The organism is Pseudomonas idahonensis (assembly GCF_037903935.1).
GTDB lineage: Bacteria > Pseudomonadota > Gammaproteobacteria > Pseudomonadales > Pseudomonadaceae > Aquipseudomonas > Aquipseudomonas danubii.
Genome location: NZ_CP149586.1, coordinates 2,298,437 through 2,529,122, shown reverse-complemented (window position 1 = coordinate 2,529,122; position 230,686 = coordinate 2,298,437). Strand labels below are relative to the sequence as shown.

The 230,686-nt window shown below is 61.8% G+C and carries 181 protein-coding genes, 12 tRNA genes, 8 pseudogenes and 1 riboswitch (2 of these 202 cut by a window edge); of the genes and pseudogenes, 74 read left to right on the top strand and 127 right to left on the bottom strand.

The features are described from left to right. Window positions 1-480 carry the 5' portion of a HAMP domain-containing sensor histidine kinase gene (locus WIN67_RS11545; RefSeq protein WP_339071284.1) on the bottom strand. 792 nt of this gene lie to the left of the window's left edge, so the window shows 480 of its 1,272 coding nt (coding positions 1-480); its start codon is at window positions 478-480; its stop codon lies beyond the left edge, outside the window. A 2-nt stretch (window positions 481-482) separates the two neighbouring features. Further along, window positions 483-605 carry a hypothetical protein gene (locus WIN67_RS11540; RefSeq protein ID WP_258010305.1) on the bottom strand — a complete coding sequence of 41 codons (123 nt, stop codon included), beginning with the start codon at window positions 603-605 and terminating at the stop codon, window positions 483-485. Window positions 606-796: 191 nt separating this feature from the next. On the opposite strand from WIN67_RS11540, the gene WIN67_RS11535 reads away from it, so the two are divergent. The 6 genes from WIN67_RS11535 (at window position 797) to WIN67_RS11510 (ending at window position 6,353) form a co-directional block, all read left to right on the top strand. Further along, complete coding sequence (locus WIN67_RS11535) at window positions 797-1,981, top strand: ABC transporter substrate-binding protein (RefSeq protein ID WP_339071283.1); 1,185 nt, start codon at window positions 797-799, stop codon at window positions 1,979-1,981. Between the two features lie 30 nt (window positions 1,982-2,011). Next, on the top strand, window positions 2,012-2,986 hold the full coding sequence (locus WIN67_RS11530; RefSeq protein WP_015635007.1) for a YVTN family beta-propeller repeat protein: 975 nt from the start codon (window positions 2,012-2,014) through the stop codon (window positions 2,984-2,986). Continuing rightward, entirely contained in the window at window positions 2,983-3,741 is a 759-nt protein-coding gene (locus tag WIN67_RS11525; RefSeq protein WP_339071282.1) for an ABC transporter ATP-binding protein, read from the top strand. Before WIN67_RS11530 ends, WIN67_RS11525 begins: the two co-directional genes overlap by 4 nt. Further along, window positions 3,738-4,532, top strand: coding sequence for an ABC transporter permease (locus tag WIN67_RS11520; protein ID WP_339071281.1), 795 nt, complete (start codon window positions 3,738-3,740; stop codon window positions 4,530-4,532). The genes WIN67_RS11525 and WIN67_RS11520 overlap by 4 nt, the downstream gene beginning before the upstream one ends. Before the next feature lie 566 nt (window positions 4,533-5,098). Continuing rightward, window positions 5,099-5,641, top strand: coding sequence for a PQQ-dependent catabolism-associated CXXCW motif protein (locus WIN67_RS11515; RefSeq protein WP_170004131.1), 543 nt, complete (start codon window positions 5,099-5,101; stop codon window positions 5,639-5,641). A 46-nt stretch (window positions 5,642-5,687) separates the two neighbouring features. Then, window positions 5,688-6,353: a response regulator transcription factor gene (locus tag WIN67_RS11510; RefSeq protein WP_092316068.1), complete on the top strand. Its 666-nt coding sequence runs from the start codon at window positions 5,688-5,690 to the stop codon at window positions 6,351-6,353. Between the two features lie 417 nt (window positions 6,354-6,770). On the opposite strand, the gene nahK is transcribed toward WIN67_RS11510, so the two are convergent. From nahK to WIN67_RS11490, 4 genes are all read right to left on the bottom strand, one after another. Continuing rightward, entirely contained in the window at window positions 6,771-9,407 is a 2,637-nt protein-coding gene (gene nahK / locus WIN67_RS11505; RefSeq protein ID WP_213666031.1) for a hybrid sensor histidine kinase/response regulator NahK/ErcS', read from the bottom strand. After that, on the bottom strand, window positions 9,337-10,500 hold the full coding sequence (gene nosP, locus WIN67_RS11500; protein WP_339071275.1) for a nitric oxide-sensing protein NosP: 1,164 nt from the start codon (window positions 10,498-10,500) through the stop codon (window positions 9,337-9,339). Before nosP ends, nahK begins: the two co-directional genes overlap by 71 nt. Before the next feature lie 254 nt (window positions 10,501-10,754). Then, window positions 10,755-11,939, bottom strand: coding sequence for a porin (locus WIN67_RS11495; protein ID WP_110653694.1), 1,185 nt, complete (start codon window positions 11,937-11,939; stop codon window positions 10,755-10,757). A 208-nt stretch (window positions 11,940-12,147) separates the two neighbouring features. Next, window positions 12,148-13,185 carry an Ldh family oxidoreductase gene (locus tag WIN67_RS11490; protein ID WP_339071271.1) on the bottom strand — a complete coding sequence of 346 codons (1,038 nt, stop codon included), beginning with the start codon at window positions 13,183-13,185 and terminating at the stop codon, window positions 12,148-12,150. A 277-nt stretch (window positions 13,186-13,462) separates the two neighbouring features. On the opposite strand from WIN67_RS11490, the gene WIN67_RS11485 reads away from it, so the two are divergent. The 7 genes from WIN67_RS11485 (at window position 13,463) to WIN67_RS11455 (ending at window position 19,430) form a co-directional block, all read left to right on the top strand. After that, on the top strand, window positions 13,463-14,338 hold the full coding sequence (locus tag WIN67_RS11485) for a MurR/RpiR family transcriptional regulator (protein ID WP_011060499.1): 876 nt from the start codon (window positions 13,463-13,465) through the stop codon (window positions 14,336-14,338). Between the two features lie 16 nt (window positions 14,339-14,354). Then, entirely contained in the window at window positions 14,355-15,107 is a 753-nt protein-coding gene (locus WIN67_RS11480) for a transporter substrate-binding domain-containing protein (RefSeq protein WP_047285526.1), read from the top strand. Window positions 15,108-15,193: 86 nt separating this feature from the next. Further along, entirely contained in the window at window positions 15,194-15,913 is a 720-nt protein-coding gene (locus WIN67_RS11475; protein WP_339071269.1) for an ABC transporter permease subunit, read from the top strand. After that, window positions 15,910-16,620, top strand: coding sequence for an ABC transporter permease (locus WIN67_RS11470; RefSeq protein ID WP_016962591.1), 711 nt, complete (start codon window positions 15,910-15,912; stop codon window positions 16,618-16,620). Before WIN67_RS11475 ends, WIN67_RS11470 begins: the two co-directional genes overlap by 4 nt. A 46-nt stretch (window positions 16,621-16,666) precedes the next feature. Then, window positions 16,667-17,908, top strand: a complete 1,242-nt coding sequence (locus tag WIN67_RS11465; RefSeq protein ID WP_339071267.1) for an FAD-binding oxidoreductase — start codon at window positions 16,667-16,669, stop codon at window positions 17,906-17,908. Between the two features lie 16 nt (window positions 17,909-17,924). Beyond that, entirely contained in the window at window positions 17,925-18,725 is an 801-nt protein-coding gene (locus tag WIN67_RS11460) for an amino acid ABC transporter ATP-binding protein (RefSeq protein WP_339071265.1), read from the top strand. Between the two features lie 396 nt (window positions 18,726-19,121). Further along, window positions 19,122-19,430, top strand: coding sequence for a hypothetical protein (locus tag WIN67_RS11455; protein WP_339071264.1), 309 nt, complete (start codon window positions 19,122-19,124; stop codon window positions 19,428-19,430). A 329-nt stretch (window positions 19,431-19,759) separates the two neighbouring features. Here WIN67_RS11455 and WIN67_RS11450 read toward each other — a convergent pair whose 3' ends face one another. The 11 genes and pseudogenes from WIN67_RS11450 to WIN67_RS11400 all read right to left on the bottom strand — a co-directional run bounded on the left by WIN67_RS11450 (window position 19,760) and on the right by WIN67_RS11400 (window position 29,410). Further along, window positions 19,760-20,950, bottom strand: coding sequence for an MFS transporter (locus WIN67_RS11450; RefSeq protein ID WP_339071263.1), 1,191 nt, complete (start codon window positions 20,948-20,950; stop codon window positions 19,760-19,762). A gap of 109 nt (window positions 20,951-21,059) precedes the next feature. Beyond that, window positions 21,060-22,085 (bottom strand): methyltransferase, encoded by a 1,026-nt coding sequence (locus tag WIN67_RS11445; protein ID WP_339071262.1) that lies wholly within the window; start codon window positions 22,083-22,085, stop codon window positions 21,060-21,062. An 18-nt stretch (window positions 22,086-22,103) separates the two neighbouring features. Further along, complete coding sequence (locus WIN67_RS11440; protein WP_339071261.1) at window positions 22,104-22,889, bottom strand: HAD-IIB family hydrolase; 786 nt, start codon at window positions 22,887-22,889, stop codon at window positions 22,104-22,106. Between the two features lie 6 nt (window positions 22,890-22,895). Beyond that, entirely contained in the window at window positions 22,896-23,519 is a 624-nt protein-coding gene (locus WIN67_RS11435; protein ID WP_339071260.1) for a DUF1349 domain-containing protein, read from the bottom strand. After that, entirely contained in the window at window positions 23,512-24,357 is an 846-nt protein-coding gene (locus tag WIN67_RS11430) for an SDR family NAD(P)-dependent oxidoreductase (protein ID WP_213666017.1), read from the bottom strand. Before WIN67_RS11430 ends, WIN67_RS11435 begins: the two co-directional genes overlap by 8 nt. 96 nt (window positions 24,358-24,453) lie before the next feature. Continuing rightward, entirely contained in the window at window positions 24,454-26,241 is a 1,788-nt protein-coding gene (locus WIN67_RS11425) for a 1-deoxy-D-xylulose-5-phosphate synthase N-terminal domain-containing protein (protein WP_339071259.1), read from the bottom strand. After that, complete coding sequence (locus WIN67_RS11420; protein ID WP_123392728.1) at window positions 26,219-27,457, bottom strand: aminotransferase class III-fold pyridoxal phosphate-dependent enzyme; 1,239 nt, start codon at window positions 27,455-27,457, stop codon at window positions 26,219-26,221. The genes WIN67_RS11425 and WIN67_RS11420 overlap by 23 nt, the downstream gene beginning before the upstream one ends. 20 nt (window positions 27,458-27,477) lie before the next feature. Further along, window positions 27,478-27,996, bottom strand: a complete 519-nt coding sequence (locus tag WIN67_RS11415; protein WP_339071257.1) for a sugar O-acetyltransferase — start codon at window positions 27,994-27,996, stop codon at window positions 27,478-27,480. Window positions 27,997-28,293: 297 nt separating this feature from the next. Then, a pseudogene (locus WIN67_RS11410) lies at window positions 28,294-28,468 on the bottom strand (IS3 family transposase); the annotation flags it as partial. Window positions 28,469-28,473: 5 nt separating this feature from the next. Continuing rightward, window positions 28,474-28,822, bottom strand: a pseudogene (locus tag WIN67_RS11405) (IS5/IS1182 family transposase); the annotation flags it as partial. Continuing rightward, window positions 28,823-29,410, bottom strand: coding sequence for a hypothetical protein (locus WIN67_RS11400; protein ID WP_110653710.1), 588 nt, complete (start codon window positions 29,408-29,410; stop codon window positions 28,823-28,825). 12 nt (window positions 29,411-29,422) lie between these two features. Here WIN67_RS11400 and WIN67_RS11395 point away from each other — a divergent pair, with 12 nt between their 5' ends. The 4 genes from WIN67_RS11395 to WIN67_RS11380 all read left to right on the top strand — a co-directional run bounded on the left by WIN67_RS11395 (window position 29,423) and on the right by WIN67_RS11380 (window position 31,982). Next, complete coding sequence (locus WIN67_RS11395) at window positions 29,423-30,583, top strand: hypothetical protein (RefSeq protein WP_339071256.1); 1,161 nt, start codon at window positions 29,423-29,425, stop codon at window positions 30,581-30,583. Window positions 30,584-30,715: 132 nt separating this feature from the next. Next, window positions 30,716-30,976 (top strand): DUF6429 family protein, encoded by a 261-nt coding sequence (locus WIN67_RS11390; protein ID WP_253086011.1) that lies wholly within the window; start codon window positions 30,716-30,718, stop codon window positions 30,974-30,976. Window positions 30,977-31,362: 386 nt separating this feature from the next. Further along, complete coding sequence (locus WIN67_RS11385) at window positions 31,363-31,545, top strand: type II toxin-antitoxin system HicA family toxin (protein ID WP_265534557.1); 183 nt, start codon at window positions 31,363-31,365, stop codon at window positions 31,543-31,545. A gap of 35 nt (window positions 31,546-31,580) precedes the next feature. After that, on the top strand, window positions 31,581-31,982 hold the full coding sequence (locus WIN67_RS11380; RefSeq protein WP_102880285.1) for a type II toxin-antitoxin system HicB family antitoxin: 402 nt from the start codon (window positions 31,581-31,583) through the stop codon (window positions 31,980-31,982). Window positions 31,983-31,990: 8 nt separating this feature from the next. On the opposite strand, the gene WIN67_RS11375 is transcribed toward WIN67_RS11380, so the two are convergent. The 3 genes from WIN67_RS11375 to WIN67_RS11365 all read right to left on the bottom strand — a co-directional run bounded on the left by WIN67_RS11375 (window position 31,991) and on the right by WIN67_RS11365 (window position 33,361). Then, window positions 31,991-32,254, bottom strand: a complete 264-nt coding sequence (locus WIN67_RS11375) for a PAAR domain-containing protein (RefSeq protein ID WP_339071255.1) — start codon at window positions 32,252-32,254, stop codon at window positions 31,991-31,993. Between the two features lie 53 nt (window positions 32,255-32,307). After that, window positions 32,308-32,739 (bottom strand): hypothetical protein, encoded by a 432-nt coding sequence (locus WIN67_RS11370; protein WP_306398542.1) that lies wholly within the window; start codon window positions 32,737-32,739, stop codon window positions 32,308-32,310. A 193-nt stretch (window positions 32,740-32,932) separates the two neighbouring features. Then, complete coding sequence (locus WIN67_RS11365; protein WP_102880283.1) at window positions 32,933-33,361, bottom strand: MarR family winged helix-turn-helix transcriptional regulator; 429 nt, start codon at window positions 33,359-33,361, stop codon at window positions 32,933-32,935. Window positions 33,362-33,493: 132 nt separating this feature from the next. On the opposite strand from WIN67_RS11365, the gene WIN67_RS11360 reads away from it, so the two are divergent. Together WIN67_RS11360 and WIN67_RS11355 are read left to right on the top strand one after the other, a co-directional pair. Continuing rightward, window positions 33,494-33,862 (top strand): antibiotic biosynthesis monooxygenase family protein, encoded by a 369-nt coding sequence (locus WIN67_RS11360; RefSeq protein WP_339071254.1) that lies wholly within the window; start codon window positions 33,494-33,496, stop codon window positions 33,860-33,862. A gap of 32 nt (window positions 33,863-33,894) precedes the next feature. After that, window positions 33,895-34,353, top strand: coding sequence for a hypothetical protein (locus WIN67_RS11355; protein ID WP_339071253.1), 459 nt, complete (start codon window positions 33,895-33,897; stop codon window positions 34,351-34,353). Between the two features lie 601 nt (window positions 34,354-34,954). Here WIN67_RS11355 and WIN67_RS31095 read toward each other — a convergent pair. Both WIN67_RS31095 and WIN67_RS31090 read right to left on the bottom strand, forming a co-directional pair. Beyond that, window positions 34,955-35,743, bottom strand: a complete 789-nt coding sequence (locus WIN67_RS31095) for a methyl-accepting chemotaxis protein (protein WP_372859300.1) — start codon at window positions 35,741-35,743, stop codon at window positions 34,955-34,957. A 66-nt stretch (window positions 35,744-35,809) separates the two neighbouring features. Further along, window positions 35,810-36,565: pseudogene (locus WIN67_RS31090) on the bottom strand (MCP four helix bundle domain-containing protein); the annotation flags it as partial. 424 nt (window positions 36,566-36,989) lie between these two features. On the opposite strand from WIN67_RS31090, the gene WIN67_RS11345 reads away from it, so the two are divergent. The 3 genes from WIN67_RS11345 (at window position 36,990) to WIN67_RS11335 (ending at window position 38,912) form a co-directional block, all read left to right on the top strand. Then, complete coding sequence (locus tag WIN67_RS11345) at window positions 36,990-37,346, top strand: DUF6572 domain-containing protein (RefSeq protein ID WP_339071251.1); 357 nt, start codon at window positions 36,990-36,992, stop codon at window positions 37,344-37,346. 516 nt (window positions 37,347-37,862) lie between these two features. Beyond that, the gene (locus tag WIN67_RS11340) at window positions 37,863-38,135 is read left to right on the top strand and encodes a DUF5339 family protein (RefSeq protein ID WP_339071249.1); all 273 of its coding nucleotides are present in this window, start codon (window positions 37,863-37,865) and stop codon (window positions 38,133-38,135) included. Between the two features lie 69 nt (window positions 38,136-38,204). Next, window positions 38,205-38,912, top strand: a complete 708-nt coding sequence (locus WIN67_RS11335; RefSeq protein WP_339071247.1) for a DUF1266 domain-containing protein — start codon at window positions 38,205-38,207, stop codon at window positions 38,910-38,912. Between the two features lie 103 nt (window positions 38,913-39,015). On the opposite strand, the gene WIN67_RS11330 is transcribed toward WIN67_RS11335, so the two are convergent. Then, window positions 39,016-39,900 carry a LysR family transcriptional regulator gene (locus tag WIN67_RS11330; protein WP_339071246.1) on the bottom strand — a complete coding sequence of 295 codons (885 nt, stop codon included), beginning with the start codon at window positions 39,898-39,900 and terminating at the stop codon, window positions 39,016-39,018. Window positions 39,901-40,016: 116 nt separating this feature from the next. Between WIN67_RS11330 and WIN67_RS11325 the strand changes: the two genes are divergently transcribed. After that, the gene (locus tag WIN67_RS11325; protein WP_339071245.1) at window positions 40,017-41,396 is read left to right on the top strand and encodes a M20 family metallopeptidase; all 1,380 of its coding nucleotides are present in this window, start codon (window positions 40,017-40,019) and stop codon (window positions 41,394-41,396) included. Window positions 41,397-41,471: 75 nt separating this feature from the next. Then, complete coding sequence (locus WIN67_RS11320; protein ID WP_339071244.1) at window positions 41,472-42,752, top strand: MFS transporter; 1,281 nt, start codon at window positions 41,472-41,474, stop codon at window positions 42,750-42,752. Window positions 42,753-43,275: 523 nt separating this feature from the next. Here WIN67_RS11320 and WIN67_RS11315 read toward each other — a convergent pair. The 6 genes and pseudogenes from WIN67_RS11315 to WIN67_RS11290 form a co-directional block, all read right to left on the bottom strand. Then, window positions 43,276-44,001 carry a hypothetical protein gene (locus WIN67_RS11315; protein ID WP_170004158.1) on the bottom strand — a complete coding sequence of 242 codons (726 nt, stop codon included), beginning with the start codon at window positions 43,999-44,001 and terminating at the stop codon, window positions 43,276-43,278. 142 nt (window positions 44,002-44,143) lie between these two features. Further along, window positions 44,144-45,217, bottom strand: a complete 1,074-nt coding sequence (locus tag WIN67_RS11310) for a 2,3-butanediol dehydrogenase (protein WP_339071703.1) — start codon at window positions 45,215-45,217, stop codon at window positions 44,144-44,146. Between the two features lie 88 nt (window positions 45,218-45,305). Continuing rightward, window positions 45,306-46,418, bottom strand: a complete 1,113-nt coding sequence (locus WIN67_RS11305) for an acetoin dehydrogenase dihydrolipoyllysine-residue acetyltransferase subunit (protein WP_339071243.1) — start codon at window positions 46,416-46,418, stop codon at window positions 45,306-45,308. Continuing rightward, entirely contained in the window at window positions 46,418-47,431 is a 1,014-nt protein-coding gene (locus tag WIN67_RS11300) for an alpha-ketoacid dehydrogenase subunit beta (RefSeq protein ID WP_102880274.1), read from the bottom strand. The genes WIN67_RS11305 and WIN67_RS11300 overlap by 1 nt, the downstream gene beginning before the upstream one ends. A gap of 30 nt (window positions 47,432-47,461) precedes the next feature. Beyond that, window positions 47,462-48,439, bottom strand: a complete 978-nt coding sequence (locus WIN67_RS11295; RefSeq protein ID WP_272755506.1) for a thiamine pyrophosphate-dependent dehydrogenase E1 component subunit alpha — start codon at window positions 48,437-48,439, stop codon at window positions 47,462-47,464. Between the two features lie 2 nt (window positions 48,440-48,441). Beyond that, window positions 48,442-49,517 (bottom strand): annotated as a pseudogene (locus WIN67_RS11290) (ATP-NAD kinase family protein). A 355-nt stretch (window positions 49,518-49,872) separates the two neighbouring features. Between WIN67_RS11290 and WIN67_RS11285 the strand changes: the two are divergent. Beyond that, window positions 49,873-51,741 (top strand): sigma-54-dependent Fis family transcriptional regulator, encoded by a 1,869-nt coding sequence (locus tag WIN67_RS11285; RefSeq protein ID WP_339071239.1) that lies wholly within the window; start codon window positions 49,873-49,875, stop codon window positions 51,739-51,741. Between the two features lie 637 nt (window positions 51,742-52,378). Here WIN67_RS11285 and WIN67_RS11280 read toward each other — a convergent pair. After that, complete coding sequence (locus WIN67_RS11280; protein ID WP_339071238.1) at window positions 52,379-53,392, bottom strand: AraC family transcriptional regulator; 1,014 nt, start codon at window positions 53,390-53,392, stop codon at window positions 52,379-52,381. Window positions 53,393-53,563: 171 nt separating this feature from the next. Here WIN67_RS11280 and WIN67_RS11275 point away from each other — a divergent pair, with 171 nt between their 5' ends. Both WIN67_RS11275 and WIN67_RS11270 read left to right on the top strand, forming a co-directional pair. Then, window positions 53,564-54,415 carry a 3-hydroxybutyryl-CoA dehydrogenase gene (locus WIN67_RS11275; RefSeq protein ID WP_110653733.1) on the top strand — a complete coding sequence of 284 codons (852 nt, stop codon included), beginning with the start codon at window positions 53,564-53,566 and terminating at the stop codon, window positions 54,413-54,415. Beyond that, a complete protein-coding gene (locus WIN67_RS11270; protein WP_102880269.1) occupies window positions 54,408-55,004 on the top strand; it encodes a TetR/AcrR family transcriptional regulator in 597 nt (198 codons plus the stop codon). The genes WIN67_RS11275 and WIN67_RS11270 overlap by 8 nt, the downstream gene beginning before the upstream one ends. Window positions 55,005-55,013: 9 nt before the next feature. Here WIN67_RS11270 and WIN67_RS11265 read toward each other — a convergent pair whose 3' ends face one another. Then, entirely contained in the window at window positions 55,014-55,649 is a 636-nt protein-coding gene (locus WIN67_RS11265) for a response regulator transcription factor (protein WP_268563019.1), read from the bottom strand. Beyond that, entirely contained in the window at window positions 55,646-57,535 is a 1,890-nt protein-coding gene (locus WIN67_RS11260) for a PAS domain S-box protein (protein ID WP_339071237.1), read from the bottom strand. Before WIN67_RS11260 ends, WIN67_RS11265 begins: the two co-directional genes overlap by 4 nt. A 180-nt stretch (window positions 57,536-57,715) precedes the next feature. Here WIN67_RS11260 and WIN67_RS11255 point away from each other — a divergent pair, with 180 nt between their 5' ends. The 5 genes from WIN67_RS11255 (at window position 57,716) to WIN67_RS11235 (ending at window position 63,221) form a co-directional block, all read left to right on the top strand. Further along, a complete protein-coding gene (locus WIN67_RS11255; RefSeq protein ID WP_102880266.1) occupies window positions 57,716-59,338 on the top strand; it encodes an acyl-CoA synthetase in 1,623 nt (540 codons plus the stop codon). 258 nt (window positions 59,339-59,596) lie between these two features. Beyond that, entirely contained in the window at window positions 59,597-61,369 is a 1,773-nt protein-coding gene (locus tag WIN67_RS11250; RefSeq protein WP_123392682.1) for an acyl-CoA dehydrogenase C-terminal domain-containing protein, read from the top strand. Between the two features lie 120 nt (window positions 61,370-61,489). Further along, complete coding sequence (locus tag WIN67_RS11245; RefSeq protein WP_102880263.1) at window positions 61,490-61,903, top strand: LIC_13387 family protein; 414 nt, start codon at window positions 61,490-61,492, stop codon at window positions 61,901-61,903. A gap of 47 nt (window positions 61,904-61,950) precedes the next feature. Further along, window positions 61,951-62,556 carry a hypothetical protein gene (locus WIN67_RS11240; protein WP_267269717.1) on the top strand — a complete coding sequence of 202 codons (606 nt, stop codon included), beginning with the start codon at window positions 61,951-61,953 and terminating at the stop codon, window positions 62,554-62,556. A 50-nt stretch (window positions 62,557-62,606) separates the two neighbouring features. Beyond that, window positions 62,607-63,221 carry a hypothetical protein gene (locus WIN67_RS11235; protein WP_339071235.1) on the top strand — a complete coding sequence of 205 codons (615 nt, stop codon included), beginning with the start codon at window positions 62,607-62,609 and terminating at the stop codon, window positions 63,219-63,221. 68 nt (window positions 63,222-63,289) lie between these two features. On the opposite strand, the gene WIN67_RS11230 is transcribed toward WIN67_RS11235, so the two are convergent. Both WIN67_RS11230 and WIN67_RS11225 read right to left on the bottom strand, forming a co-directional pair. Then, window positions 63,290-63,475 (bottom strand): DUF2188 domain-containing protein, encoded by a 186-nt coding sequence (locus WIN67_RS11230; RefSeq protein ID WP_339071234.1) that lies wholly within the window; start codon window positions 63,473-63,475, stop codon window positions 63,290-63,292. 92 nt (window positions 63,476-63,567) lie between these two features. Then, on the bottom strand, window positions 63,568-63,774 hold the full coding sequence (locus WIN67_RS11225; RefSeq protein WP_102880259.1) for a DUF6021 family protein: 207 nt from the start codon (window positions 63,772-63,774) through the stop codon (window positions 63,568-63,570). A 164-nt stretch (window positions 63,775-63,938) separates the two neighbouring features. Between WIN67_RS11225 and WIN67_RS11220 the strand changes: the two genes are divergently transcribed. Beyond that, window positions 63,939-64,559 (top strand): HAD family phosphatase, encoded by a 621-nt coding sequence (locus tag WIN67_RS11220; protein ID WP_339071233.1) that lies wholly within the window; start codon window positions 63,939-63,941, stop codon window positions 64,557-64,559. A 907-nt stretch (window positions 64,560-65,466) separates the two neighbouring features. Here the strand turns inward: WIN67_RS11220 and WIN67_RS11215 are convergent. Further along, complete coding sequence (locus WIN67_RS11215; protein ID WP_339069461.1) at window positions 65,467-66,645, bottom strand: IS481 family transposase; 1,179 nt, start codon at window positions 66,643-66,645, stop codon at window positions 65,467-65,469. 534 nt (window positions 66,646-67,179) lie between these two features. Here WIN67_RS11215 and WIN67_RS11210 point away from each other — a divergent pair. The 5 genes from WIN67_RS11210 (at window position 67,180) to WIN67_RS11190 (ending at window position 71,403) form a co-directional block, all read left to right on the top strand. Next, window positions 67,180-67,368 (top strand): DUF1843 domain-containing protein, encoded by a 189-nt coding sequence (locus tag WIN67_RS11210; protein ID WP_102863589.1) that lies wholly within the window; start codon window positions 67,180-67,182, stop codon window positions 67,366-67,368. Between the two features lie 36 nt (window positions 67,369-67,404). Then, window positions 67,405-68,034, top strand: a complete 630-nt coding sequence (locus WIN67_RS11205) for a DUF1842 domain-containing protein (protein WP_102882411.1) — start codon at window positions 67,405-67,407, stop codon at window positions 68,032-68,034. Window positions 68,035-68,086: 52 nt separating this feature from the next. Next, entirely contained in the window at window positions 68,087-68,695 is a 609-nt protein-coding gene (locus WIN67_RS11200) for a DUF1842 domain-containing protein (protein WP_102863591.1), read from the top strand. A 136-nt stretch (window positions 68,696-68,831) separates the two neighbouring features. Beyond that, on the top strand, window positions 68,832-70,298 hold the full coding sequence (locus WIN67_RS11195; RefSeq protein WP_102863592.1) for a GDL motif peptide-associated radical SAM/SPASM maturase: 1,467 nt from the start codon (window positions 68,832-68,834) through the stop codon (window positions 70,296-70,298). A gap of 316 nt (window positions 70,299-70,614) precedes the next feature. After that, window positions 70,615-71,403 carry a helix-turn-helix transcriptional regulator gene (locus WIN67_RS11190; protein WP_339071232.1) on the top strand — a complete coding sequence of 263 codons (789 nt, stop codon included), beginning with the start codon at window positions 70,615-70,617 and terminating at the stop codon, window positions 71,401-71,403. Between the two features lie 72 nt (window positions 71,404-71,475). Here WIN67_RS11190 and WIN67_RS11185 read toward each other — a convergent pair whose 3' ends face one another. From WIN67_RS11185 to WIN67_RS11165, 5 genes are all read right to left on the bottom strand, one after another. Next, on the bottom strand, window positions 71,476-73,434 hold the full coding sequence (locus WIN67_RS11185) for a MacB family efflux pump subunit (RefSeq protein ID WP_273924183.1): 1,959 nt from the start codon (window positions 73,432-73,434) through the stop codon (window positions 71,476-71,478). 2 nt (window positions 73,435-73,436) lie between these two features. Then, window positions 73,437-74,588 (bottom strand): macrolide transporter subunit MacA, encoded by a 1,152-nt coding sequence (gene macA, locus WIN67_RS11180; protein ID WP_102882415.1) that lies wholly within the window; start codon window positions 74,586-74,588, stop codon window positions 73,437-73,439. 148 nt (window positions 74,589-74,736) lie between these two features. Beyond that, the gene (locus WIN67_RS11175) at window positions 74,737-89,460 is read right to left on the bottom strand and encodes an amino acid adenylation domain-containing protein (protein ID WP_339071231.1); all 14,724 of its coding nucleotides are present in this window, start codon (window positions 89,458-89,460) and stop codon (window positions 74,737-74,739) included. After that, a complete protein-coding gene (locus tag WIN67_RS11170) occupies window positions 89,457-102,572 on the bottom strand; it encodes an amino acid adenylation domain-containing protein (protein ID WP_339071230.1) in 13,116 nt (4,371 codons plus the stop codon). Before WIN67_RS11170 ends, WIN67_RS11175 begins: the two co-directional genes overlap by 4 nt. 294 nt (window positions 102,573-102,866) lie before the next feature. Continuing rightward, window positions 102,867-109,247 carry an amino acid adenylation domain-containing protein gene (locus WIN67_RS11165; protein ID WP_339071229.1) on the bottom strand — a complete coding sequence of 2,127 codons (6,381 nt, stop codon included), beginning with the start codon at window positions 109,245-109,247 and terminating at the stop codon, window positions 102,867-102,869. Between the two features lie 636 nt (window positions 109,248-109,883). On the opposite strand from WIN67_RS11165, the gene WIN67_RS11160 reads away from it, so the two are divergent. Then, a complete protein-coding gene (locus WIN67_RS11160) occupies window positions 109,884-110,684 on the top strand; it encodes a helix-turn-helix transcriptional regulator (protein ID WP_102882419.1) in 801 nt (266 codons plus the stop codon). A 58-nt stretch (window positions 110,685-110,742) separates the two neighbouring features. Continuing rightward, complete coding sequence (locus tag WIN67_RS11155) at window positions 110,743-112,164, top strand: efflux transporter outer membrane subunit (protein ID WP_300238337.1); 1,422 nt, start codon at window positions 110,743-110,745, stop codon at window positions 112,162-112,164. Between the two features lie 353 nt (window positions 112,165-112,517). Here WIN67_RS11155 and aepX read toward each other — a convergent pair whose 3' ends face one another. The 7 genes from aepX to WIN67_RS11120 form a co-directional block, all read right to left on the bottom strand. Continuing rightward, window positions 112,518-113,408: a phosphoenolpyruvate mutase gene (gene aepX, locus WIN67_RS11150; protein WP_110652615.1), complete on the bottom strand. Its 891-nt coding sequence runs from the start codon at window positions 113,406-113,408 to the stop codon at window positions 112,518-112,520. A gap of 56 nt (window positions 113,409-113,464) precedes the next feature. Further along, window positions 113,465-114,850, bottom strand: a complete 1,386-nt coding sequence (fumC, locus tag WIN67_RS11145; RefSeq protein ID WP_110596843.1) for a class II fumarate hydratase — start codon at window positions 114,848-114,850, stop codon at window positions 113,465-113,467. Window positions 114,851-114,937: 87 nt separating this feature from the next. Then, the gene (locus WIN67_RS11140) at window positions 114,938-115,768 is read right to left on the bottom strand and encodes a hypothetical protein (protein WP_102882422.1); all 831 of its coding nucleotides are present in this window, start codon (window positions 115,766-115,768) and stop codon (window positions 114,938-114,940) included. Window positions 115,769-115,890: 122 nt separating this feature from the next. Then, window positions 115,891-117,120: a pyridoxal phosphate-dependent aminotransferase gene (locus tag WIN67_RS11135; protein ID WP_213665031.1), complete on the bottom strand. Its 1,230-nt coding sequence runs from the start codon at window positions 117,118-117,120 to the stop codon at window positions 115,891-115,893. 271 nt (window positions 117,121-117,391) lie between these two features. Then, window positions 117,392-118,627 (bottom strand): MFS transporter, encoded by a 1,236-nt coding sequence (locus WIN67_RS11130; protein WP_102882424.1) that lies wholly within the window; start codon window positions 118,625-118,627, stop codon window positions 117,392-117,394. 101 nt (window positions 118,628-118,728) lie between these two features. Then, window positions 118,729-119,553, bottom strand: coding sequence for a hypothetical protein (locus WIN67_RS11125; RefSeq protein ID WP_339071226.1), 825 nt, complete (start codon window positions 119,551-119,553; stop codon window positions 118,729-118,731). A 2-nt stretch (window positions 119,554-119,555) separates the two neighbouring features. Beyond that, window positions 119,556-120,782: an MFS transporter gene (locus WIN67_RS11120; RefSeq protein WP_339071225.1), complete on the bottom strand. Its 1,227-nt coding sequence runs from the start codon at window positions 120,780-120,782 to the stop codon at window positions 119,556-119,558. Between the two features lie 95 nt (window positions 120,783-120,877). Between WIN67_RS11120 and WIN67_RS11115 the strand changes: the two genes are divergently transcribed. Together WIN67_RS11115 and WIN67_RS11110 are read left to right on the top strand one after the other, a co-directional pair. Beyond that, on the top strand, window positions 120,878-121,834 hold the full coding sequence (locus WIN67_RS11115; protein ID WP_102863606.1) for a LysR family transcriptional regulator: 957 nt from the start codon (window positions 120,878-120,880) through the stop codon (window positions 121,832-121,834). Between the two features lie 226 nt (window positions 121,835-122,060). Next, window positions 122,061-122,951, top strand: coding sequence for a universal stress protein (locus WIN67_RS11110; protein WP_339071224.1), 891 nt, complete (start codon window positions 122,061-122,063; stop codon window positions 122,949-122,951). A 5-nt stretch (window positions 122,952-122,956) separates the two neighbouring features. On the opposite strand, the gene WIN67_RS11105 is transcribed toward WIN67_RS11110, so the two are convergent. Then, a complete protein-coding gene (locus tag WIN67_RS11105; RefSeq protein WP_170002285.1) occupies window positions 122,957-123,103 on the bottom strand; it encodes a hypothetical protein in 147 nt (48 codons plus the stop codon). A 10-nt stretch (window positions 123,104-123,113) separates the two neighbouring features. Beyond that, window positions 123,114-123,468: pseudogene (gene crcB / locus WIN67_RS11100) on the bottom strand (fluoride efflux transporter CrcB). Between the two features lie 141 nt (window positions 123,469-123,609). Further along, a riboswitch (Fluoride riboswitch) is annotated at window positions 123,610-123,671 on the bottom strand. 274 nt (window positions 123,672-123,945) lie between these two features. Between crcB and chrA the strand changes: the two are divergent. Then, window positions 123,946-125,151, top strand: coding sequence for a chromate efflux transporter (gene chrA, locus WIN67_RS11095; RefSeq protein ID WP_110652611.1), 1,206 nt, complete (start codon window positions 123,946-123,948; stop codon window positions 125,149-125,151). A gap of 327 nt (window positions 125,152-125,478) precedes the next feature. Here chrA and WIN67_RS11090 read toward each other — a convergent pair whose 3' ends face one another. The 4 genes from WIN67_RS11090 to WIN67_RS11075 all read right to left on the bottom strand — a co-directional run bounded on the left by WIN67_RS11090 (window position 125,479) and on the right by WIN67_RS11075 (window position 129,799). Next, the gene (locus tag WIN67_RS11090; protein ID WP_339071223.1) at window positions 125,479-126,255 is read right to left on the bottom strand and encodes an NAD-dependent deacylase; all 777 of its coding nucleotides are present in this window, start codon (window positions 126,253-126,255) and stop codon (window positions 125,479-125,481) included. 219 nt (window positions 126,256-126,474) lie between these two features. Beyond that, entirely contained in the window at window positions 126,475-127,011 is a 537-nt protein-coding gene (locus WIN67_RS11085; RefSeq protein ID WP_339071702.1) for an aconitase X, read from the bottom strand. A gap of 218 nt (window positions 127,012-127,229) precedes the next feature. Beyond that, window positions 127,230-128,696 (bottom strand): aldehyde dehydrogenase family protein, encoded by a 1,467-nt coding sequence (locus tag WIN67_RS11080; RefSeq protein WP_339071221.1) that lies wholly within the window; start codon window positions 128,694-128,696, stop codon window positions 127,230-127,232. A gap of 197 nt (window positions 128,697-128,893) precedes the next feature. Continuing rightward, the gene (locus tag WIN67_RS11075; protein WP_110596821.1) at window positions 128,894-129,799 is read right to left on the bottom strand and encodes a LysR family transcriptional regulator; all 906 of its coding nucleotides are present in this window, start codon (window positions 129,797-129,799) and stop codon (window positions 128,894-128,896) included. 251 nt (window positions 129,800-130,050) lie between these two features. Here WIN67_RS11075 and WIN67_RS11070 point away from each other — a divergent pair, with 251 nt between their 5' ends. Further along, window positions 130,051-131,172, top strand: a complete 1,122-nt coding sequence (locus WIN67_RS11070) for a branched-chain amino acid ABC transporter substrate-binding protein (protein ID WP_339071220.1) — start codon at window positions 130,051-130,053, stop codon at window positions 131,170-131,172. 196 nt (window positions 131,173-131,368) lie between these two features. On the opposite strand, the gene WIN67_RS11065 is transcribed toward WIN67_RS11070, so the two are convergent. From WIN67_RS11065 to WIN67_RS11035, 7 genes are all read right to left on the bottom strand, one after another. Next, on the bottom strand, window positions 131,369-132,379 hold the full coding sequence (locus tag WIN67_RS11065; RefSeq protein WP_339071219.1) for an Ldh family oxidoreductase: 1,011 nt from the start codon (window positions 132,377-132,379) through the stop codon (window positions 131,369-131,371). Between the two features lie 58 nt (window positions 132,380-132,437). Next, the gene (locus tag WIN67_RS11060) at window positions 132,438-133,289 is read right to left on the bottom strand and encodes a transporter substrate-binding domain-containing protein (RefSeq protein WP_339071218.1); all 852 of its coding nucleotides are present in this window, start codon (window positions 133,287-133,289) and stop codon (window positions 132,438-132,440) included. A 60-nt stretch (window positions 133,290-133,349) separates the two neighbouring features. Further along, window positions 133,350-134,012, bottom strand: coding sequence for an amino acid ABC transporter permease (locus WIN67_RS11055; protein ID WP_339071217.1), 663 nt, complete (start codon window positions 134,010-134,012; stop codon window positions 133,350-133,352). After that, a complete protein-coding gene (locus WIN67_RS11050; RefSeq protein ID WP_339071216.1) occupies window positions 134,009-134,650 on the bottom strand; it encodes an amino acid ABC transporter permease in 642 nt (213 codons plus the stop codon). The genes WIN67_RS11055 and WIN67_RS11050 overlap by 4 nt, the downstream gene beginning before the upstream one ends. Next, complete coding sequence (locus WIN67_RS11045) at window positions 134,650-135,459, bottom strand: amino acid ABC transporter ATP-binding protein (RefSeq protein WP_339071215.1); 810 nt, start codon at window positions 135,457-135,459, stop codon at window positions 134,650-134,652. The genes WIN67_RS11050 and WIN67_RS11045 overlap by 1 nt, the downstream gene beginning before the upstream one ends. A 57-nt stretch (window positions 135,460-135,516) precedes the next feature. Further along, window positions 135,517-136,824 (bottom strand): Xaa-Pro peptidase family protein, encoded by a 1,308-nt coding sequence (locus WIN67_RS11040; RefSeq protein WP_339071214.1) that lies wholly within the window; start codon window positions 136,822-136,824, stop codon window positions 135,517-135,519. Between the two features lie 135 nt (window positions 136,825-136,959). Further along, complete coding sequence (locus tag WIN67_RS11035; protein WP_339071213.1) at window positions 136,960-138,996, bottom strand: NADH:flavin oxidoreductase; 2,037 nt, start codon at window positions 138,994-138,996, stop codon at window positions 136,960-136,962. Between the two features lie 126 nt (window positions 138,997-139,122). On the opposite strand from WIN67_RS11035, the gene WIN67_RS11030 reads away from it, so the two are divergent. Together WIN67_RS11030 and WIN67_RS11025 are read left to right on the top strand one after the other, a co-directional pair. Next, window positions 139,123-139,764: a TetR/AcrR family transcriptional regulator gene (locus WIN67_RS11030; protein WP_339071212.1), complete on the top strand. Its 642-nt coding sequence runs from the start codon at window positions 139,123-139,125 to the stop codon at window positions 139,762-139,764. Between the two features lie 222 nt (window positions 139,765-139,986). Then, on the top strand, window positions 139,987-140,286 hold the full coding sequence (locus WIN67_RS11025; protein WP_339071211.1) for a hypothetical protein: 300 nt from the start codon (window positions 139,987-139,989) through the stop codon (window positions 140,284-140,286). A 101-nt stretch (window positions 140,287-140,387) separates the two neighbouring features. Here WIN67_RS11025 and WIN67_RS11020 read toward each other — a convergent pair whose 3' ends face one another. Continuing rightward, window positions 140,388-141,476 (bottom strand): Xaa-Pro peptidase family protein, encoded by a 1,089-nt coding sequence (locus WIN67_RS11020; protein WP_339071701.1) that lies wholly within the window; start codon window positions 141,474-141,476, stop codon window positions 140,388-140,390. Between the two features lie 152 nt (window positions 141,477-141,628). After that, on the bottom strand, window positions 141,629-142,657 hold the full coding sequence (locus WIN67_RS11015; protein ID WP_339071210.1) for an ABC transporter substrate-binding protein: 1,029 nt from the start codon (window positions 142,655-142,657) through the stop codon (window positions 141,629-141,631). Window positions 142,658-142,890: 233 nt separating this feature from the next. On the opposite strand from WIN67_RS11015, the gene WIN67_RS11010 reads away from it, so the two are divergent. After that, on the top strand, window positions 142,891-143,808 hold the full coding sequence (locus tag WIN67_RS11010) for a LysR substrate-binding domain-containing protein (protein ID WP_339071209.1): 918 nt from the start codon (window positions 142,891-142,893) through the stop codon (window positions 143,806-143,808). Window positions 143,809-143,902: 94 nt separating this feature from the next. Next, window positions 143,903-145,057: an alpha-hydroxy acid oxidase gene (locus WIN67_RS11005; RefSeq protein WP_339071208.1), complete on the top strand. Its 1,155-nt coding sequence runs from the start codon at window positions 143,903-143,905 to the stop codon at window positions 145,055-145,057. A 325-nt stretch (window positions 145,058-145,382) separates the two neighbouring features. On the opposite strand, the gene WIN67_RS11000 is transcribed toward WIN67_RS11005, so the two are convergent. From WIN67_RS11000 to thrS, 9 genes are all read right to left on the bottom strand, one after another. Continuing rightward, window positions 145,383-145,459 (bottom strand) — tRNA-Pro (locus WIN67_RS11000). Between the two features lie 88 nt (window positions 145,460-145,547). Then, the gene (locus WIN67_RS10995; protein WP_007920509.1) at window positions 145,548-145,904 is read right to left on the bottom strand and encodes a MerR family transcriptional regulator; all 357 of its coding nucleotides are present in this window, start codon (window positions 145,902-145,904) and stop codon (window positions 145,548-145,550) included. Next, window positions 145,885-146,187 (bottom strand): integration host factor subunit alpha, encoded by a 303-nt coding sequence (ihfA, locus tag WIN67_RS10990; protein WP_002553164.1) that lies wholly within the window; start codon window positions 146,185-146,187, stop codon window positions 145,885-145,887. The genes WIN67_RS10995 and ihfA overlap by 20 nt, the downstream gene beginning before the upstream one ends. Before the next feature lie 3 nt (window positions 146,188-146,190). Further along, on the bottom strand, window positions 146,191-148,569 hold the full coding sequence (gene pheT, locus WIN67_RS10985) for a phenylalanine--tRNA ligase subunit beta (protein WP_339071207.1): 2,379 nt from the start codon (window positions 148,567-148,569) through the stop codon (window positions 146,191-146,193). A 35-nt stretch (window positions 148,570-148,604) separates the two neighbouring features. Beyond that, the gene (gene pheS, locus WIN67_RS10980) at window positions 148,605-149,621 is read right to left on the bottom strand and encodes a phenylalanine--tRNA ligase subunit alpha (RefSeq protein ID WP_011060419.1); all 1,017 of its coding nucleotides are present in this window, start codon (window positions 149,619-149,621) and stop codon (window positions 148,605-148,607) included. Between the two features lie 110 nt (window positions 149,622-149,731). After that, a complete protein-coding gene (gene rplT / locus WIN67_RS10975; protein WP_016963673.1) occupies window positions 149,732-150,088 on the bottom strand; it encodes a 50S ribosomal protein L20 in 357 nt (118 codons plus the stop codon). A 30-nt stretch (window positions 150,089-150,118) separates the two neighbouring features. Continuing rightward, a complete protein-coding gene (gene rpmI, locus WIN67_RS10970; RefSeq protein WP_002553160.1) occupies window positions 150,119-150,313 on the bottom strand; it encodes a 50S ribosomal protein L35 in 195 nt (64 codons plus the stop codon). 60 nt (window positions 150,314-150,373) lie between these two features. Beyond that, a complete protein-coding gene (infC, locus tag WIN67_RS10965; protein WP_169893379.1) occupies window positions 150,374-150,925 on the bottom strand; it encodes a translation initiation factor IF-3 in 552 nt (183 codons plus the stop codon). Next, window positions 150,925-152,847: a threonine--tRNA ligase gene (gene thrS, locus WIN67_RS10960; RefSeq protein ID WP_102863610.1), complete on the bottom strand. Its 1,923-nt coding sequence runs from the start codon at window positions 152,845-152,847 to the stop codon at window positions 150,925-150,927. The genes infC and thrS overlap by 1 nt, the downstream gene beginning before the upstream one ends. Before the next feature lie 386 nt (window positions 152,848-153,233). On the opposite strand from thrS, the gene WIN67_RS10955 reads away from it, so the two are divergent. Both WIN67_RS10955 and WIN67_RS10950 read left to right on the top strand, forming a co-directional pair. Beyond that, complete coding sequence (locus WIN67_RS10955; RefSeq protein WP_102882483.1) at window positions 153,234-153,533, top strand: hypothetical protein; 300 nt, start codon at window positions 153,234-153,236, stop codon at window positions 153,531-153,533. 292 nt (window positions 153,534-153,825) lie between these two features. After that, window positions 153,826-154,038, top strand: coding sequence for a cold-shock protein (locus WIN67_RS10950; protein WP_003179963.1), 213 nt, complete (start codon window positions 153,826-153,828; stop codon window positions 154,036-154,038). A 70-nt stretch (window positions 154,039-154,108) separates the two neighbouring features. Here WIN67_RS10950 and WIN67_RS10945 read toward each other — a convergent pair whose 3' ends face one another. Together WIN67_RS10945 and WIN67_RS10940 are read right to left on the bottom strand one after the other, a co-directional pair. Continuing rightward, window positions 154,109-154,420, bottom strand: coding sequence for an I78 family peptidase inhibitor (locus tag WIN67_RS10945; protein ID WP_102863613.1), 312 nt, complete (start codon window positions 154,418-154,420; stop codon window positions 154,109-154,111). A gap of 162 nt (window positions 154,421-154,582) precedes the next feature. Next, on the bottom strand, window positions 154,583-154,888 hold the full coding sequence (locus WIN67_RS10940) for a hypothetical protein (RefSeq protein WP_102863615.1): 306 nt from the start codon (window positions 154,886-154,888) through the stop codon (window positions 154,583-154,585). Window positions 154,889-155,052: 164 nt separating this feature from the next. Between WIN67_RS10940 and WIN67_RS10935 the strand changes: the two genes are divergently transcribed. Further along, window positions 155,053-155,265: a hypothetical protein gene (locus WIN67_RS10935; RefSeq protein ID WP_102882485.1), complete on the top strand. Its 213-nt coding sequence runs from the start codon at window positions 155,053-155,055 to the stop codon at window positions 155,263-155,265. A gap of 33 nt (window positions 155,266-155,298) precedes the next feature. On the opposite strand, the gene WIN67_RS10930 is transcribed toward WIN67_RS10935, so the two are convergent. The 8 genes from WIN67_RS10930 to WIN67_RS10895 all read right to left on the bottom strand — a co-directional run bounded on the left by WIN67_RS10930 (window position 155,299) and on the right by WIN67_RS10895 (window position 163,009). Further along, entirely contained in the window at window positions 155,299-156,327 is a 1,029-nt protein-coding gene (locus WIN67_RS10930; protein WP_102863619.1) for a nucleoside hydrolase, read from the bottom strand. Between the two features lie 42 nt (window positions 156,328-156,369). Further along, a complete protein-coding gene (rbsD, locus tag WIN67_RS10925) occupies window positions 156,370-156,774 on the bottom strand; it encodes a D-ribose pyranase (RefSeq protein WP_102882486.1) in 405 nt (134 codons plus the stop codon). Then, window positions 156,771-157,688 carry a ribokinase gene (gene rbsK / locus WIN67_RS10920; RefSeq protein WP_102882487.1) on the bottom strand — a complete coding sequence of 306 codons (918 nt, stop codon included), beginning with the start codon at window positions 157,686-157,688 and terminating at the stop codon, window positions 156,771-156,773. Before rbsK ends, rbsD begins: the two co-directional genes overlap by 4 nt. A 24-nt stretch (window positions 157,689-157,712) precedes the next feature. Further along, window positions 157,713-158,732 carry a LacI family DNA-binding transcriptional regulator gene (locus tag WIN67_RS10915; protein WP_110596813.1) on the bottom strand — a complete coding sequence of 340 codons (1,020 nt, stop codon included), beginning with the start codon at window positions 158,730-158,732 and terminating at the stop codon, window positions 157,713-157,715. A gap of 3 nt (window positions 158,733-158,735) precedes the next feature. Then, a complete protein-coding gene (locus WIN67_RS10910; RefSeq protein WP_102863626.1) occupies window positions 158,736-159,713 on the bottom strand; it encodes an ABC transporter permease in 978 nt (325 codons plus the stop codon). Continuing rightward, entirely contained in the window at window positions 159,710-161,263 is a 1,554-nt protein-coding gene (locus WIN67_RS10905) for a sugar ABC transporter ATP-binding protein (RefSeq protein WP_253084554.1), read from the bottom strand. The genes WIN67_RS10910 and WIN67_RS10905 overlap by 4 nt, the downstream gene beginning before the upstream one ends. Before the next feature lie 57 nt (window positions 161,264-161,320). Further along, window positions 161,321-162,277: a sugar ABC transporter substrate-binding protein gene (locus WIN67_RS10900; RefSeq protein ID WP_339071206.1), complete on the bottom strand. Its 957-nt coding sequence runs from the start codon at window positions 162,275-162,277 to the stop codon at window positions 161,321-161,323. Window positions 162,278-162,559: 282 nt separating this feature from the next. Next, the gene (locus tag WIN67_RS10895; RefSeq protein ID WP_102882491.1) at window positions 162,560-163,009 is read right to left on the bottom strand and encodes a hypothetical protein; all 450 of its coding nucleotides are present in this window, start codon (window positions 163,007-163,009) and stop codon (window positions 162,560-162,562) included. A gap of 339 nt (window positions 163,010-163,348) precedes the next feature. On the opposite strand from WIN67_RS10895, the gene WIN67_RS10890 reads away from it, so the two are divergent. The 3 genes from WIN67_RS10890 (at window position 163,349) to WIN67_RS10880 (ending at window position 165,605) form a co-directional block, all read left to right on the top strand. Next, a complete protein-coding gene (locus WIN67_RS10890; RefSeq protein WP_102882492.1) occupies window positions 163,349-164,437 on the top strand; it encodes an asparaginase in 1,089 nt (362 codons plus the stop codon). 204 nt (window positions 164,438-164,641) lie between these two features. Beyond that, on the top strand, window positions 164,642-164,911 hold the full coding sequence (locus tag WIN67_RS10885) for a DUF1654 domain-containing protein (protein ID WP_102863635.1): 270 nt from the start codon (window positions 164,642-164,644) through the stop codon (window positions 164,909-164,911). A gap of 4 nt (window positions 164,912-164,915) precedes the next feature. Next, entirely contained in the window at window positions 164,916-165,605 is a 690-nt protein-coding gene (locus WIN67_RS10880) for an endonuclease (RefSeq protein WP_123392612.1), read from the top strand. A gap of 54 nt (window positions 165,606-165,659) precedes the next feature. Here WIN67_RS10880 and WIN67_RS10875 read toward each other — a convergent pair whose 3' ends face one another. Beyond that, window positions 165,660-166,016 carry a penicillin-binding protein activator LpoB gene (locus WIN67_RS10875; protein ID WP_102882493.1) on the bottom strand — a complete coding sequence of 119 codons (357 nt, stop codon included), beginning with the start codon at window positions 166,014-166,016 and terminating at the stop codon, window positions 165,660-165,662. Between the two features lie 264 nt (window positions 166,017-166,280). Here WIN67_RS10875 and csrA point away from each other — a divergent pair, with 264 nt between their 5' ends. After that, window positions 166,281-166,475, top strand: a complete 195-nt coding sequence (csrA, locus tag WIN67_RS10870) for a carbon storage regulator CsrA (protein WP_007920550.1) — start codon at window positions 166,281-166,283, stop codon at window positions 166,473-166,475. Window positions 166,476-166,712: 237 nt separating this feature from the next. Here the strand turns inward: csrA and WIN67_RS10865 are convergent, their stop codons facing one another. The 4 genes from WIN67_RS10865 to WIN67_RS10850 all read right to left on the bottom strand — a co-directional run bounded on the left by WIN67_RS10865 (window position 166,713) and on the right by WIN67_RS10850 (window position 170,215). Next, complete coding sequence (locus tag WIN67_RS10865; RefSeq protein ID WP_339071203.1) at window positions 166,713-167,144, bottom strand: VOC family protein; 432 nt, start codon at window positions 167,142-167,144, stop codon at window positions 166,713-166,715. A 233-nt stretch (window positions 167,145-167,377) separates the two neighbouring features. Further along, entirely contained in the window at window positions 167,378-168,844 is a 1,467-nt protein-coding gene (locus WIN67_RS10860; protein WP_422394678.1) for a carbohydrate-binding protein, read from the bottom strand. Between the two features lie 45 nt (window positions 168,845-168,889). Beyond that, window positions 168,890-169,519: a lytic polysaccharide monooxygenase auxiliary activity family 9 protein gene (locus tag WIN67_RS10855; RefSeq protein WP_102863640.1), complete on the bottom strand. Its 630-nt coding sequence runs from the start codon at window positions 169,517-169,519 to the stop codon at window positions 168,890-168,892. 345 nt (window positions 169,520-169,864) lie between these two features. Further along, entirely contained in the window at window positions 169,865-170,215 is a 351-nt protein-coding gene (locus tag WIN67_RS10850; RefSeq protein WP_102882495.1) for a hypothetical protein, read from the bottom strand. A gap of 309 nt (window positions 170,216-170,524) precedes the next feature. Between WIN67_RS10850 and WIN67_RS10845 the strand changes: the two genes are divergently transcribed. The 3 genes and pseudogenes from WIN67_RS10845 (at window position 170,525) to WIN67_RS10835 (ending at window position 173,095) form a co-directional block, all read left to right on the top strand. Continuing rightward, window positions 170,525-171,658 (top strand): RNA ligase RtcB family protein, encoded by a 1,134-nt coding sequence (locus WIN67_RS10845; protein ID WP_339071202.1) that lies wholly within the window; start codon window positions 170,525-170,527, stop codon window positions 171,656-171,658. Then, window positions 171,658-172,275, top strand: coding sequence for a peptide chain release factor H (gene prfH, locus WIN67_RS10840; protein ID WP_273924344.1), 618 nt, complete (start codon window positions 171,658-171,660; stop codon window positions 172,273-172,275). Before WIN67_RS10845 ends, prfH begins: the two co-directional genes overlap by 1 nt. A 185-nt stretch (window positions 172,276-172,460) precedes the next feature. Further along, window positions 172,461-173,095: pseudogene (locus tag WIN67_RS10835) on the top strand (CatB-related O-acetyltransferase). A gap of 184 nt (window positions 173,096-173,279) precedes the next feature. On the opposite strand, the gene WIN67_RS10830 reads toward WIN67_RS10835, so the two are convergent. Next, window positions 173,280-173,356 (bottom strand) — tRNA-Val (locus WIN67_RS10830). A gap of 187 nt (window positions 173,357-173,543) precedes the next feature. On the opposite strand from WIN67_RS10830, the gene WIN67_RS10825 reads away from it, so the two are divergent. Further along, window positions 173,544-174,827 carry an NAD(P)/FAD-dependent oxidoreductase gene (locus WIN67_RS10825; RefSeq protein ID WP_170002263.1) on the top strand — a complete coding sequence of 428 codons (1,284 nt, stop codon included), beginning with the start codon at window positions 173,544-173,546 and terminating at the stop codon, window positions 174,825-174,827. A 209-nt stretch (window positions 174,828-175,036) separates the two neighbouring features. On the opposite strand, the gene WIN67_RS10820 is transcribed toward WIN67_RS10825, so the two are convergent. The 12 genes from WIN67_RS10820 to truA form a co-directional block, all read right to left on the bottom strand. Then, window positions 175,037-175,113: transfer RNA gene (locus tag WIN67_RS10820), tRNA-Asp, on the bottom strand. A 101-nt stretch (window positions 175,114-175,214) separates the two neighbouring features. Beyond that, window positions 175,215-175,291 (bottom strand) — tRNA-Asp (locus WIN67_RS10815). Between the two features lie 58 nt (window positions 175,292-175,349). Beyond that, window positions 175,350-175,425, bottom strand: a tRNA-Val gene (locus WIN67_RS10810). 125 nt (window positions 175,426-175,550) lie between these two features. After that, entirely contained in the window at window positions 175,551-176,327 is a 777-nt protein-coding gene (locus WIN67_RS10805) for an SDR family oxidoreductase (RefSeq protein WP_102882498.1), read from the bottom strand. Further along, window positions 176,324-177,535: an O-succinylhomoserine sulfhydrylase gene (locus WIN67_RS10800; protein WP_273924343.1), complete on the bottom strand. Its 1,212-nt coding sequence runs from the start codon at window positions 177,533-177,535 to the stop codon at window positions 176,324-176,326. Before WIN67_RS10800 ends, WIN67_RS10805 begins: the two co-directional genes overlap by 4 nt. 36 nt (window positions 177,536-177,571) lie before the next feature. Then, a complete protein-coding gene (gene purF, locus WIN67_RS10795; protein ID WP_102863649.1) occupies window positions 177,572-179,077 on the bottom strand; it encodes an amidophosphoribosyltransferase in 1,506 nt (501 codons plus the stop codon). Between the two features lie 41 nt (window positions 179,078-179,118). Then, the gene (locus tag WIN67_RS10790) at window positions 179,119-179,676 is read right to left on the bottom strand and encodes a CvpA family protein (RefSeq protein WP_016968003.1); all 558 of its coding nucleotides are present in this window, start codon (window positions 179,674-179,676) and stop codon (window positions 179,119-179,121) included. A 98-nt stretch (window positions 179,677-179,774) separates the two neighbouring features. Continuing rightward, entirely contained in the window at window positions 179,775-180,428 is a 654-nt protein-coding gene (locus WIN67_RS10785) for an SPOR domain-containing protein (RefSeq protein ID WP_110652594.1), read from the bottom strand. Beyond that, complete coding sequence (folC, locus tag WIN67_RS10780) at window positions 180,412-181,719, bottom strand: bifunctional tetrahydrofolate synthase/dihydrofolate synthase (protein ID WP_110652593.1); 1,308 nt, start codon at window positions 181,717-181,719, stop codon at window positions 180,412-180,414. Before folC ends, WIN67_RS10785 begins: the two co-directional genes overlap by 17 nt. Beyond that, a complete protein-coding gene (accD, locus tag WIN67_RS10775; RefSeq protein WP_273924341.1) occupies window positions 181,716-182,636 on the bottom strand; it encodes an acetyl-CoA carboxylase, carboxyltransferase subunit beta in 921 nt (306 codons plus the stop codon). The genes folC and accD overlap by 4 nt, the downstream gene beginning before the upstream one ends. A 259-nt stretch (window positions 182,637-182,895) precedes the next feature. Next, window positions 182,896-183,528 carry a phosphoribosylanthranilate isomerase gene (locus tag WIN67_RS10770; RefSeq protein WP_306408408.1) on the bottom strand — a complete coding sequence of 211 codons (633 nt, stop codon included), beginning with the start codon at window positions 183,526-183,528 and terminating at the stop codon, window positions 182,896-182,898. Between the two features lie 63 nt (window positions 183,529-183,591). Further along, window positions 183,592-184,416 (bottom strand): tRNA pseudouridine(38-40) synthase TruA, encoded by an 825-nt coding sequence (gene truA / locus WIN67_RS10765; protein WP_102863657.1) that lies wholly within the window; start codon window positions 184,414-184,416, stop codon window positions 183,592-183,594. Between the two features lie 218 nt (window positions 184,417-184,634). On the opposite strand from truA, the gene WIN67_RS10760 reads away from it, so the two are divergent. Then, on the top strand, window positions 184,635-185,294 hold the full coding sequence (locus WIN67_RS10760; protein WP_265074451.1) for an aminopeptidase P family protein: 660 nt from the start codon (window positions 184,635-184,637) through the stop codon (window positions 185,292-185,294). A 73-nt stretch (window positions 185,295-185,367) separates the two neighbouring features. Here the strand turns inward: WIN67_RS10760 and WIN67_RS10755 are convergent, their stop codons facing one another. From WIN67_RS10755 to leuC, 7 genes are all read right to left on the bottom strand, one after another. Then, window positions 185,368-187,980 (bottom strand): FimV/HubP family polar landmark protein, encoded by a 2,613-nt coding sequence (locus WIN67_RS10755; protein ID WP_339071201.1) that lies wholly within the window; start codon window positions 187,978-187,980, stop codon window positions 185,368-185,370. A gap of 205 nt (window positions 187,981-188,185) precedes the next feature. After that, the gene (locus WIN67_RS10750) at window positions 188,186-189,196 is read right to left on the bottom strand and encodes an aspartate-semialdehyde dehydrogenase (RefSeq protein WP_170002249.1); all 1,011 of its coding nucleotides are present in this window, start codon (window positions 189,194-189,196) and stop codon (window positions 188,186-188,188) included. Window positions 189,197-189,373: 177 nt separating this feature from the next. Continuing rightward, a complete protein-coding gene (gene asd / locus WIN67_RS10745) occupies window positions 189,374-190,486 on the bottom strand; it encodes an aspartate-semialdehyde dehydrogenase (protein ID WP_102863663.1) in 1,113 nt (370 codons plus the stop codon). Window positions 190,487-190,540: 54 nt separating this feature from the next. Next, window positions 190,541-191,623 (bottom strand): 3-isopropylmalate dehydrogenase, encoded by a 1,083-nt coding sequence (gene leuB / locus WIN67_RS10740; RefSeq protein WP_102863665.1) that lies wholly within the window; start codon window positions 191,621-191,623, stop codon window positions 190,541-190,543. Between the two features lie 51 nt (window positions 191,624-191,674). After that, window positions 191,675-192,439: a class I SAM-dependent methyltransferase gene (locus WIN67_RS10735; protein WP_339071199.1), complete on the bottom strand. Its 765-nt coding sequence runs from the start codon at window positions 192,437-192,439 to the stop codon at window positions 191,675-191,677. A gap of 85 nt (window positions 192,440-192,524) precedes the next feature. Beyond that, window positions 192,525-193,169 (bottom strand): 3-isopropylmalate dehydratase small subunit, encoded by a 645-nt coding sequence (gene leuD, locus WIN67_RS10730; RefSeq protein ID WP_102882508.1) that lies wholly within the window; start codon window positions 193,167-193,169, stop codon window positions 192,525-192,527. 10 nt (window positions 193,170-193,179) lie between these two features. Beyond that, window positions 193,180-194,598, bottom strand: coding sequence for a 3-isopropylmalate dehydratase large subunit (leuC, locus tag WIN67_RS10725; RefSeq protein WP_339071198.1), 1,419 nt, complete (start codon window positions 194,596-194,598; stop codon window positions 193,180-193,182). A gap of 153 nt (window positions 194,599-194,751) precedes the next feature. On the opposite strand from leuC, the gene WIN67_RS10720 reads away from it, so the two are divergent. After that, on the top strand, window positions 194,752-195,642 hold the full coding sequence (locus tag WIN67_RS10720) for a LysR family transcriptional regulator (RefSeq protein WP_102863672.1): 891 nt from the start codon (window positions 194,752-194,754) through the stop codon (window positions 195,640-195,642). Window positions 195,643-195,726: 84 nt separating this feature from the next. Then, window positions 195,727-199,005 (top strand): EAL domain-containing protein, encoded by a 3,279-nt coding sequence (locus WIN67_RS10715; protein ID WP_102882510.1) that lies wholly within the window; start codon window positions 195,727-195,729, stop codon window positions 199,003-199,005. 47 nt (window positions 199,006-199,052) lie between these two features. Here the strand turns inward: WIN67_RS10715 and WIN67_RS10710 are convergent, their stop codons facing one another. The 12 genes from WIN67_RS10710 to gltX form a co-directional block, all read right to left on the bottom strand. Then, window positions 199,053-199,499 (bottom strand): Hsp20 family protein, encoded by a 447-nt coding sequence (locus WIN67_RS10710; RefSeq protein ID WP_102882511.1) that lies wholly within the window; start codon window positions 199,497-199,499, stop codon window positions 199,053-199,055. A 114-nt stretch (window positions 199,500-199,613) separates the two neighbouring features. After that, the gene (locus WIN67_RS10705) at window positions 199,614-200,573 is read right to left on the bottom strand and encodes a tRNA dihydrouridine synthase (RefSeq protein ID WP_102863678.1); all 960 of its coding nucleotides are present in this window, start codon (window positions 200,571-200,573) and stop codon (window positions 199,614-199,616) included. A gap of 185 nt (window positions 200,574-200,758) precedes the next feature. Next, on the bottom strand, window positions 200,759-201,193 hold the full coding sequence (locus WIN67_RS10700; protein ID WP_339071197.1) for a thioesterase family protein: 435 nt from the start codon (window positions 201,191-201,193) through the stop codon (window positions 200,759-200,761). Between the two features lie 47 nt (window positions 201,194-201,240). Next, window positions 201,241-202,074 carry an alpha/beta fold hydrolase gene (locus WIN67_RS10695; protein WP_115581979.1) on the bottom strand — a complete coding sequence of 278 codons (834 nt, stop codon included), beginning with the start codon at window positions 202,072-202,074 and terminating at the stop codon, window positions 201,241-201,243. Window positions 202,075-202,103: 29 nt separating this feature from the next. Beyond that, window positions 202,104-202,643, bottom strand: coding sequence for a TetR/AcrR family transcriptional regulator (locus WIN67_RS10690; RefSeq protein WP_102882513.1), 540 nt, complete (start codon window positions 202,641-202,643; stop codon window positions 202,104-202,106). Between the two features lie 183 nt (window positions 202,644-202,826). Beyond that, window positions 202,827-202,902 (bottom strand) — tRNA-Glu (locus tag WIN67_RS10685). Between the two features lie 78 nt (window positions 202,903-202,980). Continuing rightward, window positions 202,981-203,056, bottom strand: a tRNA-Ala gene (locus tag WIN67_RS10680). A gap of 52 nt (window positions 203,057-203,108) precedes the next feature. Then, window positions 203,109-203,184, bottom strand: a tRNA-Glu gene (locus WIN67_RS10675). Between the two features lie 79 nt (window positions 203,185-203,263). Beyond that, window positions 203,264-203,339, bottom strand: a tRNA-Ala gene (locus tag WIN67_RS10670). A 52-nt stretch (window positions 203,340-203,391) separates the two neighbouring features. Further along, a tRNA-Glu gene (locus WIN67_RS10665) sits at window positions 203,392-203,467 on the bottom strand. Window positions 203,468-203,547: 80 nt separating this feature from the next. After that, window positions 203,548-203,623, bottom strand: a tRNA-Ala gene (locus WIN67_RS10660). A gap of 279 nt (window positions 203,624-203,902) precedes the next feature. Next, on the bottom strand, window positions 203,903-205,384 hold the full coding sequence (gene gltX, locus WIN67_RS10655) for a glutamate--tRNA ligase (RefSeq protein WP_102882514.1): 1,482 nt from the start codon (window positions 205,382-205,384) through the stop codon (window positions 203,903-203,905). A gap of 223 nt (window positions 205,385-205,607) precedes the next feature. Between gltX and WIN67_RS10650 the strand changes: the two are divergent. Beyond that, window positions 205,608-205,736, top strand: a pseudogene (locus tag WIN67_RS10650) (hypothetical protein); the annotation flags it as partial. A 168-nt stretch (window positions 205,737-205,904) separates the two neighbouring features. On the opposite strand, the gene uvrB reads toward WIN67_RS10650, so the two are convergent. Continuing rightward, on the bottom strand, window positions 205,905-207,920 hold the full coding sequence (gene uvrB / locus WIN67_RS10645) for an excinuclease ABC subunit UvrB (RefSeq protein ID WP_102863684.1): 2,016 nt from the start codon (window positions 207,918-207,920) through the stop codon (window positions 205,905-205,907). A gap of 336 nt (window positions 207,921-208,256) precedes the next feature. Here uvrB and WIN67_RS10640 point away from each other — a divergent pair, with 336 nt between their 5' ends. Beyond that, window positions 208,257-209,453, top strand: a complete 1,197-nt coding sequence (locus tag WIN67_RS10640) for an amino acid aminotransferase (protein ID WP_102863685.1) — start codon at window positions 208,257-208,259, stop codon at window positions 209,451-209,453. A 130-nt stretch (window positions 209,454-209,583) separates the two neighbouring features. After that, entirely contained in the window at window positions 209,584-209,781 is a 198-nt protein-coding gene (locus WIN67_RS10635; protein ID WP_011060362.1) for a hypothetical protein, read from the top strand. Between the two features lie 6 nt (window positions 209,782-209,787). Here WIN67_RS10635 and WIN67_RS10630 read toward each other — a convergent pair whose 3' ends face one another. After that, window positions 209,788-210,021 carry a hypothetical protein gene (locus WIN67_RS10630; protein WP_102863689.1) on the bottom strand — a complete coding sequence of 78 codons (234 nt, stop codon included), beginning with the start codon at window positions 210,019-210,021 and terminating at the stop codon, window positions 209,788-209,790. 270 nt (window positions 210,022-210,291) lie between these two features. Between WIN67_RS10630 and WIN67_RS10625 the strand changes: the two genes are divergently transcribed. The 3 genes from WIN67_RS10625 (at window position 210,292) to WIN67_RS10615 (ending at window position 212,800) form a co-directional block, all read left to right on the top strand. After that, a tRNA-Asn gene (locus WIN67_RS10625) sits at window positions 210,292-210,367 on the top strand. A gap of 598 nt (window positions 210,368-210,965) precedes the next feature. After that, window positions 210,966-212,123: an MFS transporter gene (locus WIN67_RS10620; RefSeq protein ID WP_265074446.1), complete on the top strand. Its 1,158-nt coding sequence runs from the start codon at window positions 210,966-210,968 to the stop codon at window positions 212,121-212,123. Window positions 212,124-212,218: 95 nt separating this feature from the next. Continuing rightward, on the top strand, window positions 212,219-212,800 hold the full coding sequence (locus WIN67_RS10615; protein ID WP_339071196.1) for an SH3 domain-containing protein: 582 nt from the start codon (window positions 212,219-212,221) through the stop codon (window positions 212,798-212,800). 62 nt (window positions 212,801-212,862) lie between these two features. On the opposite strand, the gene WIN67_RS10610 is transcribed toward WIN67_RS10615, so the two are convergent. From WIN67_RS10610 to WIN67_RS10590, 5 genes are all read right to left on the bottom strand, one after another. After that, window positions 212,863-214,404, bottom strand: a complete 1,542-nt coding sequence (locus tag WIN67_RS10610) for a nucleobase:cation symporter-2 family protein (RefSeq protein ID WP_102863693.1) — start codon at window positions 214,402-214,404, stop codon at window positions 212,863-212,865. A 319-nt stretch (window positions 214,405-214,723) separates the two neighbouring features. Then, window positions 214,724-215,545 carry a hypothetical protein gene (locus WIN67_RS10605; RefSeq protein ID WP_170002237.1) on the bottom strand — a complete coding sequence of 274 codons (822 nt, stop codon included), beginning with the start codon at window positions 215,543-215,545 and terminating at the stop codon, window positions 214,724-214,726. A 117-nt stretch (window positions 215,546-215,662) separates the two neighbouring features. Further along, complete coding sequence (locus tag WIN67_RS10600) at window positions 215,663-216,487, bottom strand: arylamine N-acetyltransferase family protein (protein ID WP_102882519.1); 825 nt, start codon at window positions 216,485-216,487, stop codon at window positions 215,663-215,665. 372 nt (window positions 216,488-216,859) lie between these two features. After that, on the bottom strand, window positions 216,860-218,431 hold the full coding sequence (locus WIN67_RS10595; RefSeq protein ID WP_102863697.1) for a sensor domain-containing diguanylate cyclase: 1,572 nt from the start codon (window positions 218,429-218,431) through the stop codon (window positions 216,860-216,862). A 184-nt stretch (window positions 218,432-218,615) separates the two neighbouring features. Beyond that, the gene (locus WIN67_RS10590) at window positions 218,616-219,476 is read right to left on the bottom strand and encodes a LysR family transcriptional regulator (RefSeq protein ID WP_102882520.1); all 861 of its coding nucleotides are present in this window, start codon (window positions 219,474-219,476) and stop codon (window positions 218,616-218,618) included. A 99-nt stretch (window positions 219,477-219,575) separates the two neighbouring features. On the opposite strand from WIN67_RS10590, the gene WIN67_RS10585 reads away from it, so the two are divergent. From WIN67_RS10585 to WIN67_RS10565, 5 genes and pseudogenes are all read left to right on the top strand, one after another. Continuing rightward, window positions 219,576-220,226: an FMN-dependent NADH-azoreductase gene (locus WIN67_RS10585; protein ID WP_102882521.1), complete on the top strand. Its 651-nt coding sequence runs from the start codon at window positions 219,576-219,578 to the stop codon at window positions 220,224-220,226. A 275-nt stretch (window positions 220,227-220,501) separates the two neighbouring features. Further along, window positions 220,502-220,983: pseudogene (locus WIN67_RS10580) on the top strand (ABC transporter permease); the annotation flags it as partial. Window positions 220,984-221,090: 107 nt separating this feature from the next. Then, the gene (locus tag WIN67_RS10575; protein ID WP_339071195.1) at window positions 221,091-221,690 is read left to right on the top strand and encodes a hypothetical protein; all 600 of its coding nucleotides are present in this window, start codon (window positions 221,091-221,093) and stop codon (window positions 221,688-221,690) included. 981 nt (window positions 221,691-222,671) lie between these two features. Next, window positions 222,672-223,706, top strand: coding sequence for a YiiX/YebB-like N1pC/P60 family cysteine hydrolase (locus WIN67_RS10570; protein ID WP_339071194.1), 1,035 nt, complete (start codon window positions 222,672-222,674; stop codon window positions 223,704-223,706). Between the two features lie 1,521 nt (window positions 223,707-225,227). Further along, entirely contained in the window at window positions 225,228-226,868 is a 1,641-nt protein-coding gene (locus WIN67_RS10565) for a hypothetical protein (protein WP_339071193.1), read from the top strand. Between the two features lie 179 nt (window positions 226,869-227,047). Here the strand turns inward: WIN67_RS10565 and WIN67_RS10560 are convergent, their stop codons facing one another. Both WIN67_RS10560 and WIN67_RS10555 read right to left on the bottom strand, forming a co-directional pair. Further along, complete coding sequence (locus WIN67_RS10560; RefSeq protein ID WP_339071192.1) at window positions 227,048-228,100, bottom strand: phage portal protein; 1,053 nt, start codon at window positions 228,098-228,100, stop codon at window positions 227,048-227,050. Continuing rightward, window positions 228,100-229,857 carry a terminase ATPase subunit family protein gene (locus WIN67_RS10555; protein ID WP_339071191.1) on the bottom strand — a complete coding sequence of 586 codons (1,758 nt, stop codon included), beginning with the start codon at window positions 229,855-229,857 and terminating at the stop codon, window positions 228,100-228,102. The genes WIN67_RS10560 and WIN67_RS10555 overlap by 1 nt, the downstream gene beginning before the upstream one ends. Before the next feature lie 151 nt (window positions 229,858-230,008). Here WIN67_RS10555 and WIN67_RS10550 point away from each other — a divergent pair, with 151 nt between their 5' ends. Next, window positions 230,009-230,686 carry the 5' portion of a GPO family capsid scaffolding protein gene (locus WIN67_RS10550; protein ID WP_339071190.1) on the top strand. It continues 201 nt past the right edge of the window, so 678 of the gene's 879 nt are visible here — the first part of the coding sequence; its start codon is at window positions 230,009-230,011; the stop codon falls past the right edge of the window.

Genomic DNA, 230,686 nt, shown 5'->3' with positions numbered 1-230,686 from the left:
GCCCATGCCGCGGCGCACCGCCCAGCGGATGGTCAGCAGGCTCAGGAGCAGGGCCAGGCCGCACAGGCTCAGCAGCTGTTGCAGGGAATCCCAGACTTCGTCGATCTCATCCCGCGCGTCCACGGCGATCAGCACTCGGCGCCCGTCGCCCAGGTCCAGCTCGCGGGCGTTGTGGCGGCGCTCGCTGAACAACTGGCGGCCGAGCCAGGCGTCCAGCCCTGCCTCTTCCGGCATGCGTGCCGCCTCGTCAGGCGCCAGCCAGTGCACCCGCACATGGCGCAGGCTCTGGGTCAGGTGCGGCTGCAGGCCCGCCGGGTTGCGCTCGGCGCTGTCGCTCAAGTACTCCACCACCGCTGCGGCGGACTGCAATTCACGTTCGACATCGGCCACCGCCTGATGCAACAGCAAGCCGGCGCAGGCCAGGGTCACCACGGCAAAGAACGCGCTCACCCACAGGTTGATCCGCCACAGCGCCGACATGCCTAGCGCCCCGGAACCAAGGGCACCGCCAGGGGCAGGACCGGACGCGGGCCGTGCAGACGATCGACGCCGATCAGGCTGAGGATCAGCAGCAAGGGCAGGAGCAGCACTTTGATGATGCGCATGGGCGTCTCTCTCAAGGTTCGGGCTCAGGGCTCGGGGCGGGTTCAGGCCAGGGTCGGGGCCGCTGGGACCATGCTAAGACCGCCGCACCCGCGCCGGGCTACTACCTTGGTACTGCCCGAGCGCTACTTTCTGCATATTTCCCCGCCCCGATGCTGTTCCTATGCTGGCGCCACCTGCCGTGGAGTGCCTTATGCACCAGCCTGCCCCGCTTATTCTGACCTGCCTGTTGGCCCTGACCTCGGCCCTGTTGCCCATGGCCGCCAGCCAGGCCACGGAGGAAACGCTGCAAGTGCGCATCGGCTACCTGGGCTATCGCCCCGACCCCGGCCCGCTGCTGTCCAACATCATTCCCGAGCCTGCCGATGCCGGGCTGCAGGGTGCGCAGCTGGCGATTGTCGACAGCAACAGCACCGGGCGCTTTCTCAAGCAGCAGTTCCAGCTCGACAGCGTCAGCCTCGACAGCCCCGAGGCACTGCTGCAAGCCGCCAAGGCCCAGCATGACCAGGGCCTGCGGCTGTTCGTGGTGAATGCCCCGGCGGCCAGCCTGCGGGAACTGTCCGCCGCCCTGCCCGACAGCCTCTTGTTCAACGCCGGCAGCCCCGACGACGCCCTGCGCAACAGCCAGTGCCTGGGCAACGTGCTGCACAGCCTGCCCGGCCGGGCGATGCTGGCCGACGCCCTGGTGCAGTTCATGGTGCTGCGCAAATGGCAGCGGGCCTTGCTCATCGTCGGCCAGACCGAAGACGACCGGGCCTACGCCGATGCCCTGCGCCGGGCCACCCAGCGCTTCGGCGTGAAGCTGGTCGCCGAGAAAGACTGGAGCTTCGACAACGACCAGCGCCGCAGCGCCCAGGCCGACATGCCGCTGTTCACCCAGACCGCCGAATACGACGTGGTGCTGGTGGCCGACGAGCGCGGCGACTTCGGCGAGTACCTGCCCTACCAGACCTGGTTCCCGCGCCCGGTGGCCGGCACCCAGGGCCTGACCCCCACCGGCTGGCACAAGAGCGTGGAAACCTTCGGCGCCGCGCAACTGCAAAAGCGCTTCGAAGCCCAGGCCGGACGCTGGATGAACGACCGCGACTTCGCTGCCTGGATGGCCGTGCGCAGCGTCGCCAGCGCGGTGAGCAAACTGCGTCAGGCCGACCCTCGGGCCCTGCAAACGCTGCTGCTCAGCGACCAGCTACCCCTGGACGGATTCAAGGGCCGCAAGCTCAGCTACCGGCCGTGGAACGGCGAACTGCGTCAACCCATTCCCCTGGTGCAACCCCGGGCCCTGGTCAGCACTTCGCCCCAGGACGGTTTCCTGCACCCCTTCAACGAAATGGACAGCCTGGGCTACGACCGCCCCGAAGTGACCTGCCGCTACCCCTGATCCCATAACCACAACAACAAGGAATCCGCCATGCGCCGCCCTCTTCTCTGCCGCTCCGCCCTCTGCGCGGGCCTGCTGCTCGCCGCCGGGCACGCCATGGCCGCCACGGCCTGGGTCTCCAACGAAAAGGACAACAGCCTGAGCCTGATCGACCTGCAGACCCTGGAAGTCACCGAGACCCTGCCGGTGGGCCAGCGCCCGCGGGGGTTGCTGCTGTCCCATGACAATAAGCTGCTGTACATCTGCGCCAGCGATTCGGACCGGGTCCAGGTGATGGACGTGGCGACCCGCAAGATCATCAAGGAGCTGCCGTCCGGCAAGGACCCCGAGCAGTTCGCCCTGCACCCCAACAACCGCTGGCTGTACGTGTCCAACGAGGACGATGCGCTGGTCACGGTGATCGACACCGAGACCGCCAAGGTCCTCGGCCAGATCAACGTCGGGGTCGAACCCGAAGGCATGGCGGTGAGCCCCGATGGCAAGTGGGCGGTCAACACCAGCGAAACCACCAACATGCTGCACTGGATCGACACCAGCACCCAGACCCTGGCCGACAGCACCCTGGTGGACCAGCGCCCGCGCTTCGTCGAGTTCAACCAGGACGGCTCAAGGCTTTGGGCCTCGGCGGAAATCGGCGGCACCGTGACCATCCTCGACGTGGCCACGCGCCAGGTGCTCAAGACCCTGAACTTCAAGATCAAGGGCGTGCACCCGGACAAGGTGCAGCCGGTAGGGATCAAGCTCAGCGCCGACGGCAAGTACGCCTTCGTCGCCCTGGGCCCGGCCAACCATGTGGCGGTGATCGACGCCAAGACCTACGAGATCCTCGACTACCTGCTGGTGGGGCGGCGGGTCTGGCAGCTGGCATTCACCCCGGACCAGAGCCAGTTGCTGGCCACCAACGGGGTCAGCGGCGATGTTTCGGTGATCGACGTGAACAGCCTCAAGGTGCTCAAGTCGGTGAAGGTCGGGCGCTATCCCTGGGGCGTGGTGGTGACCCCATGAACGCCCTGGAGGTCAGCCAGCTGAGCTTCGCCTACGGCCCGCGCCAGGCCCTCGATCAGGTCAGCCTGAGCCTGGCTCCCGGACGCTTTGCCGCGCTGCTGGGGCCCAACGGCGCCGGCAAGTCGACCCTGATCGCCCTGCTCACAAGGCTCTACGACCTGCAACAAGGCGACATCCGCGTCGGTGGCTGCTCGCTGCGCAACGCTGCCCGCGCCGCCCTGCGCCAGCTCGGCGTGGTGTTCCAGCAAAGCACCCTGGACCTGGACCTGAGCGTCGAGCAGAACCTGCACTACCACGCCGCGCTGCATGGCCTGTCGCGGCGCCAGGGGCAGGCGCGAATCGATGCCGAACTGGCGCGCCAGGGCCTGAGCGAACGGCGCCGGGACAGCGTCCGCACCCTCAATGGCGGCCACCGCCGACGGGTGGAAATCGCCCGCGCCCTGCTGCACGAACCGCGCCTGCTACTGCTCGATGAAGCCAGCGCCGGCCTTGACCCGGCCAGCCGCCTGGCCCTCAACCGGCACATTCGCCAGCTGTGCCAGGAACAGCGCCTGAGCGTGCTCTGGACCACCCACCTGCTGGACGAAGTGCAGGCCGACGACCAGTTGCTGATCCTGCATCAGGGGCGCCTGGTGGCCAGTGGCGTGGCCAGCACCATCAGCCAGGAACAGGGCGGCGACCTGGGCACCGCCTTCGCCCGCCTGACCCAGAATCCCCAGCCGCGCCCGGCCCCGATCGGAGAACCGCTCGCATGAACGCCTACTGGCAATGCCTGCGCGGCATCGTGCTGCGCGAATGGCTGCGCTTCGTGCTGCAGCGCACGCGCTTTCTCAGCGCCCTGGTGCGGCCGCTGCTGTGGCTGCTGGTGTTCGCCGCCGGCTTTCGCGCGGCCCTGGGCATCGCCATCATCGAGCCCTACAGCACCTACATTCCCTACGAGGTCTACATCGTCCCAGGGCTGGCCTGCATGATCCTGCTGTTCAACGGCATGCAGGGCTCGCTGTCGATGGTCTACGACCGGGAAATGGGCAGCATGCGCGTGCTGCTCACCAGCCCCCTGCCCCGGGCCTTCCTGCTCGCCAGCAAGCTGTTGGCCACCTCATTGATCTCGCTGCTGCAGGTCTACGCCTTCCTCGCCGTGGCCTGGCTGTATGGCGTGCAACCGCCGGCCATGGGGCTGCTCAGCGCCCTACCTGCCTTGCTGCTGGTGGCCCTGATGCTCAGCGCCCTGGGGTTGCTGCTGTCCAACGCCATCCGCCAGCTGGAGAACTTTGCCGGGGTGATGAACTTCGTGATCTTCCCGCTGTTCTTCCTGTCCTCGGCGCTGTACCCGCTGTGGAAGATGCTCGAAGCCAGCCCCTGGCTGTACTGGCTGTGCGCCCTCAACCCCTTCACCCACGCCGTGGAGCTGGTGCGCTTCGCCCTGTATCAGCGCCTCAACCTCCTGGCCCTGGCCGTATGCCTGAGCCTGACCCTGGTGTTCTCCCTGCTGGCGGTGCTGACCTTCAACCCGCAGCACGCCGCCCTGCGCAAAAGCACCGCCTAGGTATCTCCAGATAAAGAGCCACTGTAGCCGCTGCCGAGCCTTGGGCGAGGCTGCGACAAGGGCCAAAGGCCCTTCCAGCGATCCGAAGGCCCGCGCATTCCTCACAATCAACGCCATGGCGGTGCATCGACGCCCGTGGACTGTCCTGATGGACCGCGCCGGCAGGTTTAGCGTCTCCTCCGGAGCCGTTCGCAGCCTGCGGCAGCGGCTACACGAAGCCCTGCAATCCCTGCAATCTCTGCAACGCCTGTAGCCGCTGTCGAGCCTACGGCGAGGCTGCGACAAGGGCCAAAGGCCCTTCAGCGGTCCGAAGCCCCACGCATTCATCGCGACCAACACCATGGCGGAGAATCGAGCCACGCGGGTTGTTCTGATAGACCGCATTGCCAGGTTTGGCGTCTCCTCCGGAGCCGTTCGCAGCCTGCGGCAGCGGCTACAGACAAGCGCAAGAGCGTCGCCCAGCCAGGACCTACGACTTTGGTACTGCTTTTGCTGTCGATGGTCGCATTCACAAATGCCCCCGCGCTGGCATGTAATGGGCCCATAACAAGAAGGACAAAACCCTTATGCCCCGTGCCCTGCAGACCCTGGCCCTGCTCTCGCTGAGCCTGACCCTGGGAATGGCCCAAGCCGAGACTCCGCTGTTTTCCGCCGACGGCTATCGCACCCGCCTCTACCGCAGCCCGACGCCCACCCAGGTAGAGGCCGCGCAGATCATCGACACTCAAGGCTTGCAGGCCCTGCTCCAGCAGCAGCCCAAACCACTGCTGATCGACGTCTATCGCCGGCAATGGCTGCAAGGCCGCTTCATCGACAGCGAGCCCCACGCCAACCTGCCCGGCAGCCACTGGCTGGCCAACACCGGCGACGGCGAGCTGAGCCCAGAGTGGCAGCAGTACTTCAACCGCTACCTGCAACAGCTCAGCGCCGGTAATCGGCAACGACCGCTGGTCTTTTATTGCCGCGCCGATTGCTGGCTGAGCTGGAACGCGGTAAAACGCGCCGCAGCCTTGGGCTATACCTCCCTCTACTGGTATCGCGACGGCCTGGACGCCTGGGAGGCCGCCGGGTTGCCGGTGGTGGCGGCCCAGCCGGAAGCCTTTCCCTGAAGCCGCAAAAGCCCCCTGCACAATCACAATAACGAGGTGAAAGGCCATGTATAAAATTCTGATAGCCGACGATCACCCACTGTTTCGCGAAGCCATTCACAACGTCATCAGCGACGGATTTCCCGGCAGCGAGGTGATGGAAACCGCCGACCTGGACAGCGCCCTGGCCCTGACCCAGGAGCACGACGACCTGGACCTGATCCTGCTCGACCTGAACATGCCCGGCATGCACGGCCTCAACGGCCTGATCACCCTGCGCAACGAAGCGCCAACCATTCCGGTGGTGATCGTCTCCGCCGAGCAGGACAAGCAGATCGTGCTCCAGGCCATCACCTACGGCGCCGTCGGCTTCATCACCAAATCCTCGGCGCGCTCGCAGATGACCGAGGCCATCGAACAGATCCTCAATGGCAACGTGTACCTGCCGCCGGACATCATCCGCACCCAGAAAAGCCAGCCGGGCCGACGCAACAGCGAGACCCCGAGCTTTCCCCCGGAACTGCTGCAAGCCCTGACCCGCAAACAGCTCCTGGTACTGGAACGCATGACCAAGGGCGAGTCCAACAAACAGATCGCCTACACCCTGGACATTGCCGAAACCACAGTGAAGGCCCACGTCTCGGCGATTCTGCGCAAGCTCAACGTGCACAACCGGGTGCAAGCGATCCTCAGCGCCGGTGATATCGATTTCGGCGCCTACCTGCGCCGCTAACCCTCTGTAGCCGCTGCCGAGCCTTCGGCGAGGCTGCGACAAGGGCCGAAGGCCCTTCCAGCGATCTGAAGACCGGCGCATTCATCGCGACCAACGCCATGGCGGTGAATCGGGTCACGCGGGTTGTTCTGGTAGACCGCGTTGTCAGGGTTGGCGTCTCCTGCGGAGCCGGGCGCAGCCTGCGGCAGCGGCTACATGAAGCCTTTTGCGCCCTGCAAATCCTGCAATTCCTGTAGCCGCTGCCGAGCCTTCGGCGAGGCTGCGACAAGGGCCGAAGGCCCTTCCGGCGATCTGAAGACCGGCGCATTCATTGCGACCAACGCCATGGCGGTGAATCGAACTACGCGGGTTGTTCTGGTAGACCGCGTTGCCAGGGTTGGCGTCTCCTGCGGAGCCGGGCGCAGCCTGCGGCAGCGGCTACACGGGGGGCGTCAGCAGGTGGCTGATGGCGGTCTTGAGTTTCATCGGGCGCACCGGTTTGTGCATCAGGGTGTGGCCCAGTTCGCGCAGTTGTTGTTTGAGCTCGTTGCTGTAGTTCGCGGTGATCATCATCGCCGGGATCGCCAGGGCGCGCCGGGCGTTGATTCGTGCCACGGCGTCGATGCCGTTCTGTTGCTGGTCCAGGTGGTAATCGGCAATCAGCAGGTCGGCCTCGGCGCGGTAGTCGTCCACCTGGCGCGCCAGGTCTTCTTCGGACAAGGCGGTGATCACCTGGCAGCCCCAGCCTTCGAGCAGGGTGCGCATGCCGGCGCAGATCGCCGCGTCGTTATCCAGCACCCAGATCCGCGCGCCGTGCAAACGCTCCAGCAGGGCTTCCCCCAGTTCCGGGCGCGGCGCTGGCAAGGGCGCGCTGGCGCTGATGGGCACCTGCACGCTGAACACCGAACCGCGCCCCGGCCAGGAGCGCACACCGATGCGGTGCCCGAGAATCCCGGCAATCTTCTCGACGATGGCCAGCCCCAGGCCCAGGCCGCGGTCCTGGTCGGGGCGCTGTTCTTCACCACGCTTGAACTCCTGGAAGATTTCTTCCAGGCGTTCGGCGGCAATGCCCATGCCGCTGTCCCAGACTTCGATCGACAGCCAGCGCCCCTGGCGCCGACAGCCCAGCACCACGCGACCCTGGCGGGTGTAGCGGATGGCGTTGCTCAACAGGTTGCGCAGAATCCGCGCCAGCAGCTGGATGTCGCTGCGCACCAGGGCCGAGCACGCGACGAAGTGCAGTTCCAGGCCTTCGCTGCGGGCCACCTGGGCGTACTCGGCGGCGAGGTTTTCCAGCAGCTCGCTCAAGGCAAAGGGCGCGATATCGGCCTTGATCACCCCGGCATCGAGCTTGGAAATGTCCACCAGGGTGCCCAGCAGGTTTTCCACGTCTTCCAGGGAGTTGCTGACATTGCGCACCAGGGCGCTGCTGGCCTGGGGATCACGACGCTCCAGCAAGGCGCTGGTGAACAGCCGCGCGGCGTTCAGGGGTTGCAGCAGGTCATGGCTGACCGCGGCAAGGAACTTGGTCTTCGACAGGTTGGCCCGTTCGGCCTCGGCCTTGGCCTCACGCAGCCGCGATTCGACCCGGCTGCGCTCTTCGATCTCGCGCAAAAGCTGCTGGTTGAGGGTGGTCAGCTCGGCGGTGCGTTCGCGCACCCGCAGCTCCAGGTTCTGGTAGGCCTGATGCAGCGCCTCGGCGGTGCGCCGGCGTTCGGTGATGTCGCGGATCAGCACGAAAATCCCCACCACTTCACCATTGGCCAGGCGGTTGGGCACGTAGGAGCGCAGCATGTAGCGCTCCTGGTTGTTGATGTTGGTTTCGGCGAATTCGAAGGTCACGCTCTCCCCGGCCAGGGCCCGTTCCACATAGCTTTCCAGGCGCTGGTAGTGCTGTTCGCTGTGCACCTCGCGCAGGCTCTGGCCAAGCATCACGCCGCGCGGCCAGCAGTACCATTCCTCGTAGACCTTGTTGGTGAACTCATACACCAGATCGGCATTCAGGTAGGCGATCAGCGCCGGCACATGGTCGGTGATCAGGCGAATCCAGCGCTCGCTTTCACTCAGGGCTTCGGCGTGCTGGTAGCGCTCGGTGATGTCGGTGAAGGTGTTGACGAAGCCGCCGGTGGGCAGCGGATGGGTGCGGATCTCCAGCACCCGGCCATCGCTCAGGCGCTGCTCGCATTCATGGATCACCCGGCCATTGCCGTCGCGGCTGGCGGGGGTCAGCAGGCTCAGCTCGCTGTCGCCGATGACTTCGGCAAACAAGCGGTGCGCGGCCACCGGGGCCAACCCGCTGAGTTCGAGGAAGCGCCGGTTCCACAGTTCGAGGATGCCCTCGGCGTTGACCATGGCCACGCCCTGGGACAGGTTGTCCACCGCCCGTTGCAGCAGGTGGGATTTCTGCGCCACCGCCTGTTCCCGGCGCAGGGTTTCGCTGTGCTTGACCTCGGTGATGTCGGTGAACAGGATCACCCGCCCGCCTTCCCGGGTCGGCCGCTCGCTGACCTGCAGCCAGCGGCCATTGTGCAGGCGATACAGCAGTTGTTCGTCGCCGGCGCTGCGCGGTTCTTCGCTGAACAGCCCGGTGCTGGTCATCAGCCGGCGCACTTCCGAGAGGCGCATGCCGGCCATGATCCGCACCCGGCTGTGGCTCCAGAAGGCGCGGAAGCGGCTGTTGAACAGGACGATGCGCTGCTCCTGGTCGAACAGCACGAAGGCGTCGGAAATGCTCTCGATGGCGTCGATCAGGTGCTGGTGGGCCGTCTCGGCCCGCAGCCGCGCTTCGCTGAGCAAATGGTTGCCGGCCTTGAGCTCGGCCATGGCCTGGTTCAGGGCGTCGGTGCGTTCGCGCACCTGCTCGGCCAACACCACCGAATGCTGGAACGCCGCATAAGGGTCGTTGCCGCGGGTGATGCCGGACTCGACCCGTTCGATCAGCGCCTCGTTGATGCGCCGCAGCTTGCGGTTCTCGCGCTGCAGGTCATCGAGCTGCGCTTGCAGCTCAGCGGCGGGCCGGAGTTCGACTGCGGGCAATGGCGACCCCGGTGAAGGTCTGGTTGATGTGCATGCCATTGAACTGTTCTCCGTAGGTGTTGAAACCCATCACCCGTTGTTCCCGCAAAAAGGCCCCGATCTCATCCAGGCTGCCGCGATCCTCCAGCTCCAGGCGGCGCAAAAAACAGTCGCAGCCGATGGTCAGCAACAGCCCGCCGAGGCGCTGCTGCAAGCCGTCGAACAGCTGTTGCAGGTTGGGCAGCAAGGGGCCGGGGGTCATGGCGGTGAGGACGATGCCGTTCTCCACCGCGCAGTAGAAACTCAGGCTCAGGTCCGGGTGCACCTGCTGCACCGCGCGCACGTAATAGTGCTGGTTGATGCGCACCGCCAGCGGGTGGGCGGCGAACACCCGGTGGTCGAGCTGCGCCAGGGGCACGCCGATCAGCCGCGCGTACTCCTCGGCGGCGGGCTCGGCGTTCAGTTCGTAGACCCGACGCAAGGTACTGTCGGCGCCGGTGACCACCAGTTTTTCTTCCCGAGGCTGGATGTGGTGGGTAGTGAACACCTCGAAATCCAGCCAGGTGTTGACCAGCACCACCACCGCCGCGCCGCTGTGGAACTCGCCGCCGAAATACACGTGGGTGTGGGTCAGGTAGTTGTCATCGCCGGCCGAACCGCCGAAATGCGGAATGTCCCCCAGGGCTGCGCTGAGGGCGGCCAGCACCATTTCCTCGCGGCTCGACAGACCGTCCAGCAGGGTCAGGGCGAAGCTGTTGCCCTTGATCGGCGCCAGGGTGTTGCTGCGGCAACGGCCCACCAGGCGTTCGACCATCTGCTGGGCGTCGATCAGGCTGAAGTGCTCCATCTGGTCGATGAGTTCGGCGGCGATGGAAAAGTGCCGATGGTCGAAGCCGATGGCGGTCACGCAGTTACGCCCGTAGCCCAGGGGGGTGATCTCCCCGGCGCTGGTGCAGCCCACCAGGGGAATGCCGCCGAAGCTCTGCTGCAGGGCCGGGCCGAGGGTCTGCAGGGGGTATTCGGCGGAACAGAAGAACAGCACGAAGCCCAGGTGCGGATGCAGCAGTTGGCTGGCCAGGTCCTGGGCCACCTGCTGCGGATCGACGGCCTGGGACATGGCGCTGACCACGCCCTCGCTCTGGGCTTGCTGCATCGTCGCCTCCGGCGCGGGTTGTCTGAGCAATGAGTGTACGAAGCCGGCCCCGGGGCACGAATGCTACTTGGGTAGCGGGTAGCCGGTTCCATGGGCGTAGGGGCTGGCTTGCCAGCGAAGGCGTCGGCCGGGCTGGTGCAAGGCTGGCGGGCCGCTTCGCCGGCATGCCGGCTCCTACGGGACATGCGGGAGATATGGGGAATGGAGGGGGCGCCGGCCCGGGCGCGATGCGCACGCCAGGGCCGGCGCTGGGGTTACCAGGTCAGTACCGCACCCACGGCGAAGGTGTCGGTGTTTTCGTTCTGCGCGGTGGTGTGGTGGCCGTCGATCTCGAACTGGTTGTACTCGGCCACCAGCTTGAGGTTGTCGTTGATGTCGTGGAACAGCGCCACGCCCCGGGTCTGGTAATCGGCGCCGCTGCCGACTACGCCGTTGCCGTCGTCCTTTGTCTTGCCGTAGGACAGCGCCAGGCGGTTCTTGCCCACCTTGTACGAGCCCTGCAGCAGGTAGCCCTTGCTGTCGACATTGCGCAGGGTGGCCTCGCCGGCATTGTTGGTGAAGAACGGGTTGATGCCCTTGGCCTGGAACCCGGAACCGGTCAGGGACAGGCCGCCCATCTTGGCCTGCAGGCCATAACCCAGGCCCTTGGAAGTCACTGACTGCACGCTGGGGTCGGTGTTGTCGGAGGTCTGGTAGCTGCCGTTGAGCCAGCTGTAGAACTTGGCCCCGCCCAGGTCGAACTGATAGGTAATTTCGCTCTCGGTGCGCGGGTTCTTCTGGTAGGCCTTGCCCAGGGCGCTGCTGTCGTTGGTGTCCACCGGGTCGAGGATGCCCACCGCCACCCGCAGGCCGTCCATCACCGGGCTGCGGTAAGTGATCTGCGACGACGGAAAGGGATAGGGGTAACCGCTGCCGATGTTGCCGAACGACACCCCGCCGCCGTCCACCAGCCCCAGGCTGTCGCTGACCTGGCCGTACCCGGCAAGCATTTCATCGAGCAGGATGTTGGAACGGGCGAACAGGCCGAAGTCCTTGCCGATCAGCACCTCGCCCCACTCCGGGTTGGCCACGGTGCCGTAGAACTGGCGCACGTCGATGGCGGTGTCGGTGCCGTTGGTTTCGCTGTCGTTGATGGTCACCCAGAATGAGGCCCGGGCGCCGAGCTTGAGGTCGTCCACCTGCTTGCCCATGTTGAAGCCCAGGTAGTTGGGCAGAAAGCCCATCTTCACCCGCGCCTGGCGGCGGTCGTACTGCTCGCCGGCGCGGTCGACGTCACTGTTGACGTAGAAGGCGTTGACGTAGCCGTCGGTGGAAAAGGTGGTCTGGTCCTTGTCATACAGCATGATTTCGGCTTCGGCGACAGTGCCCAGGCCAAGGGTCGACAGGCCGACGAGCAGGGCCGGAATCAGAGGGTACTGGCAGTTCTTATTGTTATGCATGGCGCGCTCCGCAAACGGGGGACGAAATGTCGGAGGCGATTATCGAAACGCGCCAGGGCCGCCCATAGGCTGCCTTGGGGGCAAGTTCACGGTGCTTTGGAGGGGCTGGCAGGGAGCGGCAAATCCGATCCACGACCGGACCGCTACCGGCCCCCCTACCGGGAGTAGCACCAAGGGTCTATCGACCCCGGTGCCAAGGGATAAGGCCTTAAGCCTCGGCCGCCAACGCGCGCAGTCGCGCCAGTTCGGCAACGGCCAGGGGAATGCCCTCTTGCAGCGATTTGGCCCGGCTGCGGTAGCGTCGGTCGCCGGGCATGCGCTCCAGGCCCACGGCCTGCATCTGCCGCACCAGCTCGCCGCTGCGCTGGGCAAAATGCCCGCCGCCCAGGTGGCTGGGATCGATGACGATCAGCAGTTGCCCGGTCCAGGGCGTTTGCGCCCCCGGGTGTTGCGACCAGTCGAACTCGAAGGAGAAATTGCCGCCGGTCAGCGCCGCCGCCAACAGCTCCACCATCATCGACAACGCCGAGCCCTTGTGCCCGCCAAAGGGCAGCAAGGCGCCGCCGTCGAGAATCGCTGCCGGGTCGCAAGTGGGCTGGCCGTCGCGGTCCACCCCCATGCCCGGTGGCAACTGCTGGCCCTGGCGCTTGGCGATCTGCACATCGCCGTGGGCGATGGCGCTGGTAGCCAGGTCGAAGACGATGGGCTCGGCGCCCTCGCGGGGGGCGGCGAAAGCAATCGGGTTGGTGCCGAACAGCGGCCGCTGGGCGCCGTGGGGCACCACGCAGGTCATGCTGTTGACCAGGCTCAGGGCCACCAGGCCTTCTTCGGCGAAGGGCTCGACATCCGGCCACAGGGCGGCGAAGTGATGGGAATTGCGAATCGCCAGCACCGCGATCCCGGCGCTGCGGGCCTTGCTCAACAGCAGCGCGCGGGCCGCCGCCAGGGCCGGCTGGGCAAAGCCGCCTGCGGCGTCCACCGCCACCACGCCGGGGGCCACATCCTCCACTTGCGGCATGGCCTGCCCATTCACCCAGCCACTGGCCAGGGACGACAGGTAACCGGGAATGCGGAACACCCCGTGGCTGTGGGAACCGTCGCGCTCGGCGCGGGCGCAGTTGTCGGCCAGCACCCGGGCCACCTCGGCAGAGGTGCCGTGGCGAAGAAAAATGCGTTGCAGCAAGTCGGTCAAGGCCGGCAGGTCGAGGTACTCGACATCAGCCTGCGCCGGGGTCGCGTGGTGCATGGCAGCTCCATTGGAATTGTTATTGGAAGGTGCCTGACTATCGCGTCACGCCAGTTAACTGTCAAATGTTGACTTCATGACAGAAAACCTTCATTTTCCACTGCACTGCGTCATTTTGATTCTGTACAAAAAACTCGCCGAGCAAAGATCAGGCAAGGCAAAAACAGGCGAGGAAGCGGAGTGTAGGGGCCTACATGAGCATTCCGAGCCTGTTTTTAACGCAGCATGGTCGAAGCGCAGGCAGTTTTCGTGCAGACCCGAATAACAAGGAGCGGCCATGAGCCAGCCCATCAAACAACGCCTTGAAAGCAGCTTGTCCAGCGCCACCGCGTCGGGCCGGGCGATTGCCAGCTACATGCTGGCCAACCTCTACGAACTGCCCTTCCAGACCGCCGCCGACATCGCCGAAAAACTCGGCGTCAGCGAATCCAGCGTCGGCCGTTTCTGCCGCGCCATCGGCTACAGCCATTTCAAGGATCTGAAAAACGACCTGAAGAACGACCTCGGCGAAGGCCCGTGGCTGGTGGGCGACCGCCTGCAGGAATTTCGCCAGCAGCCCAACCCGGCGGCCCAGGGCCTGCCCCGCAGCTTCGAGCTGGAAGTCGGCGCGCTGGTCAAGGTCTACGAATACAGCCTGACCCCGGCCTGGCAGACCGTGGTCCAGCGCCTGGCCAGCCGGCGCCGGGTGTACGTGGCGGGGTTCCAGACCGAGCGCGGCATCGCCGCCTCCATGGTCCACCTGCTGCAATACCTGCGCGACGGCGTGCACCTGGTGGACGGCGCCGCCGGGCATTTCGCCGACGTGCTGCTGAGCCCCGCCGAAGACTGCGCCCTGGTGGTGTTCGAGGCCCGGCGCTACTCGCGCCACGCCCTGACCCTGTGCCACAAGGCCCGCGAGGCGGGGATTCCGGTGACCCTGGTCACCGACACCTTCTGCGACTGGGCCGAGCAGAACGCCGACGAGGTGTTCCGCGTGCCCACCGAATTCAACCTGTTCTGGGAGTCCACCGCGGCCATGCTGTCGCTGGTGCACCTGTTGGTCAACGAGGTGTGCAAGCACCTGGGACCCGAGGTGGAAAAACGCCTGGAAGCCACCGCTGCCCTGCATAACGAGTTTGTTGGTTACACATCGTCCGCCCGACCAAAACAATAAATAACCGAGGTGCTCCATGAACAACGTCCTCCGCTTCGCTGGCGCTTGCGCCCTGGTCATCGCCGCTTCCACGGCCCAGGCCGAAACCCTGAAGATCGCCACCGAAGGCGCCTACCCGCCCTTCAACTACGTGGACTCCAACAACCAGCTGCACGGCTTTGACGTGGACATTGCCAACGCCCTGTGCAAGCAGATGCAGGTCGAGTGCCAGATCGTCGCCCAGGACTGGGAAGGCATCATCCCGGCGCTGCTGGCGAAGAAATACGACGCCGTGGTGGCCTCGATGATCGCCACCGACGAGCGCAAGAAGAAGATCGCCTTCAGCAACCACTACTACCGCACCCCGCTGTCGGTGGCCGTGGCCAAGGACTCGGACATCACCGACGCCCAGACCAACTTCAAGGGCCGCACCGTGGGCGCCCAGGCCTCCTCAACCCAGGCCATCTACGCCGAGGACCACTACGGCCCGGCCGGCGCCGACGTGAAGTTCTACCCGACCCTGGACGAAGCCAACAGCGACCTGGCCGCCGGACGCGTGGACGGGGTGATTGCCGACAAATTCCCGCTGCTGGCCTGGGCTGAAAGCGCCGGCAAGGACTGCTGCAAGATCATCGGCGACGTCAACGGCACCACCGCCGACGCTTCCATCGCCGTGCGCAAAGAAGACAACGCCCTGCGCGAACGCCTGAACAAGGCCCTGGACGAGATCGTCGCCAACGGCACCTACAAGCAGATCTCCAGCCGCTACTTCGCCTTCGACATCTACTGACCGCCCGCCTTTGCCGCTGCCCTTGCCCCGCGTTCCCTTGAGCGCGGCGGCGCCCTGCACGGTTCAATTTTCCTGAGGGTTCGCGCATGTTCGAACAGCTGTCACTCCTGTCCTTTGCCAGCGGCGGCTGGGGCTCGGCCTTGCTCGCCGGGGCCCTGGTGACCATCGCCCTGGCGCTGGCCTGCGTGCCCATCGGCCTGCCCCTGGGCTTGCTGGTAGCCCTGGCCACGCGCTCGAAAAACCGCTGGGCGCGGGCCTGGGCCACGACCTTTTCCACGGTGTTTCGCGGCCTGCCGGAGCTGTTGACCCTGCTGATCATCTACTACGGCTGCCAGATCGCCGCGCAGAAGATCCTCGGCGCCCTGGGCTACCCCGGTGAAGTGGCGATCAACACCTTCGTCGCCGCGATGATCGCTTTCAGCCTGGTGTTCGCCGCCTTCTCCAGCGAGATCTGGCTGGCCGCGTTCAAGACCCTGCCCAAGGGCCAGTACGAAGCCGCCAGCGCCCTGAGCCTGTCGCGCCGCACCACCTTCACCCGGGTGCTGCTGCCGCAACTGACCCGCATCGCCCTGCCGGGGCTTTCCAATAACTGGCTGTCGCTGCTCAAGGACACCTCGCTGGTGTCGACCATTTCCCTGGTGGACCTGATGCGCCAGACCAACCTCGCGGTCAGCGTGACCAAGGAACCCATGCTGTTCTACAGCGTGGCCTGCTTGGGCTACCTGTTCTTCTCGGCGCTGTCGGGGCACCTGTTCAGCTTTCTTGAACGGCGCTTCAACCGTGCGCAACGGAGCCTGCAACCATGAGCCTGGATGACCTGCTGAACCTGTTCCTCAACCAGGAACTGCTGGAACGCTACGGCCCGCGCTTTATCGACGGCCTGCTGGTGACCGCCAAACTGGTGGCGATCTCCTTCAGCCTGGGCGCCGTGCTCGGCCTGCTGATCGCCCTCGGGCGGCTGTCCAGCAATCAGTTCCTGCGGCGCTTCACCGGGGCTTATGTGTACTTCTTCCGCGGCTCGCCGCTGCTGGCCCAGCTGTTCATGCTGTATTACGGCCTGGGTTCGTTCAAAGGCTTCTGGCAGGACGTGGGCCTGTGGTGGTTCTTCCGCGATGCGTGGTTCTGCACCCTGCTGGCCTTCACCCTGAACACCGCCGCCTACCAGGCGGAGATCCTGCGCGGCAGCCTGCTGGCCGTGGCCCAGGGCCAGCGCGAAGCCTGCAAGGCCCTGAGCCTGTCGCGCTGGACCGCGTTTCGCAAAGTGATACTGCCGCAGTCGCTGCTGATCGCCATCGGGCCTCTGGGCAACGAGCTGATTTTGATGATCAAGGCCAGCGCCATCGCCTCACTGGTGACCATCTACGACCTGATGGGGGTGACCAAGCTGGCCTTCTCCCGCAGCTTCGATTTCCAGATCTACCTGTGGGCTGCGGTGCTCTACCTGCTGATCGTCGAGGTGGTGCGGCGCAGCCTCAAATACCTGGAAGGCCGCCTGGGCCGGCACCTGAACTGAACCCTTTAGCGGGCCGCCGCGCGGCCCCTGTCATAAGGACTGAAACATGCATTGCCAAACCCTCGTTCTGGGCGCCGGAATCGTCGGCGTCAGCAGCGCCCTGCACCTGCAGGCCCGCGGCCGCCAAGTGGTCCTGCTGGACCGCCAGCCCCCGGGCAACGGCACCAGCCACGGCAACGCCGGGCTGATCGAACGCGCCAGCGTGATTCCCTACGCCTTCCCCCGGGAAGTGACCAAGCTGGTGCGCTACGGCCTCAACCAGCAATCCGACGTGCGCTACAGCCTGCGCCACCTGCCCAAGGCCGGCCCCTGGCTGCTGCAATACTGGCGCCACTCATCGCCCAAGGGCCTGGCCGCCGCCACCCGCGCCATGCTGCCGCTGATCGAACGCTGCGTGAGCGAACACCTGGCCCTGGCCCGCCCGGCCAACATGCTGGAGCTGATCGCCGACGGCGGCTGGCTCGAAGCCTTCAACGACCCACAGGCCTTCGACTTCGCCCAACGCGCCGCCGCCGACCTGCGCGACTACCAGCTCAACTACCGGGTACTGGACCGCACTGCACTGCTGGCCCTGGAACCCGGCCTGCACCCCGATGTAGTAGGCGGCCTGCACTGGCTCGACCCCAAGACCGTCAGCGACCCCGGCGGCCTGACCCGCGGCTACGCCGAATTGTTCAAGCAACGCGGCGGCCAATTCGTCATCGGCGACGCCCTGAGCCTGACTCAGATCGAAGGCGGCTGGCAGGTGCACAGCGAACTCGGCCCCATCACCGCCCAGGAAGTAGTGGTGGCGCTGGGCCCGCAAGCCAGCGGCATCTTCGAACCCCTGGGCTACCGCATTCCCCTGGCGATCAAGCGCGGCTACCACATGCACTACGCCGCCCTGCCCGGCACCCGCTTGCAGCACCCGATCCTCGACCCGGTGGGCGGCTACGTCCTGGCGCCGATGGTGGGCGGCATCCGCCTGACCACCGGCATCGAATTCGCCGACCGCGACGACCCCATCAACGAAATCCAACTGCGCCGCTGCGAAGCCCTGGCCCGCCGCTTCTACCCCCTGGGCGAACGCCTCGACGCCGAACCCTGGCTGGGCCGCCGCCCGTGCCTGCCGGACATGTGCCCAGTGATCGGCCCCGCCCCGCGCCACCCCGGCCTGTGGTTCAACTTCGGCCACGCCCACCACGGCCTGACCCTGGGCCCGGTGAGCGGCCAGCTGCTGGCGCAAATGGTCACCGGCGAAACGCCCTTCACCGACCCCACTCCTTACCGCGCCGAGCGCTTCAACTGACCGACGGAGAACCGCCATGCAGACCCAGACCGCCCCGCTTTCCGCCGCCTCCCAAGCGCCCGTTCACCCCGCCGTCGATCCGCGTGAAGTGGTGATCGATATTGCCGGGCTGAACAAGTTCTACGGCGCCTTCCACGTCCTGCACGACATCGACCTCAAGGTGCGCCAGGGCGAACGCATCGTCCTCTGCGGGCCTTCTGGCTCGGGTAAATCCACCCTGATCCGCTGCATCAACCGCCTGGAAATCTCCGAAAAAGGCCGCATCCTGGTGGACCGCACCGACCTCTCGCAAAACACCCGCGAAGCAGCGCAAGTGCGCAGCCAAGTGGGCATGGTGTTTCAGCACTTCAACCTGTTTCCGCACATGAGCGTGCTGGACAACTGCACCCTGGCACCGATGACCGTGCGCGGGTTGTCGCGGAAAAAGGCTGAAGAGTTGGCGCGGGGGTTTCTGGCCAAGGTGGGGATTGAGAATCAGGCGGATAAGTACCCGAACCAGCTTTCAGGTGGGCAGCAACAGCGCGTGGCGATTGCCCGGGCGTTGTGCATGGAGCCGAAGATTATGTTGTTTGATGAACCGACCTCGGCGTTGGACCCGGAGATGGTGAGTGAGGTGTTGGATGTGATGGTGAAGCTGGCCGGCAGCGGCATGACCATGCTGTGCGTCACTCATGAGATGGGGTTTGCGCGGCAGGTGGCGGAGCGGGTGTTGTTTCTGGATGGGGGACGGATTGTGGAGGATGCGCCGCCGGAGGAGTTTTTTGGGGCACCGAAGAGTCCGAGGGCTAAGGCGTTTCTTGCGCAGATTGTGCATTGAGTGGAGGGGTGTATCGCTGGGTACTCATAGACTTCCTCCTATGCTCAAAGCATAGGCCGGGGATGTCTACCTTTCCGGGGGCAGTCCACCTAATGCAACAGTCGCTAATTGTTACGACATAACCGCTCAAATATCTCACCCAATGCACGGTTGCCGCCCTCAAACCCCGCCCCTATAGTTCCCCTTCGCAGCAACATCCGCGAACGACCTTGGCCGGTCGAATTACAACGCAGCATCAGCGTCCACAACACCTTTGCAGTCGCCTATCCGGTGCCCGCGACAGGATGTTATGACGGCTGTGCGCGGTGATTCTCCGGTGGTCATAAGCGCGCACAGCGGTCATTTTCTTCGTCGTCGGCAGCTCAGGTGATTGCTCCATTAACAGGAGCTGTACCGATGATTGACCAGCCACTCTCGCGCTTTACCGCCGTCGACACCCACGACGCCAACCAAGCCGTTTTCTACCTCGACACCCAAGCCTCCCTGAGCGATCTGGCCAGCACTGCGGCCCATCGTTTCACCGTGGTGCGGGATCTGATGGACACGCTGTCCACGCTTAACCTGAAAGACATTGCCGACTGCGACCTGACGCGGGTCACCCGTGGGGTGCATCTGCTCACCCGGGAGGGTTGCGCGGTGCTGGAGGTGATTCAGTGGCGAACAGCGCAAGAGTCCTGCACGCCATTGAACTCAACCAGCGCGTAAAACGCGCTTGGCTTTGCCCCGGCCTTTGATCTTGCTTTGGCTTTTGATTTTGATCTTCCTGCCCCCTCCAGAAGGCCGAACGCAGGCGTTGCGTAGGGGGCAGCTCGGCATGGATGCCGAGCTAGCCGCCCCAGGCCATGGATGGCCTGTGGCGGCGTGCCCCCGGAGCAATGCCGGAGTGAGGGAACGCCGAGCCTAGGCGAGGCGCCGGATGCGGGGGCAGGAGCGTTTTGCTTACTTTTGCGCTTTTCAAAAGTGAGTCGCTGTAAGAGCGAAACCCTAAGCGGCCGTGACCGCAGCAACGGATATGTACACAGAACCGTATGAAGTCAGGTAGTGCGAGCGCCGACCATTCGAAAGCCCATGAGAGAAATCGTTATCTGGACAACCAGAACCAGACACAGCAATACCGCTGCCATTCCCCAGTCACCGTGGTCGGCGATAACCCCCAACGTCGCGATCATTATCGTGGCGCCAATATTGCCGACTAACCAGAAAATTGAGGTCGCCGTCCCAGACCTGGAGAGTCCGGCAGTGTCGGCTATCAGTTGCAGCAGAAGAGGCAGCGGAGATAACAGCGCGGCACCGATCACGATCCCTGCCAGACTCAATATCCAAGGGGAACCCGAGGTGAACAGCAGTACCGTGCCTCCCCCTGCCAACAATGAAACCCCGGACAGAATGCACCCCACGGTTGCACCGCTACGAACCAGTAAAGGCATGAACGTCATACCCGCGATACCACCGGCCAACATCAGAACAACGATAAACCCTGAAACCTGGGCATCGATCCCCTGACGCAACAGGATCGGCTCCAGCCATGTCGTAATGGCGGAGAAATAGCCGTTGGTTAAAAAAATCATCAGCAAAACAGCCGTGAACGGAGCCGTGCGCAATAAATCGACACCCTCCGCCAGTAAACGGCCGCCGGACTTGGTCGGAGCGGACGTTGTTTGCACAAGAGGGCCATCTCGCGGGACATAAATGAAGGTCAATAGCGCAATCAGCCCCAGGATCGCGACGTCAATCAACAACGAACTGCTGACGTTCCCCTCCTCCGTCAACGGGACAATCATGAACGCGGAGCCTATACCCAGGAAAATCACCATACTGAACAGCGTCGTGACCCGCACATGTTCATCTTCAGAAAACCAGGTGATCATCAACTTGACGAGCAGCGACATGGTCAAGGGTTGAACAAACCCGAACAACAGTTGGCCGGCAAGCAGGTATTCATAATGGGGTTGTAACACCCGGATCAATGCCGCCAACAACATGGCAATGGCGGTGATACGCAACGCTGTTTGCACCGATATCCGGTCAATCAGGCCACCACTGGGAAGTGCCAGCGGTAATGCAAGTGCCGTCACAGCCAAAGACAATGAACCGACTTCCCCATAAGTAATACCGTACTGGGTGGCCACCTGATCCGTGATAGGCGCAAAGCGCATCCACTCATACTGGGTCAACGCCAGCATGCCGGAGTAAATACAAAGAATACGGTAACGTACTGGGATCACTTTAATCTCCCGCAAGAAGACACAAGTGAAGTCCGGGGCGAATGCGCCGGACCTTGAGTTCACACTGTGCAATCAAAACGCCCTCACAGGGCATTGGTTGTCAGCAACCTTAATACTTGATTCCGGTTGCCAGGCTCCAGTCACCGTATTGCGTGCGGGAAACTGTAATATCGCGAAAACCGGCAATCGTCAGCAGCTCCCTTATCTCGGTCTCTGACAATTGCTGACCCTGGGTCCACAGCAACATGTTCGCGTTATAAGCCGCGACATTATGTGGGCCGGTCTTTTCTTTATTAAAAAACATCTCATGAAGAATGATACGGCCGCCGCTGGGCAGTGCATCAAAACTCTTTTTGGCCAGAAACAGACACTTGTCCAGCGGCCAATCATGAAAAATATCACTGTAAAGATGCACATCGGCGGCTGGGTACTCAGACGTCCAGATGTCTCCTTTATGGGTTGTGATGCGCCCCGCCATCCGGTATTGCTCGACGTAGGTATCGGCAATGTCGCAGACATAGGGAAGATCAAAGATCACGGCATTCAGTTCAGGCCATTTCTCCAGCGCACAAATAGAGTGAACACCCGAACCACCGCCCACATCCAGAAGACAGCTATACCCGGACAGATCAATCCGCCCCGACCAGGCCCGAGCCGGTCCTTTGCTTTTGCTGTGCATCGCCTTGGTGAAAATTTCGCTGTGTAACTGGTCCTGCGCATTGTTCTCAAACAGATCAGTCTCACCGAACAACCCGGACTCTCCACTGAGCATCGACTCTTTGAAGAATGCATAAGAGAACGCATCTTCTTTGTGGCGTGCGGATTGCAGGACCCCGCTGAACGAGGTCTCCGACTTGCGGGTCAGAAACGCTTGCGCCAAAGACGTCAGGCCATAGCACTCCCCACGCTTCTCAAGCAGCCCCTGACTGGTGCACATAGCCACAAGCGCCTGTGCGGCCCGAGGTGCCAGTTCCAATGCCGAGCCGATTTCCCCCAGCTTCAGCGCTTTGCCCTCAAGCAGATCAAACAGTTTTACTTCATCGGCAAAAAACAAGGTGTAGGTATTGATAAACCCGAAGTAGATATCAAATATCTGTTTATCACTGTGATGCTCCGTGTGCACTGTACTGTCCATGTAGATGCCTATCCCATTTCAAAAATGCCGTTGAAGACCATCAACGATGCCATGACAATAGAAACCCTCAACAACACGATCAAACGCCTGCCTGGCCTCATGCGAAGCGTTGCCCACCAGGTAACCATGTGAACAGCCCTTCAACATCTCGATGTCATTGCAACTGTCCCCGAAGGAGATGACCCTGGCGGGGGAAATCTCATGTTTCTTGACGATGAAATCGACCCCCTGCTTCTTTCCGCACCCCGGGTGCATGATGGCGACATCGTAGACATTCTCAGGGTCGCCGGCGGCGGCACTGGCGTAGGTAATTGAGGCCTCAAGGCCAACCTGCAAACAGAGTCTATGTATCTGCTCGATGGCGATTGCTTCATTGCCATCGGCATTCAAGTAATAACCCCGAATGCGCTTTTGCTGAAAAGCCTCCGACTGCAACGTCAACTCAATACCCTCTCGCTCGAACAGGGTGCTCAGCCTCATGACCCGCTCTGGAAAGGTTCCTGCGCCTTGTAACGGCCAACCCTCATCCTCCAGAACACTGTCCGGGTGATTCCAGTACAACTCGGTTCCCAGACTGGTCAGTGCAAAGTCCCAGGGAAACTCGGGGTATCTCTTCATCTTGTCCAGGACCACCGCTTGACTGTTTCCCGTGGCCCAGCCAAATAACAGGTGGTGCTTGCGTTTGAGTTGATTCAAACAGCTTTCCAGTTTGTCTATCCCGGCATCCGCCTCGCGAGACGACAAGACCGGCATAAACGTCTCGTCAAAATCAGAAACTATCAACCAGGTGTCTTTGCTCGTCATACCTGCTCACTCTCTGATGAGTCCCATGGACTGTGAGGATATTTCAATCCGGGAAAACTCCCCGACCGCTCCCTCGGAAAAGGGCGACTGCACACTAAACCCGACGCGCACTTCATCCGGGCAGTTGCTCACATAGAACGCCCGATGAAAAACCACGGCACCCTCAGAGCCACTCAGATAACACGAGAACACATCCCCACTTCGCGAAATGAACAGCCGCACAGGCTCATCGTTTACCTCGATGCCATTGACTTCATCGCTATAGGGCGATGAATGCACCGATACGATCTTCTTGTTGCTGCCGTACTCTTCAACACCGAACTTCAGCTTGTGCAGCCCGACGTGAAGAAAGAGCCCTGCAGCATCAAACTTGGCCAGGCTGAATAACTTGATGTCAGCGCCAAGGGCAAACTCTCCGGTCACCGACGTGAGCAAAGTGCCCAAGCTGTCCACCGTATGAAGCCCCGGAATATTGAACGAATCGCTACCGGGTTCGCTTCGCAGTTTCAGAACCGGCGCAACATAATGCAGCTGCGCGCAATGCTCGGCACCGAACACACGATCACTGATCCTCAGTACGGTGTTCGGGTCTTCGCGCAAAAGAGGTGTAGTGCCAACGGTGTCATCCATACAGGTTCATTCCGCCATCGACCGACAGGGATTGAGCCGTGATGTCTTCGTTCTCAAGCACCGCCAGACAGAACCGGGCAATGTTTTCCGGGATCTGTGTACGACCCAGCGGGATCAGGCCCTCCATGCGAGCCCACAAGTCATCCAGCGACTCGTTGGGCTCGATGAGGCGGTTCTCCAGGTACTTCCACATATTGGTTTTGACGATGCCGGGGCAAACGCAGTTGACCCGGATATTGTGAGTGGCCAACTCCAGCGCCAAGGCACCAGAGAAGCCCTGCAACCCGGCTTTCGCGGCGCAGTAGGAAGATATTCCAGGAAAGGCGACTTTTGCGGCAATGGAGCTGATGTTCAGGATCGCGCCGCCCTTGCCTCTCTGGATCAGTGCGCGGGCAGCCTCACGCGACGTCAAGTAAGGTGCTGTAAGGTTGGTTTGCACGATCGCGTCAAACTCGCTCAGCGCTGATTCAACCGTGTTGATCAGATGGCTGCTGCCAATGGCGTTGACCAAGCCGTAAAAGTGCTCTGACTCATGGACAACGCCACCTACGGCTTCTATGACCTGGGCTTCAGACGTTGCGTCGACCGCAATGGCCTTTACCGAAAGCCCTTGCTCCACCAGATCCGCCGCCAGCGTGCGAGCCGCCTGATAACCACTGACCTCCTGAGTTTGATAGTGGTTGATTGCATTGGGTGTCCGGTCGGTATCAAAGATGTAGACATGAATACCTTCTTTGGCCAGTACTTCAACAATCGCGGCGCCGATGCCTCTGGCACCGCCCACAACGATCATGGTTTTACCGGACAACTTGCCTTGCGCTTTATTTCCCTGCGTCATAAACCACTGCTCCTGAATCCATAGAAGGCCTGCCGAACCCTATACAGGGCTCAGAAAACCAATAAATAGTTGAAACGGTATTTAAACGTGTGAAGTCTAATTAACTAATGCGTACGGCGGGTCAGCCAACAATGCACCCAGTACTTGAGGTGCAACTTTTGCCTGGAAAGGCTCGATGGTCGGCCACTCATAGGCATCACTGAAGACCTTGCGAACTCGAATCAGCAAACTGGACTCAATGTATTCAGCCAGGTTGAAGCGACCACTGTTATGTTCTACGACAATAATTTCGGCACATTGGCTCAGCATCTGTTTAACCAGCTCAAGATCCGGCCGAACGGACAGAAACCGGATATGCGTGCATCTTTTTGTCGTGGCGACCTGAAAGGCTTCGTATGCCATCGACTCCGATGACACTATCAATGAACCGGCGGCAAACTCGGGCTGAAAAATATAGATATCTTCAGACAGCTTCCGGTACTTCTCCCTCAGGGCACACACTCTTTCCATGGGCTGGTCGTACATTAAGTACAGGCCGTTTCCACCCTTTGCTTTCTGCCGATGAATACAGGCCAACAGATCGAGAGGGTCTGTCAGTTCGTATACGGTTTCTTCCGTCAGCAAGCTGAATACGGTTGAGGCGTACGTAGCGCCGCCCCACACACCGTTCTTCCGAGCGCCAATGACATGCAAATTACGACAGGCGATCAAAGCAGAGTGCAGTACATCTATCGCGTTGAGGTAATACTTGTCATCGGTCAGGACAAACTTCAGTTCATCATCCGGGCACCCCATCGCGCAGGTCAGCAACGCTGACTCGGCCAGGCCGGTGTTGCAATAACCGGACAATGACTTAAGGCCAAACCGAGCGGCCAGATCCGCGGTGAATACATGGGCAGGTGCCCCTGACCGAACTTCTTCGATAATGTCGGCCGTCCGACTGCAACTGGAAGCTTTCCTCAGATCATTCTTCTGCTGATCGTCCGTTGACGTCATCAAACTCTGATGACTGGCACGTTTGAAGGAGTGAACGCCTTTTTCGGTATGACAGATGATCGCGGTCGACCGATGGTCCTTCTCTGCCTGGCGAATGTGTTCACTGATCGCCTGGGTGTCGTGTCCATCCACTTCATAAACATCAGAAAAGTAGGCGGCCAGATACTCCGGCCTCAACTTCCCGGGAAGTGGGTCAATCCCTCTGCCATTGTTGTCCACTATCAACGTCAGGTTCTTGACCTCAAGTTCGCCAATCAGGCGAATCGCCTCGAAAGACACCCCTTCGTTCAACTCACCGTCACCCGCCACACAGATAACACGTGCATCACGATTGGTATTGGCCCGCCCCAACGCAATGCCCACTCCCTCGCCAAGGCTATGCCGCATGCTGTAGGCAAAACCGTAGTGTTTATTGACAACGGCCGGAACCTTGTCGTGAACCGCAGCTAAAAAAGCCAAAGGCATACCGTTGAGCACATGACGATAAGCATAAAACAATGGCGCAATATGCCCCCTGCCAATTACCAGATCCTGATTGGCCACCCCTGCCGCATTGCAGAACTCCAATGCAAACAGTGCTTCGGCAATGTTCAGTGACGACAGGCAAGATGCCAGGGTTCCGTAACCGGCAATTTCATGAATCCGCTCCAGGCACACCCTGACGTCTGAATAGAAAGGCGTAAATTGTCTGGCGATGGCTACCGACAGTTCGTTGATCGTCTGGCACTTCGACGCCTCGGCAATACCGACTTCAACTTCCTCATTGGCACGCACATACTCATCGGCCGTCAGGTACGCCTTGCGTTTATGCACGCTTTGACGAATACCATGTAACGGCGTCAACAGGCTGGCAACTGGCTCGAGGTCATAACTGACTAATTGATTCATTCAACACCTCGAACACGTCACTTAGCGTTTCCTCTGACATGATGTAGGCGGGCGCCAGGCAAGCCCAATCTTCCTCACCTCGGATAATCAACTTCCTTTCAAAGCACAGCCCACCCAATTTCTTGCCTGCCTGCTCTCCAAGGCTTGAGTCCAAGGTTATGCCGATCAGCAAGCCTTGAGATTCAATCCGGGCGATACGCTCATTCCCGGCGATTTCGTGACACAGCGCCTGAGTCTTTGTAATGAGTTTTTGTAACTGCCCTGCGGCCTCTATCTGTTCCAGCACGCGCATCGACGCATTGATGGCCGCGATCGAAACCGGGTTGCTTGCATAGGTATGCGAATAGGAAAACGGGATCCACGGCTCTGGCTTGTCAAACACCGAGGCGATTTTATGGGATGTCACCATAGCGGATGCCGGGTAATAACCACCGCTGATGCCTTTACCGAGCGCGACGATATCGGCAGAAACCCCAAACTGATGGGTATTCAAGAACTCTCCGGTTCGAGAGGCGCCGGTCACGATTTCATCGGTAATCATCACAATATCGTAACGGTCACACAGTTCACGAATACCGATCAGATACTCGCGGGGAGTTTGCCGCATCCCTTTCAAATGGTTGACCGGCTCGAAAATGATGCAAGCGATCTGCTCCGCACCATAATGAAGAATAATATTCTCCACATCCGCCACGCTGTGCATTTCCAACGCCTGACCTTCGTGAACGACAGGGAATGGCGGGTTGATCCGAATAGTGTCGTAACCGCTGCAACGCAGGTCCTTGAAATCGTTCCTGCCGGTAATACTGTGGGCCCCCAAGGTGGCGCCGTGATAGGAGTGCTTGCGGCAGATCACTTTCTTCTTGAACGTATTGCCTTTGCGCTGGTGATATTCCAAGGCCATGGCAATCGACGACTCGATGGCTTCCGAGCCGCTGTTGACATACAGCACGCCGCCATCTTCCATCTTGGCGCGTTTGAGCAGCTGCTCTGAAGTTTCAAACAGCTCGGACGAATAGAAATGATCCTTGGGGTGGAAAGGCAGATCCGTCAACGTTTTGGAAATATGCTGCTTGATGGGGTCGCACGAATACCCGAACGGTACGTTAAACATGCCCGAAATCGCATCCGTGTAGATGCCACCCTCTGCATGAACACTGACATCTTTAACAGAACCAACAATTTGGTCTTTCACGCGTGACTGATAGACAAACATCCCTTTATGCCCTCTATTAATTAGATCGGATAAACCTGAGAACCAGCGCCCAGCACTTTACTGTGTGGCGGAACCGACTTTGCCACGACAGCACCCGCACCGATAATTGACCCCTTACCCACTGTGACGCCCGGCAAGATTGTTGCGCCGCCGCCAATCCATACATCATCTTCAATGACTACAGGTGCACCCAACTCTATATAACGACGCCGCTGCTCAAGATCCTTGGCATGGTTAGAGGTATAAATACCGACATGAGGCCCGATAAACACACGGTTCCCGATGTTTATTTCAAACGCATCGAGGAACACCCCATTGGCATTAATAAAAACACCATCACCAATGTTTATGTTCGAACCAAACTCACAAAATAAATTGCCCCACTGTTCAAACCCCTCACCCACTGATCCGAACAGAAGCTTATAAAGCGGCTCCCGACCATCAGGGGTATTGCTGATGGAGGAACACAACGCACGGGCGGTGCGCCTACGGGCAACTAAAGCAGGTTCCGCCGCATCGAATGTCATGAACTCACGCATACGCCACCCTGTACACACGGGCGTAACAGAGAGCACTCACGCCGTGCTGAACGGCAAGTAAACGGGGGCAAACAAGACGATCATTAGTTCCGCGCCCGCCACTACCACCCACAAATAACGCCCACACCTCCCCAATAGCCTGATTCCCTTCAGCCATCATCATCTCCATCTACTATTTATTTTTTAAATATACTTCGGCACTTCTTGAAATTTTTCCACCTTCTACACTCGCCACCAGCGCCTTGCAAGTTTGTTATTACGTCAGTCGTATTGTCATGTCACTGTTTTCAGGGCCTGTTACTTCCGTTCTGGATTGAGTGTGACGACGCCGATGGGCTGCCCATTACGCGTCGCACCTGACCAGCGATGCGCAGGTTGATAAAGGACTTGCTGCTACAGCGCACGACGCTCGGCCAGCACCTCTTGATCCTCGCCGCGATGACGCTGCGCAAGGGGATACGAAGCGGATGCGGCGGTAATGATGTTCCGCTGCCGATACTTTGGACGATCAAAGAGCCGAGGCTTGCGTGGCATAGCCCGCAGTGGGATCACCGGCTGCATTCGATGCCGGTCGCAGTAGTGGGTCACAGATCATGTGAATCTGGGTAGCAAGGCCGCCTCGACTAGGCCCAAAGCATGATCTAGCGGCTCTTCAGTCCCCCTTTTTCCCGATTCCTGAAGAGGCTCGGGTTGCACGTACCGCAGTGGAGTCGATCATCTAGGTGTCCAGATCGATCAGCCCCTCCCGGTTCAATTGGATGTGCAAGCGCTCCAGTATCCGCTCAAACGTACCGTCGTCGCGCCAGGCAGCGCCCGAGCACAGAACTTAGGGAAAGCGGACACTCGATCCAGAGGCTGCTGCCGACATGACCGCGTTACGCACGGGTAAAGGGGCTTGCTCGGGGTGTTGCTGCAAAAAATGCTTGATCGCTTGATCCTGGCGATCCACCACGCATACGTTCACGTCAGGGCTAGGGACGGTGCATTCGCCAAGCGCGAGGGCCCCGCAGTTCAATACCCCGTACACCGCAGCCGGTTGCGCGACGGCCGAGCAGCCGTAGACCATCTCGCCAAGGTAATTGAGCTGCCCTTGGGTGACGGTGAAACGCAGCGGTTTGGAGTAAGCCCCCATGGCCCCGCGACGGTGACCCAGGCGGCTTACTTCATAATCACCGGCAGGTAGCCATGCCGAGTAATCATCCTTGGGTCCCCAGCCATAAGTCTTGCCGCTCTTGATATCGCGAAACTCAAGGTAGGTTCCGTAGGGGCCGCCTTCCAGCAACGCGCCGACCACTAGACCCGCGTTTTGCGCGTTGTAAACAGGCGAATTCAACGCCATTTCAGCTGGCATTGACGAACAACCGGCCAGTAATCCGATCAGGCCAATTGCAAAGATGTTGCGCGAGCCAAACATTCCGCTACCTCGGTGGGAGACAAAGAAAAACCCCAGAAAATTCAGGGACAACAGGCGCGCTGGACGGCGGCGACTGCCTTCTTTAGCATGATGGCCTTTCGCCCACTCGTGCATCAAGGACGATCTATCAACATGTTCTGTTTTTCCCAATGGCGCGTGCGTGGCGCTGTAAGCATTGCCGCGCTGTTACTTGGCGGGTGCAGTTTCAACGGCTCCTATCCGGACGCCAGTGCAACCGATGCGGCGAAGCTGCGCTTTATCAGCAGCAGTGACAGCTCGACGCTCGACTTGTTCGATGCCGAACACTGCGGCGGTCAAACCACGGGGCTGCTCAATAACCTGTTCAGCGCCAATACCCGGCGACGGGCGGACATGAGTGTCGCTGCACCCGAAGACGCCAAGGCCTACTTGGAAGTGCGGCTGCAACCGGGTCATGAGCTATTCGCGCGAGCCAATACCTTAAGCACCGGCAGCGTGTGCACCGTGGGGTTCAACTTTACCCCGCAGAGCGGCGGCGAGTACGAAGCGGACTTCCGCCGAGTAGGTCGCACTTGCCAGGTCACCCTTAGCCGTCTGCGCCAGATCGATGGCAAGACTGTGCGTTCGCCGATCGTGCTGACCAACAAAGGCCTGCCCGCCTGCGCCGGCCACAACCCTATTTTCCCCAAGCCCACCGAAGCACAACCGCAGTCAGCGGAGCGTGCAGCGCTGATCGCGCAGATCGTCGACGCGAGTGTCATCGCGAAAATGAAGCCCGACGCCGAGGATGCCCCTTCAGTCCAGAAAACACTGCTCGACAAATCCATAGCGGAGCGCAAACAGCGCCTCGACTTCAGCCTGCCCGATGCCTATTGGACTGAATATCGGCAGAACCTGGAACAGTTCGCCAATGAGATGAGGGGCACCAAGGCCCGTTCATTGCAGCTGTACAAGGATGACTACAGCAACCGTCTGGGCCTGCTCGACACCCCTGCGATCAAGGAACTGCTGCCCGACAGCGAAACGGCCGACCGTAGCAAGGCGAGGTCGACCAATAATGCAATGCTGGAGCACTACTACCGAGCCCAGCAAGCACTGCTGAAGGAAACACTGAGCGCACATCAGGCACGCATGGCCGACCTGGATCAGCGCTTTGAGGTGTGCAAGCGTTTCGCGGCCTGCTGGCAACGTTGAATCGGGGTCCGGCTTGAAAATACCGAGCGCCGCACGTACGCCGCCTTAGTCCTGACTGGCAGAGGAAGCCCGCTATGTTGAGAATGGCGGGGATTTTCCAAGCGTTTGAAGAACAAAAGCGGAGTAACGACCATGGAATACGACGATAAACTGATCGAAGACGCGGTGCTTGCTCTGTTGGCAGCCTACAGCTCCGACCAAGGTAATGCGTGGAAAGGGTTCGACTTCCAGATCATGAATCGACTGCATGAACAGGGTTTCATCAGTGATCCCGTTAACACAAACAAATCCATCTGGTTGACGGCGCAAGGACTGGAGCGAGGTCGGCAGCTAGCCGACCGGTTGTTCGGGTCAAGGACGCATGCGGGGCAGGTACCCGACTCGAATACCTGACGTCTTCCCGCGTCATAAAATAGCTGAGTTTGTGGATCGCTTACGACACACCCCACTCAAACATCACCTCCAATCCACCGTTGCCGGTCCCCACTGCCCGCCCCGGTAGTTCCCCTTCGCAGCAATATCCGCGACGACCTTGGCCGGTCGCATCAGCGTCCACAACACCTTTGCAGTCGCCTTTGCGGTGCCCGTGACAGGCTGTGATGACGGCGCCATTTTCCACCTCGACACCCAAGCCTCCCTGAGCGACCTACCCAACCGTCCAAGGCCAAAAGCCACCCCGAACGACATGTCCCGATACATAACTCCAGACACACAATTCAACCTGCGTTACTATGCGCCTGGAGTTATAAAGCACCTCTCACCCCGATAAGGAGATGGAGGTGCAAAGCAGAGCGTTGATCAAGGAGCTTGAAGCCGCAGGCTGGGTGCTGGAGCGAGTCACTGGCAGCCATCATCTGTTCAAGCACCCTTACAGGCCCAACACCGTTCCGGTGCCTCACCCGAAGAAGGATCTGCCACGGGGCACGGTCAGGGCCATCAGAAAACTGGCTGAACTGATCTAGCTCCCGCCACCTTCACACCTATTGAGGAGATCCCCGTGCAATATCCCATCTGCATCGAATGGGGCGACGAACACACCGCCACCGGCATCCAGATTCCTGATATTCCCGGTGCTGTCACCGCGGGCGACACCTTCGAAACCGCCTATAGCGCGGCCATCGAGATTGCCCACGTCATGCTCGAAGAGCTAGCCCGAGCGGGGCAAGCCATACCCCTGCCCTCTCCCACCGGCAAGCACCGCGCCAACCCCGATTTCGCGGGCATGGGCTGGGGCATGCTGGAGATCGATATCACCCCATACCTGGGCAAGACCGAGAAGGTCAACGTGACCTTGCCCGGTTATGTGATTCAGCAGATCGACCGTTTTGTCCGCGAGCACAACATCAAGAGTCGGTCGTCCTTTCTGGCCGATGCGGCGATGGAAAAGCTCGGGCGCTAAGCACAGATTCAAGAGCGCAACAGAGCGAACGCAGAACGCGTTTGGGTAGGCGCACGCTGGCTGGCGGAACACTCACCGGTGCCGTATTGATTCGCTCGTTGGCGAGCTTCGCTGGCAATCCAGCGCCTACAGGGGATGGTATTGAGCCGTGGACAACCGGCCTTGTGGCCGATGCCCGCAATCGGCTTGCCATTGAGTTCGGCTTGGGAAAACGCTTCGAGTATCACGCCAGAATGGCGGGTGGCGTCAGCAAAACGAATGGCGTCTTTCATGTTGTGACTCTTTAGGCTGGAGCCCTAATGGCGAGTCGGCCGCGAATCAAATTTCACTTGAATTCAAAGTACTCTTTCATCATCTCAATGGGCTTCATCGGCTCCACTTTCAAGAAACCCAACACCTCAAAAAACCACGACAGGTTATCTCCCAAAACAGCGATATCGTCCTCATCATTCGACAGCAAGCAAATGGCCAGCCGGGCCATCAAGACGTCCCGATCCTGAAACGCTCGCACGGCGCCTTTTTCGTCGATTTTTGCCCACCAGACCGCAGCCTGCGCCTTGCACTGTTCAATGGGAATATCCCCGGCCACATAAGCTTTCGCCAGAAGCAAAGGGTCCTGCTCGCAGTCAGAGAAGTTGATATCCAAGGCCTCCAGAACCTGGATCAAGAATCCGATCTGGTGTTTGAGCGCCGCGCAACTATCAGCTGTTCGAACAATGGAACCCACATTAAATTTCTTAAAATCGAATGCATTCATACATCAACCTTAAAACTGTGCAAAAGATCGCTGCTGGGTGGGTAGAGCGCGTTATGGGGAACAGGCCATTCTCCCAATAAAGGGCCCAGGTCCTGAAACGCTGGCAGTGATTTTGGCCCGATCATCATCGGGGATGCCGACAGCCTGTGGCCGAGTCCCCCTGAGGAGTTGCTCGTCTCCAGGCCGGCCCGGCTCATTCGTCCTGGTCTTGTTCTAACCGGTTGCGCAGTTGGTTCAGCACGCGGTGGGTAGTCTGGATCTCATCGACTTCCAGCCCCTGCGCTAGCTCGTTGATCCAGGGCGCTTGAAGCTTCAATGCCTGATCGAATGCCGCCTTTCCAGCCTCCGTCAGCACCACCAGTTGCGCCCGGCGATGGTGAGGGTTCGGCTGAAATTCCAGCAGGCCATCCTTCACCAGATCGTTGACGATCCGCTGAACGTTCTGCCGATTCGCGCCCATGTCGCGGGCAATCCACGAGACGGGCTGCGCCCGATCGGCAGCGACGATCGTGCCAAGGAGCTGCCAGCGGGCACTGGTGAGACCTATCTCAGCCACCAGGCGATCGCCTGCGGTGAGCATGCGCGCACTGGCTCGAAAGAGCTCGAGGACCAGATCGGTCATGGCGCGTCCAGCGGGGGTGTGGTTTGGTTTTTTCATGCCGCGAACTTTTCCACATTGACACCATGATGTCAATCGAGCTAGTTTTTATCCATCGCACCATCTTGTCATCATGTTTACATCTTGGAGACCGCCATGTTGTCCATTCGCCCGCTTGATTCTGTAGTCCCCATTCATCAGCAACTCCAGTGCAGCGAGTCACCGGTGGTGCTGGTCAACCTGTTCAGCGTCGACGCGGACGATATACCCGAGCTTCTGCGTGCCTGGGAGCTGGATGCCAACTGGATGAAACAGCGTGCCGGTTACATTTCCACGCAGCTCCACCAGGCCATCGGTGGCAGCTGCATGTTCCTGAACTACGCCGTATGGGAGTCGGTGGAGCGCTTTCGCGAAGCCTTCAATCACCCGGACTTCGCCAACGCCCTGGGCCGTTACCCCTCAAGCGCCCTGGCCATGCCCCATCTGTTCACCAAGGTAGCCGTGCCGAACATCTGCACGGCTTGAACACCGCCCCATTGACTGACGGAAAGCGCCCCATGCTCAAACGACTCCACCTCACCGCCAGCCTGCTGGCCCTGCTGTGCATCGCCACGTTCTTTGTCTCGACCCTGCTGGTGGAAAGCATGGGCACCCGACATGCGATCGCTCAGCTCAAGCAACTGATCGTCAGCCCTGGGCTTTGGGTACTGATCCCGGCGATGGCAGTGGCGGGAGCCAGCGGCATGGGTCTGGGCCGGGCACGACAGGGACGCCTGATCGCCTCGAAGAAAAAACGCATGCCCTTCATTGCCGCCAACGGCCTGTTGGTGCTCGTGCCCTGCGCAATTGTGCTCAACCGGTGGGCGTCGGCTGGCAACTTCGACACGGGTTTTTACCTGGTGCAGGTCATCGAACTGATCGCCGGAGCCACCAACCTCACATTGATGGGGTTGAACGTGCGTGATGGCTTGCGTCTAAGCGGTCGGTTGCAGAGGCCCCTGCCTCAGGGCCGGTAAGCCATGCCTTGCCTGGGCCGACGCCTTCGCTGGCAAGCCAGCTCCTACGGAGGCCCAACCACCACACATCTGGCTGTAGGAGCCGGCTTGCCGGCGAAGAGGCCCGTAAGTCATGCGTCGCCTGGGCGGACGCCTTCGCTGGCAAGCCAGCTCCTACATGGGAGGCGATACACACCGCTCCAGCTTCAGGCCGGCCGGCAGGCCGCCGTCGCGCTCTTGATTTTGATCTGAGCGCCCCGTTAACCACGATGGCCGAACGCAGGCATTGATCCGTGGGTAACCCGGCAGGACGCCGGGTTAGCCGCCACCCGGCCAGGGATGGCCGGTGGCGGCGGCCCACGGATCAATGCCGGAGTAAGGGCATGCCGAGCCTAGGCGAGGCACCGAGTGGAGGGGCAAGAGCCTTTGGTTACTTTGGGCTCTTTCCAAAGTGACTCGCCGTAAGGGCGAAACCATAAGCCGCCGCACCCGCAGCAACGGATATGCCCCCCACAAAGAACAAACGCTGTCGAAGCCCCCCACATCATCGTCGACAAGCATGCTTCGCTGACCAGCCAGCCCCCACAGAGTAACCAGACCACCGCAAGGCAAAAAACCACCCTCAAACCTTGAACCGCGCCACCAACCGATTCAGTTCAATCGCCAGATTGGCCATCTCCCCACAAGCACTGGCCGTCTGACTGGCCCCCGCCGAACTCTGAATCGACAACTCACGAATGCTGGTCAGGTTCTGATCCGCCTCACGCGCCACCTGCGCCTGCTCCTCCGAGGCCGTGGCAATCAACAGATTGCGCTCATTGATCTGGGTGATCGCCTGGGCAATCTGCTGGAGCGACACATCGGCATTCTGCGCCACCGAAATCGAGCTGCTGGCCATCTCCGCACTGACGTTCATCGCACTCACCGCCTGGGTCGAATCGGCCTGGATCGCGGTGATCATCTGTTCGATTTCCCGGGTCGACTGCTGGGTGCGGTGGGCCAGGGCCCGCACTTCATCGGCCACCACCGCAAACCCCCGGCCCTGCTCGCCGGCGCGGGCGGCTTCGATGGCGGCGTTGAGGGCCAGCAGGTTGGTCTGCTCGGCAATCGCGCGAATCACTTCCACCACTTTGCTGATGTCCTGAGCCCGGCCAGACAGCGCCTTGACCTGCTCGCCGGTGCTGGCCACGTTGTCGGCCAGGCCTTCGATGGCTTTGAGGGTCTGGGCCACGTTCTCGATCCCGGAGCGGGTGAACTCCATGGACTCGCGGGACGACTGCGCAGCCGCTTCGGCGTTGCGGGCCACCTCGTCCACCGCGGCGCTCATTTCGGTCACGGCGGTGGCCGCCTGGTTGACTTCATCGTTCTGCCGCACCAGCCCGCGGCTGGCATCTTCGGTCACCGCGGTCATTTCTTCCGAGGCCGAGGCCAGCTGGGTGGAGGAATCGGCGATGTGGGCGATGGTTTCCCGCAGGTTGCTCTGCATCTTGGCCAGGGCGGCCAGCAGGCGGCCGGCTTCATCGCGGCCGCTGATTGCGATCTCCCGGGACAGGTCGCTGCCGGCGATGCGCTCGGCCACTGCCAGGGCATCGCCGATGGGCGAGGTGATGCTGCGGGTCAGCACGGTGGCCAGCACCACGGTGAGCACCACCGTCACCCCCATCAGCACCAGTACCAGCGTCAAGCCGCTGCTGTACACCGACGCGGCGGTGATCCCCGCCTGCTTCGCGCCCTCGTCATTGAAGTCCGAGAGCTTGTCCATCTTCTCTTGCAGGATGTTGGTCATCGGGCTGATGCGGGTATTGATCAGGGTGATGGCCGCAGCGTTGTCACCGCTGCGCAACAGCGGCTCCAGCTCGTCCAGCAGCTTGAAGTAAGCCTGCACATCAGTCGCCACCGCCTGGTACAGCTCGCGCTCCGCCGGCCCGGTAATCAGGGGTTGGTACTGGCTGATGGTGCTCTGCAGCGTGTTTCGATAACCACTCAAGGAGGCGATGCGGGTTTGCCGCTGCTGTTCGTCGGTGGTCACGGTGACGCGGATGCTTTCCAGGCGCAGGCGCAAGACGCCGGTCTTCATCTTGCCGATCTCGCGGATGCTGGCCATCCAGTTGGTCTCGACATCCTGTTCCGCGTCTCGCAGCTTGCCCATTTGCAGCACCGCGACAATGCCCAGGGCAAACACCACCAGGACAATGAGTGAGAAAAAGGCGGCAGACCGTGGAGCGAGGTTCATTGTCCGGACGTTCATTTTTTATCTCTCTTGGTGGAGTTGTCGGTACTTCGCTGCTGTCATCCCAGGCTATCGACTGTAGGTCATGGAGCTGCAAACAGCCCGACGACCGGTTGATCGACCTGCAGCTGCCTCGGCGCGGCAGCATCAATCAAGCCAAACCACACTGCTCATGCCGCTGCCACCCGGGCTTTTCCTGGCCTGGGGCCTGAAATACGACATTGAGCCAGCTGCGCGCCCAACGATGATGGCATTTCGTCATTACCTTAAATCCGCACACATCATAAAAACATCCCGCGGGAGTGAATTTTTTGTTGTAGCTGGTGTTGCAAGAGGCTGGCGTATCACCCAGTGTCCTCGACCGCGTCCTGAAACCACCATCAGCCACGTCATACAATGCCGCCCCCCACCTTCTGAAGGATCAGCCATGTCCATCACCAATCCACAAGTCATCGATATCTGGGCAATCCCCAAATCCGAGCCCGACAGCCTGCTGTTGATCATGGTCGACCCCCTCGAATGGGCTGACGAAGCGGCACACAGCGAACACCTGCTCCTGCTGCAAGAGAAGATCAACACCTACATCACCTTTATCGAAAGTGAAGAGATCTACAGCGAAATTCCCGATGCCCGCGGCAAGCGCCTGATTATCCGAGTACTGGGTTTGCACGAACTGCCAGAACAAGTCGATTGGTTTTTCAAACGCATTACCGAGATCCTCAACGAACGCGGCATTGGCTTCGATTTCGAGCTGAAAGTGAACGAAGAGGCTCCCAGCCTGTAGCTCGTCCCCTGCACGCTCCCCCCGATTGAGCAGCGCGCAGGAATACCTCCATCGCCGTACCCGGCGCCTGCGCGCTGAAGGCGCTACGGCCACAGGATCACCTCGCTGCAAACCTTCCCCTGCCCCGCGCCCATGCCTTCCTACGAGCTTGAGATCGGCATGCGCGTGGGCAGCAAACACGACAACGCGTTGCAGATCGTCAAGTCACTGCTGCTGGATTCGATCAAGGAGCATTTTTTCCTGAAGTGAAGAGCAAGTGTTTGCACGTGCGTCACTTGCTTTCTCGTCAAGTCATTGGCCAGTCAATGAAGTCGTGGATGGCCAGTGACGTGGCCATTGATCCGTGATTGTTGGTAGTTTGAAAGTGGAATGACATTTCCCATAACCCGAGAAAGAACAGTGTTAGAACCACCTGGCTTCAGAGCTTTTTTACAAAGTCTAGGACTATTCCTATATCTAATGCTGACGCTCACCCTCAGGATCTTCACGCCAATAAATATTTCCAAGGATTGATCCATGAAAAAAGCGTTCGCATTAATCACCTCAGTTGCTGCACTCACCTTGTCGAGCACCACCATGGCCGCCGATCTCGGTCCAGCCTGCACCGAATACTTCAAGCAGATTGATGAACTGGTGGCAGCCAACCCTCAGGGCGAAGCAATGAAGGCGCAATATGAATCAGCAAAAAAACAAATGGTGTCAATGCCGAGCACGGCTCAAGAGCCAGCGTGCAAGCAAGCATCTGAAATGATGAAACAGGCTATTTCCAATATGCCAGTAAAGAAGTAATCCAATAGACAGGTGTACCAGTTACACCTGTCACCACGACCTCAGCAGTGCCTTTACAGAACCAGTAGAATGAATATTATTATCTTAGTTTCCTGTGTCTTTTGTGTGTATCTGGCCATACTTTACTTCTATATGAAACGCAAAAAGTCCGGCCAACTCGCGCACTTCAAATCTCAGCATTCCGGCGCCCCACTCGATGAAACGCAAAAAAGAGCATTGGCGTTTGGCGGAATTCTATTTAGCAATAGATTTGAAAAAATCCTGAGCATTCTTCCAGAAGACGACTTGAATAAATATATTCTAGGGCTCAAGAACGAATGGGAGATCGAAAGTTCCGAAACGGCAAAAGAAATCTTGATTGAGCTGACCAACCTCTCCAAGAGTAAGGATCTCGATCAGTATATCGAAAGTCCTCCTGCAGAAATCCAAGCCATTCAGAAACGCATCGCAAAAGAACTGGGCATATCACTGGCGACTGTAGAAAATACGAAATCCACTTTTGCCTGGGACACCATGAGAGCGGTGTCATTGGCCAGATGGTGTTACTGGGCGGGTTATCTGACAGAACAAGAAACCTGGGCCTTTATTCACGATGCTGCCCAGACTGCCCGCAGGCTTGGTGCAAGCTGGGAAGACTACACCGTATCCTTTTTGCTGGGCAGAACCATTCACGGCTATGACCTTGACGATATCGGTTCCATGGCTCAATACATCCTCAATGGAAAAGCCAGGGGCAGCCAGGACACTGATATCTATGTGAAGTACTCGTATAAATAAAACAGACAATAAAACTTTGCGTCGGGGACTTCACCAGCGCCCGGCGCACAAAATCGAGTCGCTTCTGAGTTCCCATCAAAACACTAACGATGTAGGTGTTCCTTCACCCCTCCTGCTGCAACCGCGCAATCAAGGTCTCGATAAAGAACGCCAGGCTCTCTGGCAACACCCGCTTGGGCATGGTCAGCACCTGAATGTCCCGATCGCCCAAGCGCGGGTTGGACAGCGGCACCGACACCAGCCCATCCATCCCCCGCCCCTCGCCACTGATGGCGCTGGCAAAGGCCACCGTATCGGACTGGCGCACAAACTCATGCAGGGCCCCGGAGAAGTTGCAGGTCATCACCTGCTCAAAGCTCAGGCCGTCCATCTGACACACCAGGTCCAGCAGTTGCCGCTGGGTGGTGCCCTTGGGCGTCAAGGCCACCGGAAACGCCTGCACCTGCTCCAGTGACAGCACCCCGGCGCTGGCCAGTGGATGCCCCGCGCGCATCAGGGCGCGAATCGGCGAGCGAATCGAGTAGCACACATTCACCCCCTCCACCGGCTCGGTGCTGAAGGTCAGCCCCACGTCCGCCTCGCCCCGGCGAATGCGCTGCACGCACTCGTGGGGCGAGATCACGTCCAGGCGGTACTCGGCTCCGGGCCGCAGGCGGTAATGCTCCAGCAACACCCGGGGCAGGAAATACCGCGACAGGCCCTCGGTGGACACCAGGCGGATCACCTTGGCCCCCGGGTAACCCTCGCCCCGCAGTTCGGCGAGGATGTTCTCCTGTTCCAGCCAGGTGCGCCGGGCATGCTCGGCCAGGGCTTCGCCGGCGGCGGTGAGTTGCATGCCCCGTGGGCGCCGCTCGAACAGCGCCACGCCGACGCTCTCTTCCAGCAGGGCAATCTGCCGGCTCACCGCGCTGGGGGCGATGTGCAAACGCTCCCCCGCCGCCGCCAGGGAGCCGGCATCGATCACCGCCAGAAAATACCGATAGTCCATCTGCATCCCCTCGCAAAGCATCCAATTTTTAGAATCACGCCTTCAAAAAACAGCAATATACAGATGCCTTGCCCGACTCCACCATGGGCCCGTTCCCTTGCCCGACCGGAGTTGCAATGACCAAGCAAGCTGCCCTCGCCGGCGTTCGCCAATACCTGGACGACGGACACTTTGAACAGGACCTGCGACGCCGGGTGGCGTTTCGCAGCGACAGCCAGGACCCGGCCCACGCCGATGAACTGCCGCGCTACCTGCAGGAGGAAATCCAGCCGCTGCTGCAGCGCCTGGGCTTCGACTGCCACATGCTGGCCAACCCCGAGGCCGGTGGGCCGTTCCTGATCGCCACGCGCCTGGAAGACCCGGCCCTGCACACGGTGCTCAGCTACGGCCACGGCGACGTGGTGCCCGGTTACGCCGAACAGTGGCGCACGGGCCTGAATCCCTGGCAGCTGACCCTGGAGGGCGAACGCTGGTACGGCCGTGGCACCGCCGACAACAAGGGCCAGCACAGCATCAACCTGACCGCCCTGGAGCAAGTGCTCAAGGCCCGCGACGGGCGCCTGGGTTTCAACCTCAAGCTGCTGTTCGAGATGGGCGAGGAAGCCGGTTCCCCGGGGTTGCGCCAGCTGTGCCAGGAGCAGCGTGAATTGCTGCGGGCCGATGTGTTCATCGCCTCCGACGGCCCACGGCTGAATCAGGCCCGGCCGACGCTGTTCCTCGGCTCTCGCGGCTCTGTGCAGTTCCGCCTGGAGGTCAACACCCGGGACAAGGGCCTGCACTCGGGCAACTGGGGCGGGGTGATGAGCAACCCCGGCGTGGTACTGGCCAACGCCCTGGCCAGCCTGGTGGACCAGAACGGCCGCATCCGCTGCCGCGAACTGCTGCCGGCGAACATTCCCGACAACGTGCGCGCCGCCATCGCCGACCTGGAGATTGACCGCGACTCCCTGGGCCGCCCGCTGGACGAAGCCTGGGGCGAACCGGGGCTGACCCTGGGCGAGCGCCTGTTCGCCTGGAACACCCTGGAAATCCTCGCCTTCAGCACCGGCAACCCGCAAAAACCGGTGAACGCGATTCCGCCGCGGGCCGTGGCCTTCTGCCAATTGCGCTTTGTCCTCGGCACACCCTGGCAGCAGCTGGAAAGCCTGCTGCGGGCGCACCTGGACCGCGAAGGTTTCAGCCAGGTGGAAGTCGTCATGGAGCGCTGCTCTCCGGCCACCCGCCTGGACCCGGACAACCCCTGGGTCAAGTTCGCCAAGACCTCTATTGCAGGTAGCAGCGCACAGCGCCTGGCGCTGTTGCCGAACCTGGCGGGCACCCTGCCCAACGACATCTTCGCCGACGTGCTGGGGCTGCCGACCCTGTGGATTCCCCACTCCTACCCCGGCTGCTCGCAGCACGCCCCGGACGAACACCTGCTGCTGCCGGTGATTCGCGAGGGCCTGGAGATCATGACGGCCCTGTTCTGGGACCTGGGGGACCTGCCCCGAGCCTGAGACCGTCGCTTACCCCGCCCGACGCTGCTCGGGCACCTGTCGCTCAAAATCCAACAATAAGCAGGAGCGTCCTGTATGACAGCGTTAGCCACCACCTCGACCCAGGTCGAACCCAAAGCTTTATGGAAACCCATCGGCGCCGCCTTGATCGGCAACACCCTGGAGTGGTTCGACCTGTCGATCTACGCCTACTTCGCCCTGACCATTAGCCAGGTGTTCTTTCCCACCGCCGACCCGACCTTCTCCCTGCTGCTGGCCTTTGCCACCTTCGGCATCTCGTTCCTGATCCGCCCCCTGGGCGCGGCGGTCCTGGGCTCCTACGCCGACCGCCGGGGCCGCAAGAAAGCCCTGACCCTGTCGATCCTGATCATGCTGGCGGGCACCCTGCTGATCGCCATCATGCCCAGCTACGCCACCCTGGGCCTCGCCGCGCCGATCGGCATCCTCCTGGCCCGGCTGCTGCAAGGCTTCTCCGCCGGCGGCGAGTTCGGCACCTCCACCGCCTTCATGCTGGAACACGCACCAGCGCGCACCCGACACTTTGTCGCCAGCCTGCAATTCGCCAGCCAGGGCTTTGGCGTAGTCATCGCCTCGACCTTCGGCTACTTCCTGACCAAGCACCTCGATGCCCAGCAGATGCTCGACTGGGGCTGGCGCGTACCGTTTTTCTTCGGCCTGCTGCTGGGCCCGGTGGGCCTGTACATCCGCCGCACGGTGGACGAATCGCCGGACTTCAAGGCCAGCGAACCGGGGGAGCGCCCATTGCGCGAAGTGCTGGTAACCCAGAAGACCCTGCTGCTGATCGCCATGGGCACCCTGGTGGTGTCCACCGCCTCGAACTACATGATCCAGTACATGCCCTCCTACGCCGCCACCCGCCTGGACATTTCCCAGTCCTCGGGCTTTTTGGCGACCCTCACTGGCGGCCTGATCCTGACCTTCGTCACGCCCATCGTCGGCTACCTGTCCGGCCATATCGGACGCCTGAAAATCATGCTGACAGCGGCGGTGCTCTACGCCGTGGCAATCCTGCCCGCATTCCTCTGGCTCAACAGCCACCCCAGCGCCAGCTCCCTGCTGCTGGTGGTGGCACTGATGGCCCTGATCAAGGCGGTGTACTTCGCCCCCCTGCCATCGCTGATGGCGGACATCTTCCCCGTGCGCACCCGCGTCACCGGCATGTCCTTAAGCTACAACCTCGGCGTCACGATCTTCGGCGGTTTCGCCCCGGTGATCGCCACCGGGCTGATTGCGCTTACCGGCTCGCCACTGGCACCGAGTTTTTACCTGATGCTGGCAGCAGCACTGAGCGTCGTAGCCCTGCTGATGGCCCGCAAGAAACTCGGAATGACCTGAAATGCAGCCGTTTTTTGTCACGCGTGGTTGAAACGCCGCGTAGGAGCCGGCTTGCCGGCGAAAAGGCCCGTAAGTCATGCAGCGCCTGGGCGGGCGCCTTCGCTGGCAAGCCAGCTCCTACACAAACGCACCCCACCCTTAGCTTCAGGCCGGCCGGCAGGCCGCCGTCACGCTCTTGATCTTGATCTGAACGCCCCGTTAACCACGATGGCCGAACGCAGGCATTGAGCCGTGGGTAACCCGGCAGGACGCCGGGTTAGCCGCCCCAGGCCATGGATGGCCTGTGGCGGCGGCCCACGGATCAATGCCGGAGTTCGGGCATGCCGAGCCTAGGCGAGGCACCGAGTGGAGGGGCAAGAGCCTTTGGTTACTTTGGGCTCTTTCCAAAGTGACTCGCCGTAAGGGCGAAACCATAAGCCGCCACACCCGCAGCAACGGATGTATCCACCAATCAGACCGCACCCTCAGGTTTTACAACCGCTACGCGCCCGAGCGGGAGCAAGACGAGTGCTCCGCCCCCCTACTACTGCACCGGCAAAAAATTCATCAACAACAGACTCTGCGCATAATTGAACCCCACCCGCCGATAGCGCTCATCCAGAATCTGCGTCAGCAAATCCAACCGCGCCACAATCTTCCCAAACTCCACAGCAAAACTCAGATTGCTGCCCTCCTCGGAAATTTCATTGGAGAACAGCAACAACACCCCATTGGCATCCTGACGCTGGCTCAACAGCCAAGTGGCTTTTTCAATATTGCGCGCCGCATTACTGATGAACTGCGGATCAATGGTATCGGTCATGTAGAACTCGGTCCGCCCGCCATGGGCCGTCACCAACATGCTGCCAATGGCATAGATAAAGGCCCCGACCCGATCCCCCTGAAACTCCGGGCTCAAGGAATAACTCAAGGCCGCCAGATCACGACGATCCCCCAGGGCCGGCAATGGCTGGCGCTTTTCGATGGCATTACGAATCTCACGCTGGGCCGTGGTGCCATCGGGGAAACCCGACTTGCGCCACTGGCTGGGATTACGCAGATAGAGCTTGCCCATCAGCAGGTACAGGCTTTGCAGGTTGTCGCGCATGCCGATGGTGGCCATGCGATCGACGCTGGTCTGGAAGAATTCGTCAGGCTTGCCTTCACGAAACTGTTTGGCGATATCGCGCCCTTGCTGCTGGGTGCAGGCCGTGGCGCCAAGCATCAGCAGCACCACCAGGAACAGGCGCTGAAAGCGGGTTTGCATCATGCAAGAAGAGGGAGCGTAGGCCATCGGCACCGGGTCGAAATTCACGGGCTGCGGCGGGGATCGGCGCGGCCAGGCCTGGTGATAGAACGCAAAACTGTAAAAAAGTGCGATGGCCGCTGCCGACCATCGCCAAATCGCTCGCTTACGAGCGTCGCAACTGACCGGGGGAAACGATGATCTTGACGTTGTGTTCCTTGTTGTTGACCAGCTCCTCGAAGCCCTGGCCAACGATCTCTTCCAGCTGGATGCGCCCGGTCACCAGCGGCGCGATGTCCAGCCGGCCATCAGCGATAAAGGCGATCACATCGGCGAATTCACCGTTGTAGGCCAGGGCCCCCAGCACCGTTTTCTCGGTGGCCACCAGTTCGAAGAAGTTGAACTCGCTGGGCTCTTCGAAGATTCCCACCAGCACGCATTTGCCGGCCTTGCGGATCAGGTCGATGGCCAGCTTGGCGGTGTGCTTGTTGCCGATGCACTCAAAGCTGACATCGGCGCCCAATCCGCCGGTCAGGCGCTTGACCTCGGCCAGGGCGTCGCATTCCTTGGGATCGAGCACGTGGGTCGCGCCCACCTCCAGGGCCTTGGCCTTGCGCGCGCCGGACATTTCCAGGGCAATCACCTGGGCCGCGCCTGCGGCCTTGGCGCACATGATGGTGCACAGGCCGATGGTGCCGGCGCCGACCACCACCACGTTCTGCCCCAACAAACTGCCGGTTTTTTTCACCGCGTGCATGCCCACCGCCAGCGGCTCGATCAGCGCTCCGGCCTCGGCGGGAAAGTTGGCCGGCAAGGCGTACAGCAGGTTGGCCGGCACGTTGACCAATTCAGCGAAGGCGCCGTTGTTCATCAGCCCGGTAAAGGCCAGGTTTTCGCAGATGTTGTACAGGCCGTGGGTGCAGTAGTAGCAGGTGCCACAGTGCTGGCAGGCGTCGGCGGCCACCGGCTGACCGAGGCTGAAACCCTGGACCCCTTCGCCCAGGGCGACGATCTCGCCGCAGAACTCGTGGCCGAGGATGCACTGGCCTTTGATCCCGGTCAGCGGATGCGGCGCGTCCACCGGAATGAACACCGGCCCGGCCACGTATTCGTGCAGGTCGGAACCGCAGATGCCGCACCAGTCGACGCGAATCTGCACCCAGCCGGCGGGCGGCGCGTCGGGCAGCGGTACATCTTCGACGCGGATATCGTGGCGGCCGTGCCAGACCGCGGCGCGCATGCTCGGAACGGATTTGAGGGAAACACTCATCTTGGCTTCTCCATATTCTTGTAGAGCTGCGACGGCCCCCTGGCCGCCGCAGCACACCTCAGTGCTGGCGGATAAAGTCGAGGATCAGGCGGTTGACCTGCTCCGCCGCTTCCATCTGCAGCATGTGCCCCTGCCCCGGCAGCACCTCGATCTGCGCCTTGAGATCGGCGCTGTGGCTCGCCGGAATGATCCGGTCGTCACTGCCCCAGATCACCAGCACCGGCTGTGCGCCGTCCTGCACCACCGGGCGCAGGTCGGCCTGCTGGCGGCCATCGGCGAACAGCTTGCCGGCCAGTTGCCCGAGGGCCGCTTGCACCCCTTCCAGGCGCTTGTACTTGAGCATGTCGTCGAGCATCTGCCGGTTCACCAGCTCGGCATTGGAGAACAGCTGCACCAGTTGCGGCTTCAGCGCATTGCGGTTGCTGGCCTCGACGAAGCCTTGCAGGTAGTCGCCGTTGATCTCAGCGCCCAGCCCGGCGCTGCCGATCAGGGTCAGGGTGCGCACGCGGTCCGGCGCCAGCCGCGCGGTGTTGAGGGACACCGCGCCGCCCATGGAATGGCCTACCAGATGGGCCACGGGAATCTCCAGGTGATCCAGTAATGCCAGCAGCACTTCGCTCAATTCATCTAGGTCGCCGCGTTGCAGGGCCTTGGTCGATTCGCCGTGGCCCGGCAGGTCGAGGGCAATCACCCGGCGCCCGGCGGCCAGGGCTTCGTGGTTGAACAGCCAGTTGTTGAGGTCGCCGCCAAAGCCGTGCACCAGCACCAGCGGCATGCCGCCTTCGCCCCTTTCGAAATAACGGATCAAGCGGCCGCCAAGCTCGACCTTCTGCGGCGCCGGGCCACTGTCTTCGTCGGCGCTGTCGCCGGGCACGAAGCTGGCCTGGAACTGCTCGATCACCGCGTCGATCTCGGCGTCGCTGGCTTCGCCTTCGACCACGATGCCCAGCAGCGCGCCCACCGCCAGGGTCTCGTCCTGGCGGGCGATCTGCCGGCGCAGGATGCCGGAGAACGGCGCCTCGACGCTGCTGGAGATCTTGTCGGTCTCCACGTCCAGCACTTCATCGCCCTTGCTGATGCTCTGGCCTTCTTCCTTGAGCCAGGCATCGACCCGGCCCTCGGTCATCGACAGGCCCCACTTGGGCATGGTCAGGGTATGGATCTGGCTCATCAGCGGCTCCACTCGATCACAGTGAGCACGGCTTTTTCGATCTTCGCCGCGTCGGGGATGTACAGGTCTTCCAGGGCGTCGGAGAACGGCACTGGTGTATGGGGCGCGGTGACCATTTCGATCGGCGCCTTGAGGGAGGCGAAGGCTTTTTGCGCCACCAGGGCCGAGATGTCGGTGGCCATGGAGCAGCGCGGGTTGGCTTCGTCGATCACCACCAGGCGCCCGGTCTTCTCCACGCTTTCCAGGATGCTGTCTTCATCCAGCGGGCTGGTGGTGCGCAGGTCGATCACCTCGCAATCGATGCCGCGCCCGGCCAGGCTGCGCGCCGCGTCCAGGGCGGTGTTCACCGTGCGCCCGTAGGACACCAGGGTCACGTCCTTGCCGTCGCGCAGGAAGTTGGCCTCGCCGAAGGGAATCGCGTAGGACTCTTCCGGCACGTCGCCCTGCAGGCTGTAGAGCATTTTGTGCTCGCAGAAGATCACCGGGTCGTTGTCGCGGATGGCCTGGATCAACAGGCCCTTGGCGTCGTAGGGCGACGAGGGGCAGACCACTTTCAGCCCGGGGATGTGGGTCCACAGCGAGGTCAGCATCTGCGAGTGCTGGGCCGCAGCGCGCAGGCCGGCGCCGACCATGGTGCGGATCACCAGCGGAGTCTGGGCCTTGCCGCCGAACATGTAGCGAAACTTCGCCGCCTGATTGAGGATCTGGTCCAGGCAGCAGCCGGCGAAGTCGACGAACATCAGCTCGCACACCGGGCGTACGCCACGGGTGGCGGCGCCGACCGCGGCACCGACGTAGCCGATTTCCGACAGCGGTGTGTCCAGCACCCGTCCGGGGAATTGATGGTAGAGGCCCTTAGTCACCCCGAGCACACCGCCCCAGGCGTCGTTGTCGCCGGGGGCGCCGGCGCCGCCCGCCACGTCTTCACCCATGATGAACACGCTGGGGTCGCGCCGCATTTCCTGGGCCAGGGCTTCGTTGATGGCCTGCTGGTAACTGATTTTTCTCGCCATGATGGTGGTCTCTTGTTGTTCTGTGGGGCGTTATGGGTAGGCGACGTAGACGTCGCTGAGCAGGTCGGCGGGGCTCGGCTTGGGGTCGGACTTGGCCTTGCGCACCGCGTCTTCGATCAGCGCTTCCACCTCGGCATCGATCTGATCCAGCTGGCTGGCCTGCACCAGCCCCGAACGGGTGGTGCGTTCGCGGAACTGCATCAGGCAGTCGTTGTGCTCGCGGTAATGCTTGACCTCATCCGGCGCGCGGTAGGTCTGGGCGTCGCCCTCGAAGTGGCCGTAGTAGCGGGTCAGCTTGACCTCGATCAGCGACGGCCCCTCCCCGGCCCGGGCCCGCTCTACGGCGGCGCCGGCGGCTTCGTGCACGGCAAAGAAATCAAAGCCATCCACCGTCACCCCGGGCATGCCGAAACCGGCGGCGCGGTCGGCGATGTGGTCGCAGGCCACCGACCAGTTGGACGCCGTGGCTTCGGCGTAGCCATTGTTCTCGGCGATGAACAGGCACGGCAGGTTCCACACCGAGGCCATGTTCATGGCCTCGAACACCGCGCCCTCGTTGGAGCCGCCATCACCGAAGAACACCACCGACACACCGTCGGTGCCTTGCAGCCGGGCGGCCAGGGCCGCACCCACCACCAGCGGCGCCCCGGCACCGACGATGCCGTTGGCGCCGAGCATGCCCTTCTCGAAATCGGCGATGTGCATGGAGCCGCCCTTGCCCTGGCAGACCCCGGTCTTCTTGCCGTAGATCTCCGCCATCATCCCAAAGACGTCCACGCCCTTGGCGATGCAATGGCCGTGGCCGCGGTGGTTGGAGGCGATGCAGTCGTCGTCGCGCAGGTGGGCCATGACCCCGGCGGCGGAGGCTTCTTCCCCGGCGTAGAGGTGGACGAAACCGGGGATCTCGCCGGTGGCGAATTCCACGTGCAGGCGTTCTTCGAATGCGCGGATGGTGCGCATCACCCGGTAGGCGTGGAGCAACTGGTCAGTGGTCAGGGGTGTCGACATTTTTATTCTCCAGGGTGTCTTCGGACTGAAGGTTCACGGGGTGTTGCCGGTGATCGCGGTCGATGGCCAGCAGGCGCTGGCGCGCCGCGTGTGCCAGGACCGCGTTGACGTCGATGCTCAGCGGGCCGCCGGCATCCAGGGTGACCGTGGGCCGGTCGTGGGGGTTGAATTCGATCTCGCGCTCGCCATCCAGGGCCAGGGTGCCGGCGCTCAGGCACAGGGGCTGGGGCACGTCGGGTTGCAGGTAACCGGACTCCAGCACGCCGCAGCCCTGCAGCAGGCCGGGGGCCAGGGGCACCAGCAGCGCTTCGGGGGATTGCGGGTCCAGGCGCATCCAGGCGCCGTGGGGTTCCTGGCGAGTCACTGGCAGCCACAGCCCGCAAAGGGCGGAAATGCCGATGGACTGGGGCTCGGCAAAGGTCACGAAGACCTCGGCCAGATCGCTGGCGCGGCTGATGGCCCGGGCGCCGACAAAGGCCAGGGGCGACACCGCCACATCCACCAGGGCCACCTCGCACAGGCCCCGGGACGGCTCGCGCACCAGCAGCCGCTTGTTGCGCCGCAGGGCGATCTCGGCGGGCACCCGGCCGCTGGCGTAGAGCCCACCGGCCAGCCCGGCGCTGGTGGCTTCGCGCAGTTCCGGAAAGGCGTTGTTGGTGCCGGTGGACAGGGTCAGCAGCGGAATGTCACCGACCTCGGCGGCCACCGCCTTGTGGGTGCCGTCGCCCCCGAGCACGGCGATCAGCGACACCTCGCGCTCGGCCATCCAGCGCGCGGCCTGACGGGTGTCCTCGACGCTCTGGCGCAGGGTCAGGTCGAGGAACTCCAGGGCCGGCCAGTGCTGCTCCCGGGCCTGGCGGCTGCGGCTGTTTTTCTGCACCGCGGCGGCGATGCCGGTCATGTCGGTGGGCATCAGCACCTGGGTGATGCCGGTGGCGCCAAAGGCCGCCAGCAGGCGCTGGATCACCGAGACCTTGTCGGTGCTGGAGAACAGCCCGGCGTTGGCGGTAAGGCGGCGCACATCACGGCCCGAGGCCGGGTTGGCGATGATGCCAACGGTCAGGGGGCGGCGGTTCATGGGCTCACCGCGGGCGGAGCACAGGCAGGAGAAAACATCGGGCACCTCGTTCTTATTCTTCGATGGGCCAGTCGACGCGGGTTGCCGGAGTCTGGTTGCCAAGGGCCAGAGCAAGGCCGGTGCCAGGTGTCGGAAAACCTCTGCAAAAGGCTGTTCCAGAGCGGCTGACGTGCTTGCTGCGGCGCGTTGAAGCCAGCCGCCCGTGAGACGTTGCATGTCAGGCTGCACGGGGCCTGGGCGAGACCTTGAGACGTTGCGTCTCACTGCCGTCCCGGCGGCGTTCGGTGCTTGTCGAGGGCGGCGGATCGGCGCTTAATGCGCCGACAACGATAAGAAGCTGCAACCGGAGGCCTTCATGCTTTCCGCACATTCCAAAGCCCATGTGGACTGCGTCAGCCGGGTCCTGAAAAACGCCACGCACCTGCCCCAGGCGCCGGTGCCGAGCCTGATCCTCGATTCGTGGCGGCGCTCCATGGAGCAGCACCAGCTGGACCCCGGCTCGCTGCAGGGGCCGCGCATCCTGTCCGAAAACGTGCTCAAGGAATGCCGTGAGCGCTCCGAGCTGTTCCTGCGCATTGCCAGCGAAGAAGTGGCGCGCCTGCATGGCCGGGTGCGCGACGCCGACTACTGCGTGCTGCTCACCGACGCCCAGGGCCAGACCATCGACTACCGAGTGGAGTCCACCCTGCGCAACGACTGCCGCAAGGCCGGGCTGTACCTGGGCACCTGCTGGTCGGAGGGTGAAGAAGGCACCTGCGGCGTGGCGGCGGTGCTCACCGCGCGCACACCGATCACCGTGCACAAGCGCGATCATTTTCGCGCCGCCTTCATCGGCCTGACCTGCTCCGCCGCGCCGGTGTTCGACCCCCAGGGCGAGCTGCTGGGGGTGCTGGACGTGTCGGCAGTGCGCTCCCCGGATGACCGCCGTTCCCAGCACCTGATCCGACAGATGGTGGTGCAGAGCGCGCGGGAGATCGAACAGGCGTTCTTCATGAACAGCGCCCAGGGCTACTGGGTGCTGCGGGCCCATGCCAGCCCGGGCTATGTCGACAGCCAGCCGGATTACCTGCTGGCCTGGGACGACGACGGTTGCCTGCGGGCCCTGAACCCGGCGGCGCGCCATTACCTGCTGCGCCGCTATGGCCGCTTGCCGCAGCACATCACCCAGGTGTTCGACCCGCAGCTGTTGCAGCGCGCCCGGGACGAAGCCCTGTGCCCGCTGTCCGCCGAGCTGCACGGCCGCTTGCAGGCGCCGCGCCGGCCCCAGAGTCGCCCGCGCCTGAGCCTGGCCGGCGAACCGCTGGACCCGCGAGTGGAACAGAGCCTGCGCCTGGCGGTGCGGGTCAAGGACCGCCACCTGCCAGTGCTGATCCAGGGCGAGACCGGCTCCGGCAAGGAAGTCTTCGCCCGCCAGCTGCACCAGGCCAGCCAGCGCCGGGACCGGCCCTTTGTCGCGGTGAACTGCGCGGCGATACCCGAGAACCTGATCGAAAGCGAGCTGTTCGGCTACGTCGCCGGGGCCTTTACCGGGGCCTCGAACAAGGGCATGCAAGGGCTGCTGCAACAGGCCGATGGCGGCACCCTGTTCCTCGATGAAATCGGCGACATGCCCCTGGCCTTGCAGACCCGCCTGCTGCGGGTGCTGGCCGAGGGTGAAGTGGCGCCGCTGGGGGCCGCGCAGCGCAAGGCGGTGGATATCCAGGTGATCTGCGCCACCCACCGCGACCTGGAAGCGCTGGTGGCCGAGGGCAGCTTTCGCGAAGACCTGTATTTCCGCCTCGGTGGCGCGCGCTTTCAGCTGCCGCCGCTGCGCGAACGCAGCGACCGGCTGGCGCTGATCACACAGATTGTCGAAGAAGAATCCAAGCGCTGTGGCGCGCCGGTGCAACTGGGCAATGCGGCGCTGGAATGCCTGCTGGGCTACCGCTGGCCGGGCAACGTGCGGCAATTGCGCCACGTGCTGCGCTACGCCTGCGCCGTGTGCGAAGGGCCGCTGATCCAACTGCATGACTTGCCCGAACAACTGCGTGGCACAGCCGCCGAAGGCGCCCTGCCCGCCCTGGAAACCGCCACCAGCCCCGAGCGCCAGGCCCTGCTCGACGCCCTGGTGCGCCACCGCTGGAAACCCGTCGCGGCGGCCAAGGCCCTGGGCATTTCCCGCGCCACCCTGTACCGCCGCGTGCAACAGCACGGCATCCAGATGCCCGGCCGCAGCCCGGCCTAACCCAATGAAAACCTGTAGCCGCTGCTGAGCCCGCGAAGCTGCGCAAAGGCCCGCAGGGCCTTGCCTGGCGGTCTCCCGCCGAATCTACAGCGCCTTCAAAATCCCCGCGTCTCCTGCGGAGCCGTGCGCAGCCTGCGGCAGCGGCTACAGGAAGCGGCCCTGCGATCCCTGCGCTCTGTGTAGCCGCTGCTGAGCCTGCGAAGCTGCGCAAAGGCCCGCAGGGCCTTGCTTGGCGATCTCCCGCCGAATCTTCAGCGCCTTCAAGATCCCCGCGTCTCCTGCGGAGCCGTGCGCAGCCTGCGGCAGCGGCTACAGGAACCGCCCCTGCGATCCCTGCGGTCCGTGTAGCCGCTGCTGAGCCCGCGAAGCTGCGCAAAGGTCCGCAGGGCCTTGCTTGGCGGTCTCCCGCAGAATCTTCAGCGCCTTCAAAATCCCCGCGTCTCCTGCACAGCCGTGCGCAGCCTGCGGCAGCGGCTACAGGAAGCGGCCCTGCGATCCCTGGTCTGTGTAGCCGCTGCTGAGCCTGCGAAGCTGCGCAAAGGCCCGCAGGGCCTTGCTTGGCGATCTCCCGCCGAATCTTCAGCGCCTTCAAAATCCCCGCGTCTCCTGCGGAGCCGTACGCAGCCTGCGGCAGCGGCTACAGGGTTGGGTTGAGGCGGGCGCGGTAGCGCCCGGGGCTTTCGCCGGTCCATTTCTTGAACGCGCGGTGGAAGGCGCTGGGCTCTTGGAAGCCGGTGAGTTCGGCAATCTCGCTGATGCTGACGCTGGTGCGGCGTAGCAGTTCGACGGCCACGCCGCGGCGTACTTCGTCCTTGATCTCTTGATAGGAGCCGCCCTCGCGCTCCAGGCGCCGGCGCAGGGTGCTGGCGCTCATCTGCACTTCGCGGGCGAAGGCTTCCAGGGTCGGCCACTGGCTGTAGTGACTGCTGCGCAGGCGTTGGTGCACCTGGCGGGTCAGGCCGTGCTGGTTGCGAAAGCGGATCACCAGCCACTGCGGGGCGCTGCGCAGGAACACCTTGAGCGAGGCCAAATCCTGAACCACCGGCAGGCGCAAAAAGCGACTGGCAAATTCGATCTCGGTGCGCCCGGCGTTCCAGGTCAGGTTGCTGCCCCACAGCAGCGGGTCGTCGCTGAGGCTCAGGCGTGAATGACGAAAATCGGCGCGGTCGATGGGAATCCGCCGCCCGCCGAGCCAGCACAACAGGCTGATGATCAGCACCAGCAGGGTTTCCTCGGCGTAATGGCTACGCAGCGGATCGTCGCAGCGGCTGTCCAGGCTGATCACCGCGCGCTTGCCCCGCAAGCTGAGGCTGGCGCCGACGTCCCGTAAAAACAGGCCAAAGTTGTTCAGGCACTGGCGCAAGGCCTTTTCCAGGTTGGGCTCCTGGATCAGTCCGCGGCAGATCAGGGCGAAAGCCCCCGGCGGCATGCCGCGGGAGTCGAGCTGGAAGAATTCGTCCTGCAACTCGCGGATCTGGATCAGCCACAGGGCGGCAAAGGCACTGCCGGGCACCCGCGCCCGGGGCTGGTCGAGCAGCGCCGGGTCGATGCCGGCCTCGCTCAGTACCGCCGCCAGCCGCGCCGGCTGCTGGCGCAGGGCGTGGGTCATCACCCGGACAAAATAGACCGCGACCGAATCCGTTTCACGCATGTAGAGGCTGTGCTCCCGTAGCTGGACCTATGGCAAAAAACGCCAGCACCCTTGACCGCTTTTGGCATAGGCCGGCCACCGTGTGCGGCTCTAGACTCGCGCTGGATAACCCGCAGGGCAAGGCAACCGCGCCATGCTCCGCGAAGGCCATGAACAAAGGAAGAGCTGAAGATGAATCTTGCAAATATCGGGGTGATCGGCGCCGGCACCATGGGCAACGGTATCGCCCAGGTCTGCGCCCAGGCGGGCTTCGACGTGACCCTGCTGGACATCGCCCAGGGCGCCCTGGACAAGGCCCTGGCCACCATCGGCAAGAACCTCGACCGTCAGGTGAGCAAAGGCACCTTGAGCGAAGACGACAAGCGCGCCGCCCTGGACAAGATCCGCATCAGCACCGATTACAGCGTGCTCAAGGACGCGCAACTGGTGATCGAAGCCGCCACCGAGAACCTCGACCTCAAGCTCAAGGTGCTGCAGCAGATCGCCGCCCAGGTCAGCGCCGAGTGCGTGATCGCCTCCAACACCTCGTCGCTGTCCATCACCCAGCTGGCGGCCAGCGTCAGCGCGCCGGAGCGCTTTATCGGCCTGCATTTTTTCAACCCGGTGCCGGTGATGGGCCTGATCGAAGTGATCCGCGGCCTGCAGACCAGCGATGCGACCCACGCCCTGGCCATGAACATGGCCGAGCGCCTGGGCAAGACCGCGATCACCGCCGGTAACCGCCCGGGGTTTGTGGTCAACCGCATCCTGGTGCCGATGATCAACGAGGCGATCCTGGTGTTCCAGGAAGGCCTGGCCAGCGCCGAGGACATCGACGCCGGCATGCGCCTGGGCTGCAACCAGCCCATCGGCCCGCTGGCCCTGGCCGACCTGATCGGCCTGGACACCCTGCTGGCGATCCTCGAAGCCTTCTACGACGGCTTCAACGACAGCAAGTACCGTCCCGCGCCGCTGCTCAAGGAAATGGTTGCCGCCGGTTACCTGGGGCGCAAGACCGGTCGGGGTTTCCATACCTATGGCTGAGCGCTGCTCACGCTTTGCCGACAGCCGCGACAAGGCCCTGGAGCTGTTCGCCAGCAAGGGCTTCGGCCAGGTCGGCATGCGTGAGCTGGCGAGCCATCTGGGGCTGACCCCGGGCTCGCTGTACCACCATTACCCGAGCAAGCAGCACCTGCTGCTGGACCTGATCGAAGAGTTTTTCGATGAGCTGCACAGCACCCTCAAGCGCCTGCAACGGCGCAAGTTGCAGGGTGACTGCCTGCCGGCGCTGATCCGCGCCCACTTGAAGCTGCACCGGGAATTGCCGCGGCATTTCCGCTTGGTGGAGCGTGACAGCGGCTGCCTCAATCCCGACCAGCAGTTGCGGGTCGGGCAATTGCGCGAGCGTTACGAGCAACAGCTGCTGCAACTGCTGGGCACCCCGCCCGGCCTAGGTCCGCAGGCCCAGCGCGCCGCCGCCCATGCCCTGGCCAACCTGCTCAACAGCGCCCCCAGCTGGTTCAGCGAGCAACCGCTGGCCGAGCGTGAACGCGAAGCCCTGCTGGAAAACCTGCTCAGCGGCGCCATCGAGCGCCTGCTGGGGGGCGCGCCGCTGCACAGCGCGGTGGCCTGAGCCTGAGCCTCAGCGCAGTTGCAGGGGGTCCACCAGCCCGGCGGCAATCGCCATGCCCACCAGTTGCGGCAGGTGCTCGGCCTGCATGCGCTTCATCACCCGTGAGCGGTACAGGTCGATGGTCTTGACGCTGACCCCCAGTTGCTCGGCGATCTCGCGGTTGCTATAGCCCTGCACCAGCGGCAGCAACACGTCCTTCTCCCGTGGCGTCAGGCTCTCCAGCAAACCTTGCACCCGGGCCTGCCCGGCGCTCTGGTGCTGATGGCGGTCGGCGCGGCTCAGGGCCTGCTGCACGCTGTCCAGCAGCAGCTGTTCGTTGTAGGGCTTCTCGATGAAATCCACCGCCCCGGCCTTGAAGGCGCGGACCACGATGGGCACGTCGGCGTGGCCGCTGACAAAGATCAGCGGCAGGTGGATATCGCGCTGGCGCAACTCTTCCTGGACATTCAGCCCGCCCATGCCGGGCATGCGCACATCCAGCAGCACGCAGGCATTGAGGCTGGGGTCGCAGTGTTCGAGAAACTCGCGGCCGCTGGTGAACGGCAGCGCCTTGAGGCCCACCGACTCCAGGAGCCAGACGGTGGAGTCGAGCATGCCCGGGTCGTCGTCGACCACGTACACCAGCTGCTGCGCCTCACTTGTCATTGCCTTGCTCCTGTTGTCGGGTGGGAAGCTGAATCGGGATCGGCCGGGGCCGTGGCCGGCAGGTGGCAGCACATCGTCAAGCCACGCTCCTGGAGCTGAGCCTGCAAGTCGCCACCAAAGCCTTCGACGATGCTGCGGCTCATGGACAGTCCGAGCCCCAGGCCGTTGGCCTTGCTGGTGTAGAACGGGGTGAACAGCTGGGGCAACTGCTCGGCAGACACCCCGGGGCCCTGGTCGCTGACGCTGATCCGCACCCCGCCTTCGGCCGCCGCTTCGGCGCCCAGCACAATGTGCGAGCCTTGCTGTGGATGCACTTCGCGATTGGCCTCGATGGCGTTGCGCAACAGGTTCAGCAGCACCTGCTCCAGCAGCACCCGGTCGGCGTACACCGGCGGCAGATTATCCGCCAGCTGCAAGTCGATCGTCACCTGGCTGGACTGGGCTTCCCAGGCGCACAGGCGCACGGTTTCCCGGGCCACTTCGGCGAGGTCCAGGGCCTGCACCCGGCGCCCGCCCTTGCGCAGAAAGGCCCGCAAGCGCTTGATCACTTCGGCGGCGTGGGTCGCCTGTTCGGCGATCCGCTCCAGGCCCTGGGCGACCTTGCGGGCGGCGTCGGGCTGGGTGTCCAGGGCCTGCAAATAACGTTGGCTGGCGTTGGCGTAATTGACCACCGCCGCCAGGGGCTGGTTGATCTCGTGGGCGATGCCCGAGGCCAGTTCGCCCAGGGTCACCAGGCGCGCCGTGTGGGCCAGCTCGTCCTGGTGATGGCGCTGCTGGGCTTCGCGCAGTTCGCGCTCGCTCTGGTCGTGGGCCACCAGGGAATAGAAACGCTCGCCGCTGGCGGCGCGATGGGCCAGGAGCATCAGCGACACCGGCACCGAACCGCCGCCGGCCGGGGGTTGCAGGCGCGTCTCGACGCTCCAGCGGCCGCTGCGCTCGGCACAGCTCCAGCCTTCCTGTTGCAGGCTCTGCAGCACTTCCTGGCTGAGGATCGCCGCCAGCTCCGGCATCGCCTGCCCGGCGGCAAGCCCCAGGGTGCGCCGCGCGGCCGGGTTGAGGTAGGTCACCGCGCCCCCGGGCTGGATGAACAGCACCGGGTCGGGGTTGGCTTCCACCACTTCCGCCAGGCGCCGTTTGTTCTCCTCGGCCTGGACCCGGGCGGTGATGTCCCGGGACACCGCCACCACTTCCACCACGGTCCCGGTGTAGGTGTCGCGGATGCCGCGGCAGGCGGTTTCGAACCACAGGTAATGACCGTCGCAATGGCGGATGCGGTAGGTCATGGTGTGGTAGCCGTCCTGCTCCAGGGCGTCCTGAGTGCGCTGCATCAGCCCGGCCAGATCCTGACTGTGGAACAGGCTGCGGGCCAGCAGGCCGCGCAGTTGTTCCGGCCAGTAGCCCAACAGGGTCCAGGACGCCGGCGAGGCGTCGAGGAAGGTGCCGTCCGGGGTGTGCCGGGAAATCAGGTCGGTGGTGTTTTCGGTGATCAGCCGATACAGGCGCCGGGCCCTGGCCGACTCGCGCTCGGCCTGGACCTGGGTCGTGGCCTCTTGGCAGCGGGCCAATACCCGCTGCCGGTGCGGGTCAGGGATAAAGCTCCAGAGCAGGATGCGCTCGCCCCACTGGGCTTCCACCTGTTCGATGGCGCGCTGTTGCTCCAGGCAGGCCCGTACCAGGGCCGGGTGGTTGATCGGCAGCAGCGCCGCGAGATCGCCAGTGGCCGCATCGTCCAGCCACTGGCGCAGCGCCGGGTTGAGGTCCAGCGGCTGCGCCCGGGCGTCCAGCAGCAGGCTCGGTTGCGGGTCGTGGCCGAGCCAGAGCGAGTCCGGCAAGCGGCCTTCACGCTGGAGCTGCAGCCAGCGACTCAGGTGGGTGGAGGTGGGCATGGTCGATCAACCTGTGGGTGGCAACAGCAAAGATTCAATATAGTACAACTACTATACAACTCAGGTAGTACTTCCATATCAATCGACAAACAGTATATAAAAGACCCCGGATAAGTCACCGAGCGCCTGCAAAAAGCCTCGGCCAATAGAGCTAATAATCAGCCACCGGGTACCCGAACCATGTCCATCTACGAGCAAGGCCTGGCGCCGTCTGCCGTCAACCATATCGCCCTCTCCCCCTTGAGCTTCATCGAACGCACCGCTGCGGTTTACCCCGATTATCCGGCGGTGATCCACGGTTCGATCCGCCGCACCTGGGCCCAGACCTACAGCCGCTGCCGGCGTCTGGCCTCGGCCCTGGCCGGGCGCGGTATCGGCAAGAACGACACGGTGGCGGTGATGCTGCCGAACATCCCGGCGATGCTCGAAGCGCATTTTGGCGTGCCGATGATCGGCGCCGTGCTCAATGCCCTCAACGTACGCCTGGACGCCGAGGCCATCGCCTTCATGCTGGCCCACGGCGAAGCCAAGGTGCTGATCGCCGACCGCGAGTTCCATGAGGTGATCCACGCCGCCGTGGCCATGCTCGACCACCCGCCGCTGGTGATCGACCTTGACGACCCCGAGTACGGCGAAGGCCAGCCGGTCAGCGATCTGGACTACGAGGCCTTTCTTGCCGAGGGCGATCCGGAGTTTGCCTGGCAGTGGCCGGACGACGAGTGGCAGGCCATCGCCCTGAACTACACCTCAGGCACCACCGGCAACCCCAAGGGCGTGGTCTATCACCACCGCGGCGCCTACCTCAATGCCCTGGGCAACCAGATGACCTGGGCCATGGGCAACCACCCGGTGTACCTGTGGACCCTGCCGATGTTCCACTGCAATGGCTGGTGCTACCCCTGGACCGTCACCGCCCTGGCCGGGGTGCATGTGTTTTTGCGCCGGGTCGACCCGCAGAAGATCCTCAACCTGATCCGCGAGCATCAGGTCACTCACCTGTGCGGCGCGCCCATCGTGCTCAATGCCCTGGTGAACATGCCGGACTCGGCCAAGGCGGCCATCGACCACCCGGTCAACGCCATGGTGGCCGGGGCCGCGCCACCGGCCAAGGTGATCGGCGCCGTGGAGGAGATGGGCATCAAGGTGACCCACGTCTACGGCCTGACCGAGGTCTACGGCCCGGTGACCCTGTGCGCCTGGCATGCGGCCTGGGACGAGCTGCCGCTGGAGCAGCGGGCGCAGATCAAGTCTCGCCAGGGCGTGCGCTACCCGACCCTGGAAGGGGTGATGGTGGCCGATCCGAAAACCCTCGAACCCATGCCCCGGGACGGCCAGACCATCGGTGAGATCTTCATGCGCGGCAACACCGTTATGAAGGGCTACCTGAAGAACCCCACCGCCACCGCCGAAGCCTTCGAGGGCGGCTGGTTCCACACCGGCGACCTGGGGGTGACCCACCCCGACGGCTACATCGAAATCCGCGACCGGCTCAAGGACATCATCATTTCCGGCGGCGAGAACATCTCCACCATCGAGCTGGAAGGCGTGCTCTATCGCCACCCGGCGGTGCTGGAAGCAGCGGTGGTGGCCCGGCCCGACGAAAAATGGGGCGAAACCCCCTGCGCCTTCATCACCCTCAAGGCCGATCACCAGGACGTGAGCGAAGCCGAGATCATCGCCTTCTGCCGCGAACACCTGGCGGGCTTCAAGGTGCCGCGCACCGTGGTCTTCAGCACATTGCCCAAGACCTCCACCGGCAAGATCCAGAAGTTCGTCCTGCGCGACCTGGCGAAAAACCTCTAGCCTGAATACACCGACCCAGCCCCTGTAGGAGCTGGCCGGGCGGCGCTCCGCTTGCCAGCGAAGGCGCTCTCACCGGCCCATCCCTCGTAGGAGCTGGCCGGGCGGCGCTCCGCTTGCCGGCGAAGGCGTCGGCCAGGTCGATACATGGCTCGCGGGCCTCTTCGCCGGCAAGCCGGCTCCTACAAGGGGGCGGGCTTGGCGTTTTCGATTCATGCGGCTACGGCCGTTCAACCTCCCCTTTTGCCCGAGGTTCCTGCAATGCCCGAATTCAATGCTCCGCTGCGCGATATGCGCTTTGTCCTGCATGAAGTGTTCAATGCGCCCAAGCTCTGGGCCCGTCTGCCGGCCCTGGCCGATACCGTGGACGGTGACACCGCCGACGCCATTCTCGAAGAAGCGGCCAAGGTCACCGGCAATCTGATCGCCCCGCTCAACCGCAGCGGCGACGAGGAAGGCGCCAGCTGGCACGCCGGGCAGGTACGCACCCCGGCCGGTTTCAAGGAGGCCTACAGCACCTATATCCAGGGCGGCTGGGTCGGCCTGAGCGGCAACCCGGCCTACGGCGGGATGGGCATGCCGAAGATGCTCGCGGTGCAGTTCGAAGAGATGCTCTACGCCGCCAATTCCAGCTTCGCCCTGTACTCGGCCCTGAGCTCCGGGGCCTGCCTGGCCATCGACGCCCACGCCAGCGAAACGCTCAAGCAGCTGTACCTGCCGCCGATGTACGAAGGCCGCTGGGCCGGCTCCATGTGCCTGACCGAGGCCCACGCCGGCACCGACCTGGGGATCATCCGCACCCGCGCCGAACCCCAGGCCGACGGCAGCTACAGGATAAGCGGCAGCAAGATCTTCATCACCGGCGGCGAGCAGGACCTGACCGAGAACATCATCCACCTGGTGCTGGCCAAGCTGCCGGACGCCCCGGCCGGGCCCAAGGGCATCTCGCTGTTCCTGGTGCCGAAGATCCATGTGGACGCCAACGGCAACCTCGGCGCGGCCAACGCGGTGAGCTGCGGCTCCATCGAACACAAGATGGGCATCAAGGCCTCGGCCACCTGCGTGCTGAACTTCGACGGCGCCAGCGGCTGGCTGATCGGCGAGGCCAACAAGGGCCTGGCGGCAATGTTCACCATGATGAACTACGAGCGCCTGTCCATCGGCATCCAGGGCATCGGCTGCGCCGAGAACTCCTACCAGAACGCCCGCACCTACGCCCGCGAACGCATCCAGAGCCGCTCCCCGGCCGGCCCGGTGGCCAAGGACAAGATCGCCGACCCGATCATCGTCCACCCCGATGTGCGGCGCATGCTGCTGAGCATGAAAGCCATGACCGAAGGCGGCCGGGCCTTTGCCAGCTACGTCGGCCAGCAGCTGGACCTGGCCAAGTTCGCCGACCAGCCCGTTGAGCGCCAAAACGCCGAGGCCCTGGTGGCGCTGCTGACCCCGGTGGCCAAGGCGTTCTTCACCGACACCGGCCTGGACAGCTGCGTGCTCGGCCAGCAGGTCTTCGGCGGTCACGGCTACATCCGCGAGTGGGGCCAGGAGCAATTGGTGCGGGATGTGCGCATCGCCCAGATCTACGAAGGCACCAATGGCATCCAGGCCCTGGACCTGTTGGGGCGCAAGGTGGTGGGCAATGGCGGTGTGGCCCTGCGCCTGTTCACCGGCGAGATCCGCGACTACGCCTACCTGCCCGGCGCCGCCTACGCCGCCGAGCTGCTGGATGCGGTGCAGCGCCTGGAAGACCTCAGCGACTGGCTGCGCGAACAGGCGGCGCACAACCCCCACGCGGTGGGCAGCGCCTGCGTCGAATACCTGCAGCTGTTCGGTTACGTGGCCTATGCCTATCTGTGGGCGCGCATGGCCCAGGTGGCCGAGCACAAGCGCTCCGAGGACGACGGTTTCTACGGCGCCAAGCTGGCCACCGCGCGCTTCTACTTCAGCCGCCTGCTGCCGCGCATCCTCAGCCTGGAGCAGAGCATCCGCGCCGGCAGTGACTCGCTGTTCGGCCTCGACGCCGAGCACTTCTGAGGGCCTGGGCAGGGCGCCCGCCGCCCTGCCCCGTGCCGGTAAAAAAACCGCGCCCGCAGGTGCAAAACCTCGGGCGCCGCTGCATACTCCGCGCACCCGAGCACCGCCCAAGGAAGAAACGTGTTGGCCCCCGCCCTGATCATCGCCAGCTCAGCCATCGTGCTGCTGCTCGGCACCTTGCACCTGATCTACACCTTCGCCAGCGACAAATTCCAGCCCCGTGATCCGGCCCTGGCCGAACGCATGCGCCAAGTGTCGCCGATGATCACCCGCCAGACCAGCCTGTGGCGGGCCTGGGTCGGCTTCAACGCCAGCCACAGCCTGGGCGCCATGCTGTTCGGCCTGGTCTATGGCTACCTCGCCTGGCTGCACCCGGTCCTGCTGCTGGAGGCCCGTGGCTTGTTGCTGATCGGCCTGGGGTTTCTTGCCAGCCTGTGGGTGCTGGCGATTCGTTACTGGTTCCGCATTCCCCTGGTGGGCATCAGCCTTGCCCTGGTGCTGTTCGCGGCTGCCTGCGGTTTGCTGTTGGTTTGAACCTGAGCCGCCCTCCCTCATCGTCCCTGTTACTCTCGAGTTCCTTCATGTCCCGCCTGTACACCCTCTGGTCCCGGCTCTACTACCCGCTGTGCTGGATCGCCGTCGCCGCGCCCCTGGCCAGCATGATCCATTGCAACCTGAACCTGATCGTGCCCCGGGAGGTCGGCGGCACCCTGTTCGGCGGCTCCATGGGCTTTGTGATGTACCTGGGCGGCTGGGCCCTCAGCGTCCTGGGCCTGGTGCTGGCGCTGCTGACCCGGGTGCCCGGCGCGCGCCTGGCCTTGATCGTCGCCGGGCTGGTGCAAGGGCTGCTGGGCCTGTGGTGGCGGATCAACTACCCGGATGATTTCGACGGCAATCTGATCTTCAGCATCCAGCCCCGGGAGCTGGACTATGTGATGGTCTTCGGCTTCGCCCTGGTCTACAGCGGCGTCTACTTGTTGCGTCAGCAGCGGCTCAAGCCGCGTCCACCCGCCACTGGCAATCTGCTCGCGCTGCGCACCCTGTGGGCCCTGTTGCTGGCGGCGACCTTCATGCTCCCACCGCTGCTGGCCATCACCCGCAAACCCCTGCCCTATTGCGCCTTCGACCGAGCCGGCAATCAGTTGAGCGTGTGCCTGGGTCCGGACACCCGAGTGATTGTCGACTGAGCGTCACCCCGGCTTCTTTCTACCTGTTCTCTACCTTGATGAGTGTGACCATGTCTCGCCTGTTTACCCTGTGGTTGTGGCTGTACCGCCCCCTGTGCTGGATCGTCGTCGCCATCCCGCTGTCGGTGATGCTGCTGTGCGACGTGCAAATGATGCAACCGCGGGATGTCAGCGGCACGCTGTTCGGCGGCGCCATGGGTTTTCAGCTGTACCTGTTTGCCTGGGTGCTGTGCCTGATCGGCCTGGCCCTGGCCCTGCTGACCCGGATGCCCGGTGCGCGTATGGCCTGGCTGATGGCCGGGCTGGTGCCGTTGCTGCTGGGGGTGTGGTGGCGGCTCACCTACCCGGACGATGAGGATGGCAGCCGTGCGTTCAGCCCGCAGGCCTGGGAGCTGGACTACATGATGGGCGTCGTCGGCGTGCTCTTCATCAGCGGCCTGTACCTGTACTGGCGCCGCCGCCTCGTCTCACGGCCCGCCGCCCACAGCGCCGATGTGCTGTTTCTGCAGACCCTGTGGGCGCTGGTACTGGCGGCGGCGTTCATCCTGCCGCCGCTGAGCTTCATCAAGCAGCAATCCCTGCCCCGCTGCCCGTTCAACAAGGCCGGGGAGCAATTGACCGTGTGCCTGAGCGATGATCCGAACGAGCCGGTGATTGTCGACTGACCCGGCGCTTGCAGCAGCCCGGACACAAAAAAGCCCCGAACCGATCGGGGCTTTTTTTCTGCCGGGCGCTATCGACGCTTGGTGGCCGGTGCTTCCCTGCGCAGCGGCAAGGTGGCAGCAAAGGCCAGGGCTTCTTCCCGGGTGCCGAAAGTGGCAAGCCGGTCACCCGGGGTGCAGACCTTCCAGGGGCCGTGGTTGACGCTCAATACCTGATAACCGTTGATCTGCAACTTGTTCAACAGTGGCGTACTCATGGACACCTCCTTTTTGTCAGCGTGCCTGGGGCTTGGCCGTTTTACCTTACACCCGCAGAACGATCCGGCGACGGCCGCATGTCGGCGCTCGGTCATTTCCTCAGGTTGGCCAGAGGGTCGTAGGCGCGCGAACGCTTGCGCTGATGCTCGGGTTCGGGCTGATCCAGGGGCGCCCTGGCCGGGCCCACCGGATCGACCTGGGGGTCGGCGAGGTCCGGCGAATCGGGGTCGAAACCCGGGTCATGGGGATTCGAGGCGTGCTCGGACGAGCGCGGCCCCGTGGGGTTCTTGGCAGCCATGGTCAGCTCCTGTGCTAGCCCGCAACAGGGCGGGTACAGCCTTTGGATTGCGATCTGCTCCGAGGGTGCCGGCAAACGGACCAATGGCCACCGGCAAATTGCATTGCGCTGCGCAGCGTCGCAGGATGACGCCCTGGCCCACAACCGCTCAAAAGGAGGTGTTGATGACAATTCGTGCCGTGGTTTTCGATTTTGGTGGCGTGCTGTTCGACTGGAGCCCGCACCACCTGTACCGCCAGCTGATCCCCGACGACGCCCGTCGCCAGTGGTTCCTCGACACCGTCTGCACCCAGGCCTGGAACACCCAGCAAGACGCCGGCCGGCCCCTGGCCGAAGCGACCCGCAGCCTGGTGGCCGAGCATCCCGAGCATGCGCCGCTGATCGAGGCCTATTACGGGCGCTGGCCGGAGATGCTCAAGGGACCGCTGGAGGAAGGCGTGGCCCTGCTGGAGGACCTGCACCAGGCGCAGATGCCGCTGTTCGGCTTGACCAACTGGTCGCAGGAAACCTTTCCCTATGCCTGGGAGAATTACCCGTTTTTACAGAAGTTTCGCGACATTGTGGTGTCGGGGCAGGAGCGGCAGATCAAGCCGGATGCCGAGATCTATCACACGGCCTTGGGGCGCATTCGTGCGCATTTGCCGGGGGTGGCGCCTGAGGAGTTGGTGTTCATTGATGATCATGCGCCGAACATCGTCGCGGCCAGAGCGTTGGGGTGGCGGGCGATTCATCATGTAGCCGCGGGGGAGACGCGGCGGCAGTTGGGGGAGTTGGGGGTGGTTTGAGTCCTGGGGCTTTTTTTTGGGGGGGGGGGACATATCCGGTGCTGCGGGTGTGGCGGCTGGCGGTTCCGCTCTTACAGCGGGTTTGGGTGCATATCCGTTCTTGCGGGTGCGGCCGCTGGCGGTTCCGCTTTTACAGCGGGGTTTGGGTACATATCCGTTCCTGCGGGTACGGCCGCTTACGGTTCCGCTCTTACAGCGGCTCACTTTTGAAGAGCGCAAAAGTAAGCAAAACGCTCTGCCCCTCCACTCGGTGCCTCGCCTAGGCTCGGCATGCCCGAACTCCGGCATTGATCCGTGGGCCGCCGCCACCGGCCATCCATGGCCGGGTGGCGGCTAACCCGGCGTCCTGCCGGGTTACCCACGGCTCAATGCCTGCGTTCGGCCATCGTGGTTAACGGGGCGTTCAGATCAAGATCAAAATCAAAAGCAAGATCAAAATCTGACGGCGGCCTACCGGCCGGCCTGTTTCATTGCCGTTCGCGTTAATGTAGCCGCTGCCGCAGGCTGCGAACGCTCTGGGCGGCACTCCGTCGCAGGAGACGCTAAACCTGCCTCCCCGATATTCCTGACATATCGCGTCGCCTGGTTTCGCAGCCTTCGGCAGCGGCTACAAAGAGCCGGCCTGCGCACCTTGGCTTTGGCTTTGGCTTTGGCTTTGGCTTTTGATCTTGATCTTGATCTTCCGGCCCCTTCCCAGCCGGCCGAGCGTAGGCGTTGCGTAGGGGGCAGCTCGGCATGGATGCCGAGCTAGCCGCCACCCGGCCATGGATGGCCGGTTGGCGGCGGGCCCCCGGAGCAATGCCGGAGAGAGGGAACCCCGAGCCCCAGCGAGGGGCCCATGGAGGGGCAAGTGAACGGGACAACCACATAGGTAACAGAAAAGTTCAGGCACATCGGTAACACCCAATCAGGCCTGCACTGCCGTATTGAGCCTGATGTAACCATCCTTGGCGTCTTTCAGATCAAAGCGGCCCAGCTTGATTGGACCAAATATGACCTCCCAAACTCCCTCGCTAATGCGTTCCAAGCCAACAGTTTCGCGCTTGAGAACATTGCCGACATAGATCCTGAGACGACCTCTGTTGACCACACCACAAGAGTCAACAACATAGGCTTCTATATGACTCGGGTATCTCATTACGGGTAACCGAGCCGGATAAGTACGCTGCGAACTGCAATAACAAGAAGCCGGTGTTTTCTGTCCAAGTGCTTCATGCAGCCGTTCATGATTGTAGTGCTGCATGAACAGATCAAAGTGTTTTTGCTGAGCGCCCCATTCGATTTCCGGAGGGCTGGCCAGAGTACTTTTCAGTGTGCGATGCATCCGTTCATGGCGACCATTTTGCTCGGGACGACCCGGCTGGATTCGTTCGGGAATAATGCCCAAACGTAGCCACCAGATAGACAACAACGACAACCCAGCACGCCCTGCACTGGCAAAAGGAACTCCATTGTCAGTACGTATCCGCTCAGGCATCCCATAGGTTCTAAACAATCGCTCAAAGGCAGTCTTGGCGTCTTTGAAGTTGGTGCTGGGCATGCTCTCGCAGGCCAATAAGAAACGGCTCGCATGGTCCATAACCGTCAACGGGTAACACCAAACACCTCCTCCCGTCAGGTACTGCCCCTTGTAGTCAGCACTCCATAACTGATTGGGAACATCTGCTTTTTTCAAAGGACTTGGATAAATCGCAACACGCTGACGCAGCCGCCTAGGCGTCACCAGGCCTGCTTGTTTGAGGATGTTGTAGATACTGGTTTTAGAGGGCGGTTCCTGTCCTGGAAAACGTTCGGCCAAAGAAGCCTGGATCTTCTTGGGCCCCGGCGTTGTAGGACCTTTTGAGCGCAACTCGATAATCGCGGCCTTGATTTCAAAGGGAATGAGATGCGCCTGACAATGTCGACTTCGACTCTTCTCATCCAGGCCACGCACACCGTCTGCGTTGTAACGGGCTACCCATTTGTAACCCGTTTTTCGGCTGATGCTGTGTGCCGCACACAGCTCGCTGAAGTTAAAGCGTCCCAATAAATAGTCCGCAATGAACATCACTTTAAGGTCCATAGGGTTCAGCTCTCGCCACGGCATGGTCAGATCCTCGGAATCGACCCTGCCAGTTAAAAACTGTTACCTATGTGCTTGAACTGGTTTGTTACCTATGTGGGTGAGTCATACCCAAGCGTTTTTTGGTTCCTTTTTTTGGCGTTTGAAAAAAAGGGACTCGCCGTAAGGGCGAAACCCTAAGCGGCCGTTACCGCAGGAATGGATATGTACCCCACCCCCCGCTGTAAAAGCGAAACCACCAGCGGCCACACCCGCAGAAATAGATACGTACCCCAAACCCGCTATAAAAACGCCCCCAAACCGCCCCCCCTGCAACACCTACTCCCCCCCCCTGCCACGAAAAAAAACACCCCCTCTATCGCCATCCGCAATCACCCCCACCCCTCCATATCGCCCCGTGGAATACCCCAAAAATCCCCCCCCTTACCCCCGTGAATCCACCTGTCGGAAACCCACAAAATCAATGTGCCATTACCCAGCCAATTCCCCCCGCGCTGCTTAACTGCAAAAGCTGCCAAGTACCGCAGCCCCCCCTAACCCCCAAGGAAGGCACACACCATGAGCCCCACCTCGCAACACACGGTTGTCCCCTACGGAGTCGCGATCCAGTCGGCCATCGCCGAAGGCCAGCTACCCCAGATGAAAGCCCTGCTGGCCAAGCGCGATCCGAAGCACGACGAACCCAAGGATCTGAAAGCCGCCTACGAAAAACTGGCCAAGGAAGTCGCCCGCCTGGAACAGCACTAATCGCTGTTTCCCCGTCATTGAATGGAGGCAAAGCAAATGTCTGGTTCTATCTCCCAAGAAGGCCTGTTCCCCCTGAGCTACCGCATCGGCACCTCGCAACCCGGGGCCCCGACCCTGATTCTCAATCTGCTGGTCTACACCCCCGAGCACAGCGTGCGCGGCACTTCGTCCATCACTCAAGCGGTCAATCCGCCCCTGGACCTGCACAGCGATGTCTGGGGTCAGTACACCTACCTGACGGTCATGCCACCGAGCTCCAGCAAGATCCTCATCACCGCCCAGGGCAATCAGGGCGGACCCGGTTCCAACTCCATCATCAACTTCAAGCTGCACCTGGTGGTCAGCGATGACTGGAAGGAAGGCGTGGCCAACTACCAGTACTACAACGGACACAGCTGGGTAACGGTCAATCAGGTCCCCGCCCATCTGCAGGAACCCGTGCAGTCGAGCACCCTCTCGGCCCCCCACCATGGCCAGCCCAACCGTCCGCTGCCGCCGATCTCGGCGCTGTACGCGGCACCGATCCACGGCGCCATCGCCAGCGGCGACCTGTCGCAGATGAAGAGCCTGCACAAGGTGGCCACCCAGCAACTGGAGCAGCTGCCGTTGATCCGCACGGCGCTGGAGGCGGCCAAGGCCGAGATCAGCAAGCACGAGCGGCGCTGACTGGCGACCGTCCAGCGAACCTGATGTCTTCCACAAGATAAGGAGTTGCAGCATGACAATCGGACTGTTCCATACCCGCCTCATCGTCGCCAACCCTGTGATCGGAGGGCCGGTGCTGACCCTCGATCTGCTGGTCAACACGCCGCAGAAGAAAGTCAGCGGCGTGGCCCGGGTGACTCAGAGCACCTCGCCACCGATGCACTTCCTCGCGGATGTCTGGGGCGACTATTCCCAGGTCAAACTGGACCCCTCCAGTGAAGGCCATATCATCCTCAACCTGACCGGCAACCCCAGCGGCCCCACCAGCCAGATTGCCGAAACCTTCCATCTGCAGGGCATTCTCGGCCTTGACTGGGCCAGCGGTTTCGCCAGCTATCGCTACCAGTACCAGGGCCATTGGCATGTGGTTCAGCATGCCGCCGTGAGCCAGGCGCCGGTGGATCAAGCGGCCAACGCCGATCTGGCGCCCAAGGACGATCAACGGCATCTGTATCCGCAGCCGCTGTATGCCGTGGCGCTGCAACAGGCCCAGAGCAGCGGCGATCTGACGCGGCTCAAGGCGCTGGTGGCTCAGGGCGAGCAGCAACTGGCCAACAGTGACAACCTGAGCCAGGCGGTGCAGCAGTTACAGGCGGAAATCAGCCGCCTGGAACGTCGCTGAGTCCAGGCACCCGGGGCCGGCCGACAAAGGTCGGCCCCAGGGTTGCGGTAAACCGATCGCGCCATTGCCGCACAAGGAAGGCGCGCCTATTTCGATGGGTTGGTGCCGCGCACCGCTGGGTGCGCAAGGATCTTTCATGTCAGACAGTCTCCCCGCCCGCTACCTCAGCGAAACCGACCTCAAGCGCTATGTGCCGGTGCACGTGGTCTGGGAAATCACCCTCGCCTGCGACCTCAAGTGCCTGCATTGCGGCTCCCGGGCCGGGCATCGGCGCCCCGGCGAATTGAACACTCAGGAATGCCTGTCGGTGATCGACTCCATCGCCGCCCTGGGCACTCGGGAGGTCACCCTGATCGGCGGCGAAGCCTATTTGCGCAAGGACTGGACGCGGCTGATCCAGGCCATCCACGACCACGGCATGTACGTGGCGATCCAGACCGGCGGACGCAACCTGACCCCCGCCAAGATGCAGGCCGCGGTGGACGCCGGGCTCAATGGCGTCGGCGTGTCCCTGGACGGCCTGGCGCCGCTGCACGACGCGGTGCGCAATGTGCCCGGCTCGTTCGACAAGGCCCTGGACACCCTGCGCCGGGCCAAGCAGGCCGGGCTCAAGGTCAGCGTCAACACCCAGATCGGCGCCGCCACCCTGCCCGACCTGCCGGCCCTGATGGAGCTGATCATCGACGCCGGTGCCAGCCACTGGCAGATCCAACTGACGGTGGCCATGGGCAACGCCGTGGATCACCCCGAGCTGCTGTTGCAACCCTATCAACTGCTGGAAGTGATGCCGCTGCTGGCCCGCTTGTATCGCGAAGGCGAAGAGCGCGGCTTGCTGATGAATGTGGGCAACAACATCGGCTACTACGGCCCCTACGAACACATGTGGCGCGGTTTTGGCGACGACCGCGTGCACTGGAGCGGCTGCGCCGCCGGGCAGACAGTGCTGGCCCTGGAAGCCGACGGCACGGTCAAGGGCTGTCCGTCCCTGGCCACCGTCGGATTCTCCGGCGGCAATGTGCGCAGCATGAGCCTGCACGACATCTGGCACTACAGCGAAGGCATGCACTTCGGCCGCCTGCGCTCGGTGGACGATCTGTGGGGCTACTGCCGCACCTGCTACTACAACGACGTGTGCCGCGGTGGCTGCACCTGGACCTCGCATTCGCTGCTGGGCAAGCCGGGGAACAACCCCTACTGCCATTACCGAACCCTGGACCTGCAGAAAAAAGGCCTGCGCGAGCGCATCGTCAAACTCGAAGACGCCGGCCCCGCCTCTTTTTCGGTGGGCCGCTTCGACCTGATCACCGAGCGCATCGACACCGGCGAGGCGGTCTCCAGCGTCAGCGACAGCGGCCAGGTGATCAAGCTGGCCTGGGCCAACCAGGGCCACGCCTCCCCCGAAGAAGGCCGCATCCCGCCGCGCCTGGCCCTGTGCCGCAGTTGCCTGGAGTACATCCACGCCCATGAAAGCACCTGCCCCCACTGCCACGCCGATGTCGCCGCAGCCGAGGCCCGGCACCAGCAAGACCGCCTGCGCCAGCAGGCGCTGATCAACACCCTGCACCAGTTGCTGGGCATGCCCCAGGAGCAACCGCGCCTGTAACCTGTGCCAGCCGCCACCGCGCCAACCCCAGGCGCGGCGGCGGTCATGGCGGCTCTGGCAAGCAGGGAACAGCCATCCAAAAAAACTCCGGGCAAGGCCGGTAACGGCTTTGCCATGGCAGTTCGTCCACAGGCCCGAGCGCCTGCGCGCCGGCGGTGCAAGTTTTTGCGCACTTCATCAAACAGCAGTCGCCACCCTGTACTAGGATACGAGGCGACCCTTTGTCGGTCAGCGCAAACAGGAGGTAAATCACGCGCGACCCAAACTCGTTGTTATAAGGCAGTCCTTCCACACCTTCACATTCATGGATGAAATGATGAACTCACAAGTACTGTTTCCACATATTGGCAAGGTCATCGCCAGCACCGGCAGCCGCAGTTTCCCGCGCATGCTGCATGACCTGATACTCACCCAACTGGCTGTGGACGCCACTCACATCACCCAACTGCGCACGGCCCCGGAACCAGCCGCTGGCAGAACCGGCAATACCCTGATGCAGAGCCGTCACCCGCTGTACAGCGATCTGCACGCCAGCAATGACCCGCTGCTGCACACAGGCTTTCCCGAGCAGCCCGACGAGCCCTGCGGCAGCCCGCCGCTGCTGCGGCACCGGGGCAACGCGAACCCGGCGCAACTGCACCTGACCGGTCGCAAGGATTCGTACCACTTCGTGCTGTCGGTGTACCGCAGCAGCCAGGAGCAGAGCTTTTCCCCCCAGGAACGCCTGCTGCTGGAGGACATCTCGCCGCTGCTGCTGCCCATGGTGGAAAACCACATCAGCGCGCTGCAGCCGCGCGGCGACTCTGCCGAGCAGGACCGCGCCGCCATCGAGGGCCTGGCGACCGTGCGCCTGCGCTTTGCCGAGCGCCTGGAGCAGTCCGGGCTGCGCCTGTCCAACCGCGAGCTGGAAGTCTGTGTCGGGCTGCTGGCCGGGCGCACCGCACCGCAGTTGGCCGAGCAGCTCAAGCTCAAGGTCAATACCGTCGAAAGCTACTTGAAGCGCGCCGCCATCAAGCTCGGCATCAGTGGTCGCCACTCCCTGCTGCGCTGGATGTACTCGCCCCAGGCACAGGCGCCAGGCACCCGCGATGACGCGCCGGCCTGATCCGCCATTGGCCTTGATCCCGTAACCCCGCCCCCGCCGGCCCCTGTGCCGGCGGTTCTGTCTGTGGGCCGCTCAATCCCGGGCCAGGGCCTCGATCGGGTCCAGCCGGGCGGCGTTGCGCGCCGGAACGAAGCCGAAGACGATGCCGATCAGGGTCGAACAGGCGAACGCGGTGACGATCGAGCCCATGGAAAACACCATCTCCCACTCCTTGATGAACAGGGTGAACAGGTAGCCGATGGCAAACGACAGGGCGATGCCGATGGCCCCGCCAATCAGGCAGACCATCACCGCCTCCACCAGGAACTGCTGGCGGATGTCCGACTGCCGCGCCCCCACCGCCATGCGAATGCCGATCTCCCGGGTACGTTCGGTGACCGACACCAGCATGATGTTCATCACCCCGATGCCGCCGACCACCAGGGAAATCACCGCGATCAGCGACAACAGCAAGGCCAGGGAGCGGCTGGTGCGCTGCACCGTCTGCATGATGCTGTCGAGGTTGTTGGTGAAGAAGTCCTTGGTGCCGTGGCGCTGCTCCATGAGCTTCTTCACATGCTCCTCCACCACTTTGCTCGGCTGGCCGTCCTTGATCTTCACGCTGATGCTGTCCAGGTGGCGCTGGCCCAGTACCCGCCCCGCCGCCGTCTCGTAAGGCAGCCAGACGTTGAGCAGGTTGCTGGCGGCGAACATGTTCTTGTTCTCGGCCGTGACCCCGATCACCGTGCACGGCAGGTTGCCCACCAGGATCACCTGCCCCAGGGGGTCCACATCAGGACCGAACAGGCGGTTGCGCGTGTTGTGGTCGATCACCACCACCTGGGCCTGGCGCCGGGCATCGTTCTCGCTGAAGGCGATGCCCGCCGCCAGCTTGAGGTCGCGAACCTTGAAGTACAGATGGCTGACGCCGTTGACCGTGGCATTGAGGTCGATATTGCCGTAGCGCAGCAACAGGCTGCGGCCCACCATCGGCGTGGCGCTGTCGACGTAGTACAGCTGGTTCAGGGCCGTCACGTCGGCGGGCATCAGGGTCTGGATCGCCGCTGCCCGGCTGTCGCCGAAACTGGCCCCGGGGAAGATGTCGATGGTGTTGCTGCCGATGGCCTGGATGTCCTTGAGCACGTAGCGCTTGGCACCCTCGCCGATGGCCACGATGGACACCACCGAGGTGATGCCGATGACGATCCCGAGCATGGTCAGCAAAGTGCGCATGCGGTGCGAGACCAGCGCCACCCAAGCCATGACGAAGGCTTCCTTGAACAGCCCGAGGCTGGCCACCAGGCGTCGCGCTCCGCCCGGCCGGGTGCTCACCGGCGCCTGCGCCGGCTCCTCGTCCACCCCGCGCGCATTGACCCGGTCGCTGACGATCTCGCCGTCGCGCACTTCGATGATGCGCTCGGCGTTGGCCGCCACCTGAGGGTCGTGGGTGACGATGATCACCGTATGCCCCAAGGCATGCAGTTCCTGGAGAATGCCCATCACTTCCTTGCCGCTGTGGCTGTCCAGGGCCCCGGTGGGTTCGTCGGCGAGGATCACTTCGCCGCCGTTCATCAGCGCCCGGGCGATGCTCACCCGCTGTTGCTGGCCGCCGGACAACTGGTTGGGCCGGTTCGCCAGGTGCCCGGACAGCCCCAGGCGCGCCAGCAGCTCCCGGGCCCGGCCATGGCGCTTGACTTGCGGGGTGCCGGCGTAGATCGCCGGCATCTCGACGTTGTGCAGGGCACTCAAGTGCGGCAGCAAGTGATAACGCTGGAAGATGAAACCGAAATAGTCCCGGCGCAGCTCCGCCAGGGCCTGATCGTCCAGGTCGCGGGTTTCCTGGCCGTTGACCTTGTAGCTGCCGGCCGTGGCGTAGTCGAGGCAACCGAGGAGGTTCATCAGGGTCGACTTGCCTGAGCCCGAGGCCCCGGTGATCGCCACCATTTCCCCGGCCTGGATGCTCAGGTCGATGTGTTTCAGGGCCAGGAACTCCCGCTCCCCGGCGGTGAAGCTGCGGCTGATGCCCTTGAGCTCCAACAATGGCTGGGTCATGGTCAGGCCCCTGCCGTGCCGGGCAGCGGATCACCGATCACCACCTGATCGCCCTCCGCCAGGCCGTCCTTGATCTGCACCTTGACGTTGTTGTTGATCCCGGTGCTGACGTTGCGCGCCTGGGCATGGCCCTTGGCGTCCAGCACCCGCACCGCGAAGCTGCCGTCGGCGTTGCGCGGACCCAGGGCGGCCACCGGCACCATCAGCACATCCTTGGCGGTGTCGAGGACGATGCGCACCTGGGCGGTCATGGAGATGCGCAGCCGGTGGTCCGGGTTGGGCACGTCGAACAGGGCGTTGTAGAACACCGCGGTGTTCTGCTTGGGGGTGCCGGCGGTCTGGGTTTCGAGGAAGTTCTGCGGTGCCGGCTCAGTGCCCCGCAGCTTGGCGTAATAGCGCCTGTCGGCCTCGCCGAGGATGGTGAAGTACACCTGCTGGCCGGGAGCGATATGGATCACGTCGGCCTCCGAGACCTGGGCCTTGACGGTCATGGTGTCCAGGTCCGCGAGTTTCAGCAGCACCGGCGCCAGCTGGTTGGCGATCACCGTCTGGCCTTCCTGGGTCACCACCCCCACCACATCGCCGTCAATCGGCGCGACGATGCGGGTGTAGGCCAGGTTGACCTTGGCGGTGTCGATCTGGATATGCGCGCTCTTGATCTGCGCGTCCAGGGACAGCAGGTTGGCGCGCTGCACCTCGTAGTTGGACTCGGCGGTCTCGAAGTCCTGCTGGGAAATCGACGCGTCCGACTGCAGGTCGCGGTAGCGCTCGTAGATGGCCTTGGTTTCCTTGAGCTGAGCCGCGGTGGCACGGCGCTTGGCTTGCAGGTTTTCCTCGTCCACCTGGGCCTGGCGCAGGGTATTGCGCAGCACCAGGGGATCGATTTCCGCCAGCCACTGGCCCTTCTTCACCTTGTCCCCGACCTTGACCTTGAGCGACTTCAACTGCCCGGAAACCTGGGCCCCGACGTCCACCTGCTTGATGCCCTCCAGCAGGCCCGAGGCCAGGACCGCGTTCTCGATGTCTCCCCGCTCGACCCGGGCGGTCAGGTACTGCGGCGGCTCTGCCGGCGCCCGCACCGTATAGAAAATCAATCCAGCCACAACCACCAGCAACAGCCCCATACCGATTTTGCGAAACTTCGACTTTTCCATAGATGACCACAAGTGCGTTGAGGGCGGGCTCCACCGGCCAGCGGCGAGCCCCCTTACAGAACACCGTGCTGCCGTAGTGAGCGGTGTTCCAGATGAATGAAAGGCTGTCAGCCAGCGGCGGGCACCCGGCCCGCCGCCGCATCCAGGCTCATGACACAGCCTCCCCCTGGGGCAGCGCCAGCCCGTCACGCCACCAGGCCGCCAGATGCTGGACGTGGGGTGCCTTGAGCAGGCTGAAGTGGTTGCCCGGCCCCTGCCACAGCCCCAGCTCCGTCACCTGCCCACGCCAGCCCTGGACCATCGCCTCCTGCTCGCGCAGGTTGCCGGCGGCGTCCAGGCGCGGATCGTCCGCCAGCACCAGGCGCACCGGTCCCCGGTAAGGGCGTTGCGGCTGGTAGCGGGTACGCAGGGCACTGGCGAAGGTTCGCGCCGGCCCCTGCATCGCCCGAGGATCGGCACGCTGGGACAGCAAGCCGACCCGGACCATGCCGGCATGCAGCAGGTGCATCTGCATGGCGTCGTCCTCGGCGGCAAACAGCTGCGGATCGATGCCCAGGCTCTGGCCGCACGCCAGTTGCATGGACTCGATCAGCCGCAACAGCGCGGCCGTGCTGGTGTAGGGCCGCCCCACCACGCCGTGGCCGCCCGGGGCCTCGCTGTCGATCAGGGTCAGGGACGCCACTTCGCGCCCCGCGGCCTGCAGGGCCCCGGCCATTTCGAAGGTAACCCAGCCGCCGAAGGAGTGGCCGATCACGTGCAACGGCCCGTGGGGGTACTCCTGCTCGATGGCTTGCAGGTAGTAGCGCGCCGCCGCTTCCACCCGGGTGTGGGGCACGCCCTGGCCATCCAGGCCCCGGGCCTGCAGGCCGAAGATCGGCCAGTCCGGCCCCAGGGCTTCGGTCAGGCCGATAAAGCCGGTAACGCTGTCGCCGGCCCCCGGCACACAGAAGATCGGCGTCTGCCCGCAGCGCCCGCTCTGAATCCGCAGCAAGGGCTGGTGGGGCGTTGCTCCGGTGCTGGCAGCGACCCCGGCCTGCTTGATGGCCTGGCTCATGGCCTGGCCCAGTTCATGGATATGCGGCGCCTTCATCATGCTCAGGTGATCCCCGGGCACGCTGATGCAGTGCAAGTATGGCCCCGGCAGCACCTCGCCCCAGCCCAGGGTCGGGCTGCGCCGGGACAATGCGCTGGGCCGCTGGGCGGCGCAGAACAGGTGCACCGGCACACTGATCGGGTGCAGGCGGTAATGGGCCAGTGCATGGCCGTGAGCCACCTCACGGTCCAGGTAATGCCCCAGCGCCTCGGGCGCCGCGCTTGCCAGTTGCTCGAACAGCAGGCCCTGTTCCCGGCAGCGTTGCAGCAGCTCGGGGAAGTCCAGGCGGTCCAGGGCCTGGCGCAGCTGTTCGACGAGCGCCAGCGGTTGCACGCCCGCCGGGCCCTGGGCGCTCCAGTAGGCGCTGCACTGCAACAGCAGGTGCTGCTTGCGGGGATCGCTTGCGGACCAGCGCGCCTTGCCCTGGTCGGTCAGGCGCGGCACGTAGCTGTCGATCAAGCCGAGGAACGCCACCTGCTGATCCTGCCCCAGCAACTGCTGGGCGATCTCATAGGCCAGCACCCCACCGAAGGACCAGCCCGCCAGGCGATACGGCCCTTCGGGCTGGACCCGGCGCATGACCTCCAGCAAGCGGGTGGCCAGGCACTCCAGGGTGCGCAACTGCGGCTGGCCGAGGGCCACGCCCGGCAGGCCATAGATGGGGAAATCCCCTTCCAGGTGCTGCCCCAGCGCCGGGAAGTAGGCATCCAGGCCGGTGAACTCGTGTACCAGGAACAGCGCCGGGCCACTGCCGCTGCGCACCGTGACCCACTCGGGGGCCTGTTGCGGGGTCGCCGGGCGCGCCTCCAGCAAACGCGCCATGGCGGCCACGCTGGGGTGCTGGAACAACTGCGCCAGGCTCACGTCGAGCCCGGCCTGTTGCAGGCGGTTGACCAACTGGATCGCCAGCAGCGAATGCCCGCCGTGTTCGAAGAAATGCTCATGGCGCCCCACTTGCTCCTGTTTCAGCACCTGCGCCCAATGGGCCGCCAGGGTCTGCTCCAGGGGCGTCTGCGCCGCTTCAAAACAGGCGATGACCTGCGCCGCGGGGGTCGGCGCCGGCAGCGCGTTGCGGTCCAGCTTGCCGTTGTTGGTCAGGGGCAGTGCCGGCAGACGCACGTAAGCCTGAGGCACCATGTACTCCGGCAGTTGCGCCAGCAGGTGGTTGCGCAAGGCTTCGACGGCCGGCTCCGGCGCCTGGGCCTGCAGGGTGTAGTAGGCCACCAGACGCAAGTCCCCGGGCGCCTCCTCGCGCACCAGGACCACGCCATCGCGCAGTCCGGGGAAGCTCGCCAGCCGCACCTCGATTTCCCCCGGTTCGATACGAAAGCCACGGATCTTCACCTGCTGATCGTTGCGCCCCAGGTACTCCAGCAGGCCGTTCTCCTGCCAGCGCCCAAGGTCGCCGGTGCGGTACATCAGCGGTTCGGAGCCAGGGTTGGCGGCCGCGCTGCAGAAGGGATCGGGGAGGAACTTCTCGGCGCTCAGTTCAGGGCGATTCAAGTAGCCCTTGGCCACGCCCTGGCCGCCGATGTAGATCTCCCCCACTACGCCGATGGGCAGCGGCTGGCCCTGAGCATCGAGGATGTACACGCAGGTGTTGGACAGCGGCCGGCCGATGGGCACGCTGTCGGCGTCGGCCGCCAGTGCCCCGGGCTCATGGGTCACGGCAAAGGTGGTGGTTTCCGTCGGTCCGTAGCCATTGACCAAACGCAGGCCGGGCACCTCGGCCTGCATCCGCCGGAAGGCCACCGGGTCGGCCCGTTCACCGCCGCACAGGAGCATGCGCAGGCCGCTGAACGCCTGGGGCATCAGCTGCACGTACTGGTTGAACAGGCTGGTGGTGAGAAACAACAGCGTGGCTCCCGAGGCCTTCAGCAACTCGGCGAAGGCCTCGGGGTCCAGCAGCGTCTGCTGGTCCACCACCACGACCCGGCCGCCGTTGAGCAAGGGCCCCCAGACGTCCAGGGTGCTGGCGTCGAAGGCCGGGTTGGAGGCAAAGGCCACCCGGTCCCCGGGGTTGAAATCGGCGTAGCCGTTGTTGATCACCAACCGGGTGATGGCCCGGTGCGGCACCAGTACGCCCTTGGGCACGCCCGTGGAGCCGGAGGTGTACATGATGTAGGCCACCGCCTCGGAGGACTGGGCCAGGGCCGGGTTGTGCCCCGGCAGCCGGTCCAGGCGCAGGCGATCCAGGTCCACCCGCAGTAACTGTGCCCCCGGCAGCGCCCCCTCCAGGGCCTGCGCCGAGTGCGCCAGCAGCACCCTGGCGCCGCTGTCCTGGAGCATGAACACCTGGCGTTCGGCGGGGGCGTTGATGTCCAGCGGCACGTAGGCCGCGCCGCACTTGCTGGCCGCCAACTGCGCCAGCAAAAGATCCAGGGAGCGTGGCAACAGCAGCGCCACCCTGTCCCCGGGCTGCACCCCCAGCCCCAGCAAGTGATGGGCCAGCTGATTGGCCCGGGTATTGAGCCGGGCGTAGCTGAGCACTTGCTCGCCATGGACCGCCGCCACCTGCTGGGGACGGGCCTGCACCTGTTCCTCGAAACGCTGATCCAGGGTCTGCTGGCGTGGATAGTCGCGGGCGGTGGCGTTGAAGTTCACCAGCACCTGCTGGCGCTCGGCAGCCGGCAACACCGGCACTTGGCCGATGGCCAGATCGGGCGTCTGCTCCAGGGCCTGCAACAGGTTGTCCAGGGCCTCGTGCAGGTAGTGGCAAATGCGCTGGGCATCGATGCCCGCCACCACGGCGGTGAGCATGAAGCCATCCCCCAGGTCGTCGATGCTCAGGGTCAGGGGGTAGTTGCTGCGCTCCTGGGCATTGAGCAACTGCATGCCCTCCCAGGCAGCGTCGGCTTGCCCAGGCAGCCCGGCCGACGGCGCGCTGTGGCGGTAGTTGAGCAGGCTGCTGAACAGCGGCGTACCCGCCTCCACCGCGCTGCAACGCTGCACCAGGGCCAGGGGCGCCTGTTCATGGCCCAGCAGTTGCGCCAGGCGTTCATGGGTGGCCAGCAGCGCATGGCGCACCGGCAGGTCCCCCAGGTCCACCCGCAGCGGCAAGGTGTTGATGAACACCCCCAAGGCCCGTTCGGCGCCCTCGCCGCCTTGCATCCGTCCCAGCAGCACGGTGCCGAACACCACCTGCTGCTGGTTGGCCAGGCAGCCCAGGACCCGGCCCCAGGCCAGGTGCATCAGGCTCGCGGCGCTGACCCCCAGCTGCCGCGCCTGCAAGCGCAGGCGCCGGCTCAGCAGGCGGTCCAAGGGTTGGCGCGCCTCGTTGAGCGGCGCGCTGGCGCCCTGCACGTCCTGCAAGCCCAGGGGCAGGGTCGGTTGCCGGATATCGCCGAGCATCTCGCGGAAGAAGGCTTCATGTTCGGCCTCACCGATGCCCAGTCGGGCCTGGGCCACGTAGTTGCGATAGGGCACGGGGTCACCCAGCCGTTGCTGCTGGCCAAGGAGGAAGGCCTGCAGTTCATGCTGCAGCACTTCCAGGGCCACGTGGTCCATCACCAGGTGATGGAACAGCAACAGCGCCACCAGCCGCTGGTTGACCGGGTCCCGGGCGTAGACCAGGCGCAACAGCGGCGCCCGGGCAATGTCCAGGCGATAGCGCGTACTGTCGAAGCGCGCCTGCAACTGGCCGAGGATGTCGCCCTGGCCCGGGTCGAGGACGATTTCATCGCCCTCCAGGGGCGCCTGGCGCCAGACCACTTGCAGCGGCTCGTCCAGCCCTTCCCAGAGCACGGCACTGCGCAGGATGTCGTTGCGTTCGATCACCCCCTGCAAGGCCCGGACGAAGGTCTGCAAGCGCTGGGCCGTGTCGAAGGCAAACTGCGCCTGCAACACATAGGGATCGCCCTGGCCGGCGGCCAGATGGTGAAACAGGATGCCGGCCTGCAACGGCGCCAGGGGGTAGATGTCCTGGACGTTGGCGGTGCCGCCCGGCACCGTGGCCACCACCCGGTCAATGGCCGCCTGATCCAGCGTCAGCAACGGCAGCAGCTCGGGGGTGATGCGCGGGCAGTCGCGGTAGATCAGGTTGTCCGGCACCTGCACTTCACGGCCACGCCCCACGGCGGCGGCCAGGGCCGCCAGGGTCGGCTGGCCGAACAGCACCCGCACATCCGCCGAGAGCCCGGCCCGACGCATGCGGCCGATCAGGCTCACCGCCAGCAACGAATGCCCGCCCAGTTCGAAGAAGTGATCCTGGCGCCCCACCCGCTCCACATTGAGCAGCTCGGCCCAGAGCCCGGCCAGGAGGATCTCCACCTCACCCACCGGCGCCTCGTACTCGCGCACGCTGGCCGCCGCCAAGCCCGGGGCCGGCAGCTCCTTGCGCGCCAGCTTGCCGTTGGGGCTCAAGGGCAGCGCTTCCAGGTGCACGAACAAGGCCGGCACCATGTAGTCCGGCAGGTGCTCCAGCAACGCCTGGCGCAGCTGTTCCACCGCCAGGGCCGGACGCCCGGCGGCGCAGGTGTAGTAGGCCACCAGACGCAGATCCCCGGGCACGTCCTCCCGGGCCAGCACCACCGCTTCCTTGACCCCGTCCAGCTGGGTCAGGCGGGCCTGGATTTCCCCCAGCTCGATGCGCAGGCCGCGGATCTTCACCTGATCGTCGTTGCGCCCCAGGTACTCGATAGCGCCGTCGGCCCGATAGCGACCCAGGTCGCCAGTGCGGTACAGGCGCGCTCCAGGCGCCTCACTGAACGGGTCCTTGAGGAAGCGCTCGGCAGTCAGTTGTTCACGGTTGAGGTAACCCCGGGCCACCTGTACACCGCCGATGTACAACTCGCCCACCACTCCCCGAGGCACTGGCTGCATGTGCCCGTCCAGCAGGTAGATGCGGGTGTTGGCGATGGGCTTGCCGATGGGGGTGTTGTCCGGGGTGCTCTGCAGCGGCCCGGCGCAATCCCAGGCGGTGACGTCCACCGCCGCTTCGGTGGGGCCGTAGAGGTTGTACAGGCCGACCTGGGGCAGCTGCTGCTTGAAGCGCCGCACCAGGCTGCCCGGCAGGGCCTCGCCGCTGCACATCACCTGACGCAGGCCGCTGCAATCCCGGGTATCGCCATAGGCCAGGAACACATCCAGCATCGACGGCACAAAGTGCAGGGTGCTGATGCCTTCATCACGGATCACCTGGCGCAGGTAGGCCGGGTCCTTGTGCCCTTCGGGGCGGGCCATCACCAGCCGTGCGCCAGTGAACAGCGGCCAGAAGAACTCCCAGACCGAAACGTCGAAGCTGAAGGGGGTCTTCTGCAGCACCGCGTCATCGGCCGTCAGGCGGTACTGCTCCTGCATCCACAGCAGGCGGTTGACCACCGCCCGGTGCTCGTTCATCGCGCCCTTGGGCTGGCCGGTGGAACCGGAGGTGTAGATCACATAGGCCAGGTGCCCGGGGGTCAGCCCGTTGACCCGGGGATTGACCCGGGGCTGGCGCGCCCAGAGTGGTTGGTCCAGGTCCACCCGGGGCACGGTCGGGCTGCCCGGCAGTGCCCGGGTGGCGCCCTGTACCAGCAGCGCCTGGGGCGCGCTGTCCTCAAGCATGTAGGCAATGCGTTCTGCGGGGTATGCCGGATCGATAGGCACGTAGGCGCCGCCAGCCTTGAGGATCGCCAGCAGGCCGATGACCATTTCCAGGCCGCGCTCAACGCAGATCGCCACCCGACTGTCCGGCCCCACCCCCAGTTGCAGCAGGTGCCCGGCCAACTGGTTGGCCCGCTGGTTGAGCTGGCGATAGCTCAGGCGCTGCTCACCGGCCTGCACCGCCAATGCCTCGGGGGTGCGCAGTACCTGGGCCTCGAACAAGCCGTGCAGGGTCTGTTCCAGGGGGTAGTCGCGAGCGGTGGCGTTGACGCCGTGCAGCAGTTGCCGACGTTCGGCGGCGTCCAGCAGCGGCACCTGCTCCAGCAGCATCTGGTCGTCCGCCACCATGGCCTGCAACACCCGCTTCAGGTAACCGACATAACGCCTCATGGTCGACCCATCGAACAGCGCCGTGGCGTACTCCAGGCTGCCTTCGATCCGGTCCTGCACCTCCCCCAGGCTCAGGGACAAGTCGAACTTGGCGAAGTGGCTGGCCTCGTGAATGGCTTCCAGGCGCAGGTCCCCCAGCACCAGTTGCGGCCCGTCGCCGTTCTGCCAGGTCAGCAGGGTCTGGAACAGAGGGCTGTGGGACAGGCTGCGCACCGGACGCAGGATTTCCACCACCTGCTCGAACGGCAGGTGCTGATGGGCCTGGGCCTCCAGGGTCCGGGCCTTGACCTGGGCCAGCAAGGCCTCCACTCGCGGCGCGGCGCCCAGGTCCAGGCGCAGGGCCAGGGTGTTGACGAACAAGCCGATCAGCCCTTCGACTTCGGCGCGCATGCGGTTGGCCACCGGGGTGCCGATCACCACTTCGGCCTGCCCGGACAGCCGCCCCAGCAGCAGTCCCCAGGCCGCCATCAGGGTCATGTACAAGGTGGTGCCATGGCGCTGGCTCAAGGCTCGCAGCCCGGCCGTCAGGGCAGCATCGAGGCGGACTTCGACGCTGCTGCCGGCGTAGTCCTGGCGGGGCGGCCGTGGCCGGTCGCCGGGCAGCATCAGCAAGGGCGGCGCGCCCTCCAGGGCCTGGCGCCAGTACTGCGCCTGCTGCTCCAGCACCGCGCCGCTGAGCCAGCGCCGCTGCCAGTGGGCAAAGTCGCTGTATTGCACCGTCAAGGGCGGCAGCGGATCGGGCAGGCCGCGGCTGAAGGCGGCGTACAGCGCCACCAGTTCCCGGGTCAGCACGCCCATGGACCAGCCATCGCTGACGATATGGTGCAGGGTCAGGAGCAACACGTGATGATCATCCGCCAGGCTGATCAGGCGCCCACGGATCAGCGGCCCGCGCTGCAGGTCGAAGGGCGCCGAGGCTTCTCCTTGCACCAGGGCCTGCAAGGCTTTGTCGGCCTGAGGATGGCCCCGCAGGTTTTCCAGCAGCAGGCCCAGCCCCGCCTCCACGGGCGCGATCAGCACCTCGGCTTCATCAGCGTACTGAGCAAAGCGGCTGCGCAGGGTTTCATGGCGCGCGACGATACGCTCCAGGGCCCGTTGCAGGGCATCGCCATCCAACTGCCCGCGCAAGCGCAGGCCAATGGGAATGTTGTAGGCGGTGTTGGCCCCCTCCATCTGCGCCAGGAACCACAGGCGCTGCTGGGCGAAGGACAAGGGCAACGGCTGATTGCGCGGCGCCGGCAGCAGGTCCGGCAGGCTGCTGCGCTCGGCCCGTTCCAGGGCCTCGGCCACGGCGCTGAGCCGGGCATTGGCGAACAGCTCGGCCAGGGCCAGCTCCACCCCCAGGCGCTGGCGCACCTGGGACAGCATGCGCATGGCCAGCAGCGAATGCCCGCCCAGTTCGAAGAAGTGATCGTGGCGTCCCACCTGCTGCACCTGCAGCAGCTCGCTCCAGATCTCGGCCAGGGCGATCTCGCTGGCGCCCTGGGGAGCCACGTAGTCCTGGGTCAGCAGTGCATCGAGCTCGGGCCGGGGCAGCGCCCGCCGATCCAGCTTGCCGTTGGCGGTCAACGGCAGCGCCTCCAGGCCCACGTAGGCCGCCGGCACCATGTACTCGGGCAAGTGCCCAAGCAATTGGCTGCGCAACGCCGCCGGGGTCAATGCCACGGTGCCGGTCGCGGTGAAATAGGCCACCAGGCGGGTCTGTCCCGGTCGATCCTCCCGGGCCAGCACCAGCGCTTCCTTGATCCCGGGCAGCCGCTTGAGGCAGCTCTCGATCTCCCCCAGTTCGATGCGCACGCCACGGATCTTCACCTGGTCGTCGTTGCGGCCCAGGTACTCGATGCGCCCGTCCGCCCGCCAGCGAGCCAGATCGCCGCTGCGGTACATGCGTGCCCCGGGCTGGTCGCTGAAAGGATCGTCGAGGAAACGCTCGGCCGTCAGCTCGTGGCGATTGAAGTAACCCCGGGCCACCCCGGCGCCGCCCACATAGAGTTCACCGGCCACGCCGATGGGCACCGGCCGCTGCAACTCATCAAGCAGGTAGATCCGCGCGTTGGCGATGGGCCGGCCGATGTCCAGGGGCCCGCCGGCTTCCATCAGCCCGGAAGTCGCCACCACCGTGGCTTCGGTGGGGCCGTAGTTGTTGATCACGGCAAAACTCTGCGGCTGGCTGAACTGCCGCAGGCGGTCGCCACCGATCAACAGGGTGCGCAGCGTCGGATGCCCGAGCGACTGGCTGAAGGCGTATTCCGCCACGGGCGTGGGCAGGAAGCTCAGGTCCAGGGGCTGGGCGCGCCACCACTGCAGCAGTTGGTCGAGGTCCTGGTGACCGATACTGGCCGGCGGCAGGTGCAGGGTCGCGCCTGCGCACAGGGTCGGCCAGAACTCCCAGGCCATGGCATCGAAGCTCAGGCCGGCGACACAGGAAGCATGGCGCCCCGGGCCCAGGTCGAACGCCTGGCAGTGCCAGTCCACCAGGTTCTCCAGGGTGGCGTGTGCCACCATCACCCCCTTGGGCAATCCGCTGGAACCGGAGGTGTAGATCACATAGGCCAGATGCTCGCTGCACAGCCCGGGCACCTGGGGGTTGGCCAAGGACTGCTGCTGCCAGTCCGGCTGCTGCAGATCGATCACCACAACCGGAGGATCGCCCACCAGGGCGCGGGTTGCCCCCTGCACCAGCACGGCAAGCGGTGCGCTGTCCTGCAACAGGTAGGCGATACGCTCCGGCGGATGGCTCGGATCGATGGGCACATAGGCGCCACCGGCCTTGATGATCGCCAGCAGACCGACGGCCAGCTCCAGGCCTCGCGGTGCACAGATCGCCACCCGGCTATCCGGGCCCACACCCAGTCCGCGCAGATGGTGGGCCAGTTGATTGGCCCGGGTATTCAACTGCTGGTAGCTCAGGCTCTGCTCCCCAGCCTGCAGCGCCGTGGCATCGGCTTGCTGCCTGGCATGTACCTCGAAGCGCTGGTGCAGGGTCATGCCCCTGGGGTAGTCCTGCGTACTGGCGTTGAAGGCCTCCAGCAGTTGTCGACGCTCGCCCTCCTCCAGCAGTTGCACCTGGGCCAGCCGTTGCTGATCGTCCGCCACCATGGCCTGCAGTACCTGCACCAGATAGCCGACGTAACGCTGCACGGTCGCTGCATCGAACAAGGCGGTGGCGTAGTCCAGGGCGCCACGGATCTGCCCCTGGCTTTCTCCCAGGCTCAGGGTCAGGTCGAACTTGGCCACCTGAGTGGCCCCGGCCACGCCTTCGAGCGTCAGCTCATCGAGCACCAGGTCCTGGGCGAAATCGTCGAGCCAGGTCAGCACCACCTGGAACAGCGGGCTGTGGGACAGGCTGCGCTGGGGCCGGACGATCTCCACCACTTGTTCAAAGGGCAGGTCCTGATGGGCCTGGGCGGCGAAGCTGCGCGCGCGGACCTGGGCCAGCAAGGCGGCAACGCTCTGCTCGGCGTCCAGGTCCAGGCGCAGGGCCAGGGTGTTGACGAACAGGCCAATAAGCCCTTCCACCTCGGCGCGCATGCGGTTGGCCACCGGAATGCCGATCAGCAGATCGGTCTGTCCCGAGAGGCGCCCCAACAGCAAGCCCCAGGCCGCCAGCAGGGTCGTGTACAGGGTGCAGCCATGGCGCTGGCTGAGGCGCTTGAGCTGGGCGCTCAGCGGCCCATCGAGGAGGATCTCGACGCTGCCACCGCTGAAGTCCTGGTGCGGCGGCCGTGGCCGGTCGTAGGGCAGCGTCAGCAAGGTCGGGGCATCGGCCAGGGTCTGGCGCCAGTAGTCGCCCTGCTGCTGCAGCACCTCGCCACTGAGCCAGCGGCGCTGCCACAGGGCAAAGTCGCTGTACTGCACCGCCAGCGGCGGCAGCGGGTCCGGGCGGCCCTGGCTGAAGGCTTGGTACAGGGCCACCAGTTCCCGGGTCAGCACCCCCATGGACCAGCCGTCGGCGACGATGTGGTGCAGGGTCAGCAACAGCACATGATGATCGTCCGCCAGGGCCAGCAAGCGCCCGCGGATCACTGGCCCGCGTTCCAGGTCGAAGGCCTGGGCCGCCTCGGCCCGTACCCGTTCGGCCAGGTTCCGGGGGGCGTCCCGCAGGTCTTCGAACCCCAGTTCCAGGGCCTCTTCGATGGCACCGATCAGCACCTGGGGTTGGTCTTCACCCAGGACAAAGCGGCTGCGCAAGGTGGCGTGCCGAGCGACGATGGCCTGCAGCGCCTGTTGCAGCGCCGGGCGATCCAGGCGCCCGCGCAGGCCCAGGCCGATGGGGATGTTGTAGGCACTGCCGGCGCCGTCCATCTGCGCCAGGAACCACAGGCGTTGCTGGGCAAAGGACAGTGGCAGGTCATGGTCCTGGGACGCCGGGAAGATCTCCGGCAACTGGCTGCGTCCGGCCCGGTCGAGCACCGCCGCCACCGCGCAGAGTTCGGCATTGGCAAACAGCTCGCCCAGGGCCAGCTCCACCCCCAGGCGCTGACGCACCTGGGACACCATGCGCATGGCCAGCAGAGAGTGGCCGCCCAGTTCGAAAAAGTGGTCGTGGCGCCCGACTCGCGGCAAGTGCAGCACTTCTTGCCAGATATCCGCCAGGGTGGTTTCGGTGGCCCCCCGAGGGGCCTGGTACTCGCGGCTGATCAAGGCCGCCTGATCCGGCGCCGGCAGCGCCTTGCGGTCCAGCTTGCCGTTGGCGGTCAGGGGCAAGGCGTCGAGCTGCACATAGGCCATCGGCACCATGGAGTCCGGCAGTTGCGCCAGCAAGTGGGCCCGCAGGTCCGCCACCGACAGCGCAGCAGCCCCCTCGTGCGCAGTGAAATAGGCCACCAGCCGCGGGTTGCCCGGCTGGTCTTCGCGGACCAGCACCACCGCTTCCTTGATCCCGGGGAACGGGTTGAGGCGGCTCTCGATTTCCCCCAGTTCGATGCGCACGCCACGGATTTTCACCTGGTCGTCATTGCGCCCCAGGTACTCGATGCGCCCGTCCGCCAGCCAGCGGGCCAGGTCACCGCTGCGGTACATGCGCCCCCCGGGCTGGTCGCTGAAGGGATCGTCGAGGAAGCGCTCGGCCGTCAGCTCGTCGCGATTGAGGTAACCCCGGGCCACCCCGGCGCCGCCCACATAGAGTTCGCCGGCCACGCCGATGGGCACCGGCCGCTGCAACTCATCGAGCAGGTAGATCCGCGCGTTGGCGATGGGCCGGCCGATGTCCAGGGAGCCGCCCGCCGCTATCGGGCCGGACGTTGCCACCACCGTGGCTTCGGTGGGGCCGTAGTTGTTGATCAGGGCAAAGGGCTGCTGATGACTGAACTGGCGCAGGCGGTCGCCGCCGATCAACAGGCTGCGCAGGGTCGGATGTTGCAGTTCCTGGCTGAAGGCGTACTCGGCCACCGGGGTCGGCAGGAAGCTCACCTCCAGGGGCTGGGAACGCCACCAGGCGAGCAAGGCATCCACGTCCTCGCTACCCTCATGGGCCGGTGCCAGGTGCAGGGTGGCGCCGACGCACAAGGCCGGCCAGACCTCCCAGGCCATGGCGTCGAAGCCGAACCCGGCAAGGCTAGACGTGTGGCTGCCGGCGTGCAGGTCGAAGGCCTGGCAGTGCCAGTCCACCAGGTTGCACAGGGTCTGGTGTTCCACCATCACCCCCTTGGGCAGGCCGGTGGAGCCCGAGGTGTAGATCACATAGGCCAGATGGGCCGGGGTCAGCCCCGCCACTTCAAGGTTGTCCTGTGCCGAGTCCTGCCAGAGACGCGGGTCGAGCTCGATCACCGGCACCGACACGCGCGGCAGGCGCCCCAGCAGGTCGGCCTGGGTCAGCACCGCCCGCGGGCCGCTGTCCTGCAGCAGGTAGTCCAGGCGCTCGGCGGGATGAGTCGGATCGATCGGCACATAGCAGGCCCCGGACTTGAGGATGGCCAGCAAGCCCACCAGGGTCTCCAGGCCGCGCCGGGCAACGATGGCCACCCGGTCGTCGGGCTGCACGCCCAGCTCGCGCAATTGCCGGGCCAGCACATTGGCCTGCTGGTTGAGCTGGGCGTAGCTTAGGGCCCGGCCCTGGTACCAGGCGGCCACCGCTTCAGGGGTACGGGCCGCCTGGGCCTGGATGCGCTCATGGATGGTCTGGCCCCGGGGGTAATCCACGGCGCTGTGGTTGAAGCCTTCGAGCAACTGCTGGCGCTGGTCCCGGGACAGGATCGGCAGCTGTTCCAGGGCCAGCCCGGGCGTCTGTTCCAGGGCCTGGGCCAGGTGTTCCAGGGTGCACAGCAGGTAGTCGAGGATCGGTCGCGGATCGACCTGGGTGCTGGCCAGCAAGGTCAGGCCAAAGCCCGCGCCGAGGTCGTCGACACTCAGGGTCAGGGGGTAGTTGGTGCGCTCCTCGGAGTGCAGGGTGCTGATCCCGGCCCAGGCGGCCTGGGCCTCGGTGCTGACGGCAGCGCCGCTGTGGCGGTAGTTGAGCAAGGCACTGAACAGCGGGGTCGGCGCGCTCACGCCACTGCAGCGCTGGGCCAGGGCCAGGGCCGCGTGTTCATGGCGCAGCAAGGTGGTCAGGCGCGCATGGGTGGCCTTGAGGGCCTCATCCAGGGGGCGTTCGTCCACATCCAGGCGAAACGGCAAGGTGTTGATGAAGATCCCCAGGGCCCGGTCGGTGGCCTCGGCCCCCTGCATGCGCCCCATCAGCACCGTGCCGAACACCACCTTGCGCTTGCCCGCCAGGGTCGCCAGCACCCGGCCCCAGGCCAGGTGGAACAGGCTCGCGGCGCTGACCCCGGCCTGCCGCGCCCGGGCCCGCAGGTGCAGGCTCAACGGCTCCGGCAGGGTCAGGCTGGCTTCCTCGATGGCTCGCCCATCGCCCTGCACATCCTGCAGGCCGAACGCCAGGGTCGGTTCGTCGATATCGCCGAGCATCTGCCGGAAGAAGGCCTCGTGCTCCTCTTCACGGGTGCCCAGCCGGGCCTGGGCCACGTAGTTGCGAAACGCCAGGGCCGGCCCCAGGCGCTCGCCCTGGCCCATGAGCAACGCCTGCATTTCATGGCGCACCACATCCAGGGCGCTGTGATCCAGGGCCATGTGATGGAACAGCAACATGGCGACAATCCGCTGCCCGGCGGCGTCCCAGGCATGCACCAGGCGCAGCATCGGCGCCTGGCTGATGTCCAGGCGAAAGTGACGGGCGTCGAAACGGCCATGCAACTGGGCCATGACGTCGCCCGCGCCCGGGTCGGTCTCGACCTCCTGGAGCACCAGCGCGGCTTCGCGCCAGACCACCTGCATCGGCTGCTCCAGGCCATCCCAGAGCACCGCGGTGCGCAGGATATCGTGGCGCGCAATGACCCCGCGCAAGGCCTCGGCAAAGGCCTCCAGGCGCTCGCGGCTGGCGAAGGCAAAATGCGCCTGCATGACATAGGGATCGCCCTGCACGGCACTGACGTGGTGATAGAGAATCCCCTCCTGCAGCGGCGCCAGGGGGTAGATGTCCTGCACGTTGGCCACCCCGCCCGGCACCGTGGCGACAATGCGCTCGATGGCCTCCTGGCTGAGGTCGGCCAGGGGCAGCAGGTCCGGGGTGATGTGGCGGGTCGCCGGGGTGATGCCGTTGGCCGGCACCTGGACCTGCCCGGCCTTGGTGGCCGAGTATTTCCCGGCCTTGATCAGCTCGATCAGTTGCGGTTTGTATTCCCGCAGCCGGGCCAGCAGGGCCGGTTCGCTCAAGGCCTGCTTGTTGCCCTGGACCACCAGTTGCTCGCCCTTGAGCACCAGTTGCACGTCTTTTTCCTTCAGTGTCGCCAACAGTTCGGTCACGCTCACAGGACGATCTCCATTCGTTCGGTCATTGCCGCGTAGCCCGCCAGGGTCGGTTGTTCGAACAGCGTCCTGACATCGGCTTCCATGCCTTCTTCGCGCATCCGGCTGATCAGGCTCACGGCCAGCAGCGAATGCCCGCCCAGTTCAAAGAAGTGATCGTGGCGCCCCACCCGCTCCACATTGAGCAACTCGGCCCAGAGCCGGGCCAGGGTGATCTCCGTGTCTCCGATGGGCGCCTCGTATTCGCGCACCAGGGCCGCGTCGCGCCCCGGAACCGGCAGGTCCTTGCGCGCCAGCTTGCCGTTGGGGCTCAAGGGCAGCGCCTCCAGGTGCACGAACAAGGCCGGCACCATGTAGTCCGGCAGGTGCTCGCGCAACTGCGCCCGCAGGCTGTCGATGGGCAGTTGGCGGTGCGTTTCGTGGCAGGTGTAGTAGGCCACCAGACGCAGATCCCCGGGCACGTCTTCCCGGGCCAGGACCACCGCTTCCTTGACCCCGTCCAGCTGGGTCAAGCGGGCCTGGATTTCCCCCAGCTCGATGCGCAGGCCGCGGATCTTCACCTGATCGTCGTTGCGCCCCAGGTACTCGATAGCGTCGTCGGCCCGATAGCGACCCAGGTCGCCGGTGCGATACAGGCGCGCGCCGGGTGCCTCGCTGAACGGGTCCTTGAGGAAGCGCTCGGCGGTCAGTTGTTCACGGTTGAGGTAACCCCGGGCCACCTGCACTCCACCGATGTACAACTCGCCCACCACTCCCCGAGGCACCGGTTGCATGTGCCCGTCCAGCAGGTAGATGCGGGTGTTGGCAATGGGCTTGCCGATGGGGGTGTTGTCCGGGGTGCTGTGCAGCGGCCCGGCGCAATCCCAGGCGGTGACGTCCACCGCCGCTTCGGTGGGACCGTAGAGGTTGTACAGGCCGACCTGGGGCAACTGCTGCTTGAAGCGCCGCACCAGGCTGCCCGGCAGGGCCTCGCCGCTGCACATCACCTGGCGCAGGCCGAGGTCCTCCACTTCCTGACCATGGGCCAGGAACACATCCAGCATCGACGGCACGAAATGCAGGGTGCTGATGCCTTCATCGCGGATCACCTGACGCAAGTAGGCCGGGTCCTTGTGCCCTTCGGGACGGGCCATCACCAGCCGTGCACCGGTGAACAGCGGCCAGAAGAACTCCCAGACCGAAACGTCGAAGCTGAAGGGGGTCTTCTGCAGCACCGCGTCATCGGCCGTCAGGCGGTACTGCTCCTGCATCCACAGCAGGCGGTTGACCACTGCCCGGTGCTCGTTCATCGCGCCCTTGGGCTGGCCGGTGGAACCGGAGGTGTAGATCACATAGGCCAGATGGCTCGGGCTCAGTCCAGAGTGTTGCGGATTGGCCTGGGGCGCCTCGCTCCAGACCCAGCGGTCGAGTTCCACCAGCGGCACTTTCAGCTCGCCCGGAAGGGGCCGGCCGCCAGCCTGCACCAGCACCGCCAGGGGCGCGCTGTCCTCAAGCATGTAGGCGATACGTTCTGCGGGGTACGCCGGGTCGATGGGCACATAGGCGCCGCCGGCCTTGAGAATCGCCAGCAGGCCGATGACCATTTCCAGGCCGCGCTCGACGCAGATCGCCACCCGGGTATCGGGCCCCACCCCCAGTTGCAGCAAGTGCCCGGCCAACTGGTTGGCCCGCTGGTTGAGCTGGTGATAGCTCAGGCGCTGCTCACCGGCCTGCACCGCCAATGCCTCGGGAGTGCGCAGTACCTGGGCCTCGAACAAGCCGTGCAGGGTCTGCTCCAGCGGATAGTCCCGGGTCGTGGCATTGCAGGCGTGCAGCAACTGCCGACGCTCCTCCGGCGGCAGGATCGGCACCTGGCGCAAGGGGCGCTGGGGTGCCTGTTCCAGGGTGTCCACCAGGGCGTGCAGGGCCTGCTCCATGTAGCCGCAGATGCGCTCGGCGCCGATCCGCGCCAGGGTCATGGCGGTCAGCCGGAAGCCCTGGCCCAGGTCATCGACGTTGAGGCTCAGGGGGTAGTTGGTGCGCTCTTCGCTGCGCAGGGTCTGGATGCCTTGCCAGGCCTGTTGCATGGCCGGGCTCGGCGCTGCGTCGCTGCCGTGGCGGTAGTTGAGCATGGCGCTGAACAGCGGCAGCGGCGCGGACACGGCGCTGCAACGCTGGGCCAGGGCCAGAGAGGCATGCTCGTGCCCCAGCAGGGCGCTGAGCCGGGCATGGGTCGCCTTGACCGCCGCCCGGGTGCCGCTGTGGTCCAGGTCGACCCGCAACGGCAAGGTGTTGATGAACATGCCCAGGGCCCGGTCGGCCCCCAGTCCGCCTTGCAGGCGTCCCAGCAGCACGGTGCCGAACACCACCCGCTCCTGGCCCGAGGTGACGCTCAGGACCCGGGCCCAGGCCAGGTGGAACAGGCTCGCGGCACTGACCCCCAGCAGCCGCGCCTGGGCCCGTAGGCGCGCGCTCAGGTCGGCGTCCAGCGCCCGCTGCAACTCTTCAATGGCCTCACCGTCGCCCTGCACGTCCTGCAGGCCGAACGGCAGGGTCGGTTCGTCGATGTCCCCGAGCATCTCGCGGAAGAACGCCTCATGCTCCTCGCGACTGCCCCCCAGGCGGGCCTGGGCCACATAGTTGCGATAGGGAATCGCCGTGCCGGCAGGCTCCTGCCCCAACAGACAGGCCTGGATTTCCTCGCGGACCACCTCCAGGGCGGTGTGGTCCAGGACGATGTGATGGAACAGCAGGATCGCCACCGTGCGTTGCCGGACCGGGTCCTGGGCATGGACCAGGCGCATCAACGGCGCCTGGGTCAGCTCCAGGCGCCAATGCCGGGCATCGAAGCGAGCCTGCAACTGCTCAAGGATGTCGCCCTCGGCCGGGTCGAGGATGACCTCCTCCACCGCCACCCGGGCCCGGCGCCAGACCACCTGCAGCGGCTGTTTCAGGCCCTCCCAGAGCACCGCGGTGCGCAGGATGTCGTGGCGCTCGCCCACGCGCTGCAAGGCCTGGGTGAAGTCTTCCAGGCGCTGCCGGTCGGCGAAGGCCAGATGGGATTGCAGCAGATAAGGATCACCCTGGCGGGCGCTCAGGTGGTGATAGAGGATGCCCTCCTGCAATGGCGCCAGGGGGTAGATGTCCTGCACGTTGGCCACCCCGCCCGGCACCGTGGCGACGATGCGCTCGATGGCGTCCTGGTCCAGTTCGATCAGCGGCAACAGCTCGGGGGTGATGCGCGGGCAATCGGCGCCGATCAGATTGGCCGGCACCTGCACCTCGCGACCGCTGCCCACCGCAGCGGCCAGGGCCGCCAGGGTCGGCTGGTTGAACAGCACTCGCACATCGGCGCCAAGGCCGATCTGGCGCATGCGCTCGATCAGGCTCACCGCCAGCAGCGAGTGCCCGCCCAGCTCGAAGAAGTGATCGTGGCGCCCGACCTGCTGCACCTGCAGCAGCTCGCTCCAGATCTGCGCCAGGGCGTTTTCCACCTCGCCCTGGGGCGCTTCGAATTCGCGGCTCAGCCAGGCGTCCTGATCCGGTTGTGGCAACGCCTTGCGATCAAGCTTGCCGTTGGCGGTCAGGGGCAGCGCCAGCAAGCGCACATAGGCCACCGGCAGCATGTAGTCCGGCAGCCGGCCTTGCAGGTGGTCGCGCAAATCCTGGAGATCCAGCTCCTGGTTGGAAACCTCGGCATGCTCGGTGAAGTACGCCAGCAAACGCCCTTCGCGCACCAGCACCAGGGCTTCCTTGAGGGCCGGATGGCTCAGCAGCGCCGCCTCGATTTCGCCCGGCTCGATGCGCATGCCACGGACCTTGACCTGATCGTCGTTGCGCCCCAGGTAGTCGAGGCTGCCGTCGGCACGCCAGCGGGCCAGGTCGCCCGTGCGATACAGGCGCGCCTGGGGCTCGGCGCAGAACGGGTCGTCGAGGAAACGCTCGGCCGTCAGCGCGTCGCGATTGAGGTAACCCCGGGCCACCCCGGCGCCACCTACGTAGAGCTCACCGATTACCCCCAGGGGCACCGGGCGCTGCAGTTCGTCCAGCAGGTAGATCCGCGCATTGGCCATGGGCCGGCCGATGTGCAAGGAACCGCCCGCCGCGATCGGGCCGGATGTTGCCACCACCGTGGCTTCGGTGGGCCCGTAGTTGTTGATCACGGCAAACCCCGGATCGGCCGGGAACTGGCGCAGGCGGTCGCCGCCGATCAGCAAGGTGCTCAGGGTCGGGTGACCCTGGCCCTGGCTGAAGGCGTACTCGGCCACCGGGGTCGGCAGGAAGCTGATATCCAGGGGCTGGGCCCGCCACCAGCCGAGCAAGGCGTCAAGGTCCTGGCTGCCGACCTCGGCCGGTGGCAGATGCAAGGTGGCGCCGCTGCACAGGGTCGGCCAGACCTCCCAGGCCATGGCGTCAAAACCCAGGCCGGCGACGCTGGAACTGTGGCGCCCCGGCCCCAGGTCGAAGGTCGCGCAGTGCCAGTGCACTAGGTTCTCCAGGCTCTGGTGCTCCACCATCACGCCCTTGGGCTGGCCGGTGGAACCGGAGGTGTAGATCACATAGGCCAGGTGCGCCGGGGTCAGCCCCGGCACCTGGGGATTGTCCAGGGGCGCCTGCTGCCAGACGCAGCCGTCGAGGTCGATCCGCACCAGGCCGGGCATCTCCGGCAACTCACAGGTAGCCCCCTGCACCAGCAGCGCCAGCGGTGCGCTGTCCTGCAGCAGGTAGGCGATGCGCTCCGGCGGATGGCTCGGGTCGATGGGCACATAGCTGGCTCCGGCCTTGAGAATCGCCAGCATGGCCGTCAGCAGTTGCGGCCCCCGCGGCAGGCACAGCGCCACGCGCTCGTCGGGGCCGGCCCCCAGCTCCAGCAGTTGCCGGGCCAGTTGATTGGCCCGCTGATTCAGTTGCCGGTAGCTCAGGCGCAATGGCCCTTGCACCAGGGCCACGGCCTCGGGCGCGGCCTGTACCCGGGCCTCGAACAGGCCGTGCAGGGTCTGTCCACGGGGATAGTCGGCGGCGCTGGCGTTGAAGCCTTCCAGCAACTGCTGGCGCTCCGCCGTCGGCAGTACCGAGAGCTGCACCAGGTCCAGGTCCGGACTCCATTCCAGGGCATCGGTCAGTTGCTCCAGCACCTGGAGCATGTAGCCGGCCATGCGCTGTGCACCCATCGCCGGCAGCGCCAGCAGCGACAGGCTGAAGCCCTGGCCCAGGTCGTCGACGCTCAGGCTCAGCGGATAGTTGCTGCGCTCCTCGCCCCCCAGCAGCTCAATCCCCTGCCAGATATCCAGGCCAGCGCCGCGTCCGGCGTCCGCCACGCTGTGCCGGTAGTTGAGCAAGGCACTGAACAGCGGCGAGCTGGCCGGCACCCCGCTGCAACGCTGGGCCAGGGCCAGGGACGCATGTTCATGAGCCAGCAGGGCGCTGAGCCGGGCATGGGTCGCACGGACCCCGGCCCGCACGCTGCCGGCGTCCACATCCACCCGCAGCGGCAAGGTATTGATAAACACCCCCAGGGCCCGGTCGGCGCCCTCACCGCCCTGCATCCGCCCCATCAGCACGGTGCCGAACACCACGTGCCGGCGATTGGACACCTGCCCCAGGACCAGGCCCCAGGCCAGGTGCATCAGCGCCGCGGCACTGACCCCCAACTGCCGCGCCTGCTCGCGCAGGCGCAGGCTCAGGGCGTCGGGCACAGGCACCCGGGCCTCTTCGATATCCCGGCCATCGCCCTGCACATCCTCCACGGCAAAGGCCAGGGTCGGCTCGTCGATATCACCGAGCATCTGCCGGAAGAACCCCTCGTGCTCCGCCTGACCGGCCCCCAGCCGAGCCTGGGCCACGTAGTTGCGATAAGGCATCGGGGTGCCCAGGCGCTCGTGGTGGTTGAACAGCAGCGCACGCATTTCCTCGCCGATCACCTCCATGGCGGTGTGATCCAGGGCCAGGTGGTGGAACAGCAGGATCGCCAGCACCCGCGACTGCCCCGGGACCCGGGCATAGACCAGGCGGATCAGCGGCGCGCGGGTCAGGTCCAGGCGCCAGTGGCGGGCGTCGAAACGTTGCTGCAGTTGTTCGAGCAGATCGCCGTCGGCCGGGTCCAGGACCTGCTCCAGAACCTGCAGTTCGGCCTGCCGCCAGACCACCTGCAACGGCTGCGGCAAGCCCTCCCAGAGCACCGCGGTGCGCAGGATGTCGTGACGCTGGATGACCTGTTGCATGGCCCCGGCAAAGCGCTGCAAACGCTCCAGGCTGTCGAAGGCCAGGCGCGATTGCAGCAGGTAGGGATCGCCCTGTTCGGCACTCAGGTGGTGATAGAGAATGCCCTCCTGCAGCGGCGCCAGGGGGTAGATGTCCTGCACATTGGCCACGCCCCCGGGGACGCTGGCCACCACCCGATCGATGGCTTGCTGGTCCAGTTCGATCAGCGGCAGCAGCTCTGGCGTGATGCGCTGGCAATCGGCGCCGATCCGATTGGCCGGCACCTGCACCTCGCGACCGCTACCCACCGCAGCGGCCAGGGCCGCCAGGGTCGGCTGGCCAAACAGCACCCGCACATCGGCGCTGAGGCCGATCTGGCGCATGCGCTCGATCAGGCTCACCGCCAGCAGCGAGTGCCCGCCCAGCTCGAAGAAATGATCGTGACGCCCGACCCGCTCGACCTTGAGCAGTTCGCTCCAGATCCGTGCCAGGGCCGTCTCCACCTCGCCCTCGGGAGCGACGAAGCCACGGCTGAGCAGGGCCGACTGATCCGGCGCCGGCAGGGCCTTGCGGTCCAGCTTGCCGTTGTTGGTCAGGGGCAATGCATCGAGGCGCACATAGGCCAGGGGCACCATGTAGTCCGGCAGTTGCTGTTGCAGCGCCTGGCGCAGGGATTCGGCGGACGGCTCCGGGGTGTCGGCCTGCACGCTGTAGTAGGCCACCAGGCGCTTGTCCCCGGGCTCATCCTCGCGGGCCAGGACCACGCCTTCCTTGACCCCGGGACAGCTCAGCAAGCGCGCCTCGATCTCGCCCGGTTCGATGCGCAGGCCGCGAATCTTCACCTGATCATCGTTGCGCCCCAGGCACTCCAGCACACCGTTGTCCAGCCAGCGACCCAGGTCCCCGGTGCGGTACAGCAGCGCCTGTGGCTGGTCGCTGAAAGGGTCGCGGATGAACTTCTCGGCGCTCAGTTCGGGACGGTTGAGGTAACCCAGGGCCACGCCATCGCCACCGATGACGATCTCGCCCTGGGCCCCCAGGGGCACTGGTTGCTGGTGCTGATCCAGGACATACACCCGGGTATTGGAGATCGGCCGGCCGATGGGCACGTGCTCGGCGTCGACCGCCAATTGCCGGACCTCATGGGTGGTGGCGTAGGTGGTGGTTTCGGTGGGGCCATAGCAGTGCACCAAGCGCAGTTGCGGCGCGTGCGCCAAGAGCCGGCGGAAGGCCGCCGGGTCGGCACGCTCGCCGCCGCAGAGGAGAATCCGCAAGCCCTTGAGGGACTCGGGAATCAGCTGCACATACTGGTTGAACAGCGCCGTGGTGACGAACAGCACCGTGGCCCCCAAGGTGCTCAGCGCCTGGCCGAAGCGCACCGGGTCCAACAGGGTGTGGTGATCGATGACCAGCACCCGCCCGCCGTTGAGCAAGGCCCCCCAGACGTCCATGGTGCTGGCGTCGAAGGCCGGGTTGGAGGCGAAGATCACCCGATCCTCGGGATTGAAATCGGCGTAGCCGTTGTTGATCACCAACCGGCTGATGGCCCGGTGCGGCACCCGTACCCCCTTGGGCGTGCCGGTGGAGCCGGAGGTGTACATGATGTACGCCACGCTCTCGGAGGACTGGGGCAGGTCCGGGTTGTGGGTGGGCAAGGCACTCAGCCGCAGGCGATCCAGGTCCACGCGCCGGGCCGGGCAATCCAGCACCTCGTCGCTGCGGGTCAGCAAGACCACGCTGCGGCTGTCGCTGACCATGAAGCCCTGGCGCTGGGCCGGGGCATGGATATCCAGGGGCACATAGGCCGCGGCGCACTTGCTGATGGCCAACTGGCTCAGCAACAGGTCCAGGGAGCGTGGCAACAGAATCGCCAGGTGATCCCCGGGCTGTACCCCCAGCTCCAGCAGATGGTGGGCCAGCTGGTTGGCCCGGGTATTGAGTTCGGCGTAGCTGAGCAGCGCATCGCCCTCCACCGCCGCCACCCGCTGCGGATGGGCCTGGGCCTGGGCTTCGAACAGTTGGTGCAGGGTCTGTCGGCGCGGATAGTCAGGGGCCGTGGCATTGAATTCCACCAGCAGTTGCCGGCGTTCGGCCGCGGGCAGCAGCGGGATCTGTTGCAGGGCCATGTCCGGCGTCTGCTCCAGGGCCTGGGCCAGGTGCTCCAGGACGCATTCCATGTAGCGGCAGACCCGCTCGCCATTGACCTGGGCCACCGCCTGCAGGGTCAGGCGCAAGCCCTCGCCGTCATCGTCGATGTTCAGCGCCAGCGGGTAGTTGCTGCGCTCTTCGGACGCCAGCACGCGAATGCCGTCCCAGGCCGCCGGCCCCTGGTCCCCAGCGGCTTGCTGGGGGCTGTGACGGTAGTTGAGCAGGCTGTTGAACAGCGGCTGCGCCGCCGGTACGCCACTGCAACGCTGGGCCAGGGCCAGGGAGGCGTGCTCATGCCCCAGCAGTTGCGCCAGTTGCTGATGGGTACGGCCCAGGGCCTCTGCCACGCCCTGGGGGCCCAGGCCGATCCGCAGTGGCAAGGTGTTGATGAACATGCCCAGGGCGCGGTCGGCCCCCGCCCCGCCGTGCATGCGGCCCAGCAGCACGGTGCCGAACACCACGTCGTCGCGGCCGGACAGCGGCCCCAGGACCCGGCCCCAGGCCAGGTGCATCAGGCTGGCGACACTGACGCCAAGGCTGCGCGCCTGCTGGCGCAAACGCCGGCACAGTGCCGGTTCCAGCCGCAGTTGCTGCTCGCGGATGCCGCTGCCGTCGCGATTGACGTCCTGCAGGCCGAACGCCAGGGTCGGCTCGTCGATGTCCCCCAGCATCTGGCGAAAGAACGCCTGATGTTCCGGTTCGCCAAGCCCCAGGCGCGCCTGGGCCACATAGTTGCGGTAAGGCACGGCAGGCGGCAGCTGCGCGCCGTGGCCTTGCAGCACGGCGCTGATCTCTTGCACCAGCACCTCAAGGGAGCTGTGGTCCAGGGCCAGGTGATGCAGCAACAGGATGCCCAGCCAGCGCTGCGGGTCAGCGTCCCGGGCACAGACCAGGCGCAGCAAAGGTGCCCGGCCCAGGTCGAGGCGATAGTGACGGGGGTCGAAACCGGCCTGCAATTGCCCGAGGATCGTCCCCCGGGCGGGGTCCAGCTCCAGCACTTCCAGCTCCAGGGGAGCCTGGCGCCAGACCACCTGCACCGCCGCGTCGAGGCCTTGCCAGACCACACTGGTGCGCAAAATGTCGTGGCGCTGGATCACCTGCTGCAAGGCCAGGGTAAAGGTCTGCAAGACGTCGTCGCTGGCGAACTCGAACTGCACCTGGAGCACATAGGGATCGCCCTCGGTGCTGCTCAGGTGGTGATACAGGATGCCCGCCTGCAAGGGGGCCAGGGCATAGATGTCCTGAACGTTGGCCGCGCCACCGGGCACCTGGGCCAGCACCCGGTCGATGGCCGCTTGATCGAGGTCCGCCAGGGGCAGCAGCTCTGGCGTGATGCGCCGGCAATCGGCAGCGATCCGGTTGGCCGGCACCTGCACCTCGCGCTGCCCACCCACGGCGGCCGCCAGGGCGGCCAGGGTCGGCTGGCCGAACAGCACCCGCACATCGGCGCACAGATCCACCTGGCGCATGCGCTCCATCAGTTTGACCGCCAGCAGCGAATGGCCGCCCAGCTCGAAGAAATGGTCCTGGCGCCCGACCTGGGGCACTTGCAGCAACTCCTGCCAGATCTTCGCGATGGCCTGCTCCACCTCGCCCTGGGGCGCTTGATAGTCGCGTCGGGCCAGCGCGGCGCTGTCCGGCGCCGGCAGGGCCTTGCGGTCGAGCTTGCCGTTGGTGGTCAGGGGCCAGGCCTGCAGCAGCACGAAGGCGCTGGGCAGCATGTACTCCGCCAGGCTCTGGCGCAGTTGCTCACGCAGTTGCGCGGCGCCCGGGGCCGCTCCCGGCCGGGGAATCACATAGGCCACCAGGCGCTTGTCTCCCGGGCTCTGTTCCCGGGCGATCACCACCGCCTCGCCCACCCCGTCGCACGCCGCCAGCCGCGCCTGGACCTCCCCCAGCTCGATGCGGAAACCGCGAATCTTCACCTGATCGTCGTTGCGCCCCAGGTACTCCAGGCTGCCATCGGTGCGCCAGCGGGCCAGGTCGCCGGTCTTGTACAGCCGCGCCCCCGGTCGATTGCTGAAGGGGTCGGCGATGAAGCGCTCGGCGTTGAGTTGATCACGGTTGAGGTAACCCCGGGCCACCCCGGCGCCCCCCACATACAGCTCCCCCACCACCCCCGTGGGCAAGGGCTCGCGGCGTGCGTCCAGCACATAGAGTTGCAGGTCGGGAATCCGTCGGCCGATGGGGCTGCTGCCCACCCATTGCGCGTCCGCCGCCTGCAACGGCCGGTAGGTCACGTGCACCGTGGTTTCGGTGATGCCGTACATGTTCACCAGTTGCGTGCCGACGTTCTCCAGCCGGGCGTACCAGGGCTTGAGCATCCCCGGCTCCAGGGCTTCGCCGCCGAAGATCACCTGGCGCAGGGAGTGCTTGAGCCCGCTCTGGTCCTGGGCCGCAATCAGCGAGCGGAAGGCACTGGGGGTCTGGTTGAGGATGCTCACCCGGGCCTCGCACAGCAGTGCGTAGCAAGCTTGCGGGGAACGGCTGACGACCTGGGGCACCACCAGCAACTGGCCGCCATGGATCAGGGCGCCCCAGATCTCCCACACCGAGAAGTCGAAGGCGAAGGAATGGAACAGCGCCCAGACGTCGCGCCAGTTGAAATCGAACCAGTCGCGGGTGGCGGAAAACAGCCGGGCGACGTTGCGGTGTTCCACCATCACGCCCTTGGGCAGGCCGGTGGAGCCGGAGGTGTAGATCACATAGGCCAGGTTGGCCGGGGTCAGCCCCGGCACGTCGGGGTTGTCCGGGGACTCGTGGGCCAGGGTGCGGCTGTCGAGGTCGATCAGCGGCACCCGCAGGTCGGCCACCAGGGCCTGGGTATCGGCCTGCACCAGCAGCGCCACCGGGGCGCTGTCCTCCAGGGTGTAGGCGATGCGTTCCCGGGGATAGGCCGGGTCGATGGGCACGTAGGCGCCACCGGCCTTGAGGATGCCCAGCAGGCCGATGATCATTTCCAGGCCGCGCTCGACGCAGATCGCCACGCGCTGGTCCGCACGCACCCCCAGCGCCAGCAAGCGATGGGCCACCTGATTGGCGCGGCGGTTGAGCTCGCCGTAACTCAGGCGCTGTGCCTGGAAAAGCAGCGCCGGCGCCTCAGGCTGGACCCGGGCCTGGGCCTCCACCTGCTGATGGATCAGCGGGCTGTCGGGGTACTGCCCCAGGGGCGTGTTCAGGCCCTGCAGCAGGTAACGCCGCTCGCTGGCCGGGAGCATTTCCAGGCTGTACAACGGCGCCTCGGGGTTTGCCTGCAGGGCCAGGGCCAGGCTTTCCAGGGTGGTCAGCAGGTAGCCGCTGATGCGCTCGGCACCCAGGCTGGCGTCCACCAGGGCGGTGATCTGCAGGTCCTCGCCCAGATCGTCGATGTTGACGGTCAGCGGGTAGTTGGTGCGCTCCTGGGCACCCAGTACCTGGATGCCCGGCACCAGCTCCTGGACCTGGTCGCCATCGGCCCGGTGGCTGTGGCGGTAATTGAGCATGGCGCTGAACAGCGGGGTCGGCGCACTGACTTCGCTGCAACGCTGGGCCAGGGCCAGGGAGGCGTGCTCATGGGCCAGCAAGGCGCTCAGCCGAGCATGGGTCGCCAGCACCCCGGCGCGCACGCTTTGCGCTCCCACATCCACCCGCAGCGGCAGGGTGTTGATGAACATGCCCAGGGCCCGCTCACCGCCCTCGCCCACTTCCATGCGCCCCAGCAGCACGGTGCCGAACACCACCGCCTCGCGCCCGGACAGCTGGCCCAGGACCCGGCCCAGGGCCAGGTGCATCAGGCTTGCCACACTCACCCCCAGTTGCCGGGCCTGGCTGCGCAGGCGCTGGCTGAGCTGGCGATCCAGAGGCAGCCGGTGTTCTTCAATGCGGCCGGTTGCGCCCTGCACATCCCCCAGGCCGAACGGCAGGGTCGGCTCATCGATATCCCCGAGCATCTCGCGGAAGAAGGCTGCGTGGCGCTCCTCGCTCTGCCCCAGGCGGGCCTGGGCCAGGTGGTTGCGAAACGGCACCGGCAGCGGCAACTGCTCGCGCTGGCCCAGCAGACAGGCCTGGATTTCCTGGCGCACCACATCCAGGGCGGCGTGGTCCAGGGCCATGTGATGGAACAGCAGCAACGCCACCTGGCGCGAGTTGACCGGGTCCTCGGCGTGCACCAGGCGCAACAGCGGCGCCTGACGCAGGTCCAGGCGGAAATGCCGGGAATCGTAGCGCTGCTGCAACTGGGCCAGGGCATCGCCCCCGGCGGCGTCCAGTGGTAGGGCTTCACACTGCAGCGGCGCCTGGCGCAGAACCACCTGCAGCGGTTCATCGAGGCTTTCCCAGACGATCGCGGTGCGCAGGATGTCGTGGCGCTCGATCACCCATTGCAAGGCCTCGGCAAAAGCCTGCAGCCGTTGCCGGTCGGCAAAGGCGAAATGCGCCTGGAGCACATAGGGATCGCCCTGGGGCGCGGACAGGTAGTGATAGAGCATGCCTTCCTGCAGCGGCGCCAGGGGGTAGATGTCCTGCACATTGGCGGCGCCCCCTGGCACGCCGGCGACGATGCGGTCGATGGCCGGCTGCTCCAGTGACACCAGGGGCAGCATGTCCGGGGTGATCCTGAAGGCCGGGCTCAGCCAGTGGCCGCCCTGTTCGCTCACCTGCTGCAGAAGCTGCGCCTTGTGCTGGATCAGGCTGTCCCAGAGTGCGTCGTCCAGGGCCTCGTCATCGCCCTGCACCAGCAGATCCTCGCCGTCCCGTTGAAGACGGATCGCGAGGGTCGAAAGAACGGCCATCAATTCGCTGAACTGCATGTCGTAACCTGCCTGAGAATTCGGAAATGGTTGAAGAGAACGTCCTTGTTTCAGATGCAACCTTTCAGAGGCGGCGCAGGGCCCGAGCGCTCAGCGGCCAGCGGCTCGGGCAAACGCCGCAGACACTGATCCCGCCAGGGCTCCCGGCAGCCTGGAGACGCTAAAACATCCGTCCTTGAGTGTCTGACATGGGAAGCCGGGACATGCCCCCGGCGTTGTCCCGGCCCCCGTCCTGTGGCGCCCACGGCGAGCGCCGGCCCTGGGGCCGGCGCACCTGCAAGGCCGAAGATGGGCTCAGAGACGCCGCTGGCGCTTGAGCTGGGGAATGGTGGTGGCGGGAATCTCCAGGCGCTGCAACTGGTACTGGGTATGGGCCGCCAGGGCCGCCAGGGTCGGCTGGCTGAACAGCAGCCGGGCATCGGCATGCAGGCCCTCCTGGCGCATGCGCGCCACCAGGCTGACCGCCAGCAGGGAGTGCCCGCCCAGTTCGAAGAAATGGTCATGGCGCCCCACCCGCTCGACCTGCAGCACCTCGGCCCAGAGCCGCGCCAGGGTCGTTTCCAGCTCACCCTGGGGCGCCTCGAACTCGCGGCTCAGCACTGCGTCCACCCCGGGTTCCGGCAACGCCTTGCGGTCCAGCTTGCCGTTGGCGCTCAGGGGCAGCGATGCCAGCCGCACATAGGCGGCCGGCACCATGTACTCCGGCAACTGCTCCAGGACATGGGCCCGCAGTGCCTCGATACCCGGCGGCGCCTGATCCGGGTGCAGGCTGAAATAGGCCACCAGGCGCTCATCGCGCATCAGCACCGCCACCTCGCGCAGGGCCGGGTGTTGCGCCAGCCGTGCCTCGATCTCCCCCAGTTCCAGGCGCAGCCCGCGCAGCTTGACCTGGAAGTCGTTGCGGCCGAGGAACTCCAGGTCGCCGTCGGCGTTGTAGCGCACCAGATCGCCGCTGCGGTACAGGCGGTCACCGGCCACGAAGGGGCTGTCGATAAAGCGCTCGGCCCGCAACTGCGGCAAGCCCAGGTAGCCCCGGGCCACGCCGACGCCGCCAATATGCAACTGGCCACTGACCCCCAGGGGCACCGGCTGGTCATGGGCATCGAGCACATACAGCCGGGTATTGGTAATGGCCCGGCCGATGGGCAACTGCACCGGCGGTACAGGGGCCCCGGGTTCCAGAGTCCAGGCACTGCTGTCCACCGTGGCCTCGGTGGGACCGTAGACGTTATGCAGCCGGGCCTTGGGCAGGCGCCGCTGGAACAGCCGGGCGATGGCCTCGGTGAGCTCGCCACCACCGCAGAAAACGTCGGTCAGGCTGTGGCACTGTCCGCTCTCCTCCAGTTGCAGGAACTGCAGGAGCATCGCCGGCACGAACTTGATCATGGTCACCTGCTGCGCTTGCACCAGCTGCGCCAGGTAGCCCGGATCACGCTGGCCGTCGGGCCGCGCCAGGAGCAGGCGCATGCCGCTGACCAGGGGCCAGAACAGCTCCCACACCGAGCCGTCGAAACTGAACGGGGCCTTTTGCAGCAAGGTGCCGCCCGGGCATGGCCCACACAGTCGCGAACTCCAGTGCATCAGGTTGCCCAGGCCACGGTGTTCCACCATCACCCCCTTGGGGTTGCCGGTGGAGCCCGAGGTGTAGATCACATAGGCCAGGTGCCTGACCCCGAGCCCCGGCACCACAGGATCATCCTGGCCCGGGTGCTGCCAGTGGTCGCGGTCGAAATCGATCAGCGGCACGGCCTGGGCCTGCAGCAGCGCCCGGGTGGGCTGGTGCACCAGCACGGCCAGTGGCTGGCTGTCATTGATCAGGAAGCTCAACCGCTCCGGCGGGTACTCCGGGTCCAGGGGCACATAGGCGCCACCGGCCTTGAGGATGCCCAGCAGGCCGATGAGCATTTCCAGGCCGCGCTCCACGCACAGCCCAACTCGCACGTCCGGCCCCACCCCTTGCTCGCGCAAGTGATGGGCCAGCTGATTGGCCCGCTGGTTGAGCTGGGCGTAGCTCAGGCATTGCTCGCCGGCCTGCAGGGCAATCGCCTGGGGCGTGCGGCGGACCTGGGCTTCGAACAGCCCGTGCAGGGTCAGCTCGCTGGGGTAGTCGGAGGCGGTGGCGTTGAACGCCAGCATCTGCTGCCGATACTCCGCCGCCGGCAGGATGGACAGGCTCTGCAGCAGGGTCTGCGGTGCCTGTTCCAAGGCCTGGACCAGCCCCTCCAGGGCGCAGCTCAGGTAGTCCAGCAGGCGCTGCGCGCCGATCCGCCGGGGCGCCCGGGCTCCCAGGCGAAAGCCCGGTTCCAGGTCGTCCACCGCCAGCATCAAGGGGTAGCTGAGCACTTCTTCGCTGCTCAGCCATTGCGCCCCCGGCACCCCTTGCAACAGGGCCTGGGCGTCGGCGGCGACGTTGTGCCGGTAGTTGAGCAAGGCATTGAACAGCGGCGTCGGCGCCGCCACGCCGCTGCAACGCTGAGCCAGGGACAGGGGCCCCTGCTCATGGGCCAGCAGCGCGCTGAGGCGTTCCTGGGTCTGGCGCAACCCGGCCGCCACCGTCAGCCCCGCCAGTTCCAGACGCAACGGCAAGGTGTTGATGAACATGCCCAGGGCCCGGTCCGCTCCCGCACCGGCCTGCAAGCGACCCAGCAGCACCGTGCCGAACAGCAGGTCCTCGCGGCCGCTGGAGCGTCCCAGCACCAGGCCCCAGGCCAGGTGGAACAGGCTGGCGGCACTGACCCCGAACTGCCGCACCTGATGACGCAGGCGCAGGCTCAAGTCGTGATCCAGCAGAGCACTGGCATGCTGCTGATCCACCGGCTCGCCCGCACGCTCCTGCCACTCGAAGGCCAGGGTCGGCTGGTCCACCGAGGCCAGGTATTCACGGAAGAACGCAGCATGGGAGGCCTGCCCCAACCGCGTGCGGGCCACGTAGTCACGGTAGGCAAAGGCTGGCGCCAGTGGCTGTTGCCGGCCGTTCATGTGGGCGGCGATTTCCGCCATCAGCAAGGCCGTGGACGTGGCATCGTTGACCAGATGATGAAAGCGCAGCAGCGCGAGCCAGCGCTGGTTCGGCCGGTCCTCGGCCCAGGCCAGGGCCAGCAGCGGTGCCTGGCGGATATCCAGCGGGTTGTGCCGCGGGTGGTAATGCTCGCGCAACTGCTCCGCCAGCGAGCCGCCCTCGGCCGTCGGCTGCCACTGCTCCACCGGCAACCGGGCCTGGCGCCAGACCACCTGCAGCGGCTGCTCTGCCGCCTCCCAGACCAGGCTGGTGCGCAGAATGTCATGGCGCTCGATCACCGCCTGCAAGGCCTGGGCGAAGGCGTCCAGGTCCTCGCGACGGGAAAAGGCCAGCAGCGCGTGCTGCTGGTACGGGTCATGCGCGGCAAAGGTCATGTGGTGGTAGAGCAAGCCCTCCTGCAGCGGCGCCAGGGGATAGATGTCCTGCACGTTGCTCACGCCGCCGGGAACGGTGGCCAGTACCCGGTCGATGCTCTCCTGGTCCAGGTCCACCAGGGTCAGCATCTGCGGGGTGATGTGCCGGCAATCGGCAGGTATGCCATTGGCCGGGATTTCCACGTCCTGCCGGCCCTCCACCGCCGCCGCCAGGCTGGCCAGGGTCGGCTGGCCGAACAACACCCGCACATCGGCATGCAGCCCCTGCTCCTGCATGCGCTGGATCAGTTCCAGGGCCAGCAACGAATGGCCGCCCAGTTCAAAGAAATGGTCGTGGCGGCCCACCTGTTGCACCTGCAGCACCTGGGCCCAGAGCTGGGCCAGGGTGGTTTCCAGTGGGCCCTGGGGGGCCTGGTACTCGCGGCTGACCAGGGCCTCGGGCCCGGGTGCGGGCAAGGCCTGGCGGTCCAGCTTGCCGTTGGCGGTGAGGGGCAATGCCTCGAGCCGTACATAGGCCACGGGCACCAGGGCGTCGGGCAACTGCCGGCGCAGGAAGTCCCGCAGGTCACTGATCGGCACGGCCTCGCGGGCGGTGAACCAGGCCAGCAACTGGCCGTCCCGGGCCTGGACCAGCACCTCCTGCAGCGCGGGATGGGCGCCCAGGCGGGTTTCGATTTCTCCCAGCTCGACGCGCTGGCCACGGATCTTCACCTGATCGTCATTGCGCCCCAGGTACTCCAGGCGGCCGTCCTCCAGCCAGCGAGCCAGATCGCCGGTGCGGTACATGCGCGCACCGGGCCGGTCGCTAAAGGGATCGTCGAGGAAACGCTCGGCCGTCAGCTCGTCGCGATTGAGGTAGCCCCGGGCCACCCCGTGACCACCGATATAGAGTTCGCCGGCAATGCCGATGGGCAGCGGGCGTTGTCGCTCATCCAGCAGATAGACCTGGGTATTGGCGATGGGCCGGCCGATATGCAGCGGCTGCCCGGCCTCGATGCTCCCGGAGGTGGCCACCACCGTGGCTTCGGTGGGGCCGTAGTTGTTGATCAGGGCAAAGCGCTGTGCCTCGGGTAACTGGCGCAGGCGATCGCCACCGATCAACAGGGTGCGCAAGGTCGGATGACCGAGCCGCTGGCTCAAGGCGTACTCGGCCACCGGCGTGGGCAGGAAGCTCACCTGCAGCGGCTGGGCCCGCCACCAGGCGAGCAACCCATTGAGGTCTTCGGGGCCGTCACTGGCCGGGGCCAGGTGCAGGGTCGCCCCGGCGCACAGGGCCGGCCAGACTTCCCAGGCCATGGCATCGAAACCGAAGCCGGCCAGGCAGGAGGTGTGGCTGCCGGCCTGCAGCTCGAAGGCCCGGCAATGCCAGTCCACCAGGGCGGACAGGCTCTGGTGCTCCACCATCACGCCCTTGGGCAAACCGCTGGAGCCGGAGGTGTAGATCACGTAGGCCAGGTGCTGCGCCGTCAGCCCGGGCACCTGGGGACCAGGCGCCGAGCCTGACTGCCACTGCTGATCGTCCAGCTCGATCAGCGGCACCGCCAGGCTCGGCAGGCGCTCGCGCAAACCGGCCTGGGTCAGCAGCGCCACCGGCCCGCAGTCCTCCAGCAGGTAGGCCAGTCGCTCAGGGGGATACGCCGGGTCCAGCGGCACGTAACAAGCGCCGGCCTTGAGGATCGCCAGCAGGCCGACCAGGGTCTCCAGGCTGCGTCGGGCCAGGATCGCCACCCGCTGATCGGGACCGACCCCAAGCCCTTGCAGGTGCAGGGCCAGGGCATTGGCCCGGCGGTTGAGCTGGTCGTAGCTCAGCTGCTGGCCCTGGGCAACCAGGGCCACGGCGCCCGGAGTGCGCTGGGCCCAGGCCTCGACCCGCTTGTGGATGCGCTGCTCGGCAGCCAGCGGCTGGCGGGTGGCGTTCCACCCTTGCAAACGCGCGCCCTGCTCTGCGCTCAGCAGCGAAAACTGCTGCACCGGCAAGGCCACGTTCGCCAACCCCTGCTCCAGCACATGGATCAGGCAAGCGGCCAGGGCCTCGATCTCATGGGGCTGGAAATACCCCGTGTCGTAGACGTAATGCATCCAGGCGTTGTCGTCGAAACGGTTGCTGCGCAGGTGAATGGCCAGGGGCGTCGGCTCGTGGCGATTGGAAACTTTCACCGACGAGGCCACGGCATCGCCGTAGCGGTATTGCAGGTCCTCCAGTTCATAGGACAGGGTCAGTTCGAACAATTGCCCGCGGTCTTCACGCAGCAGGCCGAGGGCGCGATTGAGCTCGCTCAGGGGAAAGCGCTGATGGCGATAATCCTGCTTGAGCACGTCCCGCACCGCCGCCACCAGCGCCTCGAAACTCAGCTCGCGGCCGAAGTCCATGTGCACCGCACTGACCTGGGTGAAACAGCCCAGGGTCACCTTGAAGGCGGCGTTGGGCCGGTTCAGCACCGGCATGCCCAGGACCCACTGGTCGCGCTGGCCGGTGCGGGCGAAATACACATGCAAGGCCGCCAGCAGCACGTGGAAGGCCGAAGCCCCGGTGCTTGTGCCCAGGGCTTTCATCCGCTCATGCAGGGCCGCGGGAAAGGCCTGCACCAGGGTCGCCCCGGGCGTTCCGGCTTCCTGTCCCGGACGATGGCGCGGGCGCAACAGCGGCTCCGGCAGGCTCTGGTACTTGGCCAGCCAGTAGTCGCGGTCCCGGGCATAACGGCTGGACTGCTGGTAGCGCGCGTCGTCCTCGATGAAATCGACAAAGGACGGTGCACCAGGGCCGGGCTGTTCGCCCCGCGCCAAAGCGCTGTAGAGGCTACCCAAGGACTGGGACAACTGGGCAAAGCCCCAACCGTCGAGGATCAGGTGATGGGCCTCGGCTTGCATCAGGTGATGCTCGGGGCTCAGGCGAAACAGCGAGAAACGGCACAGGCGTTCGCCACTGAGTTTGAACGGCTGCTGCATCTGCCAGTGAATCCGCGCCAGGGCAGTGGCCAGCGGGTCGGCCTCGGCGGACAGGTCGTGAAATGCCAACTGCACCGGCCAGTCGCGGTCGAAGTACTGCAACGGCAGGCCGTCGCTGCTGCCCTCCAGGGACAGCACCGTGCGCAGCACATCATGCTTGCGCACCAGCGCCTCCACCGTGCGCTGCATCAGCTCGGGCTGGAGCGGTCCCTTGAGGTCGGCATAGCCGCCGATGTTGTACAGCGGCGAGTCACCGCGGCTCAGTTGATCGAGCCAGATATCCCTTTGCCCGGTGGTCAGCGGCAAGCCTTGGGCCTGCTCCGCCCCGGCGCTCATGCCATCACCGGCGCTGAACGTCCAGCAGGCAGCGCACCGTGGATGACAAGGGTGATTGGCGCGACCATATCGGCCACGGCAAAGGCAGAAAAACGCATCATAAGATCCTTCTCATGTGATGGGCCCGGGCACCAGCGTCCGCGGATTTAAGCATCGGCCCCACACCCTGTATGTCACCCGAAACCCGGACATTCCTGGGCCCTGGCGAAGCAGGCTCAAGGCCTTGAGAACGGCTCTGGCAGGCCGCCAGGCAAGCCCCCGGGCAGGCACCATCAGCGCCGGGACGCTGCTGCGGATCGGCTGAAATAGCTGTAGGACATTGACCACCCGTACATGAGGCTCCTGGCCTCGCCTGCCTTGCCGCCAAGGCCTGATGAGCCTGTGCCGGCAGCGCCTTGCACAACCGCGAGGACGAACGCCAGCGGGGATTGCGCGCCTGTTGCCGGCCCACGGGGACAGCCCGGCAGCGCTCTGATGCGGCCTGCGTGTCCCGGTTTACCCCTACAGACGCGAAGTAAATTCTTAGGCTTAAATCAGATTTTTCCGACCAAATCAGGTACATGAACACTGTGCCGCGGGCCACCGTGGCGACCGCGTTTCGATCAGCGATTTGTCTCGATCAAGGATGATAAGGATATGGGTCTGACCAGCAGTATCGCCAACATGGAAACTCCACCCTTCTACTTCGAACTGGGGCAGTTGATCTCCAGTACCGGCCATTGCGGATTCGCCAGGGACATGCTGCAACTGGTGGACAAGCTGGTGCCGGTCAGCCAACTGCTGCTCAGTGAGTGGACCCTCGACGAACGCCAGGCCAGCTCCCTGGCAATCACCTTGCTGGGGCGGGCCGGGCTGCAGGAGGACCTGCCTCTGCCGGAGCCCCCGCGACGCCATGATCCGCTGCTGCACAAGATGCTGGAAATGGACGACTCGCTGCTGATTCAGATGAATGCCCAGGCCCAGGGCGGAACATCACGCCACACCCCGCACCAATGCCATCTGGTCTCGCGCAAAGCCAACCGCCGCTGTGTCATCGCCCTCTACCGCGAACCCTCCCAGGGCGGTTTTTCCCTGGCCGAACTGTCCTTTCTCAAGAGCTTGTCGGCGACCCTGCTGCCGCTGTTGGAGCGCCATGCCCAACTGCACCGGCAACAGGCCCTGAAGAACCTGCGCAGCTGGAGCAGCCGCCCCCTGGATGCGCGTCAGCAGACGCCCCTGCAACGGGAGTTCGACGAGCGCCTGTCCCTGGGGGACATCAGCCTTTCGGCACGGGAAAAAGAAGTCTGCCTGGGGCTGTTGACCGGAGGCACGGTGCCGGAAATGGCCCAGCGCCTGAGCGTCAAGAACAGCTCCATCGAAACCTACCTCAAGCGTGCCGCCGCCAAGCTCGGGGTCAGTGGCCGCCACGGCCTGGCCAAGTGGATGGTCGGCGCCTGAGGCGCGCTTGCTGCGCCCCTGTCGTCCACCTTCAGGATGTCCTTGTCACGAGGCTGATATGCGTACCTCCCCTTCGATCCTGGCGGCCCTGGCCCTGGCCCTCGGCGGCTGCTCGCTGATCCCGGACTACCAACGCCCAGCGCCGCCGGTTGCTGCCCATTACCCTCAAGGCCTGGCCTACGCCTCGGCCGCCGGCACCGCGGGAGCCGACTGGTCCGGCCTGTTCCAGGACCCCTTGCTGCAACAGTTGATCCACAGTGCCCTGGACAACAACCGCGACCTGCGGGTGGCGGCGCTGAACGTCGCGGCTTATCAGGCCCAGTACCGCATCCAGCGCGCCGACCTGCTGCCGGCGGTATCGGCCAGTGTCAACGGCAAGCGCCAGCGGCTGCCCGAGCAGATGACCGGTGGCAAGGCGCTGATCAATTCCAGCTATGGGGCGAACCTGGGCATCAGCGCCTACGAGCTGGATTTCTTCGGCCGCATCCGCAGCCTCAGCCAACAGGCGTTGATGACCTACCTGTCCAGCGAGCAAGCCCGGCGCAGCGCGCAGTTGAGCCTGGTGGCCAATGTCGCCAGTGCCTACCTGACCTGGTGCGCCGACCAGGAACTGCTGGAGCTGACCCGCAAGACCCTGGCCGCGGATGAGCAGAGCCTGCGTTTGACCACACGCAACGGCCATGCCGGGAAGATCTCGGCCCTGGACGTGGCCCAGGCCCGCACCCGCGTCGACAGCGCCCGGGCCAACCTGGCCCGCTACCAGCGCCAGGTGGCCCAGGACCTGAACAACCTGACCCTGTTGGTGGGGGCGCCCCTCCCCGCCGACCTGCCCCAGCGCAGGCTGGCCGAAGGCATGCTGGCCCAGGTGCCCGCAGGCCTGCCTTCGAGCCTGTTGCAGCGACGCCCGGACATTCTCCAGGCCGAGTACCAACTGCAGGCCGCCAACGCCAACATCGGCGCGGCCCGAGCGGCGTTCTTCCCCAGCGTCAGCCTGACTGCCAATGCCGGGAGCTCCAGCAAGGAGCTTTCCGGGCTGTTCAAGGGAGGGGCTGGCGGCTGGACCTTTCAACCGCAGATCAACCTGCCGATCTTCAATGCCGGCAGCCTGCGCGCCAGCCTGGACTACGCCCGGCTGCAGAAGGACATCAGCGTCGCCCAGTATGAAAAGGCGATTCAGACCGCCTTCCAGGAAGTGGCCGACGGCCTGGCCGCTCGCCAGACCTATCAGCAGCAATTGATGGCCCAGGGCAATCTGGTGCAGGCCAGCCAGGACTACTACAACCTGGCCGAGCATCGCTATCGCATCGGCGTGGACAGCAACCTGGTGTTCCTCGATGCCCAACGCTCGCTGTTCAGCGCCCAGCAGGGCCTGATCAACGACCACCTGGCGCAGCTGCTGGCCGAGGTCGACCTGTACCGGGCCCTGGGGGGCGCCTGGAGCGCAGCACCGAGCCTGGCCGGCACCCAGGCACAACCCTGACGCGGTCCTCGGCTTGAGGTCCGAATTGAGGTTCTAGGTTGGAGGGGGAAGTAGCGGCTAGCGGGGGATGTTGAACGCATCGAACCTGAAGTGCCGACCCGGCCAGCCAAGGGCAGTAGGCAGAACACGGACCGGGCAGGCAGGTATTGCGATGTTGCAGCCCGCCCTGACCAGAAACCACCACTGGGCATGGAGCCTGTGGTGGCTGGCCGGGCGAACGGGGCAATTCTAAGCAGCGGTCCTGGCAACGTATGTAAGAAAATTCTTATTCCTGCATATCCTCAGTCGCGCAATCGACGGGGATAAAACCAGAATCTTCCAAGAATGCTCGGGACCGCCGCTGTCGCCCGCGGTCAACGGGTGCCCGGCACCAGATCAAGGATCTCCTCGATGCCCAGGCAACGGGGTTCCACCTCCAGGGTCCGGCCATGTTCGAGAATGCCCACCGCCACATCACGCATGGCCATGTAGGCACTGCGCAGCATGTGGTTGGCGTAGATCACCGCGTTGAAGCCGGCTCCTTCCAGCTCGTCGAAACTCAAGTGGGCATAACTGGTGGGTACGCAGATCAGCGGCACCCGCGGGCATTGGCGACGGAACTGCCGGGCGAATTCGAGAATCTCCAGGCCGTCCTTTTTCCGACTGTGGATCATGATCCCGTCGGCGCCGGCGGCGACATAGGCCAGGCAGCGCTCGATGGCGTCGTCCATGCCCTTGTCGAGGATCAGGCTTTCACAGCGCGCGATGATCAGCAGTTCTGCATGGCTGCGGCTGGCGCAGCCCACGCGGATCTTCTCGCAGAATTCCTCGATGCTGTCCTGGACCTGGCTCACGGCGGTACCGAACAGGGAGTTCTTCTTCAGCCCGCACTTGTCCTCGATGACCACCGCCGAGACCCCGGCCCGGTCCAGCATCTTCACGTGGATGGCGAAGTGCTCGGCCTTGCCCCCGGTGTCGCCGTCGAAAATCATCGGCAGCGAACAGACATCGAAGATCTCGCGAATGCCGTGCAGGCGGTTGCTGGGCGAGAGGATCTCGATGTCCGGCAGGCCCTTGTGGGTCGAGTCGGTCAGGGAACTGGACCAGATGGCGTCGTAACTCAGGCTGGGCCCGGGCCCGCGCTCCAGCCTGGATTGTTCGGCCAGCAGCGCCGAGATCGGGCTGTGGGCTTCAAGGACCCGCAGACAGCGCTTGCGGCGCAGCAACTGGCTGAGGTGGGTTCGGCGAATATCAGCGTCCTGCATGGGATTCACGCGCCTCTTGTGAGTAGGAACAGCGGGTTGGCTGCGGCGGCCAGGCCTCAGGGATGGGTCATGTCCAGGGCCACCACATAGCGGTCGAAATCCGCGGCCGAAACGTAGCCAAGCTGTTGCGCCACCTCCCGCAGGGACTTGCCCTCCTGGTGGGCGGTCTTGGCGATGATGGCCGCCTTGTCGTAGCCAATGTGCCGGTTGAGGGCGGTCACCAGCATCAGGTTCTTCTCGATGTTGGCCTCGATCCGCGCCCGGTTGGGCTCGATGCCCACTGCGCAATGGTCGTTGAAGGCGCGGCAGGATTCGGCCAGCAAGGTGATGCTTTCCAGCACGTTGTGCACCATCACCGGCTTGTAGACGTTGAGCTGGAAATTGCCCTGGCTGCCGGCAAAGGCCACGCTGGCGTCGTTGCCGAAGACCTGGGCACAGACCATGGTCAGCGCCTCGCACTGGGTCGGGTTGACCTTGCCCGGCATGATCGAAGAGCCCGGCTCGTTCTCGGGAATGTCGATCTCGCCGATGCCGCAGCGCGGGCCGCTGGCCAGCCAGCGCACGTCGTTGGCGATCTTCATCAGGGCCATGGCCAGGGTACGGATCGCCGCCGAGGTGTTGATCAGCGCGTCATGGGCCGACAGGGCGAAGAACTTGTTGGCGCAGGACTTGAACGGGTAGCCGGTGAGCTCGGCGATGATTCGCGCGCACTCGTCGCCGAACTGCGGGTGGGAGTTGAGCCCGGTGCCCACCGCCGTGCCGCCGATGGCCAGGTCGTAGAGGCCGCCGAGGTTGAGTTCGATGGCCCCCAGGGCGTAGTCGATCTGTTCGACCCAGCCGCCGATTTCCTGGCCGAGGGTGATCGGGGTGGCGTCCTGCAGGTGAGTCCGGCCGACCTTGACCACGTCGCGATACTGCTGGGATTTTTCGAACAGGGTGTCTCGCAGGGTTGCCACCCCGGGCAGCAGGGTCTCGAAGATTTCCGTTACCACCACCATGTACATGGCCGTGGGAAAGGTGTCGTTGGACGATTGCCCACGGTTGACGTGATCGTTGGGGTGGATGGGCTTCTTGCTGCCCAGCTCGCCGCCGAGCATCTCGATGGCCCGGTTGGCGATCACTTCGTTGGCGTTCATGTTGGACTGGGTGCCGGAGCCGGTCTGGAACACCACCAGCGGGAAGTGATCATCCAACTGCCCGCTGATGACTTCGTCCGCCGCCTTGACGATGGGCAGCGCGATGGCTTCAGGCAGTTCGCCAAGCTTGAGGTTGGCCAGGGCCGCGGCCTTTTTCAGGATGCCCATGGCACGGATCATCGGCGCGCCCCACTGGAAGCGCGAACGGCCGATGGGGAAGTTGAGGATGGAGCGCTCGGTCTGAGCCCCCCAGTACCTGTTGGACGGTACGGAAATGGACCCCATCGAGTCGGATTCAAGACGCATGTTCATGGTTCTCCAGTCTTTGCTATGCAGTGCAATCAGTCATGGGAGGCCGGGCCGTCGCCGCGCCCGGCATCGTTTGCAGGGGCCCTACGCCTTGAGCACGGAGGCCATTTTTTCCAGGTGCGCGCAGGCCCGCACCACGTACTCGTCGGAGAGCGCGGCGATGCGCCGGTAGTCGATCTGCTGGCCGGTGGCCTGGGTGTAGAGCTTCAGGGCGTCGGTGGCGTGGCGGAAATGCCGAGCCTCGACGGCGCCGCAATGGACGCTGAGGAAGCCGGCGATGCGGTTGGCCTCCCCCGCCGGATAACCGCAGGACTCGCGCAGCCAGTTCTTCCACAGCGGTGTCATCAGGTTGTATTCGCCGGTGTTGAACAGCTCGGTCAGGGCCATCATCTCCAGGGCTTCCACCAGGTTCGGCGCCAGGGGGCGTTTCTCCCCGACCCAGGTGGAGAACTCCTTGGTGATGGGGTTCAGGTACTTGTCCTGCAGGCGCCAGTTGTCGGAGCCGCAGATGGCCGAGGCCATGCGGTGGTACAGCTTGGAATGGTGGGGATGGCCGTGCATTTCACCGAGGCCGACGTCTTCGACGATGATCTCGCCGCAATGCCGGGCGGCCTCCAGCAGCTTGAGCTTGTTGTCGTCGCCGGGCAGGTCCGCGGACTCCTGCAACAGCCGCACGATGATGCTGGACACGGCGTGAGCCGCGCCATCAGGGCTGCGCCAGCCGCAGAAAAAGGTGCACAGCGAATCCTCGGACCAGCGGCTGGATGTCATGCGCTGATAGGTCTGGCAGTAGCCGTCCAGCTTGTCGGGATGGTTTTCAAAGCCGGTCAGCAGGGCCTCCACCAGATTCCGGTCTTCGACATCCACCAGGGCCTGGTGCACGTAGCCGATGAACGCTTTGCGGGAACTCTCCATGTCTCTCTCCTGTATTTATTGTTCACTTCACGGACAGCAAGACGAGCGACGCCACCCGGGCCACCACAGGGGCGCGGGAACAGCGGTGATGACGGTGCAACGGCGGGCGACTTGAAGCGCCGTCAGTCCATGACGATGGCCGACATGAACTGGTTGAAACGGCCCAGCCCCTCGATCAACTCCTGGTACTCGACGGCGTAGGAAATCCGGATGCAATGCGGGTCGCCACACCCCGAGCCCGGGACCACGGCGATATGCGCCTCGGTCAGCAGCAGGTCGGCCAGGTGCTCGACATCCCGCACCTGCTCGCCGCGGTAGTAGCCCCCCAGGCGGGAGGAGACATCCAGGTAGAGATAGAAGGCCCCTTCCGGTGGTGCGTAGCTGATGCCTTCCAGGCGATCCAGGTAGGTGCGGGCAGCGTGCAGCTGCCGTTGCAGGAACGGATTGACCTGGTCGGCGAACTGCGATGAATCGGCGTTCAGGGTGTTGAGCGCGGCGTATTGGGACAGGCTGCTGGGGTTGGAGGTGGTGTGGCCCTGGAGGTTGTGCATGGCCGCGATCACCGGCGCCGGGGCGCAGGCGTAGCCGATCCGCCAGCCGGTCACTGCCTGGCTCTTGGAAAAGGAGTCGATCAGCACGGTTTGCGGTTTCAGCGCCGGGAACAGCGAAAGGATGTTGTGATGCTCATGGGGCTCGCGCACCAGGCCGCGATAGCACTCGTCGAACATCACCCAGAGCCCCTGGTTGAAGGCCAACTGAGCGATCGCCAGCAGTTGCTGGCGTTGATAGACGGTGCCCGTGGGGTTGTTGGGGGTGTTGATGACGATCATCCGGGTGCGCTCGCTCAGCGCGCCCTGCACCGCCTCAAGGGTCAGCCGGTAGTCGTCGCCCCGGGTCTCGACCAACACGGGCGTGGCGCCCGCCAGGCGGATCTGGGTGGGAAAGGTTTCCCAGTACGGGGTCGGCACGATCACCTCGTCACCGGGGTTGAGCAGCACCATGCAGGCGTTGTACAGGGCCTGCTTGGCCCCGGCGGTCACCGCCACTTCATTGGCCGCAAAAGTCACGCCGGTGCGCTGGCTGACCTGCTGGGCGAGCTTTTCCCGCAGGGCCGGCAGGCCAATGGGCGGGGTGTAGCGGTTGCGCGCGTTTTCGATGGCTTCAATGGCTCCGGTGCGCATGTCCTGGCAGGCGTCGAAGGACAATTCACCGGCGGCGAAGTTGATCACCTTGACCCCGCTTTCCTTCAGGGCGTTGGCTTTGCTGCGCATGCTGGACGTACCGGGGGCACTGAGGCCCAGGGCACGCTTGGACAAGGAAAATCGGCTTGCAGTGGCTTCGCTGTTATTCATGTTCTTACCTGCGAAAACGATCTGGAAACAAGGCGCCCCGAATTCGGGAAACACCCTGTGCAGCCAACCTGGATGGGGGCTCCAGCCAGGTCTTCTTACATTCTGATGACAGTCAGAATGTCCGGCCAATACCGTTTGCGTCGTGATTGATACTGCAAAAGTAAGAAATATCTGATGGCCGCGAGGCCCCTGCCGCGAGCCCGGGCGCAGAACGCATCAGGCCCGGGCAGAACAGCCCCGGGCCTGATGATTCAAGGGTCGACAGCAAGCATCAGCCAGGGCTGGACAATGCCCGAGCATCGGCGTCCAGGCCGCGCTGCACGTACCAGGACAGCGGCAGCGTCAGCAGCAGCGTGGCGGCCAGGGCCATCACCGCCAGGGGTATCCCGGTAACGTCCCCCAGGCTGCCGAACAGCACCGGGGCCAGCGCCCCGCCACCGATGGTGCCGGTATAGAACAACGAGAACGCATGCTCGCGTTTGCCGGCCCCCGCCAGGTCCGGCACCGCGCCGTACAGCACCGAGGAGGTGCCGTTCAGCGCCAGGCCCAGCAGGGGCAACATCAGCATCAGGCCGTTGTAGGGCAGAAATACCGCCAGCACGATCAGGCTGGCGGTGGTGAATTCGGTGATCCACACCGTCTTCATCATGCCGATGCGCGCCCCCAGGTAACCGCACAGCAACTTGCCGAAGGCACCACCGACAAACAACAGGGTCAGGGCCAGGCCGATGCCCGCGGTGCCGGCGCCCTTGGCCTTGAGCAAAAACGGCAGGAAGGTCAAAAAGCCCATGCGCACTGCACTGTCCAGGGTGCCGGTAAGGATCAACGCACGCATTCCGCTGGCCGAGCCTTGGCCCTTGACCGCCTTGGGCGCCTTCTCGCTCATGGCCGCGGTGACGGCCCGGGAGGGAATCAGCCACCACAGCAACAGCGCGGCGGCCAGCCCCAGGAGGCCGATCAGGGTGACACTGGCGCGCCAGCTGATCACCGTCAGTAACAGGCCCACCAGGCCGGGGATCAGGGTCTTACCGATGTCCCCGGCAAAGTTGTACTGGGACAGGGCCTCCTTGACCCCGCCTCCGGCTTCATGGGTGTCGGTGATCAAGGAAGACGCCAGCGGATGCTGGGTACTGGCCCCCAGGCCGCCCAGCAGCAGGGCCAGGAGCAACACGCTCAAGCCCCCGGCCTGCCCCGCCAGCAGGTAGGCCAGCCCGGCCAGCGCCGTGCCGCCCACCAGCAGGCGCTCGCGGCCCCAGCGCTTGGCAGCACGGCTGGCCAGCAGTTGGAACCCGGCCATCATCCCGGAATAGGCCCCGCGCAACAGGCCGATCTGGGCATAGCTCAGGGCGAACTGCGCCTGCCAGATCGGCAGCAGCACGTAGATCACATCGGTGAGACCGTCGTGTACCGCATGAGCACTGCAACCGGCCACCAGGGACCGGCGGCGTACCGAAGTGTCGGTGGCCGGCATGGCCTCCAGGGAGGCGCTGTGTTTCAGGTCATTCATCTTGGGGGCGGGCTGCGAGGTCGAAGGGATAGAAATCAGTCACAGGATAGGCAAGCCTGGGCCAGCCACAAGCCCCGTTGCCAGGGCCGGGCCGCACGCCATCAGCGCAACAACTGGCTGCAGTCGCGCATCACCCGGGCCTTGCGCTGCAGGTATTCGCAGAAGATTTCCCGCGCCACCTGGGGGTCGACACGCACCTGCATGGCATCGACGAATTCCTCGACCGCCGCCACCGCATGGGCGAAGTGGTTGCTCTCGGTGCCGCCGGTGTGCACCGTGACCCAGGCCACGGTGGTCCGGGCCTTTTCCGCCGGTACGCCCATGTCGCGCACGAACCATTGCTTGTACAGCGGGTGGATGAACTCCACTTCACCGTGGGTATAGACCTCGTGGATCAGGGTGGTCAGCAGGCCCTGGAGCAGATCGCGGTCGCGCAGACGGCGGAAGTCGGTCCAGTCCTTGAAGCCTTGCGCCGAGGGCAGGCAGTTTTCCTTGAGCAGCCACTGATCGTCGCCGCAGATGGGCGTTGCCATGTTGTAGAACAGGTCTGAATGCAGGGTGTTGCCCAGAGCGCCCAGGTCTTCATCGGTAATGCGCTGCAGGCTGCCGCAGGCACGATAGAGGCCGTCGGCGGCTGCCGAGCCCTGGCCCGAGCGGGCCAGCAAGGTGATGCGGTTGGCCAGGCCGGAAACGCTGGTGGCGGAATTGTTGGTCTTCGACCAGCTGGCAAAGAACTTGCGCAGCACGGCAGGCGCGTGGCGGCGCGAGGTGAGCTTCTCGAAGGCACTCTCGATGTCCACCAGGGCGTTCTCTTCGCTCCAGAACGCCTCGAACAGCGCATGCTTCAAGACACTGGCCGGCATGTCGTTCAACACAGGTTCGACAATCTTCAACAACTGGCTCTGCCGGGTCAGTACGTTATTCATGGTCACCTCACGTATTCCTTGTTGGATGATGCATCTAGGGGGTTCACCAGCCTGGGATCGGCGACCGGTGCTTCGGGTTCGAGGGGCTTCCAGCCGCCCCAGGCAATCAGCAGCGACAGCAGTTGGAACACCACGATCAGCGCCACACAGCCCTGCCAGCCCCAATGGCTCCAGAGCAGTGCCGGGACCACAGCGCCGAAACTGCCTCCCAGGTAATAGAACGTCAGGTACAGCCCCACCGCCCCGGCCTTGTTGTGGCGGGCGGTGGCGGTGGTAAAGGAGTTGGCGGCGGCCTGGGCCATAAACACCCCGGTGGAACTCAAGGCCAGGCCCAGCACGATCAGCCACAGCGAAGGCAACAGGGTCAGGGCCGAGCCGCCGACCCCGAGCAGGGCCGCGACCTTGAGCAACTCGGCCTGGGGCCGGGATTTGCTCAGGCGGCCGGCGATGGGAATCACCACCAGTGCCAGCAGGAATACGCTGTAGATGGCCCCCAGGGCCGCGGCGCCCAGGTCGAAGGGCGGCAGGCTGAGGTAGAGCCCGGCGTAAGTGAAGGTGGCCACCTGGGAGAACAGCACGCAGAAGCCCACGCCATAGGCCGCCAGCAAGGGCCGGCTGCACAGCTCGCGCAGATCCCGCATGCGGTTCTGTGCACGGCGGCTGACCACGGGCGCATTGGCCGGCAGCAGGAAATGGATGGCCACGCCGATCAGCAGACTCAGGCCGGCCAACAGCGCGAAGGCCTCGCGCCAGCCGACGTACTCGGTCATGAAGCCGGTGACGAAACGTCCGGCGAAACCGCCCAGCACGGTGCCGGCCACGTAGAGACTGGTGACTTCGGTGACGGTGCCGCCGCTCCAGCGATCGCCGATGTAGGCCACGCTGGTGGCGAACACCACCGGGATCAGCATGCCTTCGATAAAACGCCAGAACAGCAACTGGGCAAAGCTGCCGGCACAGGCCGCCAGCAGCGCCGGCAGCGCCAAAAGCAGGGACGCCAGGACCATCACCGAGCGCTGCTGGAAACGGCCGGTGAAACGGCTGACAAAAGGTGCGGTGATGGCCACCGCCAGGGTGGTCACGGTGATGCTCCAGCCCGCGTCCCTGATACTCACCTGAAAGCTCTGGGCGAACTCCTGAAGAATGCCCTGGGTTGCATACAGGTTGAGAAAGGCCGCACAACCGCACAAAAACAGGGCGATGCGAGCACAATGCTGGCGCGGACTCATGAAACCTCTCGTTTTATGACGAAAGGCCTTTATAAAATACCCCGCGCCCCCAAGACCAATACCGATTTACGACCGATCAATACCCAGGGAACAGGATGCTCGATCTACGCAAGTTGCGTTACTTTCTGACCGTCGCCGAGGAGCTGCACTTTGGCCGTGCCGCCCTGCGTCTGCACCTCGCGCAACCGCCGCTGACCCGGCAGATTTCGGCACTGGAAGCCGAACTGGGGTTTCGCCTGTTCGACCGCACCAGTCGCACCGTCTCCCTCACCGCCCAGGGCCGGCACTTTTTGCCTTACGCCCGGGCCGTGCTGGAACAGGTGGACCTGACCCAGGTCATGGCCAGCAAGCTGGCCAAGGGCAGCGCCGGGCAACTGGCCCTGGGCTACGCCAGCTCGATCGCCCTGTCGGACCTGTTCAGCCAGGCGATCCAGGCCTTCGCCCAGCGCTACCCGGACGTGCAACTGACCCTAGTCGAGGGCGCGTCGGTCAGCCAGTGGTCACAGATCGTCGACGGGCGAATCGATATCGGCATGAGCCGGATGCAGCCACCCAGCGAGCAGAGCGAAATCCAGGCCCTGTCCCTGGGGGACGAACCCCTGGTGGCGGCCATCTCCAGCGACAGCCCCCTGGCCGCCCAGGATCAGGTGACCCTTGCCGAGCTCAGCGAACACCCGTTGATCCTGTTTCCGGCGGACTACGGCTCGGGGCTCAACGAGGCGATCGAACAACTCTACCGGCGCAACGGCCTGCCCCTGCGACCGGGCCCCAGCGGCCGGCAGATCACCTCGATCATCGCCCTGGTCGCCGCCGGCCGGGGCATTGCCCTGGTGCCCCGCTGCACCCAGACCCTGGCCAAAAAAGGCGTGACCTACCGACCGCTGACGGACCCCGGCGCCACGGCGCAACTGCTGGTACTGACCCGCAAGCAAGGGCGCAGCCAACTGGTGGACGCCTTCATGGGGGTGCTCGACGAATTGCTCCAGGCGCAACCGCAATCTGTGGGCGCTAGCGGCATGCCACCCGGGCCTCTGCCCCACCTCCAGCGATGAGCAGATCGTTGCCATTGACGTCGCGGCCCACGAACTCTCTGCTGTAGGCATGCACCTGCAAAGGTCTGCTAGACACTTCGACAGTCTTGGCGACTGGTCAGCCGCTGATGCAGGCGTATATTGATAGTGTCGATCCAGGTAGTTGAGGCGATAAAAGGTCGCCAATGGTGGGACAAGCGAGAGTGCTGGGGGCGCTAGCGGATAACCCGAAACGCTGGAGGTGCACATGAGGCAATATCAACGACTCTTTCTGATCGCAGGTCCCACCATGCGTCACTCGCCGGCGATGGAGCGGGCAATCGCCCTGGCCGACGCTACGGGCGCCGCGCTGCATATCGCAGTGTTCATCGAAGACTTCGACCTTATGCGGTTAATGAGCAACAGCGAACAACTTCGTGAGAGTTGCCGGCAGGAGAACCTGCAGTGGTTGACGGATGAGGCCGAACTCATGCGCAGGCAGGGCATCAACGTGACCACCGAAGTTGCAGTGACCCGTGACCCGCTGCAAGCAATCCTTGAGCATGTGGCTGAAATGCAGCCGGACCTGATTATCAAGGACGTACATCATGAATCAGCGCTCAAACGCGTATTCGTCACACCTTTGGATTGGCAGTTGTTGCGTCAATGTCCGACCCCCTTACATCTGGTCAGCGAAGTCAGGTGTCCGCTTCCTCGGATGATTGTGGCGGCGGTTGATCCATCGCATCCAGAGGGTCAGATCAGCGGAATCAACGACAGCATCATTCAGGCGGCGAACGAACTGGCGACGCAATGTGAGGCTGAATTGCACATGCTGTATGCCTATGAACTGACACACACACACTTCTCTGATGCGGGTGCCGGCGCCGTGACGATGCCAGGCTTCAGCGACGACGTGCGCCGGTCACTTGAAAAGTGCTTCATTGCCTTGGCGGAACGCCATGGCGTGCCACCTGAGCGGCGACACTTCATTGCAGGGCCGCCAACCAAAGCGATGGCCGAATTTGCCACTCATACTCGAGCAGATGTCTTCGTAATGGGAAATACCCATCACAAAGGGGTGGACAAGCTTATTGGCAGTACTACGGAGCATGTTCTGCATCAGGTGCCGTGCAGCGTTCTGGCCATCACGGGATAAGCGGATCAATGAACGAAAAAACCGCCACTATCGCAGCCGGCTGTTAGTGCTGATGTGGTTTTGACCCAAGTTGCGGACTTGCGCTGCCCCTTGGGTGGTCTGTGATAACGACGCTTCTGTTGGGTAAAGAAAATCACCAGAAAACCTTCCATTTTCACTTCCTCAGCGCGTACCGGTCATTTGGTAGGACAGAAGTCCTGCGGCGTGCAATGAAACCGAGCCGAGTGAACACAGCCATTTGCCCTCCTGAATCAGGGCAGCTGTCTCGGTGGAAAATGTGGAAAAGGTGGTCAGGCCGCCACAGAAGCCCGTGATGATCAGCAGGCGCCATTCAGGGCTTAGGGGGATGTGGCCAAAACGCGATGGCCAGGCCAATGATGCCGCCACCGACCATGTTCGCGACCACAGTGCCTGGCAGAATCGAGGGAAACAGGGCGTTTAACTTCATGCCCAAAAGCCAACGCCACCAAGCACCCACTGATGCGCCTAGAGCAATGACTAGAAGTGATTTCAACATGGTGCGTGTCTCCTCTGGGCTGAAGTGGCCGAGGAGATGCGAATAACCGCGTACTAAGACAGGGAGCTGATATGAGGTTTTGAGTCACCATCCTGCCCTAAATTGGCGGACAGGGAGGCACACCTACGCACCCCATCCAGGGTTCACGTAGGCATCATCAGCACAAAGGCGGTTGAAGGAGGAATACCCTCTTCTGTTTTCATGCCATGGCAGCCACTGTAAGACTTTCAAGGTACAACGAGTTCGTATGAACTGGCTTAATGAGTTTTGACACCTCAATCGAACGCTATGGTGGCGCTCAGATTCGAGGTGTATCTCTACCGCCCCCTGGTCTACGCGGCGCAAATCGCAAGGAAAAACCACGACATGAAGATTCACGACCTTTTTTCCGCCCCCAGCTTTCGTAGACGCAGACCCGTTTGCAGCCCTCTTTTCCTCATCGTCATCAATGTCTAATTAAATGCAGAAAACGTGTGCATGAACATAAACAGCAAAGGTGACCGTCGACCGTTTTTTATATTCCTCATCTTTTTGCGCCTGGGACTGACCTCATTTGGCGGGCCCATCGCACACTTGGGGTATTTCCGCGATGAGTTCGTCACGCGCCGGCAATGGCTGACTGAGCGTAGCTATGCTGACCTGGTCGCACTTTGCCAGTTCTTGCCAGGCCCCGCGAGTAGTCAGGTTGGTATGGCGCTGGGACTCTCCCGTTCGGGCTACTCTGGGGCGCTGGCCGCCTGGGCGGGTTTCACGCTGCCCTCGGCCATCCTTCTGATCCTGTTTGCGTTAGGTATTTCCAACCATGGCGATATCATCGCGCCTGGCGTACTGCACGGCCTGAAAGTCGTGGCCGTTGCGGTGGTCGCTCAAGCCGTATGGGGAATGGCACGGAATCTATGCCCTGATGCGTTGCGTATCACGATCATGGCGATTACGACGTGTGTGGTGCTGTTGGTTCCGTCTGCATGGGGGCAGATCGGCTCAATTGTTGTCGCGGCTTTTGCCGGCGTGCTTTTATTCAAACCAGCTCGCGCCGCCGAACATGATCCACTGCCTATAAAGGTCGGTTACCGAGCAGGTTTGTTCTGGTTATCACTGTTCTTCGCTTTGCTGGTCGGCTTACCGATAATGAGCCAGATGCTACTCAGTCAGACGCTCTCCATGGTAGATGCATTTTATCGCTCCGGGTCTCTGGTGTTTGGTGGTGGTCATGTGGTGTTGCCATTGTTGCAGGCCGAAGTAGTGCCTTCAGGCTGGGTCAGCAATGAAACCTTTCTTGCCGGGTATGGTGCAACGCAGGCTGTTCCTGGGCCGCTTTTGACCTTCTCGGCATTTCTAGGTGCGTCGATGAGCGTCGAACCCTCTGGCTGGGTCGGCGGGTTCATTTGTTTGCTAGCCATTTTTCTGCCGTCGTTTCTATTGATCGTTGGTACGTTACCGTTTTGGGAGCAACTGCGGCGCAGCGTACATATCCAAGCAGCGTTGCTTGGGATCAATGCGGCGGTGGTTGGTTTGCTTCTAGCGGCGCTTTATCAGCCTGTATGGACGAGCGCGATCCTTAAGCCACAGGACTTCGGTTTGGCATTGGTGTGCCTGGTCGCGCTGATGTTTTGGAAGCAACCGCCCTGGTTGGTGGTGATCGGTGGTGGTGTAGCCGGATGGGTGCTGAGTGCCATGCTTTGACAGTCTTTCAAACTCCGTAGGGCTTTCTCGTCCAGTTGGAATGCCCTTCTATAGCGTCCTTGCCATGGTCAGGGAGTTGGCCAAGTCGGTAATCGAGAAGCAGCGCGGAAAGCATCCGCTCTACGCGTTCCCGCTTGGCAAGCCTGATGGCGAGGGGAATGAAACGACGTTCCACCACATGAATGACTCAGCCTGGAAGAAGGCCAGGGTCACTTGGAAAGTCACGATGGCAGAAACAACTGCGGTGAAGGGCTATGAATCCGCGCGGAGCGGCTCAGTTTGGAAAGCCTCATGCTCGTCTCGTGCCTGGTTTCCTAGATAGATCCATCAAGCTGTGACGTTGTCGCCTCCCCCGACCGCCAGGAGCAGCTCGGGCAATACCACACCAGCACTTCCTTTCAGCATTATCTCGTCCGCGCCAACCCATCCAACCTCCTCAAGGTTGACATGGATCACCGCAGCCCCGGCTGCGAGCGCCATTTCAGGAATGCCAGCTGCCGGCATGACTACGCCGGAAGTCCCCACAGAAATCAGTACATCACAATCTCTCACGAGCCGTACTGCGGACCGCCAGGCGTCCTCGGGCATCTTCTCCTTGAACCAGACCACCCCTGGCCGAAGCCTTTCGTTGCAATGCTCACACCGAGGAGGCTCGATCCACTGTCCTTCCTCAGAAACCCTCAGCTGGTCAGGTGTTAATTCGCCTGGCCGGTGACACGCAAAGCATTTCGCGTCCATCAAGCTGCCATGAACATGAACCACGTCCAATGAACCTGCACGCTCATGCAGGTCATCGATATTTTGGGTAATGACGGACACCTCCCAGCCGGCATCTTGAAACCGGGGAATGCACAGGTGGGCCGCGTTTGGCTTTGCCCCGCTGACCTGGTGCCGCCGCCACAAGTACCAGCCCCATACGAGAGCCGGGTTCTCCCGAAAGGCGTCCGCTGTTTCCAGGCGTTGAGGGTCGTGCTTCGCCCATAACCCAGTTAGTTTGTCGCGAAACGTCGGTATTCCGCTCTCAGCCGAGATACCAGCACCCGAGAAAAAAACGATTGTCTTGGACGCACTTAAAACATCAGCAGCTCTTTGCATTTGGCTCACGAGACACCCCTCGGCTCTGCAGCGACGGATACTGTTCAGTAAACACGGGAAAGACCTATGACCCTAGTTTAGGCACTCGCGGCTGAGCGGAAAATAAAACGCATTGACCCAGGCGAATACGATCATCCTGGCGCAGCACAACCCTCTGGGTCGCTGCGACCCTGCGATCGGGCCTGCGTGACGATGGCCGCATCCCAACGAATACGGCCACGGACTGCATCAACTTACGGACGAATCCAGGCGGGAGCTGCAGCCGGCTGCCAGACCGGTACGTGCGGTCTCGGCACAGGTCGCCAGCCCCGCATAGTGAATGCCCAAGCCGGAAATTCCGGGACCGTAATGCGCGTACTTGCCGGAGTTGGTCATCAGTGAGCGGGCGTTGGGCTTGAGCAGCGGTTTTTCGATCACGCACCAGCAAGTGTCGGTCATGAACTCCACGCCGAAGGCTGCCAGGACATCGATCGCACCGGCCGCCTCGGCCTGCTCGAACACCGTCCTGCCGCAGGTAACCATGATCGAGACCTGCGGGTGCTTGCGCTGACCGGCGCACAGTTGTGCCAGGCGCTTGAATTCGTCGAGGGAAAAATGCGGGTTGCCCAGGGAGATGATGTCCACCTGTCGATCATCAGCCGAGTTCAGTGCCTGCCAACTGCGGTACAGGTCGTCACGGCTGACCCTGATGGTTTCCAGGGGGTGGGCAAGAACCTGTAGCGTCGCCAGGGACAGCGCTTCCGGGGTGCCCCCGAAGCCGCGGATACAGCGACTCGTCGAAATCCGCCAGCTGCGGCACCTCGATCACCACCGCCGCCTGGGGATTCTTGTCGATATGGCAGCCGCGTGGGCCCTGGCCGCGTGCCGGATTGCACGCAAAGCCTTGAACCGTTGAGCCCCCCATAAACCTCTGACGTGACCCGACAGCTTGCATTGTCGGGTCCAGCAGCCTGAGTTGCGTGATAGCCAACACGCTGACGGGGTCAGCACTGCCACTCTCGAGCAGGATGGTTGATGAACACGGTCTTTGATCGGCGAAAGGCGTTGAGCCCGCACAGACCTACGTCGCTTCCGAGCCCCGACAACGTCCATCCATCAACCGTCAACGCCTCTTTGTAAATCAAAGGGTTGTTGACCCAGATCAGACCTGCCTCAAGCCGATCTGCGGCCGTGATTGCTTCGGCCAAATCGCCGGAAAACAATACAGCCCCCTGCTTGCAGGGTGAACTATTAGCCAGCTCCAGGGCTTCATCAAAGTGCCGCACACGGCGAACGGCGGCTACTGGGCCAAAACATTCCTCATGGTAAATATCCATGTCATCGCTGAGCTCGGTAAGAAGGGTTGGTTCATAAAACCAGCCAATAGGGTGATCGGCGGGTATCTGTCCACCACAGACTCGTGTCGCCCCTTTGGCCAGTGCATCCTCCACAAGGCCCATCACTTTTTTTCGTGCTTCCTCGCTTACCAACGGTCCAATCTCCGAGTAACCACGGCTGTAACCAGTACGCAGCGCACGAACACCTTCTGCAAACCTCTCGACAAATGGGTCGTGTACTTCATCCACGACAAAGAATCGTTTTGCCGAGGTACAGGTCTGTCCACCCAGACGAAACGCGGCAGTGACCGCACAGGCTGCTGCAACATCCAGCAATGCGTGTCGCGAAACGATCACCGGAGCACTGCATCCGGTCTCGATCACACAAGGTTTCATCAGCTCCGCACAAGTCACGGCTACGGCGCTAGCTGCTGCGGCACCGCCACTAAAGGCGACAACGTGAGTAGCAGCAGACTGCACCAGCAATTGTGCCGTTAAGCCATCCCCAGGAAGACAGGAAACCAAACCCGAAGGCAATCCTCTGAAGTACTCCATGAACTTCAAAGTACAGAGTGCAGCGGTCTCTGCAGGTTTCACTATGCAGCTGTTACCTGCGGCCAATGACGCCGCTACGGTTCGGCACATCAATAGCAGCGGCTGACTGACTCCGAGAATATGCACACTGATTCCATAAGGCTCATAGTGCCTGTGTTGCAGCGTCAGAGACCGCAAACTACTGAGGACGTCATTGGACTCTTCACTGGCCAGTTCGGCGTAGTGTCGAAAAACCCGTGCACAACCGGCCAGCTCAGCCATAGCGTCAGAAAATGACCTTCCCGTCTCCGCCCCCATCAGGCAAGCAACCTCAAGGCCATGCTCAACTGACTGCTCGATGGTCTCGGCGACTTCATGCAGTAACCGGCCACGCGCCCTGCCGTCGAATGCTCGCCACTCGATGCGTGCAGCGTCGGCGACGGCGATAGCCGCGTCGACGTCGGCTTTATCACATAACGGGATGACTCCAATGCGCTCCAGCGTCGCCGGATCGAAAACTTCCCGTGTGCGACGACTAGCAGAAGGCAAATACCCAGGATTGACGAAATACAGAACCGCGTCAGCGTGAGCAGTGTTCATCGAAGCATCCTTGTTCAAGTCATTAAGGGTATCCGTCAACATCAAGAAAAGCGGACCACCCAGACATGTTCTCCATAGGGACCCACCGGCCACAGCCGGACCAGTCACTAAGGACGGACGCTACCAAGCTCCAGCTGACAATTCGATTTCACAGAGCTTACCTTCAGGTAACCAGATAATTGACCGTGGCTAGAACGCTAGGGGGCAATGCTTTCCAAGGCTTGCAGGTAGTGATCCAACAGCAGGTTTCCTGCTTGGTCGGGGCGAGTGATCACCGAAAGCTGAGTACAGTATCGGTAGTGCTCCGGACACAAAGCACGCATGCGTTCAGCATCGACCCAACGCTGAGCGTAATGGCTGGGCAGATAGCCAATGTATTCACCACTCAGAATCAAGAACGCCACCCCCTCGCGATCGCTGGACGTCGCCATTACCTTCAGCTTCTTGGAGTACTTGATGACCTCCGGTTCCTGGGATTGAGCGATGGTGACCGCGTCACAAAGGGGTAAGCGTTCGAGGATCGAGCTTTCATCCTCAACCCCGAACAGAGGGTGTTCATGGCTGCAATAAAGCTGCGACTCCTCGGCATACAAGGGTCGATAGTCCAAGCCATTCACTCTGTGAGTAGTGGGTATCGCGCCAATGTGGAAATGACCATCGAATACGCCGCGGGCCACGCTGCTTGGCGTCGTCATATGCACATTGACCTGAATATCGGGCCCTTTGGCCCTGAGAATCTTGAGTGCCTCAGTCATTCGCATGTGAGGCGATGTCACCAGATTGTCAGTAATTCCAATGTTGAGCTCCCCCCGCAGTTGAGTGGTGGCGGAATTCACCTGGGTGCGAAAATTGCCTATGGCCGCGAACAACTGGAGTGACGCGTCGTAGATGCTCTGCCCGGCAACCGTCAAAGCGAAACCACTGCGCCCACGTTTGCAAAGACAAACACCCAGACGGCTTTCCAGATTGGCCATGCTCAAACTGATAGCCGCACGACTGATATTCAGCTCTATCTCGGCAGCGGAAAATCCGCCGCACTCAACCACCGCGCGAAACACCCGCAGCAACCGAATATCGATGTCACTTACCTGACCCACTCTCATAAGAGACCTCCGCAGCCAAGCCACAAGGTTCAGAACATCCAGCGAGCCGGCACTATAGAGGTGCCACCGCCCTTGTCGCCATGCTTCAGCAGACAGATCAGAAACGGCTTAGATAGGTAAGCCTCTGGTTACCTGAAGGTAAGACAAGAGCCATTCTTTAATTCCTTCGAGTTACGTAGCTTGGTCCTCCTGATCCGGCCGATAAATGTCGGCTTGGATTGCGTATTGAGTTCATACATCAAGCAAGGAGCATGACGATGAAATCGATGGCAGGAGCAACGGCTCTGGTATTGATGCTCAGTTCATCACTGGCGGCTTATGCCGATCAGGAGATCCGCATAGGTGTAGCCGGCCCCTTCACCGGCAGCTACTCCAGGCTGGGCGCGCAGGTCTGGAACGGCACCAACGCAGCGGCCAAACAGATAAACGCCGCGGGCGGCATTAACGGCAAATTGATTGTCCTGGTCAAAGGAGACGATGCCTGCGAACCCAAGCAAGCGGTGGCGGTAGCCAACCGGATGATCGATACCGACCATGTACAGGCCGTCATCGGCCACGTCTGTTCCTCCTCCACCCTCCCCGCCTCGGAGATCTACTCGGACGCCAACATCCTGATGATGACTCCTGCGTCTACTGCCAACACCATCACTGAACGTGGCCTGGACACCGTGACCCGAATGGTCGGACGCGACAGCCAGCAAGGTGAGGTTGCTGCCAATTATCTACATGAACAACTCCAGGCCAAACGCATCGTCATCGTGCATGACAAGGACTCCTACGGCATGGGAGTAGCTCTGGCCGTACAACAGCGCCTGGGAGAAATGGGGATCAAACCTGTCCTGTTCGAAGGCCTCACACGCGGCGAGAAGGATTTCAATGCCCTGGCCACCAAGATCAAGGGCTTGCAAGTGGACGCGGTCTTTTATGGTGGTGTCGCCGTGGAGGCTGGCACCCTGGTCCGACAGATACGCGAGTCGGGGGTCGACGCTCCCTTTGTGGCTGGCGATGGCATCGCCTCCGATGACTTTCCGGTTGCGGCCGGTGGTGGGCAGTTCATCAAGGGGGTCTTGATGGTCTTCGGCCAAGACGCACGACAAAATAGTGAAAGCCAGATGGCAGTAGCCGCGTTGCGCAAGGAGGGATTCGAACCTCTGGGATACACGCTGTATGCCTACGCGGCGCTTGAAGCCATTGCTCAGACCATGCAAGCCACCCAATCCCATGACGGCGCGGTACTGGGACAGTGGCTAAGGGACAACAGTGTAAAAACCGTTGCTGGCAATAAGCGCTGGGACGCCAAGGGAGACCTGGCGACGCCTGACTTCGTGATGTATCGCTGGGATGATCAGGGCGAATACAGCGTCTTGCGCTGATTTTTTTGTGGGGCGCCAAGATCAGGCGCCCCAAACAGAATGCCGCGCATTCAGCCAATGTCTTCCACAGCCTTTACTCGGGCGGTGCTCAGGGGTAAGGGCAAGAAATACACAATCCCTAAACTCCACCCGACAGGCTGTTACTACCCGAACATATCGGCCGCCCGCCACATTCGTTGTCAGAAGGACGCTGCCGTTAAACCCAAATCGCCCCCCCTAGCTGCTGATACAACGCCATGGGCAAGCTGATCCCCTCTTTCTGCGCCCGGACCCAGGCTTGCTGCTTGGCTTGCCCAGGTGGATGGACGCCCAAACCTTCCAGACGCTGCATCTGCTGTGCCAGGCGGCTCTCGAACTGCTCGTCGAGCAGGTGCGGGGCGATAGCGATCACCAGCAGCCCCGCACCCGGCGATTGCCCGCCGCGGCGAAAATCCGGCGCATCCAGCGACCAGTTGGCACCGCTGACGCCGCCGGCGAGCACTTCGACCAGCAAGGCGATATTGGCCCCGCGACTGCCGCCGAATGCCAGCAAGGCACCGTGCATGGCCTCCCGGGCACTCAGGGTGGCAGCGCCCTGGGCATCCACCGCCCAGCCTGCGGGGATCGTCTCCCCGGCCTCGGCCGCCTTGAGCAGGTTGACGAAGGCCGTGGCGCTGCTGGCCTGGTCGATCAGCAGCAGGCGCCCGTCGCCGCAAGGGGCGGCGAACGCCAGGGGGTTGGTCGAATACATCGGCTGGCGCTGACCGGCCACGGTCAACAACGGCGGGCCATTGCAAAAGGCCAGTGCCACCAGGCCTTCGCTGGCCAGACGCCGGGGGTAGTAGCCCAGCTCGCCACAGGTAAAGCCGCTGTGCTGGGCAAACAGGCTGATCCCCAGCTGCCTGGTGTTGTCGCACAAGGCGCCAAAGGCCCGCTCGAACCCCAACTGCGCGATGCCCTGGCGCGCATCACAACGGATCATCGCCGGCGCCACTTGAGTGATCAGCGGCTGAGCAAGGCCCGCTATGCGCCCGCTGGCAAACCCGTTCAGGTAATCGCCCAAATGCTCGAAACCCACACTGGCCAAGCCATGGCCATGGGCCGATACCGTGGCTTCGGCCAGGGCCTGGGCCACTTCCTGACTGCTGCCGGCATCGAGGCAGCAGCGCTGGGCAAACGCCCTGGCCTCGGCCAACGACAGGCACTTGAACGCTGCACCTTCTGACATGGGTTGCTCCCTGACGCTGTTCCACAACTGCCCAGGCGACCAGGCTCAGGATCACCGGTCATTCCACCAGGCGCGGCGCACCGACGTTGGCGGCTTGTTTATCCAGGCCGAACGAGCCGAGTATCTCGGCCATTTCACCCGACGCGTGCAAGGCCTGGATGTTGTCGTTCAGCGCCACGCCCAGCGCGGTATTGGCCTTGGTATGCGGGAAGCTAGACTGCCCCGGTTGCAAGGTGGCCCTCACCCGTGGGTCGGGCGCCGAGATCTTGATGTGCTGGCCCGGGTACGCGCCCTTCTGCTGCGAAGCCACGCCGACTGCAAAACTGTCGACGCCCAGCGCAATCCGCTTCGAGGCCAGGTCCTGGGCCATGGCTACCGGGTTGGGGTACAGCACCAGGTTGTCGCCAAAGAGCTTTTTCAAATCGTCGACCCACAGATAACCCTGCACCGTGCCGACGCGCTTGCCCTCCAGCTCGGAAATGCTCGAATAACCCTCCCTGGAGATAATCCCCATCATGTCCAGGTACAGTGGCGCGGACAGGCCCAGGGCCTTGCTGCGCTCGGCGGTACGGTACCAGTCGCCGATGCCGACGTCGGCCCGCCGCGCGATCACAGACTGGATCACCGCCGCCGGGTCCACCACTGTCAGCTTGATCTCCAGGCACTCCCTGGCGGCGATGCGCTTGATGATTTCGCCATCGACCCCGCTTAACTGGTTGCCCGGCCCGGGAATCGAATATGGCGGAAAGACCCAGGCCGCGACCGCCAGCACCCCGGGGGTCAGGGTTTCAAACTGGTGGGCCGGCTTGCAGTCCGCCAGGGCCAGGGGCGCGCCAGCCAGGGCCGCGCCGCCCACCAGGGAGGAACAAAGGAATGCCCAACGGGTAATGCGTTTGAATGAATGGATCATGGCTTCACCTGTGCATGGCTTGCGTTGAGGGAACAGCCGCCGGAAGACAGCCCGAACGGGTCACGCGTGCTGGCTGGGCGCCAGTCTTTTCTCCAGTGCCGCAACGCCCAGGGTCGCGGGGGCGCAAACCGCGGCGTACATCAGGCCGGCCAGGGTCAGCACCGGCAGGTACTCGAAGGTCGACGAACCGATGGCCGAGGCGCGGCTGACGATCTCCGGCAGCGCGATGGTGAAACACAGCGACGAAGCCTGGAACATCATGATCGAGAACCCCAGCAACGACGGCAGGGCCACCCGCAGCGCCTGGGGCAAGATGATGAAACGCAGCGCATCGAAGCGGTTCAGGCCAATCACCTCGGCCGCCTCGTTCTGCCCCTGGGCCACGGCCTCGATACCACCGCGGATGATCTCGCTGGTGTAGGCCGCGGTGCAGTAAGCCAACGCCACGGCCGCCGCCCAGAAGGAACTCAGGGTCAGGCCGGCCGAGGGCAGGCCGAAATAGACGTACTGCAGCAGGATCAACGCGGGGGCGCCGCGCCCCAGTTCGACGATCAGCAGCGAGGGATAGCGCACCACCCGACGGGATGCCGAAACCCCCAGCGCCAACAGCAACCCCAGGACCACCCCCAGCGCCAGGCTGACGGCAGTGACCTGCATCGACAGCACGAAGCCCTTCCACAGTTCGGGAAACCAGGCCAGCCACATCGTCAGGATCTCGTTCATCGGGCCACCCTCTGCTTCAGGGTGGCCGCCAGCCAGCGCGAGAACAGCGCCACCGGTACGCTGAGAATCAGGTAGACCAGCGCCGCCACGCTGTACACCCCCAGCCCTTGAAAGGTTTGCTGGGACAGCTGATAGGCCTGGAAGCTGACGTCACCGACGCCGATGGTCGACGCCACGGCCGAGTCCTTGAGCAGGCCGATGGCATAGGTGGCCGAGGTGGGAATGGCGATGCGCACCAGTTGCGGCAGCAGCACATCGAAAAAGCGCTGGGACGGCGAAAGATTGAGCACCTGCGCCGCCTCGAACTGCCCCTGGGGAATCGCCGCGAAGGCACCGCGATAGACCTCCGACATGTGCGCCGCGGTGATCAGCCCCAGGCCCAGCACCGCAGCGGCGAATGGCGACAAGGCAATGTAGCCGCCACCGATGCCGAAGAAAATGAAGAACAGCCAGACGATCGGCGGAATCGAACGCAGGGTCAGCACCAGCATAGCCGCCAGCCAGCGACAAGACTTCAGGTTCGACAAACGCAGGGCGCAGAGCGGAAAGCCCAGCACCACGCCCATGCAGAAAGCGCCCAGGGTCACGCTCAGGGTCCAGGGCACGCCGTGCAACAGGACCAGCAGGATATCCAGCATCAGCGATTCCTCACGGCCTGGAGAAACTGCGCCACCCGCGCGTGCCGTGGCTCGCGCATCACCTGGGCACTGGGCCCCTGCTCGATGATCCGTCCTTCGGCCATGACCACCACGCGGTCAGAAACGGTTTCGGCAAAGTGCATCTCGTGGGTCACCACCAGCATCGACATGCCCTCGCGCGCCAGCTCCTTCATCACCGCCAGCACCTCCAGGCCCAGCTCGGGGTCAAGGGCCGAGGTCGGCTCGTCGAACAGCATCAGTTCCGGATCCAGCGCCAGGGCCCGGGCAATGGCGATGCGTTGCTGCTGGCCACCGGAGCAACGGGCCGGGTAGGCGTTGGCCTTGTCCGCCAGGCCCACCCGGTCGAGCAACTGCAAAGAGCGGGCATCCGCTTCCTCGGCGCTGCGACCCAGGGTGCGGATCTGCGCCAGGCTGACGTTGCGCAGCACCGTGAGGTGCGGAAACAGGTTGAACGACTGGAACACCATGCCGATGCGCCGGCGCAACTTGAGCAACTCGCTCCTGGGCAACGGACGCCCGGCCTCGATATGCACCCCGTCCATGCTGACCCGGCCGCGGGTCGCTGGCTCCAGCTGGTTGATGCAACGCAGCAAAGTGCTCTTACCCGAGCCGCTGGGGCCGATAATCGCCACCACCTCGCCTTGGGCCATCTCGAAACACACGTCGTGCAACACCGGGTAAGGACCGAACTGCTTGTGAATCGCCTCCAGGCGCAAGAAGGGTTCGGCGCCAGATGGCGGGCGCGGCGCCAGGGCGGCGGCGCTTTCGATCACGGTCATGCTGCTCATGATTTTTCTCCGGACAGGGTAGACGCCATGCCTGCAAGAAACAGGCAACAACCGCTGTTATCGATCGTCGTCGACTAACGGGGTACGGGAAAGCTTGACCGCTCCAGTGGCGCTGATCAGCACCTGCTCTTCGAGTTTCACACCTTCGTGCCCCCCCTGCTCACCGATGTAACTCTCCACCGAGAGCACCATGTTTTCCTCGAAATGGCCGTCATAACCCCACTCGGCAAAGTCCACCGCGTAGGCCACGCTGGGGTATTCGTCCACCAGACCGACGCCGTGCAGCATCATCATGTAGCGGTTGTGCTCGAACTGTTTGGGCACCGGCCAACAGCGCTCGGCAAACTCGCGGAACGACAACCCCGGGCGCAGCAGGTCGAGGTTGAAGCTGATTTGCTGCGAAGCGATGTCCAGCAGGTCGCGCTGGGCCGCCGTCGGCGCCTTGCCGGGGCAGATGAAGCTGCGGGAGATGTCCGAGAGATAGCCCCCCGGCCCGACCATGTCGGTGTCGAAGCAGACCATCTCGCCGGCCTCGATGACCTTGTCCGAAGCGTCCTGGAACCAGGGGTTGGTGCGCGGGCCGGAGTTCAGCAGCCGGCTCTCGGCCCACTCCCCGCCCTGGGCCACGTTGGTCCCGTGCATGATGCTCCACAGCTGGTTTTCGGTGATGCCCGGCACCAGGCTGGCGCGCATGCGGGCAATCGCCAGGTCGCACACATCCATCGACACCCGGTGGCTGGCGATCTCCTGCACCGACTTGATCAGCCGCGCCTGCTCCATCAGCGGCTGGGCGTCGAACAGCTGGATGCCCTGGGCCTTGAGTCTTTCCGCGCCCCAGGGGTCGCAGCGGTCCACCGCCAAGCGTCGATTGCTCGCGCCATGCTGGGCCATCAGATCGGCCACTTCGAGAGCCCAGCGCTGGGCTTTTTCCTCGACCCGCGGGCCGGCGAGGAAGTACAGCCAGGGGATCGCCGGACGGATTTCATCAATGGTTTCGATGTGCTCGCTGTTGTGTCGGCTGCTGGTGAATTCGAACAGCACCACCGGGCCATCGGTGGCCACGAATACGTAGCGGCTGGGGGAATGCATCACCCACAGGCCAAGGTTATTGGTATCGGTGGCGTAGCGAATATTGATCGGGTCGGCCAGCAGCACGCCGGCGTAATCGTGCTCGCGCAGTTGCTGGCGGATGCGCTCCAGGCGGTACTGGCGCAGCGCAGGCCGGTCAATCGCGGCATAGGCCGCCAGCAGGCCGTGATCGACCGGGGCCAAGGCATGGCCGGTGACGCTGGCATCATTGCGATAGCGCAGCGGGCTCGGGGGGACAGCATTGAGCAGCTCGGTGAAATCGGTATCCGTGTGCATGCAACAACCTCCGTGGGGAAGAGTTTGACGTTAATCAAAACCAATCGGACCAACATTCGGGGCAGTGACTTAAAGACCTGGGAAACGGATGACGGCTGTCTTTCTTATGGTTCAGTGCACGGCAACAGGCAGTCGCTAGAGGTCCTTGACCAGGCGCAGGGCGTCGTAGATCGCCGCATGGGTGTTACGCGATGACACCGCATCGCCGATTCGAAACAATTGGAACCGCCCTTGAGGGTTGGTCACCAGGTTTTGCGGGTGGCCGGCAATCAGGTCCCGGTACTCCACGGCGCCTTGATTGCTGGCCTGGGGCTGGAGCTCGAAATACAGCTCGTCCAGGGGGCGGGTGCCATGGTTGACCACGACCTGGTCCACCCGCCGGGTTTTCTCAAGATCGCTGTAATCGCTGCCGATGGTCGCCAACAGCTCTTCGCCCTGGCGCTCCACGGCCTTGAGCCGGTAGGTGACGGTAAAGGTGGTGTCCAGCCGTTGCAGCGAGCGCATGTAGGGCACCAGGTTCATGCCCATCACTTCCGGCGCGAACGAGCGGTCGGGGGTCATGATCTCGGTCCGGGCGCCGCTGCGAGCAATGAACTCGGCGGCCTGCAAACCCGCGTGATCGCCGGCATCGTCGTACACCAGCACATTGCGTCCGGGTTTGACGTCGCCGGAAATGATGTCCCAGCTCGACACCAGCCACTGGTTGCCGTGCTGCAGGACTTCGGTGTGGGGCAACCCGCCGGTGGCGACGATCACCACGTCGGGGTGTTCATCGAGGACCATCGCCGCATCGGCCCAGGTGTTGAAGCGAAACCTGACGCCCAGGCGCTCGCACTGCGCCATGCGCCAATCGATGATGCTGATCATCTCCTTGCGTCGCTCGGACTGCGCGGTCAGGCGAATCTGTCCGCCGGGCTGGTCGGCTACTTCCAGCACCAGCACCTCATGCCCGCGCTCGCCGGCCACCCGCGCCGCCTCCAGGCCGCCGGGACCAGCGCCGATGATCAGGACCTTGCGCTTGCGCGCGGCCTTGGGCACCTCGTGGGGCATGCTGGTTTCACGGCCGGTGGCGGCGTTGTGAATGCAGTAGGCGGCACCGGCGTTGTAGATCCGGTCCAGGCAATAGTTGGCGCCGACACAGGGGCGGATTTGATCTTCGCGGCCCTCGATGATCTTGCGCACGATATGCGGGTCGGTCATGTGCGCCCGGGTCATGCCCACCATGTCCACCAGGCCCGAGGCAATCGCGTGGCGGGCGGTGGCGACGTCGGGAATCTTCGCCGCATGGAAGGTCGGGAAGCCGGTCAGGGCGCGAATCTCACCGGCAAAGTCCAGGTGCGGCGCGTTGCGCATGCCCTGGATCGGAATGATGTCGGTCAGCCCGGCATCGGTGGCGATATTGCCGCGAATCACGTTGAGGAAGTCGACCATTCCGCTGTCTTTGAGCAACTGCGAGATCTGCAGCCCCTCCTCCTTCTCCAGGCCGCCGGCCAGTACCTCGTCGCCGGTGTAACGAATGCCGACGATGAACTCCGGGCCCACCCGCCGGCGAATGGCACTCAGCACCTCGAAGGTGAAACGCAGGCGGTTGTGCAGCGAACCGCCATAGGCGCCCTCCAGCTCGTTGGTCAGCGGCGACCAGAACTGGTCCATCAGGTGGCCGTAGGCTTGCAACTCGATGCCATCCAGGCCGGCGGCCTGCATGCGTTCGGCGGCGTCGGCGTAATCGCCGATGATGCGTTCGATGTCCCAGATTTCCAGCTTTTTGGGAAAGGCCCGGTGCGCCGGCTCCTGGTTGTGCGAAGGCGACACCACCGGCAGCCAGTCGCCTTTGTCCCAGCGGGTGCGACGCCCCAGGTGGGTGAGCTGGATCATCACCGCCGCGCCATGCTCATGGCATTCGTCGGTGAGGTCTTTCATCCAGCCGACCACTTCGTCCTTGTACGCCAGGATGTTGTTGAACACCGGCGGGCTGTCACGGGAGATCGCCGCCGAGCCTGCGGTCATGGTCATGGCCACGCCGGCCTTGGCGCGCTCGACGTGATAGGCCCGATACAATTTCTTCGGCATGCCCTCTTCGGGGTACGCCGGCTCGTGGGAGGTGGTGATAATGCGGTTGCGAAGTGTCAGGTGCTTGAGGCGATAAGGCTGAAGAAGCGGATCGTTATTCATATCGGTCTCGCATACTGGTCATCAGGCAAGGCAGACGATAGACCTCAATGTACACCAGTGTCAACGACATAGACAGTAGTGTACATTCACCCCATCAAGGTCAAACGGACAAGGAAAAAACGCCCCATGAAAGCAACCAGCAACAGTGCGGAAGCAGCCGGCCGTGGCTCTCTGGAAAGCTGGCTCAACGCGGCCTATGAAAGCCTCAAGGAATCGGGGGTGGATGCCGTGCGGGTGATGCCGCTGGCGAAGAAACTCAACCTGTCGCGCACCAGTTTCTACTGGTATTTCCAGGACCGCGAGGCTCTGCTCGAAGCCCTGGTGGACTTGTGGAAGAACAAGAACACCTTGAGCCTGGTGTCACAGTCCGAGGCCTATGCCGAGTCCATCACCGAAGCGATTCTCAACGTCTTCGACTGTTGGTTGAACAGCGAATTGTTCGATTCGCAGTTCGAGTTCGCCATGCGCAGCTGGGCCCTGCAATCGCCCGAAGTAGCGCAGGAAATCCGCCAGGCCGATGCCCAGCGGGTACAGGCCCTGGCACAGATGTTCGACCGTTTCGGTTTCGCCCACGACGCCGCCGTGACCCGCGCGCGCTCGATCTACCTGACGCAGATCGGCTACATCAGCATGAACACCCAGGAACCGCTGGCGCAGCGCATGCGCTTCATTCCCGAGTACTTGAAGATCTTCACCGGCGTCGAGCCTCTGCCCAGGGAACTGGAGCGTTTCTTTCAGCGCAACGGTTTTTCAGCGGCCGAACTTTAGGTCCGGGCCAGGCTGGAGCGCAGCCCCCCCCGATCGACATTCACTCAAACTGCATCGCCTGAGGAGCCTGCCCAATGGCCGTTTCGCGCTCCACTGACAGGGCTTGCGGGCCGGCTTTCTATCGGTTGCGTCGTTGATTGCAGCGATCGCTGCTATCCAGCCTGTTGACGAGATCAGCATTGCCGCTCCAGAGCGGGTGGCGGGAGTTTCATCGATGGGGCCTTGATGGTCTTTGCCCAGGATACAAGGCAAAACCCCAAAAGCCAGGCGACAGTGGCCGTACTACACCAGCAAGCCCCCCCTGGATACACGCTGTATGCCTATGCGGCGCTGGAAGCCGTTGCTCAAACCATGCGCGCCACTCAACCTCAGGACGGCGCGTTGCTGGGACAGTGGTTAAGGGACGACAGTGTAAAAAACGTTGCTGACAATAAGTGCTGGGACGCCAAGGCAGACCTGGCGACGCCTGACTTCGTGATGTACCGCTGGGTTGATCAGGGCGAGTACAGCGTCTTGCGCTGATTCTTTGCGTGGGATGCCAGAACCAGCCCCCCCCCCACAATGAGGCAATGACCCTGCCCTGACACACGATACTCCGCAAAAGATATCCATCAGACCCTGTCTCAATCGATGATCACCAGCTCAGGTGCCAACGTGGACAAGCTGCTTGAGCCCTCCGGACCGCAAAGCACCGTATCGCCTAATTTGATACCAAAGCCCTCGTTATACAGCGATAGATTTGGCTCGATGGTGAACGACATATTGGGCTTGAACACATGCTCGCCCATCGCTTCAGTCCAAGTCGAGGGATAGGCCAGCCCCAAACTACTGCCAATGCGATGTACACGGGTACGCGAAAGATCAATGCGATCAAGTATTTCGTTGCACACTCGATCAACCTCGCCCACCGAGGTACCTGGCTTGGCCACATCGATGGCGGCACTGAAGGCTTCAGCCAGCAACGTTGAAACTTCTCGTACCCGCAAGGTTGGCTTCCCAACAACAGCCGTGCGCATCAAGGTCGCGTGATAACGATTGCAGACACCTGCGTGCTCAAGAACCACAACGTCGCCATAACTGATGGTCTGTCGGTGAGGCATTACATTGGTCATGGCGCTGCGCCGGCCCGTTGCACACATTGGGCTGATGGCGGCATTTTCACTACCAGCCTTGCCCAAGGCTTGGGCAACAATTCCAGCGACTTCGACCTCTGATATGCCTGGACGCAAGGCGGCGAAAGCCGCCTGCATCCCAAGATCCGCCATGCGTGCAGCGCTGCGTTGATAAGCAATTTCCTGGGGGCTTTTAACCAGACGTTCCTCAGCGACGACCAGAGAAGCGTCCTCGAAATGAGCCTCCGAGAGGTAGCCGCACAAGGTTTGGAACTGCAACGGCGAAAATGTCGAGGTCGACATCTCAAGTCCAATCCGAGCATGACTCAAGCCAGCCTGGGCCAGCATTTCTGCAACGATGCGCAGCGGTTCTTCCTTGGAGATATCGTAGAAGATCGCATGCTTAATACATGACAACTCCCACGTACATGACTCCTCGCTGGTGCGGGCAATGAATATCGGATCAGCCAGTTTCGGCGAAATGATCAATGCCTGGTAGCAAAGAAAGCCCAAGCTGTCGAAGCCCGTGAGGTAGTTGATATTCGATGGGTTATTGATCACCAGGGCTTCCAAGGCCTGGTCAATAAGGCGGCGTTTTATCGCCTCGATACGATCAATATATGTTTGAGTTGGAAAAGCTGTGAGAATGGAAATCCCCTCTGGAACTCAGCTCTCGGGCATGAGCTGTCCGCACCGTTTACTGTTCTGTGTGCGTATCCTCTGCCCGACACTTCAGCGCCGGGCAGTCTGCTTTACCGCGCAGCCCAAGCGTTAAAGCGCTCTTCAAGCTCTGTTCCGTGATCAATCCAGAAGCCGCTATCAACCTTCAGGGCCTGAGCCATGTTCTGCTCAGAGGTCGGAAAACTATTGCGCGTTTCGGGAGCGATCAGTTCCATGGTCTGCTTATGAGTGGGACCGTTGAACATCTTTTCGGCGAATATCTTTTGCTGCTGCGGCAAGCTCGCGAAGGCTATGAATTTCAGCGCTGCTTCCTGGTTCCGGCTGCCTTTGACTATGGCCCAGCTATCCATGTCATAGAGACTGCCATTCCACACTAACGGGAAGTCGTATCCCTCCTTTTGGGCACTGATTGCCCGGGTGATATACACAGACGTCATGCTGACATCTCCAGCCGCCAGCCATTGCATCGGCTGAGCGCCTGACTCCCACCACTGTATCTGTGTTTTGATCTGGTCCAGTTTGCGAAAGGCCCGGTCTACGCCACCGGGTTGTCGCAGCACCTGATAAACCTGATCACGTGGTACGCCGTCGGCCATCAGGGCGATTTCCAGAGTCAGCTTCGCGCCTTTGCGCAGAGCCCGCTTGCCAGGAAAGCTCTCCAGATCCCAGAGCTCCGCCCATTCTTTTGGGGCTTTCGACACCGCTTTAGGGTCATAAACCAGAGCCGTAGACCAGATAAAAATACCGACCCCACATTCGCTTACCCCGTCTTCGACGAAGTCCTCCTTGCGCACTCCAGGAATCGCCGGCAAGCGCTCGAACAATCCTTCCTCGCATCCGCGCTGCAACTGCGCATGGTCGACTTCAACCACATCCCAGGTAACGCTTCGGGTATCCACCTGAGCTTTGATCATGCCGATTTCGCCGTTGTATTGCGCTGCTCGCACGACTACAGAATGCTGCTTCTCAAAGGGGGTGTAGAACGCCTCCTGCTGAGATTTTTTATTTATTCCACCCACGGAGACGACCGTCAGTGCCTCGGCTTGGGCGCAAGTACCTAGGGCGACCAGGGTCAGGCTGGCTATCGCAGTTTTAAACATGGCAGATCATCCTTTTTCTGGTTTAAAAAACCTCGAAGAGGATGCTAACCAAGGTGACAACGCAGCAGCGGGAATAAAAAGCTCAATCTACGGGAATCTTTTTCCTCCGCCGCCGTGCGGGTAGAACGACTCAAATCACTCAGGGGCCGTAAGATCGAAACCCGAATAGACCTTAAACAAAGCTAGAAAACCGAACCATCGTTCGAGCTCTGGTCGTTAGGAGGCCATGAAGAATGAAGAGCTGCAACGACTATCGACTCCCCTCTCTCGATGCACTGCTGGCCTTTCAGACTGCCGCGCAGTTGAAGAGTTTTGAGCGTGCAGCCCAAGCCCTGTCGCTGACCGCAAGCGCACTACGAAAACGTATAGCGGGTCTTGAGCAACTGCTTGGCTTGGTGTTGTTTGATCGTCAAGGCGGAACCCTCGCGCTGACGGCGCAGGGGCAAATGTACCTGGAACAACTCACCCCCGTACTGACTCAACTGATCGCCATACCGGTGCATCAACGCCCGGCACAACGCAGGCAGCGCCTGACACTCAGTTGTCCACCCACGTTTGCCCGTCAGATCCTCATCCCCCGCCTTGCAGAACATAGCCAACATTACCCGGACATCGATCTGGAAATTCAACTAAGCGCTCCCATGTCTGGCACAGAAACACCGCTGCGAGACATCCAGGTATCTGGAGAAAGCGCCACCGTGGAGCCTCAACACAGGCTACTCGACGAGCTCTTGCAGCCCTTGGCTGCACCAGAACTGCTAAGCCGTTACCCAGACATACAGCTACCGCAGGAGTTCGCCTGCTTGCCGCTGATGCGCTCACCGCTAGAGCCCTGGCAACCCTGGTTTCAACAAGCGCACCTGGCCTTGAACGAGCCAGACCAGGGACCGTCCTTACTGGATCTGGGGATGATGCTAGAGGCTGCGGCCAACGCTCAGGGGGTCGTCCTCGCGCGACCCTCGCTGGCTCGTGATTGGCTGGAAAGTGGGCGACTGGTCGCGGTCGGCAATGTTCGTAGTGTTCCTTCCTACCACTACCAACTGCACATGCATCAGCGATCAGAGGCCGCACAAGCCTTCAGTCACTGGTTGACACAGATATGCCATGAGGCCGTGGAGCACGGGCAGCGTTACTTGAGTGATCCGCACTAAGGAAAAACCGGCTCGCTAGATGCGAAATTTTTTCCCTGCTGATGATACATCAGGCGGTTAGGCTGACTCTGAACATCACTCGGGAGCAGTCCAATTGCCTATCGTTACTTGCATCGAAGACCTGCGCAAAATGGCGCAGCAGCGCGTACCACGCATGTTCTATGACTACGTCGATGGAGGCTCTTGGACCGAAAGTACCTACCACGCTAACCAGGACGATTTTGCAAAGATCAAACTGCGCCAGCGCGTTGCAAGAAATCTCGAAAATCGATCGCTTAAAGCTAATCGACTAGGCATTGATATGGCTATGCCGCTGGCCATAGCACCTACCGGATTGGCTGGGATGATCCACGCGGATGGTGAAATCCTTGCGGCGCGTGCTGCGACTGCGGCCGGTATTCGCTACACACTCTCAACGGTCAGCATTTGCTCACTGGAAGACGTCGCCGACGCAATCGAGGCACCTTTCTGGTTTCAACTCTATGTGATGCGCGATCGTGAGTTTGTGGGCCGCCTGATTGACCGGGCTAAAGCCGCAGGCTGCGATGCCCTGGTGTTAACTCTGGACCTGCAATTGAGCGGTCAACGGCATAAAGACCTGAAAAACGGACTGAGTACCCCGCCACGCCTCACTCCCGCCAGCCTCTTGAACATCCTGACTAAACCACGCTGGATCAAAGGCATGCTGAGCACTCGCCGTCACTACTTCGGTAACATCATGGGACACGTTGCCGGCGTGGATGACTTGCGTCAGTTGGCCGATTGGACCTACGAGCAGTTCGACCCAACGCTGTGCTGGGACAACATCAAGTGGATCAAGGATCGCTGGGGCGGAACACTGATTCTGAAAGGCATTCTCGATGTTGAGGACGCACACCTGGCCGTTGCCAGTGGCGCAGATGCACTGATAGTTAGCAACCACGGCGGGCGTCAACTCGACGGAGCTCCTTCCAGCATCAACATGCTGCCGGCCATCGCTCAAGCAGTCGGCGGGCAGATTAACGTCTGGTTCGACAGTGGCATTCGTAGTGGCCAGGACGTGATCAAGTCACTGGCTCTGGGGGCTCAAGGCGTCATGCTCGGACGTGCCCATCTTTATGGACTGGGAGCAATGGGCGAAGCAGGAGTGACCAAGGCATTGGAGATCATTGCAACAGAAATGGACCTGACCCTGGCACTTTGCGGATACACCGATGTACAGCAAATTGATCACAACATCTTGTTACCAGGAAGTTATCCGAAGCCCTGACAAATCTGAAAGCCATCGCACTCGGGCTAAGGCATAGAGGCGTCTACAAAACTCGGGGCGATTCAATCCTCGAGCAAAGGGCTATCACTATAAACAACGATCTTCCAATCCTTGAGGCCGTTTTTCCCAGTGAGTCGGCCCTCAACTTTCTCGGTTGCTGGAGCAGCCGCCAGAAGTAAGAGCAGGAAATACAGCAAGCCGCGCCCTAATTAGAGAGCTGTATACCAGCAACTCGAAGAGAAACTATGTGGGAGGAGATGTAGGAGTATTCTCCAGACATGAAAAAGCCCAACCTGTGAAGATTGGGCTAAGTCATTGAAAAATATGGTCGGGACGGAGTGATTCGAACACTCGACCCCTAGCACCCCATGCTAGTGCGCTACCGGACTGCGCTACGCCCCGACTAGGCGTGAAACCTGTTTCACTTCTCAGGAAACGTTGAGGAATATACCGCAAGCTTTTGAAAAGTGGAAGTATTTAATACGATGAATTACTTCTTGAGCACCACAAGCACATCTTCAAGCTCAGAGATCATCTGACGGATCAGTTGCTTGTACTGGGTGGTGTCGTCTTTGGCCTCATCACCGGAAAGGCGCAAGCGCGCTCCACCGATGGTAAACCCCTGATCATAAAGCAACGCGCGGATCTGCCGGATCATCAACACGTCCTGGCGCTGATAATACCGGCGATTTCCGCGGCGTTTGACGGGGTTGAGTTGAGGAAACTCTTGCTCCCAATAACGCAGCACATGCGGTTTTACCGCACAGAGCTCGCTGACTTCACCGATGGTGAAGTAGCGTTTACCCGGGATGACCGGGAGCTCGTCGTTATGACTTGGTTCCAGCATAAGCCTCAACTCGGGCCTTCAACTTCTGCCCTGGACGAAAGGTGACCACACGGCGAGCCGTGATCGGGATTTCTTCACCCGTTTTCGGGTTGCGGCCAGGACGCTGGCGTTTATCCCGAAGGTCGAAGTTACCGAAACCGGACAATTTGACCTGTTCGTTATCTTCGAGAGCGTGCCTGATTTCTTCAAAGAAAAGCTCGACCAATTCCTTGGCCTCGCGTTTATTCAGGCCTAGCTCTTCGTAGAGACGTTCGGCCATTTCAGCTTTCGTCAGAGCCCCCATACGTCACTTCCTTAACGTGGCGTTCAACCTTTGTTCGAGCGAGGTGAGGATGTTTTGTGTCGTGGAGTTCACCTCATCGTCATTAAGAGTGCGCGATGGATGCTGCCAGGTCAAGCCGACGGCAAGGCTTTTTCTATGCGGATCAATGCCTTTACCCTGATAGACGTCAAAGAGCCTGAGGTCTGTCAGCCATTCGCCTGCATTTTCACGAATTACGTCCAGTACTGCGCTCGCCGCCACGTCACGATCCGCCAGCAATGCCAGGTCACGGCGTACTTCTGGGAAACGCGAAAGCTCGTGGAACTTCGGAAGACGACCTTGAGCCACCTCGCCCAGAACCAGCTCAAACACGTAAACCGGACGATCCAGGCCGAGATTTTTTGCCAGTTCCGGGTGAATAGCCCCCAGATAACCGACCTCACGACCATCACGCTCGATACGTGCAGTCTGGCCAGGATGCAGCGCAGGATGCTTGCCCGGAGCAAAAGTGAATTCATCCAGTGCGCCAGCAAGGCCCAGCACTGCCTCGACATCTGCCTTGACATCAAAGAAGTCGACACCGTCGCGACCTTGCGCCCAACCTTCAGGCAAGCGACTGCCGCAAACGACGCCGGCCAACATTGGCTGCTGCTTCAAGCCTTCCAGTTGACCGATAAAGCGCAAGCCGCTTTCAAACATGCGGACGCGATCTTGCTGACGGTTCAGGTTGTGCTGAAGTGCCTTGACCAGGCCAGGCCACAAAGAAGAGCGCATGGCCGCCATGTCAGCCGAAATCGGGTTGGCCAATAGCAGCGGTTCAACACCTGGATTGAACTGCTCAAACAATTTCGGATCGATGAAGCTGTAAGTGATTGCTTCCTGATAACCACGGGCTACCAGCAGACGCCGCAGGGCAGGCAGATCACCTTGCGCTTCCGCCTTAGCCTGAGGAGCCAGGCGAGCCTGCGGATAACGAACCGGCAAACGGTTGTAGCCGTAGAGACGCGCCAACTCTTCGATCAAGTCGACTTCAAGGCTGATATCGAAACGGTGGCTTGGCACTTCAACGCGCCATTGGCCTGCGCCATCGGCAGTGACTGTCAGGCCCAACGCGGTGAGCAGACGCTCGACCTCGGGACCGTCGATTTCCATGCCCAGCATCTGGGTGATGCGCTCAGCGCGCAGCGTCACAGGTGCAACAGATGGCAAGTGCTGCTCGCTGACAGCTTCGATGATCGGACCAGCTTCGCCGCCAGTGATCTCCAGCAACAAGCCAGTTGCACGCTCCATGGCCTCGCGAGCCAGCTGCCAGTCCACACCACGCTCATAGCGATGAGAAGCATCGGTATGCAGGCCATAGGAACGGGCTTTGCCAGCAACCGAAATCTGGTCGAAGAAAGCGCTTTCCAAAAACACGTCGCGGGTGTTTGCGGTAACGCCACTGTGCTCACCGCCCATGACGCCAGCGATTGCCAGAGCACGGGTGTGGTCAGCAATCACCAGGGTATCGCTACGCAGGGTAACTTCCTGGCCGTCGAGCAGTACCAGTTTCTCGCCCTCTTCGGCCATGCGCACTCGAATACCGCCGTTGATTTCGGCGAGATCGAAAGCATGCAGCGGCTGGCCCAGTTCGAGCATCACATAGTTGGTGATGTCCACCGCCGCATCGATACTGCGCACGTCGGCACGACGCAAGCGTTCAACCATCCACAGAGGGGTCGGCTTGGACAAATCGACATTGCGAATAACCCGACCCAGATAGCGCGGGCAGGCCGTCGGAGCAAGCACTTCCACAGGGCGTACTTCGTCGTGCACTGCAGCAACCACTTTTACTTCAGGGCGCTGCACTTTAACGGCATAGAGCGCACCGACCTCACGGGCCAGACCGGCAAGCGACAGGCAGTCACCACGGTTTGGAGTCAGATCGACCTCAATACTGGCATCGTCCAGGTTCAGATAGACGCGAACGTCCTCCCCCACCGGAGCATCGGCCGGCAGCTCCATCAGACCATCACTGCCTTCACCAATCTGCAGTTCGGCTTGGGAACACAGCATGCCGTTGGACTCAACGCCACGCAGCTTGGCTTTCTTGATCTTGAAGTCGCCCGGCAGCTCGGCGCCAATCATCGCGAATGGGATCTTCAAGCCTGGACGCACATTAGGTGCACCGCAGACCACCTGGAAGGTCTCCGCGCCGTTACTGACCTGGCATACGCGCAGCTTGTCGGCATCTGGGTGCTGCTCGGTGCTGAGCACCTCACCCACCACTACACCACTGAAATCACCGGCGGCTGGCGTTACGCTGTCAACCTCAAGACCGGCCATCGACAGACGAGCAACCAGCTCGTCACGACTCACCTGCGGGCTAACCCAGCCACGCAGCCATTGTTCACTGAATTTCATCCTGCTCTCCTAATAGATTCGTTACGGACGCGCGACTAGCGAAATTGCGCAAGGAACCGCAAGTCGTTGTCGAAGAACAGGCGCAAGTCATTGACACCGTAACGCAGCATGGCCAAACGCTCGGCGCCCATGCCGAAGGCAAAGCCCTGGAACTCTTCCGGGTCGATCCCGGACATACGCAGCACATTTGGGTGAACCATGCCGCAGCCCATGACTTCCAGCCAACCGGTCTGCTTGCAGACGCGGCAACCTTTACCGCTGCACATCACGCATTCCATATCGACTTCAGCGGATGGCTCGGTGAACGGGAAGTACGAAGGTCGGAAACGCACGGCCAGCTCTTTTTCAAAGAACACCCGCAGGAACTCTTCAATGGTGCCTTTCAGGTCGGCAAAATTGATGTCGCGATCCACCAGCAGGCCTTCGACCTGATGGAACATCGGCGAGTGAGTGATATCGGAGTCGCTACGATACACACGGCCTGGGCAGACGATGCGAATCGGCGGCTGCTGCGATTCCATGGTGCGGACCTGTACCGGCGAGGTATGGGTGCGCAACAGCATGTTCGCATTGAAATAGAAGGTGTCATGCATCGACCGGGCCGGGTGATGGCCTGGGATGTTGAGCGCCTCGAAGTTGTGATAGTCGTCTTCGACCTCAGGGCCTTCGGCGATGCCGTAGCCAATGTGGGTAAAGAACTGCTCGATACGTTCCAGGGTCCGCGTAATCGGGTGCAGACCGCCAGAGGTCTGGCCACGGCCCGGCAGAGTTACGTCAATGCACTCGGCAGCGAGTTTGGCGCTGAGCTCCGCCTCCTCGAAAGCCGCTTTGCGCGCATTGAGAACCTCTGTTACACGCTCCTTGGCAACGTTGATCAGCGCTCCGACTTGCGGACGCTCTTCGGCAGGCAGGTTGCCCAGGGTCTTCATCACCTGAGTCAGTTCGCCCTTCTTGCCAAGGAAGTGAACCCGGATCTGTTCCAGGGCATTGATGTCTTCAGCGTGTTGCACGGCCTCAAGTGCTTGAGAAACCAGCGCATCCAGGTTTTCCATGTACAGACTCCAGATACAAAATAGGGGAAGAGCTTGAAGGCTCTTCCCCTATTTATGACGTTTAACACCAGAGCCCACGAAAGGTGAGCCCGGATGACTGTCGGGGGTACTTAAGCCAAGGTGGCTTTAGCTTTCTCGACAATCGCAGCAAACGCCGCTTTTTCGTTCACTGCCAGATCAGCCAGAACCTTACGGTCGATCTCGATGGACGCCTTTTTCAGGCCAGCGATCAGACGGCTGTAAGACAGACCGTTAGTACGAGCACCAGCGTTGATACGAGCGATCCACAGAGCGCGGAACTGACGTTTTTTCTGACGACGGTCGCGGTAGGCGTATTGGCCTGCCTTGATTACCGCTTGCTTGGCAACACGGAATACGCGCGAGCGTGCGCCGTAGTAGCCTTTAGCAAGTTTCAGAATTTTTTTGTGACGTTTACGGGCAATGACGCCACGCTTTACACGAGCCATGAGTTACTTCCTCTATTCTTGATCCAAAAATTAACGAAGGCGCAGCATGCGCTCGACTTTTGCCACGTCAGACGGATGCAGCAAGCTGCTACCGCGCAGTTGACGCTTACGCTTGGTCGACATTTTGGTCAGGATGTGGCTCTTGAAAGCGTGCTTGTGCTTGATACCGTTAGCAGTTTTCAGAAACCGCTTAGCAGCACCACTTTTGGTTTTCATCTTTGGCATGTTCGGATACTCCGCATTCAGTTGATAAACATAATCAGAAGGCCTGCCGTGCCCTGTTGATTACTTCTTCTTTTTCGGGGCGATGACCATGATCAGCTGGCGTCCTTCCATCTTAGGATGCTGTTCGACCGAACCATACTCTTGCAGGTCAGCTTCAACCCGCTTGAGGAGTTCCATCCCCAGCTCCTGGTGGGCCATCTCACGGCCGCGGAATCGCAAGGATACCTTGGCCCTGTCCCCGTCACTCAGGAAACGTACCAGGTTGCGCAGTTTTACCTGGTAATCCCCTTCCTCCGTCCCTGGACGAAACTTGATTTCTTTAACCTGAATCTGCTTCTGGTTCTTCTTCGCAGCAGCAATCTGCTTCTTCTTTTCGAAGATCGATTTGCCGTAATCCATCACCCGGCAAACAGGTGGGACTGCGTCGGCGGAAATCTCCACCAAATCCAGCTTGGCTTCTTCAGCTATACGAAGCGCTTCATCAATCGAGACGATGCCAATCTGCTCGCCGTCAGCGCCAATTAACCGAACCTCGCGTGCCGAGATATTCTCGTTGATCGGGGCTTTCGGTGCAGCTCGTTTATCTTGTCTCATATCACGCTTAATAATAATTACTCCGAATCTTGGCGACCACGCCGGGAAACCGCTTGTGCGAGGAACGCCGAGAATTGGTCCACAGGCATCGAGCCCAGGTCTTCACCTTCACGGGTACGCACAGCGACAGTCTGCATCTCGACCTCCCGATCTCCAATAACCAAGAGATAGGGAACCTTGAGCAAAGTATGCTCGCGGATTTTAAAGCCGATCTTTTCATTTCTCAAGTCGGACTTGGCACGAAATCCGCTTTGATTGAGTGTTTTTTCTACTTCAAGGGCAAAATCTGCCTGTTTATCAGTGATATTCATCACCACGGCCTGAGTCGGAGCCAGCCACGCAGGGAACGCGCCCTCGTAATGCTCGATCAGAATCCCGACAAAACGCTCGAAGGAGCCGAGAATCGCCCGGTGCAGCATCACCGGATGCTTACGGCTGTTGTCTTCGGATACGTATTCAGCACCCAGACGGATCGGCAGGTTGAAATCCAGCTGCAAAGTACCACACTGCCATACACGCCCCAGGCAGTCTTTCAACGAGAACTCGATCTTCGGACCATAGAACGCGCCCTCGCCCGGCTGCAGATCATACGGCAACCCGGCACTATCCAAAGCCGCAGCCAGTGCGTTTTCCGCACGGTCCCACAACTCATCGGAACCCACGCGTTTTTCAGGACGAGTGGAAAGTTTCATCTCGATGTCCTTGAAGCCGAAGTCGGCATAGACATCCATAGTCAGCTTGATGAACGCAGCGGACTCGGCCTGCATCTGATCTTCAGTACAGAAGATGTGAGCATCGTCCTGGGTAAAACCGCGCACACGCATGATGCCGTGCAACGCTCCCGAAGGCTCGTTACGGTGGCAAGCACCGAATTCGGCCAAGCGCATCGGCAGCTCGCGGTAGCTCTTCAGCCCCTGATTGAACACCTGCACGTGGCACGGGCAGTTCATAGGCTTGATCGCGTAGTCGCGGCTTTCCGATTCGGTGGTGAACATGTTCTCGGAATAGTTGGCCCAGTGCCCGGACTTTTCCCAAAGGCTGCGATCGACCACTTGCGGAGTCTTGATCTCCAGATAGCCGTTTTCACGCTGCACCTTGCGCATGTACTGCTCGAGCACCTGGTACAGAGTCCAACCATTGGGGTGCCAGAACACCATGCCCGGAGCTTCTTCCTGGGTATGGAACAGGCCCAAACGCTTGCCAATCTTACGATGGTCGCGCTTTTCGGCCTCTTCGATACGCTGGATATAGGCAGCGAGCTGCTTCTTATCCGCCCACGCAGTACCGTAAACCCGCTGCAACTGCTCATTCTTGGCGTCGCCGCGCCAGTAGGCACCAGACAACTTGGTCAATTTGAACGACTTCAGGAAGCGCGTGTTCGGCACGTGCGGACCGCGGCACATGTCGACATATTCTTCGTGATAGTAGAGGCCCATTGCCTGTTCATTCGGCATGTCCTCCACCAGGCGCAACTTGTAGTCCTCGCCACGAGACTTGAACACTTCAATCACTTCGGCTCGCGGGGTGACCTTCTTGATCACGTCGTAGTCTTTCTCGATCAGCTGCTGCATGCGCTGCTCGATAGCCGCCATGTCTTCGGGCGTGAAGGGACGCTCATAGGCGATGTCGTAATAAAAGCCTTCATCAATGACCGGGCCGATGACCATCTTGGCGGTCGGATACAACTGCTTGACTGCATGCCCTACCAAGTGAGCGCAAGAGTGGCGAATGATCTCAAGCCCCTCTTCGTCCTTTGGCGTGATGATTTGCAGGGTTGCGTCGCTGTCGATCACATCGCAGGCGTCGACCAGCTTGCCATTGACCTTGCCGGCCAGGGTGGCCTTAGCCAAACCTGCGCCAATAGATGCAGCGACCTCGGCTACGGATACCGCATGATCGAATGAACGTTGACTGCCGTCGGGAAGAGTAATGGTGGGCATGGCGCCTCCTCTCCTAGTGGTGACCCCTACCAAAGGTCACGTGGGTTGGGATGAGCCAGTACGCGATTCAGTCCGGCCGTTCTGTAACAAACGCCTGCCTCACAGTGGCAAGAGCCTTGCGGCCAACCGGGAAACCGAACCAGAGTGACTGGGGTTCAAATCAAAATTAATGAGGCATAGACCGCGAGGGAGAAGTGCAACACCCAAAGCTTGAAAACACCCAAGCCGGGCATGCTAGCACAGATAAATCGCAAGCACCGCGCAGCAAGTTTCCCAAAAGATACTTTCCGGTCTTTTATTGAAGAAAGTGAACTTGCGATGTACGCCGAACCTCAAATACCAAGAGAATCGTCGTCCTTGCTATCGACCTCAGGAGAACTCGACTCATGCGCCTTACCCAATTGCTTACCCTGGCCGCCCCACTCGCCCTGCTCCTGCCCTTGAGCGCACAAGCTGCATGGCCTGCCGGAGCTCGTGCCGACTATATGAAGGATTGCACTGCAGCAGCCAGCCAAAGCATCGACGCCAAAAGCGCCGAGAAACATTGCGCCTGCGGTGCAGAGAAGCTGAATGAAAAATTCACCACCGATGAAATCAAGGAGCTGATGAGTAAATCCAAGCAACCTAGTGCAGAACTGAGAACCCGAGCCCTGGACGCCATCGCTGCTTGCCGAGTGGTCAAATAACCAACCACCGCTCGAAACAGGCTGTACCAAGGCCTGTCAGCAGGCCTGAAACGCGGTTTTTTTCACAATTTACGCAGCTTTTACGGGTTTTTTTATCACCGTTTGTTTTCCGCGAAAGCCCCTTAAACCGGGGCCTACAGGCAAATCGAACGGCAAAATACACGGACACATCGGGCAAAGAGCACCTACAGGGGGCTCCCAAGCCGAACATTTCGACTATGATAGCTCGGTGTGCCCAGTTGGCCTGAGCAGCACAGCACTACTGAAAATATATGTTTCTTGGAGATACACCATGTCTAATCGCCAAACCGGCACCGTAAAATGGTTCAACGATGAAAAAGGCTTCGGCTTCATCACTCCTCAAGGTGGCGGTGACGACCTGTTCGTACACTTCAAAGCTATTGAAAGCGACGGTTTCAAAAGCCTGAAAGAAGGCCAAACCGTTTCCTTCGTGGCTGAGAAAGGCCAAAAGGGTATGCAAGCTGCACAAGTTCGCCCTGAGTAAGTTTTCAGCGAGCTAAAAAAACCCCGTCCATGTGACGGGGTTTTTTATGCGCGGGCCAAAAAACTAAGCCTCAACCACAGTTGACCCGAGTAACCACCAGGCCGGCATCGGTATTGAGGTTCAGGCGGTCGGAGCGGTACTCCAGAGTAATCATGTCATTAGGCTTGAGGAAACGCGCATATTGCGCTCCTGCGCGAGTACGGGCCTGTTCCAGCAGTTCGGGAGAAGCCTTCTTGCCGACGGCAAATTCGGCAGCTGTTGCTTCACAACGCGTGTGCCCGGATTCAGAGGCCACAGGTTCCTTTGTCGACCCGGTGGTGCTGCATCCACTGAGGACAACAGCGGCCAACAAGGTTCCGAATGAAGCGAGCTTCCAAGGCATGAAGCCTCCTTTTCAAAATTAAGCAGAGATCGTGCGACAGCCGATTTGGCTTTTGGTTTCAAAACAAAATGGCCTTTTGCCCTATGTCACGGACAGCGAGTAAGTCTGCCTCAGGCATCGCGACACTTTCACAGGACAATCGTCACTGAATATGAACAGCACTCAATAGATATCGATGTAGTCGAACGCCGGTTTCGGCCAGTTCTGCTTGAGTGCATTGAAGATCTGCATTACCCAAACCTCATCACTGGCCGCCACGTTGCCGACATAGCCGGATCCGGCTGCCCAGGTTTCCAGGCGAAACAACAAACCTTCGATGTCGACACCTCCCACCACTCCCGAAGAGATGTAGGCAATCCCGGTCCTGGTGACACGCAACTGGGTATGCACGTTGTCACTGGCCGAAGCCAGAAGCTGGCGCACCGCCTCCAGGGTCAGGGCATCAGGCTGATTCAAATCGATTTGCACAGAAGCTTCCTTGAGCGCAGGAAAAGCGCCAGTGTCGCATAGCCCCCGCTTGATGCCTAAGTCGGAGTGCCAAACGCTCGGCAACATGGTTAACTCTGCGACGCAGCAAACACCCGCCCAGGCCCGGCCCTGGCGCCCGCCTTATCCGAAATCGTGAGACTTTCATGGCCACCGTGAGTATCGACGCCGACATCAAAGCCAAATGGCCCCAAGGCCAGTGCTCCTACAGCCCAGGGAGCCCGGAAGAGTTGGCGATCATTGGCATAGACCTGCTGGTCAAGGAGCTGGGAACCCAATCCGCCTGGGCGTTCATTGAGCAGGTTTTCGAGAAGTACCCTGCTGATCACCCAGGCGCACAGGACCCGGAACGGGAATAGAACCCCGCAGGCAGGAGCCTGCGGGGGCGCTGCTTACTTGAGGCGAGCCAGACGCTCGGTGAGCAAGTCGAAAAAGCCCTGAGCATCACCATTCTCAACCCAGAACACGTTCTTTTCCTGCTTCAGGCCGTCGTACCAGTCGACGATGGTCTGGCCGAACGTCGGCCCTTCACGACTGTCGACAACCATGTTGGCCTGACGCCCGCTGAACAGCTCAGGCTTGAGCAGATAGGCGATCACCGTCGCATCATGCACCGGGCCGCCAGGAATACCGTAGTGCTCCATGTCGCCTTTGACGTACTCATTGAGGATATCCCCTACCACCTTGCTGGCATTGTTGTTCAAGGCGGCGATCTTCTGCAGTCGCGCCTCGCTGGTCAGCACCTTATGGGTGACGTCCAGTGGCAGGTAGGTCAGCTTGACGCCACTCTTGAGCACCACTTCGGCCGCTTGAGGATCGGCGAACAGGTTGAACTCGGCCACCGGGGTGATATTGCCGCCATTGAAGTGTGCGCCACCCATGACCACCACTTCCTTGATGCCCTGGGTAATATCCGGCGCCTGGATCAATGCCAGTGCCAGGTTGGTCTGCGGCCCCAACATGGCGATGGTGATGCTGTGGGGCTTGGCCGCCCGCAATGTATCGATCAGATAGTTGACCGCATTGCCCTTGGCCAGCGGCGCCTTGGGCTCATGCACAGTCACCCCGGAAATGCCTTCCTTGCCGTGGATATTCTCGGCATAGATCGGCGTGCGCAGCAGCGGTTTTGGCGCCCCGGCGTAGACCGGCACTTCATCGCGACCAGCCCACTCACGGGCCAGGCGCGCATTGCGCGAGGTCTTGTCCAAGCGCACGTTACCCGCCACCGTGGTCAAGGCACGAATATGCAGCTCCTCGGGCGATGCCAGGGCGAACAACAGAGCCACCACATCGTCGGCCCCCGGATCGGTGTCGATGATCAGATCGATTTTTTCCGCCGCCTGAGCGCCGGTAGCAGTGAGTAGAGACAAGAGCAGCAGACTCCGGAACCAGTGTTGAAACAGCAGAGCATAGCGGTGCATGGCGCACTCCTTGTGCAAGGTAAGGAAAAGCCGGACAGCGGCCTAGAAGGTCACCCCGGCAACCAGGGCGATGTTGCAATACGGCTGGCACTCTCCCGTGCGAATCACTGCACGAGCCTGGCGACTGAGCACCTTGAAATCTTCGTGACTCATCAGTCTGCGCTCCCCCAGCTCGCCACTGAGGTTCAGCACGTCCAGCCCCAGTAAAGGCTGCGGCCGCTTCAGCAGAATCTCCTCGGCCAGCACATGACTCTCCACCTGCATCTCGCTGAGCAACACCTTGAGCGTGCCGAGAAAATCGGGCACGCCGTGGGTCAGGGCCAGATCGATCAACTCGACGCCAGTTGGCACCGGCAGACCGGCATCACCGATCACCACGATGTCGCCGTGGCCCAAAGAGGCAATCAAGCGTGACAGGGCAATATTGAGCAAAGGTGTCTTTTTCATGAAGGGACAAAGGCCTGTACGTCGGACAGTGTGGGAATGGAAGGTTGTGCACCGGCGCGCGTCACCGACAGCGCCGCAGCGACCTGACCAAAGCGGATCGCCTCGGCCTCGCTTTTGCCGGCAGCCAGGGCGGCGGCAAAACCACCGACGAAGGTATCCCCCGCGGCCGTGGTGTCGATGGCCTTGACCTTGGGCGCCGGAAAATGCTCGAAACTGCGGCCATTGGCAAACAGCGAACCTTGCGCCCCCAGGGTGATGATGACCTTGCCGGCACCGGCGGCGATCAAGCGACCGGCCGCAGCTTCGGCGCTCTCCAGCGAGTCCACCGCCACGCCACTGAGGGCGGACGCCTCGCTTTCATTGGGAATCAGGTAGTCGATCGAGCCGTACCACTGCTCCGGCAGCGGGCCGCTGGCCGGCGCCGGATTGAGAATCACCGTCTTGCCCAGCTCACGCCCGCGCTTGAGGGTGTACCCCACCGTTGCCAGGGGCACTTCCAACTGACAGATGATCACGTCGGCCTCCTGCAACACCCGATCAAACCCCGCAACCTTCTCGGGGCTGAGCAGGCCGTTGCCACCGGCGACGATGACAATTGCATTCTGGCTACTGTCATCCACCACGATCAGGGCTACGCCGCTGGAACCCTCTACCACGCTCACCGCCTGGCAATCGATCTGCTCGGCGAGCAAGGCACTGCGCAATTGCTCGCCATAGGCATCATCGCCAACACAGCCGACCATCGACACCTGCGCCCCCAGCCTGGCGGCCGCCACTGCCTGATTGGCTCCCTTGCCACCGGAAACCGTCGCAAAGGATTTGCCAATCAGCGTCTCGCCTCCTCGCGGCAAGCGCTCGGCCCGGGTCACCAGATCCATATTGAGGCTTCCCACTACCACTACTTTTGCTGGCATACATCGATACTCAATCATTTGGATTCAGCGGTACTCGGCAAATGCGCTACTGAGCGGCGCAGTCGATTCCCGCAAGACAATATTCGGCGTAACGATGCGCTGGTCGACCGGCAACTCCCGCGCAGCGATCCGGCGCAGCAGCAACTCTGCCGCGGTCTCCCCCAGTTGCAGGATCGACTGACCCACCGTGGTCAGCGCCGGGTAGACATAACGGCTCATGAGAATGTCGTCGAAGCCGATCACCGAGAGCTCACTGGGTACACGGATATTGCGCTCCGCCGCGGCCCGCAACACACCGATGCCCATCATGTCGTTAGCGGCGAAAATGGCGCTTGGCGGGCGACTCTCAAGCAACTGCGCCGCAGCGCGATAACCACCAGTGCTGCTGAAATCACTTTCCAGGATGCGCCCTGCTGGCACCTCGACACCGGCTTCCTGCAACGCCTGGCGAAACCCCGCCAGGCGCATCTGCGCCACGCTGGTGTTGGCCGGTCCGCCGATACAGGCGATGTCCCGGTGCCCCAGCTCCAGAAGGTGCCGGGTCGCCAGGTAGGCACCGTAATGGTGGTCGATACGCACCAGATCGGCGTCCACCCCTTCCAGCCCACGGTCGACAATCACCATCGGCGTGCGCACCCCGGCCAGACCCTGGGCCAGACCACTGTCGCCACCAGCGGACGTCACAATCAGCCCGTCGATGCGCTTTTCCAGAAGCACACGCAGATAGTTGCGCTGCTTGTCCGGGTTATCGTCGGAGTTGCAGAGGATCACGCAGTAACCGTTGCGCTCGCAGTAGTCCTCAATCCCTCGTGCCAGTTCGGCGAAGTAGGGGTTGAGACTGTTGGGCACCAGCAGGCCGATGGTCGCGGTGGTCTTGGCCTTGAGTGAGCGGGCCACCGCACTGGGCACATAGTCGAGGCGTTTGATCGCCGCCTCGACCTTGACCCGCACCTCTTCACTGACCGGCCGCGTCTTGTTCAGCACATGGGACACCGTGGTGTAGGAAATCCCCGCCAGCGCTGCCACATCCTTGATTGTTGCCATGAATCAAACCCGCCGATTGGCGCGCTGGCTGCGATAGGTGTCCAGCACCACGGCAATCACAATGACCGCGCCGGTGATGATGCGCTTGGTCGGTTCTGATGCGCCGATTTGCGCCAGGCCTGCAGCCAGCACGGAAATAATCAAGACGCCGAAGAAGGTACTGATCACCGAACCGCGTCCGCCCATCAGGCTGGTGCCGCCAATCACCACCGCAGCGATGACCTGCAACTCCAGACCGGAGCCCGCATTCGGGTCTGCCGCTTCCAGGCGAGAAATTTGAAACAGCGCTGCAATACCCGCCAACAACCCCATCAGGCTGAACACCAGGATCTTGTAGGGTTTGGGATTGATCCCCGCCAGACGCACCGCCTCTTCGTTGGTACCGATGCCGATCAGGTAGCGGCCGAACACGGTGCGCGTCAGCACCGCCTGGGCCAGGAAGATAATCAGCAGGGCAATGATAAACGACGGCGAAATGCCAAAGGCAATCGGATTCGACAACCAGGCGAAGGCATCACCGATATAGGCCGTGCGCGAGCCGGTCATCTGATAGGCAACACCCCGGGCCATTTCCAGCACCCCCAAGGACACGATGAAGGACGGGATACGCCAGGCCACAGTGATCGAGCCGGTGATGGTTCCCGCCAGCGCCGCACAGGCCATGCCCAGCAATGCCGCAGGTACCACGCTCCAGCCCCAGCCGAGAATCGCCACGCTGACTGTCGAGGCCGCCAGGGCCAGCACCGACCCCACGGACAGATCGATGCCACCGATGATCAGGACGAAGGTCATACCCACCGCCAGCACCATCAGGTCGGGAATCTGGTTGGCCAGGGTGCTGAAGGTGTCATAGGAAAGGAAATGGCTGCTGAGCAGGGAGAACAGGACGATCATCCCCAACAACGCCCCCGCCAGACCCAGGTAGGTGCCGAGGCCGTAGTAATGGCCGCCTCGCTTGCCGCTTGCAGGTGCAGTTTTCATGATGCATTCCTAGGCGTCGCTTCGCTGAGCAACGCATCTCGTTTTTGATAGCCGGCAAAGGCGGCGGCAAGCAATTCGTCCTGGGTCCAGCTGTCACGCTCGAAGGTGTCGATCAGACGCCCGGCAGAGAGCACGCCGATGCGATCACAGATCAACATCAACTCGCGCAGGTCGCTGGACACCACCACCAGGGCCTTGCCCTGGCGGGTCAACTCCCCCAGCAGGCCATAGATATCGAACTTGGCGCCGACATCGATACCGCGAGTGGGCTCGTCGAACAGCAACACCGAGCAGTCGCGCTCCAGCCAACGGCCGATCACCACTTTCTGCTGGTTGCCGCCGGACAATTCGGACACCAATTGCGCCGGACTGGAACTGCGAATGCGCATGGCATCGATCTGCCGCCGGGCCAGTTGCTCTTCGTCCTGGCCATTGACCAGGCCGCCACTGGAAATAGCCGGCATGTTGCCCAGGGCGATATTGGCGCTGATGGACTGGGTCAGCAGCAGCCCTTCGCCCTTGCGATCCTCAGTGATCAACGCAATGCCGTTGGCCACCGCATCCACCGGGGAGCGAATGCTCACCGGACGGGCCGGCGTGCCCAGGGCAATGCTGCCGCTGTCGGCGACGTCGGCACCAAAGATCAGCCGCAGCAACTCGGTGCGCCCTGCCCCGATCAGGCCGGAGATACCGAAGATCTCGCCACTGCGCACCTCGAAGGACACATCACAAACCTTGTCCGAGCGACTGAGGTTGCTGACCGTCAGCGCCGGTGCACCGATCTTGCGCTCGCCCAGGTCAATGTGTTCGCCCAGCTCGCGACCCACCATCAGGTTCACCAGCTGTTCGCTGTTGTAGTTGGCCATGGGCTCGACACACACCAGGCAACCGTCACGCAACACAGCAATGCGCTGGGCCACCCGGGCCAGCTCTTCCAGGCGATGGGAGATATAGATGATGGACACGCCCCGAGCCTGCAGGCGAGTGATCTGCTCGAAGAGCATCTCCACCTCACGTGAAGTGAGCATGGCCGTCGGCTCATCGAGAATCAGCACATGACAGTCGCCGATCAGGTTGCGGGCGATCTCCACCATCTGCTGGTGACCGATGCCCAATTCACCCACCAGCGTGTCAGGATCGATGGCGTCAAGGCCGACCTGGGCCATGGCCTCGATCGCGGCCTTGCGCAATTGCTTGCGGCTGATCCAGCCACCGGTAGTGGGCAGGTTGTCGAGAAACAGGTTCTCGGCCACCGACAGGGTCGGCAGTAGGTTGAGCTCCTGCATGACCATGCGAACCCCCACCTCTTCCGCCTGGGTCCGGCTACCGGGGCGATAGTCCTGGCCGTTGAACTGCATGTGGCCGGTGGTAGGGCTGACCAGACCACCGATGATCTTCGACAAGGTGCTCTTGCCGGCGCCGTTCTCACCAGTCAGGGCCAGCACCTCCCCACGCATCAGCGTCAGGTCGATGCCGGTCAATACCGGCTGTGCATAGGTCTTGCCGATACCGCTGACCGAGAGGACAGCGTTCGCAGCGGAAACTGACATAAGAAACTCTCCATGCGCTCGCCCGAACGGGCGAGCGCCGTTGTGCCGCCGGAAGGACTACTTGGTGACCAGCTCAACTGGAGTTTCGATCACGCCGTTGGCACCGCTGTCGACTTTCTCGCCCTTGAGGATCTTCAGCGCGGTCTCGATGCCGAACACCGCCTGCTTGGCAGCGAACTGGTCGGCAGTGGCCAGGACCCGGCCATCCTTGAGCATGGGTTTGATGGCGTTGATATTGTCGTAGCCCACTACCTGGACCTTGCCGGCCTTACCGGCGGCCCGCACGGCGGAAACCGCCCCCACTGCCATGCTGTCGTTACCGGCCAGCAATGCCTTGAGATTCGGGTACTCGCTGAGCATCGCCGAGGCCACACGGTTGCCTGCGTTGATTTCCCAGTCGCCGGATTGCAGCGAGACCACCTTGATCTGCGCGGCGTCCATCGCGTCCTTGAAGCCAGCGGTGCGCTGCTGTGCGTTGGTGGTGGTGGAAACCCCTTCGATGATCCCCACTTCGTCGCCGGCCTTCAGTTGCTTGGCCAGGTACTCACCCACCAGGCGAGCCCCCTTGCGGTTGTCCGGCCCCACGAAAGGTACGCTGATGTTCTTGCTTTTCAGCACACCGGGATCGAGTTGGTTATCGATATTGATCACGGTGATCCCGGCATCCACCGCCTTCTTGATCACCGGCACCATGGCCTTGGAGTCGGCGGGTGCAATCACCAGGGCACTGACCTTGGAGACGATCATCTGCTCGACGATGCGAATCTGGTTGGCGGTATCGGTTTCGTCCTTGATGCCGTTGGACACCAGGTCGAAATCGGCGGAATGCTCTTTCTGATAAGCCTTGGCGCCGTCTTCCATGGTCAGGAAGAACTCGTTGGCCAGGGACTTCATGACCAGGGCGACCTTGGGTTTCTGCGAGGTCTCGGCATAGGCCGAAGAGAGAGGGAGGGCAGCGGATGCAGCAGCCAGAACAGCGACAGCGAGTAGACGTCCAGCGAAGGGCAGCTTCATGAATTCACTCCGATCTTATGATTATTGTGAGCAGCGTCCGCACGGCAGGGTGAGCAGGCCGTCATCAGCAGGGATGGGAGGCCGGTGCCGCACTTTGGAAAGATAGACGATTGTCGTTATCCAAAGGCCGCGCAAACGTTTGCGTAAAACGAACTATGCGAACCTAGCCAGAGTTTGTCAACGCCGATCAGTGTCTGGAAAAAGCAGACAGACAGGGGGCAAAACCCCACTGCTGGAGAGGAGAAACCTGTCCGCACCGTAGCGTCGAACAGGCTCTGAGGGTCATGCGGTGGTGTTTACCAGGCCGCCCGAGGAGGAGTCCTTGGCCAGCTCACGGACCAGATTGCCCGATACCTCGGCCAGGGCCCCGTTGGTCTGGGCGATCTGCCCTTGAAGGCCCATCACCACGGTCTGCTTGGCTTCAGGGGTCGGATAGTCGGCGGCCTGGGCGGCAGCCAGTTGCTGTTGCTGCTGCTTGAGCTGCTCCTGCAACTCTTGCATACGCTTGAGCAGCATCTTGACGACGATGCTCTGATTGTCTCCACCCGAGTCTGCGGCTTCGGACTTTTCCGCCTGCTTGCCGGAACCCACCCGGAGGGTGTCCGACTCATCGGTGCCAAGCGCCGTGGACGCCTCCTCGGCAGCGGCGTTACTCAATGCATCAATGGTCGCCGGTGACTTGCCATTGATCAAAATCGCTCCTGCGCCAGGAAATCCGACTGACAGAGACATATGAACTCCTGAAAAAAAGATCCTGTCGGGTCATCGACCATCTCGCGACATTCTTTAATAACGGCCCCAGCCCCTTTGTACCAAACCGCTGACGGGCATTTTCGGATTGCCGAACGCCTACCCGCGCAAACGTTCGGAAACCCGGACACACACCACTCCATCGCCGCCATAAAAATACATAAAGTTGATATAAATCAGTAACTTAAAATACTTATCAGACCAAGGTAGCGCTGGTACAGATCCTGCTCAACCCTCACTGCCTCACCGCATACAGATCTGCGGTCGGGGTGTTTCTAGATGAACCTGCATCAGCACCGTCTCACTACTAGAGAGAAAATAATGAAATCTGCCTTCAAAACCTTCGTTCCGGGCGCTTTGGCCCTCCTCCTGCTTCTGCCTGCAGCTGTGCAGGCCAAAGAAGCTGAAACCCAACAGAAACTCGCCAACGTCGTGGTCCTTGCTACCGGTGGCACCATCGCCGGCGCCGGCGCCAGTGCCGCCAACAGCGCCACCTACCAAGCAGCCAAAGTCGGCATCGAACAACTGATCGCCGGCATCCCCGAGCTGAGCCAACTGGCCAATGTGCGTGGCGAGCAAGTCATGCAGATCGCTTCGGAAAGCATCACCAACGAAAACCTGCTGCAACTGGGTCGCCGCGTTGCTGAACTGGCCGACAGCAAAGACGTCGATGGCATCGTCATCACCCACGGCACCGACACCCTGGAAGAAACCGCCTACTTCCTCAACCTGGTGGAAAAGACTGACAAGCCGATCGTGGTCGTCGGCTCCATGCGCCCAGGCACCGCCATGTCGGCTGACGGCATGCTCAACCTGTACAACGCAGTAGCCGTAGCCGGCAGCAAGAACGCCCGCGGTAAAGGCGTGCTGGTCACCATGAACGATGAAATCCAGTCCGGTCGCGATGTCAGCAAGACGATCAACATCAAGACCGAAGCCTTCAAGAGCCCATGGGGCCCACTGGGCATGGTAGTGGAAGGCAAATCCTACTGGTTCCGCCTGCCTGCCAAGCGTCACACCATGGATTCGGAATTCGACATCAAGAACATCAAGAGCCTGCCTGACGTAGAAATCGCCTACGGCTACGGCAACGTCAGCGACACCGCTTACAAGGCCCTGGCACAAGGTGGTGCCAAAGCCATCATCCATGCCGGTACCGGCAACGGCTCCGTGTCCTCCCGCGTAGTGCCAGCCTTGCAAGAGCTGCGCAAGAACGGCGTGCAGATCATTCGTTCTTCCCACGTCAATGCTGGCGGCTTCGTACTGCGCAACGCTGAACAGCCTGACGACAAGAACGACTGGGTCGTGGCTCACGACCTGAACCCGCAAAAAGCCCGCATCCTGGCCATGGTCGCTCTGACCAAGACTCAGGACAGCAAAGAACTGCAACGCATGTTCTGGGAATACTGACAGCCCTCCGCTCGACCGACTCCGGTCGAGCAGGCTTCAACCACTCGCCCATCCAGGCGAGTGGTTCCGCCCCCCGCCTAACAGCCTCGTCGCGCCCTCCCCCGTAAAAAATCTCCCTCATCCGTGAGACAAATGCGTAAAGCATGGTCAGAGGAACTTCTTGAATCTTAAGCAGTTGCGAAATGTCTTACAGTTAAATACTGTATACACGTACAGCTTATTAAGGATTGTTCCGTGGCCACGACCCAAACGCCCCTCAGCTCCTACGAACGCCTGGGTGTACGCATCCAGAAAATCATCAACTCCCCTACCGCACAGAAAGCCAAGGCAGCCCTGATCTTCCGCCTCGCCGATGAGCCCCAGGACGAGTGGGAACGCCTGCTGGAGGAAATCGCCGAGAACGACAACGTCACCCTCGCCTATCGCGACGATGGTGGCGTGCAAATTTTCTGGGTCGTACCGAAGGAAGACTGAGTTGATGAGTGTCCGTTGTTTTGCCGTACTGCTGTTTTTCATCACCTTCACCGCCCAAGCCGATGCCCCACGCACCTTCAGCGAAGCCAAGAAAGTCGCCTGGAAACTCTATGCCCCCCAATCAACCGAGTTCTACTGCGGCTGCAAGTACAACGGCAACCGGATAAACCTCGCCGCTTGCGGCTATATACCGCGCAAGAACGCCAAGCGCGCAGAGCGCATCGAATGGGAACACATAGTGCCGGCCTGGCAGATCGGTCATCAGCGCCAATGCTGGCAGCAAGGCGGGCGCAAGAATTGCACCCGTACCGACCCGGTCTATCAGCGGGCCGAAGCGGACTTGCATAACCTGGTACCAAGCATTGGCGAAGTGAATGGCGACCGCAGCAACTTCAGTTTCGGCTGGCTGCCGGAGCAATCCGGGCAATATGGCTCATGCCTGACCCAGGTGGACTTCAAGGCCAAGAAAGTCATGCCCCGCCCCTCGATTCGCGGCATGATCGCCCGCACCTACTTCTACATGAGCAAGCAATACGGTCTGCGCCTGTCGAAACAGGATCGACAGCTCTTCGAAGCCTGGAACAAAACCTATCCGGTGCAGGATTGGGAGCGCCAACGCAATCAGAGCGTGGCCTGCGTGATGGGGCGTGGAAACGAGTTTGTCGGAACCGTCAACCTCAAGGCCTGCGGCTGACCCAGAGGCGCCCCTTGATATGGGCGCCTCTCGATAAGGCGGGAGCAGACTTACTTACTGTGCAGCCTGGTGCTCGATAACCGTGACATCGATGTCACGCTTCTTGGCCTTGATGAGTTTCTCGACCACTTCGGTCTTTTTTGCCTCGGCCTCGGCCTGGGACGCAAAAGGCCCGAGCAGCACCCGCTTCTTGCCTTCCACGGTCACCACATTGGACATGATCCCGTGCTCGATCAGCCAACCTGTGAGATCACTGACCGCCAGGGGCAGTTCGCTGCCCACCCACACATCCCACTGCGGCGCGGTAGAAGCCTGAACCGGCTGAACCTGCGTCGTCGCCAAAGTGCTCTTGTTCGCCTCGACTGGCTTGCCTTCACCGCAACCGGCCAACGCCAACACCGCCATCATCATCGCTACTGTGCGCACAACCTACCCCTAGAAAGTCTGAGGCGGCGATTTTAGCACTCAAGACAAAAGAGACCTCGTCACAAAATCAGGCCGAAACAGGAAGAATGATATTTATTGCCTCTGTATAGTTGCGCCTTGGGAATTAATAGATCGTCTGCGCGTCAGAAAGAGGCACCCACTCAGTGGAACTTCGCACTAATCTATACCTAAGACCGACCTCTGCACTGTTTGAATCTGGTGCTCTACAAAGCCATCAAGGAGAAGATCATGCTGATACTCACCCGCAAAGTCGGTGAAAGCATAAACATCGGTGACGACATTACGATCACCATTCTCGGCGTCAGCGGCCAACAGGTCCGCATCGGTATCAACGCGCCAAAAGACGTCGCGGTACACCGCGAGGAAATTTATCAACGCATTCAAGCCGGACTGACCGCCCCGGACAAACGCGAAACCCCATGAATCCAATGAGCACCCGCTCCCTGCCTGTGCCCAACAGCTGGCGCGGCGCGTGCCCTATTTGCCTTGAACCTCTCCTACAGAACACCTGCATGCCCTGACCGGATTGCGGCTATAACAGATTCCCGCCCACTGGATTGTCGTCAAGCACTGACTATCGCCCTTTTCTGGCAAATACCAACCGCGGCCTCCCGGTACGCGGCGCCTCAGCAATACAGGCGTCGCACCCGGGCTCGGCGGTCAGGCGCCGACCGCTGGCTTGAACCCCAAATCCTCAGTGAACCGCAGCAGGTAGCCGTCCGGATCAAGCACCAGCAGGTTCAACTCACCATGCAGCAACTCGTCATGCCGGTACCAGCACTCCTGGATTTCCCTGCGCAGGACGATACCGGCATGCGCCAGAGCGGCAGCCATCTGGCGAATGTCCGGGCACTCGATGGACAAGTTCATGCCTCGGCCAAAAGGCGCCTGCAAGGGGCCGACGCGCCACTCTGATTCCTCCTGATCATCCTGCTCCAGCATCAACTGAGCGCCGTTGAGGGAGAGAAAGGCAAAGAAGTGTTCCGGACGCTGATACTCCACCTTGAAACCGAGGGTATCGCGATAAAAAATCAGACTGCGCTCCAGGTCCGTGACCAGCATTTCCGGAACTAGGTTATTCATTTGAAACATGGCAAAAGTCCATTGCTCATTGATCGAGCCGCGAGACTACGCTCAAGCCGATCCCAAGTGCAGCCCCGCTTACCAATGATTACAACTGAGCCAATGCCACACCAGGCGCCACGCCCATCCACCTGCCGCCGATCATCCATGGACAGCCTTCAGGAAAAAAAGGCGACCCGCATTCGGATCGACAACATCCGTGCGGGCCGCCTTGCCGTTGAGAAAAACAACGACATCACTGTTCAGCCATGACGCTCCTGCAACACCTTGCTCCACAGGGTGAAGGCCACGGAGGGCGTCCATGCCGGGTTTGAAGTGTGCTCTTGAAGGCAGAGATAATGATTGCCCTCGTAGCTCACTCCGTCCTCCCGGAGATAGCGTTGACTGCTACTCCACTCAGGAAAGCTCGGATCGACGGCGCCACCCGCAGTCCTGACACTCAGGCTGCGACTGGGCAACGATTCACGACCCTGAGTATCAGTGGCCGTAACGAAGTAACTGTACTGGGTATCGGCACTCAGCCCCTTGTCTTCAAAGCCCAGGGAAGTCGACTGGCCCACCGCATTGCCATCGCGATACAGGGTGTAGAACTCCACCGGACGCACACCACTGGAGGCGCCCCAGCTCAAGGTGACGCTGCTACGAGTGGTTCCCAGAACCTGCAGGTTGCCAGGTGCCCCGGGACGCTCGGGCTCTGCGCCATCGCCATGGATCAACGGCGCATAACGGTTGCGGAACTCCCAGTTGTACGGCACGCCTTGCCGACTGACTCCGGCATCCCAGTTCACCGACCAGGTCATCAAGCCCTTGATGGCATGACCAGCATCCTGCAGCCGCTTGAACGCATTACTCACAGCCGCGGGATCGATGACATAGCCCGTGGCCGCGGCATCGACGTTGCTGGGCAAGCCGATTGCCAGCTTGTCCGCCGCAATCCGGGTGTAACCGCGAGAGCCCGAAGCCAGGCTGTCGGTCAGGTAGAACAGGAAGTCTTCCTTCATCTGATCATTGTTCTGGGCAATCCAGGCGCCCTGCCCGCCATTGGCCTCCGGCACCCAGAGTCCATCGCCACCCTGGTTGTAGTATTGCGGCGCGACAAAGTCGTAGTAGCCCTCCAGGGCTTGCAGGTAAGCCACGTACTTACCATTGCTGGTCAGGTACGGAAACTCCGGCGCCATACTGATGATGAAATGCTTGCCCTGACCGGCATAGTGATCCTTCACCAGCTTCAAGGCTGCCGGCAACACACTCTTGTTGTCGGCATAGTCGATTGCACTCTGCTCCAGATCGATATCCAGGCCATCGAAGCCGTAAGTCTCCACCAGACGGATGATTTCGTTGGCCAAAGGCTGCTCGTCGCCCTTGCGCAACTCGATATGCGCATCGGCACCACCCAGGGAAATCAGCACGACGCGCCCCTGGCTGTTAAGCACACCGACCTGACGCCGGAACTCGGTGTCCGAGAGGTTGTAGGGCTTGAAGGTGGGAATGCCGTTGCCCTTCATGAAGGCCACCGCCACCACGTTGTACTCCTTGGGAACATCCAGCAGGCTCAGATTGGCAAATTGCCCCTGCTGATAACCGTCGGCAGAACCGGCGGCCCAGTTATGCCAGAAGCCCATGAGGATCTTCTTGCCGGCAATGCTCGGCATCATGGAGGCCGCATCGGCAGCTTGACTCTTGTTTAATGCAAAATCGATTTTATTCACGCTCTAATCCTTCAGAACTGTTAAAGGGGGCTGCACGACCGAGACTTACTTGAAGTCCAGATCGAAGGCCTGATAAAACCCGTTTCCGGTATTGGCGACAACCCACACCAGCACCACAACATGGTGGCCTTTCTTGTTTTTTGGCAGCACAACTTCATGATTAGTCTTGGCCTTCAATACCGAGCCAAACTTGTCGAATGGAACTTCGGTATAAAAATCCTGATAAAAAGCCTGAGGCTCCAGTTGTGCACGGCTGATGCGTTGCTTCGGGTCCCAACCATCTTTAGTGATGAACCAGCTGTAGCCACGAGTGACGTGAGGCGCGGTGTACTCCCATTGCACCCGGAATACCTGACCGGGGTCCACATTGAGCAGCGGCCAGCTGAAGGCACGATTGATTTTCTTCGACATTTCCTCGTTGGTGAAGTTGATGCAGTCGCGCTCATCCACCTTGCCACCACTGAGAATGTGGCCATCTGCGGGAGGTACCGCGCTCCCGACATCGCTGTCGTAAGGTTTCGGGAAAGGCCCGGCGGTCAGAGCCGGAAAGTTTTTCCCGCCTTCCATTTCATTCACCTGCCAGGTTCCCAGCAATCCCAGCTCTACTGCAACCGCACCACGACTGGAAGGCGAAACAACGCGACCATGTTTAACTTGAGCTTGTGGCTTGTTCATATCTTTCACTCCATTGATTAAGTAAGTCTTGCTCCTTGTTGAGCACCTTTAACTTAGCGCACTTTTCTCGATTTTTTCACCACATCACAAACTAACCATCCAGAACAATTTACACAATTCAGCGCCAGCCCTATTAAATACTAGACTTCTTTATTTGAACTGACACTTTAAAGAGTCAATGTATTACACGCTTTTCTACACTAAAACTCATACTTTCTGCCGAGAGAAAATATCAAGCCATACAACTTGCGTTGAAAACACGGCACCCAGAAACAACAAAACCCGGCGATTGCCGGGTTTGCTGACAGAAAGGCTGAGCGCCTACACCTGAAGCGCTGCCTGGGCTTACAGACAGGTCGCCAACGCAGCCAATCGACGCTTCGAAACAGAGCTGTCCTCGATCGCGTAATAGTGGACAGCGGTGCCCGAGGGCTCGGCCTTGATATCCACGAAGACTTCAGCTGCACGGGTATACACCGTATATCCGCCTACCTTGCCAGCTTGCAGGTAGGCAGCCGCATCCACACCAAAGACCGCCTCATCCTGCCAGGCGAACTGTACGCATTGCGCCACCAGTTGATCGGCCTTGGCCGAGGTCAGGGTCTTGTTGGGCGTTCTTGTCCGGGCATCGTCCATAGTGGAACTTGCACAGCCGGCCAACAACACCGCAACCATCACCGCCATCAAAACCCGCATGCTGCCACCTCGTCCATAAAACGCGAGAGTATCGCTCACACGGCGGAGAAAAGGCGTTTGAGCAGAAAAAAAGAAGCCGCGATGCCAATTGCCTTTTGTTTACAAACCCCATTGCAAGGCCTCAGGCAAAGGATTAACCTTCGCGCCCCTTCCCACACTTTTGCCAAGGAGATCCACGATGCAACAGCTGATCACCCCTTGCAGGACGTGCCTGGTTTAAACGCTGTATCCGCTACCCGTTAGCGCCTTCGCTTAACCCCGCTCCGTCCTGCCACTACCTGAATATTTTTTTCCAATCAGGAATTGGACATGGACACTTGCATCCGTCATTTGTCGAATGGCGTCTCTCTTATCGCCTCCGACACCACCTGGATCGAAGACAAAGCGCTCCAGCAACTGCACACCACCGCCCAACTGCCCGGCATGCGCCAGGTCGTCGGCATGCCGGACCTGCACCCAGGCCGAGGCTACCCGGTGGGTGCAGCATTTTTTTCCACTGAGGTGGCCTATCCGGCACTGGTGGGCAACGACATCGGCTGCGGCATGGCGCTGTGGCAAACCGACCTCTCCAGCAGCCGCCTCAATCTCGACAAGCTGGAAAAGAAAATCGGCAATATCGATCTCCCTCTGGATGAACAGTGGGATGAAGAACGTGCCCAGCTGGGCCTGCCCCTCACCGGTCACGAGCACTCACTGGGCACCATTGGCGGCGGTAATCACTTCGCCGAGTTGCAACAGCTCGATCAGGTGTACGACACCGCAGCCCTGCTGGCTCTGGAACTGAATCCGAAAGCCTTGTTGCTGCTGGTGCATAGCGGCTCTCGCGGCCTGGGAGAGGCCATACTGCGGCGCCATGTGGATCAGCACGGGCACAACGGCCTGGAGATGACCAGCGCCGCTGGCGTCCAGTACTTGCAAGAGCATGATGAGGCCCTGCGCTTCGCCGAAGCCAACCGACGACTGATTGCCGAACGCCTGCTGCACAACCTGCGGGCCAGGGGGCACGCCGTGCTGGACATCAACCACAATCTGGTGTCCCCGGCGAATATCGATGGCGTCGAGGGCTGGCTGCATCGCAAGGGCGCCACACCATCGGACCAGGGCCCAGTGGTCATTCCGGGCTCCCGGGGTGACTACAGCTACCTGGTACAGCCCACTCCGACGCCTGTCAGCCTGTTCTCCCTGGCCCACGGCGCCGGACGCAAATGGCTGCGCAGCGACTGCAAGGGCCGGCTGGCGACCCGCTTCAGTTTCGACCAGCTCAAGCGCACGCAACTGGGCAGCCGAGTGATCTGCGAGGACCGCGGATTGATGTATGAGGAAGCGCCCGAAGCCTACAAGAGCATCGACAGCGTAGTGGGCAGCCTGCGGGACGCCGGCCTGGTAAAGATCATCGCCCGGCTCAAGCCGGTACTGACTTACAAACGCCGGGGGTGCTGCTGATGCTGCTGTTACAGCTGTCCTCTGCCCAGGGGCCTGCCGAGTGCGAGCTGGCGGTGACCAAGGCTTTGCGCCTCCTGTATCGCGAAGCCGAGGCACAAGGCGTACGTACCAGCCTGGTCGAACAGGTACCCGGCCAAACCCGGGACACCCACAAGTCGGCCCTGATCAGCCTTGATGGCGAACAGGCTGCAAGACTGGCTGAACGCTGGACAGGCACCCTGCTCTGGACCTGCAAAAGCCCGTGTCGCCCTGGACACAAACGCAAAAACTGGTATTTCGCCGGGCAACTGTTCAAGGCTCCACAAGACAGCATGGACGGCGAAATCCGCTTTGAAGCCATGCGCGCATCAGGTCCGGGCGGGCAACACGTGAACACCACCGACTCCGCCGTGCGTGCCACGCACCTGGCAACTGGAATCAGCGTGAAAGTGCAGTCCGAACGCAGTCAGCACGACAACAAGCGCGTTGCTCGCCTGCTGATCCTGCAGCGCCTGGCGGATCGGCAACAGCAATCCGAGGAAGCACTGCGTCTGCAACGCCGCGACGCCCACCACCGAGTGGAGCGCGGCAACCCGGTACGCAGTTTCAACGGCAACGCGTTCATAGCCCAAGACTGACCCCCGGCCACGGGAGCCGGCCATCACGACGGCTCCCTGCACCAGAAGTTGGCGAGCTTCACCTGCGAAAACAGGGAACCGCACGTAAAAAATCCTCAACCCGCTCGCCAACAGGACCGCCACCCACAACAAGAACCGTGGACGGCAACGACCAGGACAATTGAAGACACGGCGTAAAAACCTTGATGAACAACTATTTTGAAAGCCCCTTCAAAGGCATCCCCCTTGATCAGCAAGTAACCCACCCGGATATCCAGGTGGGCCGCTACAGCTACTACTCCGGCTACTAGCACGATCACAGCTTCAATGACTGCGCAAACTACCTTCTTCATGATGAAGACGCAGACCAACTGATTATCGGCAGCTTCTGCTCAATGGGCTCAGGGGCGGCATTCATAATGGCCGGCAACCAAGGGCATAGGAATGCGCGGATCAGCACCTTCCCTTCTATTGGATGTCCGAAGAGCCTGCGTTCACAGGCGCACAAAACGACTACGAAGCCGCTGGGGACACGGTGATCGGCAATGATGTCTGGATGGGTTCCGAAGCCGTTGTCATGCCCGGCATCAACATCGGAGACGGTGCAGTGATTGACACCCGCGCCCTGGTGACACGAGATGTCGAACCTTGGGCAATCGTCGACGGCAATCCTTTCAAGACGATCCGTAAACGCTTCGACGAACGTAGCATCGAGAGGCTTCTGGCGATGCAGTGGAGGCACTGGAGCGACGACCAGTTAAAAGCGGTAATGCCACTGATGACCAGTAGCAATATCGCGGCGTTGTTTCAGCACTGGAAGGAGTTCATTCGAGCGCCCTGATCCGACATCCCCAAGCGGCCCGCTCACTCCGGCCGCCATCAGGACAAGAAGCGCCATGCGGAAAAACAGTGATCGCACCGAAGTTCTGAAGAGCGCCTCGCAATACAATTAAAACGCCCAAAGCAAAAAGGGGCTCACCTTTCGGTGAACCCCTTCTAGACCGCCCAGCAGAGCGGATTTTGTTTGGTAGGCGCGATTGGACTCGAACCAACGACCCCCACCATGTCAAGGTGGTGCTCTAACCAACTGAGCTACGTGCCTGCTGTGAGGCGGCATTCTACGGAATTCCAAAGGGGTGTCAACACCTTTTTTGCAGCTAAGCCTATGAATATGCGAATTTTTTAATTTCGCGGCCACGAAGAAGTTTTTCTTCCTGTCTGGTAGCGGATTTTCAACTCAGGTAGCATCGACGCACTCGTAAAATATATTAAACACATGAGGTCGCAGGATGGCGAACATTCCCTACCCACAGTCTTATTACGCTGCTTCCGCCAATGCGGCCCCAGAACGCCCACAATTGCAAGATGAGGTTGAAACCGACGTCTGCGTGATAGGCGCAGGTTACACCGGCCTGTCCAGCGCCCTGTTTCTTCTGGAAAACGGCTTCCGGGTGACCGTGCTCGAGGCCGCCAAGGTCGGCTTCGGTGCATCCGGGCGCAATGGCGGGCAGATCGTCAACAGCTACAGTCGCGACATCGATGTAATCGAACGCACTGTCGGCCCCAAGCAAGCACAACTGCTGGGCCAGATGGCATTCGAGGGCGGCCGTATCATCCGCGAGCGCGTCGCCAAGTATCAGATCCAGTGCGATCTGAAAGACGGGGGCGTGTTTGCCGCACTGACCAGCAAGCAAATGGGTCACCTGGAGTCGCAGAAGCGTCTGTGGGAGCGCTACGGCCACACTCAGCTGGAGTTACTGGACGAGCGGCGCATTCGTGAAGTCGTGGCCTGCGACCAGTACAAGGGCGGCATGCTCGATATGAGTGGCGGCCACATCCACCCGCTGAACCTGGCCCTGGGTGAAGCGGCTGCCGTGGAATCCCTGGGCGGGACCATTTACGAACAATCCCCAGCGGTACGCATCGAGCGCGGCGTCAGCCCCGTGGTACATACCCCGCAGGGTAAAGTCCGCGCCAAGTTCATCATCGTCGCCGGCAACGCCTACCTGGGCAACCTGATTCCGGAGCTGGCAGCCAAATCCATGCCGTGCGGCACCCAGGTGATCACTACCGAACCCTTGGGCGATGAGCTGGCAGCCAGCCTGCTGCCCCAGGACTACTGCGTCGAGGACTGCAACTACCTGCTGGACTATTACCGCCTCTCCGGCGACAAGCGCCTGATCTTCGGCGGCGGAGTAGTGTATGGCGCCCGTGACCCGGCCAATATCGAAGCGATCATCCGGCCGAAGATGCTCAAGGCCTTCCCGCAGCTGCAAAACGTGAAGATCGACTACGCCTGGACCGGCAACTTCCTGCTAACCCTGTCGCGCCTGCCACAGGTTGGTCGTCTGGGAGACAACATCTACTACTCCCAGGGCTGCAGTGGACACGGCGTGACCTATACCCACCTGGCGGGCAAGGTCCTGGCAGAAGCCCTAAGAGGCCAGGCAGAGCGTTTTGACGCCTTCGCCGATCTACCCCACTACCCTTTCCCTGGAGGCCAATTGCTGCGCACTCCATTCACTGCACTAGGAGCCTGGTACTACAGTCTACGAGACAAGTTCGGCCTCTGATAAACGGCCTTTCTGCCACCATAAAAAAACCGCCCAACAGGCGGTTTTTTTTATGCTCGGACATTTCCACTCAAATTGCACAACTGCACCAAGCTCATTGCAAAAACAAAAAACCCCGGTCTTTCGACCAGGGCCTTTGCTATCGATGCGAATCAAGCCTTTGGCTTTCTTCGTTGCTTCAAGGCGTTCAGTGGTCCTTGAAACTGATATGGCGCAGCGGACGGGACTCGAACCCGCGACCCCCGGCGTGACAGGCCGGTATTCTAACCGACTGAACTACCGCTGCGTATCGCTTGGACTTGCGTCCATGTGAACCGTTTAAATCGTCTGACTAAAAAGCTTTTGGACTTTTCAATCTCAAACCAGGTCAACCTGATCTGGAAAATATGGCGCAGCGGACGGGACTCGAACCCGCGACCCCCGGCGTGACAGGCCGGTATTCTAACCGACTGAACTACCGCTGCGCGTCGGTTGGAGGCTTCCTTGGAAGCTTCCGCCTTTCTCTCGAAAGACTCTCAGGAATGGTGGGTGATGACGGGATCGAACCGCCGACCCTCTGCTTGTAAGGCAGATGCTCTCCCGGCTGAGCTAATCACCCTTTGCTTCGCTGAGGCCGCGAAATTTACGCAGGTACCGAAGCTAAGTCAATAGCAGGCTTGAAGTTTTTTTCAGAAACAGCTGCAAGCGACACACTGTGAGGCTCAGGCAAAAGCCAAGACCGCATCATCCCTGATAAATCATTTTCTTGGTCATGCCGCCGTCCACCACGAACTCTTGACCAGTAACGAATCCCGAGTTGCGCGACAGCAGCCAAGCCACCATCGCTGCCACGTCCTCCACCGCCCCCACCCTGCCCGCTGGATGCTGGGCGTGATCAGCATCAGACAAAGGCTCGGCGCGTCGCACCGCTGGATCACGAGCGTCGATCCAGCCAGGACTCACGGCGTTGACCCGAATTTCCGGCCCCAGGCTAATTGCCAGGGCGTGAGTCAAGGCCAGCAAACCACCCTTGCTCGCCGCATAGGCCTCACTGTCGGGCTCCGATTGCCGAGCACGAGTAGAAGCCAGGTTGACGATAGAACCGCCATGGGCACGCAGATAAGGCGCGCAATGCTTGGCCAGCAGCATAGGCCCGCCAAGATTCACCGCCAACACCCGATTCCAGTAGGCCAGGTCCAGGCTTTCCAAGGTGATGTTGTGCGGATCGGCCACCGCAGCATTGCAGACCAGGGCATCAAGGCGCCCAAACTGCCCCAGCACCTCGGCAACCCCTTGAGCCACCTGCTGCTCATCCGCCACGTCCATGGTGATGAACCAGGCATTCTCACCCAGCACCTTGGAAACCTTGGAACCGCGCTCCCGATCCAGATCGGTCAGCACCACTTGCCAGCCTTCACTGATCAGCCATGCAGCGATCCCCAAGCCAATGCCCCGCGCCGCGCCGGTGACCAGCGCAACACGACCATTAACGCCACCCTGAGGCGTGGACAACTCGATCACAAGGCTGCCAGACCGCGAGCCAGGTCGACCTGCAGGTCAGCCACATCCTCCAGCCCCACCGCAATGCGGATCAGACTGTCACGAATACCCGCAGCCTCACGCTCCTGAGGCGCCAGACGCCCGTGGGAAGTGGTGCTCGGATGGGTAATAGTGGTTTTGCTGTCGCCCAGGTTGGCAGTGATCGAAATCAGCCGAGTGGCATCGATAAAGCGCCAGGCGCCCTCTTTACCGCCCTTGACCTCAAAGCTCACCACCGCACCGAAACCACGCTGCTGGCGCTTGGCCAGCTCGTGCTGAGGATGACTGGCAAGACCTGCGTAGTGCACCTTCTCGACACCATCCTGCTGCTCCAGCCATTGCGCCAGGGCCAGGGCATTGGAGCAGTGGGCACGCATCCGCAAGCTCAGAGTCTCCAGCCCCTTGAGGAAAATCCAAGCATTGAACGGACTCAGGGTCGGCCCTGCAGTACGCAGGAAACCCACCACTTCTTTCATTTGTTCGCTGCGGCCGGCGACCACACCACCCATACAACGGCCCTGACCGTCAATGAACTTAGTCGCCGAATGCACCACCACGTCCGCGCCAAGCTTCAGCGGCTGCTGCAACGCAGGAGTACAAAAACAGTTGTCGACCACCAGCATCGCGCCCTTGGCATGCGCTACCTCGGCCAGTGCGGCGATGTCCACCAACTCAGCCAAGGGATTGGATGGCGACTCGACAAACAGCAATTTGGTGTTGCTCTTGATTGCCGCATCCCAGCCGGACAGGTCCGCCAGGGGTACGTAATCAACCTCAACACCAAAACGCTTGAAGTACTTCTCGAACAAGCTGATGGTCGAGCCGAATACACTGCGTGACACCAGCACATGGTCTCCAGCACTGCAAAGACTCATCACCACCGAAAGAATGGCCGCCATGCCAGTAGCCGTGGCGACTGCCTGCTCCGCCCCCTCCAGCGCCGCGATTCGTTCTTCGAACGAGCGCACCGTCGGATTGGTGTAGCGCGAATAGACGTTACCAGGAACCTCGCCGGCGAACCGCGCAGCCGCATCGGCGGCTGTACGGAACACATAGCTGGAGGTAAAGAACATTGGATCACCGTGCTCGCCTTCCGGCGAGCGGTGTTGGCCGGCGCGCACCGCCAGGGTATCGAACGCTACGCCTTCAAGGTCGCTGTCCAGCCGACCGGCATCCCAATCCTGACTCATGCCGCCTACTCCTAATGTCTTCTTAAATGCTCTGGATCAGTTGTTGTACAGATCGATGATGGCGCTGACTGCCTGAGTCTTGGCCTTGGAGGCATCATTACGAGCGTCCTCGATCTTGTTCAGATAGGCCTCATCCACATCGCCAGTGACGTACTTGCCATCAAACACGGCGCAATCGAAGCTCTCGATCTTGATCTTGCCACCACCGACTGCTTCGATCAGGTCTGGCAGATCCTGATAGATCAGCCAGTCGGCACCAATCAGGTCCGCCACATCCTGGGTCGAACGATTGTGAGCAATCAGCTCGTGAGCGCTTGGCATGTCGATGCCGTACACGTTCGGATAGCGTACAGCAGGGGCCGCCGAGCAGAAGTAGACGTTTTTCGCGCCGGCTTCACGGGCCATCTGGATGATCTGCTTGCAGGTGGTGCCACGGACGATGGAGTCATCCACCAGCATCACGTTCTTGCCGCGGAATTCCAGCTCAATTGCATTGAGTTTCTGACGCACGGATTTCTTCCGCGCCGCCTGGCCCGGCATGATAAAGGTGCGACCGATGTAGCGGTTCTTGACGAAACCTTCGCGGAACTTGACGCCCAGATGGTTGGCCAACTCCAACGCCGCGGTACGACTGGTGTCCGGAATCGGGATCACCACATCAATATCGTGCTCCGGACGCTCGCGCAGGATCTTCTCGGCCAACTTCTCGCCCATACGCAGACGCGCCTTGTACACCGAGACACCATCAATGATCGAGTCAGGACGAGCCAGATAAACGTGCTCGAAGATGCACGGAGTCAGCTGCGGGTTGGTGGCGCACTGACGGGTGTAGAGTTTGCCTTCTTCAGTGATGTAGACCGCCTCGCCTGGAGCCAGGTCGCGAATCAGGGTGAAGCCCAGCACGTCCAGGGAAACGCTTTCCGAGGCAATCATGTACTCCACGCCTTCGTCGGTATGACGCTGGCCGAAAACGATCGGACGGATACCGTGTGGATCACGGAAACCGACGATGCCGTAACCGGTAATCATGGCCACCACTGCGTAACCACCGACACAGCGGTTGTGCACGTCAGTCACCGCAGCAAACACGTCTTCCTCGGTAGGCTGCAGCTTGCCGCGCTGGGCCAGCTCGTGAGCGAACACGTTGAGCAGCACTTCGGAGTCAGAGTTGGTGTTGACGTGGCGCAGATCGGACTCATAGATCTCTTTGGCCAACTGCTCGACATTGGTCAGGTTGCCGTTGTGCGCCAGGGTGATGCCGTACGGCGAGTTGACGTAGAACGGCTGAGCCTCGGCCGAAGTCGAACTGCCCGCAGTCGGGTAACGCACATGGCCAATACCCATGTGACCGACCAGACGCTGCATATGCCGCTGCTGGAACACATCACGAACCAGGCCATTGTCCTTGCGCAGGAATAACCGGCCATCATGGCTGGTCACGATACCGGCAGCGTCCTGGCCGCGGTGCTGGAGGACGGTTAGCGCGTCATACAGCGCCTGATTGACGTTCGACTTACCGACGATACCGACGATGCCACACATGCGACGCAACCCCTACTTAATGAAACTGAACTGAACACATCTTACTGAGGCGTTTTGGCCGGTAAGAGGTGCTCCTTGAACGGTATTTCAGCGGGTACGCTGATACCGCTGGCCAGCCACTGACTGCTCCACCCCAGAATGAGGTTCTTGGACCAGTCTGCAACCAATAGAAATTGTGGCACCAGTCGCGACTGTTGCCACCAGGAATCCTGCTGAACCGGCCCCAGGCTCAAGAGCCCGACGGCCACGACCACCAGCAACGCGCCACGCGCCGCGCCGAAGGCCATGCCGAGAAATCGATCGGTTCCGGAGAGACCGGTGACACGAATCAATTCGCCGATGAGATAGTTGACCATTGCCCCCACCAGCAAGGTGGCGACAAACATGATTGCGCAGCCCGCGATCACGCGAGCCGAAGGAGTTTCGATATAACCGCCGAGGTACTCGGACAGTGAGCCACCAAACATCCAGGCAACGACTCCTGCGATGATCCAGGTAAGCAACGACAAGGCTTCTTTGACGAAACCGCGGCTCAAGCTGATCAAAGCGGAGATGGCGATTATTGCAACGATCGCCCAGTCAACCCAGGTAAATGGCACAGTGCAGCCTACAGACGGATAAGGCGGCGCATTTTAACAGAGCGCTTGGCTGTCGGTAAGCTGCGATTCACTGTGCTTTTGAAATCAGCCAGATAGCCTCAGCCACGCTCCGGCTGGAAGCGCACCACAAAACCCTTGAGGTTGTGCTGACGACCCAACAGGTCACGCAGGCGATCAGCCTCGGCACGCTCGATCAACGGCCCGACAAACACCCGATTCTTGCCTTCAGCAGAACGGATATATGCGTTATAGCCCTGGCTGCGCAGGGTTTTCTGCAGGTTTTCCGCACTTTCACGGCTCGACAGGCTGGCCAACTGCACCGACCAGCTGATGGACAGACCATTGGCATCGATCCGACTCTGACTGGTATCAGGCTTGGCTGCGGCAATCGGCTGGGCCGGGGCCGGCACAGGGGCAGGCTTAGGCGCTGGCGCCGGCTTGCTGGCCACTACAGGTGCTGGCGCAACCGCTGGCGCACTCGGAGCAATCGGCATCGACGGTGCAACCTGCTGCACCACGGGCTCCTCGACAGGCACCGGTTCCTGGGGCAATACCTGGGGCTCAGGCACTACCACCGGCTCAACCTGAACCTGAGGCATGACCGAGGCCTGTGGCGCCGGCGGCGCTTCAACCGTTACGTGGCGCTGCTCATCCTCTCGCGAGAACAGCATCGGCAGAAAAATCACCGCCAAAGCCACCAACACCAGCGCTCCAACCATTCGCTGCTTGTAGACCTTATCCAGCATTGCCATGTGCAGCTTCCTCCGTGGAGCGCCGGGCGAGCCACTCAAGCGCCTCGGCAACACAATAAAAAGATCCGAACAGCAGAATTTCGTCATCTGCAGTCGCTTGCGCACATTGCGCGTCCAACGCCGCTGCGACACTGGCATAAGACGCTACCGAAGCACCAAGGTTCTCCAAGGCGGCCTGCAGATCCTCCACAGGGCGCGCCCGAGGCGAATCCAGTGGAGCCACCGCCCAGTGCTGGACCGAGGCCTGCAAACTGCCGACAACTCCCGACAGATCCTTGTCCGCCAGCAGGCCGAATACCGCCAGGCGCTTGCCGGCTACGGGTCGACGCGCCAGGCGCTCGGCCAGATACTGCGCGGCATGGGGATTGTGCCCCACATCCAGAAGCAGGTTCAGACGCTTGCCCTGCCACTCGATCTGCCGACGATCCAGACGGCCGGTCACCCGGGTCCGCTGCAGAGCTGCACCGATCAGCTCAGGCTGCCAGGGCAACCCGGTAAGCAGGTAGGCCTGCAACGCCAACGCCGCGTTTTCCATGGGCAAATCGAGCAGCGGCAGATCACGCAACTCAACCTGATTGCCCTGGGCATCCAGACCGCGCCATTGCCAATATTCTTCGGTGAGCCCGAGGTCGAAATCTCGCCCCCGGAGGAAAAGCGGACAACCCAGCTCTCGCGCTTTGTCCAGCAAAGGCTGCGGCGGATTCAGGTCGCCACACAGAGCTGGAGCGCCGGCACGAAAGATTCCAGCCTTCTCGAAAGCCACGGACTCCCGGGAATCCCCCAAGTACTCGATATGATCGACACCAATGCTGGTGACCAATGCCAGGTCGGCATCCACCAGATTGACCGCATCCAGACGCCCACCCAGCCCCACTTCCAGGACTACGGCATCCAGGGCCGCGCGCTGGAACAGCCAGAACGCCGCCAGGGTGCCCATCTCGAAATAGGTCAGGGAAACATCACCACGCCCCGCCTCTACCGCAACAAAGGCCTCGCACAGTTGCTGATCAGTGGCCTCAACGCCATTGATCTGCACCCGTTCGTTGTAGCGCAGCAGGTGCGGCGAGCTGTAGACCCCAACCTGCAGGCCCTGAGCCCGCAACAGGGAAGCGACAAAGGCACAAGTAGAGCCCTTGCCATTGGTACCAGTGACCGTGATGACCCGAGGCGCCGGCTTGCCCAGCCCCATCCGGGCCACTACCTGCTGCGAGCGCTCCAGCCCCATATCGATGGCCGAAGGGTGCAACTGCTCAAGGTAGGCGAGCCAATCGCCCAGGGTACGCTGGGTCATAGGTTTGCTGGAGCCGGCGGAACCACGATCGGTTCAACGGGAGCGGCCACGAATTCAGGCGTCGGCAGCCCCATGAGCTGGGCCAGCAGATTACCCAGGCGCGGACGCAGCTCCTGACGGGAGATGATCATGTCGATGGCACCATGCTCCAGGAGGAATTCGCTGCGCTGGAAGCCTTCCGGCAGTTTTTCCCGCACGGTCTGCTCGATCACTCGCGGCCCCGCGAAGCCCACCAGGGCTTTAGGCTCGGCGACGATTACATCACCCAACATCGCCAGACTGGCGGAAACACCACCGTAGACCGGATCGGTCAGCACGGAGACGAATGGAATGCCTTCTTCACGCAGGCGCGCCAGCACGGCGGAGGTCTTGGCCATCTGCATCAGGGAGATCAGCGCCTCCTGCATCCGCGCACCACCGGAGGCGGAGAAGCAGATCATTGGGCAACGGTTTTCCAGAGCGTAGTTGGCCGCGCGGACAAAGCGTTCGCCAACGATGGCGCCCATGGACCCGCCCATAAAGGAGAACTCAAAGGCCGAAACCACGACCGGCATGCCCAGCAGAGTGCCACTCACGGAGATCAGAGCGTCCTTCTCGCCAGTCTGCTTCTGCGCTGCCGTCAGACGGTCCTTGTACTTCTTGCCGTCACGAAATTTCAGACGGTCAACCGGCTCCAGATCAGCACCCAGCTCGGCACGACCTTCGGCGTCGAGGAAAATATCGATCCGGGCGCGAGCACCGATGCGCATGTGGTGATTGCACTTGGGGCAAACATCCAGGGTCTTTTCCAGCTCCGGACGATAAAGCACCGCCTCGCAGGACGGACACTTGTGCCAAAGACCTTCGGGCACCGAGCTTTTCTTCACCTCGGAACGCATGATCGAAGGGATCAGTTTGTCTACTAACCAGTTGCTCATGCTTTCTTTCTCCAGTACCGGCGGCCCGAACGCTCTGGTTCGCAACCCCGCGTATGCCCTTGAGCTAAATTCATGTGTGCGGCGATGATCACTTCGCTACCGCGGTCAGCACCGGGCTCGACCTGCCTGCAATGAAGCGCCCCTCAGCCATCCCGACAACCCGCAATAGAGCGGTTGCCACTCGATTCCGACCCCGCCTTAAGGCGGCGCCTGCCTGTTTTGTACAGTGGTGTTATGGACGGCGGCAGACTGCCAGCCGTCACATCGACTCGTTGCTGCGACGCACTGCCTGCATAAATGCCTGAATCCTTGCCGGATCCTTGATGCCTTTGCTCTGCTCCACACCGCCACTGACATCCACCGCATAGGGGCGAACCCGAGCAATGGCCTCGGCGACGTTCTGCGCTGACAGTCCGCCAGCCAGGATGATCGGCTTGCTCAGCCCCTGAGGAACCAGGGACCAGTCAAAGGCCTCGCCAGTTCCCCCCGGCACACCCTCGACATAGGTATCCAGCAGAATTCCGCTGGCGCGCGGATAAGCCAGGCAGGCAGCAGCAACGTCATCCCCGGCCTTGACTCGCAGCGCCTTGATATAGGGACGGTGATAACCCTCGCAATCCGCTGCCGACTCATCGCCGTGGAACTGCAGCAGGTCCAGCGGAACGGCATCGAGGATCTCCCCCAACTCGCAGCGACTGGCATTGACGAACAGCCCGACCGTCGTCACGAACGGCGGCAAGGCGGCGATGATCGCCCGCGCCTGCTGCACACTCACCGCCCGGGGACTCTTGGCATAGAACACCAGACCGATGGCATCGGCCCCCGCCGCCACCGCTGCCAACGCATCTTCTATGCGGGTAATCCCGCAAATCTTGCTGCGAACAGCTGACATGTCGTTTGAACCTCGGGGGCAAATTCGGAAAGTTCCGGATGGTAGCAAATGCTTTTCCGGGCGTCAGCCGTCAAGTTCAGACCAACCGGTGAGGAAATGTGGCCCGATGTATCGCTCCGGCAACTGGAACTCATCCTTGTATTCCACCTGCACCAGATACAGGCCGAAAGGATGAGCGGTGACCCCGCCCGTGCGGCGAATCCGGCTCTCCAACACCTCCCGCGCCCATTCCACCGGCCGCTCGCCCGCACCGATGGTCATCAAGACCCCGGCAATATTGCGCACCATGTGATGCAGGAAGGCACTGGCGCGAATGTCCAGGACAATCATCTTGCCGTGCCGGGTAACCCGCAGGTGGTGAATCTCCTTGATCGGCGACTTGGCCTGGCACTGGCCAGCCCGGAACGCACTGAAATCATGGGTCCCCACCAGAAACGCGGCAGCCTGGGCCATCCGTTCGATATCCAGCGGCCGGTGATTCCAAGTGACCTCCTCATTGAGATGGGCCGGACGGATCTGATCGTTGTAGATCACATAGCGATAGCGCCGGGCAATCGCCTTGAACCGAGCATGAAAATGCGCCGGCATCTCACGAGCCCAACTGACACTGATGTCATGAGGCAGGTTGATATTGGCCCCCATGACCCAAGCCTTCATCGAGCGCACGGCCTGGGTATCGAAATGCACCACCTGACCACAGGCATGCACACCGGCATCGGTACGCCCCGCACAAGCCACCACCACGGGAGAGTCCGCAACCCTGGACAAGGCCTTCTCCAGGGTTTCCTGGACGCTGGGCACACCAGAAGCCTGACGCTGCCAACCGCGATAGCGCGATCCCTTGTATTCAACACCCAGAGCGATGCGGGAAAAGCCTGCGGCCGCCATTTCGGCGGCCGGGTTATCTATATTTGCCAAGAACTTACAGCCTGCTGATATGCGCAAAGGCGCTCATTATAAGGCTGGCGGGAGCAGACGCCATGCACTGCCGCGGTTTAGTTGCAGATTGCTTCACGTCGACAACGATTGCATCAGCCGCCAGGTCATCGCTATATAGCAACCTACATAGCGGTAGAGAAACAAACACCCTGACCGAGAGCCGACGAATGATCGCAACCAACAAAGAAGCCGTGGGCCTGGCCTACAGCCTGGAAGGCATGCTCCACGCCAAGCGCATGACCTGGGAGGCCATCGCGCAAATGGCCAGGCGGATCAAGCCCGGCATGCACGAATCCACCGCCAGGGAGATGGGCCTGCAAGTATTACAGGAGCTGGGCATGGAACGTATTTGGCACCCACTGCTGATTCGTTTTGGCGCCAACACCCTTAAGACCTTCAAGCAACGCTCCGACAGCGACCCCCAACTGAATGAAAACGATCTGTTCTTCATTGACCTGGGAGTCGTCTGGGATCGCCACGAAGGCGATTGCGGAGCGACTTACGTCGTAGGTTGCGACGAGGAAATGCACGCCTGTGCCGCGGCCGCCAAGAGCCTGTTCGATCAGGTGCGCGATCACTGGAAAACCCATCAAGTGGCCGGCCCCGAACTGTACCAATACGCCGAAGAACAGGCCCGCGCCATGGGCTGGATGCTCAACCTGGAGATCAAGGGGCATCGGGTCAGCGACTTCCCCCACGCGATCTATCGCGCTGGAGACCTGGGGGACTTCGCCGACTGCCCACAAGTGGGCCTGTGGATCCTGGAAATCCAGATCGCCCACCCTACTCGCCCCTTTGGCGCCTTCTACGAAGACCTGCTGGTCTGAATGACCGCCAAAAGCGCCACCAACAAAAACGGCAGCCTTATCGGCTGCCGTTCTGCTCAAGCATCGGGTTGTTTCAGGCCAGTCTTGCGAGCATTTCCTGCGCTTCGCTCTTCTGTCCTTCATTACCCTCGCTGAGCACTTCGCCCAGAATATCCCGCGCGCCGTCGTTGTCACCCATATCGATATAGGCCTGAGCCAGATCCAGCTTGGTGGCCACTTCATCGCTGCCGGCGAGGAAGTCGAAATCCGCTTCCTCAGGCGCAGCCGCAGCATCTTCAGCCGTGAAGCTTGGCGTAGCCGGCTCCGGCTGATCCAGACTCTGGGCCAGACGATCCAGTTCGGCGTTGACATCATCCAGTTCGGAGGCAAAGGCGTCCTTGGGCTCTGCCGCGGCATCCATTTCATCAGCCAGGGACAGATCGAAGTCAGCCGACAGATCCAAGTCATCCAGCGTTGACTCGGTGACGGTAGGCACATCGCCAGCCGGCAGATCCTTGAGATCGTCTTCCAGGCTCAACAGGAAGTCGTCGTCACTCTGGGTCGACGCCGGCAGGTCCGCTCCGAGATCAAGGTCGAAATCCCCCAGATCATCCAGGCTTTCCTGAGCCGCAGTCTGCTGCTCAAGAACCGAACCAAAGCTCAGGTCGTCGTCCAGAGGGAATTCCTCCAGTTCAACCTCAGGCTCAGACGCCACTACCGCTGGCGAAGCTGCCTCGAGGTCATCCAGGCTCAGATCGAAATCCGCGTCCAGACCTTCCACAGGCGCCGCGGGCTCAGCGGGCTCAGGCTCATCCAGCAGCTCCTTGACATACTGAGCATCCAGTTCCGCAGCCACAGCCGCAGCAGCCAGCCCCGCTGTCGCCGCCACCGCCACCATCGCCGGGAAACGGCTCTTGAGCTGCTCGACCTGAGCGTGGTTATCGCCATTGGCTACCAGCTGCCGCTCCTGAGCGACAAAAGCGCTGCGATCCCCCTGATGCGCATACACCTCCATCAGCTTCAGGCGCAGATCACTGCGCTGCGGCTCGAGCTTGACCGCCTCTTCAAGAATGGCTGCCGCCTGATTCAGGCGACCACCATCGATATGGTTCTGCGCCTGCCCCAGCACATCGGTGGCTCGCTCAACCGGCGCCGCCGGAACTGGCGCCATCACCGGAGCTGGAGCTGGAGCTGGAGCTGGAGCTGGAGCTGGAGCTGGAGCTGGAGCTGGAGCTGGAGCTGGAGCGAGCTTGACGCTTGGTGGCGGGACTTCAAGACCTTCAAAGCTACCTTCCGGAAGATCCAGTTCCTCGGCGAAGTCACTATTTTCCTCGGACAACGCCCGAGCCATGCGCAGGTGCTTTTCCGCTTCCTGCTGAGCCTTGCGACGACGTGCCAGCAACAGCAACAGCAGCAACACCGCCACTATCGCACCGCCACCTACCAGCCCGAGAAGGATTGGATTGGTCAGCAGGTCGCCATACTTGTCTTCGTCAGCCTGGGCCGCTGGCACATCCGGAGCCGGATTGGCTGCTGGCTCACTGACTGGAGCTTGCGCAACCACTGGCGTCGCCGCAGGCGCCTCAGGTTTGGCCACCAGTTCAGCAGGCATCACCGCTGTTGGCTGAGCGACAGGGGCCGCACCTTCAGCCTGCAACTTGGCCAACTGGTTGTTCTTCAATTCGATCAGGCGCTGCAGCTTGTCCAGCTGACTCTGCAGATCCGCCATGCGCTCCTTGAGTTCAGCATTATCGCGACGGGTTGCATCCAGGCTTTCCTGAGTCACCGCCAGCTTGTTGTTCAGGGCCTTGCTATCACCCGCGACGCCCTTGCCACCAGCCTTGCCGCTGTCCGCAGAAACCAGGCTCAGGTTGTCCTTGGTGTTGACCTGCTTGGGCGCCTTTTCGGCACCCGCACGACGAGTCGCATCCACCTGCAGCTGGCTCCGTGCACCAGCGCGACGCCCCTGACGCCAGGCAGCATTCTGCGCAGCCACTTCGGCAATGGCCTTGGGCTGCGGCAACGCGGTGCTCTGCACCACGTCAGGCAGGCGCAGGACCCTGCCAGCTTTCAATCGATTGATGTTGCCGTCGATAAAGGCATCCGGGTTCAGCGCCTGGATCGCCAGCATGGTTTGCTGGATCGACGCGCCATTGCGATTCTTCGCGGCGATTTCCCACAGCGTGTCACGAGGCGCAGTTGTGTATTGCTCAGGCTTGCTGACTTTGTTGGCACGAGTGACCGGGGCATTCACCGCCGGGCCACTGACCGGTGCCGCCTGTGCAGCAGCAGCGGCTTGCGGGGAAAACTTCGAAGGGTCCAGCAGCACGCTGTAATCGCGCAGCAGACGACCGTTGGGCCACATTACCTGGACCAGAAACTTGACCATCGGCTCCGACAACGGCTGACTCGAGGTCACCCGCAGTACGCTCTTGCCGCCGGGATTGAGAACAGGAGTAAAACTCAGGTCATTGAGAAAGGCCTGACGATCGACGCCGGCCTTGGCGAACTCTTCTGCCGGGGCCAGGCTGGGCACCACTTCCGCAGCAGTAAGGTCCTTGATATCGAGCAATTCGATTTCTGCTACCAGAGGCTGGTTCAGACTCGACTTCAGGGTCAGCTCCCCGAGCCCAAGCGCCTGCGCCATACCGGAGGACAGCGCCGAGGCGGCCGCTATTGCTAACACCAGTTTGCGAACTTGAACCATAGCCTCATCCTTTGTTTGAACATTCCTCGGCCAGCGAGAAGGTTTTGTAGCGGCTGCCATAAGGCACTGCGCGGGATCATGAGCGACCGCCACGCGGGATTATTTACTGCATGCCCCGGGAGCACCTGACGGCCACTCACCTCCAGCAACTTGCCAAGCATAGCGCCCAGCTAGATTCATTCTGCAAATTGTTGCCAAGTATCTTTTACAGCAGGTCTTTTATCAACAATTCAGCCAGCTGCACAGCGTTCAAGGCCGCACCTTTGCGGACGTTGTCCGAAGTCAGCCACAGATTCAGTTCCGCCGAATCGTCGACGCCCCCACGAACCCGTCCCACATAGACTACGTCCTGGCCCACGGCGTCACCCACTGCGGTGGGATAATCACCGGCGTCCACCAGTTCCAGGCCGGGAGCCGCCTCCAGCGCCGCATTCACCGCCGCCAGATCGACGTCGGCACCTGACTGCAAAGTCACGCTATAGCTATCGCCAAAAAACACCGGTGCTTGAATGCAAGTGACAGAAATCTTTAATAAAGGCTGCCCCAGCACCTCCCGCAACTCTCTCACCAGACGCTTTTCCAACAGCGTGTGTCCCTGGGCATCTGGCGTACCGACCTGAGCCAGCAGATTGAAGGCTACTTGGCGGTCGAAGAAACGCGGCTCCAGCGGTCGCACATTCAGCAGTTCGGCGGTTTGCCGGGCCAGTTCGCTGACGGCCTCACGCCCCTGGCTGGAAATCGCCAGGCTGGCGGTCAGGTTAACCCGCTGGATATCCAGCACGTCCTGCAATGGCGCCAGCGCCACCGCCAGCGCCGTGGCCGCAGCACTGGGACTGCTCAGTTGCACCGGCTTCTTTAGACCAGCCAGCACCTGGGCATTGGCCTCAGGCACGACATTGGGTGCCTGGGCCGACGGCAAGGCACCGGAGAGGTCGATCACAGCGCAATTGGCCGCTGTGGCACGAGGAGCGAAGCTCAGGGTCACCGCAGGGCCCGCGGCGAAAAACGCCAACTGAACCTTGCCAAAGTCGAACTCGTCGACTTCTCGCACACGGACATTCTTGCCGCGAAACGGCACCGAGTGACCAGCCGACTCACTGCTGGCGAGCAGGTGCAGGTTGGCAACGGGGAAATCACGCTCTTCGAGAATCTGCACCAGGGTTTCGCCAACCGTGCCGGTGGCGCCGATAACAGCAATATCAAAGGACGGGGTCATGGTGCTACCTCAGGCGGAACGGGGGGAGCGGCACTTTACCCGGCACGGGGTGACGAGGCAATTCGCGGGGGAAAGTGCTGGTTGGGCTAAAGCACTCTTCGCGGGCGAGTCCGCTACATGAGCATGAAAAAGCCCGCGCCTTGTGCAAGGGGCGGGCTGTTTCAAACGCTTAGAGAATCAACGCTCCAGCAAGATCCGCAGCATGCGGCGCAGCGGTTCGGCTGCACCCCACAGCAACTGGTCGCCCACGGTGAAGGCACCGAGGAACTGCGAGCCCATGTTCAGCTTGCGCAGACGACCAACCGGGATGTTCAGGGTGCCGGTGACCTTGGTCGGACTGAGCTCCTGCATGCTGATGTCGCGCTGGTTCGGCACCAGTTTGACCCAGGGATTGTGCTGGCTGATCAGCCCTTCGATATCGGCGATCGGCACATCCTTGTTGAGCTTGATGGTCAGCGCCTGGCTGTGGCAGCGCATGGCGCCGATGCGCACGCAAATGCCATCCACCGGGATCGGGCTCTTGAAGCGACCGAGGATCTTGTTGGTCTCGGCCTGGGCCTTCCACTCTTCACGGCTCTGGCCGTTAGGCAGTTCCTTGTCGATCCACGGGATCAGGCTACCGGCCAGGGGCACGCCGAAGTTCTCGGTCGGATAGGCATCGCTGCGCATGGCTTCAGCCACTTTACGGTCGATGTCGAGGATGGCGCTGGCCGGATTGGCCAGGTCATCAGCGACAGCCGCGTGGGTCGCGCCCATTTGCTTGATCAGCTCGCGCATGTTCTGCGCGCCGGCGCCGGAGGCCGCCTGATAGGTCATGGCGCTCATCCACTCCACCAGACCGGCTTCGAACAAGCCGCCCAGGCCCATCAGCATCAGGCTGACGGTGCAGTTGCCACCGATGTAGTTCTTGGTCCCGGCATCCAGTTGCTGGTCGATGACCTTGCGGTTCACCGGGTCAAGAATGATCACCGCATCATCCTGCATGCGCAGGCTGGAAGCGGCGTCGATCCAGTAACCCTGCCAGCCGGCTTCACGCAGCTTGGGGAAGACTTCGCTGGTGTAGTCGCCACCCTGGCAGGTCAGAATCACGTCGAGGGTTTTCAACTCTTCAATGTTGTAGGCGTCCTTCAGTGGAGCAATGTCCTTGCCCACCGACGGCCCCTGGCCACCGACATTGGAAGTGGTGAAAAACACCGGTTCAATAAGATCGAAGTCCTGCTCTTCAAGCATCCGCTGCATGAGCACGGAACCGACCATACCGCGCCAACCGATCAGACCTACACGTTTCATCGCAACTACACCTTTACAAAAGTGGGCCACCGTCTGTGCGGTGGGCCCGAAAGATTACAGATTCCGCAGCGCGGCGACTACTGCATCGCCCATTTCCTGCGTACCGACTTTGGTGCAACCGGCCGACCAGATGTCACCGGTGCGCAAACCTTGATCCAGCACTCGGCTCACCGCCTGCTCGATGGCATCTGCCGCGTCATTCAGGTTGAAGCTGTAACGCAGCATCATCGACACCGAGAGGATGGTCGCCAGCGGGTTGGCAACACCCTGGCCGGCGATGTCCGGCGCAGAACCGTGGCAAGGCTCGTACATGCCCTTGTTGTTGGCATCCAGGGAAGCCGACGGCAGCATGCCGATGGAACCGGTGAGCATCGAAGCCTCATCGGAGAGGATGTCGCCGAACATGTTGTCGGTGACGATCACGTCGAACTGCTTCGGCGCACGCACCAGTTGCATGGCGGCGTTGTCCACATACATGTGGCTCAACTCGACATCCGGGTAGTCCAGAGCCACTTGTTCGACCACTTCACGCCACAGCTGGCTGGAGGCCAGAACGTTGGCCTTGTCCACCGAGCAGAGCTTCTTGCCACGCACCCGCGCCATGTCAAAGCCGACCCGGGCGATACGACGGATTTCACTTTCGCTGTACGGCAGGGTGTCGTAGGACTGGCGCTCGCCATTTTCCAGCTCACGGGTGCCGCGAGGCGCGCCGAAGTAGATGCCGCCGGTCAACTCGCGCACGATGAGGATATCCAGGCCCGAGACAATTTCCGGCTTCAGGCTCGAGGCATCGGCCAGTTGCGGATAGAGGATCGCCGGGCGCAGGTTGCCGAACAGACCCAACTGCGCACGAATCTTCAGCAAGCCGCGCTCAGGACGGGTATCACGCTCGATCTTGTCCCACTTCGGACCACCCACAGCACCCAGCAGCACAGCATCGGCGGCACGAGCACGATCCAGGGTCTCATCGGCCAGGGGCACACCGTGCTTGTCGATGGCAGCACCACCGATGACGTCGTGGCTCAGCTCGAAGCCCAGGCTGTACTTGTCATTGGCCAACTCCAGCACCTTGACCGCCTCGGCCATGATTTCCGGACCAATACCGTCACCTGGGAGAATCAGAATCTGCTTGCTCATGCGTTCCTCATTTGCTCTGTCGGCGCACCCGCAGGCGCGCCCGGAAAAGTTCTATCGCTCGGCCCACAGCACCAGTACATCTGTACTGAACGAACCATCGGCCTCAATCTCAAAATATTCGCGCACTTCATTGCCCATTGCCTGCTGCAGCTCGCGAATTGCCGCCCGCAGCACCTGGGGCGTACGCATGCGCTCGACCCAGGAGTTGTACTCCAGGCGCAGACGCTGACGAGCGGTACTGCGGGTATGCAACCCCGCCTCGCTGACCTGGCGTAGCCACTCCCCAGCCGAATAGTCACGAACATGACTGGTGTCACGCAGCACTTCGACGCTTTGCAGGTAAGTGTCCAGCAGTGGACTGCCCGGCGACAAGACATCAATGAACGCCGCCACGCCACCCGGCTTCAGCACCCGGCGTACTTCTCTCAAGGCCAGGCCCAAGTCGCTCCAATGGTGAGCCGAGTAGCGACTGAAGACGAAGTCGAACTCGCCATCGGCGAACGGCAAGCGCTCGGCTGCGCCCTCAACGGTGCGGACGTTATGCAGATTACGCTCCTGCGCGGCTCCCGACACTACATCCAGCATCTGCTGGGAGAGGTCGTAAGCCACCACTTCCTTGACCAGCGGCGCAACGTGGAAGCTGACATGACCGGCGCCACAGCCCAGGTCCAGGACCCGGGCAGCACCCTGGCCCGCCACTTCGGCTTGTAGCAGCGCGAATTCGGCGCCTTGAGCGTGTACGGCACTGCTCAGGTAGGCCGAGGCCTGTTCACCGAATTGCTTCTGTACCACCTGGCTATGGGCGTTGCTGGTCATGCTGTGGTCCTTTTGATCAGGGGAACGGCGTTCGCTGGCCAGCCAGCTCCTGCATCACAAATCCGCAGGAGCCGGCTGCCGGCGATCAGGCGTCGCGGAACAACCAGGGCTGGCTGGCCCGATGCTTGGCCTCAAAGGCGGCAATGGCGTCAGCGTCCTGCAAGGTCAGGCCGATGTCGTCCAGACCGTTAAGCAGGCAATGCTTGCGGAAGGCATCAATCTCGAACTTCAACACCTTGCCGTCGGGACGGGTCACGGTCTGCGCCTCAAGGTCGATGTGCAACTGGTAACCCGGCGTGGCTTCGACCTGCTGGAACAGCTCGTCGACTTCAGCATCGCTCAAGATGATCGGCAACAAACCGTTCTTGAAGCTGTTGTTGAAGAAGATGTCGGCATAGCTTGGCGCGATGATGCTGCGGAAACCGTACTCTTCCAGGGCCCAGGGCGCGTGCTCACGGCTCGAGCCGCAGCCGAAGTTCTCCCGCGCCAACAACACGCTGGCCCCTTGGTAACGCTCGGCGTTAAGGACGAAATCCTTGTTCAACGGACGCTTGGAGTTGTCCTGGTAGGGCTGGCCCACGTCGAGATAGCGCCACTCATCGAACAGGTTGGGACCGAAGCCGGTGCGCTTGATCGACTTCAGGAACTGCTTGGGGATGATCTGGTCGGTGTCGACGTTGGCACGATCCAAAGGCGCGACCAAACCATTGTGCTGGGTGAAAGCTTTCATGCTGCGCTCCTTAGATCAATTCACGGACGTCGACGAAACGACCGCTGACAGCGGCGGCGGCGGCCATGGCCGGGCTGACCAGATGGGTACGCCCACCAGCACCCTGGCGCCCTTCGAAGTTGCGGTTCGACGTCGACGCGCAATGCTCACCGGACTCCAGGCGATCCGGGTTCATCGCCAGGCACATCGAGCAGCCCGGCTCACGCCATTCGAAACCGGCTTCGAGGAAGATCTTGTCCAGGCCTTCCGACTCGGCCTGGGCCTTCACCAGCCCCGAACCCGGAACCACGATCGCCTGCTTGATAGTGGAGGCCACTTTACGGCCCTTGGCGATCACCGCCGCGGCACGCAGGTCTTCGATCCGCGAGTTGGTGCAGGAACCGATGAACACGCGATCCAATTGAATGTCGGTGATTGCCTGGTTGGCGCTCAAACCCATGTACTTCAAGGCTCGGACGATGGAGTCACGCTTGACCAGGTCCATTTCCTCGGCCGGGTCCGGCACGCGTTCATCCACGGCCAAAACCATTTCCGGCGAAGTGCCCCAGCTGACTTGCGGCTTGATTTGCGCGGCGTCGAGCTCGACCACGGTGTCGAACTGGGCATCGGCATCGGACACCAGGTCTTTCCAGGCCTCGACCGCCAAGTCCCATTCGGCGCCCTTGGGTGCAAACGGACGACCCTTGACATAAGCCACGGTCTTTTCGTCCGCCGCCACCAGTCCGACACGGGCACCGGCTTCGATGGACATGTTGCAGATGGTCATGCGGCCTTCAACGGAAAGGTCGCGAATCGCGCTGCCGGCGAACTCGATGGCGTGGCCGTTGCCACCGGCGGTGCCGATCTTGCCGATCACTGCGAGGACGATGTCCTTGGCGGTCACGCCAAAGGGCAAGGTGCCTTCCACGCGCACCAGCATGTTCTTCATCTTCTTGGCCACCAGACACTGGGTGGCGAGCACATGCTCCACCTCGGAAGTGCCGATGCCATGGGCCAGGGCACCAAAGGCGCCATGGGTGGAGGTATGGGAGTCACCGCAGACCACGGTCATGCCCGGCAAGGTGGCGCCCTGCTCCGGACCGATCACGTGGACGATGCCCTGACGCACATCGTTCATCTTGAATTCGACGATGCCGTATTCGTCACAGTTGTCATCGAGGGTCTGCACCTGCAGCCGGGAGACCTGATCGGCAATCGCTTCGATCCCGCCCTTGCGCTCAGGCGTAGTCGGTACGTTGTGGTCTGGGGTGGCGATGTTGGCATCGATGCGCCAAGGCTTGCGTCCGGCCAGACGCAGGCCTTCGAACGCTTGCGGCGAGGTCACTTCATGGATGATGTGACGATCGATATAGATCAGCGCCGAACCATCGTCGCGCTGCTTGACCAAATGCGAATCCCAGAGCTTGTCGTAGAGCGTCTTGCCGGCCATCGGACCATTCCTCATCAGCTTGTTTCTATGCCCCGGGCCCTGACCGTCGGCCGATCAATAACCCCTTGGCTTGTGAGGCTGATGCTATGGCGTTAGATTAAATAACTCAAATTCATATTTTTCATGCTTTGGATAACCAACTGGAATACAACCATGGACCTGGCCAACCTCAATGCCTTTATAGCCATCGCCGAGACCGGCAGCTTTTCCGGCGCTGGTGAACGCCTGCACCTGACCCAGCCCGCTATCAGCAAACGTATCGCCGGCCTGGAGCAGCAGCTCAATGTGCGCCTGTTCGACCGCCTGGGCCGCGAGGTCGGCCTGACCGAGGCCGGACGCGCTTTGCTGCCCCGGGCGTATCAGATCATCAACGTGCTGGACGACACCCGTCGCGCCCTGACCAACCTCACCGGGGAAGTCAGCGGCCGCCTGACCCTGGCCACCAGCCATCACATCGGCCTGCACCGCCTGCCGCCGCTGCTGCGGGCCTTTACCCGGCGCTACCCGCAAGTGGCGCTGGACATCCAATTCCTCGATTCCGAGGTGGCCTACGAGGAAATCCTCCACGGCCGCGCCGAACTGGCGGTGATCACCTTGGCACCCGAGCCCCACAGCCTGATCAAGGCCACCGCGGTCTGGGACGACCCGCTGGACTTTGTCGCCGCCCCGGAACATCCGCTGGTCAGCAACGGCCAGGTCAGCCTGGCGGATATTGCCCTGCATCCGGCAGTTTTTCCCGGCGGCAACACCTTTACCCACCATATTGTCCAACGCTTGTTCGAGGCCCAAGGCCTGACGCCGAACATCGCCATGAGCACTAACTATCTGGAAACTATAAAGATGATGGTTTCCATCGGTCTGGCCTGGAGCGTCCTGCCCCGCACCATGCTCGACGATCAAGTCGCGCGCATTCCTTTACCGGGCATACAACTGCGACGCCAGCTAGGCTATATCCTGCATACCGAACGGACGCTGTCGAATGCTGCGCGGGCCTTCATGGCCTTACTGGATGCACAAGTCGATTGGCCAGGGAACCCGGCATAGCTCTTCCGGGTATTGCCCGTGCCAAGCCGAACTGTCATGAGTATCCCGCGCCAAACGAATGACTCAGCTCAAGGCCTGACACCCATGCCAAAACCCGCTGACCGTATTCCACCCATGCCGCGTATCCATGCTGTCGACCCCAGGGAGTCGGAACAAAGCTGGGAAAGCGCACCGCAGTTGCTCGCCGCTCTCAATGGCGCGCGGCTGGGAGCCTGGTATTGGGATATTGAAAGCGGGCAGATCAGCTGGTCCCGGGGCACCCAGGCACTGTTTGGCTTCGATCCACGCCAACCCCTGCCGGAAAACCTCGAATACCTCGATCTGCTCCCCATTGAAGACCGGGCCAGAACCGTGCGGGCTTTTCATTCGGTGCTGGCGGGAGCGCCCCTGGAACACGCGATGCACCACCGCATTCGCTGGCCCGATGGCAGCCTGCACTGGCTGGAGATCAACGGCAGCGTGCTACCGGACAAGCATGGCAAGCCCCGAATGATCGGGGTGATCCGCGAGATCACCCACCAACGCCAGCGGGAGGAAGCCCTCAGCAGCTCGGAAAAACGTTTCGCCACCCTGTTTCACCTGTGCCCCAACATGGTGCTGCTGACCCGCCTGGAAGATGGCCTGATCAGCGAGGCCAACCAATACTTCGAAAGCCAGTTCGGCTGGCCCGCCGAACATGTGATAGGCCGCACTACCCTAGAGATCGGCCTGTGGGTTAATCCCGAACAGCGCGCCCAACTGATCAAGGCCGTGCAGAAAAAGGGCCAGGCCGCCAGCCTCGAAGTCCAGTTCCGCGCCAGCAACGGCCAGATCCACGACGGCATTCTCAGCGCGCAGAAAATCGAACTGGAAGGCAAGCCCTACCTGCTCAGCACCTTTCTCGATACCAGCGAACGCAAAAGAGCCGAACAAGCCCTCAAAGACAGCCAGGAACGCCTCGACCTGGCCCTGGATTCGGCGCAACTGGGCACCTGGGATTGGCACATTCCCAGCGGCATGCTCTATGGCTCGGCCCGGGCCGCACAATTGCACGGCCTGGAGCCAGCGCCCTTCCATGAATCCTTCGAAGCCTTTTTCGAGGGCGTCCCCACTGAAGAACGCGACAGCATGCGCGATGCCTATCGCAGCCTGCGGGAAGGGCCGGCGGGCAACTACCAGCTGACTTACCGGGTGCAACTGGCGGACGGCAGCTCGCGTTACCTGGAAAGCCGCGCTCGCCTCTATCGCGACGAGCAGGGCAATCCACTGCGCATGGCCGGAACGCTGCTGGACATCACCGAACAGGTGGAACGCGAACAGCGCCTGATCACTTCGGAAGAGAAGTTCGCCAGCCTGTTCCAGGTCAGCCCGGACCCCATCTGCCTGACCCTGCTGGAAACCGGCCAGTTCATCGAGATCAATTCAAGCTTCACCCAGACCTTCGGCTGGACCCCGGAAGATGTGATCAACCGCAGCGCCGAACAGATCGGCTTCTGGGCAGATCCCGCCCCGCGTCTGCGGCGGATCGAACAGGTGATTCGCGAACAGGCGCTGAACAACGTGGCAGTGGTGGTCAACCACAAGAACGGCCAGGCACTGACCTGCATCATTTCCAGCCGCCTGATCACTGTCGACAAGCAGCCGTGCATCGTCACCACGCTGCGGGATATCACCCAGCAACAGCGTTCCGAGGCCGCGCTCAAGGCCAGCGAAGAGAAATTCGCCAAGGCCTTCCACTCCAGTCCTGACGCCATCACCATCACCGAGCGCGACACCGGCCGCTACCTAGAGGTCAACGACGGCTTCTGCCGCCTGACCGGCTACCGCACCGATGAAGTGCTCGGCCGCACCATGTACCAGGTCGGCATCTGGGCCGAAGAAGCCCAGCTCGCCACACTGCTGGCGGAGCTCAGGCTCAAGGGCCGGGTGCATCACCTGGAAATGCTCGGGCGTAACAAGCGCGGGGAAATCCTCACCCTAGAGGTCTCGGTGGAGCCGATCATCCTCAATGAAACACCGTGCCTGCTGCTGACGGCCCGGGACGTCAGCCTGCTGAAGAATGCCCAGGCGCAGATCCGCCACCTGGCCTACCACGATCCCTTGACCAACCTGCCCAACCGCGCCCTGCTGATGGACCGCCTGAGCCAGCAGATCGCTCTGCTCAAGCGCCACAACCTGCGGGGCGCCCTGCTGTTCCTCGACCTGGACCACTTCAAGCACATCAACGACTCCCTGGGGCACCCGGTGGGCGATACCGTACTGAAGATCATCACCGCCAGACTGGAAGCCAGCGTGCGCATGGAGGACACCGTCGCGCGCCTGGGCGGCGATGAATTCGTGGTGCTGCTCAGCGGCCTGGAAGGCTCGCGCAATGAGGTCAGTGAACAAGTACGGCAACTGGCCGGGACCCTGCGCGAGCTGCTCTCGGAACCGATGTTCCTCGACGGCCAGCGCCTGCAGGTCACCCCCAGCATCGGCGTGGCGCTGATTCCCGATCACGGCTCGACCCCCACCGACCTGCTCAAGCGCGCCGACATTGCCCTTTACCGCGCCAAGGACTCCGGGCGCAACACCACGCAGATGTACCACAACACCATGCAGAAGGCCGCCAGCGAACGCCTGCGCATGGAAACCGACCTGCGCCTGGCCCTGTCCCGCGGCGAATTCAGCGTGCACTACCAGCCACAGGTGGATGCCCGCGACAACCGCATCGTCGGCGCCGAGGCCCTGGTGCGTTGGCAGCACCCGGAGCTGGGGGCGCAATCACCGACGGAGTTCATCAAGGTGCTGGAGGACAGCGGACTGATCCTTGAAGTGGGCACCTGGATTCTCGATGAAGCCTGCCTGGCCTTCAGCCAACTGATCGAGCAAGGCCTGGTGGACCCGCACCACTTCAGCCTATGCGTCAACATCAGCCCTCGGCAATTTCGCCAGAACGACTTCGTCGAACGAATCGAACACAGCCTGACTGCCTATGCCCTGCCCTCATCATTGCTGAAGCTGGAGATCACCGAAGGCATCGTGATCCAGAACCTGGATGACACCATCAACAAGATGCGTCGACTGAAAAAACTTGGGGTCAGTTTTGCCATGGACGACTTCGGCACCGGCTACTCCTCCCTGACGTACCTAAAACGCCTGCCGGTGGACACCCTGAAGATAGACCAGTCATTTGTCCGCGATGCCACCCACGACCCCAACGATGCGGAAATCATCCGGGCCATCGTCGCCATGGCCCGCAGCCTGAACCTGAAGGTCATCGCCGAAGGCGTGGAAACCCCACAGCAACTGGAATTCCTCCAGGGGCTGGAATGCCATCTGTACCAGGGCTACCTGCACAGCCAGCCGCTGCCCCTGAGCGAATTCAAGAAGCTGCTGAAATGACAGGCACGAAAAAGGGCGCCACCAGGGCGCCCTTTTTTACAGCGGTCTTAGTGTTGCAGAGCCGGCTGCTGCGCACCGTTGATCGGAATGCGCTTTGGCTTCGCCTCTTCCGGTACAACCCGCAGCAGGTCAATGTTCAGCAGACCGTTGCTCAGGGCTGCGGCCTTGACCTCGATATGGTCGGCCAGGCGGAAGGACAGCTTGAATGCACGCTGGGCAATGCCCTGGTGCAGGTAGGTGACACTTTCATTGGCGTCGCGCTTGCCACCGCTCACGGTCAACACACCTTTCTCCACTTGCAGTTCCAGATCTTCATCCTGGAAGCCGGCAGCGGCGATGACGATGCGGTATTGGTCGTCGGCGTGTTTTTCAACGTTGTAGGGTGGATAGCTGCTGCTCGGTTCGTTGCGCAACGCCGATTCAAACAGGTCGTTGAAACGGTCGAAGCCAACAGAGGAACGGAACAGTGGAGCCAGGGAAAATGCAGTACTCATGGGTCTATCTCCTGATTTTTCAGCGAGTGGTTATCTCCGCGACCCGAATTCGGCGTCGCGTACCCAAGAGATAGGGACCGCTCCTGACATTTCAAGAGGCTTTTTTTGAAATTTTTACGCCGCTTCGCTGCGGGGCATGCCCAGCAGCCGCCCCACCTGATCCAAATCGGTTTCCCGACGCAGAGCGGTAAACAGCTCAACCGCCTCCGGATAGTTGCGGGTCAGCATGGCCAGCCATTGCTTCAAACGCCCCGGGGCTGAACGGGGGGTCAGTTGCACCACCACCTGGGCCCAGAAGTCCTGAAGCATGGGCTGCAGATCGGCCCAGGACATTTCCACCACCTCCTCCCCAGCGCGAGCGGCGGCGATCTGCCGGGCCAGGTCCGGACGCGAGACCAGCCCACGACCGAGCATGATGTCCTCCACGCCACTGATCTCCCGACAGCGCCGCCAATCCTCGACGCTCCAGATATCGCCGTTAGCGAACACCGGCACCTTGACCACATCCTGCACCCGAGGAATCCACTCCCAATGAGCGGGCGGCTTGTAGCCATCGACCTTGGTCCGTGCGTGAACCACGATATGTTCCGCGCCACCCTCGGCCAGCGCCGTAGCGCACACCAGCGAACCGTCCGGACTATCGAAGCCCAGGCGCATTTTTGCCGTGACCGGGATATGTGCAGGCACCGCTCGCCGCACATGCTCGACAATCTGATTCAGCAGTTCGGGCTCCTTAAGCAGCACCGCCCCACCCCGGGACTTGTTGACGGTCTTGGCTGGACAGCCAAAATTCAGGTCGATCACCTCGCTGCCAAGCTCGCAGGCCAGCGCGGCATTTTCAGCCAGGCACACCGGATCGGACCCCAGCAACTGCACGCGCAATGGCACGCCGGCAGCGGTATGCGCGCCTTGCAGCAACTCGGGAGCGAGCTTGTGGAAATAGGCAGGCGTCAGTAGACGGTCATTGACGCGAATGAACTCGGTGACACACCAGTCGATCCCGCCAACACGAGTCAACACATCCCGCAGGATGTTGTCGACCAACCCCTCCATGGGCGCCAGGGCAATTTGCATGAAACACACTCAACGAAAAATCAGGCGAAAAAACGTCCGCCAGTTTACTGGGTTTCACCCGATAACAGGAATTTTGTAGGAACGGCCGAGCGGCGTTGCGCTTAGCGACAAATGGGTTCTCCGGCCTGACAGCGCCCTTGAACACGCCTTCGCTGGCAAGACGGTATCCACAGGAGCCAAGGTGATCACGAGCCCAGCAGGGCTGTGCCGTAGCCCTCAAGGAATTCGGCGGGCATACGCTTGGGCTTGCCGCTGGACAGCTCGATGCAGACAAAAGTGGTCTGGGCCCGCAACAAGGTACTGCCATCGCTCGGACGGACCAGCTGGAAACGTCGAGTCATCTTCAGGCGCTGATCCCAATCGACGATCCAGGTGGCCAGTTGCAGCTCATCGCCTTCATAAGCCGCGGTCAGATAGTCGATCTCGTGCCGCACCACGGCCATCGCCCGATCCAGGCGACGATACTCGGCCAGATCCAGCCCCAGACGTTGCGAGTGACGCCAGGCGCAACGCTCCAGCCAGGTCACGTAGACCGCATTATTGGCGTGCCCCAAGCCATCGATATCCTCGGCCACCACCTGCAGATCGATAACGAATGGCGTTGCCAGATCCCAACTCATGCCCAACTCCCGGTCAGATTTTTTGACCGGGGCAGTGTAGCGGATGCTCAGGCAGATTGGCGCGCCGGCAGATGGCGTCCGGTGACCAGAGTGATCACAGCGTCGATCACTCGGGGATCGGCCAACACTCGCTGATGACCTCCTTCACTCAAGCGCAGCAAGCGACTGTCGAACCAGGCCTGGTGGATCAACTCCGACTCCTTGACCGGTACAAATCGATCATCTTCGGCATGAATGATCAGGCCAGGCATCTCCAACTGATACTGAGCCACGTCCAGAGTCGCGGCACGCATCCCTACATCCTTCTCCACTTGACGGATAAAGGCCGAGCGCGCCCTGGGCGGCAAGCGCATGTAGCGGGCAAAACCTCGCAACACGCCAAGAATCCGAGCCGGCGCGGCGATACTGACCAGGGTTTCGGTGCGCAGTCCCAACTGCACAGCGAGCATGGCGCTGGCACCGCCCATGGAGTGACCAATCACTGCGCGCAAGGGGGGCAATTCCGCTGCTGCCTCCAACATCGCCCGGGCAAAGAGCACCACATTGGCCTCCTCCCCTGGAGAGCGGCCGTGGGCGGGACCGTCCAGCGCCACTGCGGTATAGCCAGCCGCCACCAGCGCCTCGATCAGGCTGGCAAATTGAGTGGGTCGCCCTTCCCAGCCATGCATCAGCAACACTGTCGGCCCCTGCCCCCAACGCAAGGCAGAGAGGCCAAAGCGCAAGGTCAGACGCTCAGCACGCTCCAGCAGGGGCAGCTCCCACTCTCGGGGCGGCAGCTCACGGGGAGTCATGAACAACTGGCGCATCCGATTCGCCGCCCACTGAGGAGCCACCCAGCCCAGAGTGCCATTGACACCACGAATCCAGCTCAATCCGCTCATCGCCCAACACCTCGCAACCGAACTTCAGGTCATAGAACCGCCGACTTGGCGGCACGCAGTAGACGATCGGACAATTCACCCGGCCCCAGAGCTCGCGCCAGGGACAACCCACCAACCATCAACGCCATATCCGCCAACGCCTTGTCCGTGTCCTCGGGGCTTGCGGCCAACTGCGCGACCATCAGCTCCATATGCTCGTTCAAAGCCTTGCGAAAACTCTCTGGAAGCCGCCCCAGCTCACCCACCGATGCCGGAATCGGACAGGCCTGCTCAGTGGAGTCGCGGTGCTTGCGCGACAGATAGAACGCTGCCGTCAGCGCCCTTCGCTCCTCACCACTCAAGCCTGCGTCCATCTCGTCGAGCAAGCCACGTCGGTGGGCGAGCAGTTGGGTGAACGCCTCAAGCATCAGCGCATCCTTGCTCTCGAAGTGCGCATAGAAGCCACCCACCGTCAGCCCGGCAGCCCCCATCACCTCACCCACACTCGGTTCGGCCGGGCCTCGCTGGATCAGCGCCGAACTGGCAGCCTGGAGAATACGTTCGCGGGTTTGAGCTTTTTTATCGTTCATCGTTGCCTCCGAATATTACGGACAAAATATTATTCCCATAATAATTTTCCGCAAGTCGTCAGTGTGACCGCCGGTCAGAAGTGCAGGCTGAGGAAGAGGGTAAAAGTTGGCCGGACGCCAGAAAAACAAAAGGGCCATTCAATAATTGAATGACCCTTAAAAATCCCGCATAGCGGGTAAACGTGGCGTCCCCTAGGGGACTCGAACCCCTGTTACCGCCGTGAAAGGGCGGTGTCCTAGGCCACTAGACGAAGGGGACACATACCCTTCTAACAGTTGATCAGTGCTGAGTTCTGATCGATTCAAGACCCGTGTGGCCAGGCCTTGAACTGTAAATTGGTGGAGCTAGACGGGATCGAACCGTCGACCTCTTGCATGCCATGCAAGCGCTCTCCCAGCTGAGCTATAGCCCCAGATTTTCGCCTCGCGGCGCAGCGAAATCTTGCAACATCGCTTGTGTGAAACTGGCGTCCCCTAGGGGACTCGAACCCCTGTTACCGCCGTGAAAGGGCGGTGTCCTAGGCCACTAGACGAAGGGGACGCAAACCCTTCTAACAGTTGATCAGTGCTGAGTACTGATCGATTCAAGGCCGGTGTGGCCAGACCTTGAACTGCAAATTTGGTGGAGCTAGACGGGATCGAACCGTCGACCTCTTGCATGCCATGCAAGCGCTCTCCCAGCTGAGCTATAGCCCCGGATTTTCGCCTCGCGGCGCAGCGACATCTTGCAACATCACTTGTGTGAAACTGGCGTCCCCTAGGGGACTCGAACCCCTGTTACCGCCGTGAAAGGGCGGTGTCCTAGGCCACTAGACGAAGGGGACGCAAACCCTTCTATACAACTGATCAGTGCTGAGTACTGATCGATTCAAGGCCGGTGTGGCCAGGCCTTGAACTGCAAATTTGGTGGAGCTAGACGGGATCGAACCGTCGACCTCTTGCATGCCATGCAAGCGCTCTCCCAGCTGAGCTATAGCCCCTCGTCGGTGAGGACGGGGCGAATCTTAAGGGGCGATCGGAAGGCTGTCAATTTTTTTTCCGTATTTTGAAAAAAAATTTGCCGGGATAACAACCACTTACCGCCCTGCCCCAAAAACCCTGGCTTTTTCAGCCTTAGCGGCCCGTGCCAACTCCCATAAACGGGGGGCCGCGAGCCGCCTGGAACCCACTTTGCCAGCGACCAATCGACCTGGCGCCTGAGAATCAAGCGTAGTCGAAAAGCCCGCAGCGCCTTGTAGCTCCCCTGCTGCGAAGCGCCGTCAGCCGATGGCGCCCAGCAGTTTTTCCCACTCCTTGTTCTCTTTCTTCGACACGCCACCGAGCAGGTCGATGGCCTGGCGCAAACGGAAACGAGTAAGGTCAGGCCCCAGGATCTCCATGGCATCGAGCACCGACACCGAGCTGGCCTGACCAGTGATCGCAGCGAACATCAGCGGCATGGCGTCACGCAGTTTCAGCTCCAGGGATTCAACCACTGCCTGAATGGTCGCGGTGATGCTGTCTTTCTCCCACTGGCGCAGGCTCTCGAGCTTCCACAGGATCAACTGCATCACTTGCCGCACCTGATCGCCAGAAAGCTTCTTGGATTCGAACAACTTGGCATCCGGGGTCACGCCACCGGCGAAGAAGAAGCCGGCCAACGGTGCGATCTGGCTGAAGGTCTCAACCCGGCCTTGCACATGGGGCGCGATCTTCATCAGGTACTCAGGATTCAGCGCCCAGGTCTGCACGCGACTGGCGAACTCTTCCACCGGCAGGTCACGCAACCACTGGCCGTTGAGCCAGGACAGTTTCTCGATATCGAAGATCGGCCCACCCAGGGATACCCGCGACAGGTCAAAGTTATCGACCATTTCCTGCAACGAGAACTTCTCGCGTTCGTCCGGCATCGACCAGCCCATGCGCCCCAGATAATTGAGCATGGCTTCCGGCATGAAGCCCATGCGCTCATAAAAGGTCACAGAGGTTGGATTCTTGCGCTTGGACAGCTTGCTCTTGTCCGGATTGCGCAGCAGCGGCATGTAGCACAACTGCGGCTGCTCCCAACCGAAGTACTCGTAGAGCAGAATCAGCTTCGGTGCCGAAGGTAGCCACTCTTCACCGCGCAGCACATGGGTGATGCCCATCAGGTGGTCATCGACCACGTTGGCCAGGAAGTAGGTCGGCAGGCCATCGGTCTTCATCAGGACCTGCATGTCCATGCGATCCCACGGAATTTCGACATCGCCACGCAGCAGATCAGGCACCACACAAACGCCTTCGGTCGGCACCTTCATACGAATCACATGGGGCTCACCGGCCGCCAGACGCCGGGCCACTTCTTCCTTGGACAGCAGCAAGGCGCGGCCGTCATAACGCGGCGTCTCGCCACGAGCCATCTGCTCGGCGCGCATCTGGTCCAGCTCTTCGGCCGTGCAGAAGCATGGGAACGCGTGACCCAGGTCCACCAATTGCTGAGCATATTTCTGATAGATATCGCCGCGCTCGCTCTGGCGATAAGGACCATGGGGACCGCCCACATCCGGCCCTTCGCTCCAGTTGATGCCCAACCAGCGCAAGGCATCGAAAATCTGCTGCTCGGACTCGCGGGTCGAACGCAACTGATCGGTGTCTTCGATACGCAGGATGAACTCACCGCCATGCTGCTTGGCAAAGCAATAGTTGAACAAAGCGATGTAAGCGGTACCTACGTGGGGGTCCCCGGTAGGCGATGGCGCGATGCGCGTGCGGACGGTGGTCATGGCATATCTCGAAAAGATAGAAAAACGAGGAATAAAACAGGGGGCGAATGGTAACAGGCGACCCCGGCCCGGCTCCAGTAAGGAGGGCATTTAAGCCAAGGTTGCGACTACAGGCCGCCGCAGAGCCCATGAATGGTCAAGTATCAGCGCCTGGCATTTACCACCCACGGGCTATATGCCAGGTTCACCCGCTAATAAATTTTCTTACACTTTTTGATTGCGGCTGTGCGCCCTGGGATTTGACCTGTTCGGGCTCGCGAGCCTCTCTTCCGGAGTGCTCAACCCGGACCTCGCCGGGCCGCAGCGCAATCAGATCCAGATCATCCGCGCCCTGAGGCAGCCGCTGATCATGACCCACAACGACGTCTTCCAGGTTGTCGGCATCGCCCAAGGAGGAGAAGCCCACTGACCCACGAAATGCCTGCAGCAGTTGGCTTGCCAGCGAAGCCCCCCCCTCGAGCACCGCACAGGACTTGAGCCCCTCTTCGCCGGCCAGCCAGCTCCGAGGGATCGAACGCCGTTAGACGGTCAGCAAGCGCTCGCGCAGCTTGGTGATTTCGTCGCGCATCTGCGCCGCCGCCTCGAACTCCAGGTCCCGGGCCAGTTGGTACATTTTTTCTTCGAGCTGGCGAATGCGCTTGGTGATTTCGCTGGGCGAACGCAGTTCGTTTTCGTAGCGGGCACTTTCTTCGGCGGCCTTGGCCATGCCCTTGCGCTTCTTGCTGCGCGAGCCCGGCACGGTGGCGCCTTCCATGATGTCGGCGACATCCTTGAACACCCCTTTGGGGGTGATGCCGTTGGCCAGGTTGAAGGCAATCTGCTTGTCACGCCGCCGTTCGGTCTCTCCAATCGCCCGCTCCATGGAGCCGGTGATGCGGTCGGCATAGAGAATCGCCCGGCCATTGAGGTTACGCGCGGCGCGACCGATGGTCTGGATCAGCGAACGCTCGGAACGCAGGAAGCCTTCCTTGTCGGCATCGAGAATCGCCACCAGCGACACTTCCGGCATGTCCAGGCCTTCACGCAGCAGGTTGATCCCCACCAGCACATCAAAGGTGCCCAGGCGCAGGTCGCGAATGATTTCCACACGCTCCACGGTGTCGATGTCCGAGTGCAGATAACGCACGCGCACACCGTGGTCGGCCAGGTAGTCGGTCAAGTCCTCAGCCATGCGCTTGGTCAGGGTGGTGACCAGCACTCGCTCTTCCACCGCCACGCGCTTGGTGATTTCCGACAACAGGTCATCCACCTGGGTCAGGGCCGGGCGTACTTCCACCTGGGGGTCCACCAGGCCGGTGGGACGCACCACCTGCTCCACAATGCGCCCGGCGTGCTCAGCCTCATAGTTGCCCGGGGTAGCAGAGACGAAGATGGTCTGCGGGCTGACGCCTTCCCACTCGTCAAAACGCATCGGCCGGTTGTCCAGCGCCGATGGCAGGCGAAAACCATATTCCACCAGAGTCTCCTTGCGCGAACGGTCGCCCTTATACATGGCGCCCACCTGAGGCACGCTGACGTGGGATTCGTCGATCACCAACAGCGCATCCGCCGGCAGGTAGTCGTACAAGGTGGGTGGCGCGGCGCCGGCGGGACGGCCGGAGAGGTAGCGCGAGTAGTTCTCGATGCCGTTGCAATAGCCCAGCTCGAGGATCATCTCCAGATCGAAACGGGTGCGTTGTTCCAGACGTTGGGCTTCCACCAGTTTGTTGTTGGAGCGCAGGTATTCCAGGCGTTCCTGCAGTTCCACCTTGATCCCCTCGATAGCGTCCAGCAGGGTTTCCCGTGGGGTCACGTAGTGGCTCTTGGGGTAGAAGGTGAAACGCGGCAGCTTGCGGATCACTTCGCCGGTCAACGGGTCGAAAGCGCTGATGCTTTCCACTTCGTCGTCGAACAGCTCGATGCGGATCGCTTCCAGGTCGGATTCCGCCGGATAAATGTCGATCACGTCGCCACGCACACGGAAGGTGGCGCGAGCGAAGTCCATATCGTTGCGGGTGTATTGCAGGTCCGCCAGGCGCCGCAGCAAGGCACGCTGGTCGAGCTTGTCGCCGCGGTCCACGTGCAGAACCATTTTCAGGTAGGTTTCCGGGCTGCCCAGACCATAGATGCAAGACACCGTGGTCACGATGATCGCGTCCTTGCGCTCCAGCAGCGCCTTGGTCGCCGACAGGCGCATCTGCTCGATATGGTCGTTGATCGATGCATCCTTCTCGATAAAGGTATCCGAGGAAGGCACATAGGCTTCGGGCTGGTAGTAGTCGTAATAGGAAACGAAGTACTCCACCGCGTTGTTCGGGAAGAAGGCCTTGAATTCGCCATACAACTGGGCAGCCAGGGTCTTGTTCGGCGCCAGCACCAGGGTTGGGCGCTGCACCTGGGCGATCACGTTGGCAATGCTGAAAGTCTTGCCCGAACCGGTCACACCGAGCAGGGTCTGGTGCGCCAGCCCAGCCTCGATGCCTTCGACCAGCAGGCGGATGGCTTCCGGCTGGTCGCCGGCGGGCTGGAAGCGGGTGACTAGCTGGAATTCGGACATAACCTACCTCTGGGATCATTCGTGCGCGGCCATACCGTACAGGAACGAGAAAGACCGCGTACGCCCCATGTCGCCGGGGAAAAAACGGGAATGCGCTAGATGTGGAGCCAAATACTACGGCTTTCAAGGGAAAGGCCTGACACCCGCTAACACCCAGGATGTTGCAATAAGACTAACGGTCGAAAAATAAAGCGAAAAACTTGCTGCAAAAGGTCAATCGACTGTCGCCCACCGCGATGATGGCCTCTATACTAGCTCCCCGTTTGTGCACCGCTCTAGTGCATTCGGCTGGAGCGCGACACGTCCCTCCACACTCCATTCAGAGCCGCCGTAAAAATGAGCCTGTTCTCCGCTGTCGAAATGGCACCACGCGATCCAATCCTGGGCCTCAACGAAGCATTCAACGCCGACACCCGAACCAACAAGGTCAACCTTGGGGTGGGCGTGTACTGCAACGAGGAGGGACGCATTCCACTCCTGCGCGCCGTTGTCGAAGCCGAGACAATTCGCGCCGCTCAACACGCTTCCCGTGGTTACCTGCCGATCGACGGCATTGCCGCCTATGACCAAGCGGTACAGAAACTGCTGTTCGGCAACGACTCGCCCCTGCTGGCCGCTGGCCGCGTGGTCACCACCCAGGCCGTTGGCGGTACTGGTGCACTGAAGATCGGCGCCGACTTCCTCAAGCAACTGCTGCCCAACGCTGTGGTCGCCATCAGTGATCCAAGCTGGGAAAACCACCGCGCACTGTTCGAAACCGCTGGTTTTCCGGTGCGGAACTACCGCTACTACGACGCCGCCACCCACGACGTAAACCGTGCCGGCCTGCTGGAAGACCTCAACGCCCTGCCGGCCCAATCGATCGTGGTGCTGCATGCCTGCTGCCACAACCCGACCGGTGTCGACCTGACTCCGCAGGACTGGAAAAACGTCCTGGAAGTGGTCAAGGCGAAAAACCTCGTGCCATTCCTCGACATGGCCTACCAGGGCTTTGGCGACGGCATCGACGAAGACGCCGCCGCAGTGCGCCTGTTCGCCGAGTCGGGCCTGACCTTCTTCGTGTCCAGCTCGTTCTCCAAGTCGTTCTCGCTGTACGGCGAGCGCGTTGGCGCTCTGTCCATCGTCAGCAGCTCGAAGGAAGAAAGCGCTCGCGTGCTGTCCCAGGTCAAGCGCGTGATCCGCACCAACTACTCCAACCCGCCAACCCATGGCGCAACCATCGTTGCCGCGGTGCTGAACAACCCGGAACTGCGCGCCCAGTGGGAGCAGGAACTGGCGGAAATGCGCCTGCGCATTCGCGGCATGCGCACCCAGATGGTCGACTTGCTGGCCAAAGGCGCCCCTGAGCACGACTTCAGTTTTGTCGGCCGCCAGTGCGGCATGTTCTCCTACTCCGGCCTGACCGTTGAGCAAGTGACCCGCCTGCGCAATGAATTCGGCATCTACGCCCTGGACACCGGCCGCATCTGCGTGGCCGCACTGAACCAGAACAACATCGACGTGGTGACCAAGGCCATCCTCCAGGTGATCTGATTCACGGCCGTCGCGCAAAAAGGGGAAGCCAGGGTGCTTCCCCTTTTTTGTGCGCGCTCAGCTAATACCCAGTCCAGCCCCTGCATCCTCTAGACTGAGGCCACGCCTCCCTTGCCGATCGAGAATCCAGATGAAAAACGATGACCTGCGGGCCGACCGCGACGAACTGGAGCACTACTTGCCCCGCTCGCAGAAACGCGAAAAGAGCCTGGTACTGCAAATCGCCCTCGGCGTGTTCCTCGGTGGTCTGGCCCTGTGGCTGGTGCAACTGGCAGCCACATCGCTGATGGCCAAGCTGATGCTGGGCACCCTGACCTTCGGCGGCTGAACCGACTCAACCCGCCAGTTCACGCATTCGCTGACTGGCGGCATCATCAAAGGCCACGTACAACGCCTCAGCGACCTGGCTCTTGATGGCCTTGGCACTCTCCAGCCCCAGGACAAAACCTTCGGCCTTGCCCGCCGCGCGGTTCAGATCCGCCGCTGCCGCTGCCTGGGTAATGGCATCCCACAACTTGTCGGCCTGAGGCCCGACTCCCTTGGGCAGGTTGATCTGCTCGATGCTCATGACAGCACCTCGCATCGCGATGCAAAAAAATGAGTGGGAACCTGGGATAAATCGAAGCGCATCATAAAAACGTACCTTTGCGGCTTGAGGCCGGCAGCGCGTGAAACCACTTCCGGGGAGCCATGGTAGCCCCTATCGGATCACGTACAGGCTCGCTAGCCGATAAAACCCTTGAAGTAATGTCAGCAGATCATTCAGAACCTCGCTGCACTGAAAAAAACATTCACAGCTTGTTGACTTCCCTTTCTGAATCAGTAAGATACGGCGCATTCCGCGATAGCTCAGTTGGTAGAGCAAGTGACTGTTAATCACTGGGTCCCTGGTTCGAGTCCAGGTCGTGGAGCCATATTCCTACACTGATTTGCCTCAAACCCAACAAGAGCGCCCTGCTCTTTTGGCAAATCAGCAGAAAAAACCACTATCAGTTTCATGATCCGCATGTCAGCCAGACATGCGGATAAAGTGCTTTGCGAGCCGAATGGCTCAGGCAAAGGTCTGGTTGCCTTGCCGCAATGGCCTGACGTAGGCTGTGCGCTTATTTTTCCGGCCAGTCAGACAACGATGTTCCTGCCAGCACAGTCCCCGTGCCTCTCCCCCTCGATGAGCCCTTCGGCAACCCTGGCCGTTGCCCAGCATGATTGCGCGATCAACCGTCGCCGCCGCAGCGTCCTGTTCGCCTTCACCTTCTCCCCGCACCAAGGCAGTCGCTAACCGCGATTGAGCCTGGCACCGCCCCGCCACCTTTGGCGCCGATGCAGAGGCTGGCTCGCCAGCGAAGACGTCTCGAAGTGCAACGCACCATTCAATGACCGCTTCGCCAGCAGCCGGCCCCTACGCCGAGGGCACAGGCCCGGCTCTCGCCCGTATCTTGGCGGATGCTGTCACGCGGCGTCCGCAACATCTCCATTTTTCAGCGCCTGACGCTTCAGGCGCGAGTCTTGATCATGAACAAAGCCTTGTTAGCTGCCTTGATCCTGGGCATTTCCATTGTCGGCCTGAGCATCGGCTCCACAGTGCCGATCCTTGCCCTGCGCCTGTACCAGGCCGGCGCGTCGAACAATCAGATTGGCATCATGTCAGCCTTGCCTGCGGCGGGCATGATGCTTTCGGCATTCCTGGTCAATGCCTTGTGCCAGCGCCTGACCCGGCGCCAGATCTATCTGCTGTGTTTCAGCCTCTGCGCCCTGAGCGTGGCAGCCCTGGAACTGCCGGACGCCAGCCTCTTCAGCCTGGGATTGGCCCGGGTCGCCATGGGGCTTGGGGCCGGGCTGATCATCATTCTCGGGGAAACCTGGGTCAATGAAATGGCCGAAGACGCCAGCCGTGGCCGCTTGGTGGCGGTCTACACCACCTGCTTCACCTTTTTCCAACTGCTGGGCCCTGGCCTGGTATCACTGCTGGGCACCGAGGGGCCGCTCGTACTCACCATTGTCAGCCTCGGTTATGCCGTGGCGATCGCCGTGGTCTGGCTGACTCTGCCCCAGGAAGACTCCCCAAGTCCTCACGAGGAAAGCCGGACCTTCTCGGTGCTGGGCTTTATCCGCATCGCCCCGGCGTTGTGTGTGGGCATATTGTTCTTCGCCTTCTTCGACAGCGTCGTGCTGTCGCTGTTTCCGGTGTACGCGGCCACTCATGGCTACAGCATCAAACTGGCGGCACTGATGGTGACCATCATTCTCCTGGGAGATACGGCGTTCCAGTTCCCCCTGGGCTGGCTCTCGGACAAGCTGGGGCGCCCGGGGATCTACCTCGGCTGCGGCATCATCGCTCTGCTGATAGGTCTGTGCCTGCCACTGTTGATGCAATCCCCCGGTCTGCTCTGGCCGAGCCTGGTCATCCTCGGCGCGGCGGCGGGCGGCATCTACACCCTGGCGATCGTGCTGATCGGGCAATCCTTCAGCGGAGCGGATCTGGTGACCGCCAATGCCAGCGCCGGTCTGCTCTGGGGCATCGGCAGCCTGCTGGGGCCACTGCTTAGTGGCGCCGCCATGAGCGGCGGCAGCTATGGCTTACCCCTGACCCTGTCGGCGGCCGCCGCCGTGGTGGTGGTAATGGCTCTGTCCCTGGTGCGCCAGGGGCAGTTCAGCAAGGTCACGGAGTAACTCACGCTTCACAAAGAGGCGGCCTGGAAACATTCACAGGCCGCCTCTTTGTCATTACCATCGCGCCATCCAAATCCCCTGATGAAAACTGTGCAATGAACCAACCTCTGCGCCTCCTGTCCCTGTGGGGGCTGCTGTCTCTGTTACCGCTACAGGCCCTGGCCGCCTCCACGGTGGATTGCGCCACCCTGAGCGACAACGCTTCCCTGGAAGCCGGCGAGTACCGGCCGCCCCTGGAAGCCAAGGTCATAGGCCAAGGACGGTTGCACTTTCACAGTGGGCCGAATGCCGCCTGCGTGAACCAGAAGCTCTATGTGATTCCGGGCGACGGCCTGACCGTGTACGCCTCCAGCGACAGCGGCTGGGCCCAAGTCATGTACATCGCCAAAAACGGTGAGGACTACAGTGGCTGGGTCGAGGAAAAACGCCTGCAACTGGGCGGTCACTACGGCGGCCCACAGCTGCCGGCCGAGGTCACGGCCTTTATCCAGCGTCACGAAGATTGCCAGCACTTTGCCGGCGAGGAGGCGTATGACGAGGAGCGTCGGGCCGAATTGGAAAAAGCCGTTAACGACGTCTGTATCGGCCATGATCGCCAGCTCGCAACCTTGCGCGGGCAGTACAAGGACAACCCCGAGGCCTTGCAAGCCCTGGAGCCCTTGGACAACCTCGAATAATGACTCACCCATAAAAAACGGCGCCTTCAGGGCGCCGTTTTTTAATGTCGCAATGATTGCACTCAGTGCGTGGTTTGCGCACTGCCTCGAGCATGGCTCGGTGCCGAGCCGTCCCCAAGCGGATTCGACGACTGTCCCGAAACCTCAGCTACCAGCGGCACTTCATTGCCTTCGGCATCGTGCAGCTTGCCACCGCTGAAGTAGTCCCCCTCACGCAGTACGGCAATGTCTTGGAAACGCAGGCTGCGCTCGGTGCCAGCGACGAACACCGACTGCTGGTCCGAGTTGCCTGCGGTGAAATGGTTGAACGCCAGGTTCAGCAGGATCGCCATGATCGCCGACGAGCTGATGCCCGAGTGGAAGATCGTCGCAAACCAGCTGGGGAAGTGGTCGTAGAAGCTCGGCGCAGCGATCGGGATCATGCCGAAGCCGATGGAGGTCGCGACGATGATCAGGTTCATGTTGTTGCGGTAGTCGACCTTGGACAGGGTACGAATGCCACTGGCCGCCACGGTGCCAAACAGCACGATACCGGCACCGCCCAGCACCGAGGTGGGCACCGCCGCAATCACCCGCCCCATGAAGGGCAGCAAGCCGAGGACTACCAGAAACACGCCGCCGGTAGCCACTACAAAACGGCTCTTGATCCCGGTGACTGCCACCAGCCCGACGTTCTGGGCAAAAGCACTCTGAGTGAAGGAACCGAAGATCGGCGCGATCATGCTCGACAGCATATCGGCACGCAGCCCATCCCCCAGGCGCTTGGAGTCGACCTTAGTGTGGATGATTTCACCCACCGCGAGGATGTCCGCCGAGGTTTCCACCAGGGTCACCATGACCACGATGCACATCGACAGGATCGCTGCGACATGGAAAGTCGGCATCCCGAAGTGGAACGGCGTGGGCAGGCCAAACATCGGCCCCTGAGTGACACCGGAAAAATCCGCCATGCCCAGGAACACCGCGATCACCGTACCGATGACCATGGCAAGGAGAATCGACAGCCGGGAAATCGCCGCGCTGCCGATCTTGCTCAATAGCAGCACCAGCACCAGGGTGAGGGCCGCCAGACCGATGTTCGACATGCTGCCAAAATCCGCCGCCCGGCTGTTACCGCCCATGGCCCAGCGCGCCGCCACAGGCATCAGCGTCAAGCCGATGGTGGTGATGACAATGCCGGTGACCAGCGGGGGAAAGAACTTGGTAATGCGAGAGAACACCGGCGTAATCAGCAGGCCGATCAGCGAAGCTGCAATCACCGCCCCCAGAATTGACTGGAAGCCGCCCTCGCCGCTGCTGGTGACAATCGCCACCATGGTCGATACGCCCGCAAAGGACACCCCTTGAACCAACGGCAGCTTGCAGCCGAAAAACGGCACGCCGAGCGTTTGCAGCAAGGTTGCCAGCCCCCCTGCAAACAACGAAGCGGCGATCAGCAGGCCGATCTCCGCTGGCGACAGACCGGCCGCCTGGCCGACGATCAGTGGCACCGCAACGATACCGCCATACATGGTCAGAACGTGTTGCAGGCCATAAGCCATATTCGCGGCAATACCCAAATTTTCATCTTCGGGACGTTGCTGTGAAACCTGGGGCGTATTCATGGTGTGGGGTTCCCTGTTTTTGTTATGCGCACACTGTATGCAACAACAAAGACAACTGTCCATAGGATTGTATACAGTTTATCGGTCAATCTTCGGGCACTTCCCCCTGCTGATTCACCGATAAAAAGCCCCGCCCAGGTCGTACGGATCACCCTTTTCCAGCCTGAATGGCCGCCCCAGAGCCACCGCCCCACATCGGGCCGGCAGGACCTGTGCAGCAAGCCGACATCCTTGGCCCCAACCCCACCCGCTGAAACACAACGCAAAAAAAGGCCGATCCATTGGCTGGATCGGCCCTTGCTGCACACAAAAAGACCAATCAGTTGGCCGGTACGCGGATCTTGTACACATTGGGGGCGACACGAATCCACTGATCGCTGACCAGCGGATAGACCCGGGTCCGCGCCGACAAACGCAACAGCTGCGAGTTGATGTTGGCCAGGGTCTTCACGTTGCCGTCACGCTGATAGCTGAGCATGTTGTCGCGCACATTGATGATGGTGTTCCAGGTGTCCTTGTTATTGATGATGTACTGGGCATTGGTTTCGAATTGCTCACCCGGATCATCATTGCGGCCGTTCGGACCGAGAAACAGGTTCCAGGGCATCCAGGTGTAGAAGCCATGAAAGGTGTCCCAACCCAGGGGCCGTGGCGGCACGCCCGCATTGGCCCGCACCACGCCCCGACCGATCTCCTCGAGCAACGTCTTGGCCTGGTCATAATCCGCCGCCACCGGCGCAGTGACGTTGACTCGATTATCCTGGCCATAGCTGAGGAAACGTGCGCCAAAGCCGTCCCAGAAACCCTTCAGCTCCTTCAAGTGCCCACGCTGCACCACGGACATGTAGAAATCCCGCAATTGGTTGTAGGCAATGATGTGGTGTCGACTCACCGGCACCGTGAACGCCGGCCCGACTCCGGACGTCTTGAGATCGGCACTGTAGTTGTCGGACGGTGGATAGGGCGACCCGGCCCGAGCGTCCATGCTCAGGTTGTAGTTGCCGTCGGGGTTGGGGACCGCGAAGCTGCTGGTGGAACACAGGCTGACCACTGCCAGCAGCGCAGCGAACAGCCCCTGCCTGAAACGCCTCAGCGGTGTTGCGGTACTGCCGGACACCGTGGATCGATGTATTTTCTGCATGATTCTCTCCATAGAAAATTGCCGGTTTGCCGGTGGATTCTATGGAGCGCCAGCTTGGGATTTTAATCGGGAAGTGCTTCCGTATTCGGCTCCCGCTCCCGGTGCGACAGGTGGTGATCAGGCCTCCAGCAAGCGCTCGAGCACTCTCGACAACTCGGGATGCTCCGGCAGACGCAAGGCAAACTCGTCCTGCAACAACTGCATCAGCTCCCCCGCATTAGTGATCTGCCGCCGCTCGCTGGGCTGCCCCACGCGATGCAAAGCGTAGCTGCCGTTGTTCAGGGTTCGGCGCACCCCCGGCCCTATCAGCGCCACCTTCAACTGACCGAGGAAAGGCGAGTCACGGTGAGTCGAGACGTACCAGTTGCCCATTTCGTAGTCCACATCGCCCTGTATCTGCAGATCAAAGACGTACAGGGCCCGCCACTCATCCATGACCTTGGCGCGCAGGGTGTAGCTACCGTCTCGCTCGGTAATGCGATAGGGCTCGTGGGGTGTTGCCTGTTCTGCTTCGGTATCGAGCAGCAAGGGCGCAGTGGGCACCATGCCGCCGAAGCCGACATCGGCGATGTAGCGCTGCCCGTCTAGGTGCAACAGCGTCAACCTGTGACTGCGCGCGGTGAGCGCATCCTCCGGCCCTCCCATGACCACCCGCCCGGTAATGCCACGCGCCTCATAGCCCAGATGCTGCAACAGCACCAGGAACGTCTGATTGAGTTCATAGCAATAGCCACCGCGCCCCTCTTGCAGAATCTTGCGTTCCACCGTGCCCAGGTCGATGGGCACCGGCAGGCGCAACAAGGTAGAAAGGCTTTCGAAGGCAAACTCGCAGACATGTCGCCATTGCAGTTCTCGCAGGGTTTCCAGGGTCGGCGGTGGCGCGCTGTGGTAACCCAGTCGGCGCAAATAGAGGTCAATGTTCATCAGGTGCGGCTGGCTCATGCACAAATCCTTGAAATGAGTGTCGCGCAGGGCTCCGGAGACTCTTGTGCCGATCCGCTTGTTCAGCACCGGTCCCTGCCAGGTCAACGATAGGTATAAGCCAGAAACGGGGCATTCCAACAATCGATTCGGCTGATATTTTTTATCGCATTGGCCCGGGATTGGCTCTTGCCAAGAGCTGACGGTGATTCTGTAGTAGCCACCGCCCTAGCGGCCTCGCCCAGGCGCGGCGAGCGTCCTGCCTGTGGCTCAAAAATCATTCGGCACGGGCCTTCTACCGGGCCCAGGGATATGACGCCGCAGGCACCACCCCCTATGAGCTTGGTGGCAATACCTACGCCAATCAGATCTTCTGCAAAGCCTGACAATGACTCAACGGTCGGAGCGCTGCAGCAGATCCTCAGCGCTCTCCACCGCCAGGGCCATCACCCGATTGCGCCCCGTGGCCTTGGCCTGATACAGCGCTGCATCCGCCCGTTCAATGAAGACTTCGATGCTGTCGCGCCCCGTAGGAACGAAGGAGTAACAGCCCAGACTGATGGTCACGCGTCCCACTGGAGAACCGGAATGGCTGATGTTGCGCTCCATGACGCTCTGGCGAATCTGCTCGGCCATGGCCAGGGCACCGTGGATATCGGTATCGGGCAGCAGCACCGCGAACTCTTCCCCGCCATAACGCACGGCCAGGTCGGTCTTGCGATGACAACACCCTTTCAGGGCCTGGGCCACCTCTGCCAGACAATGATCGCCGGCCACATGGCCGTAGGTATCGTTGTAACGCTTGAAGTAATCGATGTCGGCAATGATCAGGCTCAGCGGCGTGCTCTGCCGCGCCCCGCGACCGAACTCGATCTCCAGGGAGCGCTCGAACAGCCGCCGATTGCCCAAACCGGTCAGGCTGTCATGGGTGGCAATCACCTCCAACGCCTCCTGGGCCTTGCGCAGATCGGTTTCGATCCGCTCGTTGTTACGCACCTGGCTCACAAACACCCAGCCGAACAGTCCCACTCCCAGCAGCACCAGGGCGACGATGGCCGTGGATTGATAGGCCGAGGCGTACCAGCCCTTGAGAATCGAGTCCTTGGAGTTGGCCGCCGCCACCACCAGCGGATACGCCTGCAACTGGCGATAGCCATACAAGCGCGTCACCCCATCCACGATCGAGGTGATCATGGCGTTGCCGGAGGTGGCCTCAGGCAGGTACTTGCTGAAAATCTCGCCACGGGACAGGGAGGCCCCCACTTGCCGCTCCTCGAATGGCCGCCGCGCGATCAGGGTGCCATCGGACAGGGCGAGAAACATCACGCCCTGCTCATCGATATTGAAGCTTTTGAAGAATTGATCGAAGTAAGCCAGCTTGATGCCGGCCATCAGCACGCCCTGGAAGTTCCCGTTCTGGTCATTGATCCGCCGCGAAATGGGAATGATCCACTCGCCGTTGGCGCGACTGCGAATCGCCGGACTGATATGGGCCTGCAGCGAAGCGTTCTGCTGGTGGAACCTGAAGTAGTCACGATCTGCCACGTCCTTGCCATGAGGCGAATCGTTAAAGGAACTGACCACCCACTGGCCTTGCTTGTCATAGAGAAACACTCCGCTGAGTTGCACCAGGGCCTGTACCCGCCGAGCAAAGATCTGTTGCAGGCGCAGCCGTTGCACGGGCCCCTCGCCGATGGCCTGGATCCACTCGGACAGGCTCATCAGCACCAGGTCGGCCTCCATGAAAGTGTCCTCCGCCTGCTGGGCAATGGCCCGAGTCAGGTTGGTGGAGTTGACCTCTGCCTGTGCCAGGTCATGGCGCCAGGACTGCTCTAGCTGGAGGTAAAGCAAACCGCACAGGCACAGGAACACCGTGGCGATAAAGGCCACCGCGGCCTTGAGCAGCGGCAAGCGTTTCAAGGTGCCACCCGGGGCGTGTTGAGCGTCGTAAATGGGGACAGGCAAAAGGGGCGTCCTGACGGGAAAAGCCTGAACTACGCGGCAGATCCCTGGTTGTTTTCGAGACCGGTTCACTGACCAGCATCCTGTAAAACATCGGCTCCATGGCGTTCAAACACAGGCCAGGGGCCGCTCGCAACCGCATCCGATCTAGCCCCTTGCAGGGGTTATCGGCCGCAGAGGACGATGCCTAAAGCGCGGATCGTCGGCTGGAACAATATTCGACGATGACCTGAGTCAGTGTCGCCACAACGGCTGGGTCCGCGTCGGACGCAGTAAACAGCCGGAACTGAGCCTGAGGCAACTCCGGCAAACCGTATTCCGCACCCAGTGCACACAGCCCTGCTCCCAACTGACTGACCGCCATGGGCGCCACGGCGAAGCCCGACAGCACTGCGGCACGCAAGGCCCCGTTGCTGCTGCAGAGCATGGCCGTACGCTGGGCGATGCCGGCTTTGGCCAACCGCCCCAGGGCCACCGCCCGATAAGGACAAGGCTCAGGAAACAGCGCCAGGGGCAAAGGCTCGGGCAAGGGTGCCACTGATTGTGGCAGCCCGGCCCAGACCAGGGGTTCGGACCAGAGCAACTGGCCTGGCGCTGCTGTTTCGCACAAGGACCCCACCACCAGTTGCAAACTGCCCTGAGCCAGAAGATCCAGGAGGGTACCGGGGATGCTCACCTGCACATCGAGCTGGATACCCGGGAACTGCCCGGCAAAATCCAGAAGCGCACGCAACAGACGGGGCTCGGCAAAATCCTCCGCCAATCCGATCCCCACCCGCCCATGGAACGGCACCCGGGTCAACTCGGTCCAGGCGTCGCGATTCAACGCCAGAATGGCTCGGGCGTAGGCCATCAGCCGCTCGCCATCGGCTGTCAGTTGCTGTGAGCGGGTGGTGCGTTGCAGCAACGGCTTGCCGACCTGCTGTTCCAGGCGCCGCAGATGGCCGCTGACCGCCGACTGGGTCAAATGCAGTTTTTGTGCTGCACGACTGAACCCCTGTTCATCGACAACAGCGACAAAGGTACGGAGCAGCAAGGCATCGAACATATTTCACATCGCCATTAATAAGCCTTAGATAGACAATTTATATTTACAAATAAGCTATGTTGCAATAGCGGTCATCCCTGTCCACCAAGAGATTCGTTCATGACCCGGCTCCTGCACATCCAATGCTCGCCTCGCTTACGTCGCTCCGCCTCCCTGGAAATCGCCCGCAGTTTTATCCAGCGCTATCAACAACAGGTTCCCGACACTCAAGTCAGCACCCTGGACCTTTGGAGCCTGGAACTGCCGGAGCTCGATCAGACTGCAATGGACGCCAAGTACGCCCGACTCGGTGGCCAGCCGTTGAACGCTGGCGAACAAAGCGCCTGGGACCGACTCCAGGAACTCGCCGCGCCCCTGCATCAGGCCGACCTGTTGGTGCTCTCCGTGCCGCTGTGGAATTTCAGCATTCCCTACAAGCTCAAGCATTTCATTGACCTGGTATCGCACCAGGGAATCCTCTTCAGCTTCGACCCCGAGCACGGGCTGCAGGGCCTGTTGCGCGAAAAAACAGCGGTGGTGAGCTACGCCCGCGGGCTGGATTTTTCAGCCCAGTCGAACACTCCGGCCCAAGCGTTCGATTTCCAGAAACCCTACATCGAGGCCTGGCTGAACTTCATCGGCATTGCCGACCAGCACTCGCTGGTGGTGGAGAAAACCATTCTCGGGCCAGACATCGACCAGGCCTCCCGGCAAGCGACAGCGCGCCAGGCACACGGCCTGGCCGAGCAACTGGCAGCGCGCCGCCCCTAGTACTCGAAAAAGACCGGTGGAGCGACTGACAGTTTCCGCCGGTCTGCAACCTTCCACAGTTCCCCAGGCGAAACTCCCACCGCCTCGCCACCTTTTATCAACAGACCTGCACTGATCGGCACGAATCATCAAAAAGCTCACAAAAACGCCGTCGGTCCATGCATTTTTGGTCTATACACAACTCATAAGAATCTTCGATGCAAACCACCGTCCCGCTCCTCGGTACTTTCAGGTCGTGCGTATGGCGGTGTTGGAAGTTGATCACCAAGGAGTGGATGTTGATTGGGGGTAACACGCTTAACCGTTTCACGTTCATACGCTGGCGCCATCGGGAACTGCTATTGGCGCTGATCGAGCGTGAAATCACAGGCCGCTATCGCGGATCGATCGCCGGTCTGCTCTGGTCCTTCCTCAACCCCCTGCTCATGCTGCTGGTATACACCTTCGTTTTCAGCGTGGTGTTCAAAGTGCGCTGGGACACCGGCAGCGACTCGAAAAGCCAATTCGCCTTGCTGGTATTCACCGGCATGATGGTCTTCAACCTGTTTTCAGAATGCATCAGCCGTGCTCCGGGCCTGATCCCGAGCAACGCCAACTACGTGAAGAAAGTCGTGTTCCCCCGGACCTCCTGCCCGGCGTGATACTCGGGGCCGTGCTGTTCCATACCCTGGTGAGTTTCATCGTCTGGCTGATCTTTCATCTACTGGTCTTCGGCCTGCCACCGTTCACCACCTTGCTGTTTCCCCTGGTACTGCTGGGGCGTCGTCCCCGATATCAGCCTATGGCTGGGCCAACTGGTGGGTGCCAGCACTGTGGCTTTTCTCGGACATGCGTGGTTCGAGAAGAACCGCCAGGGGTTTGCCGATGTGCTCTGATCCTGTGATCAAGACCCTGGGCCTGGGCAAGTGCTATCAGATCTACGACCAGCCTCGGGATCGCTTGCTGCAATTGCTGCTACCTCGCGGTAAACAGCGCTATCGCGAGTTCTGGACATTGAAAGAGGTCTCACTGGAGATTCGCAAGGGCGAAGCCCTGGGCCTGCCGGTGGTCAGCACCGACTTTGGCGAAATGAGTGTTCGCCGTCATACACCGGGAGTTTTTCTCAGCGATACCGCCGCGGACATTCCCCAAGTGATGCGCCAAGCCCTGGCGTTCAGCGAGCCACTGGCGAATACCCTGCAGTTCCGCGAGGCCAACTCTTGGACGAAACGTTTCGAGGTGGCCCATGCCGACCCGAGCAACCAACGTCGAAGCCATTCCGGCGCCTGCAGCCGCTCACGCCCGTTGTTCGTCGAATGGCATAAACATCGAGGCATGATCCGTTTCTATGGCAAGTTCTTTCGTGATGATTATCCGAAGGTTCTTTCCTGGTGCATTTGCGCGGGGGTATGGCTGAGGTTCGGCGCAATGGTGGGGTACTACTCTGCGGTGCGGTTGAGGCAGATAATCGGCGTAACTCGATGACTCACCAATCGTCCCCCGTCCATCCCGGGGACAAACAAATTGCCCCTGCGCTTTCCTGATAAACTCCGCGCTATCAGATCTTTTGTTCACGATGCGAAGAAGCTTGCTTCATTTGCCGCCGTAACGTCTCAAAGCAGAACCTCATGTCCTTGAACAACGAAACCTCCCTACAGCAAAGCTTTTCCCGTCGTTTCTCAGTGGCGCCGATGATGGATTGGAACGCCTAACTCTAGCGCTTACATAAACCGTGACCTGCAGCGTACCCGAGAATAGCTGGTACCACTTTCGTACCATACCATTTGTCACACTTCATAGCGCTTCCCGCCTAACTGCTTTCAAACCGCCGCGCAACTCGCATAAAAGTGTTGACTCATGACAACTTCAGGGTCTGGCTGGCGATAAGCCGACTGAACCTGGGCAAGCTCCACTAGCCGGGCATTCGTTATGACTCTGAAATGGAGCTGGATACTGAGTAGCTTCGAGCCTTGGTGCTGGATCTGCCGTACCAACGTGCAGACTTTGCCAGCTCGATCACCTTGTTTTAACGGTTGCCATTATCCCATTGATTTAACACCACAAATTACCTGTTCTGCCAAAATCGGCACCATGGTATCTGCTCCCACGCTTTACCATCTAACACCTGAACAACTGCGCGCATTGGCAACGCAGTTGATGCTGAGTGTCCAGACGCTCGACGACCAAGTCGACACGTTGGGGAACGGGCAGCGGCTATCATGAGTTTGATCCAGCCTACGCGGGTGAATGGGCACAATCCGTAAGCCTATTTGAAGGACGTACTTCCATGCCAGCCTACGTAGCAGGTTATTGAAATCGATCAGTTGCTGCCGCATAAGTGGCAACCTGCTACATTAGATAAAACGTGAAATTTGGACGTTTAGGGAAGATAAAGTCGCAAGGCGTTAGTTAGCATTTAAAATCTTAATGCCTTACAACCATAGTATTCAAGGAGCCTAATTAAAAATGAAAAAATACATTCTGAAACCTCAACTCCTCCAACCTGGTGATATTGTTTGCACTAGAGAAAACAACCGTACCAGTAAGTTTATTCGAAACGCACTGACCTGTGAGTACTCCCACGTTCTGCTGTGCGTCGGGCCTTCGTCTTGCATCCACGCAGATGGCGAAGGGGTCCACTCCGTGAATATTCAGCGTATGCTAGCAAATAACGCACTTGACTTTATGGTATTAAGACCGAAACTTGAACGAGCGTTAACCTTAGAGCAGACCAGTAAAATTTGTAGTTATGCACGGTCAAAAATCGGCACTGAGTATTCCAAGATAGACGCAACCAAATCTGGTGTAGCTCGTAAAGTAAGAAAAAAAATTAAAGGCCTGCAATCGAAATATCAGTTTTGCTCCCGGCTCGTTGCGGAGGCGTACGAATACGGTGGCGTGTCTTTCTTCACTCCAGCTAGCGTGTGTACCCCCCCGGATATATTCGAAAGCGATTTCTTTTTTGCGCTTGAAGATGTCGCCAGAGAAGCGTCACCAGAAGAAATTAAATTTGCATCCGATGTAAGTTGGGATCCCATCAATAAGCAAACAAACATTACAAATAAAATTTTCCAGGATGCTCGGGAGATTACAGGCAGCAATATCCAGACCTTTCAGGATCTGTTTTTAGCAGCGATCAATACTCCAGAGGTCGATGATCAACTTGCGACGGCTATCTTGAACTCAGGTTACTTGACGATTTGGGCCGACGATGTTTTGAAAAACCCCTGGCGTTATTTTAAGGCCGATTTCGAAATCGTCTCTAATCTTGGCGCTGGGGGCATAGACCTAGCCTTGCGAGAGTCGTCTATGGCAAAAAAAGACTACAAGCGCTTTGAAGAGATGCGAATGTCCTTAGTCAAAGATCACAAATTAACCCCGAGACAGTCGTTAAAGCAGCATATCGTCCTTTACCAGCTCTTGATTTCGCTGGCACGACAGAGGATTGAGCTGTTCGAGTGGGTACTGACCAGGGAACGTCTTCGTGATTCAACAAGTTAAGTTAGTGATTGACCTTGTTACACGACGACAAACTTCTGCCTTTCTGCGATTAGGGTATTTTATCTAACCATGCAAGACCTGTAGAGCGGACGCTTACGAATTGCGCACTAAAAAGCCCTCAGAGATGGGCTTTTTAGTAATCGATAGTTTTTGAAACTATTAAAATTCTAGCGAGGCTTTGTCAGGGCACCCAAAAATTAGCCATCTTCTAACGAAGCGGTAGTCTAAGTTTTAAATACCTTCGCGCTTATTTCTAATTTATGTTTTGCTCCCTTCCATGACGAACACCCAACAAAGGCACTAATGATTTTTATGCATCGGATGCTGAACCATGCCCGAAAAGAATGTAAGCCTACGACCGATTTCTTCTTCGAATTTTTGCGGAAAGTATAGTGAATGCTTTCCTGACCGCCATTTTTCGACATGGGAAAACTCTTAGCTTTTCTCGGCTTTTAAGCTTGTGTAAATCACGGTAAAAATATGATTTGTCGACTTAGTGCCGAACCAGTTTTTTTACAAAAAAACTAAGAGCGATGTTCCATATGTAACGATAGCAAAAACGAAGACCGCGAATAATGACAGAAAAACACAGAGAAACTCTTACCTTTCCCTCATGAGCACTCAAAATAAATTCCAGATTGTTAATCTGTAAATTTTCGTAAAGCAATTGAATTCACGGGCTTTTCTAAATGTGTCGATGAAGGAGCGATTCGAAAGTGCCCGCACCCTCGATCGTCCGGACAGCACCCCGGTTTACAAGGGATCCAGCGGTGCCAGCAGTGAGAAAACGTTCCCACGCTATTCCCATGGCCCTCAACGTACAGCTCAGTACGTGCGCGCATCACACGCATAAGGGGCTGAAATTCAAGGTGTAGGGGGGTAGCAAAAAAAGAGTAACATCAGTAATCCTGACCGAAAAAACTACGCAAGCCATTGATTTACAAGGTTTTAGATCCAGACACGAAAGGTAATTTTTAAGTAACCTAAGAGTAATCAGATTACCTATTTATAAGGTGATATTAGTCTTTATAAAAACCATTACATTTCAACAGCTTAAGAATTAATTACTCTTCACATTACTCCCGTGTTACTCGTATTTGTAATTTCTGAGGCCTTGATTTTCGGGGCCTCCAGAGCAGAACCAGCCCCTGGTTACTGAAATTACTCTTTCTCAGACATCCCCCCTGCCTCCAACAATCTGGAAGCCTCTAGGCCTCCTCAGAAATTCGGCCTCGGTGCAGGATTCCGCAGGCTTTTCAGACCCCAGAAAAGCCCAGCAGGCGCCCAGCTGGGGCCGTCGGAAATGATCTGCAGGTGCGCAGAAAAAGCGACCCATTTAGCCCGCAGGCGAGGTGGGGGGACGACGGCGCGCCGGGGGCAAACGCCCGCAAACGCGATGAAAGCGCACCAATATAGTGCATATCAACTCATCCCCAACCAGAAAGGAAAGGAAAATGTTGCTACTAGGCGATACTCTTGTGGCCATACGCCACACAGATCACCTGAACGCAGGAGCAAAAAATGGAACGAAAGGAGCTTCATAGAAAAGTGATGCTTTTCAAAACAAAACTAGAAGAAGGAAAAATTCATGTTGCCGAACATCTAGTTGAAGAAGTTAAAAGAAGTTTTGAAAATATAAGCTTATTAGCTGACGGCATGGTAGATCCTGATTCAGTAGATGCCATTGTGAGAGGTGCTCTTGGGGCGGTCGCACACATAGAAGATCGAGAGGAGTGGAAAGAACTTATTTCGCTAAAGGAAATACAGAACGCCTACTTTAACCGTGTAGACGCTCACTTCGGCAAACTATTCGAACTGATGAATAAGGCCGATGCTAATCCATACAAATTTGCTGCTTGGTTCGCATCGGATGCAAATCGCGTAGATGATAATATCGAACTAATAGATGAGTTCACTGCTGAGATCGTGAAGTTCTGGAAAAACATTGCAGAACCTACTTGGATACATGTAGAGGACTGCATTGATTCAAAAGCAATATTCACGGGTGAGCTTTTCCCTGACGGAAGGTCAAACCTTGCAAGCTCCACCGGAATTTATTTTGATACCACTATACTGCCTGACCCATTTCTGAAAATATATTCGCTTTTTGAGTTCATGCCCAAGCAGGAACGCTTACAAGAAATAATACGCCTCGCCCTTCAAGTACTTCAATATAAAGACCTAGCGCTAGCTGAAGTTGAAAAGCCCATAATCGCTGTACTTCCCGACCGACACAGACTTGACAAAAGCTATGAACATTACGTCAACATCTGTGCTGAGCAAGACACTCTTTCTTACGGCAATAGCATTTTCGGCACTAACTACTCCGACATCAAAGAGATGCTAGAGTATTTAAGAAGCTTTAAGGATTCTCAAGCTGTTGCGGCTCTTGTTAAAGATCCAAAAAAAATGCTGTTCTCAACAGAATGGGACGGAGATTTTTCTACTCACATCGAGCGATATATAGAGGAACAAGGTAAAAGGCTAGGTTTCAACGCCCCAGGCGAAGCTATATTCATGAATATGCTCACTCGCTTTTCGCAGGCGAACAATTCATTTCAAAGAAGTATGAGTCTTGGTGGGACCCCAGTAATCAGAGCCGAAACAAGTTGGGCTTGGTTTAACTTTATGCTTGGAGAAAATGCTAAAAGCTTCGACGACGGAGACTTGAAAAATCTTCACATCTCTAGGGCCTTACAGAGCACTATAAAAAATGAGATATCTTGGCTCGGCAGTGTTCCTATTGATGCACTGATACAAATTCGAAAAACAGATGCTCTTGACGAAATACGCAATATTCTAGGCTCTGGACTTTCTGAAATCATAGACAGTCGCCCCGACAACTTCTTTAGAACCGGCGACCGAGTTTTAGAAAATCTACAAGGTGCGTTCCGCGAGCATGAAAAAAAGATAGCCCAACTTCGTGCAAAAAAGTGGAAATTCGCAGGCCTCGACATTGGCTCCTTCATAGTTGTCGGAGGAATTGAGATAGCAGCTGCCATCACCGGAACGCCAACATGTGGAGTTATTGCAACAGCAGCAAACCTAACTGGACTCATCCCCAGCGCCAAAGATATAAAAGAAAAATTCCAGACAATCAAAAACGAGAATACAAACATAAACAACACGGGTGTAGGTATATTGTTCAACACCAAAAAATAACAGTGCACACTCAAAGCGTGCAGCTATAACGCTTCACGCTTTCTCTCTGTTCAGAACTCCAATAAGTAAGTTTTTAAACTTACAACCTCCTCACCTAACCAGTCATTTACCTGCGCCATCTCCCTTGATTCAGCGTCGACCTAGTGCTAGCGCATCAGCCCGTTTAATGCGCGGGGGTTCTACTGCCCCCCCGCACTAAGTTCAAACGGCTTAAAGCTAACAATCTCCTCCCCAATCCACTCATTAACCTGGGCCAGTCGCGCCTGCAACGGCTCCAGCTCATTGACCGCCCACACCTCAGCAGCCTCCCGCAACGACCCGAAACCACCCGCGTTCTGCGGCACGATGCCCATCAACTGCGGCGGAATACGCAAGGCCGCAAGCAGGTCGTCGCGGCTGATGTTTTTGATTGAGCTAAATTCGTCCTTGGCCGCGACCTCACTGACCGGAATGAGCTGGATGCCGTCCTTCTTCCCGGCGGGTGCGTAGACGAACAGGTTGCGGAAGTTGCCCGGGCCTTTCGAGTTCTTCAGCGCGGTGCGCAGCGAATCGATGTCCTCTTCCTTCTGCGCCGCGTCGGTCATGTAGAGGATGAAGCCGGCGTGACTGCCGTTGTTGTAGTACTTGCGGCGAAACAGGGTGGCGCTCTCGTTCAGCAGCGCGCTTTGCAGCGCCGCCAGCCACTCCGGCAGGCCGTAAATCTCCTGGTTGATATCAGCCTCGCGCAGGTGGCAGATGGAACCCGGGGCGAATTCGTGTTCGTCCTTCCAGCCCCGCACCTGGTAGTAGGTCACCAGATCGGCGCCGCGGCGCATGTACTTCGCCAGCGGCGGGACCAGGCCCAGGGTGTTGCGCAGCATGTTGTTGCGTTTCTCCAGGTAGCAGTTACCGCACCAGAGCCAGTCCAGTGCGAACTGCTCGAAGGCCTGGCGGCTGAGCAGCTTGTGAGGGATGAAGGTGCGGGCCAGCATGTTGCGCTTGAAGTTCAGCCCCGACTGCAGATACACGCTGGCCCGGGTGGTCTTGGCCAGGCCATCCATGGACATCGGCGTTTCGTACCAGCGGCCGTTGAGCCAGCACTGCAGGTAGTCGAGGATCTCGCGGCCATCCAGCACCGGCGTCGGGTCCCCAAAGGTGAAGGCTTCCACCGGGCCGGCCTCGGCCTGCAGCAGCTCCCCTTCTTTCGGTGCATTGGCGGCTGCCAGCTGTTTTCCGCGGTTACGTCTGCTCATCAGTAGGACTCCATAAATCCGGTGTTCGCCGTGGTCTGCCCTTCGAGGGGTTCGTTGTGCAGGGCGTGGAAGGTCGCCCACGCCAAGTCGGCATGGCCGGTTTCGTCGGTGCGACCGGCTGTGTAGGTGAACTGGCGCCCGGAGGCGGTGACGGTCTTTCGAATAGCCATCAGCGACTGGGCCATATCCGTCCAGCCGGCATCGAACTCCAGCCGGCCGTTCTTGATCACGTCGTAGGCTTTCAGCACCAGGCGGGTTTTGACTTCGGGCGAGTAGCTGAAGGTGGTGATGTTCGGGAAGAACGACTTCACCAGCTGCGCCACGCCTGAGCCCATGCCGGTGATGTCGATCCCGATGTAGGTCACCCAGTAGCGCTGGGTGACCTGGCGGATGGCCTCGGCCTGGGCCGCGAAGTCCATGCCCCGGAACTGGTGCCGCTCCAGGATTCGGAACTTGCCGCCGGGCACCATGGGGGGAGCGATCACCACCATGCCCGCGCTATCGCCGTTTTCCGCTGGGTCATAGCCCACCCAGACCTGGCGATCGCCGAACGGCCGTGCGGCGAAGGGTTTGTAGTCCTCTGCCCAGAGGTCCCAACTGTCCACCATGCAGGGCTGCAACATCGCCAGGGGGAAGATGCTCGCCCCGTCGTCGATGAACTGGCACATCAGCAGGTTCTGGAAGGCCTCGGCGTCGTACTCAAGCCTCAGCTCGTCCAGGTCGAACAGATCACAGCCCCGCCCTTCCGCGTCCAGGATGGTGACGATCTGGCGCCAGATCCGATCCTCGCAAAGCCGCCCCTGCTGCAGGGCGTTGTGAGACACGTCGAGCTTGATCCGCTGCGCCGCCGGTTTGCCCTTGTTGAAGCGCTCGCCGGTCCAGAAGGTGTAGGCCTCGTGCGCCATGCTCGATGGCGTCGAGAAGTAGGTCCGGCGGTACTGCTTCTGCATCGCCATGCCGCTGGCGACCTTGTTGAGTTCCTTGAACTTGAAGGTCCAGAAGAATTCGTCGAAGTAGAAGTTGCCGTGATAGCCCTGGGCGGTCCGGGCGTTGGTCCCCAGGAAATGCAGCTCGGCGCCGTTGCCCAAGATGATCGGATCACCGGTCAGCTCGACACCGACCGTCTCACGGGCGAAGGCCTGGATGTAGGCCTTGAAGATGTGCGCCTGATTTTTCGAGGCCGACAGGAAGATCTGATTGCGCCCGGTAGTCAGCGCATCGATCAGCGCCTCCCGGGCGAAGTAGAACGTCGCGCCGATCTGCCGGGACTTGAGGATGGCGCGGGTACGCTGGTTGCCCGCCTTGTACCAGTCCAGCTGATAGCCGAAACAGCCATCGATGAACGCCTCGGTTAGCTTTTCGATGTGTTCTTCATCGAACTCGTTGCGCTTCGGTGCCTTCTTCGGCCCCTCGTTACGCTTGGCCAGGTTCGGGTTCAGCTCGGTTTCGGTACCGCCTTCCGTGAAGCGCCGAATGCGCGCCTGGCGCTCCAGCTGGCGGTGCAGCAGGTCGATTTCCTTGTAGTCCGCCCCTGACTTGGGGTCCTTGAGGATCAGTTGCACCAGGCGCGCTTCGGTGGCCGCTTCGATGCGCTCCAGCGGCGTGGCCCGGTCCCATTCGTCCCGGGCCTTCCAGCTGTGCAGGGTCTTTTCCTTCTCCCCGATCAGCTCGGCGATCTCGCACACGCGATAGCCCTGCCAATACAGGTGTTTGGCGTGGCGGCGGTGATCGGTGGGCAGGTCGACGATGGCATTCATGGCGCAGATGCTGCCGCCCGCGCGCGAACACTTCCCGCGCCGCCCCTTGTACGCAGCGGATCTACAACAGCGCCTCGTTGCCCGTCTCGCCCGCGCTCAACAACATGCCCTCATCGCCAAGGCACACAGCCACCGCACTGAGGATTCACGCATGGCCGGCAAAACCGACACCCCAGCCAAGAAACACCGCTCCAAGTTCTTCCGCGTCGCCGTTGAAGGCGCCACCACCGATGGCCGCCAGATCGAACGGCAATGGCTGGTCGACGCTGCCGAGACCTACAGCCAGAACACCTACGGCGCCCGGGTCTGGATTGAGCACATGCGTAGCCTGCTGCCGGACAGCCCGTTCCGCGCCTACGGCGACGTGGTCGCGTTGAAGACCGAAGAGGTCGAGATTGCCGGCGCCAAGAAGCTCGCCCTGTTCGCCCAGATCGAACCCACTGCCGACCTGGTGAACATGAACAAGGCCCGGCAGAAGCTCTACACCAGCATCGAGATCCGCCCGAAGTTCGCCGACACAGGCCGCGCCTACCTGGACGGCATCGCGGTGACCGATACCCCGGCCAGCCTGGGTACCGAAATGCTGACGTTCAGCGCCCAGAACCCGGACAAAAACCCGCTGGCAGCCCGCAAGCGCGACGCCAGCAACCTGTTTTCCGAGGCCATCGAGGTGGCTCTCGAATTCGAGGAAGTCGAGGACGAAAGCGGCAAGGTCGCTGGCCTTTTCAGCCGCGTGCTCGACCTGCTCGGTAAGAGCAAGGACAAGGAAGGCAAGGACGCCGCTCTATTCACCGAGCTCGGCGAGGCCGTCGAGGCCATGGCTGAGCAC

Excerpts from the sequence above, each read along its gene's own strand:
- csrA (WP_007920550.1), top strand. The coding sequence starts at position 166,281 with ATGCTGATACTCACCCGCAAAGTCGGTGAAAGCATAAACATCGGTGAC.
- purF (WP_102863649.1), bottom strand. The coding sequence starts at position 179,077 with ATGTGTGGCATCGTCGGTATCGTCGGTAAGTCGAACGTCAATCAGGCG.
- WIN67_RS11340 (WP_339071249.1), top strand. The coding sequence starts at position 37,863 with ATGAAAAAAGCGTTCGCATTAATCACCTCAGTTGCTGCACTCACCTTG.
- WIN67_RS10825 (WP_170002263.1), top strand. The coding sequence starts at position 173,544 with ATGGCGAACATTCCCTACCCACAGTCTTATTACGCTGCTTCCGCCAAT.
- WIN67_RS11355 (WP_339071253.1), top strand. The coding sequence starts at position 33,895 with ATGCTCAAACGACTCCACCTCACCGCCAGCCTGCTGGCCCTGCTGTGC.
- WIN67_RS10690 (WP_102882513.1), bottom strand. The coding sequence starts at position 202,643 with ATGAACGATAAAAAAGCTCAAACCCGCGAACGTATTCTCCAGGCTGCC.
- leuD (WP_102882508.1), bottom strand. The coding sequence starts at position 193,169 with ATGAAAGCTTTCACCCAGCACAATGGTTTGGTCGCGCCTTTGGATCGT.
- WIN67_RS10750 (WP_170002249.1), bottom strand. The coding sequence starts at position 189,196 with ATGACCCCGTCCTTTGATATTGCTGTTATCGGCGCCACCGGCACGGTT.
- WIN67_RS11375 (WP_339071255.1), bottom strand. The coding sequence starts at position 32,254 with ATGAAAGACGCCATTCGTTTTGCTGACGCCACCCGCCATTCTGGCGTG.
- WIN67_RS11220 (WP_339071233.1), top strand. The coding sequence starts at position 63,939 with ATGACAATTCGTGCCGTGGTTTTCGATTTTGGTGGCGTGCTGTTCGAC.
- WIN67_RS31095 (WP_372859300.1), bottom strand. The coding sequence starts at position 35,743 with ATGACCGCGGTGACCGAAGATGCCAGCCGCGGGCTGGTGCGGCAGAAC.
- WIN67_RS11215 (WP_339069461.1), bottom strand. The coding sequence starts at position 66,645 with ATGCCGTGGCGAGAGCTGAACCCTATGGACCTTAAAGTGATGTTCATT.
- WIN67_RS10560 (WP_339071192.1), bottom strand. The coding sequence starts at position 228,100 with ATGAGCAGACGTAACCGCGGAAAACAGCTGGCAGCCGCCAATGCACCG.
- WIN67_RS11275 (WP_110653733.1), top strand. The coding sequence starts at position 53,564 with ATGAATCTTGCAAATATCGGGGTGATCGGCGCCGGCACCATGGGCAAC.
- WIN67_RS10700 (WP_339071197.1), bottom strand. The coding sequence starts at position 201,193 with ATGAGTTGGGATCTGGCAACGCCATTCGTTATCGATCTGCAGGTGGTG.
- WIN67_RS10955 (WP_102882483.1), top strand. The coding sequence starts at position 153,234 with ATGCGCCTTACCCAATTGCTTACCCTGGCCGCCCCACTCGCCCTGCTC.
- WIN67_RS10880 (WP_123392612.1), top strand. The coding sequence starts at position 164,916 with ATGAGTGTCCGTTGTTTTGCCGTACTGCTGTTTTTCATCACCTTCACC.
- WIN67_RS11125 (WP_339071226.1), bottom strand. The coding sequence starts at position 119,553 with ATGAATAACGTACTGACCCGGCAGAGCCAGTTGTTGAAGATTGTCGAA.
- WIN67_RS11465 (WP_339071267.1), top strand. The coding sequence starts at position 16,667 with ATGCATTGCCAAACCCTCGTTCTGGGCGCCGGAATCGTCGGCGTCAGC.
- pheT (WP_339071207.1), bottom strand. The coding sequence starts at position 148,569 with ATGAAATTCAGTGAACAATGGCTGCGTGGCTGGGTTAGCCCGCAGGTG.
- WIN67_RS11205 (WP_102882411.1), top strand. The coding sequence starts at position 67,405 with ATGTCTGGTTCTATCTCCCAAGAAGGCCTGTTCCCCCTGAGCTACCGC.
- WIN67_RS11190 (WP_339071232.1), top strand. The coding sequence starts at position 70,615 with ATGAACTCACAAGTACTGTTTCCACATATTGGCAAGGTCATCGCCAGC.
- WIN67_RS11415 (WP_339071257.1), bottom strand. The coding sequence starts at position 27,996 with ATGCGTGAGTTCATGACATTCGATGCGGCGGAACCTGCTTTAGTTGCC.
- WIN67_RS10785 (WP_110652594.1), bottom strand. The coding sequence starts at position 180,428 with ATGGCAATGCTGGATAAGGTCTACAAGCAGCGAATGGTTGGAGCGCTG.
- WIN67_RS11270 (WP_102880269.1), top strand. The coding sequence starts at position 54,408 with ATGGCTGAGCGCTGCTCACGCTTTGCCGACAGCCGCGACAAGGCCCTG.
- WIN67_RS10995 (WP_007920509.1), bottom strand. The coding sequence starts at position 145,904 with ATGCTGGAACCAAGTCATAACGACGAGCTCCCGGTCATCCCGGGTAAA.
- WIN67_RS11470 (WP_016962591.1), top strand. The coding sequence starts at position 15,910 with ATGAGCCTGGATGACCTGCTGAACCTGTTCCTCAACCAGGAACTGCTG.
- WIN67_RS11050 (WP_339071216.1), bottom strand. The coding sequence starts at position 134,650 with ATGCTGGATATCCTGCTGGTCCTGTTGCACGGCGTGCCCTGGACCCTG.
- WIN67_RS11320 (WP_339071244.1), top strand. The coding sequence starts at position 41,472 with ATGACAGCGTTAGCCACCACCTCGACCCAGGTCGAACCCAAAGCTTTA.
- WIN67_RS11195 (WP_102863592.1), top strand. The coding sequence starts at position 68,832 with ATGTCAGACAGTCTCCCCGCCCGCTACCTCAGCGAAACCGACCTCAAG.
- nahK (WP_213666031.1), bottom strand. The coding sequence starts at position 9,407 with ATGGCATGCACATCAACCAGACCTTCACCGGGGTCGCCATTGCCCGCA.
- WIN67_RS11015 (WP_339071210.1), bottom strand. The coding sequence starts at position 142,657 with ATGTTTAAAACTGCGATAGCCAGCCTGACCCTGGTCGCCCTAGGTACT.
- folC (WP_110652593.1), bottom strand. The coding sequence starts at position 181,719 with ATGACCCAGCGTACCCTGGGCGATTGGCTCGCCTACCTTGAGCAGTTG.
- WIN67_RS10755 (WP_339071201.1), bottom strand. The coding sequence starts at position 187,980 with ATGGTTCAAGTTCGCAAACTGGTGTTAGCAATAGCGGCCGCCTCGGCG.
- WIN67_RS11120 (WP_339071225.1), bottom strand. The coding sequence starts at position 120,782 with ATGAGTCCGCGCCAGCATTGTGCTCGCATCGCCCTGTTTTTGTGCGGT.
- WIN67_RS11135 (WP_213665031.1), bottom strand. The coding sequence starts at position 117,120 with ATGAATAACAGCGAAGCCACTGCAAGCCGATTTTCCTTGTCCAAGCGT.
- WIN67_RS10610 (WP_102863693.1), bottom strand. The coding sequence starts at position 214,404 with ATGAATACGCCCCAGGTTTCACAGCAACGTCCCGAAGATGAAAATTTG.
- WIN67_RS11235 (WP_339071235.1), top strand. The coding sequence starts at position 62,607 with ATGTCTCGCCTGTTTACCCTGTGGTTGTGGCTGTACCGCCCCCTGTGC.
- WIN67_RS11210 (WP_102863589.1), top strand. The coding sequence starts at position 67,180 with ATGAGCCCCACCTCGCAACACACGGTTGTCCCCTACGGAGTCGCGATC.
- WIN67_RS10620 (WP_265074446.1), top strand. The coding sequence starts at position 210,966 with ATGAACAAAGCCTTGTTAGCTGCCTTGATCCTGGGCATTTCCATTGTC.
- rplT (WP_016963673.1), bottom strand. The coding sequence starts at position 150,088 with ATGGCTCGTGTAAAGCGTGGCGTCATTGCCCGTAAACGTCACAAAAAA.
- WIN67_RS11335 (WP_339071247.1), top strand. The coding sequence starts at position 38,205 with ATGAATATTATTATCTTAGTTTCCTGTGTCTTTTGTGTGTATCTGGCC.
- WIN67_RS11345 (WP_339071251.1), top strand. The coding sequence starts at position 36,990 with ATGTCCATCACCAATCCACAAGTCATCGATATCTGGGCAATCCCCAAA.
- WIN67_RS11360 (WP_339071254.1), top strand. The coding sequence starts at position 33,494 with ATGTTGTCCATTCGCCCGCTTGATTCTGTAGTCCCCATTCATCAGCAA.
- WIN67_RS10705 (WP_102863678.1), bottom strand. The coding sequence starts at position 200,573 with ATGCAAATTGCCCTGGCGCCCATGGAGGGGTTGGTCGACAACATCCTG.
- WIN67_RS11485 (WP_011060499.1), top strand. The coding sequence starts at position 13,463 with ATGAGCCAGCCCATCAAACAACGCCTTGAAAGCAGCTTGTCCAGCGCC.
- WIN67_RS11185 (WP_273924183.1), bottom strand. The coding sequence starts at position 73,434 with ATGACCCAGCCATTGTTGGAGCTCAAGGGCATCAGCCGCAGCTTCACC.
- uvrB (WP_102863684.1), bottom strand. The coding sequence starts at position 207,920 with ATGTCCGAATTCCAGCTAGTCACCCGCTTCCAGCCCGCCGGCGACCAG.
- macA (WP_102882415.1), bottom strand. The coding sequence starts at position 74,588 with ATGGAAAAGTCGAAGTTTCGCAAAATCGGTATGGGGCTGTTGCTGGTG.
- WIN67_RS11140 (WP_102882422.1), bottom strand. The coding sequence starts at position 115,768 with ATGGAGAGTTCCCGCAAAGCGTTCATCGGCTACGTGCACCAGGCCCTG.
- WIN67_RS11045 (WP_339071215.1), bottom strand. The coding sequence starts at position 135,459 with ATGAGCAGCATGACCGTGATCGAAAGCGCCGCCGCCCTGGCGCCGCGC.
- rbsK (WP_102882487.1), bottom strand. The coding sequence starts at position 157,688 with ATGCCAGCAAAAGTAGTGGTAGTGGGAAGCCTCAATATGGATCTGGTG.
- WIN67_RS11110 (WP_339071224.1), top strand. The coding sequence starts at position 122,061 with ATGAGGCAATATCAACGACTCTTTCTGATCGCAGGTCCCACCATGCGT.
- WIN67_RS11535 (WP_339071283.1), top strand. The coding sequence starts at position 797 with ATGCACCAGCCTGCCCCGCTTATTCTGACCTGCCTGTTGGCCCTGACC.
- leuB (WP_102863665.1), bottom strand. The coding sequence starts at position 191,623 with ATGAGCAAGCAGATTCTGATTCTCCCAGGTGACGGTATTGGTCCGGAA.
- WIN67_RS11525 (WP_339071282.1), top strand. The coding sequence starts at position 2,983 with ATGAACGCCCTGGAGGTCAGCCAGCTGAGCTTCGCCTACGGCCCGCGC.
- WIN67_RS10630 (WP_102863689.1), bottom strand. The coding sequence starts at position 210,021 with ATGAGCATCGAGCAGATCAACCTGCCCAAGGGAGTCGGGCCTCAGGCC.
- WIN67_RS10910 (WP_102863626.1), bottom strand. The coding sequence starts at position 159,713 with ATGAAAACTGCACCTGCAAGCGGCAAGCGAGGCGGCCATTACTACGGC.
- WIN67_RS11540 (WP_258010305.1), bottom strand. The coding sequence starts at position 605 with ATGCGCATCATCAAAGTGCTGCTCCTGCCCTTGCTGCTGATCCTCAGC.
- WIN67_RS11250 (WP_123392682.1), top strand. The coding sequence starts at position 59,597 with ATGCCCGAATTCAATGCTCCGCTGCGCGATATGCGCTTTGTCCTGCAT.
- WIN67_RS10695 (WP_115581979.1), bottom strand. The coding sequence starts at position 202,074 with ATGAGCGGATTGAGCTGGATTCGTGGTGTCAATGGCACTCTGGGCTGG.
- gltX (WP_102882514.1), bottom strand. The coding sequence starts at position 205,384 with ATGACCACCGTCCGCACGCGCATCGCGCCATCGCCTACCGGGGACCCC.
- WIN67_RS11530 (WP_015635007.1), top strand. The coding sequence starts at position 2,012 with ATGCGCCGCCCTCTTCTCTGCCGCTCCGCCCTCTGCGCGGGCCTGCTG.
- WIN67_RS11400 (WP_110653710.1), bottom strand. The coding sequence starts at position 29,410 with ATGTTTGGCTCGCGCAACATCTTTGCAATTGGCCTGATCGGATTACTG.
- WIN67_RS11520 (WP_339071281.1), top strand. The coding sequence starts at position 3,738 with ATGAACGCCTACTGGCAATGCCTGCGCGGCATCGTGCTGCGCGAATGG.
- WIN67_RS10600 (WP_102882519.1), bottom strand. The coding sequence starts at position 216,487 with ATGAGCCAGCCGCACCTGATGAACATTGACCTCTATTTGCGCCGACTG.
- WIN67_RS10875 (WP_102882493.1), bottom strand. The coding sequence starts at position 166,016 with ATGATGATGGCGGTGTTGGCGTTGGCCGGTTGCGGTGAAGGCAAGCCA.
- WIN67_RS10570 (WP_339071194.1), top strand. The coding sequence starts at position 222,672 with ATGAAAAAATACATTCTGAAACCTCAACTCCTCCAACCTGGTGATATT.
- WIN67_RS11460 (WP_339071265.1), top strand. The coding sequence starts at position 17,925 with ATGCAGACCCAGACCGCCCCGCTTTCCGCCGCCTCCCAAGCGCCCGTT.
- WIN67_RS11055 (WP_339071217.1), bottom strand. The coding sequence starts at position 134,012 with ATGAACGAGATCCTGACGATGTGGCTGGCCTGGTTTCCCGAACTGTGG.
- WIN67_RS10590 (WP_102882520.1), bottom strand. The coding sequence starts at position 219,476 with ATGTTCGATGCCTTGCTGCTCCGTACCTTTGTCGCTGTTGTCGATGAA.
- WIN67_RS11115 (WP_102863606.1), top strand. The coding sequence starts at position 120,878 with ATGCTCGATCTACGCAAGTTGCGTTACTTTCTGACCGTCGCCGAGGAG.
- WIN67_RS11480 (WP_047285526.1), top strand. The coding sequence starts at position 14,355 with ATGAACAACGTCCTCCGCTTCGCTGGCGCTTGCGCCCTGGTCATCGCC.
- WIN67_RS10855 (WP_102863640.1), bottom strand. The coding sequence starts at position 169,519 with ATGAACAAGCCACAAGCTCAAGTTAAACATGGTCGCGTTGTTTCGCCT.
- WIN67_RS11265 (WP_268563019.1), bottom strand. The coding sequence starts at position 55,649 with ATGACAAGTGAGGCGCAGCAGCTGGTGTACGTGGTCGACGACGACCCG.
- WIN67_RS11390 (WP_253086011.1), top strand. The coding sequence starts at position 30,716 with ATGGAATACGACGATAAACTGATCGAAGACGCGGTGCTTGCTCTGTTG.
- WIN67_RS10640 (WP_102863685.1), top strand. The coding sequence starts at position 208,257 with ATGAGCCTGTTCTCCGCTGTCGAAATGGCACCACGCGATCCAATCCTG.
- WIN67_RS11200 (WP_102863591.1), top strand. The coding sequence starts at position 68,087 with ATGACAATCGGACTGTTCCATACCCGCCTCATCGTCGCCAACCCTGTG.
- WIN67_RS10895 (WP_102882491.1), bottom strand. The coding sequence starts at position 163,009 with ATGTCTCTGTCAGTCGGATTTCCTGGCGCAGGAGCGATTTTGATCAAT.
- WIN67_RS10915 (WP_110596813.1), bottom strand. The coding sequence starts at position 158,732 with ATGGCAACAATCAAGGATGTGGCAGCGCTGGCGGGGATTTCCTACACC.
- WIN67_RS11010 (WP_339071209.1), top strand. The coding sequence starts at position 142,891 with ATGAAGAGCTGCAACGACTATCGACTCCCCTCTCTCGATGCACTGCTG.
- WIN67_RS10635 (WP_011060362.1), top strand. The coding sequence starts at position 209,584 with ATGAAAAACGATGACCTGCGGGCCGACCGCGACGAACTGGAGCACTAC.
- WIN67_RS11075 (WP_110596821.1), bottom strand. The coding sequence starts at position 129,799 with ATGAGAGTGGGTCAGGTAAGTGACATCGATATTCGGTTGCTGCGGGTG.
- WIN67_RS11435 (WP_339071260.1), bottom strand. The coding sequence starts at position 23,519 with ATGGATGACACCGTTGGCACTACACCTCTTTTGCGCGAAGACCCGAAC.
- WIN67_RS11510 (WP_092316068.1), top strand. The coding sequence starts at position 5,688 with ATGTATAAAATTCTGATAGCCGACGATCACCCACTGTTTCGCGAAGCC.
- WIN67_RS11295 (WP_272755506.1), bottom strand. The coding sequence starts at position 48,439 with ATGTCGACACCCCTGACCACTGACCAGTTGCTCCACGCCTACCGGGTG.
- WIN67_RS11130 (WP_102882424.1), bottom strand. The coding sequence starts at position 118,627 with ATGAATGACCTGAAACACAGCGCCTCCCTGGAGGCCATGCCGGCCACC.
- truA (WP_102863657.1), bottom strand. The coding sequence starts at position 184,416 with ATGGCGGCCGCAGGCTTTTCCCGCATCGCTCTGGGTGTTGAATACAAG.
- WIN67_RS11065 (WP_339071219.1), bottom strand. The coding sequence starts at position 132,379 with ATGTCAGAAGGTGCAGCGTTCAAGTGCCTGTCGTTGGCCGAGGCCAGG.
- WIN67_RS11040 (WP_339071214.1), bottom strand. The coding sequence starts at position 136,824 with ATGCACACGGATACCGATTTCACCGAGCTGCTCAATGCTGTCCCCCCG.
- WIN67_RS10735 (WP_339071199.1), bottom strand. The coding sequence starts at position 192,439 with ATGACCAGCAACGCCCATAGCCAGGTGGTACAGAAGCAATTCGGTGAA.
- WIN67_RS11260 (WP_339071237.1), bottom strand. The coding sequence starts at position 57,535 with ATGCCCACCTCCACCCACCTGAGTCGCTGGCTGCAGCTCCAGCGTGAA.
- WIN67_RS11230 (WP_339071234.1), bottom strand. The coding sequence starts at position 63,475 with ATGAGTACGCCACTGTTGAACAAGTTGCAGATCAACGGTTATCAGGTA.
- asd (WP_102863663.1), bottom strand. The coding sequence starts at position 190,486 with ATGAAACGTGTAGGTCTGATCGGTTGGCGCGGTATGGTCGGTTCCGTG.
- WIN67_RS11285 (WP_339071239.1), top strand. The coding sequence starts at position 49,873 with ATGCTTTCCGCACATTCCAAAGCCCATGTGGACTGCGTCAGCCGGGTC.
- WIN67_RS11225 (WP_102880259.1), bottom strand. The coding sequence starts at position 63,774 with ATGGCTGCCAAGAACCCCACGGGGCCGCGCTCGTCCGAGCACGCCTCG.
- WIN67_RS11475 (WP_339071269.1), top strand. The coding sequence starts at position 15,194 with ATGTTCGAACAGCTGTCACTCCTGTCCTTTGCCAGCGGCGGCTGGGGC.
- WIN67_RS11370 (WP_306398542.1), bottom strand. The coding sequence starts at position 32,739 with ATGAATGCATTCGATTTTAAGAAATTTAATGTGGGTTCCATTGTTCGA.
- WIN67_RS11445 (WP_339071262.1), bottom strand. The coding sequence starts at position 22,085 with ATGGACAGTACAGTGCACACGGAGCATCACAGTGATAAACAGATATTT.
- WIN67_RS10605 (WP_170002237.1), bottom strand. The coding sequence starts at position 215,545 with ATGCAGAAAATACATCGATCCACGGTGTCCGGCAGTACCGCAACACCG.
- WIN67_RS11165 (WP_339071229.1), bottom strand. The coding sequence starts at position 109,247 with ATGAGCGCCGGGGCGGAGCAGGCCCAAGGCTTGCCGCTGACCACCGGG.
- rbsD (WP_102882486.1), bottom strand. The coding sequence starts at position 156,774 with ATGAAAAAGACACCTTTGCTCAATATTGCCCTGTCACGCTTGATTGCC.
- prfH (WP_273924344.1), top strand. The coding sequence starts at position 171,658 with ATGCTGCTGTTACAGCTGTCCTCTGCCCAGGGGCCTGCCGAGTGCGAG.
- WIN67_RS11155 (WP_300238337.1), top strand. The coding sequence starts at position 110,743 with ATGCGTACCTCCCCTTCGATCCTGGCGGCCCTGGCCCTGGCCCTCGGC.
- WIN67_RS10865 (WP_339071203.1), bottom strand. The coding sequence starts at position 167,144 with ATGTTTCAAATGAATAACCTAGTTCCGGAAATGCTGGTCACGGACCTG.
- fumC (WP_110596843.1), bottom strand. The coding sequence starts at position 114,850 with ATGCGTCTTGAATCCGACTCGATGGGGTCCATTTCCGTACCGTCCAAC.
- WIN67_RS10585 (WP_102882521.1), top strand. The coding sequence starts at position 219,576 with ATGACCCGGCTCCTGCACATCCAATGCTCGCCTCGCTTACGTCGCTCC.
- WIN67_RS11495 (WP_110653694.1), bottom strand. The coding sequence starts at position 11,939 with ATGCATAACAATAAGAACTGCCAGTACCCTCTGATTCCGGCCCTGCTC.
- pheS (WP_011060419.1), bottom strand. The coding sequence starts at position 149,621 with ATGGAAAACCTGGATGCGCTGGTTTCTCAAGCACTTGAGGCCGTGCAA.
- WIN67_RS10760 (WP_265074451.1), top strand. The coding sequence starts at position 184,635 with ATGATCGCAACCAACAAAGAAGCCGTGGGCCTGGCCTACAGCCTGGAA.
- WIN67_RS11070 (WP_339071220.1), top strand. The coding sequence starts at position 130,051 with ATGACGATGAAATCGATGGCAGGAGCAACGGCTCTGGTATTGATGCTC.
- WIN67_RS10850 (WP_102882495.1), bottom strand. The coding sequence starts at position 170,215 with ATGCGGGTTTTGATGGCGGTGATGGTTGCGGTGTTGTTGGCCGGCTGT.
- WIN67_RS11280 (WP_339071238.1), bottom strand. The coding sequence starts at position 53,392 with ATGCGTGAAACGGATTCGGTCGCGGTCTATTTTGTCCGGGTGATGACC.
- WIN67_RS10800 (WP_273924343.1), bottom strand. The coding sequence starts at position 177,535 with ATGAGTCAGGATTGGGATGCCGGTCGGCTGGACAGCGACCTTGAAGGC.
- WIN67_RS10555 (WP_339071191.1), bottom strand. The coding sequence starts at position 229,857 with ATGAATGCCATCGTCGACCTGCCCACCGATCACCGCCGCCACGCCAAA.
- WIN67_RS10720 (WP_102863672.1), top strand. The coding sequence starts at position 194,752 with ATGGACCTGGCCAACCTCAATGCCTTTATAGCCATCGCCGAGACCGGC.
- WIN67_RS11060 (WP_339071218.1), bottom strand. The coding sequence starts at position 133,289 with ATGATCCATTCATTCAAACGCATTACCCGTTGGGCATTCCTTTGTTCC.
- WIN67_RS10945 (WP_102863613.1), bottom strand. The coding sequence starts at position 154,420 with ATGCCTTGGAAGCTCGCTTCATTCGGAACCTTGTTGGCCGCTGTTGTC.
- ihfA (WP_002553164.1), bottom strand. The coding sequence starts at position 146,187 with ATGGGGGCTCTGACGAAAGCTGAAATGGCCGAACGTCTCTACGAAGAG.
- WIN67_RS11325 (WP_339071245.1), top strand. The coding sequence starts at position 40,017 with ATGACCAAGCAAGCTGCCCTCGCCGGCGTTCGCCAATACCTGGACGAC.
- WIN67_RS11430 (WP_213666017.1), bottom strand. The coding sequence starts at position 24,357 with ATGACGCAGGGAAATAAAGCGCAAGGCAAGTTGTCCGGTAAAACCATG.
- WIN67_RS10900 (WP_339071206.1), bottom strand. The coding sequence starts at position 162,277 with ATGAAGCTGCCCTTCGCTGGACGTCTACTCGCTGTCGCTGTTCTGGCT.
- WIN67_RS10890 (WP_102882492.1), top strand. The coding sequence starts at position 163,349 with ATGAAATCTGCCTTCAAAACCTTCGTTCCGGGCGCTTTGGCCCTCCTC.
- WIN67_RS11160 (WP_102882419.1), top strand. The coding sequence starts at position 109,884 with ATGGGTCTGACCAGCAGTATCGCCAACATGGAAACTCCACCCTTCTAC.
- WIN67_RS10565 (WP_339071193.1), top strand. The coding sequence starts at position 225,228 with ATGGAACGAAAGGAGCTTCATAGAAAAGTGATGCTTTTCAAAACAAAA.
- nosP (WP_339071275.1), bottom strand. The coding sequence starts at position 10,500 with ATGCAGCAAGCCCAGAGCGAGGGCGTGGTCAGCGCCATGTCCCAGGCC.
- WIN67_RS11080 (WP_339071221.1), bottom strand. The coding sequence starts at position 128,696 with ATGAACACTGCTCACGCTGACGCGGTTCTGTATTTCGTCAATCCTGGG.
- WIN67_RS11425 (WP_339071259.1), bottom strand. The coding sequence starts at position 26,241 with ATGAATCAATTAGTCAGTTATGACCTCGAGCCAGTTGCCAGCCTGTTG.
- rpmI (WP_002553160.1), bottom strand. The coding sequence starts at position 150,313 with ATGCCAAAGATGAAAACCAAAAGTGGTGCTGCTAAGCGGTTTCTGAAA.
- WIN67_RS10950 (WP_003179963.1), top strand. The coding sequence starts at position 153,826 with ATGTCTAATCGCCAAACCGGCACCGTAAAATGGTTCAACGATGAAAAA.
- WIN67_RS10905 (WP_253084554.1), bottom strand. The coding sequence starts at position 161,263 with ATGTCAGTTTCCGCTGCGAACGCTGTCCTCTCGGTCAGCGGTATCGGC.
- WIN67_RS10715 (WP_102882510.1), top strand. The coding sequence starts at position 195,727 with ATGCCAAAACCCGCTGACCGTATTCCACCCATGCCGCGTATCCATGCT.
- WIN67_RS11490 (WP_339071271.1), bottom strand. The coding sequence starts at position 13,185 with ATGCACCACGCGACCCCGGCGCAGGCTGATGTCGAGTACCTCGACCTG.
- WIN67_RS11455 (WP_339071264.1), top strand. The coding sequence starts at position 19,122 with ATGATTGACCAGCCACTCTCGCGCTTTACCGCCGTCGACACCCACGAC.
- WIN67_RS11305 (WP_339071243.1), bottom strand. The coding sequence starts at position 46,418 with ATGAGCCAGATCCATACCCTGACCATGCCCAAGTGGGGCCTGTCGATG.
- WIN67_RS11315 (WP_170004158.1), bottom strand. The coding sequence starts at position 44,001 with ATGATGCAAACCCGCTTTCAGCGCCTGTTCCTGGTGGTGCTGCTGATG.
- WIN67_RS10935 (WP_102882485.1), top strand. The coding sequence starts at position 155,053 with ATGGCCACCGTGAGTATCGACGCCGACATCAAAGCCAAATGGCCCCAA.
- WIN67_RS10770 (WP_306408408.1), bottom strand. The coding sequence starts at position 183,528 with ATGTCAGCTGTTCGCAGCAAGATTTGCGGGATTACCCGCATAGAAGAT.
- WIN67_RS11310 (WP_339071703.1), bottom strand. The coding sequence starts at position 45,217 with ATGCGCGCCGCGGTCTGGCACGGCCGCCACGATATCCGCGTCGAAGAT.
- thrS (WP_102863610.1), bottom strand. The coding sequence starts at position 152,847 with ATGCCCACCATTACTCTTCCCGACGGCAGTCAACGTTCATTCGATCAT.
- WIN67_RS10710 (WP_102882511.1), bottom strand. The coding sequence starts at position 199,499 with ATGAGTACTGCATTTTCCCTGGCTCCACTGTTCCGTTCCTCTGTTGGC.
- WIN67_RS11365 (WP_102880283.1), bottom strand. The coding sequence starts at position 33,361 with ATGACCGATCTGGTCCTCGAGCTCTTTCGAGCCAGTGCGCGCATGCTC.
- WIN67_RS11330 (WP_339071246.1), bottom strand. The coding sequence starts at position 39,900 with ATGGACTATCGGTATTTTCTGGCGGTGATCGATGCCGGCTCCCTGGCG.
- accD (WP_273924341.1), bottom strand. The coding sequence starts at position 182,636 with ATGAGCAACTGGTTAGTAGACAAACTGATCCCTTCGATCATGCGTTCC.
- chrA (WP_110652611.1), top strand. The coding sequence starts at position 123,946 with ATGAACATAAACAGCAAAGGTGACCGTCGACCGTTTTTTATATTCCTC.
- WIN67_RS11420 (WP_123392728.1), bottom strand. The coding sequence starts at position 27,457 with ATGTTTGTCTATCAGTCACGCGTGAAAGACCAAATTGTTGGTTCTGTT.
- aepX (WP_110652615.1), bottom strand. The coding sequence starts at position 113,408 with ATGCAGGACGCTGATATTCGCCGAACCCACCTCAGCCAGTTGCTGCGC.
- WIN67_RS11300 (WP_102880274.1), bottom strand. The coding sequence starts at position 47,431 with ATGGCGAGAAAAATCAGTTACCAGCAGGCCATCAACGAAGCCCTGGCC.
- WIN67_RS11170 (WP_339071230.1), bottom strand. The coding sequence starts at position 102,572 with ATGCAGTTCAGCGAATTGATGGCCGTTCTTTCGACCCTCGCGATCCGT.
- WIN67_RS11240 (WP_267269717.1), top strand. The coding sequence starts at position 61,951 with ATGTCCCGCCTGTACACCCTCTGGTCCCGGCTCTACTACCCGCTGTGC.
- WIN67_RS11105 (WP_170002285.1), bottom strand. The coding sequence starts at position 123,103 with ATGGAAGGTTTTCTGGTGATTTTCTTTACCCAACAGAAGCGTCGTTAT.
- WIN67_RS10930 (WP_102863619.1), bottom strand. The coding sequence starts at position 156,327 with ATGCACCGCTATGCTCTGCTGTTTCAACACTGGTTCCGGAGTCTGCTG.
- WIN67_RS10575 (WP_339071195.1), top strand. The coding sequence starts at position 221,091 with ATGTGCTCTGATCCTGTGATCAAGACCCTGGGCCTGGGCAAGTGCTAT.
- WIN67_RS10615 (WP_339071196.1), top strand. The coding sequence starts at position 212,219 with ATGAACCAACCTCTGCGCCTCCTGTCCCTGTGGGGGCTGCTGTCTCTG.
- WIN67_RS11035 (WP_339071213.1), bottom strand. The coding sequence starts at position 138,996 with ATGAATAACGATCCGCTTCTTCAGCCTTATCGCCTCAAGCACCTGACA.
- WIN67_RS11440 (WP_339071261.1), bottom strand. The coding sequence starts at position 22,889 with ATGACGAGCAAAGACACCTGGTTGATAGTTTCTGATTTTGACGAGACG.
- WIN67_RS10845 (WP_339071202.1), top strand. The coding sequence starts at position 170,525 with ATGGACACTTGCATCCGTCATTTGTCGAATGGCGTCTCTCTTATCGCC.
- WIN67_RS11030 (WP_339071212.1), top strand. The coding sequence starts at position 139,123 with ATGAAAGCAACCAGCAACAGTGCGGAAGCAGCCGGCCGTGGCTCTCTG.
- WIN67_RS11515 (WP_170004131.1), top strand. The coding sequence starts at position 5,099 with ATGCCCCGTGCCCTGCAGACCCTGGCCCTGCTCTCGCTGAGCCTGACC.
- leuC (WP_339071198.1), bottom strand. The coding sequence starts at position 194,598 with ATGGCCGGCAAGACGCTCTACGACAAGCTCTGGGATTCGCATTTGGTC.
- WIN67_RS11255 (WP_102880266.1), top strand. The coding sequence starts at position 57,716 with ATGTCCATCTACGAGCAAGGCCTGGCGCCGTCTGCCGTCAACCATATC.